The following is a 228,263-nucleotide window of genomic DNA, read 5'->3' as shown; positions in this document are numbered from 1 at the left end:
GGTATGAACGCTTCAAGGTTGTCCCGGCACCGTACCGTGCACGGAAGTACCGTGTCGAAGGAGACTACTCATCGGCATCGTACTTCTTTGCCATCGCTGCAGCATGTGGCGGCAGGGTAAGGGTGGACAACCTTATCCCGGAATCTGTGCAGGGGGACCGTGGTCTTCTGGAGGCCCTTATCGAGATGGGGTGCACGGTCTCTTCACGTGGCAGTACCATAACGCTCGAGAGTGGTGGCCGTCTCCAGGGAATCGAGCGTGATATGTCCGCATCGCCCGACATCGTCCAGACGCTCTGCATGGTTGCCGCGACAGCCGAATCCCCGTCCCGGTTTACCGGGATCTCCCACCTTGAGTTCAAGGAGAGCGATCGCATCCGCGCGATTCTTCACGTCATTAAGACACTTGGCGGCGAAGCCTACTGTGAACAGGGCGCGATCACCATCAGGCCGGTCCCTCTCCATGGCGGGGTTATTGCCGCCGGAAACGATCACCGGACTGCCATGAGTGCTGCGGTGCTCGGCCTTGCGGTCGGGGGAGTCACCATCACCGGTGCCGAATGCGTCAGCAAGTCTTTTCCGGATTTCTGGAAAATACTCCATGAGGTCAGACTGGCATGAGGATTGTGTTGTGCGGGTTCCGGGGGACGGGGAAGACCGAATGCGGCAGGTTGTTGTCCCAGTTAACCGGCCTGCCGTTTTTCGATACCGATGCGATGATCGAGGAGCGCGTGGGAAAGCCCATCTACGAAATCTTCGCAGAGGATGGGGAGGAGACCTTCCGGGAACACGAACGGCAGGTGATTGCCAGCCTCCCGGATTCAGGCTGCATTGTCGGGAGTGGCGGGGGAGCGGTGATCGACTCCCGGAATGTGGCTGCTCTCAGGAGGGGAAGCACGATGATCCTCCTCGAAGCAGAACCGGCCGTCATCGAACAGCGCATCCGGAACACCACACGGCCAGCACTCACCACGCTCCCCTTCCGCGACGAGATTCGTGTCCTGCTCAAAGAACGCAGGCCATTCTACACCAGTGCCGCTGATTTCTGTATCGACACCACCGCACGGAGCCCAAACGAAGTATGCCTTTCCATCATGCGAATTGTTACCGAGGGAACGGTCTTGCCGGGCGCAGGGGAACGGGCAGTCCGGTTCCTGGATCGATCGGGAATCCCGCACGACGAAGTCCGGGCGTTCGAGGAGGCTGTGAACGGAGATCCAAAGACGAGGCTGTATGCCATAGCCGGAAATCCTGCATTCCAGAGCCGGAGCCCTGCACTCTACGCGCAGCTCTTCTCGCATTATCACCTGAACTGCCACTATACCCGGCTCCAGGCGCCGGATATACTCCCCATACTCCGTATATGCCATGACCTTGATTTCCGGGGTCTGTCGGTGACCATACCGTTCAAGACCAGCATCATGGGGCACCTCTCGGAAATTTCGCCCGATGCCAGGGAGATCGGGGCGGTCAACACCGTGGTGTGGTGTGGTGGAAAGGGGTACGGGTCGAACACCGACTGGATTGGTATCAGGGATGCGATCGGCGATGCCGGATCGAAGGCGGTCGTTCTTGGTGCCGGGGGGGCGGCCGCCGCAGCGGTGTACGCGCTGAGGTCTCTCTCGCTTGACATTACGGTGCTCAACCGTACGGTCAGCGCTGCCCGGGACCTTGCCGGGCGGTTCGGGTGCGAGTCCGGCCCCCTGGAGATGTTTGACAGGGTTTCACCCGATATCGTCATCAATGCAACACCGGTCGGCATGGATCCGGATACGAGGAGCCTGCTCCAACAGGGCCAGCTGAAACCATCCATGACTATCTTTGACCTGGTCTATACGCCGCCTGATACACCGCTGATCAGGATGGCTCGAAGTGCAAGGTGCCGGGTCATTCCCGGCACAGAACTGTTTGTCCGGCAGGCTGCGGCGCAATTCCGGCATTTCACCGGAATTTCTGCGCCCTTGGAACTGGTGAGGAGCATGATCCAATGAATACCTTTGGACGATCGTTCCGGTGTACCACCTTTGGTGAGAGCCATGGTCCTGCACTGGGGGTCGTCATCGACGGATGCCCCCCCGGACTGCCGCTCTCCGAGGCGGATATCCAGCCGGCGCTCGACCGCCGCAGGCCGGGTCGCGGCCAGCTTATGTCCTCCCGGGCCGAAACCGACCAGGTCGAGATCCTCTCGGGAACCTTCGAGGGAAGGACCACCGGGACGCCACTGGCGATGATCATCTGGAACCGCGAGGCGCGCCCCTCCGATTACGACACGCTCCGGGACCTGTACCGCCCCGGGCACGCCGACTTCACCTACCTGGCAAAATACGGCACCCGGGACCACCGGGGAGGTGGCCGGTCTTCTGGGCGGGAAACGGTGGCCCGTGTTGCAGCAGGTGCGGTGGCCATGAGGGTCCTCGCGGAAACGGGTATCAACATCACTGCGTCCATCGATGAGATCAACGGGATGGCGGATCCCGGGGCGCAGGAAGAGGAGATACGCAGGGCAGTGGCCGAAGGCGATTCCGTTGGCGGGATCGTCACGGTCATCGCCCGGGGCTGCCCCCCTGGGCTCGGAGACCCGGTCTTCGGCAAGCTCGATGCCCTGATTGCCGGGGCAATGATGGGGATCGGGGCGGTCAAGGGAATCGAGATCGGGGATGGGTTTGCCGCGGCCCGTATGAGAGGAAGCGAGCACAACGACCAGATGGATAGCACAGGGTTCCTCTCTAACCACTCCGGAGGTATCCTCGGTGGTATCAGCACGGGGGCCGATATCGTTGTCCGGATTGGCATAAAGCCGACCCCCTCTATCCGGAAGCCCCAGAAGACGATTACCGTGAACGGGGAAGAAACGGTTATACGGATCGAAGGCCGGCACGATCCCTGCATCGTTCCCCGAGTGCTCCCTGTTGCAGAGGCAATGCTTTCCCTTGTGCTTGCAGATGCCCTGTTAGAACAGCGGAAGTACAGGGTATTCCAGCGGTGAGGAACAGGAATGATACCTCCTGATGAGCAGCACATGAAAACGGAACTTCTCATCCCAGTTACCCTCCTCTTCATCTCCCTGATCGTATTTCCGGGATGTGTTTCGGTACCGGACCTTGCAGGTGGCGGAATGGGAAAGGAGCCGTCCGATGTATCGGTCAACCTGGTCAGGTCATCGGCTGATTTCTCGCTGTCCCGGGGCTGTATCTGGACCGTAACCGTACAGGTCTACAATCATGGTGACTTCGATGCGCGGAACGTAAACGTCCAGCTAGAACTGGTTGACGCCGCGACCGGAGCGGTGCGGGATACCATGCGGGTGTATGCCGGCACGCTTGCACCCGGGGAATCGCACCAGATCCAGGTCGAACTCGATGGTGACTGCATCAACGACTATGTCCTGAATGCCTACCCGGTCCTGGCGTGACTGGGCCGAGAAAACTCACCCCAATCCAGACCTGTGCCACACGGTGGTGAACGAAGGACAGTCCCGGAACCTGATGGTCCCCAGGGGTCTGGCCCGTCCCTCGTTGCCAGGGCGGGTCAGCGGGTGAGTGTATCGAGGATCGCACGCGCCTCCCGGACAGTAAACTGTCCTTCGGCGGTGGGCCTGCCTGCAGCACAAAAGAGGTGCGACGACCCGAACAGCGGGAGAATGATCCTTGCAAACCGGAACCGCGAACCCATAGTGCTGGTAATAACCGGATGATCTGCGGCCAGGGTGAAGGTACACAGCGAGAGAACGTCTTCGGGTGAACGGGGCGTGACAACAATTTTCGGAATCCCATACCCACGGAGACGGACCTCGATGCCCCGGAGCTCATGTTCAGATGGCATCCGGTCGGTATGGAACGAAGCGATGATCTCCTTGCCGAGATTCTGGTAGTCCGATGCCGTGGCACTGAACCGCTGTTCGATATCGACCACGGCCGCAAGGGAAAGCCAGGGCTCGATCAGGGCCTGCCATTCCCCGGTGTTGCCGGAGAACGCACCCCCTTCTTCCCTGGTCCTGACGGTCAGGATGATCGGGAGCGTGCACCCACGGATGGTCCTTAAGGCAGATCCTGGAAGGTTCCTGGGAATGAGGTCGAGCCTGAGCTCGATCATGTCGGCGCCATCTGCAACAGCGCGAGCGATATCCGCCGGATCAGAAACCGACGCAACAAGTTGCATACGGTGAGAGTGGATCGCACTTCCATATATCACCCGCTGCCGCGCTGCAGGCTCACCTGGAATTGCGTTGTTTCTTTGGGACGCAGGATAAAGTTATACGCACGTATGATCGACCGGATCCCGGAACTTCTGGCGCCAGCAGGCTCGCCTGACGCTCTCAAAGCTGCGGTCAACGCCGGGGCGGATGCCGTCTACCTCGGAGGGAAACAATTTGGGGCACGTAAGTCTGCGCCCAACTTCACCGACAAAGAGCTGTCCGAAGGAATTGAATATGCCCACCTGCGAGGGGCACGGGTCTACGTTACGGTTAATACCCTTGTTCATGATCGCGAGCTGCCCGCACTGGCGCGGTATCTTGCCCTGCTATACGGGATGGGAGCCGATGGCATCCTCCTCCAGGATGCCGGGGCAGCACAGTTGGCACGGAGCGTGGTTCCCGATCTCCCCCGTCACGCATCCACTCAGTGCACGATAACCGATAGGGAAGGGGTGATCCAGGCCCGAAAATCGGGGTTTGCGAGAGTGGTTCTTGCCAGGGAACTCAGCATGGAGGAGATCGATTCGATCTTTGAAATTCCCGATGCGGAACGTCCCGGGATCGAAATATTTGCTCACGGAGCGCTCTGTTATGCCTACTCGGGACAGTGCCTCCTCTCTTCGGTCATTGGTGGACGAAGCGGAAACCGGGGCATGTGCGCACAGCCATGCCGGAAGCCGTACAGGCTGGTGGGGGGAGCAGCGGACCGCGTCGGTCGGATCAGATGCAAAGAGCACATACCTCTTCCCGATGCGTATCTCCTCTCCACCCGTGATCTCTGCATATACCCGCGACTTCAGGAAATACTGGGACGGCCGTTTGCAGCATTGAAAATCGAAGGCCGGATGCGGTCCCCGGAATACGTGGCCATCGTTGTATCCCGCTACAGGAAGGCGCTTGATTACCTCGCTTCGGGATTGGTTCCTGGTAATGAGGAGATCGAAGACCTGGAGATCGCCTTCTCCCGGGGTTTTACTCCCGGGTACCTGTTTGGCAGTCGTGGTTCTTCTCTGATGGGACGATGCCGGCCGGGCAACAGGGGGCTTTTTCTCGGGACCGTGGCCGCCAGCACACCCGGTGAACTGCGTATCCTCCCTGCAGCCCGGACCGTGCCCGGACCTGGAGATGGGCTTGTTGGGAGGAATCCTTGTACCGGTGAGGAGCAGGGGTTCATCCTCCATGGCGCTGTTGAACATACGGACCGGGAGGTCGTGATTCGGCAGCAGACCGGGATCAGCATGGGCATGGATCTATTCCTGACCAGGAGTGCGCGCCTTGAGTACGAAGCAGAGGGAATCCTGAAGGCCCCAGGGCCTGCGGGAAGGTTCCCGCTTCCCATCTATATTACACTCGTTGTGGAACCGGGCTTTCCCCTGCTCATTTCAGGATTGATCCATGTTCCAGGTGGAACTACCCTGGTTGTCCGTCACGAAGGCGACTTTGTTCCGGAACCGGCCCGGGGCCGGCCAACTTCAGGCGATGATATAGTGCGCCAGATCAAAAAGACAGGGAATAGTCCATTCAGGGTGGAAGAAATCTCCCTCGTCTATCCCGGGTCCCTTTTTATCCCGATCGGCAAATTGAACGCCTTCCGGCGGGAATTCATAGACCTCGCCCGCCAGGAGGTGCTCGCCTCCTTCCATCCCGCCTCCGCCATGGCAGATGAAGCGGAATCCCGGGCGAGGGATCTGGCAGAACATCTCACACATTCATGTTCCAGTCCGATCTTCACCCTCCCCCAGGTCGCTGTCATCTGCGACGACCATGAGAGTTGCATGGCCGCGCTCTCTTCCGGCAGTGACCGGGTTTTCTTTGAACCCGCCGGTGAATGCACATCACCGGGAACCTCAGTCCTTCCGGTTCTTCAGGAGGCGGAGGATCCCGGGATAATCGTCTGGAAATGGCCGCAGGTCCCGCCGGGCGACTACATCAAGGCCGCATGTTGTATCCTCCCCTCCCTCTCCGCGAACGGACTGGGCAGGGTGATGGTGGAGAGTCCAGGAGCAGCGGCCGCGATACGCCGGGCCATCCCGGGCATGACGGTCACGGGCGGGCCGGGCCTGAATATCTTCAACCACCTCTCAATTCGGGCATATTCCGACCTTGTATCGGGAATTACACTCTCTCCTGAGCTCTCTTCCCGCGATATTGCAGAACTCATGCAACGCAAGAAGCATTCCTGTCCGGGGGTGGAGACCGCAATCCTCGTCCAGGGAAACCTCGAAGTCATGGTGACTGCCGACAATCTCCTCAACCACGCTTCGAGCGGGGGGCAGATCGCACACTGCCGGTTCGCCATCGAAGATGAAACAGGACGTGCCTTTCCAGTTCATGTGGATACCTGCGGGAGGACGCATATTGCAAATGCGAGCGAACTCTGCCTTATCGACTACCTCCCGGACCTTGCCTCCCTTGGGATTGACACAGTCATCATCGATGCCCGGGCCCGCGGACCGGTTTACTCCGGTGGGATGACAGCCGTGTACCGGGAAGCCGTGGAGAATATCGATTGGCTCTCCGGGCGTTCCGGTGCTTCCACCCCCATCCCTGGCCTCAAGAAGCGTATCAGGGAGATGGCGAGGGGCGGGATAACCGCAGGACATTTCATCCGCGGCCTTTCTGATGGTGAGGGGAAAGGTATCAATTCCCGGCATCCATACTCTCTTTTGTGACGAATATGGACAAGCCATTCATTCTCATCAACCTGAAGACCTATCCTGAAGGAGCAGGGCAGCGGGCACAGGCCATCGGGGATGCCGCAGCGCAGGTCGCCTTCGAGAGCGGGACTACGATAGCGGTGGCCCCATCCTATATGAACATCCGCCCTCTCGCTGTTCATACCGGAGTCCCGGTCTATGCACAGCACGTGGACGGTGCCCAACCGGGGGCCCACACCGGGTTTGTCACCGCTGAGGCCCTGAAGATGGCCGGGGCAACGGGTTCGCTGGTCAACCACTCCGAACGGCGCCTTACCCTGGCCGACATCGATGCGGCAGTAACCGCGCTGAAGGCAGCAGGGCTCGTATCGGTCGTCTGCTCGAACAATGATCCTACCAGTGCTGCAGCGGCGGCGCTTGCACCTGATTACGTGGCAATCGAACCACCCGAACTGATCGGGAGTGGGATATCGGTCTCGAAGGCGAACCCTGACATCATCAGCCGCTCCGTTGAGGCAGTACAGAAAGTGAATCCAGGGGTGAAGGTGCTGACCGGGGCGGGGATACAGTCAGGAGAATGCGTAAAAATCGCCCGCGATCTCGGAACCGACGGGGTATTGCTAGCATCGAGCGTCGTCAAGGCAAAAGCCCCGATCGCTGTGCTCCGGGACCTGGTCTCGCTTGTCTAGCGCTCGATAATCAGGGAGATGAGGTCGTGCTTGGTGATGACACCCTGCACCTTCCCTTCCTCCATCACCAGGACGGCATGGTGTTTCTGGAGGATCTTCACCACGGTCTCGATATCCATGCCGGGAGGGACGGTGGGAAAACCCGGCTCGAGCACCTGGCTCACCGAGAGGTCATGACCCTTTGAAGTACCCCGGTCCTCGATTGCGCCCACGATTGCGGACTCCGAGATGCAACCGACCGGCACCCCGTTCTCGATGACGGGGAGCTGCGAAAAGTTCCGGGCATCCATGATCTCCACAGCCCGGGTAAGCGGATCACGGGGTTCAACTGAGAAGACGGGGGCATTCATCACCTGAGCCGCGGTCATCCGTGGTTTCCTGGCTTCATTGAGGACTCTGACTATCTTTTCGAGGGTACTCACCCGAGGGTCCACGCTTCCTGCCTCGATTCGCGCCACCATAGACTGGCTGATTCCTGCCATCTCTGCAAGTTCTGACTGCCGTATACCCAACATTTCACGGCGGGCTTTCAGTTCCTCTGGTGTTGGGATATGCATTGATTATTACTTCGGTGCATACTGGTAATTTATATTTTTCCCGGTAATCATAATTCGAGGAAGGTGGAGCAGGACAACTGTGACGGACCGAATCTGCCGAATGAACGATCCGGTGAAAATTAATGGATGTCGTCCGGCTCTCTCCATGTTTTTGGCATCATCATCGCCTGCCCGGAGATGGCCCCCTGGCGCGAGAAGCCGTTCATATCGCAGGGCACGGATTTGCGGTTCTGTGTGCGGGATAACAGATCCTGAAATGGAAAAAAGGAATGCCAGAAGAAGGAACCGTGATGGAATTGAGTGGGAGGAGTAAGCCCCCTTCTGTTCGGTGCGGCATTCAGCTTGGCGCCATACCCGGGTATTTGTGCCTGAGCAGCCACGATACCCTGTTCTGGCTTGCACCCGCAGGGATTCGCCGTTTCATCGTATCCTGCCCCTGCGCTCAGCGAGTTATCTTATGCCTTTCGGCATGTCTCGCCCTTGAAGGCTCTGTCGCTTCATGGCTGTGAGCAGGCCGTGTCGTTTCTGTGCCAGTGCCGTGGCTCTCGCCACCCATACTTGCATATGGCTGCGTGCCCAGGTGGTGGGGGGACTTTCCTCAGCGGCCGGGTTGCCCCGGCCACCGTCAGCCGCACTCTCCCTCTCCTATATATATATGCGTCCGATATATTTAGCGTGATGCATGTCCTCACCGATGAGGAAGGAGCGCTGGCAATCCGGGTCGCCCGGGCGGTGCTCGAGAAGCATATCGGCCGGACGAACAGGGACCTTCCGACCTTCCCCCCGGTATTTTCGGAGAAGCGCGGCGTCTTTGTGACCCTCACCAGGGACGGCGAGCTCCGTGGGTGTATCGGGTTTCCTTACCCGACACATTCCCTGAAGGAGGCGCTCTGCGATGCTGCCATCTCCGCCGCTATCCGGGACCCGCGCTTCCCCCCGGTCCGTGCACCGGAGCTCCCGCTGCTGCGAATCGAGGTTACCGTCCTGTCCATTCCCGAACCGATCTCTCCGGATCCGGAAGCCCGCCCTGCGGCAGTCAAGGTCGGGAAGCATGGCCTGATCGTCCAGGGGCACGGGAGGAGCGGACTGCTCCTTCCCCAGGTGCCGGTAGAATGGGGGTGGGACAGCCGCGAGTTCCTGGATCATACCTGCCTGAAGGCCGGACTCCCTGCCGGCTGCTGGCGGAACGAGAAGATCGAGGTCTTTACCTTCGAAGGGCAGGTCTTTTGTGAAAAGAAAGAAGGGTGATCCTCAAACAGGTAATTATTATTATAGCCCGCTATCAGGACTATCATTCAGCCAAGGCCTGTAATTGCTTCTTTGAGTGAATTCTGCATAAATTTAAAAAAAATCTTCCCGGTAAAAAAGTACATCAATACAAACGAATTTGACGACAAAGCTCCGTGAATATCTGTGCAATCTCTGAAGAGGGAGCGCATCTTTGACCAATTTTAATGAAATCTTCGATCAAAGAGCGAAATACCGGGATGGTCAGTCCAATGATTCAGTTCACATTTTAGCCTGGCAAGAAGAGTCTCATATTCCCGTTTAATCATTTTCCCATCATGTCGGGAATACACATAAAGCGGATAACACATTTTACTGAATGCTTTCTCAATTTTGAAGTTACTTCGTGGGAATATGAGCGGGACAAATATATAGTTCAACACAACAGATGATGACCATGAATAACTCCAGAAAATGTCTGAACGTCGCTGGCGCTTTGTTCCTCTGCCTGCTTGTCGTGGGAACAGTCAGTGCCTATGATGCTGATATCGCCTGTCTCAGCATGAGAGAAGTTATGGCGGGAAGCCATGGTGTGACGGAAATCGAACTGACAGCAACGGCCCCGCTATCGGTCAGCGCGCTCAGTATTAGGCCGGACGGGATAATCAATTCTGAGTATGTGCTCTGCACATATCTGAAGAGCATAATCCGCGAGGCAGCTTTGAGCGGAAGGCCGCTTTCCAAGGTAATCCTGACCCTATCATATATGAAACCTTCCGGAGTCGAACGTATTTCGTATGAGCTTTCGCCCAGTACCAATATGTTCATCAGGCTCGGGGGGTCCTTTGATCCAACCAAACCATCTTCTGGAACGAGCCAGGAGGATCCATATAATTCCTTCCTGAACAGGTTTCTCCTGAAAAAGGACATCACAAAGTCATCAGTCCTTGCAAATCTTCAGAGGATACAAAAAGGAGGGTTGAGCCCGGTGGTGGTCGTCCAATCGGGTACGGGTTCGAACACTGGAATGTTGCAGAAGGTCAATAGTGCTCACATGCAGAAAGTTGCGGGTTACAGCACAGGCCAGGGCAATCTAGCATCGATGAAATCCGAGCTAATCAGGAAATACACATTGGGTTGATTAGATTCGTAAAAAAGGGTAGCACCATTTTTCCTTACTGCGATGATTAGACAATCATCGCAGAATTCCCTGTCTGGCTGTTCTCCTAAAGACAGGGTTGAACAAAGTGAGCGTCATGAACGTCGGTAAAACCGTTCACCGCCTGGATTTCGCTTCGTGAAACCTGCGGTAAGGAAAAATTATCCCATTTTTCCCAAAGCAGGAATTCAGGACAACATCCTCGCTTTACCTTCGCTCAATACGGGGTCTTTGTAAGCCATACCTTCTTGCTGATCGCGAGCCCAGATACTGCAGACCTGTTACATGCCTCTCAGCTTCGAGGTTCTCGACAAGGATATTGCCGGGAGGATCGGCCGTCTCCGTGCAGGGAACCGGACGGTCCGGACTCCGTTGCTCCTGCCGGTGGTCAACCCCCATCTCCAGCCGGTTTCACCCGCAGAGATGAAAGCGATGGGTGCCGAAGGCATCATCACCAATGCCTACATCTTCTCCCGTAGCAACGAGTACCGCGACCAGGCGCTTTGCGAAGGCCTTCACCACCTGCTCGGGTTCGATGGTCTGATCATGACCGATTCCGGCTCGTTCCAGCTCTCGGTCTACGGCGCAGTGGAGATCGGAAACCTCGAGACCCTGGAATTTCAGCAGGCGATCGGGAGCGATATCTGGGTGCCGCTCGATATCCCCACCTCCCCCGAATCCGGTAGAAAACAAGCGGAAGACGACCTCTCCTGTACCCTGGAACGGCTCCGCGAGGCGCGGGAGAAGCTCGGACCGGATGCACCCATCGCCGGCCCGGTCCAGGGGGGGATGTTCGAGGATCTGCGGGAAGCTGCCGGGCGAATGGTCGGGGGGATGGGCTTTTCATTCTGTCCTATCGGCGCTGTGGTCCCGCTGATGGAATCGTACCGCTACGCGGAGCTGGTCCGGGTGGTGATGGCCGCTCAGCGCGGTATCCCCCGCTCCTCGTGCATCCATCTTTTCGGGGCAGGCCATCCCTCGATGTTCGCACTTGCCGTGGCAATGGGATGCGATGTCTTCGATTCCGCCGCCTATGCGCTGTATGCCAGGGACAGGCGGTACCTGACTCCTTCGGGAAGTTACCGGATCGACGAGCTTGTGGAACTTCCCTGCCCCTGCCCGGTGTGCCGGGGTTATACCGCCGCAGAACTGCGGGCGTCGCCCGACCTGGGCCGGCTCCTCTCCCTCCACAACCTTGCAGTCAGCCTCGCCGAGATCTCCCGTATCCGCCAGGCGATAACTGACGGGGTGCTATGGGAACTCGTGGACGAGCGGTGCCGGGCCCATCCCCAGCTCCTGCGGGCGTACCGCGAGCTACTCGGCAGGGGTCCGGAGCTTGAGCCGTTTGACCGGAGCAGCAAGCGGAGATTTTTCTACCGGGGAAGCGAGAGCTGTCTCAGGACCGAGGTGGCGGCCTTCCAGCAGCAGATCCGGCGGATTGCAACCGGCAGTAATGTGCTCGTCGCTGTGGACGGGAAAAAGCGCTCCGGGTACGACACGACCCTCTTCTTCAAGCCTCCGTTCGGCCCGTTTCCACCCGAACTCCGGGAAACATTTCCAATCGGCCAGAGCGAGATTCCGGAGTGGGACGAGGAGATGGTGGTGCAGGGTTGCGCCGGGGTGCTGGCCCTGGTGACCGCCAACCCGGGATCGAGGTTCTGTATTTTTACCCCTGGACGATGGTTGGACACTTTCCGGCGGGAGCTTCCTGGGTGCGAGGTGCGGTGTGACCCGGTATGAAGTGATCCGGCGAGACGGCTTGGCCCGGATATCGGTCCTCGCAACCCCGGACGGGCCGCTCCACCTCCCGGCTGCCGTGGATACGCGGCGCCTCTTCCCTGACCTTGCCTGCAGGGAGCTCTCCAACGTTCCTCTGGCAGCCCCTGAGGAATTCGCACGGCGCTACCATGTGCGCGGCAAAGAGCAGCCGGTTGCCATTCACCCGGCACTGGAACCGGAGGCATCATCAGGAGACTGCGTTCTCGTTCCCGGCTGGCATACCGTTCTTGAGAACCCCCGGAATTACGTTGAATGGCTCGCCCGGTTAAAAAAAGCGGTCCCTCCTGATACAGCATGGTATGCACCGGGGGCCGCGCTGCCCTCAAATGCCCATATCCTCTGCTACACAGGCTTTGACCTCTTCGATTATACTGCTGTCGACCTGAAAACCGCTCAAGGACTCTTCTGTCTCCCTGAAGGCAACTTTCCCCAGGAGATCATGAACGAAGGGGCATGTTCCTGCCCGGGCTGCCGAAAGTCCGATCTCCTGCAGCACAACCGGTTCGCCCTTGACCGGGAACTCGCCCTGATCAGGCAGTTCATTTTCCTGCACCAGACCAGGGAATTTGTTGACAGCCGGGCACAGATGGTGGCAGCGCATGTCGCAATTATCCGGCACCTTGATTCAAGGACACTGTTCATGGAGGAGCGCATACCAGTAGTCCGCAACGTCAGGCTCGGGGCCATGGGCGGGGATGCCCTCTCCCGGCCTGAAGTCCGGAGGTTTGCGACCCGCGTGCTCGACCGGTATCTCCCTCCCCAGAGCGATGTGGCTGTCCTTCTCCCCTGCTCTGCACGAAAGCCCTACTCCCTCTCCCAGAGCCACCGCAGGTTTACGGCGGCCGTTGCCGGCAGGGCTGTGGAACTGATCGTCACCTCGCCGCTCGGGCTGGTCCCCCGCGAGATCGAACGGATTTACCCTGCCGCCCACTATGACATCCCTGTCACCGGCTACTGGGACCGGGAGGAGCTTGCCGCAACAGCAGGTATACTGGCCGGCTTTCTCTCCCGCCACCCGTACCGGAGGGTTATCGCACACCTCGAAGGAGGGGCCCTGCAGGCTGCAGAGATGGCCGCCGCGATCTGCGAAAGGGAAATTGAATGTACCGGGGGCGATCGGCCGGCATCAGACAGGGCGCTTGCCCGTCTCAGCGAAACCCTGGAAGGCGAGCGGGCCATCCGCCATGATATCGTCCGTGGGACCCTCTCCTTCCAGTTCGGGGTGGAGGTGGATACCCGCGCTATGAGCATCCGCTGGAAGCACCCGGATCTCCTGGTCAGGAAAGGCAAAGACCCGCTTTTCTCTCTCGATCCCGGAACCGGTCTCCTTCGGCCAACATTCGAGGGGTGGAAGTTCATCCCGGAGGGGTACCGGGTGACTATCGATAATTTCCCGGTGAGGGGTGATATACTCGCTCCGGGAGTCGCCTCGGCAGATCCGCGAATTAGGGAGGGGGACGAGGTTCTGGTGGAAGGTCCGCAGGCCCTGGCTACCGGCAGGGCGGCAATGCCGGCGTTCGAGATGGAAGGATCATCACGTGGTGTTGCCGTCAGGGTGCGTAAAGTATTGAAACAGTGACACTCCATTAGTATACCACAACTGTTTCGTTGGAGAATTGGAAACCATGTGCAGGGAGAACGAGGCATGCCATTTGTGATTGCCGTTCCAAAGGAACTGGCTCCTGGCGAAAAGCGCGTGGCAACCGTACCGGAGGTCGTGCAGAAGCTCATTAAATCGGGTCATAGTGTCAGGATCGAGCACGGCGCAGGTACGGGCGCCTACTACCCTGACGCTCTCTATACGGAGGCAGGCGCAACGATCGCGCACAGCCGGGCTGAACTGTTTAGCGGTGCACAGATTGTGCTGAAAGTCCAGCCCCCCACTGTGGCCGAAGTTGAGCAGATGGCCGAAGGTACGATAGTGGTCGGGTTCATGAATGCAGCGCGAAATCCTGAAGTTGTCATCCGGATGCGGGACCGGAAGATTACAGCGTTTGCCCTTGAACTCGTTCCACGAATCACCCGTGCCCAGAGCATGGATGCGCTCAGTTCCCAGGCTACTGCCGGAGGGTACGTGGCAACCTTACTGGGAGCCGCGCACTGCCCGAAGTTCCTCCCCATGCTGACGACCGCTGCAGGGACGATCCGGCCGGCTACCGTGCTCATTCTCGGCGCCGGAGTCGCCGGTCTCATGGCAATTGCCACGGCAAAACGGCTCGGTGCCGTTGTCGAGGCCTACGATGTCAGGCGCGCCGCCGGAGAGCAGGTCCGCAGCCTTGGTGCAAGGTTCATCGAGCTGGAGATTAACGCCGAAGGCCAGGGTGGGTATGCACGCGAGCTTACGCCCGAAGAAAAAGTTAAGGAACAGGAGATGGTATCTGCAGCAGTTGCACGGGCAGATATCGTCATCACGACCGCCAGTATCCCTGGCCGGAAAGCTCCTCTCCTCATCATCAGGGAGACTGTTGCCACGATGAGACCGGGAGCCGTTATCGTTGATATGGCTGCCGAATCTGGCGGGAACTGCGAGCTGACCGTTCCGGGGAGGACCATCCGTGAAGGGGGGGTCACCATCCTGGGCTCGTTGAATCTCCCGGCAGAAGTCCCGTTCCACGCGAGCCAGATGTTTGCAAAAAACCTCCACTCGTTCCTTTCTCTCCTCGTGGATAAGGATGGGGGGATGGTGACGGAATTTACAGATGAAATCCTGGCCGCAAGCCTCCTGGTTCATGCCGGCGAGATACGCCACGGACCGACCCGCGATCTTCTCGGGGGTGGAACCCCGTAATGGATATCACCATGTTCTGGATCTCGGTCTATATCGCCGTTCTTGCCGCATTCACCGGATACGTCGTCATCAGCCGTGTTCCGGTGATTCTCCACACGCCATTGATGAGCGGCTCAAACTTCATTCACGGGATCGTACTCGTCGGTGCGATGGTTGCACTCGGCCTTGCGACCACGAGCCTGGAAAAGATCATCGGCTTTATCGCGGTCGTCCTTGGAGCAGCGAACGTGACCGGGGGCTATGTCATCACCGAGCGGATCCTCCAGATGTTCGACCGCAGCAAGAAGAAGCCGGAAAAGGAGGTCTAGGATGGTGGAGCTCTCTGCTCTTATCGACCCGGTCTACATAGCAACAGTCATCATATTCATTATTGGCCTGCAGCGTATGAGTCACCCGTCCACCGCCCGGAGCGGGATCATCTGGGCGGGGGCAGCGATGCTGATCGCAACAATCGTCACCTTCCTCTCCCCAGGCCTCTCCAACTTCGGCCTGATGGCAATCGGGATTGTCATCGGGGGGGGTTTCGGATACATCGCTGCAAAGCGAGTTGCCATGACCGACATGCCCCAGATGGTCGCAATCTACAACGGCATGGGTGGCGGCGCGGCAGCTGGAATTGCTGCGGTCCACCTCCTCGGGACCACCACTGCAGTCACCAGCGCACTTGCCGTTGTCGGAGGACTTATCGGGGCGGTTTCGTTCTCTGGAAGCATCATCGCGTTCCTGAAGCTCCAGGGCTGGATGCGGCCACGGCCCGTAACCTTCCCAGGCCAGCAGGCCTTCAACATGGCAGTCCTTGCCCTGGCCGTGGCATCCGGCATACTGGTAATCTGGCAGCCGACCTGGATGCCGGCAGCATTCTCACTCATTCTCTCGATGTTCTTCCTCCTCTCGCTTGGATTCGGCATCCTTATGGCACTCCCGATAGGCGGGGCCGATATGCCGGTCGTGATTTCGTTGTTCAATGCATTGACCGGGCTTGCGGTCGGGCTCGACGGCTTCTCATTCACACCCCCTAACTATGCAATGGTCATCGCGGGAATCATCGTTGGCGCCGCAGGATCATTGCTCACGCTCCTGATGGCGCGTGCGATGAACCGCTCGGTCTCGAATATCCTCTTTGGCGCGTTCGGCGCAACCGAGGAGACCGGCACGGAAATCCGGGGTAGCATGAAGCCGATCGAGGCTGACGATGCGGCGGTGATGCTCGCATATTCAAACACCGTCATCATCGTTCCCGGCTACGGGATGGCTGTCGCACAAGCCCAGCAGAAGGTCAAGGAACTGACCGACCTTCTCGAGAGCAGGGATATCGGCGTGAAGTTCGCTATCCACCCCGTTGCCGGACGGATGCCAGGGCATATGAACGTCCTCCTCGCCGAGGCCGGGATCTCCTACGATCACCTGTTTGACCGGGATGAGATCAACCAGGAGTTCCCGGATACCGATGTGGTTCTGGTGATCGGTGCAAACGATGTCGTCAACCCGGCAGCGCACCGGGAGGGCAGTCCGCTCTTCGGCATGCCAATCCTCGATGTCGAACGGGCAAAGAACGTAATCGTGCTCAAGCGGGGTGCTGGGAAGGGATTTGCCGGAATCGAGAACGACCTGTTCTACCGGGACAACACGCGAATGCTCTACGGCGATGCGAAGGCGACGATCGGTATCCTTATACAGGCTCTCAAGAAGCTCTGAGGTTCGACGGCAGGGCATTCACATGGGCTGATATAAAGAATCTCCGTCGCTTTTTGTGTGCATGGGTCCAATCAGGGAGGCGTGTCTACGGTATCCCATACTGAGGCTACATGGATAAAGGGGAGAATGCCAATCCCGGTCGAAAGCGGCCCAGCTCGTGATCCGTCCGCCATGAGCGTGCTCTGCGATCCCGTTGATGCACCCTTTACCCGGGGAAAATACAAATTCAGGCGCTTTGCCACTCGTCCGGGGGAGCACTGGGGTTTTTTATTGACTCTCCCAGGTTACGGTCAGCATGCCCGAACAAGTGATGGCCGGATTACCCGTCTTCCTGCAACCACGGCATACGCCGCGGTACTTACCAGGATTATGGTTGCTCCTGACGGGACATCCAGGATGTACGAGAGCAGGATACCGGCCGTTGTGAAACATCCTCCAAGGACGATGGCAAAAATCATCATGCGCAAGAGCGTGGACGAGAACTCCCTGCTGATAGCCGCCGGGAGCGTGAGGAGTGCGATAACGAGAATGATCCCGACCACCTGTATGAGCATGACCACGGTCAGGGCTATCAGCACGAGCAGGAGCAGCACGAGCCAGCCCACCGGGAGGTTCATGACCCGGGCGTATTCCTCGTCAAAGGTAACTGCGACGAGGTCGTGGTAGAAAAATGCGACGACCAGGACGATGGCGGCGTCAAGCATGAACATTAGCACGATCTGTCCGGGCGGGACCAGCAGGATGTTTCCGAAAAGGTACCCGAAGAGATCGGGGGCGAACCCTGGCGTGAGGTAGACGAAGAGAATTCCAACCGCCATACCTGCTGCCCATACGGCCCCGATAATGGTGTCTATGTTCTGCGACGCCCATTGACGAAGCCCCCCGACAATCCCAGCGACACCCAGGGTAAACACCGTGGCGCCGAGCAGCGGATCGAGGCCGAGGAAGTACCCGATCCCGATGCCACCGAATGCAGCATGGGAAATTCCACCGCTCACCGTGACCATCTTCTTGACGACCACAAAGGATCCGATCACTCCGCACACGATGCTGGCAAGGATACCTGCCACGAGAGCGTTCTGGAAAAACTGGTAGCCGAATATCTCGAACATCCGTTATTCCTCCCCGTGATGCCTGAAGACCCGGTGGGGCAACCCGTGAGCGATGATGTCAACGGGGCATCCATAGGTACTGTCAATCATGTCCTGGGTAATCTCCCGTGAATCGTGGGTAAAAAGGCGCCGGTTGAGACAGGCAATTTTGGTTACATGGGAGACAACCACTCCGATGTCATGGGTTATGAGAACGATAGTCATCCGCCTGGCCAGGTCATCGAGGATTTGGTAGAAGCCAGCCTGGGTCGGGGCGTCAACAGAGAGAGTTGGCTCATCAAGGAGGAGAATATCGGGATTGCCTACCAGAGCCCGCGCGATGATAACCCGCTGCTGCTCTCCACCGGAGAGGTTCTGGATCTCGCGGTCTGCGAGATGGGTTATCCCCATGGTTTCGAGTGCCTGGTCGGTGGCAGCCCTGTCACCGGTTCCGAATCGCCTCGGTATCCGGCGAATTTGGGAAAGCCGTCCAGAGAGCACCATGTCCCTGACACGGATCGGATAATGAAAATCGAACGTCCGCATCTGGGGGACATACCCAAGCCTTGAACGGTTTTTTTCAGGAGTGCCCCCGAAGATCCGGACGGTCCCCCTGTCAGGGGAAAGGAGGCCGAGGAAGATTTTCAGGAGCGTGGTCTTTCCCCCTCCGTTCGGACCGATTATGGCATAAAAATCCCCCGATCGGATGGTGAGGTTTACTCCCTCGAGGATATACTGATCATTTCGTGAGTACCAGACATCTTCGGCAACGATAACTTCCTCATCCATTGTTCCAGCTCCCTGCGAATGCTACCGAGACTTTGTATAAATTCTCTACGTAGTCTTCTTCAAGGGGGCTTATCAGCACAACGCGCCCTCTTATCTCATGTGCGATAACTTCCGCACTTTTCGTGCTGAATTCAGGAGATGCGAATACAACGGTGATAGTATCTTGCCGCGCCCTGCGGACCAGATCTTCAAGTTCCCCGGGTGTTGGTTCTTTTCCGCCTTCTTCGATTGTGATGAGGTCGAGGTCGTAATCCCTCGCGAAATACGCCCATCCCGCATGGCTTACCATGACCTCCCGGTGTGACGCCCCTGCAAGGGTCTGGCTGATGTACCGGTCGAGCCCGGTGAGTTCTGCCAGGTATTCATCGCGGTTATTCCGGTAAAAAGCTTCATGGTTGGGATCGATGTTGACCAGGCCCTCACAGGAATTGTTTACCATGATCATCGCATTGCGTGGTGAGAGCCAGGTATGGGGATCCCCGTTTATCATCTCGATCCCGCGGGAACTATCAACTACTGGCATCAGGGGGTTCACACCACGGATCTTATCCATCCACACCCGTTCGAACTCGATTCCCGAGCCGACAGCGGTATAAAGGTCCGCCTTGCCGATCTCCGCGAGCTGGCCAGGTGTCGGTTCATGGGTATGAGGATTTGCCCCCGGTGCAACGAGGACGACTACCCGGACCCTGTCACCGCCGATACGTTCGATGAATTGTTTCTGGGGAGGAATGGTAACGGCAACAGTCAGCGGAGCCGATCCGGGAGGGATCCGGTCTGTTTTCGTACACCCTGCTGAAAGCAGGGTAAATGCGATGAAACAGAGTAGGAACAGAAGGGCTATCCCGCAGCGTGACCGGGAAACGACACGTTTGTCCTGTAACACAATGCGCTCACTTTAATTTTGAATACTCTTTCAACCTTCATGCCCTTGAGGGGATCCCACATCGCATTCCGGAGGGCAGCAGCATGCATCGTGCTCGATAGGCCCGCAGATGCTCATGATGGGATGACCGAGCGAAGCGCATATCCGGTCGATCACGCATCTCGGGACATGGCCCTCGAACGCGGTGGCCTGTTGGCATGCCTCTTCGGGGGCGAGCCCGAACCGGCTGAGCATGAGGGCAAGGATCCGGTGCCTCCGGAGAAGAAAGCGGGCGCATTCCTCGCCCTGCACAGTGAGCTGAACTCCCTGGTAGGGAACGTGGACGATGAGCCCGGTGCTGGCGATACCTTCGAGAGTTTTCGTGATTGTAGAGGGTGCTACCCCAAAATGGGTGGCGAGCCTGGTGGTTTTGACAAGCCCTCCCTGCAGGTACAGATACTTCATGTATTCCGCCTTCCGGGGCGAGAGGGTACAAACCTCTTTCATGACGATAAAATATTTTTTTGTATACTATCTAAATTTTTCCAGTAACTGGATTTCTCCCACCAATTGGACGAGCACTTCCTGCAAATCTTTTTTTTGTCCGGAGAGGTGAACCAGGGTGGAATGAGTAAGAAAACGGGTTGGACAAGGTACCCCTGCAGTAACCCTATATTCTTCCCGGGGCGTCTCTGTACCTCCCCATCATTCCCAGGTATACCTTCACGGCATTCTCAAGCGACTCAATGGTCGTATACTCGTTGACGGCATGGAGGGTGTGTATTACACCCGGGCCATACTCGACCACGGAAAAACCCTCCTTCCGGAGATATCGGGCATCGCTTGCCGCCCACTGCACGATTGGGTGCGCAGGTTGCCCGTGGACGTTCAAGATCTCCTCCAGGATCCAGGTGACGAGTGGCGAGTCCGGGGAGGAGATACTCGGCCCGGAGACATTTCCCACTTCGATTGAAGCCCGCGGGGCATTGGCCCTGATCTCTTCGAGGAGAGACTCAGGCGACACCCCCCAGGGGAGGCGGAGATCGATTTCAAGCACGCACCGCTGGGCGATGATATTTGCCTTCTCTCCCCCCATGATCTTGCCGGGATTGAACATGATATGGGTGAGAATGGTGCCCGCATCCTCCATGGAGAGAACCTCCCGCAGGATCCCTGCAGATTCCCGTATGATCTTTGCAATCCTGGGATCATCGGGCTCATAGTGGCGCCGGTGCAATTTTCCAAGGAACTCCAGGAAGGAGAAGGCCTCCATCACTGCACTTACCCCTTGGACAGGGTACAGTGACCCGTGTCCCGCTTCCCCGGAGAAGGTAAGACGAAGACGCATCATCCCTTTCTGGCCGATATTTGGGTTGAGAGGCGGCGTAGGTTCGGCAATGATACAGTCGCAAGGGGAAAGGAGCTTCTTTGCCAGCAGGGACCGGATTCCCTGTCTGCCGCTTGTCTCCTCATCGCAGACGAAAGCGAGATCGGCCGGTATCGCTTCCCCGGTTGCAAGGAACTCCCCGCAGGCGGCAAGGATAGCAGCACATCCTCCTTTCATATCGGTCGCACCCCGACCGAAAACCTTCCCATCCCGGATGGCACCAGAGTTCGGATCCTCGTCCCACCCATCAGCGAGTGCCGGCACCACGTCAACATGACCGCAGAAGAGGAGCCGGCCGCGGACTGGTGAAGATACCAGGTTATGTTTCCGGCCACGGTTTTTGATCAGGCGTGTCCGCAGGCCAAGGGCGTCGGTCCGTTCCTTTATGTACCCGATGACGTCCCGGGTGTCACCAGGCGGGTTCTCGCTCCGGATCTTCACCAGGTCAGAGCAGATACGGGATACGTCCATTTCGGTTACGCGGAACTCTTGAATTCCTCGAACAGGATTGCGAGCGAAGCATCGGTGTAGAGGGTTTTGAGGAACTCTGAGTTGAAGAACTCCTCGATCAGGGCACGGTAGACATGGGGGCGAATCGGCTCTCTGCTGTCCCGGTCAAACACGATCCGGAAGCTCACATAGCATGCCTCATCATCGCTGTCATACATCCTTCGCCAGAGCGTGGGGAGTGCTTCGAACCGTTTCGGATGATTCTTTTTCAGCCAGTTGATAAATGCCGGGAATTTCGGACGGTCACCACTCTTCTCCTGGTCAACCCTGCACCGGAGATACTCACCGGTCATCATGACCCTCGGGGATTTGTAGTGGTATGCCATCAGGCCGACCGTATAATCGATGTGGGCAAGTGCATCCATAAAATAGAACGCGAGCACCGGGTGCCACAGGGTTTCGTCGTGCAAGATCAGGGTCTTTTCGTACAGATGTTCCAGAATATTGATGTATTCGCGGTCGGAAGCCATGCTGTATCATTCACCCCTGTGAGAGATATAAATTCGCACCCTGCCACCACCCGCAGGGTAGAGCTGCCGATCCCGCCTCTCTCACTATTTGTAGTACGGTTCGCGCCGCCTTACCGCCTCAATGAAGAGGTCGCGAAGCTCGTGCCCGCAAGCCCCCCTGATGTCAACGTGGTTGTCTGTCCTGAGCAGGCACGGCTTGAGCATCCCGTCCGAGGTTACCCGAAGGCGATTGCAGTAAGCACAAAACTCAGTGTTGTGGAGAGGCCTGACCACTTCGACTTCGGATCCGTTGTAACAGTATTTCTTCCGGTGATGCATTCTCCGGGTAAGGATCTGGGTTGAACCTGCAGCAAGGCGTTGCTCGAGCCCGTTGAGATCACTATGGAATGGACACTCCTTCATCTCCATCAGCTCGATCAGCTGGAGGATGAGGTTCCTGTTCCCGCTGACAAACCGGATAAATGAATCGACTTCATGGTCGTTAATCCCGTTCAGAACCACCATGTTCAGCTTCACGGGGGTCAATCCGGCAGCAACGGCCGCATCGATTCCGTCGAGGACATTGGAGAGCCAGTCCCTGCCGGTTATCCTCCGGTATGTCTCGGGATCGAGGCTGTCGAGGCTGACATTGACCCGGGAAAGCCCGGCATCCTTGAGATCCTGCGCAATGCCGGCAAGCAGGGTTCCATTGGTGGTCATCGAGCTTTCCATCCCTTCAGGCACGGCCCGGACGATCTCGATAAGATCGCGCCGTAATGTCGGTTCCCCCCCGGTGAACTTCACGCTCCTGAACTCGAACTCCCGTGCCACCTGCATGATCTCCCTAATCTGGCTGGCGGAGAGAAGACCTTGCGGGGAAACCTCTCCTTCAGCGTGGCAGTACATGCAGCGCAGGTTGCATGCCGGTGTCAGGCTAATCCGGAGATTGCTCACCGGCCGGTTATAGGGGTCTTTCAGCCTCATGGGTGCCCACAAAATTTTTCGCTATGATATAGATCTCCGAGCTTCCCTTCCGGGTGGCCCTGCTTCGGAACGTCCTGGCCGAGAGGAAGTGGTACCTGATATCCCCAAGAAGGTGGCTGAAGTCCTCGCCCTGGAAGGCCTTGACCAGGAAATTTCCTCCCGGCTTCAGCACGCTACGGGTAAAGGCAAGGGCGTCTTCTCCGAGGGCCATTGCGCGTGCCTGGTCATAGCTCTTGTGCCCAGAAAGTCTGGGCGCTGCATCCGATACCACCACGTTCACGGTTCCGACCAAAGACCTGACCTGCCCTGGGAGGGCAGGGTCCGTGAAATCGGCGACCATGGTCTTGACACCATCGAGGGGGGCTATTGGGGAAAGATCGATGCCAAGAACGGTTCCGCGGGTAACAGCCCTGATAACCTGGAGCCAGCTTCCCGGTGCAGCACCAAGGTCGACGACATTATCATGTTCCCGGATGAGGTGATACCGGTTCTGAATCTCAATCAATTTGTATGCTGCTCTCGACCGGTACCCTTCCTGCATTGCCCGGACATAGGCGCTGTCCCTGCCCCACTGTGAACCCATCGCTGCGATCTCCCCACCACGCTCCCTGCCGCGGAAAAAAGGGAGATATTATTAAAAATGTGGTGGCATAGTGTATAGTGAGTATATAAGGGGTGAATGATGTTAAAAGCAACGATTGATGCAGATATTCTTAAAGAGTCTATCGATGCCATTTCGGCACTGGTGACAGAATGCCGCCTCCATACTGATGAGAACGGGATCGTCACCCGGGCGGTCGATACCGCAAATGTGGCCATGGTCTCCCTCACCCTGAAAAAAGAGGCGTTTGAATCGTATTCTTCATCGAAAAACGAGCTCGGGCTCGATATTGCCAAGATGAAGAACATCTTTTCAATGATGGGTAAGAACGATATCATCACCCTCGACCTTCCGGAGAACAGCCACAAGTTGAAGATCAGTTTTGAGGGATACCGCTACTCGCTCACCCTGCTCGACCCGAATACGATCCGGAAAGATCCAAACCCCCCGAACATCGATCTCCCCGGAAAAGTAGTCCTCCCGGGAGCGGAGCTGAACAACGCCATCAAGGCGGCAACGGTTATATCCGACAAGATAGCGCTTGGCATCGATCCCCAGACCCAGATCTTCTACATGACCGCCGAAGGAGATACCGACCACATCAGGAGGGAGTTTGGAAAAGATGAGGTCAGCTTCCTCAACAGCATCGAAGCCAGGTCGCTCTTCTCGCTCGACTACCTCAAAGACATGGGACGGGTAATGAGCCGGGCGGCAGAGGTTGAAGTGTCGCTCGGCATCGATCACCCGGCGAAGTTCTCGTTTTATATCGCTGCCGGGAACGGTCATGTCGAATACCTGCTTGCCCCCCGGATTGAGGCAGACTGAATGCGGGTCGCGCTTGAACTGAGAGACTTCGCAAAATACCCTTTTTTGAAAGAATCGCAACAGTTCATGGGGAGAAATGCCGATACTATCGAAGATTTCCTTCGTTCCAATCCCGGGAAGATAGCACTTCGCCATGCCATGGACCGTGTCAGGGAAGCGCTCAGGGCACCCGGCCAGCAGGATGGGACGAGAGAAATCCCATCCGACAGCCTTGGCGTGAAAATATCGGTATCAGGGTATGTCCTCGCCCGGATCATCGTTTCCTGCACCCGCGATCGTTCGCTGGTGGATCGTCTGGCCCGTTACGAGGCTCAGCGTGCGTACCGGTTCCTGATCGATGAGGAAGAAGAAAAAAGGGGGTTCATTGCAGGAAGCATCGGAATGAACAGTGCCGGCAAAGACCTTCCGGTCATCAGGTACGTCGAGATTGTCGCAGGTCTCCACGAAGAACGATGGAGACTCGTCAACCGTGACGTTTGGAATGGGAAGGTCCGGGTCGGCCAGGCTGAGATGAACGAGCTGCTCAGAGAACAGGTGCGAGTGCTCCTTCTTCGCCAGCTCCCCCTCCGTGTCCCGGAGACGGTCTGTAAACTTCTCCTCCCCCAGACCGAGGAGATACAGGGGCTCTTCCAGCAAACGATGCTCGAACAGTTCGGAGCCGTCGAGGAAGATGCATTCCCTCCCTGCATGCAGTCCCTGATGGCCGCACTTACCGGTGGTACCAGTATCCCGCATGCAGGCCGGTTTGCCCTGACCGCGTTCCTTCATAATATCGGGATGGCTGCATCGGACATCATTGCCCTCTATTGCCGGGCACCGGATTTCGACATCTCAAAGACGCAGTACCAGGTCGAACATATTTCGGGCCGGAGCGGGACGGAATACACGGCGCCTTCCTGCGCGGCAATGAGGACGTATGGAATATGTATCCATAGCGACGCCCAGTGTGAAAAGATCAACCACCCCCTTAACTACTACCGCATCAGGAAAAAGAAGGGAAAAAAGCCGGAATCAGACGAGTCTACCGGAACTTCTCAATCGTGAAGTAGCCTGCCGTGCTCATGACGACAATGAATCCGATGATTGCTAACAGATAGGCAATCCCTGGATTCAGGACAGCGGGAAGCGCCAGGAGAAGGGCGATGAATACCAAAAAAGAGACCGCAGCTGCGGCGACATCCTTGATCCGGGGGTCAATGCCCTGGGTTCTGGTCTGCATGGCTTAGAACTGTACCCTGTCGCCTTTAATGTTTTCGAGTGTCTCATGGTAAGCATCCTCCGCGTGGATAGGCAGAAGGGGATTTATGCAAGGATGGTGAAGATAGGAGATGACCATGACCACGGAAGAACGGGATGATGTGCTGCTCGCTCTCCGTTCAGCAGTAGACCTGATTACCCGAACCATGCATCCCGCACTTATTCCTGAAGTGGGGACCAATATCGTGTATGCGATCCGGGGTGCACGTACCCCTGTTGATGTAGCGGCAGTCGAGGGAAGGATCGTGCGTGCAGGCGGGCGGCCAACACCGGTCGGGCAGGTAACATTCGGCGCAAGCGATCATGTTGCCCGGATCGTGCTCACCGCCATGAAATTCGATCCGGAGGTCAGGAGCGCTGCCAATATCAGGTACTCTTCAGAAATCATCGATCTCATGGAGGATCTCTTCCTCGAGGTGTGTTCATTTGACCGGGGACAGGAACCTCCCGGCACGAAAACCATGGACTGGGGCGTGGCATTCTGCTGCAGGGCGGGAGTCCCTGACATCATATACGACACTGGTGCGGTGGGAAAAGAGGCCATGGTGCGCATCCTCGGGGAGAACCCCCAGCAGGTTGCAACCGTGATCGGAACGATCAGCAGCAGGATCTCACATAATACCAGGTTCGAAGATCCGGAGGCAACGACATAAATTTATTATGCCTGGGAAGTGCACTATTTAAGAACAAACCGGAGAAAGTTGCATGGGTATCAAACCAACCTACATCAAGGCCCTGGGGTCGGATCTGCTCTCTGGATACGGGAACAGGTTCTCCAATAACTTTGACGAGAACAAGCAAATCGTCGGTGAGGTTACCACCATTGAGAGCAAGCGTGTCCGGAACCGGGTTGCCGGATACATCACAAGAAAGATAAATACAGGAAGACACTAGAATTACCCTCTTGTATGTTCGAGGGAGTTCTTCCGGCAATCGTCACTCCTTTTAAGAGAAATCTTGCCATGGACCTTGATCTTGAAGGTCTTGCGTCCAATATCGAGTTTCTTATCGAGAACGGAGTGCATGGGATCGTCCCATGCGGGTCTACCGGCGAATCAGCAACATTGAGTTTTGAAGAGCACGAGAAGGTCATCGCCGTTACCATCGATGCGGTGAACGGGCGCGTTCCGGTGATTGCCGGAACCGGCTCCAACAATACGGCCGAAGCAGTCCGGTTCACCAAGGCGGCCCGGGATCTCGGCGCCGATGGGGTACTCGTCATCAGCCCCTACTACAACAAGCCCAACCGCTCAGGGCTGGTCAAACACTACACGATTCTTGCGGACCTGGATATCCCGCTCATAATGTACAACGTCCCGGGGAGAACCGGCCAGAACCTCACCCCCGACCTTGTCATCGAGCTCGCCCGGCACCCTGGGATCGTGGGCGTCAAGGAAGCATCGGGAGATATCGGGCAGATATCACGAATCATTGAGGGAACTCTCGATGAGGATTTTGCGGTCATCTCCGGTGATGACAATCTCACCTTCCCCATCCTCGCACTCGGGGGAAATGGGGTCATATCAGTTACCGCAAATATCGAACCCGGGAGGATGGTAGCGATGTTTGATGCGTTCTGCGAGGAGGATTTCGAGACTGCGCTCGATCTCCACTACGAGCTCGCACCCCTCTTCCGCTCGATGTTCATCGACACCAATCCCATTCCCGTCAAGAAAGCGGTTGAATTGAGGGGTATGGCGGCAGGACCGGTCAGGTTGCCTCTTGATGAACTCGACGAGGTAAAGACCGGACAGCTCCGGGAGGTTCTCACCTGCTATGATTAGGGTAGTGGTCTGTGGAGCTTTAGGGCGGATGGGATCAACCGTAGGGAGGCTGGTGAATGAGTCACCCGATCTGGAGCTTGCGGGGGGAATCGATCTCAAGAAGGGTTCATTCTACGGCGTGGAGGTTGTGGACCCGACCCGGATGGGTGTCTTCCTCTCCGAGAAAAAGCCTGACGTCCTGATAGATTTTTCGGCCCCGGCGGCTACGGTCGCAACCGCCAGAGTCGCCGCGGCTGCAGGCACGGCACTGGTGATCGGCACCACTGGTTTTACTCCCGAACAGCGGGCCGAAATGGTGAAATCTATTGAAGGAGTCGTCCCGGCAGTCATTTCGAGTAATTTTTCCATCGGGGTGAACATCTTCTGGCGGCTCGTGCGGGAAGCTGCCCGGATGATTCCCGGGTACGACGTCGAGGTCATAGAGGCCCATCACCGCTACAAGAAAGATGCTCCCAGCGGGACGGCAAAGACTCTCCTCCAAATCCTTGATGAGGAGCTGGGAGTCCGGGAAAAGGTATACGGGCGTGAAGGTATGCGGGAGCGTGGCCGGGAAATCGGCGTCCATGTTATCCGCGGGGGAGATATCGTGGGAGATCATGCTGTACTGTTTTCGGGCAATTTCGAGACTATCCAGCTCTCCCACCGGGCCTATGACAGGGCAGTCTTTGCTCATGGAGCATTGAAGGCCGCAAGCTGGGTGGTTGGAAAGCAACCGGGTATCTACAGCATGGACGAAGTGCTCATGATCGAAGGACCTCCGGCGAAATGACCACATAGAAACATATTTCTTTTTCTCGTAAAAAACCGGTAAAGGATAACATGACAGCCATTGTTGATAAGGATAAATGCACGGGCTGCGGTACCTGTGTTGATGAGTGTCCGGCGATTGCGATAACCTTGGAAAACGAGAAGGCCATCGTGATTGTGGAGCTCTGTGTCGATTGCGGTTCCTGCGTGGATGTCTGCCCATCAGAGGCAATTACCCTGGAATAAAAACAAAAGCAAACTCTTTAATTACTCCGGCATAACAAAATCTCTTGTCTATGATCAATGTCGGAGTGCTTGGTGCAACAGGAGCTGTCGGCCAGAGGTTTGTACAGCTCCTGGCAGAGCATCCCTGGTTCAATCTCACGACGCTGACCGCATCGGAACGGAGTGCAGGCAAGCTGTACCGCGACGTGGTCAAGTGGCGCCTTGACGTACCGTTTCCTGAACAGGCCGGCAATATCAGGGTCAGTCCTACCGATGTTTCGAGCTTGAGGGAGGTGGATCTGGTATTCTCAGCGCTCCCAGCAGACATTGCAGGAGACATAGAGACCGGGTGTGCCCGGGCAGGCCTCGGTGTCTGCAGCAATGCCAGTTCTCACCGGATGGACCCCGATGTGCCCCTGGTAGTCGCCGAAGTGAACCCGGACCATCTCGGCCTGATCGACGTACAGCGGGACCGCGGGCAGGATGGGTTCATCGTGACCAATCCCAATTGCTCGACCATTGTCCTGGCACTCGCCCTCGCTCCTATCCGTAATTTCGGGTTCAGCGATATCCGGGTCGCCACCATGCAGGCCATTTCAGGAGCTGGATTTGAGGGAGTGCCGGCAATGGGGATCTTTGACAATGTCATTCCCTATATCGGGCAGGAGGAACAGAAGATGGAGACTGAAACGCTCAAAATCATGGGAACGCTCGATGGTGGGGGGATCAGGTCCGCACCATACACTGTGAGTGCGAGTTGCCACCGCGTGCCTGTTCTCGATGGGCATACCATGGCTATCTGGGCCGATATCCCCGATCCCGTCGAGAAAGTCGCGGAAGCCTTTCTGAACTTTGTCCCGCCGATCTCATCTCTCCCCACCCTCCCTGAGAAATCAGTCAGGTTCTTTACCGAACCGGACCGGCCCCAGCCCCGGCTCGATAGGATGCGGGGGAAAGGAATGACCGTATCGGTCGGGCGGATCCGGGAAGGAATCCGGTTCATTGCCATGGGGCATAACACCATTCGCGGCGCAGCAGGCGCCTCTGTACTGAACGCAGAGCTGATCTCCACCAAGAACTACCTCTGAAGAGGGGGTATTACCCATGCTGAAAGACAACACAGTATTCGTCGGAAACAAGCCGGTCATGAACTACGTTCTTGCGGTTGTTACCCAGTTCAACAACGGCGCATCGGAAGTAGCCATCAAAGCCCGGGGCAAAGCAATCTCCAGGGCCGTCGACACGGCAGAAATCGCATTGAACAGGTTCCTTGAAAACGTGGCAAAAAAGGAGATCTTCACCTCAACCGAGGTCATCGACACCGACAGTGGAAAGACCAATGTTTCAAGTATTGAAATAGTGCTCGTCAGCCAGAAGTGATTACATTTTTTGGGGATAGCACTCGTATCTCCACCAGGCTTACTATCAGGGCATGTCCAAACCAATTTTAAAACTGTAGTATACCACCTCATCGCAACGTGAAGCACGCAGTGGATGAAATGGCACAATACCCTTTTCCCAATGCTTTTTCACCCAGCTCATGAGTTCACCGTTTCATATCACCGGTTCATGGTGGGAACCACCAGAAAGGATATATCTGCCTCCTCAACACATTATAGGCAATGAATTGCTGGGCCATCGCGGTGTGCCTTTTTTTTATGGCTGCACTGGCGGTTCCTGCACCTGCAGCATCTGTGGATAAATATGGGTATATCACCATTCACGATGCCGACATATCCCTCTCGGGAGACCGGGCACATATCACCGTGAACTATACCCTTGACGAGCCGACAAGGGTCATCGTATTGCTGCTGGGCAAGCAGGATCTCAAGTCAAGGCTTCTGAGAGTTCTCAACTATCAGGATGCAGAAGTACGGGCTATTGAACTCAACCGTGCAGAACTGGTGGTAAATGACGTCTCCTACTCTTACGGGAGAGGGGTATACTGGTTCCCCGAGCATAGTTTTAACGGGATTATCCCGTTCCTCCGTATAACCACCCCGCAGGTCTCCCGTGAGTTTGTCTCCGCTGGAGGAGTTCCAAACGGGATAGGGTATTTCGATACCTGATCAGCGGTATTCGGTGCGGTTAGAAGCTGGACAGGCGGATGCATTGACCGTCCTATCCTGCAGACTGAACGAAGTACCTTCGTGGTACGGTTTTTTACGTGCGTTCGTCCTGTAGATCCTGTCAAATCCTCCCGCCCTGTTTGCCTGCTTTCCAGGAAGCTCCAGGTTCAGGTTTCCTTTCGCCTGTCCTGAAGCCTGCATGGTACGGGGGATGAGAAAGAGCGATTGTGGGGTCAGACAAGCTCGATGATTTCCGGCCCCTCTTGACCCCGCAGATACCGGTTGACCATGTGCTGGATTGCCATACCGGCGAGTGCACAGATGAGACCTCCAATGGTTCCATAGAAGATGTACTGGATGGCATTTGCCGTGCTGTATGGGAAGTCGGGGACATTGCTCACCGCAATTGCATAGATGCTTGCCCCATAGGCAATCAGCCCGATAGCCCCTATGAAGAACGGGAACACGATGACCTTGCCAAGACTTGTACGGTCATGGAAGAAGTTGTCTATCACGATACCTGCTGAGGCAACAATACCAGCCAGGGTGAGCCAGAGCACCCCGCCATATACAAAGATCAGCAGGTAGATCAGGAACCCAACTTCAGCATAGTAGAGGAGAATGCTCATCAACCCCATCACCACGCTGATGATGACCAGAAGGATGCCCGCGATATAGGTAATAAAGGAAAATCTTGCCCGTGAGAGCGAGGTGCGGAGCGCATCGCCGAATCCATGGAAGATCTCATCTACACCAAGTCCCCTGTAGAGGAGATAAATCCCGATCGCACCGATAACAATGACAAGGGCAAGCCCTGTCTGGCCAAGGAAATACGCGATCGGATACAACAGCATAAGAAGACCGAGCGGAACGAGGACAAGGCGCGCCACCTTGGGGTCGTTGAGGAACTTCTTTAACAGATAATACGTCCCTTCCAGGTTTGGCAGCTGGCTGACAGTTACCCGGCGAACCCCCGAGACCGGGACACGGGACTGGACGAGAGGCAGTACAAACTCGTCCTCTGCACCATCAGTGACCACGATACAGTTAGATGCCCCTGTCTCTCTCACCAGGCGGTCAATTGATGCGGCAATCCTCCGGTCCCCTTCCAGCATGTGCAAATGGTTGCCTGAAACGACCGCTATCTCGACCCGCTCACCCTTCGCTGCAAGTTCATCGTAGACCTGGACTGCCTGGAAAATAGCATTGACATCAGAATCTTCGGGATCGGCCAGGGCCAGGGTGTTTGCAGCTTTGAGACATGCTGAACGACCGGTTACCGGACTCTCAATTCTTGCCTTGAACCCGATATCATCATCCCGGTCGACACAAAGGACCAGTGTCAGCCCCTGCTGCATCACTATAGAAATTGTGATTTATCTATTAAATGATTCCGTCGGTTTCGCGGCTGAAAAAGGGGTTATATGAGTTTTGAGCGCTGCAGGAGGAGGATATCATCGGTAGTGAGCTTTTCTCCGGCACGGAACATCTTGAAGAGATGTTCGGCCTCTTTCCTGACTGCTTTCTGCTCCTTGGTGACTTTGGCCTTCTTTGTCTTCTTGCGAAGTCCGGAGATCACCTTGTCATAGTCGCGGAGCTCTTTCTGGCAGGCAATGAAGTACTTATGCTCGGCATCGGCCGTTTCCTGGGCTTCCACAAAGTTCCTGTGTGCTATATCGGCTTCTTCCCTTGATTTATCGGCCTTTCGGTAGGACTCCACCATCAGGTCATGGTGTTTCTGGGCCAGTTCTGCCATCTCGGTTACCTTGGCATGCAGTTCAGAAGCCTCTTTGCGGAGGTCGCGTGCACTGTTGATCCTGGCCTTAATCTCCTTATTCTGCTCAAGCTCGGCCTCCTGTTCCCGCACCGACTCCTTCATCTGCTTTATTTTTTCGATAAGTTCCCGCTCCTTATCGGTGGAGAAGACTTCTGTCTGCTGGCGGAATTCAAGGTGTTCGATCTGTTTCTGGAGCTCCTTGAGTCCCCGGTTCTTGATGCCGCCATGTTCTTTCTTGAAGGCCTCGATCTCTTCGAACATGGCATTTGCCTGTTCGTTGATCTCATTCCGCCGGTCTTTTAAAGCCTGGACTTCGTTGTTGTACTTGTCCCGGAGATCCTTGTTCTTCTGGGCATCTTCAACGAACTCACGCGTCTGGTTGTTTAATGCATTCCGCTCCCGGGCATGTTTGCTCGCCAGCGCATTGAGATCATTTCTTCGGTTTTTATGCTGTTCAGACTCGGCAAGAATCTTTTTTCGTTTATCAATCAGTTCGTTCAGCATGCTTTACCAGCCTCGACATCAGTCGGGAGGAATATCACCTTTGAACCAGTGTGCCGGATGAATTGGATGCTACAGTCAACAGCAGGCGTCCGGTGTGCACAGGCTTTCCTGCAGGAATCGATAAAAGAAGATCCTTTCTGCAACGGGGAAATCCGGGCATCGGAACGCACAGCATTCACGTATTTGCGCGAGCCCTTGTTCAACTGTCGGTCCATTATATTCAACTCCCGATACCAGAAGGGTCCAGAAAACCGGACTTCCGGATGCACAACCCTTCACGCAGCACCCATGGTTCTGTGAGGGATAATCCAATGGATTTTCTATTATGTAAAGGACATCCTGTAATTTAATGATTTCGTGCGTCGGAAAAAGAGAACGATCAGGGTATTATTTTTACCCGATTCCGAAGGTGATGGTGGCATTCCGGTATCGGTGGCAGATGTACCGGGGCAGTTGTTAATCAAGGTGGTAATATTTGTCTTGTAGTCCTGTATTCATCCAACCCATTCCAGCAGATTACCTCCACTTGCAAATTCCCGCGCCTTCCGGTTCTTGGGGAGCTGCGGAACCTTTGGGTTCCCAACCTTACGGACCTCTTTCTCAAGAACCTGCTTGTAGGAGACACGGTTTCCGAGTATCTTTCCAGTCTGTACCCCGGTCATGATGGCAAGGACGCGGATCTTGCCCTCCATCTCGTTCCTGACACGCGCACCCCAGATGACATCTGCGTGCGGGTCAAGCTCGTAGGTGAGCGAAGTTGCGACATCCTCTGCATCGGTCAGGGTCAGGTCACTTCCACCGGTGATGTGGATGAGACCTCCAGTTGCTCCGCGATAGTCGATATCGAGCATCGGGTTGCTCAGGCATTCCCGGACAACACTCTCAGCCTTGTTCTGCTGTTTGCTCTCTCCGACCAGCATCACCGCAACGCCCCCCTTGCTCATGATGGCCCGAACATCGGCATAATCGATATTGATGAGCGAGGGCTCGGTAATGGTCTCGCTGATCCCCTTAACGGTTTCACCGATAAGCTGGTCCATGACCGAGAAAGCCTGACCGAGGGGCAGGTTGGGCACAAAGTTCTTGAGCCGGTTGTTGTCGAGGACGATGACTGAATCTGCAGCGGCGGCGAGCGCCTCCAGTCCATCCTCGGCACGAAGCAACCGGGCTTTTTCTACCTGGAACGGGTAGCTGACCATTCCCACGACAATTGCTCCCTGATCTTTTGCGATCTGGGCGACAACCGGAGCTGATCCGGTACCGGTCCCCCCGCCCATTCCTGCGGTGATGAACACGAGATCGGCTGATTCCAGGAGCGCTTCAAGGGTTGGACGTGCCATCTCTGCAGCGCGCTTTCCAACGTCGGGATACCCCCCTGCGCCCAGTCCCTTGGTGAGCGATTTACCGATCAATACTCTCTTGTCAGCCTGGATCATATCCAGGTGCTGTTTGTCGGTATTGATGGCGATGGTCTCTGCACCGGCAACTCCCATGTGGTGGAGCCGGTTGATGGTGTTGTTCCCGGCGCCCCCGCAACCAATGATCAGGATCCGCGGCTGGCCGATGAAATCGTCATCGATTGAATTCGCGGAATTTTTCATTTCCTTTTCAATTTCCGAGTTTTTTAACGCTTCATTGATGATGCTCTGCATTTCTGACCTCCTAAACCTTGAATGAAACCTGGTCACTCTCTTTTATGACACGGCTGGCTCGTTTCTCGATGAGTTGACGGACCGCATCCCGGACCGCTTCAGAGACGGTTGGAAACTCCCCCGCTTCCACCATCTGCTGGAGCATGTCGATTTGCTGGTCGGGAAGTCTGAGTGTGATACGTCGCATAATGTGTCCTGACGCATGTCGGACACATGTCCGACAATTGTCTGTCATTGAGCTACCATTCGTCTGACTTTGCAGATGAATCCTACTTACACATTATAGTATATATATTTATCGATGTTCGGGGTAAGCATCATGAACATACATTAATGTCGGGCTGACACCAAAAAATCAGGGAAAGGCAGGGAATTGTGCGTGACCGGTTCATTTCCTGATAAAGTTGTGCACGGGGGGAAAATAAAGCAGATCCGCGAAGATACGGGACGGAACGTTATTGATTTTTCCGCAAATATGAACCCGTTCGTTCCCCAGATATCCGTTGAATATTCACCGGATCTCCTTGCAGTATATCCTGATGACCGGTACATGGCTTTAAAAGAAGTCATCGCGGGGTGCTTCAGACGCCCGGTTGAAGACATCGCCGTGGGAAATGGTTCAATCGAGTTGATACGGGTGTTCTGTCTTGCAACCCTCTCTCCTGGCACGCATTTCCGGACCATGCATCCCACCTTCGGGGAATACGAACTGTCCGCCCGCCTTGCCGGAGCGCTCCCGGTTTCTGGGCACGAGCATGCGCTGGTTCGGTTCATCTGCAACCCGAACAACCCCACTGGGGTTCTCCTCTCCAGGGATGAAGTCCTTGCCATGAGAGAGACAACCCGGGAGGGGTATCTCTTCGTCGATGAAGCATTCATTGAACTCTCCGACCCGGAACAGAGTGTCGCCGATGTGCGTGATCCTGCTGTTTTTGTGGTAAGGTCGCTCACCAAGTGTTTCTCGGCCCCCGGAATCAGGTTCGGCTATGCATTCGGCGATCCTGATCTTGTTAGTAAAGTCGAAACCATCCGGCCTCCCTGGAGTGTCAATGCTTTTGCAGAGCAATATGCCCTCGCCGCATTCCGCAGTTACGACCTGCTCGAGACCTCCCGTAAAAGAATTACTGCTGAGCGGGAATGGCTGGTCAGGGAACTCTCCCGGTTCGATCTGGGTATCCATCCGTCGGCGGTCAATTTCCTTTTACTCACCTTTCCTACCGATGTCGGCCCACTCTGTTCCCGGTTGCTTGAGGGGGGTATCCTGGTCAGAGACTGTCACTCCTTTGGTCTTCCTGATTCGATCAGGATCGCGGTCAGGACCCGGGATGAGAACCGTTTGCTCATAGAGGTGCTTGAACGGTGCTTGCACTGATTCTTGCAGGAGGAGGGGGTACCAGGCTCGATCTTGGGGAAAAACCATTGGTTACCATCCGCGGAAAGCCTATGATCGAATATGTCATCGATGCTTTCACGGCCGGAGGATACGATGTGGTGGTGGTTCTCTCAAAAAAGACACCCTTTACGCAGAACTGGTGCAGGGCAAGGGAAATCCTCTGCATTATTGCATCCGGTGCGGGCTACATTGAAGACCTTGCCGAGGCGGTGGATATCCTTGGGATCATCGGTCCATTCTTTACCTGTGTCGCCGATCTCCCCTGCCTCCGTCCTGGAACCATACGGGTGATTGAGGAACGCTACAGGGAGTCAGGATGCGAGGCCTGCTCGGTATGGGTTCCCCGGGACATTTCAGGGACTTCGGGATGCCGTTCGTCATATTCCGTTACCATAAATGGGATTTCAGCCTGTCCGGCCGGAATAAACATCCTCCGGGGCGATCTCATCGACCGTCCCCAGGAGGAGCTGTCCCTTCTCATCCCTGACAAGAGCCTGTCATTTAATATCAATACCAGGGAAGAACTTGCCCTGATCCGGACCCTGGTTCGGGAACCTGGAAACCAATGAACCGGCCTGTGATAGCCCGGAAAAACCCAATTTCTCTCCCTTTGGAGAATTATTTAAAGGATTACCGCTTAGTTTATTTATATGCAGGTCTTTCGCGAAATTGAACTCGAAGGGCACATCATCGATTCTGGCATCATGACCCGGGTCTTTGACCGGATCATGGACAAGGGAGGCAACTTCGAGATCCTCGTCTTCGATGTCGGTAAGCGGAAGACTGATCCAAGCTATGCCCGGCTCAAGGTGAATGCCGATAACCCCGAGCAACTCTCGGCCATACTCTCTGAGATCCACCCCTATGGAGCCCGGCTGCTCGAAGAGAAGGAGGCTACTGTCATTCCTGCAGAAGGAGACCGCATTGTCCCCAAGGGGTTCTACTCGACCACCCACCACCCGACCTCGGTGCGGTACAGCGGCAGGCTCCTACCGGTGCAGCATATCGAGATGGATTGCCTGATCGTGATAGACCCGCTGGAGATGGTCGCGCGGTGTATCCCGCTCTCGAAACTTAAAAAAGGCGACCTGGTCGTGGTTGGAGAAGAAGGCGTCCAGGTAATCCCGCCCGAACGGCCCCGGCAGGTTTCGAACTTCGAGTTCATGCAGGGGACTGTCTCTCCGGAACGCCCGAGCGAGACTATTATCGCCAAGGTTGCTGCTGAGATGATCGATCTCAAGCGAAAAGGCGGCAAGATCGCCCTCGTTGGCGGTCCGGCGATCATCCATACCGGTGCTGCCCGCTCCCTCGCCACTATCATCAGGAACGGCTACATAGATGTTCTATTCGCCGGTAACGCATTGGCGACCCACGATATCGAATTTAACCTTTATGGCACGTCCCTTGGTATGGATATCTGTACCGGCAAACCGGTCACCGGTGGTCATAAAAACCATCTCTATGCCATTTCGGAGGTCATGCGGGCCGGATCGATCAGGAAAGCAGTTGAGAACGGGGTGATCAATGGGGGAATATTGTACGAGTGTGTCAGGAGGGGTATCCCGTATGTGCTGGCCGGTTCCATCCGTGATGACGGGCCGCTCCCTGATGTCGTCACCGATGCCATTGTCGCACAGGATCAGATACGGGATCACGTTGCAGACTGCAGCATGGTTCTCATGATCGCCACACTCCTCCATTCTGTGGCGGTTGGCAACTGCCTGCCCTCATACGTCAAGACCATCTGCGTTGATATCAACCCATCATCCCTGACAAAGCTGATGGATCGGGGAACCATGCACGCGATCGGGGTGGTGAGCGATGCCGGCACCTTCCTTCCCCTGCTGGAAAAACAGCTCGACCTGCAGGCGGCCCGGCATTGAAGGGCTGTTCTGCACCATGCGCCAAACACCGGAGACGGATGCATTCCCAATGGGCCGCCCTCTTCTCGCGGATATAAATCCCGGGTCGTATCGTTTGGTTCAGCCTGAAAGGGGCATGCAATACGGATGTTCACCGGACAGGATATACTCCCATTCGGCCCGGCAATGACATCCTTTTTCAAAAACGTCGATTAGAAGCTCTCTGTCATTGGAGAGTGAAAAATCGCGGATGGCACGGACGATTTCGCGATCGCATATCCCGCAGTTGTGTGGTCCGCGGGACCGGCCTCCACCCACCGGGTCGCAGGTCACGAACACCGGTGCGGAGATCAGGAGGGAGAGCACGCTCCAGAGATACGGCGGGCGATACGCTCCCTTCTTCCAGTAGGATTCAAGCTCGGTATGCCGCTGGACGGTGCAGGGGTTCAGGGAGATCGTATCGGCAAAACCGGAAACGGTCCTGATTGATTTTTCCATGTCGACGAGTGCTTCATGCTCGGTGAGGAAGAGGGGTTTATGGAGCAGGTATGCCTTAACCCCTGCACCCGAAGCATGAGCCACTCCGGCCGCGGAAAGGAAATCCTGCCAGGAAAATCCCTTGTCTATGCATTTCTCTCTGATAAAATCACTGGTCGTCTCGAGACCCATGGCTACCATGAGCGGGGTCTCCCACTCCCCCGTGTCGACTCTGGCCAGGAATTCTTCGAGCCTCCCGGCATTGATGAACTCCGGCCGAGTCTCGGCAATCACCAGCTTCCCCCTGAAGAGCCGTGCAACGGCATCTACAACTCCTGGAGGGACTTCGTCAGGATCGAAAAAGCTTCCTGACGTATATATTTTCACCATTCGGACTTTTTCCAGGTTATGGTGGTCTTTAACCCAGTCCAGTTGAGAGATGAGGAGCGAAGCCAGGTTACCCGGGGCATGCCCTGTGTAACGTTCGAAACGATAACTGCACATGCGACAGCGGTTGTGCCGGCATCCACCGGTCCTGAGGATGATGGTGAGCGAAGGGAGTGCCTCGCCCTGGTAGTAATCTCTGCCTTCCCAGCATGCAAGCGGTTTTTCCATGACTCCCCGGACTCTTCTCTTCATAGGTATTCCAGCTATATAGCCTCATTCATAGGGTCAGGGAACACCATTTCCGTTAAATGGCGCAATCCGGCAAGGTATTAAAGTTCGAAGCCGAATCCTTATTCAGCTTTTAGGTGAGCATCAGGCGCAGGATACCGAAATATGCGTGCGGTTGTTTGTGAAATGAGCGGCAGTTCAGAAAAATCACCTCGTATCCGGGGACTCATGGTGGCGCTCATCTGCCTGGTTTTCGCCATCGGAATGGCACAGGCGTACGAACTCACCATCGATGCCCCTACAACGCTGCAGCGTGGAATGCCGCTCATCGTAAATGGAACAAGTAATATCCCACCCGGTACCAGTGTGGAGGTGATCCTCTCGAAATCCGGGTATACCCTTGAAGAGATTGCCCGGGAGATGGTTACCCTCCAGGCCAACCAGGAATTTTCTGTGGTTTTTGACACCATCGACCTTTCGCGGGGAATCTATAAAGTTGAAGTTCCCCCCATTTCAGGGTACCGTTATCTCGGCAACTCGGTCACCCTGCGGGTTATCGAAATGATCGACCGGAGCGATGAACTCCGCTTTTCCGCCCCCCTGGTTCAGGAAATGGATGGAACGCTGGATGTCAGAGGATCGATATTCGGCCTGAAGAGTTCAGGTGTCCGGATCGAGGCCACCGGGCCAGGGCAGGATATCGTCTTTGGGCCGGACTATGTCAGCACGAAGAGCGATGGATCCTTCCAGGTAGAGATCCCGATAACTGATACCGGGCAGTATAACGTGAGTTTCACCGATTCCAAAGGCTACATTGGGAGAGTATCGGTCACGGTCTTCGAGGTCCCCGAACCAATGACTGTAACAGCGACTGCGCAGCCAACTCTCCCGGTGATGAGTGCTACAGGGTATGCCTCACGCGATGAACCCGCGGTTTTCTCCGTCCAGACCGGGAGTGAAGAGGTCCGCGTCTTTACATCGTCCGGGATCGACTGGGTAATGGAATACACCGATAGCTCCGGGGCGGTCCAGAAGGTCAATGTCAAGGGCGAGAATGAGGGAGAAGAAATACTCATCGATGGCAACGGAGAGGTCCTCACGGTAACGGTGTATCCTTACAAGTACTCGACGAGCGGTGATGTCACCCTGTTCGCCCAGGGAGCTTCCAGCGTTTCTGCTGCAGCTGAACAGCCTCCCGGAACAACCGGGGTTGGAAGCGCCATCACCAAATCCGCGCCGCTGCCCCTTTTTGCCGTTATCATCGCGGTTTTCGTTGTTTCTTTTTTGCTGTTACGCAGGCGATGGTGACATTTTTTTATGGCAAGACAACCAACAAGTTAATCCAGGGCCGGGGTAGTCTAGACCGGTAAGGCGGTGGCCTTGAAAGCCACTGGTGCCCTGCACCTCAAGAGTTCAAATCTCTTCCCCGGCGTATTCACGCCCTGACATTCAGGACCGTTTCTTCAGTCCACAGGGAACCTGCCTCCACTTCAACCGCATGTTCAGCGAGTCTTTTGGATATTCCAACGGGGAAATTCCCGAAATCGAGGCATTCTTTTCAACCTGCAGAGATGCCGGTCCGGATCGGATCCCCTCCAAACCTCTCTCAATCGAGCATGATATGGAGGCGGGGGACATCGTGGTCCGGCAGGCACTGATCAGGTGCAAAGATAAGGGCATGAAAGCGACAACCCTCAGTACCCTGGTTCTTACAGATTTCAGCAGGTTTATCCTCTGTACACCGGCCCCGGTCTCCCCTTTCCCGTGACCATCACCCTTTGCGGGATTCTGTCCGGCACTCGGACAGCGATATCTTGAAAAACTTCTGCTGACCATCGTTGCCGTGCACTGGTGGCGGTTCCTGCCATGCAATCCGGCCCGGCCCTCCCGGTTCACATAGTGTCTTTTCATAGCCTCTCATCAGGTTCAATGATGCCGGGGGTATCTCTTGGGAGCCCTACCAACGATAAGGGCGATGCCTCCCGGTTCCAGGACTGTTGGAATGACGAGACGAAGTTGACGGAGTGGAGGTGAAACGACCGTGAATGAACCCGTAAGAATACCAGTAACAGGGTTGCTCGAGCTCCATGTTATTGGGATGCGGCTTTTGCTCCTCGCGACCCTGCTGGCTGTCCTCGGGACCTCGTGTAACACGGACTCACGGGAAGGGCAAATTCAGGGTAGGAGGTTACCTGATAATGTCCGTGATCTCCTCGCCAGAGTGATGCTGGTTACGCGGCTGGAAGTGACGCGTGCAGTTCCACCACCTGCTTCCAGGAAGCTTCATTTTCCCACGATCTCGGGCAGCACGGCAGGAGACACAAACCTAAATATCATTCCCGGACACCTACTAATTTAAGGGCGCCTGCCAAATTCAGTGGTATTAATGGGACTGGATTTCAAGATACCAAAACTCCCACCTATCGCGAGTAAACGGTTACTTTCACTCGTTATTCTTATTGGTTTCTTCAATACAACACTTGGCTTTGCCTATATCGGGGCGAAAAGCTCTGAGATCACCGTCCTCCATGTTGAAGGAGCGCCGGATAACTTGGTATTTATTGCCGACCCCCATCTCAGGGAAGGAAATATCGAAGCCACACGGCGCATCATAGACGAAATTAATGCCCTTGATCCAGCCCTGGTGTTTATCCTCGGTGACTTCGTCTATGGCAATGGGGAGGATCTGTACCTCCAGGATGTATGGAGCAGGATTGACGCCCCAGTCTATGCAATCCTTGGCAACCATGACTATATGTCTGGAACTGATGCGATGAGCTGGCTGCGGAAGAATGATGCTGTATCATCAGTGTGTCTCGATGTAAATGGCTATAATCTCAGCGTTCTCCGTGACGAGACCACCGATCTTGCCTTTGCCGAACAGCTGGTCGCCGTGCTGGGTAAGAACGGCGTGACGGTTATGAGGAACGAGTATCTCGAGCTCGAGCTGGAGGGAAGAGACCTTATGCTGGTAGGGGTGGATGACGGATGGGCGGGGATGGCCGATCCTCCTGCGGTCCCTCAAACAGATGCATATGTCCTCTACATGATCCACGAACCTGACTGTCGTGCAGATTGGGATGCAGATCTCACCATTGCCGGGCACACTCATGGCGGCCAGTTCCTTCCTAAAGGAATCAGCATCCCTGGAAAGGAGATTTCAGGTCTCTACGAGAGGAACGGTAAATTCTGTTATGTCACCAGGGGAATTGGAACCTCCAGCTTCAGTGTGGAGCTCCGCATGTTTGCCACCCCGGAAATCGTGGTTATCAATCCCAGTACACCACCCGAGGAAATCCTTCCCGGAAAAAAGATCGTGCATATTACGATCGAATAGTTACATGAACGCTCATCCTGCCGCTCAAAGGTCCTAATTCGTATTTTACCTTTCCGGATCTTTCACCAGGGAATACCCCGGGCTGGTAGGCTGACGATAGAAAGAAAGAAATAAAAACTTCGCTATGCCTTAGCATAGCAAGGTGTAGATTGTGGATGCAAGAGTTCTGATTATTGGGATCGTTCTTGCCGGCCTCCTCATTGCTGGATGCTCCCAGCCGGAATCTGGTGATGAATTGAGGATTGGTGTCGTTGTTTCGATGACCGGTCCGGCCAGCACCACGGGAAAAGACATCTGGCAGTCGGCAGTAATTGCTGCAGAAGAGATCAATGCCCAGGGAGGGGTTTATGTCAAAGAACTGGGAAAGAATATTCCGATCACCCTGATCCTTGGAGATGATGAATCGACCAGGGAGGGGGGCCAGAAAGCGGTAACCCGCCTTATTATCGAGGATAAGGTAGATGGCCTGGTGGGAGGGTTCTCCAGTGCGGTTGTTGCAGCCCATGAATCTTTGGTCTCAGAACACAGGGTTCCCTATGTCGTAACCGGGGCTTCCAGCCCGGTCATTACCCACAGGACAGACGTTGATACCAGCACAGTCTTTCACCATTGCACGACAACCGATGATTATGGGCGCCAGACCACTTTGTTTGCAAGCGAGATTATTCGGCCGGCAATTAATGAACGCTTTGGTTTTTCCGACGATCGCCCGCTCAGGCTTGCGTTACTCGTCCAGGACAGCCCGTATGGAAAGGGTGTAGAAAGTGCGGTTTTAGCAACCGTGACAGGCGAGAACCTCCCGGTGGTCATCGTTGCCAATGAGACCTTCAGGATGGGGGAGACTGATTACCATACCACCCTTACATCGATAAAAGCAGCAAGGCCAGATGTGATATATGCTGCAGCATTTCTGAATGAGCAGGTTCCCATGGTAATCCAGGCCCGGCGTGATGTGGGGCTGAATGTCATCTTCTTTGCAGTGGAATGCAACGATGACCCGGACTATTACAGCGGTGTCGGGCAGTATGGTGAATATTCAATCATGGAATCCCGTTTCAGTCCCTATGCCATTCCCCCCGGGCCGCTTACCGATGATATAGCTGCATTCAAGGAGAAATACAGGCAGCGGTGGGGCGGATTCCCTGGCATGATGGGGGCTTCGACTTATGAGAGTGTCTACATCTTCACAAAAGCCGTTGAGAACGCGGGGACCAAGGATAAGGAGGCGGTCACTAAGTCTCTCGGAACTCTGGAGATGCCGCAGATTATCGAATATATGAGTGGGGGAATGATAACCTTCACCCCGGATTTCCGTGAATCTAAATTCGACCTTTACATGGAACAGCTCATATGGGACCAGACCGAACGGGGAGTTCGCCCGGTCATTGTATGGCCAGCGTATGTTCAGCAGCAGCCGTTTGTTCTCCCCGACTGGTTTGAACCAGGACGTGCCTGACGATATCGGGCTTATCTCTCTTTTTTTCTCTCTCCAAGCCGAACAAAAAAGTCCACGCTTTCGGGACACCTGCTGCCCAATCAGCCCCGGCCAACCTTTATCAGCCATTTTATTTCATAGGAGAGCGATAGTACCTGGAGGAGGATTTCCTATGTGCATTGCAGTACCTGCTGAAGTAATTGAGAAGAAGGAGGGCAATATCGCAGTTGTCGATTACGGTGATCTCCAGCAGGAAGTCCGGGTTGACCTTGTCGATGTTGATGTCGGGGAATTCGTTCTTGTTCATGTCGGATTCGCTATCCAGAAGCTTTCCCGCGAAGAAGGTCTCGAAACGCGGGAGATATTCCGCCAGGTCTATGCGGCCATGGAGGAATAATCCAGCTGATAGCCAGAAGAATTCCCTGCTCCCCGGTTTACTGATGACGTATCAAAATGTCCCGTCGTTTCCTCCAGATGCTGCGGTGTTATACAATTCCAAACCGGGCTTTTCTTGTAGCAGCATTCTCCCGTGTTTGGGCTCCTGGTTTGATTCCTTGTTTTTCCATGGTGTTGAAGACTTGGACCCGGTCGTACCCTCCGTCACCCGGGATCTGGCAGATAGGATGTACTTTCCCGCAGTTCTCCGTTGCCTGATCAAGGAGAACATAGGATCATCCTGCACCGATTCATCCCTGACCTCAAGGTCAAGGATCTGATCAGTCCTGATATCAATCATGGCGTGAATTTTAATCCACCCTCTCAGGACCCTCCACTTCTCGCGCATCCACTCTTCCCCTGCTTGTGACTTTGATACCAGTGCTAGCAACAGCAATGACTGTACCATGAGAGTGGATTCGTTGATCGACGTTCAAAGAGAGGTCAAGTCCCTTGATCTGACGCAAAAGAGGGGTGTGGTTGGCGGATAGAAGCGTGATCTTCAGCTTTTTGTAATATTTACCCCAGATTCGTTCAACACAGCACTCCATGCAATATCCTTAATAAACCCAAAGGAGGATATGTTGGGATAATGGAGGAAACGTAATGGATAAAACAGGCCTTGCAAGTCTGGTTGGGGGGATTCTGCTCCTGTGCCTTGGTGGCTACGGGATATGGGCCTTCCTCCCAGAAGTTATCATGGTAGTGAAGGGATCAATTGGAATCATTGCCGTCATCATTGGCATCTTCCTCATCATTTTTGGAGCCATTTTAATCAAGGATTAACCGATCCCTTTCTTTCCGGGAGAAAACGGGAACGATGCTGGGGTCAGATTCCTGAAAGGTCATATTTTAAGCATAAGGAACATATAACTACGTGTATATCACTACCCTTTTCCTTTTTGGAGGGTGCGTATGAATAGGGAACCTGTGCTTGCATTCGTCCTGGTGCTGTCGCTCTGTGCCAATGCCTATTTCATATTTGTTGTTCATACATCCTCTGTGCCCGATGCAGGGGGACTCGTCCCAGCGTTGATACCCGATTCATACGACCCAGGCAATTCCACCGAGATATCTGGAGTCAGCAATTCAACAGATGACCTTCATTTCAGTGGCCATGAAAGCGAGTTCGAGGGGGAATCGGGAGAGAATAACGAATATCCAGACCAGGGCACAACCGAGCCGGTCACCACCGCATCGCGGGAGACGATCTTAGTGACGCCTACTCCCGATGGATGGGTAGCCTATACGAGCAAGAAACATGCGTTTTCCATCAGGTATCCGGTAACCTGGGAGCTGGATGATGCATCAACCGGTTCTCCCGGAAGGGTGGTCGTCCTGACTGCTCCTCCCGAAACGGAGTGCGATTCGTACAGTGCCCAATGCTTCAAGTATATCGCAACCATGACCATCGAGATAGATCAGGATCCTCATACGTTATCCCTTGAGGAATACTTCAACAGCGCGGTTTCCTCTCTCCAGAAGAGCCACGCTATTACTTCAACCTCAAAAAGCGCACCCTGCATGCTGTCAGGCAATCGGGCATACCAGATAGAGTTTTATACCAGGAATGAGCGAGGAAATCCGGACAGGAGCTACATGCAATACTATACCCTAATCGACAAGAAGGGCTACATCATCAGTTATACCGGACCGTATTCTTCCTGGGAGAATGTATTCTCTCACAACAAGGGGGATGCCCAGCGGATCATTGATTCATTCGATGTCGAGCGGACGTACGAGGTCGTCTGAAAAGGATTTCTCGCGGCTGCTGGCTGGAATCCTATGGAAACAGGAATCCGGTTCGTTTTAAAGCTCTTTTTATGTGGTCGGGAAGGCAGATTAAGTCACCAGAAAAATTAGAGTCAACGGTCCTGGTGCCTGAATGATCGCCTTCGTGGTTACTGGAACAGGTCTTCAGATGGGGGGAAGAACGGTCTCAAGGTTTATAATATTTCGTAGATTATATATATTAATAATTTTTCATGATTTTCCCTCGTGAGTGATAGGAAAGCGTCCGACCCTGAAAGAAGAGCTGGAGTTTGCCCTCCGGAAGATAACAGGGACCTCTTTCCAGTTCAACGAGGACGTTATATCGTATGTATCCCAGCAAATTTCATTGGAAACAGGAGAAGATCCAGCTGTTGTCAGCCTTCGCCTCATCGAGCAGATCAAGAAGGTCGTGGCTGAAGATATCGAGCGGCAGATGCGAAGGTGCCGTCCCTGTGCCAGGCAGCTGAAAAGAGTCTGATATTCGGAGTTGGGGTTGAACGGTGGCTTTTTAAATTTAGACAAATGCAGGATTTTACACCCGTTTTACGCATTTTGTCCTTGCCGGAAATTTCTTGAGAATACAAACAGCCTCTCCTTTTTTTTTTAAAAAAAAGACGTGATCGTCTTCCCGCCAGATTCATTCAGGATGATACCGTCGCCCGAGAGCTCATTGATATGAAGTGTCACCACCTCATGCCCCCCCCGAACTCGCAGCTCATCAAAACAGCCAACACGTGCGGCGCCTGCACCTGCCACCTGGTGATCACTGATATACTCACCGGCAATAAGTCCTTTACCAGGGAAATTAATTGGCCTACCAACTCCGGGAGAGCGGGATGCGGGATCCTTTACATTCTGTAAGTCAATTCCTACCAGGATAACATTTCAAACGATCTTCGCACATCAAAAAAAGAAGCGTTGAAGAAAAGGCCAAATCAGGCAGCGTATCCCTCGACAAGGTCTCGTGCGGTGATAATGCCGGCAAGACCGGTCTTTTTCGATAGCGGGAGCCTCCTTACATGGCGCCCGGTCATGACCCGGGCTGCTTCATGGATACTTATCCCCGATGGGGCGGTGATTAGCGGGGAAGAGCAGTCTTCCCCTACTGGCGAGTCCAGTGACCGACCCTGTGCAAAGAACTTTGAAAGCAAATCCCGCTCTGTGAAGATCCCAAACGGCGTCCCTTTCCGGGTGATGATTACGCTGCCAATCCTTCTTTGTCCCATCATCACCGCAATGTCAGCCACGGTCTCCTGCTCATCTGCGGTAACGATTCGCTTCGTCATATAATCATCAACAACCAGTGATGATTCTGGTGCGTCAGGCATTTCGCGGATGAGATCTGCAGCAGTTATGATTCCAGCCATGTCTCCGCATTCGAAAACAACCAGACGTCCCTTCTTATGGATCATGGTCCGTGCTGCTTCCCGTATTTCTGTGTCCGGGCAGATGGTGATGAGAGGATAGGACATGACCTGCTCGATCGTTGTTTCTTCGGGGGACAGCCCCTTTCCAATGACGGTCGATAGCAGATCCCGCTCGGTTACGATGGCCACCGGCCTTCCGTACTTCTCAACCACGAGGCTCCCGATCCGCCGCTCACCCATAATACGTGCCGCTTCTAACATGGTGACCTCCGGCACCGTGGTGACCACATCGCGACTCATGATATCGGTGACTTTCAGGCGGCGCTTGTACTCCCGATACGCCCGATCGACAACGCTTGGAAAAGATATCCCGGGTTTCTGCGGTTTTACCATAGGACTTCCCTCGTATTCCAGAGCAGCTGTAGATGATTTATAGCTTTCTGCAGCGCAGCACTACACTTATGGAAAACGGGAATGCCTGGAAGGAAATTGGCAGCACCGGGATACCAGGACATCCACCCAGGGAAGGTCTTCCGACGGTCTATGGTTCATCTACCAGGCTGTCTCTGATCCCTCTCTTTTAACACCCAGGAGATCAGAATGGTGAATGAAATGCCAGAACCGCTTCCAGCAGGGCCAGGTCTGCTTCGTCCACGAGGAACATTTCGCGATACACTCCTTTACTTATTTCTCTTCTTCTTTTTATCCCTTCTTGGGGGAGTTATTGCCACACTGTTCACAAGGGATCCGGTACTCCTGCTGACCCTGTCCTACCTCGTTCCCGGAGCGGGGGCTGCCGTGTTTCTCTCCTGGATCGGGTGGTGGGAACGGGCAGGGTTTACCCACCTCGGCTGCCGGAAGGATATCCTGCTGTACGTGTTACCGGTCATTGTTGCCCTGATCTCTCTCACCGGAGGCATCTCGGTGACCGGGCTGCCGGCTATTGCACGGTTTGCGGTCTTCTCGTTCATTGTGGCGTGGACTGAGGAGGCATTCTTCCGGGGACTAATCCTTCAGGCGCTGCTACCGGCAGGAATAAAGAGTGCCGTCATCATTTCCGCACTCCTGTTCGGAATCCCCCACCTGTTCAACGCGGTGGGTGGGTTATGGGATCCCCAGTTTGTGATCGCAAACACCATTGCCGCTCTTGGCATCGGCATCACCTTTGCAGCCCTCGTTGTGAGAACCAGGACGATCTGGCCGCCGATCCTGATCCATGCACTGGTTAATTTCACCGCCCTGCTCGCTCTTGGGACCCTCCTGGTCCCGGCTCAGACACCGCTGGAACTGGTGCTGACAATCTTTGCAGGGGTTGTCCTCGCAGGATATGGATGGTTCCTGGTACGGGAAGTTCCCCCTGCCGAAAAAGATTCGGGGGCAGTACCTTGAATCGAGCATTCCCAGGGCGGAAGCGGCTATGAGATGGAGACAGAGGAGGATTGAGGTGGAAATAACCAAATTGCGGAAAGAACGGAGTACAGGACACAAAAAGAAAATTATGCTGCTATGGGGATTCGAACCCCAGTCGCGGGCGTGAGAGGCCCGCATGATTGGCCGGACTACACTATAGCAGCAGGTGCTTTAATATATTCGTAATAGTTGCACATAAATCTGTTGTTTTCTGTCCTGTCGTCGAAAAATCTGCCATTGCTGCTGGCCGTTTCGGATGTTCAGATCGTACCCGCAAAATCACACTGGCGGATCGGTTCCGTCGGTAAAAGACCTGACCGGCAACGATAAGTTAGTATTTCTCCCTGCACTATAGGATAAGAGCAATGGCAGGCCTCGAGGACGAGATCCTGGATCTTGAGGAGGAGATCCAGCGGACACCTTACAACAAGGCTACGGCGAAGCACATCGGGCGGCTCAAGGCGAAGATCGCCCGGATGAAAGACGAGGCCATCGCCCGTGCCATCCGCTCCACCGGGGGGGGAGAGGGTTACTCGGTCAAGAAGTCGGGTGATGCCACGGTGGTTCTGGTCGGGTTCCCATCGACAGGGAAGAGTACTCTCCTCAACAAACTGGCCGGGACGAAGAGCGAGGTGGGAGCATATGCCTTCACCACCCTGACTGTCGTCCCGGGTGTCATGGAACATAAAGGTGCGAAGATTCAGATCCTCGATATGCCAGGGCTGATAGCTGGGGCTGCGATGGGAAAGGGCCGGGGGAAAGAGGTTATCGGCGTCGTGCGGGGGGCTGACATGATTGTCATACTGGTCGACGCCTTCAACTCCTCTCATGTCGATGTGCTGATGAAAGAACTCTACGATGCCGGGGTCAGGATCAACAAGGAGAAGCCGGATATCACCATCAAGAAAACTTCTCACGGAGGTATCCGGGTGAATTCTGTAGGGGCACTCGATCTTGATGTCGATGAGATACGGTCCATTTTTGCTGAGAATAAAGTGATGAACGCCGAGGTCCTGATCCGCGGGAATGCTACCCAGGACGAGATGATCGATGCGATGTTCGGCAACCGCGTCTACGTGCCGGCCATTATCGTTGTTAACAAGGTTGATCTCATCGAAGAGGACCAAAGAGAAGAGATCGTTGCCGATCTCAAGAGCCGTTTCTCCCTTGACCCGGTTATAATCTCTGCTCATACCGGATTCCATATCGAGGAGCTCAAGGACCGGATCTACGACACCCTGGGGTTCATGCGGGTATACCTGAAGCCCCAGAGCGAGGCTGCCGATCTCGAAGAGCCACTCATCGTCCGGAAGGGAAGCACCATCGAAGACATCTGCAGGAAACTCCACCGGGACTTTGTCGAGCGGTTCCGGTATGCCCGGATCTGGGGCCGCTCGGTAAAACACCCTGGGCAGCGGGTAGGTCTCCCGCATCACGTGAAAGAAGGTGACCTCGTCACCATTATCATCGAGCATTAGGGACCATTTCACAGAAGTCCCGGGAATGTTTCACTGTAAGATTGTGCTCCCTGAGGTGCCCATGGAGGGGGACGATGGCAGAAATGCTTTCTTGCCAGAAGAGGTTGAACTGAAGCTTGCGCATTTACATCCAGGTATCTCCTCCGGCTCAGCACGAACCACGGAGTATCTTCTAACCCATATGCAGGATTCCCTTCACATAGGCTATATCATATTTGGATTGGAGGCTCGTTTGCTGTCAGGGAAGGTTGTACCGGCCTTCATGGGCACTTCAGTATATCCACTATTACCTGCCAGGGAGCATCTGTCTTTATCCCTGTCCCGGAATAGTGAGTCCGGCCTGCCCGGTATCCCGCATCCATGATGCCTGCGATAACTTCGCCAATGGGTCGGGGAGAGACCTTTGCCCGTTTCGCAAGCATATGGTAATCGTAGAACGATGACACAGGCAGTTCGTCCCTGAGGATTGCGAGGAGCACGCCGAGTTTCCGGCCGGTATTGAGGGGCTGTTCCGGCAGCCGTTTGAGCATGGTATCAAGGACTCCCATATCCTGGATTGCACCAAGCCAGATCGGGCCGATGGGGACAGTCGCGCTCCCGCAGGAAGGGCAGGGCCCCGATACCGGTAGAATGCCGGACTGTTCGCGTCGGTCAGGGCACGATGTACACTGATGAATATAGCCGATCCCGGTAATCGATGCATCTGCCTTCCCAGCACCGTCTTCCAGGCAGAAATGAGCCCGTACATAGTGTTCCCGGGAAAAACAGAAGAGCGGCCGGACCCCACGATCGTACTTCACGGCCTCCCTGACTACGAATGCAAGCAGGATCCGGAGCCCGATCTCGGCATGGTACACGGTATTGACAGGGTTTGCGAAATACCGGCGGATACCTGCCTTTTTGTGGGCACCGCAGAGGGGAGCCGTATCGGTTGCAGTGATCATCAGGTACCGGAAGGTCCCGCGGATGGCGGAATCGCAGAACGGTGCAGGAGAACCGTAAGGATCGATATCGATGGCATCGAACCTCCGGAGCGAGAGGAGGGTATGGATATCCCGGCAGGTCACTTCTATATCAACGCCCGCATGGGAAGCATTTCTCTGGATGAGGCTGATTGCCCGTGGATTACGATCATTGATGGTGACCGGGATGCTGCATTCTGAGGCTATCCTTATACCCCTGGCTCCGCTGGCACCCATCGCATCGAGATAGTCCCGGGGCCGGGTGACGGAGACAAAGAGCACGGTGGCGTCCCGGTTGAGTTCCATCCGGGGGTTGTAGAAGACCGCTGCTGTGCCCGGGGGAAAGGCGTGAGTGTGATCCTGGAGAGGAATAAAAAAGCGTGTCCGACCCTCTTCAACCTCAGATAACTCCATAAATTCGTTCATTGGTGGATTTGCAGAAACCTTATACCTTCTCTTAATCAATTGATAATGGCGGGGCGTGTGGCCTAGTCAGGACAGGGCGGTAGCCTCCTAAGCTATAGGTCGGGGGTTCAAATCCCTCCACGCCCGTTCTCTTTTTCCAAACACTGCCTGAAAATTGTATTGAATGAAATCTCTCGAAGGAGGCTCCGGTTTATAGGTCAGGAGGAGAAACCATCAGTACAGGAGGCCGGTGCGATTGAGGATTCCCGGCATAGTGCGAATCACGAGGCCGGTGAACGCGGCTGTTGCCGGATGTGCGGCAATTATCGGATATTTCATTGCATCAGGAGCGCTGGCTCCCGGGGCCATGTTCATCTGGGGTGTGGTGATGCTCATCACGGCCGGGGGAAACACTATCAACGATTATTTTGATGCCGGAATCGATCGCATCAACCGACCGGACCGTCCTATACCTTCCGGTGAGGTCGGTGAACGGGAGGCCAGGAATTTTGCATTCATACTCTTCAGTGCCGGTATCCTCATGTCTGCTTTCACCACGTTGCTGTGCCTGGCAATCGCGCTCTTCAATACATTCCTCCTCGTATTCTATGCTATCCGTCTGAAACGATCCTGCTTCTTGGGGAATCTTGCAGTCTCGTTTCTTTCGGCATCGGTATTCCTGTTCGGAGGAGCCTTTCTCGGGTGGGGAGGAGTGGTACGGGTACTTCCGTTCGTCCTCATCACTTTCTGTGCGATGGTATCCCGCGAACTGTTGAAAGATGCCGAAGATATTGAAGGCGACCTGTCAGAGGGCGCGGATACGGTGCCGGTCCGCTACGGTGTGAAGGCGACAGTTCAGCTTTCCCTGGTCTTTGCACTCGGTGCTGTCACGGGTAGCATCTTCCCGGTATTCTGGTGGGGGTATCGGTATCTTGCAGCGATTCTTCCGGTCGATGCAATCATCATGGTTGCCGCAGGCCGTCCCCTCCGGTGCAAAGATTCGCTGTGCGTCAGGTCAAGCAAGGCTACCGGCCTTCTCAAAACAGGGATGTTTGCCTCCCTTGTCATTTTCTTCCTTGCTGCGTTCTTCGCTTGAACTTACGCAGAAGAAACGCTCTCTCCATGAGCAAGTTCGCGGGGGATATGGGAAGGATCGATCCCCAGAACGGCAATCTCAAAGACGTCATCCCAGTTCACCAGCGTCTCAACACAACCGTCTTTCAGGGTCACGACGCCCATTGAAATAAGTCCCAGTTTATCCGACATCTCGAGCCCTTCCTTGACTTCTGAAAGGCACCCGACACCGATGATAGCTTTGGGATGGTATTTTTTCACCATACGCTTGATGAAGGACGAGCCCGGAACAGAGAAGACACGGTATCCCATCTGTTCAAATACCGGCAGCCAGGAGCCGATCGTGCACAGGCCGCAACGCTTGCACTTCAGCCCTTCGGGGGTGAGGTGTGCCGGACACCGCGAAGAACGGAGGCACTGGGGAAGGAAGATGGCACGTTCTTCGACCGGGACCGTCTCGAAGGCTTTCTTGTTCATGGTGTTATGGAGATGGATGAAGAAGGAGTGGATCTGACAGTCTTCAAGCCCGAAGAGTCGGAAGATGGCCCGGGTAAAACCTTCCAGGAATACCATGCCGGCCTTCAGGAAGGATGGAAAATAAATTCTGCCCCTGCGGATCGAAAGGACAGCGAGGCTGACCATCACCAGGGACAGGAGGAGGACTCCAAAAACAAGTACAATCGTTATCTCCCCGATGATGAAAATGATCTGATTCAGGAGCGTGGCATCGATGTCCATTTCTCAAGGAACGTGGCCCCGGATTTTATATAACCTTGCGTGTTCGTGTAATGGCATCCCAGTCAAGAGGAGGCCGCAGGATGCCTGATTCGGTTACTATCGCGTTCACGAGGTCAATCGGAGTGGCATCGAATGCCGGATTCCGGACCGGAACACCTTTGGGTATCATTGCCTTGCCACCGCAGAAGGCGACCTCATCGCGGTCGCGTTCCTCAATGATGATCTCGCTCCCGCTGTGTGCCGGATCGAAGGTCGAGAGCGGTGCAGCGACATAGAAAGGTATGGCATGGGCGCGGGCGCAGACGGCATGCATGTACGTGCCGACTTTGTTGAAGACCACATCAGGGGTTATCCGGTCTGCTCCGACCACAACGCAATCAATCTCACCTGTTCGCATCAGATATGCAGCGGCCGAATCAGGAATTACCGTCACCGCGATGCCATCGCGTTTCAGCTCCCATGCGGTGAGCCTTGCTCCCTGGAGCAGGGGGCGGGTCTCGCAGGCGATTACCCGCGTTGCCTTCCCTGATTCGACAGCCGATCGGATGATGCCGAGAGCAGTTCCCCATTCCAGGCAGGCAAGGGCACCGGCATTGCAATGGGTGAGAACAGTTGTTCCATCGGCAATAAGAGCTGAACCATATTCCCCGATGGCATGGCATGACTGTGAATCCTCATGGGCGAGGCTGTGGGCTTCTTTCAGGGCTACTTGTCTGACTTCTGCTTTCGATTCGCACCGGTAGAGATTGGACAGGACACGATTCACACCCCATGAAAGATTCACAGCCGTGGGCCGGGCTTTTGCAATGGTATGTGCAGCGGTCTCGAGCTTCCCGAGAAACCGAGAAAACCTGCTCTCCCTGATAGTGGCGGCAGCAAGCGCCACTCCGTAAGCACCGGCAATTCCGAGGGCTGGCGCTCCCCTGACTTCGAGGCGGCGGATAGCAGTGACGAGACGATCGACCGTTCTACACCGGACCAAGCGATACGAGCGGGGAAGTCTTGTCTGATCGATGAGGACGATTGAGGAGGTGCTATCATCCCACCGGATCGTCTCGATCGGCTTCATGCCGGCCCGTCCTGAACAGCATCGAGAAATGCCCGCATGGCTGCGGCCCGGGCCTGGGCGACACAATCCGGAATATCCCGTGGTGATACTGCGGTCCCTGCTATGTAGATCCCGGGCTGGATCGTTGCAATGGTATTGACCTTTTCGTCGAATGATTTAAAAAATCCTGTTTCTTCGAGGGGGATTCCGCACTGTGCAGCAATGGCCGAAGCATTTTTTGCCGGCTCAAGTCCTACAGAGAGCACCACAAGCCCGGGATGAAGCTCTACCATCTCGCCTGTTTCCGTGTTCTCCACGCGGATCATCATGTCTCCTCCCTCGCCGATGACCTCTGCGGGCATGCCCCGGAGGAACTCTATTCCCATCGACTTTGCACGCTCGAAGTATTCCTCGTATCCTTTGCCATATGCCCGCATGTCCATGTACAGGATGGTCACCCGGGTTTCGGGATACTTTTCGCGGAGGAGGATTGCGTTCTTCATCGCATACATACAGCAGACCCCTGAGCAGTACGGCCTGGAGAGCGGGATATCCCGTGAACCCACGCACTGCACAAACACCACGTGATCGGGAGTATCCCCGTCAGACAATCTCCGTACGGATCCACCGGTCGGGCCGCTGGCGTTCATCATCCGCTCGAATTCGAGGCTGGTGACGATATTTGGATAGCGAAGGTATCCGAACTGCTCTTTTTTTGCTGCGTCAAAGACGTCAAACCCACTGGCAATAATGATGCTTGCCGCGCGGATTTCCTCCTCCCGGGGGGCATCTTCCTTCCGGATGGCCTCCCTGCCGCATATGTCATAGCACAGACCGCATTCGATACAGCGGTCGTTGTCTTTTATGACCAGGTCGGGGACAGCCAGGGGATGGGGCTTGTAGATAGCCTTTCGAACACCAATGCCGGCATCGAACCGGTTATATACCTCGACAGGGCAGATCTGGATGCAATCGCCGCATCCATTACAGCGCTCTTCATCGATAAACCTGGGATTTTTCCGGATTCGTACCCGGAAACCCTCCTCCTCTTTCTCAATCCCGATCACTTCGGTGCAGGTGGAGATCCTGATGTTGGGATGACGCGAAACGTCGAGCATCTTGGGGGAGAGGATACACATCGAGCAATCGTTTGTCGGAAAGGTCTTGTCAAGCTGAGCCATGTGGCCCCCAATCGATGGTTCCCGTTCTATGAGGTGAACCATGATGCCATGGTCTGCCAGATCTAGTGCCGCCTGGATGCCAGTCACTCCTCCACCGATGACAACCACGTCACCCATGCCGGTAGCTCCTTGCAAGGTTCCAGTAATTCCGTGCATTTTCAAGGATATGGTTTCGCTGATCCGGCGATACCTCCTTGACAACCCTCCCCGGGACACCGATGACCACTGAGCCGGGCGGGATCTTTGTACCTTCGGTTACGACTGTTCCTGCACCGAGCAGTGAATCCTCTCCGATAACGGCACCATTCAACACAATTGCGCCCATGCCGACCAGAACCCGGTCGGAAATAGTGCATCCGTGCAGTATTGCTCCATGACCCACCGAAACATCAGTACCCATAAGGACCGGATATCCTGCGCTGGTATGCAATACGGCGTTATCCTGAACATTTGACCTATCACCGATAACGATGCGGTCCTTATCCGCCCTGACCACCGCACCGAACCAGATACTCACCTCCTCTCCAAGGGTCACGTCACCGCGAACGGTTGCATTTTCTGCAATAAAAGCCCCGGTGTTCCGCCCGCTATCAACAGCCATAATAATATAGGAAATTAATTATGAAGCACGATGAAGGTTATGGTCGGGGGTACCTTCGATCCTTTCCACGACGGACACAAACGCCTGATCTCCCGCTCATTCGAGCTTGCTGGGAACAGCGGGAAGATAATCATAGGTCTGACAACCGATGCCTTTGCCCAACGGAAAATTCACCCCGTCCGGGAATACATGCAGCGAAAGAAGGGCCTCGATGAATTCATCCGGCACCAGGGATTTACGGCCGAGTATACCATCGAACCGCTCAATGACCGGTTCGGGAGCGCTGTTGATGAGGACTTTGACGCGCTGGTGGTCAGCGAAGAAACGCTTCCGATTGCCCACGAAATAAATATGCTCAGGAAAAACCGGGGAAAACGCAAAGTGGACATCCACCAGATCAGCTGCGTCCTGGCCGAGGACGGGAGGTGGATATCAAGTACCAGAATCTACCGGGGTGAAATTGATGTTCATGGTCGCCTTCTGCATAGCGAGAGCTGACACAATCCGCTCACCGGCGGTGCGACCTGGAAATGAATTTCGCGGAACGAATCCAGCGAGGAAGCGAGCGATGGGAAGAGAGCCGGTATCACAGATATTGTTGCCCGTGAAATCATGTTCCGCGAATTTGCCCTGGTTTCACAGGGTACACTCCCCTATGATATCATCACCCTCTTTCCCGGAAGGGACTGCCCCGATCCCGTTATAACCAGTCACAATGAACCATTCGGTTCATTCGTCCAACCGCGACCATCATGTAAATACTTATACCAGGAATCATAACCGCCCCAGTGATACTCACAGCATCCCTTTTTCCCCGCGATCACTTCCTCTTCCTGGTTCCTGTCAATTTTAGCAGAATCCCGGCAAGGATAGCTCCTGGAATCAACACCCATCCCTCCACCGCTGCCACTGTCGGGGTTGGGGAGAGAAAACGGGTTGCGATATCACGGTTCTGTGCAGCCTGGGAGGAAGTTGGATCACGGGAAAGTGCCTCCTCAGAGGCAGCGAGTGCCTCCTCATAGCTGCCAATTCCGATCAAAGAGCTGCCTTTGTTCACCCATCCCTCGGTCATGTCAGGGTCGAGGGATACAGCGGCATCAGCCGCGTTGAGGGCATCCTCATAGCGGCCAAGCTGGTTCAGTGCGAAGGCCTTGTTGTTCCATGCAGCCGCTTCACCCGGATCGATGGCAAGCGCCCTGTCGGCAACATCGATCGCTTCTCTATACTGCCCGAGCGCATTCAATATACCTGCTTTCGTTGCCAGTGCAAGGGTGAAATTGCTATTCTCTTCCAGTGCCCGGTTGATTGAGGCGAGAGCTTCAGGGTGGTTACCTTCATATGCAAGGTCGACTCCCCTGTTGTAGTACTCGATTGCAACCAGGTTGTCTGCACTGGCTGCGGTACAGAAAATAAGGCTGATAAGGACAAATGCGGTAATCAAGGAGCGTTTCATGGTTTTTACATCACTCCCTTCAGATGAGGTGGCTTGTAATATCCTTTGTTATGATCCAATCGCAATAGAGGCAATGGAGCCCTTTTGGGAGCACTTCGAACTTGGAATCGATAGGCTCGTTCGTGTTTGAGATGCATCCGGGATTCGGGCACCGGACCACTCCAGCGAGAACGCGGGGTATCTCTACCCCCTTCTTCTCATAGACTTTGTAGTTTCGGATAATGTTGATCGAAGCATTCGGGGCGATGAGTGCGATCCTGTTTACCTCTTCCTTGACAAGCTCCCGGTTCTCGATCTTCACGATATCCTTCCGCCCCATCTTTCCGGATTTTACATTTGTTGCCACAGAGATGGATTCCGTGGTTGTACCTGTAATCCCGATGATTTTGAGCACGTTCAGTGCCTCACCCCCTGTGATATGGTCGATCACTGTACCGTCACGAATGGGGTTGATGAGCAGACCATCCCGCGCATCCCGTTTCATCAGCCCATCACCTTCCTGAGCATTGCCATCCGGACAGGAATCCCATTGCGGGACTGTTCGAAATACCGTGCAAACGGAAGCTGGTCGACACCGGGATCTATCTCATCGAGCCGGGGGAGTGGATGGAGCACGATGAGGTTCTCCCGCACGCCATCCAGGAGTTCGGTGGTCACCCTGTAACTCGAAGCGACCTTGAAATACGATGCAGAATCAGGAAACCGCTCCCGTTGAATCCTGGTCACGTAGAGGACATCGAGTTCCTTGATGATTTCGGATATATCACGGTGTTCAACAATCCCGGCGCCATTTTCCCGGAGTTCATCGGTAATGGACCCAGGGAGTTCCAGTCCTTTGGGAGAGATAGTATGGAGTGTGGCACCATAGAGCGAGAGGGCATATGCAAGAGAATGGGCAGTGCGGCCATACCGGAGATCGCCGAGAAGTCCGACTGTTATCCCCTCAAGAGGCATTGATTGCCGTATGGTATACAGGTCGAGAAGAGTCTGGGACGGATGCTGCCCAGCTCCATCTCCGGCATTAATAACAGGAACGCTTGCGAATTCGCTTGCAAGTCTGGCAGCCCCTTCCTTCGGGTGCCGGAGCACGATGGTATCGGCATACCCGCTCACAACCCTGATCGTGTCGGCAAGCGTCTCTCCCTTTGCCATAGAACTGGCCTCTACGTTGTCAAGACCGATAGACGTTCCTCCCATGCGTGCCATCGCCGCTTCGAAGGACATCCGGGTGCGGGTACTTGGTTCAAAGAAGAGGAGTGCGAGAATCTTCCCTTTCAGACTCTGGTCAATGGATACGGACGACTGGATGCGGGAGGCCTCGTCGATCAGGCGATCGATTTCGGTCCGGCTCAGATCACGGATGGATATGATATGGTTCATGGGAATGCACCGGGCCCGGGATGGAAGGAGTCCGGCTGTCCCGTTCCGGCACATTCACCAGCCGGATCTCCCCCTTTATACAAAACTAGGAGGTGTAACATTTTGAGGCTATTGGATAGGCTCTCCGCACTCCCGCTCCACAGGGCGGATCCTGGTTCGCCGCGAGACGAGGAGATTATGGGCCTGGTGGTTCTCGTTAAACCGTACCAGTACCTGGCGGAGTTCGATAACCGATGAATAAGGAGCGGTGAGGAGATACCGGTTTTCAGAGGTGAGGTGATATCTGGGCAGGACAGCATATACCGGTATGCTCTGGGTTCCGTCGCAGAGGAGAAAAACATGGGTCTCCCCATCACCGATGTTGCCGGACATGACCGTACCAACCACGTTCACCCGTTTTCCGGTGTGCCGCGAGAGTGAAGAGAACGGAAGATAGGGGGCATCCTTCGGCAGGATAAAGGGATGCCTCTTCCGGTCATCCCGGACCATGACCGCATAGCTGTATTTGATATCAATGTTCTGAAACCGGTAGGTTTCCCGCTCACCGGAAAGCCGGAGCATCAGCCGTGTCGGCCGAAGTGGCGGCTGCCCAATGAAACTCCAGCACCTTTCGGGATAGCACCGCCGTTGTCGGAGAACTGTACAGGGGCTGTGGATGTGGAGACCCTCTGACAGTGCGGAAGCGACGGAGATCCGTAACCGTGTCGAGTTTTCCCGGTCGGCAGGTTCCACAATGAGCAGTGATCCGTCCGGGGCAAGGAGCCGCGAGAATGCGGTGATAACCGCCGCTTTCTCTGCACTTCTCCCGGGAATCTCGTTTAGGACATTCTGCAGGACAATGAGGTCGAGGGATGAGGGTAGGGGGAGGGAGGCAGCATCACGGATGTCCGCCTGGAGAGGGGGGTGGATGGTGAGGGAGGATATTCCCGATGCATAGCGAGGGACGATGAACCGGTAGGCCTCCATGAAAGAATCCGCGCGTTCGACAGCGAATATCTCAGCCGAGAATGCAGGAAACATTCTGGCAAACATGGTGGCTGCAAGCGGGAGTGCACCGGGGCCGGTCCCGGCATCAAGGATCCGTGCGCGGGAAGGAAGGAGCCCGTCACGGGCAAGCATCAGGAGGAGGTGAAGAGACTGGACAATGTATACCGGTGCATGGTATGAAAGGTAGGCGAGCACCGCGTAGCCCTTTCTGTAGCCGATTTTCCGGGCCCGCCCCTCTTTCCAGTATTGTCCTTTTTGCTGCATGATAGCCGATCTGATCCTTTCAAGAACCACCGGGTCATCCCAGGCTTTACCGGTAACCTGCCCGATAAACTGTTCGATAAGGCTTTGCAGTTCCTCGTCAAATTCCCCATGTGACAGATATGCCTCCATATTCTTGAGCGGTTCTTTTTGAAGGGTTAGGGGTTCCGGCCGGGGGATGGAGAATATACGGAAATCCTTAGCCGCTGTTTTCTCCCAGCCAAGGCGATGAAGGGAGAGAAGAGGGAGGAGCATGATAAGCAGTTCCGGAAGCTTGTAATCGGAATGAATCCGGGCAGCGTAATCGCTCAAGAGGAACTCCTCCCGTGAGGCACAAAAATCCATGAGGGTCTCCCGCCATCCTGCCGCGGTCATGAACTCTGTTTGGTTTACTGCAGGCATTAGACTTTTTAAGCACCTCCGGTGATGCATGCATTATTCCCTTTCGAATAATAAATGGGAATGATTATAGCGAGCTTCCGCGCACCGGTTTTGGGTAGGCTGGAATATGGCTAAGCGGGAATTGCTGACCGAAGATGAAGGGTACAGGATGCTGGCCAGGTTCGGCATCCCGGTCCCTGCCTTCGAGGTGGTGACTACTGCGGAGGAGGCAGCCCTTGCGGCAGGACGCATGGGATTCCCTGTCGTGATGAAGGTTGTCTCACCCCATATTGTTCATAAGAGTGATGTGGGAGGTGTAATCACCTCCATCACCGGTGAGCACGAGGCGAGGGAAGCCTTTGACCGGATCATGGAACAGGTTGTGACACACCTTCCTGAAGGCAGAGTGAAGGGTGTTATTGTTGAATCCGAGCTCCCTCGTGGTCTTGAGTTGTTCATTGGCGGAAAGACCGATCCCGCCTTCGGACGGGTCCTCTCTTTTGGTCTCGGAGGAACCGCGATAGAGATCTTCCGAGATTTTTCCCTGCGGGTGCTTCCGGCAGGAAGGAAGGAGCTGGTTTCCATGGTCAGGGAGACGAGAGGTTATCCACTCATCGCAGGGTACAGGAATTACCCGCCACTTGACGAAGAGGAATTGATACGCTGCCTTGCTGGGGCAGCCGCGCTCTTTGAACAGGGTGAAGGTGTTGTGGAATTCGACATCAATCCCCTCATACTCTACAATAAAGGCGCTTGCGCGGTAGATGCCCGGGTTTACCGGGAAGAGGTTTCTGCCGGGGCAACTAGGCAGCGACATGAATTTGAGCCCTCGCTGCTCTCTCCGGAATCTATCGCTGTTATCGGCGCATCTGCCGATCCCGGCAAGATCGGGTATGCAGTATTCAGGAACCTTCTCACCTTCCCCGGAAGGCTCTACCCGGTAAACCCCTCCCACGATATGATGCAGGGGAAGAAAGCCTATCCGTCGGTCCTGGCAATCCCCGAACAGGTGGATATGGCGGTTATCGCCGTCCCGGCCAGGTTTGTTCCGGGCATCATGGAAGATCTTGGAACGCGGGGGACAAAGATTGCCGTTATCATCTCTTCCGGGTTCCGCGAGACGGGGGAGAAAGGTCGGCTTCTTGAACAGGAAATACTGGCGCGCGCACGAAAATTCGGGATACGCATCATCGGTCCGAATTGCCTGGGGGTGATCCTCCCCCACCGGACACTTAACACGACCTTCGATCCTACGGATCCAAGGCAGGGGCATATTGCCTTCATCTCACAGAGCGGGGCAATTATTACAACGGTCACCGATTGGAGCGTCCCTGAAGAGATCGGGTTTTCAGCTATCGTGAGCCTTGGAAACCAGCTTGACCTTGACGTTGTAGATTTCATGAGGTTTGCGGAAAAAGATAGTGAGACAAGAGCCGTCATCCTCTACATTGAAGAGATACGGGACGGCGCCGGGTTTCTATCCGCTGTCCGCGATATCAGTCCAAAAAAACCGGTAATCGTACTCAAGTCAGGATCTTCTGCCATAGGCAGGAAGGCAGCTATGTCCCATACCGGGTCTCTTGCCGGAGATTTTGAAGTGTACCGGGCAGCATTTATCCAGGCCGGAGCAATTCCCGTGTACTCCCTTCGTGAAGCATTTGATGTCGCCGAACTGATGGTATCCCAGGGTTATCCTGAAGGCTCCCGGGCCATCGTGATAACGACAGCCGGAGGTTTTGCGGTGCTTGCATCAGACTATGCGGAGCGTTTCGGTGTGAACCTTCCCCCACTTCCGCCATCTCTCATCAAAGATCTCGATTCGTTTCTCCCGCCCTTCTGGAACCGGGCAAATCCCATGGATATCATCGATGACGGCGGTGTAGAACGGTTTGCCCGGGTTCTCGATACCCTTCTCCTGCACGAAGAAGCGTTTGACATTGCCATCGTTATCGCAGTACCCTCTGCCGTGCTCGATCCAACTCTCCTCGCCCGCGAGATCGCCCGTTTCTCGGAAAACACAAGAAAGATGACTATTGGCTGCCTGCTTGGGGGCGACACCATGAAGGGTGGTATGCGGGTGCTCCGGCATCACCGGATCCCTAACTATGGCGATATCGAGAATGCCCTCCGGGCTGCAGGTCGCAGTATAAGGATCTCCGGCCGGAAGAGGATCCGGGATGACGATCTGGCCGGATAAATCGTCTATCTAACCAACGGCAGGCTCACTTGTCACACTCCCTGTTCCCGGTTAAGAGCCACGGTTATTAAGGCTGGTATCAACCTCGCCCCTCCGGAAAAGGATTTTATGGAGTCTGCCGGCACGGTACTCTGATCAAACCCGGTCGGCACTCCCCGGCTATCATGCGGGAATGAAAGGGAGTTGGGCGTTCAACCCAGTGCAATACCGCAATGGGAATGGCAGGCAAACAACCGGCACGTTAGCGAACGGTGCCCCCGCGGTCCGCTGGTATGGCTCTTCATGTTCCTATCCCCATTCCGGGCATTTAATCTTCGAATACCTCGTATCGTCCCGGATCCATTCCCAGGGACACACACTGGTCAATGGCGGCAATAAGATCCTCTGCCCGCTGGAAGCGCTGATCTTTCTCCTTTTCAAGGCACCGCTTCACGATTGCATCTAGGTAACAGCTGGATGGAAGGTTTTCTGAAGGGAGTGGAACCTCACCGTTGATGATCTGCCTTGTTACCTGAGAGATATCATCACCGGTGAATGGGAGCCTGCCAGTCAGCAGTTCATAGAAGACGACCCCGAGCTGATAAATATCGGTCCGTTGATCGGTGTCGCCAAATTTATCCGGTGAAATCTGTTCGGGAGCCGCGTATGAAAGAGAGAATCCGGTAATGGTATGGGGAAGATAGGCCCCCATCACCTTACTCATCCCCCAGTCGGTAATTTTCGGAACGCCTGAATCCGTAATGAGAATATTCTGTGGCTTTATGTCCCGGTGAATAATTCCCTGCGAATGAGCATACGCAAGTCCTTTTGCAATTCCCCGCACAATCCGGGCTGCTTCTTCGGGAGAAAGCGGTTTTTCGAGGTCGGCGAGTGACCGCCCGATATATTCCATCTCGACATACGGGACCGGCAGGATGTTCACTTCGTGGATGTTCACAATATTTTCATGGTTGAGATCCTCCCAGGCTTTGATCTCCTTCATGAAGCATTTCCCGGCGGTCTCATTGAACTGAACGGGAATCTTCAGGGCAACAATTCCCCCTGACACGGCGCTCTCTGCGCGGAATACCCTGGCAATACCCCCCATCCCGATGAGTTCCGGGTTGAGATACTTATCGAGAAGCTCGGTTGGAAATGATGAGGAGGTTGTCGGGCTTGTCCTGGAGGGGACGAATGTTGCCTCAGGACCTGTATCACTCCCTCGATCTGCAGGAGGCGCTTTCCCCTCTTTATCATGAAATGTGGAGGAAACATACTCCCAGCGTGCACAAAAACCGCCGATGATTGCAGCCCCGAAGCTGAGGAGGACCGGAATCCTGAGATCAGGGGTTGAACCGATCAAGGTAAGGGCCGCGGTGAACGCGGCGATCAGGGATATCAGGATATGCCCACCAAGGGTCCACTTCAGCGGATGGGAGAGTAGTGCGCCGGCAAAGAGGGCAAGCCCCGATACAAGGAGATAACCGCATACAGGGATCAGGATGCTGATAAAGGGAGGGATCTCCTGGAGGGTGGTAAGTACCCGGGAAAACAGGACGAGTGCTCCAACCAGGGCTCCGATGACCGTCAGGTACGCCAGGAACAGGATCGCCCTCCGGGAACGATTGACAGGTTGCGGTGCCTGGCGCGAGGAGAGGTCGATCAAAACCAGGCCTGCACAGAGCCCCCCCATCAGCATCAGGACAGAGAAACCACTCGCCCCGCGAATCCATGGAAGGAGAGCCGGGCCGGTTACATTCATATCACCGGGAGGAGGGGTAGTTGCAGGTGTCTCCTCCATTTCTGGCGCCGTCATCGTAGTGGTGATAGTGGGGGATGTCGCTGTTTGCCAGGGAGTGATCGAACGTGTTGTTGTGGTTGGAGGTATCGAGGTTGTTGGCACAGGGGTCATTGGTGTAGTGCCCGCTGTGGTTACCGATACTGTTGTGCCTGTAGTAGTTGGCAGAGTGGTTGTGGTAGTGGCAGGCGTGGTAGTTACCGTCGTGGTGAGCGAATTTGTTGGGGAAGTGGTAGGTCTGGTGGTTGTGGTAGTGGTGGGGGAGGTAGTTGGAGAGGTTGTTGGGGAGGTGGTTTGAGTAGTGGTTACGGTAGTGGTAGGTCTGGTGGTTGTGGTAGTGGTGGGGGAGGTAGTTGGAGAGGTTGTTGGGGAGGTAGTTTGAGTAGTGGTTACGGTAGTGGTAGGTCTGGTGGTTGTGGTAGTGGTGGGGGAGGTAGTTGGAGAGGTTGTTGGGGAGGTAGTTTGAGTAGTGGTTACGGTAGTGGTAGGTCTGGTGGTTGTGGTAGTGGTGGGGGAGGTAGTTGGAGAGGTTGTTGGGGAGGTAGTTTGAGTAGTGGTTACGGTGGTGGTAGGTCTGGTGGTTGTGGTAGTGGTGGGGGAGGTTGTTGGGGTAGTGGTTGGGGTGGTGGTGGTGGGCGAGGTTGTTGGAAGGGCGGTAGAAGGCGTGGTCGGAATGGGGGATAGGCTGACAAGGGCAATGACGGTTGTCTGGCCATCGTTAACCTGTATCTCCTGGCCCCAGACCTCAAATCCTTCCAGCCGGAGTTCGACGGATTGCATCCCTGCGGGAACATTCTCGATGATAAGGGGCCCCTGCGCCCGGGTCTTTCCCGCATAAGTCCCATCGATATAAAAAGACGCCCCGGGAGGCCGGGACTCAACCGAAATCGATCCGGTAGCCCTGGTGAATGTAACGGAGATGGTATGGTCTGTAGCAACAGAATAAAATGTATACACCTGGAGTGGGCCAACAGGACTTCCATCGACATAAACCATCCCAATCTTATAGCCTTCATCAGGGGTGATCGCAAATATCTGTGTTCCTCCCTCCCTGACCCAAAATTCTCCGGAAGGAATGATGGACCCCCCTGGCCCTGCTGTTGCGGCGATGATGTAGTAACCCTGAGCCGCAGAAACGCAGGTAGCCATCCCTGCGAAGATGACAAATCCGATCAGGAGATAAATCAGGCGACTGTTCATGGGAGGGATTGGTGGTGATCAGGGAAGGATGACGAGGAGTCGTGCACCATGAGCCCCTTTTCCAAGTTCCAGCAGATCGCCGTCGTGGAGCACAGCAGGGTGCCTCTTCTGCAACTCGCTGCTGTTGAGGTAAGAACCCCCGCTGCTCCCCCGGTCCTCAAAATAAAAATTCTGGCCTTCCTTTCTGAAGATGCCATGAGGCTTCGAGACCCGGCTGACCGATGAATACTCCCTGGGGAGGATGATGTCAGCCGAAAGATCGGTTGATTCGGGCAGGGTTGGATCGAACCGTCCTACACGGGTGTCCTCCTTTTCGAGGACGAATAATTTTCCGTCATCGGCTCCCCCGAGGAGAATTACCATAGGCTTCTTCCCGGTGATCTCCCCTTCTACCGCTTCACGAACCTCATCGAGCCTCTTCTTCAGATCGGCATCGTCGATATTGATGCGCATGTTCGAAAAGATACCGAGATTCCGGATCACCGCTTCCATAGCTCCGGGAACGAGGGAATATTTCCAGACCGGATGGACCCCTTTGGAGGTCTGTTGCCCAAGGCCCACGTCTTTCCTGATCAGGCCCATTCCTATCAGTTTATCAAGGTGCTTCTTGGTATTCTCATAGCTGGTGTTGATCTCTGAAGCGATCGTCCTGACATCTCTTGGTCGTTTTTCGAGGATTTTCAGGATCTTGAGGCGCTGGCTGTTGGAAAGCACCTCAAGGTACTCTGAAAGTTCATTAAAATAATCAGGTACCTCATCGAGCACAATTGTTTGCCCTGCTTCCTGATGCTCCGGCATCCTTGTCCTGCCTCCTGTATAAAAATCGACCTGATGTAACAAAAACATTCTCTGGATGACAACGCTCGATGATCGAACCAAACGGTTCAACGAATGGTTTTAATCCAGGGGTAAACCTGCTGGCTGGAGGGCCTTCCGCAATCAGGTTCATTATTGCTCCTTGTATCAGATACCATGATCCATGTGTTGAAGGGAGGCGGAAAAGAACATCTCATTGCAGGGGCGCAGGCAATCCAGATCAGGATGCGGGACCGCTGCGGCTGCGGCCGGGGCGAGACGATGCCTGAAATCCGGTTTATCGGTGGTATGGATGCGTTCTACACTCCCGGTGAAATCGGTGTCGGGGTGGTTGCGGTGTTCACCTTTCCCGAATTGGAAGTGGTAGAGCATGCAGTCGCCTGCCGGCACGTCCTCTTTCCCTACGTTCCCGGGCTGTTCGCATTCCGTGAGCTACCGCTCTGCCTGGCCGCCTGCGAGAAGCTGTCCACACAACCAGACCTCCTCCTGGTGAACGGCCATGGTTATGCCCACCCGGAACGGTTTGGGATTGCCTGTCATGCAGGCGCGCTCCTCGCAATTCCCACCATTGGAGTTGCCTCCCGGCCGTTGTCAGGGAAAAGTGCATATCCCGATTATCACAGGGGCTCTTCCACTCCTCTTGTAGATGGAGGGGAACAGGTTGGCATGGTGGTTCGGACCAGGGAAGGCTCTCGGCCTGTATATGTCTCTGCCGGGTACTGCACAACCCTCCCGTTTGCGGTGAAAATCACTCTTGCTACTGCCAGGGAACAGAGACTACCGCGCCCAATCCATTCGGCAGATGTCCTGGCCAGAAAGCTCGGCCGGGACCTTGTATCCCAAGCCTGACCATTTCTGCATAATTTCGAAAATAAACAGGTTAATGGCCTGGTGTGAGGAACGGACCGATGTAGGACTTTTTTCTAGAGCACAGGATATTTATACCCTGACGGACAATTCAGCCATACCCTTTGGTGCGGGGTGAAGAATCATGCCTGAGGTCTCAAAAACGGAAATTGGGCGGCGTTTTTACAAGCTGCAGAAAGAAAAGAATGTAGAAAAGGCGATCGAGAAGATCAGACAGAGTATGGGCTCCGAGTGGTCGCTCTATACCCATGGGGATATCGAGGCTCTGAAATACATACTCAGGGAATGCTGGGTCTTCATGGATCGCGATACCTGGGACAAGATTTCATTTACCCGGCTCACAGGACTTGATCTTCGTGAACTAATTTCAATCGGCAAGAACGCGGCTGAAAATACCATCAATGAACAAAAAGCAGTTCAAATGAGTGAGGCTATTTTATTCTCAAAAAAATAAGGTTTAAATATCCTTTCTTATGCTCTGCAGAGATGATGAGCATATTTTTTTATAATCCCGTGCCGCCTTTTAATAGATGAACATTTTTGAACCATGTGTCAATAGCAATTCAGGGAGGTCTTGAATAATGCAGTCATACAAAAGAACGAGGCAACTTCTCGTAACTATGGGGGCGGGCAAGTCCCACAACGGCAGAGATTCCAGCCAGCTCATTTCAATATATGACCGGATTTGTAAGAAAAAGGATTAGAATCGATTATTTGGTGTCTATCGGAAAAAACGAGGATTCTTGACACAAGGGATATCGCGATATAATAAAACCGGATGGGTTTCGTGAGATGATGTCACAATTCCCTATAGATATGCCCCGCTAAAAAAAGGTTGGTGATTAGGTAACCTCGACCCATGACACCCTTCAATGTAGCATCAAATCAACCAAGACCCCAAATATACCTTTCCTCGATTATTGTATCGCAATTCCACTCCCTTGATATAGCAGGGGGATTTGTTTCACAATATGCCATGGTGCTTAATCAGCCGTTCCTTGGCAAAAGACGGAATCCTTAAATCCCATTGATATCTCAAAAGTTTTAAATCCTTCCGGCTACTGTAGTGAGATTGGCATGCCTGAAATAACAGAAGATGAACGGGGAAGGAGAGTTTTCCAGATCCACAAAGGAATGGCTGTTGAGACAGCACTAGAAAAAATCAGACAGAGTGTCGGGCAGGACTGGAAACTCTATTCTGATTCGGATATTGCTATTCTCAAATATATGCTGGGTGAGAGTTGGGTTTCCATGGATCGCCACAGTTGGAGGCAGTGTTCATTCTCAAGGCTTTCACGAAAAGATCTCGATCGCATCATTTCGATTGGAAAAGAGGCGAAGCACCGGAAGCGGCGGGAGGGGGATGCAACAGCGGAGACGATAGGGATACTGAAAGGGATTTCATGAACTTTATATATTTTATATTATTTCTGCTGCTTTTTTCTTCCGTTCAATGATCTTTTTAACTTTTTTCAACCGGTAGAGATCTTCGCGATCCCGCTCATCGATGGTGATCTCTATGTATTTTGCCTGTCGTTTCAGTTCAGGGATGAGCACCTGTTCAAGGGCATTCACCCGTCGCCTGGTCATCTGGATTTCGTTTCCCAGTCTCCGAAGGGACGTTTCGGTCTCTGCGAGGGATATGATAAGATCCAGTTCAGCTTCATACTTTTCTGCCGCCTCATCAATTCGCCCGCTCACTCCAAGGATACTATAGCCTCGTTCGAGGAGGCTTTTTACGAAACGCCTCTTTTCAATAATCGGGACAGGCACTCCCATGACATTCTTCCCTTTGATGTCCAGAGTAATACCCCTCCTGGTGGCAAATGAAGCCGATTTCAAGGTGACAGGATCATCGATTGCCTGGGCGATGAGCAGGGCGTGCTGCGCGGCGTCAGATATCTTTTCAAGTTCTACTCGTGATTGTGACACGGACTCCATGACATTGAAAAATTCCTGAATGAGGGCATCCATCTTTTCACGGAGGAGATCGCGCCCCTGCTCTGCAAGCTTGATCTGGGCATTCTTCTTGATGAGCTCCATCCGGGTGGGATTGATTTGTTCCATTACGATCCCTTTTGAAATGCAGGATGATATTTCTGGATGAATTCACGTTTAATTCGTTTCAATTCCTCTTCGGGAAGCAGGGTGAACAGCTCCCACCCAATTTCGAGTGTTCTTTCAATGCTCCGGTTCTCATCGCCCTGGGTAATGAAATGGCGCTCGAATTCGTCAGCGAATTTCAGGTATTTCTTGTCAAGTTCGGTAAGCGCTTCTTCTCCCACAATGGCTACGAGCCTTCTGAGGTCTCTTCCATAGGCATACGATGCATAGAGCTGGTCGGCGACATTTCGGTGGTCTTCCCTGGTTTTTCCTGGCCCGATCCCGAGGTTCATCAGACGTGAAAGGCACGGGAGCGTGTCGACCGGAGGATCCGCTCCGCGACGGAACAGGTCACGGGAGAGGACGATCTGCCCCTCGGTGATATACCCGGTTAGGTCGGGAACAGGGTGGGTGATATCATCGTCCGGCATGGTGAGGATTGGGATCTGGGTGATGGATCCCTTCTTCCCTTTCACCCTGCCTGCACGCTCGTAGAGGGACGCAAGGTCGGTGTACATATAACCAGGATATCCCCGCCTGCCGGGGACTTCTTCTCGTGCGGTGGATATCTCGCGTAGTGCTTCACAATAATTGATCATATCGGTCAATATGACCAATACGTGAAGATCATGCTCGTAGGCGAGAAATTCAGCGGCGGTGAGTGCACAACGGGGAGTTGCTATCCTCTCGATTGTCGGATCATCTGCAAGGTTCATGAAGAATACTACCCGTTCCAGTGCCCCGGTCCTCTCAAAGTCCCTCATGAAGTAAGAGGCTTCTTTGTAAGTAATTCCCATGGCGACAAAAATTACCGCAAATTTCTCTTCTTCACCGAGAACCTTGGCCTGTCTCGCGATCTGGGCGGCAAGCTTATTCGCAGGAAGACCTGCACCAGAGAAAATTGGTAGTTTTTGTCCCCGGACCAGAGTGTTTAAACCATCTATCGTTGACATGCCGGTCTGAATGAAATCGGCAGGTTTATCCCGGGCTGATGGGTTAATGGGCATGCCATTGATGTCAAGGTTTGCCTCTTCGATTATTTCGGGGCCCCCATCGCGGGGTTTTCCAACACCATTGAAAATCCGCCCCAGCATCTCGACTGAAACCTTGACTTTAGGTGGTTCTCCGGTGAATCGGACACGGGTTTCTTTGTTATCGATACCACTTGTCCCTTCGTAAACCTGGGTCACCGCTATGTCTTTTGAGACATCAAGTACCTGGCCGGTGCGTTCCTCCCCTGTAGGAAGGATGATTCGCACAATTTCACCATATGAGACCCCTTTCACATTCTGGATGAATATCAGAGGACCGGAAACATAGCTGATTGCTCTTGCCTCTTTGGTAAAGAGCGGGACTCTGTTCATCGTTCCGCCTCCAGTGCACTCAGACTTTCATCGATCTGGATGGTCAGTTCCTTTATTTTTCCGACATCAGTAAGTTCCTTCATTCGCCCAATCTCTGTTTTAATGGGTAGTTTCAGGATTTTCGCGAGTGAAACGCCCTTCGCCATGGCCTGGTTTACACGGTCGTAGAACGAGAGTATTACCCGGAGCATCCAGTACTGTTTTTCAAGCGAACAGAAGGAATCAACATCGTGATACGCACTCTGTTGGAGGAAATCTTCCCGGATCATACGAGTGATTTCAAGAATTGCTTTTTCACTTTCGGGTAATGCATCAGGACCAACGAGCTGCACGATCTCCTGGAGCTCAACTTCTTTCTGCAGAAGGTACATCGCATTCGCCCGGAGATCCTTCCATTCAGTAAAACCACTCGCCGCAAACCAGTCTTTGATCTGGTCCAGATAGAGGGAATAACTTTTAATCCAGTTCACCGAGGGAAAGTGGCGACGGTATGCAAGACTTGTATCGAGGGCCCAGAATGTGCCTGCGATGCGCAGGGTGTTCTGGGTTATCGGTTCTGAAAAATCTCCACCGGGAGGTGAAACGGCCCCGACCACGGTAACAGACCCTTTTCGGTCATCAGAACCAAGACAGACCACGCGCCCTGCCCGTTCATAGAATGCGGCGAGTCGTGTTGCAAGGTATGCCGGGTAACCTTCTTCCCCCGGCATCTCTTCAAGCCTGCCAGAAACCTCGCGCAGTGCTTCGCCCCACCGCGAAGTGGAGTCAGCCATGAGAGCGACATCGTAACCCATATCACGGTAATATTCAGCGAGGGTAATACCCGTATAGATGGACGCTTCCCGGGCAGCGACCGGCATGTTGGACGTATTGGCTATCAGAATGGTCCTCTGGATCAGGGGACGCTTCGTTCTGGGATCGAGCAGCTCGGGAAATTCGGTGAGTACATCGGTCATTTCGTTCCCCCGCTCTCCGCAACCGATGTAAACGACAATTTGTGTATCAGACCATTTGGCAAGGGTCTGCTCTGCCACGGTTTTCCCGGTTCCAAATCCCCCGGGAATCATAGCAGTTCCACCTTTTGTCACGGGAAAGAGTGTGTCAAAGACTCTCTGGCCGGTAACAAGTAACGTGTCGGGGTCCATTTTACGCTGGTAAGGCCTGCCTTTCCGTACCGGCCACGACTGCAGCATGGTTATTTGAGTGCCATTATCCAGAATACAGACCGGTTCATCGATGGTAAATTCACCGGCGTGGATATCCTGGATTATACCTGAAGTAAAAGGCGGTATCATGATGCGGTGTTCAAGATGGTATTCTGTAACGGTTCCGATTACATCGCCCCCGATCACGCGGTCGCCCTTTTTCGCACCTGGCTTGAAATCCCATTTCGCCTCGTGGGAGAGCCCGGGCAATGTTACTCCCCGTGAAATAAAACTACCACTCTTTTCTGCAAGGAGGGGGAGCGGCCGCTGGATACCATCATAGATGGAGGAAAGAAGGCCGGGCCCAAGCTCGACAGAAAGTGGCAGGCCGGTATTTACTACCTTTTCGCCGACCTGCAGGCCTGTTGTGTCTTCATAGACCTGGATGACAGCCTGATCGCCATCAAGTCGTATTATCTCACCGTTCAGTTGTTGCTCCCCAACCTTTACCACATCATACATCCGGGATCCCCGCATGCCTTCGGTAAGGACAACAGGACCCGAAATTCTTGAAATAGCACCGACGATCATACAGTTACTTCCTCAGCACGATGTTATACCCAATAGCTCTTCTCAGCAGCCCCTCGATGTAACTTGTCCGATCCAGCCTCTTTGCACGGGAAGGAATTGGGATGATGATAGGCCGGAAGGACTTCTCGATTTTCTCCATCATCTTCTCATCCAGCGACATCATGAAATCTTCATTAATTGCTATAATGCCGGTATCGTCTTTCAAGAGAAGAGAAGGAAGTAGTGCATTAATTTCCTCGGAATTATGGATCTCCATCACATCGACACCGGCCAGCCGAAATCCCGATGCGGTATCAGGATCCGTGACAACAATAAACTTATACACTGATGAGCGCCTCCCTGAGCTCTTTTTCTGGCACTTCAGTGACCTTGCAGCGGGCGATTACCCGGATATTCGTAACTTCGGTATGTTTTGCGAATATGTAGGCGATTGGTATCGCGATTGAAAGAGGATCTCCGATGAAAAGGCTTACCGCCTTTTTTATAAGATACCTTTCCAGTTCTTTTTCAAACGCTGAAATCTTCTCTGCTGATATATATTCCGGAGGGATCTTTGTGATGAACTGGTATGGGGTCTGCTCAAGTTGTTTCAGCGCTCCCTCAATGGTCCCTGTCTTCATCATTGAGAGGAGTCTGTCGGTGTTAAAATCAGGGCTTCCTTTCAGGAAATAATGTTTTGCCTCCTCAATATCTATCCGATCGCGAATCGCACGGAGCACCGTTTTTATGTTGTTAATATCGATTTCAGTAATAAGAATATTCTTAAGAACACAGGAATCATCTGATTCCGCGTTTTTTAATTTGGAAATGGCGTCTTGATAGTAGAATGTGTCAAGCGCATATTCCAGGACCAGCATGTCCCCTGTATCTGTGAATTCTTTGAAATTGTGAGTGAGAGGACGTGAATACCGTATTCCCCAGGTTGCAAGGAGATCGATCACTGCTTTTATATCGGGCTGTTTGACCAGCTCGGTGAGTGCTGCTTCATCCAGCTCTCCTGCGGGAATAAGACAGTCGAGGATTTCTGAAGGGTTTTCCTGGATTTTCTTTCCCCTGAGTATGGTCTTGATATTCTGGACATCCCATCGATTGAGGATGATGGTGATATACGTCTCTGTCTCCCCTCCTTTGATCAGGTTCAGGATCGCTCTGAACGTTTTGACCAGGTCTTTACGAATGGCGACTTCAATGCGGTTGATACCCGAATAAAGCACCCCTGCCTTATCCAATTCTTCCCTATACGTGGTTTTTTCGAGCTCCCCGATTAGGGAATCAATATCAGGCTTGTTGATAAGCAGTTCAAGGAGCGACTGGTCAAGCAGGCGGCTTTTCATAGCCTTTATCCGTGCATTGACGTACGCATACTCCATTTCACTCACCAAACAAAACTGAGAAAATTTCGGGTCTGTAGATCTCCTTTGCTTTTTTTATGCGGGATTCGAGGGTATTGAAAACAATAAAGCGTTCATCATGACTGTATACGTTCAGGCCGCCGGAACAGGTGAGATCAGTTACGACTTTTCCAGATACGTTCATTTCTTGCAGGATATCCTTGAAAAGAGCTTCATCCCGTTTATCGATATGAAGGATAACGTTATCACCCCCGAGGCCTCCGAGCGCTTCAGCAAGCAGCCTTTTCAGAGTTTCCCGGTAGTGCGGTTCTTCACGAACGGATACCAGCTTTCGAACGGCTTCATCGAAAACCGCCTCAAAAATCTCGTTTTTTGATTTTATTATTTCCATGCGGCTTTTTTCACGTGCCTCGGATAATACCTTGTTTCTTTGTATCGCAATCGATTGCGTTGCGTCCTCCATGAGTCGTTTTTTGATTGGCAGGTCCTTTGCCTGGGCCTCCCTGATAATTTCATCTGCCTCGGCTTTTGAGCGTTCCTGAATCCCGGTAATGCGTTCCTGACCGCTCACTTCTACAGCCTTGATCAGATCATCAATAGCCATGGTTCACCTGTCCTCTCCGCCGTGACCGTGATATTCCTCTGTTCTATTGTTCCCGGTTATTTCCGGTTCATACCAGCATGATCATGATCATGGATGCAACGACAAAACCAAGAATAACGAGAGTCTCGGGAATTGCCACCAGGATAATCATCAATCCAAACATTTCCGGTTTTTCTGCAATCGTTCCCGCTCCCGCTGCGCCAATTTTTGACTGTGCAATACCGGTAGCGAGCGCTCCAAGCCCGAATGCGATGCCTGCCCCAATGGGGATTCCGAAATCAACCATTCACATCAGTCTCCTTCCAAAGCGCCGCCCTTTGCACAGGCGGCACATCGTTTTTCACACCACACTTCTGACCATGTGCCTGAAGGCACAGGGTGATGAAATAATCTGCCTCTCAGCGTGTTCCATTCACATGAATAACTCCTCTCCTGCAAGCGTTCTACGTTTAAATGCCGTAGCATGGTCTTTTTCATGTATCAAACCGATTTTCCCCCGTTTTCTTTTTTGAAAGGTTTGTACATTTTTCCGCCTCCTTCGTAAAATTTTGAGTCAAATTCAACCAGGTGCAGACGCAGGGAGTGGAGGAATGGACTGAACATGGCAAGGACAAGGTTGAGGGTGTGAAGAAGCACGGCTATGATGACTCCCACGAGGGCAACCTCCATCATGCCCCCCAGTTTGTTGGCGACCATGGCGAGGATGACCGATGCGATACCGATTGCCATGATACGGGAGTACGAGAGAATGTTTGTTACCGTGCTCATAATCTCAAACGTGCCAAAAGCACCACCACCGATAAATATGAGAGGTATGGCAATTATGACAAGGATCGCTCCTGTCGTAATTAAAGCAGCAGGGAGAGCCATTATCAATCCGGCCATCACCAGGATGAGACCGATAATAACGATAATCATACCCGATTTTTCACAGATATGTTTCTTTGCCTTGTCGACATGTCTCATGCAACTCATCTCGGTATACGAGTTCACGATTCCCAGGACGAGTCCAAGGATAACATGGAAGGCGCCGATGGCAATGGACAGGATCAGGAAGGGTACGATCGCCTCCAACCGGTTCCAGGTAACACCGAAGAGCGTCTTGGGCTCGATCCATCCCATGTGCTCTCCCAGATTCCCAATGATTTCACCGTATAACCATCCGAAGAAAACCGCCCAGATAGCACCCAGAATAAGGACGTTCATCAGGTGCTGGAGCCAGTCGCGATCGGAAAATTTCCATTTCATGATGGAGGCAAACGCGATGATGATAAGCCCGTACCCCATGTCCCCCACCATGATCCCAAAGAATATCGGAAGAAAAATGGCCATAACCGGGCTGGGATCAAATTCCGTGGATTTCGCCGGGCTTACGACTCGCATAAGAAATTCGAACGGTTTGACAAAGCTTGGGTTATCATAAAATGTCGGGGCCTGTGCCATTTCATCAGGCGAAAGGACCAGTTCATTGACAATGACCCGCCCGCCGAATGTGTCTTTGAGGGCATCCCGGGTTTCTTTGAGTGATTTTTTCGGTATCCATCCTGCAAGCACAAACGTGTACTCGGTCTGGCCAATTTTTGCAAAGATGCTCAGTTCTTCCGTTCTCTCTCCAAGAATCCGGTGTAATGCACTGAGCTCTGTATACCATTTAGAAGAAATCTTTTCCAGCTCAGCATTCATCCTGGATATCTCTTTTGTCGATGCAGCTTTTCTCTCTTCGATCAGGGCGAAAATCTCATTGAAAGGTTTTCCAAGATACTCGGGAGGCAGGCGGACCTCATTTACGTTCTGGTTGAAGAAATAGGAATGTACCTGGTCCGAGTACCGCTTATTAAAAATGGTTACCGCCGCGATGGTATTTTCATCCAGTTCAGCAGAAAGTAATTCGAACTGCCGTTTTGTTATCTCTGTTAGAGCATTGCGGATTATTTCGATGACATCCTTGAACTCTTTCTGGATGAGAAGAACCGTGACTTCAAACCCTTCCAGCTTGGGCATACTGGTCTCAAGCGGTCGAATTTTGTCGATTATTTTTTCGTATCGTCCAAGGTTGATTAAAGCCAGCTCAAGTTCGCTCTTCTCTTTTGCGAGAGTTTTTGTAGCAACTTCCAGTTCATTGATGACCGTGTTCACACGGATGAGGAGGTTTTCGTGGTTCATCGCCCGCAGGCTGGAGTAAGTATGCGTCACTGCTTTTTCATCATATTTGATCTTTGGCAGCGTGAGGAGAATACCCCCGATTTTCGAATGTGCAACAGCGATGTCCCCAACCTGTTCTGCTGTCATTCTCTTGAGGCTGATCTCACCGGGTGTTGTCGGTACAGATGCATCCTCGATATGCACGGTGCCCTTGGCATAGAGTAAATCAAGTACGTTATGAAGGTCTTTTTTAGGACCCACTACCTGAATTTTTACCATCTTCTGAAGCATGGCTCTATCCTGGCAGGACTATGGCGATGATCTTTTCAACAGCCTTCGGCAGGTTCTTCTCCCCTTTTTTGCGAACCGTTTCAACCTCTTCTCTGGCCTGAACCCTGATTTGGTTTGCTTCTGCGTGAACTCGTTCCATTTCTCGTTTGAGAAATTCATCCGCTGCTTTCTTTCCCTCCACTTCCGATGAGGTAATTATGGCGAGGGATTCTTTCCTCGCTTTATCGATCATGCGATCAGCCTCAAACCGGGCATCATCGATCTTAACGCTTACCTCAAGTTCTTTCTCCCGGATTCTCGCCAGCAGTGATTTTTCAACAACCATACCGTGGACCTCTCCCAACCTTCAGAACGGGAACGACTTTGGGATCTTCATTCCGCTCCTGTTCGAACATTCACCCAATTACAGACCGTGTCTACTTTTCAGGAGCGCCGAGACTCCGAACTGCGGGGTTTCAGGAATATAACTCCTGCCCTGTGTCCGAGCAGCTTCTATGCGCTCTTCACAGCGCCGCAAAGCCGCCATTTTCAGTTTCTCAATCATTTCCGAATGGGAAAGTTGCATAAGAAATCCCGGCGATCCGAATTTGACTGGATCGGTGATTCCCTTAACTTACAATTATAAATAGATTTCGTCTGAACTTTCAATGAGCGATGAATACTTTACCTTTGAATAAAATCAATACCCCATCCAATGCCGCCCACTCAACAGGTACCTCCAATGGTTTTAAGAGCCTGACCGGATTCCATTTACATGCAGGAGAGGAACGGACGGAATGTTTCAAAGAGTATTATTCGCGACTGATTTTTCAGAATATGCAAAAAAGGCCCTTGATTGTGTTGCAGGTTTTCCTGGCGTAAAGGAGATAATACTGCTTCATATCCTCGAGGAGGCCAGATCTCCGCGAGGGGGAGGGGAGATACACGAAACGCTTACCCCTCATGAAATGTGTTCTCTCAGAGAGGAAAAAAATCACCTTGAAAAACTTGTAAAAGATCTCAAAGTGACGATAGAGGTGAGAGCATCATCCGACACAGCGGGGGCTATACTCGAGACTGCAGAGGAGAAAGGTGTCCCCCTTATCGTTGTGGGAGCCAGGGGAAGCAGTATTGTGGAAGGTATTCTCCTTGGAAGTGTATCAATGGCAATCATCCGTAGGAGCAAAATGAATGTGCTGGTCATGCGGCATAAAATTACTGAAGGTCTCACCGGGAAGACGTATGAAATGACTTGTCCGATGATACTCTCGAGAATTCTTTGCCCGATCGATTTCTCACCCTCTTCTGATACGGCGATAAACCTTCTCAAATCAACAAAAGGCATCGGCGAGATCATCCTCCTCAACGTGGTCTCACGTGGCGAAACAGAAGATGCTATTAAAAGTGCTGTCAAGGACGCGGAGCGCCAGCTTGAAGCAGCTGGAAAAACCCTTTCCGCACTGGGTATTACCGTCAGAACGGTGGTGAAGATTGGGGACCCTGGATCGGAAATCGTTAAGGTTGCCGATGATGAGGGTGTATCGGTCATCTGGATCAGCTCACGTGGAAAAGGGTGGTTCCGGGAACTGTTACTGGGGAGCACCGCGCACAGCGTCGCGGTGAATGCCAAACAGCCGGTCATCATTATCCGTACCTCCAAAACAGTGGAAACGAACCCGGGCATCCCGGTGTAAATAGATCCAGGTATCGTGCTGCCTGACTTGGCAAGGATGGGAAAAAAGGAAAATTCCGCTTTTGCTAATCAGATTATTTCACACTACTGCGAACCTGCCGAGGATACCCAGGACAAACGCCATCACGAGCAAGGCAACCGTCTCGGTCAGACCAAGGATAATCATGAAATTCCCAAATCCTTTTCCCGTCTCTCCCATTGCATCGCAGGCGCATGCACCACATTTCCCCTGGAAGTATGCAGAAAGACCAATGGCTGCCCCGCAAAAGGCGCCTATGCCCCACATATCGTTCCCCTGTATGGCAAGAACAACCATCGTGTTCATCACGATGAACCCATAAATCGTCTGGGTGAGCGGTGCAGCCGCAAAAGCCACAAGCATGAATGCCGCCGGCTTGTTCTGGATATAATTCTTTTTCCATGCACCAATCGCAGCCATTCCGGCAGTACCTGATCCGGCTGCGGATCCCAAGCCTGCCAAGCCAAGCACCAGGCCCAATCCCAGATCCATCGTCATGATATCTCTCTTTTCACTCCTTGAGCGGTTCGAACGGAATACCATTCCATGTCACATTTGCATGCCCCGAGAACTCGAGAACATTCAGCCTCACCCCGTGCACGAGGACCGACATCAATCCCAGGATGAGATTTAGGCTATGGCCGGATAAAAGAATTACGGCACCTGCAACCAGTGCGATGATACCACTCCCAAAACCGGATGCCAGATAGTTTGTCGTATTTGCTACAGCCACGGTAGCCATCCCCACTGCAAAGAGACGAATGTATGAGATAACGTCAGTGATATTGTTCATGAAGCTCAATGCTATCGTTCCCATGCCTTCCCCTATGCCCCGGAGAAAATTCGATCTCCTGGGATTGGTGAAAAGAATAACAAAAATTATTCCCGCAATAACCAGCCCTATACCAAGATCCGGGAAAGGATCCCCTAAAATCAGGGTGTTGGCCAGGAAAAATGCAGTCCAGAGAATGCAGATATACCCTACATCAGCGAGCGCTGTTACCGATGGAAATTTCAGGACTGCCTTCCATGCATGAGCAATTGATAAGTGCAAGGCTCCCAGGAAGAAACAGAATGATGTTACAAATGCCGGGTCGTTGAGCCTGGGAACGGGTGCGGGCAATCCCCACTGGCCAAAAAATGTGCCGGTCAGCGCACCCCACACTACCGCAGAGGAACCCAGGAGATAGAAGAGCAAGAAGGCGGTTCTCATCTCCCCCGTCAGCATCTCCTTCTTTTTCAACCAGAGGGATAGCACCAGGGTTATGGCGATATAGGCAAGTCCATAACCTGCATCACCGATGAGAATACCGAAAAAAATACTGAAAAAAATCAGGAATACGAGGCTGATGTCCAGTTCGCGGTAACCAGGCGTGAGCCCCAGGAGTCCAAAAACTGGTGTAATTATCTCGACCCACCTGGGATTGCGCAGGAGCGTGGGTACATTGTCGGTTTGTGTGGGTTCAGCGATAAGGATCCCCCAAACGTTCTTCCGGGCCTCGGCAATGAGGAAGTCCTCTCTGTCAAACGGGATGTATCCCGTTACATAGCTGAGTTCCCCGTCCCTGCCCATCCCGGCCAAAACCTGCTGGAATTCTATCTCTTTTTCCAGGTTCCTTTTTATATCCAGAAGGGCATCATAGTATCCGGCGCAACTGGCAATCTCGGATGTAATGGTCTCCGCATTCCTGGTATGTTCTGCAAGACGAGACCGGAGTGCATAAAGGCCCTGGTCCGGGGGAATGACCTCCTTAAAATCACATTCGAACTGCCGCCGGGATATCACTGCGACGTTTGACATATCGCCAGCGGAGAATACTGTCTTAACCACCACGTCGTTGGGAAAGTTACCGATTTCCTTGACCGGAACCTGGTATAATTTCAGGTAAATTCCGTGCTGTGCCAGTGAGCGGACCTGGGCCTGATCGATATCGCCCCACCGCTCCCATTCATTCATCTGACCGAGAATGTTCCTTCCGGATAGTTCCAGTTGTTCCTGCTTCCTTCCCATTTCAATGATACCGGCGGCTACCGCCATCCAGTCACCGCTGATCGGGCTTTGCTGCTGGATCGCTCTCTCGGAGAGTGGCACCCGGTTCAGGACGTCGATCGAGGAATCGATCAGGGTAACTTTTTCCAGGAGTGAGGATATATCCCTGCCTTCAGGCGGCTCCAGGTGTTCCACCTGCATAACACCCAGTTTACGCAGGGTGGTGACGGTCGCCCCCGCATCACGGGATTTGAAAATGATGGTGGCTTTTCTCATCGGGACAATCACGATGCCACCCCTTCAAAGCCTGATTGTTCGATCTTGCTTTTTGCAATTTTACTCCGGCCAACAGCGTTGGTCATCTGGTCACCGATGTATATTTTGATGAGGCGAATTGCCTCCTTTGCCTCGGGAATTTTTACCTTTTCGAAGAGGTTGACACGTTGGGTTGTGATCCGTAGTTCCTGGTTCAGAACAGATATTCCATGTTCAATAACCCGCATCTCTTCAAGCATTGAAACAAGATCCCTCAAGGCTTCCAGTCCAGCATCCAGCCAGAGAGGCATGAGGAAGGGGTCATACCCAGCAGGCTCGAACTGGACATGCACGAAGACCGGAATGCCAACCCCGGCAATATTCCTCGTATCGGTGACCACTCTTCCAGGTTTCAGCCATCTTCTTATTCCGGGGACTTCAGACAAGAGCCCTGACCACTCTTCTGATGATCTCCTCTTTTCAGACAGTAAACGCTCCTTTTCCCGGAGAGAGCTTTGCTGGTGCAGGATTTCAAGCTGGATCTGCTGCTTTTTGAGCTGCAGGGTGGGCAGGTATCTCTCGTACTGCCGTAATGCATCCCTCTGCCTTTTCAGTTCACCCTGGGAAAATTTAATTTTCATGCGTTTTGGGCCAGTATTGATCGATCATGTCTCTCTTTATCCCCGTCTCTTCAGGCAGGAAGCAATCATGCAGGATCTCCCAGCCGAGATCAAGCGCTTCCTCAAGGGGGATATTCACTTTCAGGGACATCATTTTATCCTCGAAGAGTTTTCCATATTTGAGGAGTTTCATATCCCAGGCGCTCATCTGGAATCCCATCGACTGTTTTTCCAGCGTCTCGCGATAATCGGCGAAGAGCTGGATCATGGAGTCCATAATCGTCCGGTGATCGTCCCTGGTTTTGCCATTAACGAGCTGTTTCAGGCGGCTCAAAGAACCAAATGGCTCGATAACACCATTCTTGAAGTAAAATTGGCCTTCCGTGATATACCCGGTATTATCCGGAATAGGATGGGTCACATCATCTCCGGGCATTGTGGTTACCGCAAGAATGGTTATCGAGCCTGCAGTCTCGAAGTCAACCGCCTTTTCATACCGGGCTGCAAGAAGACTGTAAAGATCCCCGGGATATCCGCGGTTTGAGGGGATCTGTTCCATCGTGATTGCGATCTCTTTTAATGCATCACAGAAATTGCTCATGTCTGTCAGCAATACAAGGACCCTTTTCCCGCTGAGAGCAAAATTTTCTGCAACAGCGAGGCTTAGGTCAGGAACCAGCAGGCATTCGACAACGGGATCGGCAGCGGTGTGCATGAAAACGATCGAGTGGGAGAGCGCACCGTGTTCCTCGAGGGTGTCCCGGAAGAAGAGATAATCATCGTATTTTAAACCCATCCCTCCCAGAATGATGATGTCGACTTCCGCCTGGGTCCCGATCCTGGCAAGGAGTTCGTTATAGGGCTCTCCGGCGATTGAAAATATAGGGAGTTTCTGCGATTCGACAAGTGAATTGAAGACATCGATCATGGGTATCCCGGTCCGAATCATCTTGTTTGGAATAATGCGCTTTACCGGGTTGACTGGAGACCCGCCAATGTCGACTAGGTTCTCGGAAAGGTCGGGACCGTTATCAAGAGGCCGGCCGCTTCCGTTAAATACCCGGCCAAGAAGCATGTCGCCGGTAGCAATGCGCATCGGGTGACCGAGGAACCTTACCCTGTCTCCGGTGGATATCCCCCGGGTGCCGGCAAAGACCTGCAGAAATATTTTGTTTCCATCAAGGCGGATAACCTGGGCAAGGGAGGTTCCCCGACGGGTTGTGATTTCGGCAAGCTCCGTATTGCCGATATTTTCTGCCTCTACCGTTATGACATCCCCGACAATCTGGGTGATGCTTGTATAGATCTTATACATGCCCACTCTCCTGCGTGCGCACGAGGAGAAACGCTCTGATATCTTTCTCAGTCTCGTGGAATTCGTTGCTCTGCCAGGCCATTGAGTTCCACCCCCTGAAGAGCTGTCTCAGTTGCTGGAAAAAATGAAGCGCTTCGCCTTTGTTACCAAAAACAAATTCTGTTTCAATAATACGGCAAATAAAATCAAAAATGTAGATCTGTCGTTCTTTTATCGTTGCCTCATCAACGGGGTCAAAGGCATTCTGCTGGAGGTAGACAAAATCGAGAAATTCCGCTTTGAGAAAGTCCAGGTAATCCTGAAGCGAAGTCCCTTCTTCACCGACAACTTTCATCATCTGGGAAATATCATTGCCTCTGCGCAGGGTTGAGAGCCCCATCTCCCTCTGACCCTCATCGATGAAACTTCTGTATTTGCTCCAGCTGAAGAGCGGGTCGATGGCTGGGTATCTTCGGGCATCGGAGCGACTGCGGGAAAGACCATGGAAAGCACCAACAACCTTTAATGTTGCCTGTGTCACCGGTTCTTCAAAGTTGCCACCTGCAGGGCTGACCGCCCCACCGATGGTAACAGACCCCTTCGAACCATCGTGTAAACGGACCACTCCTGCCCTCTCGTAGAATGATGCGATTCGCGACTCCAGGTATGCGGGAAAAGCCTCTTCTCCTGGAATTTCCTCCAGCCTCCCGGACATTTCGCGCATAGCCTGTGCCCAGCGGGAGGTTGAATCCGCAAGGAGAAGCACCTGGAGTCCCATCTGGCGGTAATATTCTGCTATGGTGACCGCCGTGTACACGCTCGATTCCCTCGCTGCTACGGGCATCGAGCTGGTATTGCAGATAATCACCGTGCGATCGCTCAAGGGCCGGTTGGTTCGCGGGTCAATGATAGAGGGGAACGTCCGTAATGTTTCGACAATCTCGCCTGCCCTTTCACCGCAGGCAGCAATAATCACTACATCGACTTCGGCATGTCGGCTGATCAACTGCTGCAAAACAGTTTTCCCTGCTCCGAAAGGGCCCGGGATACAGTATGTCCCTCCCAGGGCAACGGGAAAGAGTGAATCTATCAGGCGCATTTTGGTTACCAGGGGTTCCCCGGGCTTCAGCCGTTCAGTATATGCCTGAATCGGGATCTTTACGGGCCAGGTCTGGCTTAAATATACGGGATGCATTTTCCCGTTCTGGTCTTTTATCTGGGCAACGGCCTGGCGTATCGTGAACTTGCCAGCATTTTCGATCGATACAAGTTCATAATTACCAGCCAGGGAGAAGGGGACCATGCAATAGTGACGGAATATTTTCTCTTCAACAAACCCGATTTTATCTCCTGCCCGTAATCTGTCTCCGGGTTTTTTCAACGGGGTAAAATCCCAGGCCTTCGATTCAGAAAGTGCCTTAATATAGACACCTCTTTGCAGGAAAAAACCGCATTGTTCAGCAATCTCCGGCAGAGGGTTCTGGAGACCGTCATAGATCTGGCCAAGCATTCCCGGCCCTAGCTCGATCGAAAGGAGTTCTCCGGTAAACTCAACCTCTTCTCCGATCTTTAGGCCGGTTGTTGCTTCATATACCTGCATCTCGGCAAGATTGCCGCGTACACGGATAATTTCGGACTTGAGCCGCTCGTCCCCGTGCCTGATAAAGGCCACCTCGTTCTGCATGACGGGTGTATCAAAAGATACAGTGACCATGTTACCACTGATTTTCATGATTCTCCCGTATGGCTGCGCTGTCATTCACACCTCCTGGGGCTCGAGTGCTTCTTTGAGCAGGAGGGACGCATCCGCACTTCGTATACTCTCCCACCGATGGAGAATCAGCAGTTTATAGGCATAGCATATCAGGGCGTCCAGATCAAAATAATGGGCTTTTGCAAGTTCATCCAGCATCTTCCAGCGTGTGTCATCGAGTATCTTCTCACCTTCAAGCAAAGATGTGCTCATCGTTGCTGCAGCAACGACAGGGGCAAGAGATGGTCCGGTGTACGTAGTCGGCTGGATAGAGGTCTCAGCCTCGACTTGCCACCTGCCGGCCCGCACTTTAACAATCTCATTCCTCAGGCTGGTATCGAACTGGATCCATCGCTCAATGAAGTGATGCCACCTGCCTTTTTCCATGTAGTGTTCAGGTTGGGGCAGATTGCTCAAAGTCTGATAATCTTTATCCGGGATGAAACGGTGACATGCCTCAAGGAACCGCTCAAATGAAAACGGCGGTTTCATTCCGAAATGCAGCGTTGGCAGGCTTGCGATAAGGTAAGGGTAAAACTCTGCCATCCTCTTTCAGTCCTCAGCTGATCTCTCGAAAATCCTGTTTAATTTGGGTTTGAGGCACATGATGATGTACCTCGCTAGAGCTTTATCAGAAAAATCATAGCAGGATTTTCCACTGTCAAAACTGATGGTAAACCCTCCCTGGATCTCTTCACCGCACTGTAAGGTTATTCCCCTCTCTGTCTCCTGCCGAAGTTGCCGAAGATAGTGTTGTTCCAGGAGGTTCAGGTCTTTTTCATTGAGTGAAATGATGATGTCGCTTTGATCCGTTGTGGAATAATTACTGGCAATCTCCAGAATGAGCCTGTGGAGCGCCTCCGGTGTGAGGACTTCCCGGACATCAGAAACCACAATCTGCCCGAGCATGGCATTAATCTCCTGTCGGAGCGAAAGAAGAAGATCTCTTCCTGCCTGGGCGAGCAGAGCTCTCTCCCGTTCATCATCACGTTGGATTCTTTCATGAGCGGCGGAGATCAACTCCTCTGCTTCAGCTCGTGCCCGCGAGAGGATGGCATCCGCTTTGTGCCGCGCCTCATCCTCGATAATCTTTGCCTTCTCTTCGGCAGCCTGGATCCCCTCCTGTTGTATTTTCTCGATCAGATCCCTAATCTCTTCCGGCATAGAAACGGATCATTCTCCTTCTGCTTTCTGGTGAGGAACCATCAGTGTTCGTTGACAACCTCATCTGTTACTTGATGGTTACGTCCCCTTTCCCCATTTTATTATCGGTTTCCAATTCGTAACGACTCCCGCACAGGCCCAAAGATGCAATGGATATCTATCATGACCATCATGACATAAAACATCATATACATTCCCTTCTGACCAGTTCCAGTCAATCCTGGACTCTTCCTTCTCCGGTACCGAAAGATACCTTTATATTGATATTTGCTAACATATAGCATGGAAAAATTTGTCATGGGAGACGATTCATGCTCGAACTGGACGAAGTGACCAAAAAATTCGGCGGACTGGTCGCAGTTAATGCAGTTGATCTCCAGGTGAAAGAGGGGGAGATCCTGGGGCTTGTCGGCCCAAACGGTGCAGGGAAAACCACGCTCCTGAACCTTATATCCGGGATCTACCGTCCTGATGGGGGGAAAATCAGGTATTTCGGCGAAGAGATTTCACGCCTTTCCATGGACCGTATCTGTCGAAAGGGTATAGCAAAGACATTTCAGCTCACACACTCCTTCCCGGGACTGACCGCTCGCGAAAGTGTTATGATCGGGTCGCTCTTCGGCAACAGCCACCACCAGAGCATGGGTGAAGCCTCGGATGAGGCGGAAAAACTCCTGAAAAGGGTCGGGTTTCCCATGGAACGGATCGATATGCCCCTTGCAAACCTGAACGTTATCGAGCTCAGGAGAACCCAGCTTGCCCGGGCTCTTGCTTCCCGGCCAAAGATCCTTCTCCTTGACGAAATGATGACCGGTCTCAACCCAAGCGAGAGCGACGAGGCGGTCTCGCTCATTAAATCCCTCCGTGACGATGGTCTCACCATTGTCATGATCGAGCATGTTATGCGGGTCATCCTCGGAGTCTCTGACCGCATGGTGGTTCTGGACCGGGGGGAAAAGATCGCAGAAGGGATCCCTTCCCACGTCGTGCAGGACAAGCGTGTTATTGATTCGTACTTAGGCGAACGGTACGCATGACGGGAGAAAACACCCGCCTCCTTGAGGTCCGCAACCTCTCGGTATTTTATTCCGGTCTCCAGGTGCTCTGGGATATCTCCCTGGTGGTGAATAGCGGGGAGATTGTTACCATCCTTGGTGCGAACGGGGCAGGCAAGACGACACTGGTGCAGAGCATATTCGGGCTCGTCCGGGACCGGAAAGGGAGGGTCCTTTTTCAGGAAACGGATATTTCATCGCTCCCTGCCTATGACGTGGTGACGCGGGGCCTCTCCCTTGTCCCTGAGAGGCGCGAACTCTTTCCGAAGATGACGGTGATTGAAAACCTGGAGATTGGAAGCTTCCCCCACCGGGAGACGGCGGCCAGGTACGAAGAGATCTTTGCGCTATTTCCCGTGCTCGAAGAACGTCAAAGCCAGCTTGCCGGGACGCTTTCCGGAGGAGAACAGCAGATGCTCGCTATAGCCCGTGCACTCATGGCCCGCCCGTCTCTGCTGATCCTGGACGAGCCATCGCTTGGCCTTTCACCCCTCCTGGTATCAACCGTCCTTGATGCAGTGGCAACCCTCAATAAATCCGGCCTCTCGATCCTGCTTGTTGAACAGAATATACAGCACGCCCTGGAGATATCACAAAGGGGCTACATACTTGAGAATGGAAGGATCGTCAGGGAAGGGTCTTCCGAAGAACTCCTCCACGATGACCAGATCCGGGCAGCATACCTGGGTATGTGAGGCTGATGTGGCTCTCTGCCCGGCCCCCGCACGTTTTTTTTTTTATAAAACAAGAGTCCGATCTGAAAATATTCAATAGCCTTCTATCGGGATTACCATTCAGCCAAGGCCTGTAATTGCTTCTTTGAGCGAAATCCGCTTAAAATAATCATCCCGGCTAAAAGTACTAGGTATATCTTCCAGTGGTGAAAGTGTGCGGTCCAAACCCTTGTGCCCCGGCAAGGTGGTCAACAAAACACAGTAAATCGATCATCTCCCTGTTCACGCAGGACAGCGGCAGGAAAAGTGTAAAGGGGATCTTGTTGGGACTGCCCCTTGCAAAACCACGTCATGCACCGATAAATGTTGAAACGGGCATGTTCACACCACCTCTCCTTCTACCGTGATCGTGTACTCCTTTAGCGGGATTTTCTTTCCCGAACGCTCCATTGCCTGCTTCACGATGGAGGTCGTACCGCTGCAGCACGGGACTTCCATGCGAAGCAGGGTAATAGAGTTGATATGATGCCTGGAAAATATCTCGGACAGCTTGGTGATATAGCCTTCAATGTCCGCATCCAGTTTCGGGCAGAACACGATCACCAGTTTATCCTTCAGGAATTCACGGTGGAAATCGGCGAAGGCGAAAGGAACACAATCAGCGACAATGAGCAGATCGGCATGGTCAAAGTATCCGGCATAGGGGTTGAGGAGCCTGAGCTGCACCGGCCACTGCCTCAGCTCTGAACGGGTTGCTCCGGCCTGCTGCCGGGACCCGGCCCGCGGTTGCCGGGTGATGACCCGTGCTGCAGATCCAGGGCAGCCTGTAACCGAGGGATGGCACTGTGCCACAGGGCCGGGACGACTTCCCGGGGTACGGTGCCGGGGGACGGGAATGTGGTGCTCCTCCAGGTATTCGATTGCCTGCTGGTAGAGGGCGTGTTCCCCATGTCCGAGGAGGTGCTCAAGATGGGCGGTGATGACCGCCGGCCCCTGCAAAACGACGTTGGCCATGACGGCCTTCTCGTCATAGGCCCCGGCTTCGCGTTCGATGACCGTGATTGCCCCTTCGGGGCAAGTGCCGATACAGGCACCAAGCCCGTCACAGAAGAGGTCGCTCACGAGGCGTGCTTTTCCGTCGATCAGCTGCAATGCTCCCTCAGGACAGTCAGGGATGCACTGCCCGCATCCCGTGCACTTTTCTTCATCGATATGGATGATCTTTCTTTTCATGGTATTTTCTCACTCACGGTGATGTCCAGGCTTCCTTGCCGTCAGTTTCCGGTACGTCTCCTCTCCTACGCACTCTCTTGCATACTTGCACCACTGGACGCAGGAGAGGAGGTCATTGTAGACGGTGAAACCGCACCTGCTGCACTTCACGGAAACATCGTTTGAGAAGACCTCGATCTCCTCGCCGCACTGGGGGCATTTCTTGATGGCCAGGGTAGGTGTCCGGATGTTTGCCGCACCGGGACATCGATCAAGCATGTTCTCTCTCCCAGCAGCGGTATTCCTCTAACAGTGCGTCGGCATACACCGCTTCCTTCTTCGTCGGCACGTAGTTGAATTCCTTAACCCGTTTCATGATCTCCCGGGAAATGGCAGGGCCATCCGCCAGCTCCAGCTTTTTCACGTCTTTAAAAATGAAGTCGAGATGATCGATTCCGGTCTCCTTGCCATTGATCAGGACCCGTTTTGTCCTGATCTTGTCCGGGGGGATACCCCCGCAGATGGAACAGTAATACCCGTCTTTCTCATCGCCTGCCATGGCTAGCCTCTGACCATGATCAGCATCATCTTGAACCTGGTGATCGCTGAGAGTGCATGCGGGGCATTGGCTGGGAAGATAATCGTCTCCCCCTCCTTCATCTGGAACGTTTTTCCCGAGACCCAGACCTCGCATTCACCGTCAAGGATGGTGACCACGGCATCGTAGGGGGCGGTATGCTCGGAGAGCCCCTCGTTCTCGTCAAAAGAGAAGAGGGTGATGCTGCCTGCTTTCCGGTTGATGACCATCCGGCTCGCGACCGTCCCGTCCTGGTAGTCCACGAGGTCCTTGAGGACCAGTACCTTTCCCTTGAGTTCGTCCCGTTTCTTATCCGGTCTTTCGGTTATGTCCGGGGGTTCCAGTTTGAATTCCATGTCAGCTCACCCTTTCTCCAGAGTCTCGTCTTATGGCCCTAAAAAACCATGTGGATACCAGCCTCCGGCCCCATACCATGGGTATCGGGCTTCCGGGCCACAATCCCCGGCGGGCACGTCCGCCACCGCAGGTAACAGAGACAACGGATGGGCCCGGGGTAGAAAAAAATGTGCACCCGCACCGGACATGCCCTGCACAGGAACCCCTCCTCTCCGTTTCCTATCGCCGCAAGGTTCTTTCCGGAGCTCTCCTTTGCAGGGACATCCCGGGACATCCCGGCACGCCGCGGTCTCTTCACCAGTCCCGCAGGTACCTTTCACGGTGCACCCGTTTCCCTTGACTGTATCATGGTGGCAGAACATCGCCAGGCTCTTTTGGTTTGTTTTTGATATAGGATATCTATTCCATACTAAAGCATAAATAGCCAGAGGTTCCCATTTAGATACCATGCAGGAATCCTGCACGGTCAGTCAGACGGTCAGGTATCTTTCCAAGCGGTGGACACTGCTCATCATCCTGGAGCTCTACAAGGGCGAGGGATATAGCAGGAGGTTCTCTGAGCTCCGGGACGCCTTACCGGGAATCACCCCCAAGGTCCTTTCAGAGCGGTTGAAGGAGCTCGATATAGAGGAGATCATCACCCGCACCGTGGATGCGACCGCGTTTCCTGTCCGGACCGAGTATACCCTGACCGAGAGTGGCCTTGAGATCATCGAGATCATCCGTGACATCAAGAGATGGGCCCTGAAGTGGAAGATCGACAACATCACCTGTAAAAGCCAGGACTGCAAAGAGTGTGTGCTCTGAACCAGTGGCCTTATGGCCTGAATGACCCATGAATTGATTATCACGTGAAGAACCAGAGAAATGTAAGAGATGAATTCGCTATGAAGATCGTTGATGCAACCAGAACTGCCAGCTCGCCCAACCCCCACCACGTGGACGCAAGAAAGCTATGCGAGATTCCCCATGCCGTGGTGGTCATGATCACCCTCCAGCCCGGCGAATCGCTGAAACGGCACGCGACTCCGGTCGATGTAATCTTCTACGTGCTGGAAGGGACGGGCACAATAGAGATCGGCAATGAGAAGGAGACGGTGGGGAAGGACACCCTTATAGAGAGCCCGGCCAGGATCCCTCACCGGTGGATCAACGACAGCACATCGGTGTTCCGGGTGCTGGTCATCAAGGTGCCGAAACCGGCCGAAGAGACCAAGCTGCTGTGAGGAAGGACCATGGCTCATCATACCGGTGCCATCCTCCAGCGGGATGGAAAGACCTTTGGAATCGTGACCCGGGTTCCGGGAGGATTTGTCACCCCCGAAGCGCTTGAGAACCTTGCTGCCGTTGCCCGGAAATACCGGGTCCCGATGGTTAAACTCACCTCGGGCCAGAGGTTCATGCTGATAGGGATCCCGGAAAAAGACCTGCCGTCCGTATTCAAGGAACTCGGACCCCTTGCCGAGAAAGAGACGGCTCCCTGCATCAAGTACGTCCAGGGCTGCCTCGGCACGGATGTCTGCAAGTACGGGGTCCAGGACTCCACCGCGCTGGGGTTAGAACTCGAAGAAAAGTACCATGGCACCACATTCCCGGCAAAGCTCAAGTTCGGGGTGTCCGGCTGCCCCCGGTGCTGTGGCGAGAGCTTCATCCGGGATATCGGGCTTGTAGGGACCACGAAAGGGTGGACCGTGATCTTCGGCGGAAACAGCGGGAGGAGACCTTCCGTCGGGACGGTTATTGCAGAAGATCTCTCTACGGACGACGCCCTTGACCTCGTCCATCGCCTGCTGGAATATTACCAGAATAATGCCAGCCCGAAGGAGAGGACGGCACGGTTCCTGGAGCGGATCGGGTATGAACGGTTGAAGTCGGAACTTCTCACGCTCCTGCCGTATATCCCCCTCGAGGGCCTGCGGTAGCCGTGGAAAAGACCGCCCCTTCCTTTTGATTTTTTTGTCTTTCACCCTCTTCCATGCCCGTGCAATGCCCCTGGAACAGGGCCTGGAGACGGGTTTTCATGGTTTTTAAGCAAGAGTCTTTCCCAGGTGCTGCAGGAAGCGTCTATGGTGTCCTGACCATGCCCGTGCAATGCCCCTGGAACAGGGCCTGGAGATGGTTTTTCATGGTTTTTTGAGCGAGAGTCTTTCCCAGGTGCTGCAGGAAGCGTCTACGGTGCCCTGGCCATGCCCGGCCTGGAAAGCCCCTCATCGGCAGGCTCATCCCCGGTCACCATGCATCCCCGGTCACCATGCATCCCCGGTCACCATGCAGGAGAGTTGTTTGCCAGGCACATTACCGTGCCCCTTCCAGGTACTCCTTGAGTGCCACGGCATTGTTGTGCTCCTCATCGTGTGCTGCATAAATAAACGAGACTGTGGCGTGGTGTTTCAGAGTGTCCTCCAGGAGCTTCACCACTTCAGGGCGCTGGCGTATCTCCTCGAAGTATCGTCTCCTGAACTCCTCCCATTTCCCGGGGTCGTGGCCAAACCATGTCCGGAGTCCCGGGCTTGCCCCGGCATCCTTTATCCAGAGATCGATCTTCAGGCGTTCCTTGGACAGCCCCCGTGGCCAGAGGCGTTCCACGAGTACCCGGTACCCGTCACTCTCCTCGGGGGGCTCGTAGGCACGTTTCAGCTTTATAGGCATGAAATCCACCATCGGTCTCTCTCCCTGTCCTTCCTATTTAAGATTGTTGTCGTCCCGGCCGACAGAACCGTGAAAAGCCCGCCCACCCTGGTGACGGTCTCCTCTCGTTCCCGGAAATTGAGATACTGCGATTGTTCTTTCAAAAAGTATCTCTGTCTCTTTGGGGAAAATGCATCTCCCGGTGAATTCGATACCGGTTCATCCAGGACAGGACCATGGGAAATCGCCAACCCTTGAGCTCGGGGAGAACGCATCGTTTATCCGCAACCACCAGGAGCCTGCTCCTCAATTCACATAAAAAAGCCCGATGCTCTGCGAAACCGGTCGGGATCATCCCCCGGTGACCGGTTCAATCTCCCCGGTATCATGAAAGAGCGACCAGGTGCGGTTCCTGGCTTTCGTTGATCGCTTTCCGGGGGAGTCCTGCTTGCACAATGCATCGCGGGGATCCTGTCGCTTTTGAAATGAATATTAAACCGGCATTCTTTTTAACAAAGTCACCTTACCATTTCAGAATATCAACAAGGTTTAGAGGTAACCATGGCCAAAGCAAACATTCCTGGTAAAGGTGCAATTGTCCAGAGAGATATGGAGACTTACCTGATCCACCCCCACATCCCCGGAGGGTTCGTTGAGCCTGCATTGTTAAGAAAGATAGCCGATGTGGCGGAAAAGTACAATGCGAAATACCTGAAGCTCACCGGTGCCCAGCGAATCGCCATCATCGGACTCCAGGAAAAAGACCTGGATAACGTCTGGGCTGAATTCGAGGACCGCTCCAAGGCCATCGGCCTTACGATCCGGAGTATCCAGATGTGTCCCGGCACCCGGTCATGCAAGAAAGCAAAGCAGGACAGCCCGGGCCTGGGGTTCGCGCTCGACAAGGAATTCTATGGCAAGCCTGCCCCGGCCAAGTTCAAGATGGGAATATCGGGATGCTCAAACTGCTGCAGCGATTGCTGGTTAAAAGACCTCGGGTTTTTTGGCACTGACGAGGGCTTTACTGCCGTCGCTGGCGGGAAGGGTGGCGGAACGGCAAAGATAGGCCGCGAGATTGCGACTGGCCTGGACCAGGAACAGGCAATAGCCCTTGCAAGGAGGGTCATCGCCTTCTACCAGGAGAACGCAAAGGCTCCCGAACGCCTGGGTGGGACGATCGATCGCCTTGGCTTTGATACATTCCTCAAAGCGGTGCTCTGATCCGTACAGGTAGCCAGCGGGTATTGTGCCGCCAATGCAGACCCGGGCCGGGTTATTGCCATTAATCCCGCACTCAAGGGTATAACTATCATCTGGCAGGGCCCATGAACCTGCATGCACATGGCACAGAAACGAACACGGACCGGTGCTGTCGCCCTCGGGGGAGGCACGGTCCTCCTCATCTCCATGCTTCTTACGGCGGGTTGCACCGGCCAGGGACCGGAAGACCGGCTCACCGGCACGGATTGGACGCTTGTCCAGTACTCGCAGGACACAAAGACCGTGCAGGCCCTGCCCGGCAGTCCTGTCACCCTCACCTTCGGTGATGACGGGAGGCTTTTCGGATCGGCGGGATGCAACCGCTACTTTGCATCCTGGAAGGCATCGGGCAGCCTGCTTACCATCGGCCAGGCCGGGTCCACATTGATGTACTGCGGCGAACCCGGCGTAATGGAGCAGGAGAGCGCGTACCTGGGCCTCCTGCCGGAGGCAGGATCCTTTGCCATTGACGGCGACCATCTTGTTCTCTCCGACAGGTCTGGGAACGTGATCCTCACGTTTGTAAAAACTGTCCCTCCCGCTCCCCTTCCGCTCATCGGGACGAACTGGACCCTCTCGTCGGTTCACACCCCCGGTGCCGTGTCATCGGTTATTGCCGGAAGCGAGATTACTGCCGTCTTTGGACCTGATGGGAAGGTGGCAGGATCGGCGGGGTGCAACCGTTACTTCGCCGGCTATACTGCAACCGGGAACTCCATGTCCATCACCGGTTTCGGTTCGACCAGGAGATTGATGTGCCCTGACAAGGATGTCATGGATCAGGAATATGCCTACCTGGCAGCCCTTGAATCGGTCAGGGGTTACCAGGTCAACGGCGGAACGCTCGTCCTTGCCGGCAGTGACGGATCCCCTCTCCTGACATTCAGCGGCCGGCCATAATCTCTTTTTTCCTGGCTTCATCCCGGGACTGGTCTTCCGGATAACTTTCAGCGCCGTTCGGCGAATGAACAAATCGCGATATGAGTCCCGGACTTCGCCCCAATCTCGATTGCCTTGAGATCCAGGATGGAAAAAAACGGTTCCAGGAGGTCCCGGATCTCAGGCTCGGAGGAGAAATAGAGGATGGTCCCGATCCGGGTCTTCCTGAACCTGCCCGAACCGCCGAACTGGGGATCGTCTTTCGAAAAACAGACCGAGAAGTACTTCCCTCCCGGTCCGAGGAGGGCAGAGACGTTCCGGATGTAACGCTCCCGGTCCTGGGGGAAGATGTGGTGCAGGAGTTCCCAGTCGTATGCGAAATCGAAGGTCTCGCCCTGAAGCTCGTGCAGGTCTCCGAGAAGGTCGGCAACAACGAACCTGCACATGGCTCCCTTCTGTGCAGCCTTCTTTGTGGCAATCGCAATCGCGGTCGGTGAACTGTCGATCCCTGTAACCTCGAAGCCTTTTCCAGCGAGCCATATGGCGTAGTTCCCGGCACCACACCCCAGATCAACTGCTTTGCAGGGCAGGACCCGTCCCTGCTCCACCAGGCCAACAAGTGCAGCGGGCGGGATTTCAATGTTCCATGGAATGGAATCGAGGGGCAACGTCCGGTATATTTTGTCCATGTCCGGGTACTTCATGTCCTTGCCCTCTCCACCCTCGTGTATTACCCCCCGGGGGAAAGCGCTTCCGGACCCTGTTCTCCGATGGCCTCCTCCCGGGGGGTCTCCGGGTCAATTTTCTCAGATCAACGCTCTACTGCCGGGAGAGAGTTTGTGTTTTTGGGCATAAAATTTTGATCGTGTCCAAAGATCGGCCGAAATAATCCCTGGCGGGATGAACTCACTGGCAGGATAACCATAAGTTGGTGGATATCGTGCACGCAATTGGAGTAAAGGTATGCATTTGTGAAGACGGCCGGCCGGTACCGATCGAGCGGGTGAGCCTGGTGCCAGCAAGAAACCCGGACTTAACGGTGCTGAAGCCGGGCAACGGTCCCTGCCCGCGGGGTGATGGTCCCCACGGTGCTTTCACCGGCAGCGCTGACACCATCCTTGCAGGGATTACTGCTTCTTCTTTCCTCGTTTTTTTGCCGGGGGGCGTCCTGGTGATGCATTTATGGCTGTTTTATCAGGGGGAGTCTTCGAAAAGGGTTCAAAAAGAGATGCGTTCTCCTGTGCTAACTTTTTGGAGGGTTTTTGGGGAGGCTCGTTCAACGCGGAGAACAAATCTTCGTCAAAGAGCATGTCTGTGGTTTCAATGTAGTCCATCACTTCAAGCAAGCTATGGTACATGGTGATTTTTTCCTTCAGCGCCATGGCACACCTGCTTTCATTCAGCCCGATCCCACCATCATCACTGGGTATCGGCAGGTCAAACCCTTCCATCCACATCGGGCAGTCGTTCTTTACACAATCATGGGCCAGGTCACGCCAGCATTTCATGATAGTGGAGGTTTTTGGTAAAAGGATTTGAATATTTACATTTCAGAACGGTTGAAAAATTTGACGATGCGGGTCTCATCACCCTTACCCGGGGCGTGATCCAGAGGCAAAAACAGCGGGGAGCAGATCTCAGCCATGACCGGGACCGGTCCTGGCGCTGGTCACTTTCTTATATCACCCTTAAACTCGAGCATGGTGCTGCACTCACACCCTGAACCCGCGACTGTCTCCCCGGGAATAGCCCGGGAAGGCGGGTCGGCTCGTCCAGGGGTCAGCCGCCACACGCTTTCTTTATTTCACCGACAATTGTGTCGAGAATTCTTTCGAAATCACCATCGGAACAATCGACCCGGATATCGGCATACTTCTCGTATAACGGGCTTCGCTGGTCATACATGTCGGAGAGACCCTGGCCCCGGAAAAGGACGATGCCCCGCGAGGTGATGTCATTCAGCCTTCGGACCATCTCTTCAAAGGAGATGTCAAGGTAAAGGACAATGCCTTTCGATTTCAGGTAGTTCATTGCCCGATCGCTTAAAACAACGCTTCCGCCGGTGGCGATCACGGTGTTGTCTGCATCAAGCGAGAGGACCGTGTTCTCCTCGATCTTCAGGAACTCATCAGCACCTTTTTCATCGATGAGTTCCTGCAGGAGTTTTCCGGTGCGTTCCTGTATCGCGATATCGGTATCTATGAAATTCATCCCGAGCGTTTTTGCAAGGATGACACCAACGGTGCTCTTTCCGGCACCAGGCACACCGATGAGAATGACGGTATTCATGTGGGATCCAGGCAGCTCAGCGGTTCCTACCCGTCATCTCACCCCACTTACTCTCCTCTCGCAGAAAAACGACAGTTTCCTTGCATTCCGCAATTAAGAGACAGGGCCGTAAAAATATAAAAAGGGAAGGAATGGGGAAACGACACTCCCAGGGTATTTCAAAGGGGCAGAGATGTTGTCGCCGCGGTTGCCGGATCACCCTGGACATGGGACACCTGACATCTCTCCTGCTACCAGGTCGCCGTTCACACACTTCTTCCAGAGAGGGTTCGTGGAGCCCTTCGGCAGCCAGCAGTGAGATCTTCCCTGCTGGGCAACCCTTTCGTTGACGAAGGCTCCCCGAGGCGCCAGCGGAGACCGGCATAGCCGGGGGCCTTCATGGAAGAAAAACTCCATCCCAGGGCCGTCTCCCGTAGAACGGGGTCGCGACACGGGAGTGTCAGTCGGCAGGGGAGTGCCAGGCCCATCCCCGCGTACCGTGGCCCTCAGGCTCTCCGCAAGGCCGGTCACCGCAAACTTTGTGGTGTCGAGGGCGCCCGGCATCGGTATGCCAGGTAATTCCATGAGGGAGGACTTCCCTCAGTAGCATATCCGGCCCTGAGTCTTTCCCAGGTCAACCTGGCACTTTCCTGCCGTTGAAATACCCGTTTTTTCATCTTGCATGGGGCTATGTTCTAATTCGTTTATCCCAGCACCCGTGACATGGGGGTGTTCAGGAAGACCTCCCCCTCGGACAGTACGGACTGGAGCATCTTCTTCACCGGGAGAGATGCCAGGGCTTTGATGATATGGTGCTGCCGCGGGTTCTGCATCGGGGAGAGCTCGGTCCACTTGAGGGTTCCCTTTCCCGCGTATGCCTTTTCCACCTCCATCCATTGCGGGAAGAAGATGAACTGCGAGAGGTCTGCTCCCGGGGCCCCGACTTTGGGGATATACCGCCACCCGATCATGTCAAGGGACCGGAGAGAACTCTTGGCCAGTTCCAGGTCCTTGCCGGTGATCGGACCTTCCGCTTCAAAATTCATGGTAAGGAAGGTGTTTCCCTCGTAGCTTAGGGCCGTGGTATAGTAAGGTCGGTAAATGTGCAGATCCTCGATATTGGCAAATATCTTTGGGACCCCGGTCTGTTCCCGCCCGGTGAGGATGGGATCGGTCCGGTTTTCCCAGACGACCAGTGGATATGCTGCATCAATGTGGTCCTTTTTCCCGTTGAAACGGACCGGTGCAGCCACGGACACCAGGTTGTAATGGCCCCCGCCAAGCCAGTTGATCTCTCTCAACCTGGTATAGCCAACCTGTACTTCCGGGGCCCGGAGTTCCAGTTCTTCCGGGATATAGCGTTCCAATGCCGCCCGGTCGGTCTCAAAGGCAACCATCAGCGTCGTTGCTTTCTGTTCTGCCTTGTAGGCCGTAGAAAAAATATTCCCCCCGAAGTGAACGGGCATCAGGTAGGTGGAGTCTTTTTGCAGTTGAAACATGGTTGTATCACTTTTCCATTCCCGCCAAATCGTTAATACTTATTTGTTTTTGTTTCCGTGTTAACGGGTAAAAAAACTTCAAAAAATGTAAAATATGCCTTTAAACTGCCCCTCCGCTATTATTTTAGCCAGTATGCAATGAGTCTTGAGCCGGGGAATCGTTTGGTTATTAATGAAACCATGGCACATCTCTATGGGTCAACATACCTTTTTTTTGAGAAAATGAAGAAGAGGGGAACGATCATGAAGATGAAAATCGGTTATTTCACAATCACTGATACCTGGACACCGGCCCAGTGCCTGCAACTGTCGATAGCAGCTTAAAAGATCGGAATTTACGCAATCTGGGTCGAAGACCACCATATAGCGTTTGGCAATGCGGGCATTCTGGTCTAAAGAAGCAGCCGGGTGCCAATTCATGAGGCCCCAGCCTTTCCGTATGGAAGGATGTCCTCCCCCATGTCAGGTAACGCGACAAAAGCACTATGCATATGAAAGATGGGTGCCAATGAGGGAGGTTGAAAGAACATGAAGACAAAAATCGGTTATTTCACAATCACTGATGCCTGGACACCGAACCAGTGCCTGCAGCAGTCGATAGCAGCTGAAAAGGTCGGGTTTGACTCGCTCTGGGTTGAAGACCACCTGATAGCGATGCCAGGGGGAACCGAATGTAACTTTGCCTGGACGGTCATGAGTTCAGCGCTCCAGGCGACAAAACAGGTCCCCTTCTACACCGGTGTCACCGCACCCATCATGCGTTACCACCCGGCCATCGTTGCCCAGGCATTCGCCACCATGGGGGCGATGTACCCGGGACGCGTCGGACTGGGCGTAGGTACGGGAGAACCGCCAAACGAGATGGCGGTCTCCAGGGGCGAATGGCCGTCGAACCTTGCGCGGCTCGAGATGCTCGAGGAGGCACTCACGGTCATGAACCGGCTGTGGACAAGCGATGAACCCATCAGCCACGCAAGTAAGTATTACACCCTCAATGACGCGGTCCTGCTGACAAAGCCGGAGAAGAAGATCCCCGTATACGTCAGCGCCATCGGGCCACGAGCAGCGGACCTGGCGGGACGTCTCGGCGACCACTTGATAACGATTGCGAACAACCCCAGTTACGTCAGGGATGAACTCCTGCCGGCCTTCGAGGCTGGTGCCAGGGCGGCGGGAAAGGACCCGGAGACCATGGAACGCGTCGGCCATTTCTCCTTAATCCACGATCCCGACCAGGTAGTCAGGCCTGAAGACCTGCAACAGGACGCCGGTACCATCCAGGGAGGCGCCTTAGCCAGGGCCATGTCGAGCGGGCCCATTTTTATCTCCCATGATGCTGAAGATTTTATCAGGAAAATCGAGGAATACAAGCGGATGGGGTTTAATCATCTCGCGATTGCCGATGCGAGCTTGCTGCAAAAAAAACACAGCCGTTTGCCTTTTTACGGTGATGCCAGCCTTGCTATCTGGAAGGATGTCCTCCCCCACATCAGGTAGCCCAAAACCTGACACCTTTTTTTCCAAAGCCCACGACTGCCAGGAGGTTAATTTGGGATACTTCATTCTGCCATCTCACCGGGCTTTGGCGGTTTGTTAAAGGCCGGGCACTATGACGATGCAGGGGGATTCCTCACCCGGGACTTCCTCCCCTGGACCGATTACGCGAAGCAGGAGAGACCGGGAGGGACTCCCGTTATCCGGCACCTCTGCCGAAGCTGTAATATCGGCCTGCGGCTGCGGGCAAAAAAAGGCTGCGGTTTTTTTGGCCGGCACTTCCGATGTCTCGCTTGCCGGGCGGGTGACGGTGGGTTCACAGAAGTGGTTTTTTTTTAAAAAAAAGATGGCCGCCGCTGACGTGCAGAAGGGGATCGCAATGCATATATGAGCATCCATGCAATCTGAACGTTTTATACACTCTTTCGCATTGCAGCGTAAGGGAACCACCCGGCGACCCGTCATGGGAAAAACCGGAGAAGATGAAAGATGGATAACACGGATTATTACCAGAATAAGATCTGTAACGCCACTGGAGCAAACTCTGGTATCGGATACGCACTTTCTGAGGTATTCCTGGAACGGGGAGCAACGGTCTGCATGGCCAGGGGCGACCAGGAGAAAGTGGCCGCGGCTTTCGGACAGCTGACCGCGTTCGGGGACCGTGTCCGCACCCTTATTGTCGATGTAACCGAACGGCAGCAGGTGCCGGTGACAGTCGAGCGGGCTGCTGCCGGGGCCGGCCGGCTGGGCATTTTCCGAACGGAGGGCCGGTTCACCTGGTTCCTGCCAAATGGTGTGGAGGTTTCATGACCAGATCCAAAGAAGCTGGAACCGCAAAGAAACTGCCTCGCCGGTCCAGGCAAGGCACACATCTCTCTTGCGGGGGATACCCATGACCGTGCAGCAGGGGCAAGGGCAGGAGTTGCAACCTTATATCGCAAGGCAGGCGGAGATCGACCTCTCTATCGAGGTAGTCATCCTGATGGTCGGCGGCGTGTTCTTCCTCCTCTTCGGGGCGCTCCTCTTCCTGATCGTCAGAGGGATGCTCCCCTACAACGAGGGCAGCATGTACGGGCTCTTCGTGGTCCTTGTCTCGATACAGGTCATCACCATGGGAAAGACGCCGTTTGGCGACCTCCTCAGGTCCTGGTTCGTGGTGGTCGTCGGGCTCATAACTGCAATTATCGGGACCCTCGCCATCTTCTATCCCGAGCACCTGGGTGCAGGGATCCGCCTCTTTGCCGGCCTGATCGTACTCGTTGCCGGGATCCTGGGGCTGTTCCAGTTGTTCACCGCGAAGGACAAGGCCCGGACCTGGATGAAGATCCCCGGCATCCTGCAGCAGCTGACGGTTGCCTGTATTCTCGTCTTTGGGATCGAGGTCGTGCTGGGGATCGTTACGCTGCTCCCGGGTATCATCCCCGACCAGGTTACAGCTGTGCTGTGTCTCATCTTCGGGGCCGCCCTGTTCTTCCTTGCCTGGTGCATCCATGAAACGCATCGTAAGTACCCTGGAGGGGATGAGAAGACCGCCCCGCCAAAACGCCCTTCACGCACCGGGTCCTGCCTCTTCCGGGAGGCCTCCCTTACGGTTGGAAATACCTTCAGTACCTACCAGGGGTGCCTCATGATCCTCCTCGGGTTCCTCATCTTCTTCTCCATCGTGGGCATATTGCCCTCGTTCAATGCCGATGGCCAGCTCGGTCTGCTCATCGTGCTGACCTCGCTTCAGCTGCTCGCCCTGGGCCAGTTCGTGGGAAGCAAGGTGACCCGGTCGTGGCTGGTGGTGGCATTCGGGATCCTGTGTGCCAGTGCAGGGGTCTTCTCCTGCATCGTCCCGGGGATACTTATCGGAGTGATCCAGCCGCTCCTGGGGCTCCAGAACCTCGTGACCGGCGTGCTGCTCCTCGCGACGCAGATCATCGCCCCGACCCTGTACGGGATACGCCACCCCCCTGCAGAGCCGGTCGCCATCCCCCCCATCATCAAGCGGCTGTTCCTCGTCCTGGCGATGACCGGGGTGGTGACGATCGTGTTTGGCATCAACATGCTCATACCGGCCCTTATCCCCAGCCTTGTCGGGATGCTCGTCTTTATCATCCTCCTCCCCCTCCTGGTCGGCATCGTAGGGGTCCTGACGCTGCTCACGGTCTCGATCACCCAGAAACTCGAGCAGGGTGCAACACCTGCGTCATGAACGGCGACCGTTTCCCAGGAATATCTCCTTTTTTCCGGGATGGGGGGGCGGTGTATGTTTGCGAAATAATCGAGGTCGAGACCAAGGGCAGACCACTCACGATTTACCTCGAAGGGCAAACGAAGATGGAGGGGCCTGCGACCACCGTATTTTCTGGGACGATCATGTCCTGAACCTACACGGAAATTGATTCGCTCACGGGGGTATCCGTGTTTATTTACGATTATGCCGTAGCTAAACCCGTTGGAGTCGGATATGTATCGAAGACGTACTGGTACCTAACTTCGCCACTTTTCAGTACTTCCATCAAATTTAAACGACTTAACCCAATTCGCCAGAAGCAATTTACCAGTGATTTGGCGCCTCCAGGCTACCATATCTCTTGATAAAATCTCCAAGAATTGGGCGTATTTCTGGGGAGAAGTTGGAAATGATCTTGACAGGATACCCAAAAGAAGGGTATATGATCGTAAGTGTCAAATTCGTGAGATAATTTTTGAGGACTTTCAGATTTTTCACGACGGGATCTTTACAGAAAAGTTGTGTCAAACTCACCAGGACTTTGGTGAGGAAAACGATCAACACGTGCCCGATCACCGCGTGTTTGGACCAGTGCCGGATCGGCCGGGCTCGGCTCCTTCTTTGAGGTCCCGGATGAACTTCTCTGCACGGTCACGATTCTTGTAGGCATTCAGGATGTTTTCGGGATCACCATCGATGGTTGATTCAAGCACGAAGAAACCTTCAAGACCGGTTACATAGGGGTTGGGGATATCGCCAATGATCTTCTGGAGATGACCACGGGCGATGATCCAACCCTCAGGAGCGATATACTGGCCGAGATCTTTTCCGCGTTCAACCTTCTTTGTGAGAACCTTCCCCTTCTCCAGGTCTTTCTCAAGTTTCCTTGCTTTCTTCGTCAACTGGTCACAGGCCAGGTCGTCACAGAAAAATATGTACCGGACTTCTTCGCCATCCCGATATTTGACACATGAATAGACCCGGTTGCCAGAAACGAATGAAACCTGGCTTTCTTTCCTGGCATGGTAGATCGTTATCTCGTTCCGGTATGGTCCTTTCTTCTTTGCTTTCAGGGTCAAATAATGGAACTTCAGATCGCGGATCCTTCGTTTGTTATCCTGGGTATTCCCTCCACAGTCAAACACCAGAAGACTGCCTTCAGGAAGAACGCTCGAGCATAACCGGATCAGCATCTGCATATGCTTTTTATCCTGAACATTTCCTTTCTGGATGGTCAGCATCGTCGGTATGTTATTGAGGCCGACACTGATCCCAAATGCGATCTGGAGTTTCCCTGGCTGATTGTCCCGGGAATACCCTAACTCCCCAGCGGACATTTTGTCCCCTCAAAGTAACTCGAACTGAAGTCCACGAACTGGGTTGGATCCACGAGGCTCTGCTGGGAGATCCAGCGTTGAAACTGGTCAAGAACAATCGACTTTCTTTCTCCCAGTCGTTCCAGAGTCCGATACAAACTCCGGTCTGAAATTGTATCTTCAAACCCCAGTGTCTTGAGAAGTTCGTCGGGGGTAAAGTCCAGAATCTTATTGATCGATACCGATTGATTGAGTTTGTTGCTGATGAGAGCTTTACGGATGGTATGAATGACTTGCTTCGACCACCAACTCCGCCAAGAACTGATGCGAAAAAGTTGGTCTCCGAATCAATTTTATCGATTAATGCTATATTACCTAATGAGAAGGCTGTGTTTTTTTGCATGAAATTATATAAACACTACCTTCTCATCCTTCTTCTGGCGAAGTCAGGCTGGTAGACTACGTCACATTTTTGTTGATACACTTCCTTGTCGTATTTTTCAGGTAGATGGTTGAGAATGTCCTCGATACACAAGCGGACTGTCGCTCTTGTCTGCTGCCGTTTCCTCCAGTCGAGTACGAGTTTCTCTCGCTTCAAGATTTCGAGAAGGTTCTTCACCACCCCTTTGACCTGGTTCTCCTCTTTCTTGAGAAGAAGATCATGGAGTAGCTCTTGCCGCTCCCCTGGGTATGCCAGAAGACCCCGAGGCGTCCCTGGTTCTCCCGTATCCCTTTCAAGGCCTCGATTGCGTTGTTCACCCCAAGGAACTGGTGGTTCTTGGCGATGACTTTCGCTGTGCCACCCGGGGATCTCCGTGAACAGGGTGAAGTTCTCGAGCAGGTCGAGAAGCTTCTCTTTCTCACAGGTTCCCCGGACCATGGTCTCGATCGAGACGATTCCTTCCTCCCCCTCCGAGTTGATGCGTTTCCATTCGTTGAAGTGCTCCCATTCGGAGGTTATGGTGCCGATGACGCTCCGGCTTCCGTTCGAGAGGATAACGATGCCGTTGTACCAGAAGAGTTGCGGGATGCTCGTCTTGTAGTCGCGGAAATTATCCTTGTATGCTTTCTTCAGGTCTTTATGGGAGGCTTTCAGTTCGATGAAGACGAGTGGAATCCCGTTTACGAACCCTACCAGGCCGGCCCTTCTCTTGTAGAGGTCTCCCGAGACCCAGAACTGGGATGCGAGGAAATATTCGTTGTTCTCCGGATTGTTCCAATCGATGATTTTGACGTTCTCGGTGAGGGTTTCGCCCTGGGGATTCCTGTATCGTACTCGAACTCCTTCCTTTAGCATCTGGTAGATCTCGCGGTTTGCACTCACCGGACTCATGGTGCTCCGGTCCCGGACGATTTCCGCAATGGCAAGGTCGATGACCTCTGCGGTCAGGTCTGGATTCATTTTTTTCAGAGCGGGTTTGAGGCGTCGGACCAGGACCACTTCTTCGGGGCTTTCTCTCCCCAACGAGCCGCCACCAGGAAGGAAGGTCTCGTCAAAGCAGTTAGCGGTTTCCCAGTGCAGATCCTGGAATAGGCGGATGACCGGCTGCTCAACGAGCGCGTCTTCGGAGTAGTCACCTCCCGGTCTTTCGCTCATGTTCGGAACCTTTGTTTGATATAGTCCTGGATCTGGCTTGCACTCAGCTCGGTGGTCGATGGTCCGGTCCTTATATAGAATCGTTCGAGGGGGCCATCCTTGACGTATACTGGCGATTTTGTTTCCATGCACTCGATGACCATCACCCGGTTATCCTTGTAATCCTCGAACCGCATATGGATGAACGGCAGGAATATCGGCCCCATTCGATCCTTTACCAGGTTGACGAGGTGAAGGCTCATCTTGTCTTCATTCTCAAACCCGTCCACACCTATTCCCAGAGCCGTCCCATCATCAGCAATTCCGATCATCAAAGTACCACCGTGAGTGTTGAGGAATCCTGCAATGGTCCTCAATATGGCCAACTCAATTTTTGGATCTCTTGTCCCGGTATGTAAATTCATCCGTAGTGCGGATTTGAACTCGATGTAGCTTGATTCCCCACTCAAGACCATCTGATCGATACCCATTGGGCTGGCTGTTGCATCAGCCTTTTTATCGAATGTGAGTTTCTGGTAAGCTTCCTGTATCACCCGAGCAATGAGAATTCTTCGTGCCTCGAGGAATTCACGGTATTGCATCTGCTCCCAGGCATCAGGGAGTGCATGGCAGTGATACATCCTTGTGAGTTCGTCTTTTCCAAACCGTGATTCCAAAACGGGAATATATTCAGCGGGGGACTGGTCAGAGATCTTTATGTTATCGCTCCATTCGACAAGGCTTATGTTTGCAATCTGGTTGGTATCCCGAAGTTCCATAATCCCAAGCTTGTGGAGATAGCCTTTCGGGAAAAGGTGGTGACGATCAACGGCGGTTTTAATTCCCCGGGATGTTGGATCGAGAAGATACGATACTTTGTGATTCGAGAAGAGAACCTTTGCATCGAGAAGTACTTGTGAGGCATGAAAGGCATAGAGGGAAGGGCTCACGGGTGAGGACGTGGCGAGGTCGTTTGGCAGCGTAATTGCCCAGAAGTCCTCTGGCATGGCAAGTTCGCAGATGCGTTCGAGAGTACTCACAAACTGATCTGCATCCTTTACTTCCCTGAAACGGGCGAGGTCGAATTCCAGCGCTGATTCTGGGGAACTTGTGTATCTCTTGGTGAGGCTGGCCATGAAGAACCAGCGGGCGATGATCTGTCGGAGCTTGAATTCTTCGACCTTGTATTCGGTCCTTCCCATGAGGTAGAAGATATAGGAGAAGAGCAGGGTGTTTTTTGAGCTGATCATTTTATCGTTCCGGAACCCTGCCAGGTGAAGACAGTGCATGAAATCATGCCAGTTCTGGAGGTTGAGTACCTGTTCTTGAGATTTTTTCAGCATATCAAACTGGCTGATCCTTCGTTCATCACTGAACAGTCCCGTTTCAAGATCTTTTCCTCGTAAGAGAGAGTACACGTATTGGAGCCGGGCTCGTTTGAATCCTAACCCCACACAGACTCGTAACAGTTGGTCGGGCTCAGGTTTGATGAAGTAGTTGAACGGTGAAGGACCTTTAACCGGAGGCTGCTGTGCATCACTACAGAACCTTTCGAGTTGTGTTCTTCCCTCGTCCCAGAATACGGACATTAATGTGAGGATGAAATCGGACTGGTTGAGCGGTGTCCCCTTGCTATTGATACGGACAAAGACTTCGGCGACATCCTGTTCACCAATTTCCGGGGAAAGTTCCAGGGCAGTGAAGGGGAATGAGAGGAGGTTTTGCAGTTTTGATATGCTTCTCTTGATTTTCTTCTCTTCCTCTGTAGTGATATCCCGGGACTTTTTCAATTCAGAGAGATAATTATCCGCTACCTCGAACATGTCGGTGTCCGTACTCCAGATCAGGGATATGTCCGAGATATACGATTTATCTCTCTCGATAGCCGCGTCTGTGACCTCGAATTTTTCCTGCAATGGATTGAATGCGATTTTGATGAGTTCCTTCTGCTTGTTGGCCCGGACCACGGGAATCCGTTTCACCACTGCATAAAGTGAAGTCAATCGTTGTTGACCATCGACTATGAGGAGGGCGGGGGTTTTTTGTTTCTTATCGAGGCCGATGGTTCGGACACCCTCTGTCAGGGCATTTTGCCAGAAGAGCAGATAACCGACAGGATAACCACTGTACATGGAATCGAACAGGTCACGGACCTTTACATTTTTCCATATGAAGGGCCGTTGAATGTCGGGGAGGCCGATATTACCGATTTCAATACTATCAACGAGAGAACTCAACGTGTAATTTACCTGTTTGAAGACGGTCTCACTCATGTCATTTCCTCGGGGATTATGATGTCTAATTCGGAAACGTCCAACCTACATTTCGCAGGTCGACCTCACAAAATAATATTTTCCGAACGCTGGCCCCATGACATCAAGAATTTGAATCACTTCCTCGTCCAGATTCACGATAAACCGCTGTATCTGCGAATTTAGGGTGACTGTGACTTCCGCCGGTCTCATGAACAGAGTAAAGATCCATTTCATGGTCGGGTTCTGGATTGGCTTTTTCAGCTGGTTTTTCACCGTTTTCCCTGTCTTTTGAGTTGGGACCGGATATGCCACTCGGCTACTGCATAGACGAATAGGCAGAGCACCATAACCATGGAAAGCGCTTCAATCCTGGTCTCTTTCTTCAGGAAAACTTCGGCAACCCGGAAACTCTTATCCTTCAGAAACCGGAACCCCCGCTCAACCGATTGCTGCCCCTTATAATATTTCAGGATAGTGTCCGGATCCAGGTCAAGATCATTTGTTGCCAGGATGAACCGTCCGAGACGTGCTTTCTCCTGCTCGATCACATCCGGAACGATCTCAAGCGGTGAATCGACGAAGAAAACTGTCTCAACAGCCTCATCCTTGCCCGGGCGCCCTTTTCTTCCGTTCTTCTTTTTCGTCTTTGAGAATACTTGGACCCTATCAGCGGACAGGTAAGTGCGCATCAAACCACAACCGTGCAGCCATGCGTGCATCGGGCTCACAGGCAAATTCCTTGGCACAGAGCTTCTTCCATGATTTACGCGCTTTATCCAGCCGCTTGACCAGGTTCCTCACATAGTTATTCTCACCTGCCATCCGCCTCTTCTCGGAATTTGCCACGGTCCATTTCTGGTCAATTCCGGCGTAGGTAACGAGACGCTCATGAAACGAGTATCCTTCCTCCTTCCCCGGGACCATGGGAATATCGGCAAACAGCAGCGACTTGACTTCATCGATGGTAGCAGGGGGATGGCTGATCCAGAAGGTATGCTGGCCGAGTGTCTGCAGGTTGGGAGCGGTATAGAACGCACTGTCGGCGATATAGTAGGCCTTGTCTTCGAGATTCAGGTTCTGCTGTGCACTTACGAATGGTCTCAAGGAGGATCTTCTTGTCTGACTCATTGCCGGAGTACGGCTGAGTGAACAGCGGGATGCCGTGATGGTTGGTTACCATCGCAAGGACGAACTGCTTGAGGTCCCAGCGGTGATCTTTATTGTGACCGTAGGTGATCTTGATGGTCCGGAAGTCGTCATCGTCATCGGTGTCATAGTCACCGTGAACACTGAAACTGGTTGTGTCAGCATGGAGGAGGTGGGTGCCAAACGAGAGTTTTTCCATGACTGCCACTACGATATCATTGAACAGGTCGGTGCTTCCATACTCGTAGATACGGTCGAGTGTCCGGAGGAGAACATCGTCGTTCAGGTGGTCCGGGGGTAACACCAGGGCCGAATAACTGTTCTGTCGAGAGGTTGGTGAAAAATCGCGAGAAGAAATAGAGCCGGCGTTCATTGAAGCCTAGACCGTTCAGGAGCATGGCCTTGACAATCGCTGAATGGGGGAGGATATGGTTCCGTGTCTTGGGCAGGGCGTCATCGATTACTGCTGATATTCCGAGTTCATCGATCATGCCGGCCACCAGACCGAGATGGGCAATCTGCTTAGAACTGAAATTCTTCGCCGTGAATTGAGATACAGGCTCCACAGAATATGTATTGCTGCGCTAAGATATAACCCTAAGTATTTTATTTCCAGAAATCGTGGGGCCACGTGCGAAAGGTGGGGTCCAACTCACCGGAGATCAGCTTAGGTAGGAGGAGATCGCGGGTGCGACGGAGGTTGTCATTTTTTATTTTAAGTATTATCTCTTGTTCGAAAAGTGAATTAAATACTTGGTTTGTAATTTCCAGAGTAGTAGAATTGGGAACGAGTAAATTAATCGTTTTAGGATCCTCATCACTTAAATGAGCGACTGTTTGTCCCAGTAACTGTTGAAGATACAAACTCCGGTCTGAACTAGTATCTTAAAAACCCCCGAGGAATTCCAGTTAGGACCATTAGAATCGTACGTTGGGGTCATTCGGGGTGATAAGTACCGGAAGAGCTATTGGTCAGGCATTATAGGGGGAGCAGGGTGGTACCGGGAATCGAGTTCCCCAGCTTTTCTATAACAGGCTGCAGCTTCGTCAGGCTGCCCCCAGCTGTCCAAGATATTTCCCTTCAATGACCAAGCAGCAGGATTACTAGGGTCAATCGCAAGCGCCCGGTCGATGCAATCGACAGCTTCGGCATATGATCCAAGGTTATGGAGGGCGACGCTCTTCGCCATCCATGCTTTGGAAAAGGAAGGGTCAATCGCAAGTGCCTGATCGTAATACTCAATCGCGGGTTCGAATTCATTGTTCCGGGAAGCAATTCCCAGCCCCTTCAGCAATAGCTCCTTTGCTTCCAGGGAGGTGGTGGAGATCTCATCGATGCTGACAGCAATAGCAATGACCCGGTTCCCACTGCTCCATGCCAGGGAGTCCGGGGGAGGGAGGTGGGCATGGATTAGGGTGGTGCAAATAAAGATCGCTATGACCGAGATCAGGACGGGTATCCAAAGCCGTTTGTCCATTCGCTATCTGGTATGGACAGGATGATACCCTTATACTTTTTCCCATTTCAGGAAGATCTAAGCCGCCACTCACGTTATTCGTGTAGACTCCGGAGAAAAAGAATCACGGTCTTTATCCCGAAAGTTCGTACTCTGAACATCGCAAACAAATACCCTTTAAGTGAGGGTGAAAACCATCATTCATCACATCCTATGAAGATACGAATCTCCACGATTCTTATCCTGTTCGTTGCAGTTCTGCTGAGTACTGGGTGTACCGATTCATCCTCTCGTACCGCCCTTGCAAACCAGGTGACCTTTGCCCCATCACCGGATCTAACTGACCCGGGCAGCGATACCTGTACAATTGAACACCTGGTTGGGAACGCTGACCTCCGCTTTGCCAGGGAAGTTTCCTGTTATTTCAGGACCCACACACCAATCGATTTTCTCAATGACCTTCGCTTGCATCCTCACCACCCGGTCATGGTAATCGATGTGCCCGATGGCTGGATAACACCCCAGGATGCCGAACTGCTGGTGCAGGTAATTGATTCTGATGAACCCGCTGCCCCTGTTGTATCGCCAATAAGCTCATACCGGCCGTTTAACCAGACCTCAACAGTCGGGAACGAGGCACTCTTCCTCCTTGAAGGATACCGGACCGGGAAATACCCTCCGTCTCTTTGTTCTTTGCATTATTTCACACCGAACAGGACTGAGATGCGATCATGGTGGGAATCCTATGGGCAGCATGGTCTCATAGATGAAAAAGAAGCGATCGGACTGGTCCGGGAACGTTATCCCGACCTGCTGACATATCCTTCTGATGGATTGCCACCCCGGTCTATCAAGACGGAACAAACACCTGGAGGATGGTATATTGCGTTTATTCAGGAAGGCTCCGGGCTCCCGATCCTTTCAGCCCGATGCTATTTTGTGAGCAATAACAGGACCATAAGATTGACCGGAACCGTCAATCAGAGTATGCTGGTCCTGCCCCGGGATTTCTCTGCGCAGCGGTGTGGATTATAGGCAATCCCATCTATCGGGTGACCATTATGATGCTTGATCACTTTCAGGATCTCTGCACGGGGGAGTCTTCCGGCAATGGATCCTGGACAACTTCAGGATTTGCAGGGGGCCTCTGCATCAGCATCTACCAGCTGCTGGCTTAATGATTACAAAACCGGTTATAAAAAAATGGCATTATTTCCAGTATTCTCTAATCATTTCTTTCAGGAAAGGGTGGAGTGATGGCCTTTTATCCAGAATTTTAAGGGCTTTATAGGCATCCATGTCACCATTCCCTGCATTCGCGATCAGCGTTGCAATCGCTGTTCTCTGCTCATGGTTGATCATGGGTTCGCTGTTGCCGAGGGCGATGTAATAGAGGGTGGTTGCCTGTGGGCTGTCGAACGTTTTCATACCATATGTTTAGTAAATGATCCATATTAAAGAATTCACAAATGTTAATTTGATCTGAATCATGCATGGCTCGTGATCTACTGGCCATCTTTTTGCACCGCCCTGCTGCCCGGTGAACATGCAGGAAATCGGAAGGGGTGAACCATACCGGTCCCCTGAGAAATGGTAGAAAATGACCTGAGCCCCCCAGAGGCACAGGCATGCAGGAGGAAAATGCCAGGGGCGTTTCCCTATAACATGGCTACATCCGTTTTGCAGCGTACTTGGCAAGGGCGATGATGGTAATGATCGGGGGTGCTCCCGGGGTCTTCGGGAGGACCGAGGCGTCGCAGACGTAAAGACCGGCAATCCTGGTCCTGAGCGAAGTATCCACCGAGACCCCGATTCTTGCCGTGCCGCCGGGATGGGACCCCCGCAGGGGGAGGGAGACAAACGTCACGGGATCCACGCCGGCCCCGGTAAGGATTGCACCGGCAACCGATGATCCCTGTGCCAGCAGCCGGGCATCGTGTTCGGTCACCCCTTTCTTGATGGTCGCTCCCACCGAACCGCTGTCCTCGTCGGTAATCTTGACCATCATACCGAGCACATCCCCTTCGCCTACGGCATGCCCGGCCCCCTGCAGGGTGGCCACGAGCTGCCGCGAGTAGTGGGACAGGATGAGACTGCTTTCGTGGGCTACGTACGCTCCCATCGGCACATCCCGGTCAAACCCGATTCCCGGGCAGACGCCGCCGATACTCGCGAAGGTGTCGCAGAAGAGAGGTGCGGTGGGAATCCCGATATTTCCGATCAGGCGGGGGGTCTCCAGGGCCCCGGAGGCGATGACCACGAGGTCGTCATGCCAGACCCGCGACCCGCACCGGACCCCGGTCACCCGTCCGCCCCGGGTTAGTATCCCTGTCACCTCCCGCCCGGTCACCACCGTTGCCCCGTTCTCCCGCGCCGCTTCGATGAACCTGACCGCACTCCACCGTGCCTGCACCGGGCAGCCCAGGCTGCAGCGTCCGTCCCGGCAGCACTGCTCCGGGTCGATGAACTTCTGCATCTTCCTGACCGTGAGCCCGAGCCGGGAGGCGGCATCCATCAGGCGGCGGGTCCCTTCACCGATAAGGTCGTCGGGCAACTCCTGCACCCCCAGCTCCCGCTCAACCTCTACGAACTCTGCGGAGAGGTCGATCCCGAATCCCCAGCAGCTCTTCATCCAGGCACCGCATGGCGTTCCCGGCCGAGACCATGGTGGTTCCACCGAGGCAGCAGGTCCGCATCAGCTTCACCCCGGCATCCACGTTCGCGTAGTGCCGGTGAGCATCCTCCTCGGCAATCTCCGGCCCCTTCTCAATGAGCAGCACCCGGTGCCCTGCTCCGGAAAGCTCCTTTGCCACGGTCGCCCCGCCCGCCCCGGAACCGACCACGATCGCCATAGACAGGAGAGGGTGCGGGAGGATGATAAGGTGATGGGAGGGGAGTCTGCGGGGCCATACACTCCGGGCGTGGCAACCCGGATCACCACTGGGCCGCTCTTTAACCACCCTGATGTAAGGGGGAGCACCGGCGTCATTGATCAGGAGGCCCCTTCCTGGCCCTTTTCACTCGGGCTCCTCCTACAAAGTTCCCCGGGAAGGCGATCTGCATCTCATGGAACTATGGTCATGGTGTTTACGATCTGATGCACGGATCATCCATTTTTTCTGGCGATAGATCACCCGGGAAGAGGTACCGTCCCTAATAAGCTTATCATATTCAAGAATGAAGACTCCGGCATTTCGACCATGAACTGGTCTGGACCTGTTGGTTACCAGAATAATGCAGTCTTTTGCACTCTTGAAGGATATTATGTCGATGGCGACTCAGAAGTGCCGGGCGACATGACATTCTACGATATGCGGTTGAAAGATCTGAATTTACAGAATGTGGAATTTAATTGGGAAGAAGACATTGATGAAGTTGCAGAGGGGTATCTTTCCGGGTTAGATGTTCAGATCTATTCCGATTCGATGGTGACATTGCACACGGCAAACTGAACGGAGAGATACCTGGGATGAAAAAAGCCACGCTAATTTTTTTGGTCTTTGCGACTCTTATCCTGGTAATCGGCGTATTATCGCTCATTACCAGCCAAATTACAGACATCTCATCAATAGATAGGAGGAACGAAACATGGGAACCCCCAAATGTGACGCCAGGGAAACAACATTTGGGGATTCCGGTATGGTTTCATCCTAGCAGGATAGAGATACATGCGGGGGAGATAAAAGAGGAACTAATAATTCTTAATACGAGAGCGAAGGGTCAGGGGCTGGTCACACAGCGGATAGTCCCGGTAAAAGAGAAATCAGTAAATTCTGATGAGGAAATTCCCATGCCGCGATACCTGAATGTAAGCATGTCACCGTCCGAGTATGTCGTATCGCCCAACGGGACGTACGTCTCCACGCTTATCATATACACCGAACCGCAACTCCCGGAAGGGGAGTACTTATTCCGTGTCAACATGAACATGACTCCCGTCGTTACTCATCGGGGTTGGATTACGCTGAATGTAAGCGGAAAGGTGAATGAACTAGAACAGGATCTCACATCCGGTCTTTGAATCGGAGGTATGATCGATGGGAAAGGCTTGTTTTAAACATCGCTTCGACAGGATGGAAACGAGGCGGTCTACATCAGGACAAGTGTGGGGCTGATGAATAAAGATATGAATTTGACCGATAATTATCCGTCTCAAAAAAAATGGCCGCCTCCAGATAGATTATGGTTCGTGTATATCCTCGTCGTCAATTACAATTGATGATCTCAAATTGCAGTGCTTGAAAATCATTCATTATTCGAGTGAAAATATGTTTCAGGGGGATCTTCAGCCCTATGAAACTGCTGGAGATTTGAAATTGTATTCGTGTGAAGACTCGATTGAAGTGGTTGACCTGCCCATGGAAAATCCCGATAATATCGAGCATGATCTCCAAGTTACCCGCTTTTTAGTGGTCTCTTCCAGGGATATTTCATGGTTGTCGAACATCATTTTTCTCCTCTCCGGATGAACTCGTCCTGATGTATCTCATAAGTCAGGCTGACCTCAATACCTAACTTCGCCACTTTTCAGTACTTCCATCAAATTTAAACGACTTAACCCAATTCGCCAGAAGCAATTTACCAGTGATTTGGCGCCTCCAGGCTACCATATCTCTTGATAAAATCTCCAAGAATTGGGCGTATTTCTGGGGAGAAGTTGGAAATGATCTTGACAGGATACCCAAAAGAAGGGTATATGATCGTAAGTGTCAAATTCGTGAGATAATTTTTGAGGACTTTCAGATTTTTCACGACGGGATCTTTACAGAAAAGTTGTGTCAAACTCACCAGGACTTTGGTGAGGAAAACGATCAACACGCCCCGATCACCGCGTGTTTGGACCAGTGCCGGATCGGCCGGGCTCGGCTCCTTCTTTGAGGTCCCGGCTGAACTTCTCTGCACGGTCACGATTCTTGTAGGCATTCAGGATGTTTTCGGGATCATCATCGATGGTTGATTCAAGCACGAAGAAACCTTCAAGACCGGTTACATAGGGGTTGGGGATATCGCCAATGATCTTCTGGAGATGACCACGGGCGATGATCCAACCCTCAGGAGCGATATACTGGCCGAGATCTTTTCCGCGTTCAACCTTCTTTGTGAGAACCTTCCCCTTCTCCAGGTCTTTCTCAAGTTTCCTTGCTTTCTTCGTCAACTGGTCACAGGCCAGGTCGTCACAGAAAAATATGTACCGGACTTCTTCGCCATCCCGATATTTGACACATGAATAGACCCGGTTGCCAGAAACGAATGAAACCTGGCTTTCTTTCCTGGCATGGTAGATCGTTATCTCGTTCCGGTATGGTCCTTTCTTCTTTGCTTTCAGGGTCAAATAATGGAACTTCAGATCGCGGATCCTTCGTTTGTTATCCTGGGTATTCCCTCCACAGTCAAACACCAGAAGACTGCCTTCAGGAAGAACGCTCGAGCATAACCGGATCAGCATCTGCATATGCTTTTTATCCTGAACATTTCCTTTCTGGATGGTCAGCATCGTCGGTATGTTATTGAGGCCGACACTGATCCCAAATGCGATCTGGAGTTTCCTGGCTGATTGTCCCGGGAATACCCTAACTCCCCCCAGCGGACATTTTGTCCCCTCAAAGTAACTCGAACTGAAGTCCACGAACTGGGTTGGATCCACGAGGCTCTGCTGGGAGATCCAGCGTTGAAACTGGTCAAGAACAATCGACTTTCTTTCTCCCAGTCGTTCCAGAGTCCGATACAAACTCCGGTCTGAAATTGTATCTTCAAACCCCAGTGTCTTGAGAAGTTCGTCGGGGTAAAGTCCAGAATCTTATTGATCGATACCGATTGATTGAGCTTGTTGCTGATGAGAAGCTTAACGGAGGGCATGAATGACTTGCTTCGACCACCAACTCCGCCAAGAACCGATGCAAAAAGTTGGTCTCCGAATCAATTTTATCGATTAATGCTATATTACCTAATGAGAAGGCTGTGTTTTTTTGCATGAAATTATATAAACACTACCTTCTCATCCTTCTTCTGGCGAAGTCAGGTCAATACAGGCAGGAAGTCCTTAATGGGATTGGCCTGTGAAGGGTGTGTGTTAAAAAGAGGATGAGAAATGGCGGTCTAAAACACTGAAATGTCGAATCATTGGATCTTCAATTGAAAGTCAATGTCCGAAAAATGGAATCACAGAGAGCTCCATCACGTAGTTTTACCATCACTTCAATTTTTTATATTGAGTACGGGAATTATATCATAATAAAACACAATGGGCGTATCCGAGATTTCTAGGATTTTGGATTCAGATCTGATCGCGAATTCAATCTCATCCATCGTCTCATTTGATATCTCGCATCCTTCGAGAATATGCACCGTTATTTCACCATAGGCATTGAACCCTTGCCCGATTACCGGGCCGTTAGGATAATAATACCTTTCTGGAAGTAATTTTGTGAGGGTTTTACGATTCTCATACGACCGGTTTAAAAATGAATAGAATGCCTTCTCCGAATAAGGGACATATCCATTCACACTTCGTCTGATGAGATAATCCTGATAATAGGGTGTATCACAATGCAACAGTCCCTTTTGTATATCAGGTATCAGTCCTGGATCATCTTCAGGTTGCTCAATAATCTTAAATCCATTGACGGTAATGATATTCGCGAAACCAATTAAAGAAATCCAAAAACATATAAGGAATACACAGCCAACTGTTTTTTTTGTGAAAACATTCATAGCCATCTCGCTGAAGTATTATAGATAAAAAGATATAAACAACATGAAAATGTATAAAAAAAATTTTCACGAGCGGCATCAATCATGGATTACTTTATAAGTGGCGATACTGCCTGCAAGTGTCCCCCCTGTCACTAATACACAGCCGATAATGAACTGCTGCAGGAGTACTTCGTCTTGAAACGGTTTCAGAATTGACACACCATAAATCGGGTTAGAATAACAATTAATGACAAGAATCAGGCCGAGAGAGTATAAAATGAACGCAAATAATCCCAAAACAAGAGCGACGTGGTATCCTTTGATATCGAATAACCTCCTTCCCTCAGGTGTAGTTTCATAAAGGGGCTCTCCCCGGTTATTCTCTCTTGACCTGACAAGGCCTTGTTTTATCAATTGTTCCAATGCATGCTGAATTTCGGGGGTATCCTTTTCAAGTAGGGAGGCGATTTGGCTTTCTGTTTTCTCCTGATCGTTCAGCAGCAAAAGGATATCAACTAGGGAAGGCTGTAGTAATTCTCTGATGGTTTGGAGTTCCATTGGGATTTTCATTCCGTAACACCCCTTTGTGAAGATTGTATGTCAGAACTTGATCTTAGATTTCACAACATTTAAGCAATACTTCTGAATTGGCTTTTGCTAATTCTAGCATTTTAACTGATTTTCATTGAATTGAGCCCTATTAAAAGAAAAATTAGGAAAAATTTTTGGGTCAGCGCGTCAGTGCGACAACACCCAGATCATTCCAGACTTGAGAGATAGGTGAGGCAACGGAGTACCTGCCGTGACCCCAATGTAACCCCCCCAAGAAACAATTTCCCCATTTGAAATAATAGACCGGCGCCCCACTGTCGCCTCCTGCACTCGGATAGTCGATATAGATCTGATCATGGAGTGTTCGTCCAAAGTAGGAATTGTAAAGACTCCCATATTCAATTACGGGTCCTGATACAGCCCCGGAAGTAATACCAGACATAGTGCAGGTGACGAATCCCGGGTCAATGACATACTTGATATCCCGTTGAATCGCTTCCGACTCAAATATACTTGCTCGAACGGAAGAAAATCGCACAAATGCTGAATCAGAATGCACTCCTCCGACCTTTGTGACGGATCCGGCCTGATTCGGAGATCCGGGTTGAAAAACCGAAGATCCAACTGGCTCCGCAATATGTCCTGCGGTCACGTACCCTAAATTGCCGGAAGTGTCCCGGGCAGCATAACCCAACGTGCCCTGTCCCAGCCCAGTGGATATCATAATCCCTCCGATCACTGGCCGCCAGGTTTCAGTTCTAGTTTTATCAAGGATTGGTATGATATCGGACATGAAGACAACCGATACAACATCTAAACCTTGGTTTTTTCCGATTGTTCGAATGTTAGATTCAATCTCATACATTGTTTCTTTTGAAATCGGTGTTTTCTCTTCAACGTGAACGACAATATCACCAAGATAATTATAACCGAGTCCAATAATCGGGCCTTTTGGATAATAGTACAGGTCCATGAACGATTCATCCGATTTGTGAACAATCGTTCGTAAATTACTGAAAAATTCCTGTTTCAAAATATCATCCGCAGGGATTACTGCTTTTCCACTTTGATGGATAAGATACGGCGAATAGTAAGGTGTAGATTCTCCTGTTATTTCATTATCGCCCAAATTATTTGCCGAGCACAACCCAACAAGGAGTATCAGAATCAGGAATCCGGATATTCCTTTATACCTGACTTCGCCAGAAGAAGGATGAGAAGGTAGTGTTTATATAATTTCATGCAAAAAAACACAGCCTTCTCATTAGGTAATATAGCATTAATCGATAAAATTGATTCGGAGACCAACTTTTTCGCATCAGTTCTTGGCGGAGTTGGTGGTCGAAGCAAGTCATTCATACCATCCGTAAAACCACTCATCAGCAACAAACTCAATCAATCGGTATCGATCAATAAGATTCTGGACTTTACCCCCGACGAACTTCTCAAGACACTGGGGTTTGAAGATACAATTTCAGACCGGAGTTTGTATCGGACTCTGGAACGACTGGGAGAAAGAAAGTCGATTGTTCTTGACCAGTTTCAACGCTGGATCTCCCAGCAGAGCCTCGTGGATCCAACCCAGTTCGTGGACTTCAGTTCGAGTTACTTTGAGGGGACAAAATGTCCGCTGGGGGAGTTAGGGTATTCCCGGGACAATCAGCCAGGGAAACTCCAGATCGCATTTGGGATCAGTGTCGGCCTCAATAACATACCGACGATGCTGACCATCCAGAAAGGAAATGTTCAGGATAAAAAGCATATGCAGATGCTGATCCGGTTATGCTCGAGCGTTCTTCCTGAAGGCAGTCTTCTGGTGTTTGACTGTGGAGGGAATACCCAGGATAACAAACGAAGGATCCGCGATCTGAAGTTCCATTATTTGACCCTGAAAGCAAAGAAGAAAGGACCATACCGGAACGAGATAACGATCTACCATGCCAGGAAAGAAAGCCAGGTTTCATTCGTTTCTGGCAACCGGGTCTATTCATGTGTCAAATATCGGGATGGCGAAGAAGTCCAGGTATATTTTTCTGTGACGACCTGGCCTGTGACCAGTTGACGAAGAAAGCAAGGAAACTTGAGAAAGACCTGGAGAAGGGGAAGGTTCTCACAAAGAAGGTTGAACGCGGAAAAGATCTCGGCCAGTATATCGCTCCTTGAGGGTTGGATCATCGCCCGTGGTCATCTCCAGAAGATCATTGGCGATATCCCCAACCCCTATGTAACCGGTCTTGAAGGTTTCTTCGTGCTTGAATCAACCATCGATGATGATCCCGAAAACATCCTGAATGCCTACAAGAATCGTGACCGTGCAGAGAAGTTCATCCGGGACCTCAAAGAAGGAGCCGAGCCCGGCCGATCCGGCACTGGTCCAAACACGCGGTGATCGGGTGCGTGTTGATCGTTTTCCTCACCAAAGTCCTGGTGAGTTTGACACAACTTTTCTGTAAAGATCCCGTCGTGAAAAATCTGAAAGTCCTCAAAAATTATCTCACGAATTTGACACTTACGATCATATACCCTTCTTTTGGGTATCCTGTCAAGATCATTTCCAACTTCTCCCCAGAAATACGCCCAATTCTTGGAGATTTTATCAAGAGATATGGTAGCCTGGAGGCGCCAAATCACTGGTAAATTGCTTCTGGCGAATTGGGTTAAGTCGTTTAAATTTGATGGAAGTACTGAAAAGTGGCGAAGTTAGGTTTATAGAATTGATTGAGTTTCATATGATACACCTGGATGATCCAACCATCCGTGAAAAAATAGATCCTGGATCATTTTCAGATTTACCAATATGTATAAAATATTTTTAATGGAAAGAAAAATTATTAAACCTGGGACTAACTTTCTTCAATATTATTATTATCCCGATGATCACTAACACTACCCCAACGATCATTTGAATATATAAATATGGATTCAATAAAGGGAAGAAAGATGCGGCGGTGAGTCTGGGTAAGGAAATGATGTTCACTATCAAGATCACTCCCACCGAATAGGATATCAATCCCGTTGCTATCATTAAAACAATGTGATCATTCTCATCAGGCTGAATCAGATGCTTTCCCTGTTCTGTCAGTTTATAATAAATCCAGACATTCCTCGTTTCTACTGGTATTACCAGATCGCTATCGATTAGTTTTTGCAAATGATAATAAGTGTTGGCTCTCGATAGAGACGTCATCGTTGCCAATTCACCTAGAGTTCGTTGCTGTACGTTCAACAATTTGAGAATATCGATCCTTGGGGAGGAAGAAAGACTGAATAAAACATCACGGTTGATAATAATTTTCATTTTGAATGTTTTTAAGTGATTAGGTTATTTAATTGTAACTGTTCAGCTATAAGTGGAACGTAATCAAAATCTAAATAGATTCCATTCCAAAATCGAATCGGTACCGTCCCTAATAAGCTGTAATTTCAGATCCTGTATCCGCAGAGGATATCTCACCCGCATCGGATAAATACCGTCTACTTGTGATCCACTCTTCATTGATATCCATGAGGATAGATCCCGCAATTCTTAATAATGAAGAATCATTAGGAAATGCCCCAATGGACCGATATCTACGTTTTAATTCTTTATTAACACGTTCGAGAAGATTGGTAGTGCGGATTCTTTTCCAGTGATCAATAGGAAAACTACGATAATTCAACACATCATACTGGAATCGTTCTATAGTGTCCGCAGCGCGGGAAAATCCTCGAGATTCGAGTTCAAGGATACATTCCTGGAGTCTTCGAGGATCATTCAACGCATCCTTCAGAATCGCGACTACGAACTTGTGATCTTTTCTCGGAACTTTCTTCAATACCGCCCTGATAAAATGCACCTGGCACATCTGCCAACTGCACCCATGGAACGAGCGTTGCGCGGCATTCTGGATACCTTTATGGCCATCTGATATGAGAAGATCAACTCTCCTCAGTCCACGATCCTTCAGGTCAGAGAACAGGTCTTCCCAGGTAAGTTCATCCTCACAGTCTGCAATCCTGGCACCCAGGATCTCCCGGACCCCGTCATTCCTGATGCCAGCAATCACGAGCAAGGCCTTATTCACATACCTTATTCCGTCTCTGACCTTGAAATACGAAGCATCCACGAAAAGGTAGGGGATATGTGATTCAACGGGACGTGAAAGAAATCCTATGACCTTTTCATCAAGTTCTTTCGCAATACTCGATACATATGAGGCTGAGATTTTTTCCACACCGAGAGTATAGATCACATTCTGGATCTTCCTTGTGGATACTCCCTGAAGATACGACTCAATTATCGCATTCTCCAATGCCTGCTCCACCCTTGAATATCGTTCAAATACCTGTGTCTTGAACGGGATATCCCGCAATAAGGGTTTATCGAGGGATAATGAGCCATATCGTGATTTGAGTGATCGAGACCTGGTCCCATTGCGATAGGTTCGCCTTGATCCTGTTCTCTCGTACCTACCGGCCCCGGCCAGCCACCCTACAAGGATATGCTTCAATTTGACCAGGGCTCCTCTCCATCTCGTTTCGCAACGCGTGAACGTTCTTGGGAGAAGATACCCGCCTGCATCCGCTGGATTTCGTGTCATAGACCATCGTTCCATTCGTCCCATCGGTTATAGGAGTGTAGGTGTTGTGCTGTTCGATGAAAACGCCAAAACCGAATCGATCTCTTTCCAGACTTCCTGATCGCATCGTATTGCGTGGCTGTTGCTGTCCATGGCATCGAACGGCCCATCAGCCGGATAGTGCCCTGAAGGTCGTGTCGACTCTCAACCGGTCCAGCAGACGCCTGTTCTGCCTCGGCGATTGCCGTGTGCCAGGTGCTACATCGTGCTGCATCGGTCGCGACGGCAAACACCTTCTCGACCAGGCACCTGATATCTATACTCTCCACAATTCCTGCCACCTGGTTCCCCATCAGGTGGTGGCTGCCGGTCAGAAAAAGAAAGGGGACCACATCAGTACCTGCCATGGCAAACGGAGCAATACCCTCACTTGATCCACCGTGCAGGTGATCCTGTTTCAACGTTTCAGCCAAGACCGCTGACCCGATGGATATGTTTTTCAGATAGTCCACTCCAACCCGGTTCCATGGACTGCGTGCTGTGTAAAGTAGCAAAAGGAGAGCTTCCCTCGTGGAAGATCTATGAAGACGAGTACTGCATCGGTGTCCTTGATGTGGCGCCCTGTGCGCCCGGCCACTGTCTTGTAGTGCCGAAAAAACATGTTGAGAAGTTTTACGACCTCCCGGACGATGACCTGGCCACCCTCTTCATTGCCGCAAAGACGATCGCCCGCAAGATCAAGGCGGCGTATTCACCAGACCATGTCTGCATGTTCATACGGGGCGGCAGGCTGCCCCATCTCCACGTGGCGCTGTTCCCCTCCACCGAAGGTGACGGGGTCAGCGGCTTTCCCCAGAGCAATTACCCAAAACATGTCGTAGACCTGGAGGCTTCGGCAGACCTGCTGCGCAGGGTTTGAGGCTTCCCGCAGCTGAACGGGCAGCAGGATAAAACCCGGATTCCAGGAGGACACAAAAAGCATCCTCACTGCAAGGGTTCTATAACCGGTGTGAACCCTGTTCCTTCCTGGCAACGAAAAAGGAATGGCCGTATTACCGTGAATGGGTGCGAAACATCTCGATCTCCTCCTCGAACGAGGAGAGGAGGGCCTGTTTCTCCTGGTCGGCGGGATATTGCGCTTTCAGGATTTTCAGCCGATCGGACAGGGGGATGTAGAAGTGATCCCACCATGCGGCGTCGGGAAGCCGGAAAGTGGAAAGGATCGCATACCCGGCATCCCGTAACACCCGCCGGGCTTCCTCGTAATGCACCATGGGAGGATACTGGTGTGCGAAGTACTCCCTGCACTCCTGCGTTGGCATGTGGGTAAACCAGACCAGCTCGGAGAGGGCCAGGTACCTTCCCGGTTCCAGGAGCCGCTTCCAGGACGAGAGCGCCTCCCGAAAGCCCATGACGAACGCCGAACCCTCCGCCCAGGTGAGGTCGAAGGACTCATGCCCGGAAGGGGAGGTCGTCTATCGATGCCCGGAGGGTGGCGATCCGGTTTTTCACTCCTGCTTTCTTTGCCCGCTCTTCGACATCATCGAGGAATGGTTGGTGGATGTCGTTGGCGGTGACGAATGAACCGGGAGAGAGACGGGCCAGTGCGATGGTCTGCATCCCGGAACCGCATCCAATATCGAGGATCCGGGGACGTTTCGGGAGGTCCGGGATGGTGCGGAAACCCCGGGCCGTGCATTCATCCAGGCCGGGTCCCTGCCGGGGTAATCCTTCGAATACGCTTTAAAAAAAAGTTTCAGGCATTTCGGGCATGAGAATACAGATACAGACTGATCGGATTTGTTTTTTTCAGTCATGGCCGATTCAGGGAGCGTCCGGTTGTGATCAACCAGGCTTTCACGGACGCCACCTGTCCCAGGGGTGATTTGATGAGGATGAAACTACCAGGATTAGGAGAGGTGGAAGTGCCGGGCACGTCCTCATGAGACGGTTCTGCCCGCTGCTCCAGCACACTGGGGTGAACGATGATGTCCACACGCACTGGAGGACGCAACTGCGAACGGGTTACAGAGGACCGGAACCGCGAAGAGCTGATCTTTGCCGTCCTGTCGCTGCCGGTCGAGTGCGACCACAGGGTGAAAATCCTGGTCGATGCCATCAATGATCTCCCCGATGTCTATACGTGCAGTTCGTGCGGGGGCCACCCGGACGAGGAAGACCGGGAGAACCCTGCGCCGGAAGGCTGCTTCTATATCCAGTTCATCGTCGAGCCGACAGAACCTGGTTTTCTCTCGCTCGGCATCATCGACCTGGCGGCACGGACCGTGGATCCGGAGTTGCTCGCCGTAAAGACCCTCAACACGACGAACTCCCCCCGGCTCGTCATATTCCATATCATCGGCCGGGGCGGGGTGGATCCGGACGCGGTTGCCCGGGAGATACGGGCCCTCTGCAGGGAGTGGAAGGTCTCGCTCCGGGGAGTCCACGAATACAAGCGGAACGAACGAAGACAGAAGGCGCTGGAGAGGATCCGGGGATCCGCCGGGGAAGGTGCTGTTCTCCGGTGAAGGGCAAGACGGCTCCCACCGGATGTTATTTTACCTCCTGTTTTTTTATCGTGAATGTTCTCCCTTGCTCCTCATCCGGTGCGTCCCTTCGGTCACTGCACCGGCACCAGGATCTCGGTCAGGATATCTTCTGGTTTCACTTCCCCGGGGTCGTTCTGGTAGACCTCGCGGAGAGGGCCAGCTATCTGGAGGTTGTGGCTCTCAATCCAGGAAAAGAGGGCGAGGTAGGTGGGTTCGCAGGTCTCATAGGGCCCCCTGTGCACGGCCCGCACCATCTTTCCTCCCGGGATGGTGTAGACCTCGATATCTCCGCTGCCGTTAACCGTGCCCGAGACCGGCCAGACGACCTCAACGAGCGCAGTTCCTTTCTCGTTTGCCTCCTTCACGCGCTCCGGACTGGTTTCATGGCAGATGAAGGTCGGCATCCCGGCAAAGGCAATCCGGTTCCCGGTGATGTACCTGGCGAGTTGCATGAGGAGTTCGGGGATCAGCGTGTATCTCCCGGTCTTCCTGATCCCCACCACCTGCTGCGGCGGAACCGTAACAATGGCAATATCTTCCATGTCCGTTCACTCAGATGCCAGGGTATTTAAGGATAGGGACCAGGCGAAGCGATACCTGTCCGTGGGCGCTCTCTTTCCGGCTGCATAGCACGGACTCCACGCATTTCCGTTCTCCTCCCCGGTCGCTGGTGGTTGGCCACCTCTCTGCTGTGTATCCCTGGCAGGAGTGTCTCGCCATTCACAATCTGCCGGGCCGGAGAGAGATATCGCGTTCGAGATCGCCTTCCGCCCTCAGCTCTTCCAGGTACTTCTCGATGACCCTGACCAGGATCTCACGCTCCGGTTTGCTTTCCGGGTATTCGGTGTTCCAGCGCCGCCAGTACGGCCTCTTGTGGGCGATCTTGTACTTGACTCCCTGCATGACCGTCCCGTAGGTATCCTGGTCCAGCTTCCGGACCCGTTGGTGGGCGAGGATGAACCAGTGGTACTGGGTCCCGGGGAGAGCTCCTGACCCTTGCGGTGCCTTCCGTACCCTCTTCTTCTCGCAGCGGAAGGAGAAGACCCAGCGGTCCGGGGCCACCTTCTCCTCGTGCCACACGCCATTGGGGTACTCCCAGTCATGGGTGCCGCCGATGGGCATGCCCGAATAGACCTTTCCCTCGAAGGTCTTCATATCATCAAATGCCACAGGACATCCTCCGTTTTCCCTCATCAATTCCTTTCCGGGAATGGGGGGTGAAAGTGAAACCGAGAACCGGGGGATGGTTCACCATCACCCACCGATGGACTCTCTCCGGCCCGGCAGATCGTGAGCAGGGAGATAACACTCACCTGTGCCTGTACCCGGTGAGCCTCCCTGCAGTGCAGCATCACCTGAGAGCCTGTAGGATCTCTTCGGGTACGATGAGGTCGAACAGCCGGTGGATCTCGGCCCGGGCACCGTCAAACCATTCCACGATGCCGTCCCCGGAGATAAACCTGGCCGGTCCCTCCGTGTGCACGGTGAATGCCAGGGTCCATCCCGGTTTTCCAGGCCGGTCAGGGATCGAACAGACGGACCCTGCCGTGCCAGGGATCCGAGTGCCGATGAGTATAACCTCCTCCGGTGTCGTTGAGCAATTGTATATCCCGGAGAGGAGCTGTGCGATATCTTCTGTCCCTGGCAGGGTCTTGCCCTCACCGGCAGGTAACAGGTCGGTATACCTGAGCATGCACCCTGTAACCAGGGAGATGTCCCCGGCACCGGTAACCATCTCCCGGATCCTCTCCCTGATAACAGGCCACCCCGGATAGGGCGCCGGGACTGCCAGGGTAAATGATAGAGCACCGGGCCGGCAGGTGCAGCGGCAGAACACCTCTTCGACCGGAGAGCGGGAAAAGGAATGGGGCGGAGGATGGTCCATGCAAAGGAAGATACCAGGCGGGTTCTTCTTCTACCTTTCTGTTCGTGGTCCCCGGTGCCTGCCTGACAGCGATCCTGGCAAGGGAGAAAAAGGCCAGGAACCCGGGGTCAGACCTCCTCTGTCATGAACTCCTGGTCGTGACTAAAAGACCTGTGGTATCCTGTCGCATGACACGATGGTCGGAACCCGGCAGTGACCAGGAAGGCCATGTTGCACCTTTTCCTCTTCCCTGCAAGCGGTGCAGCTGCCGGAGTGTCGTTCCTGGCACAAAAAGGGTTACATCCGAAAAGCAATGTCCCTTGATGGCATTCCAAAGAAAGCAGGAGCAGAGGCAGGATAAAGGGGCAAGGTCGCAGCCGGTACAGGCAAATGCTCTGTTAGTCCTTCGTTGGCTTTCTAAGAAGGGAGGTGCAGAGGTGACCAAGCGCCTCAAGAGCGTCCTCATCCTGCATTTTAGAGATGTCAACACAGGCCAACGAAGATCACTCAATGCAAGAGAGGTTGTTACGCTTATGTGCACTTACTGTTCACCTGAATTTTTGATATGGTGTCATAATTTCTATCGATGGTGCCGATCATCACTTTGATCCTTCGGACAGGGTTTTGATATCGTAGTTAGTTGATACCTCTGGTCCTATAGCAGCCCTCATTCTGGGCACCATAACCCTTGACTTAGTTCTCCGCATTTTGCCACGCCGTTCGGAATTGATCATCGGGATTTCCAACTGCTGTGCACCCAACAGCAAGAATCGTCGCAATTAGAATGACAAGAAACAATACCTGGATTTGCTTCATGAACTCTAGAATCGGCCCCTCTTTTAAGAAGAATTAACTTTCCGCGCAGACAAGGCGTCCTGTAATGTGGATCCGAAAGATGGCCGGTGGGATTTTCACCGTTATTGTGGCATAACCCGTAATTTCGGAAACATTAGATAGAGACAGGACACAACCTCCCTCCATGGAGCGGCAGCAGAAGATCGTCCTCTCCGTCCTTGTACTTGGCACCATGATGGGGGCGCTGGACAGCACCATCGTCATCCTGGCCTTTCCCGTCATCGCGGAGAAGCTCAATGCAGATCTTCTCACCACCATGTGGATCATCCTTATTTACCTGCTGGTGGTGGCGGTCCTCACCGTGCAACTCGGGAGGCTCGGCGATATATTCGGCCGGCCCCGCATGTTCAACCTTGGTTTTGGCATCTTCACCGCAGGCTCGTTCCTCTGCGGGATATCCCCGACCATCAACATGCTGATCCTCTTTCGCGGGGTCCAGGCCCTGGGCGGGGCATTCATGGAGTCGAACTCCGGGGCGATCATCGCCGACATTTTCCCGCCCAATTCGCGCGGTGCCGCGTTTGGGTACAACTCCATGGGCTGGACAATCGGAGCGATGTTTGGCATCGTGCTTGGAGGAGTCATCACCACGTTCTTCGGGTGGGAATACATCTTCTTCATGAACATCCCCATCGGCATTGTCGCCCTTTACCTCGGCCTGCGTTACATCAAGGTCACTACCCGGATCCGGGCCTCACTCGATATTGCGGGGATGGTTCTCCTTGGGGCAGCCCTCACGCTCATCTCCTTTGGAGCGGTCGATTTTGCAGGGTACGGGCTTTCCCTGCGGGCGGTTGCACTCGCCGTGATGGGTATTATCCTTATCCCGGTCTTCATCCGCCATGAACTGCACACCGAGGCCCCGATGATCGATTTCGCGAGCCTGAGCAGGCATATCCTCAAATACAGCCTCCTGGCAGCATTTTTCCAGAGCCTTGGGTATATCGCGATGGTATTTCTCATCATCATGTATCTCCAGGGGATACGCGGGCTCTCCCCCCTCGATGCCGCCCTCCTGCTCACGCCAGGTTATATCGTGGGAAGCGTGCTTGGCCCTTACATGGGAAAACTCTCGGACCGCATCGGAGCACGGTTCATCGCCACCGGCGGGACAATGGTGATCTCTGCAGCCATCCTCATTTACATGACACTCCAGGTCGATACTTCCCTTTACGTTGTCCTCATTGCCTCGTTCGTGTCAGGGGTGGGCACCTCGATGTTCTACCCGGCGAACAACAGCGCCATAATGGCTAATGCACGGGAGGAAGATTACGGGAGCGTATCCGGGACGCTCCGGATGGTGCAGAACACCGGGATCCTCGGCAGTTACGTGGTTGCCATCTCGGTTGCCTCTGCCTCAATCCCCCGCGAACTCGCATTCGAGGTCTTCGTTGGCACGTCTGTACTCGTGGGGCACGTGACCGATGCTTTCATCAAGGGGATCGATGCAGCGCTCCTGGTCGCTCTCATCCTCCTCATCCTCGCGGGGGCGATGTCCTGGTCCCGCGGGTCGGAGCAGAGAGGTTCTGTTTAAGCGTGCCGGGCACTGGGTAGGGCCGGGGTCATAAACAGGAAGGACGAGTTCTTCTCTTTCATATACAGTGTTCGTGTTATCTGTCACCGTTGTGGCTACGAGTGGACGTGGCATGGGATGAAAGGTGGAAACCTAACTTCGCCACTTTTCAGTACTTCCATCAAATTTAAACGACTTAACCCAATTCGCCAGAAGCAATTTACCAGTGATTTGGCGCCTCCAGGCTACCATATCTCTTGATAAAATCTCCAAGAATTGGGCGTATTTCTGGGGAGAAGTTGGAAATGATCTTGACAGGATACCCAAAAGAAGGGTATATGATCGTAAGTGTCAAATTCGTGAGATAATTTTTGAGGACTTTCAGATTTTTCACGACGGGATCTTTACAGAAAAGTTGTGTCAAACTCACCAGGACTTTGGTGAGGAAAACGATCAACACGCACCCGATCACCGCGTGTTTGGACCAGTGCCGGATCGGCCGGGCTCGGCTCCTTCTTTGAGGTCCCGGATGAACTTCTCTGCACGGTCACGATTCTTGTAGGCATTCAGGATGTTTTCGGGATCATCATCGATGGTTGATTCAAGCACGAAGAAACCTTCAAGACCGGTTACATAGGGGTTGGGGATATCGCCAATGATCTTCTGGAGATGACCACGGGCGATGATCCAACCCTCAGGAGCGATATACTGGCCGAGATCTTTTCCGCGTTCAACCTTCTTTGTGAGAACCTTCCCCTTCTCCAGGTCTTTCTCAAGTTTCCTTGCTTTCTTCGTCAACTGGTCACAGGCCAGGTAGTCACAGAAAAATATGTACCGGACTTCTTCGCCATCCCGATATTTGACACATGAATAGACCCGGTTGCCAGAAACGAATGAAACCTGGCTTTCTTTCCTGGCATGGTAGATCGTTATCTCGTTCCGGTATGGTCCTTTCTTCTTTGCTTTCAGGGTCAAATAATGGAACTTCAGATCGCGGATCCTTCGTTTGTTATCCTGGGTATTCCCTCCACAGTCAAACACCAGAAGACTGCCTTCAGGAAGAACGCTCGAGCATAACCGGATCAGCATCTGCATATGCTTTTTATCCTGAACATTTCCTTTCTGGATGGTCAGCATCGTCGGTATGTTATTGAGGCCGACACTGATCCCAAATGCGATCTGGAGTTTCCCTGGCTGATTGTCCCGGGAATACCCTAACTCCCCCAGCGGACATTTTGTCCCCTCAAAGTAACTCGAACTGAAGTCCACGAACTGGGTTGGATCCACGAGGCTCTGCTGGGAGATCCAGCGTTGAAACTGGTCAAGAACAATCGACTTTCTTTCTCCCAGTCGTTCCAGAGTCCGATACAAACTCCGGTCTGAAATTGTATCTTCAAACCCCAGTGTCTTGAGAAGTTCGTCGGGGTAAAGTCCAGAATCTTATTGATCGATACCGATTGATTGAGTTTGTTGCTGATGAGAAGCTTTACGGATGGTATGAATGACTTGCTTCGACCACCAACTCCGCCAAGAACTGATGCGAAAAAGTTGGTCTCCGAATCAATTTTATCGATTAATGCTATATTACCTAATGAGAAGGCTGTGTTTTTTTGCATGAAATTATATAAACACTACCTTCTCATCCTTCTTCTGGCGAAGTCAGGTGGAAAGAGTACTGCCTGAAGCATGCTCACGAAATCCGGTCAGGACCTGGTGTCCCTGGTGCCGGGCAGCGATTCGCCTTGATAAACATCTGCCGCAGTAAAGGCAGATCTGCCCGGTGTTCTGCGATCAGGGACTTATCAATGGTGGGAAATCATGGTTCTGCCGGCGTGTTTTCCAATTTGGACGCTGATCACCTGTCCCGGGGAGACCCTACAGTCCCTGCATACTGAAAGACGGTGTCACTGGCGCTGTAAAAGTGCTCACTTTCGGCAGAATAAAAATGCCCAGCTGACGACCTTCACAATTTTCCCCCGCCATTGACACGATCGGTTCAGTGGAGGGGGGATGCAAAACGGATAAGAGTGTTGAAAGGCTACCCGGTGCTAGCATGCCCACTGCGGCCAAACCCCCGGACAACCGCCCGCACCATGTCTTCCCTGCCTCCCGGGCCAGGCACCTCGATACCCGCTCCCGGCGAATCCTGTACCAGCCCGGCCGGCTTGCAAGGCGCTACGTGCAACCCGGCGACCGCGTCCTCGACTTTGGATGCGGGCCGGGTTTCTTCACCCGCGAGTTTGCAAAAAGAGTCGGCGATACCGGAATGGTCATCGCCGTGGATCTCCAGGAAGATATGCTCCGCACCCTGAAGGAACGGATGGAGGAAGAGGGGCTCATGCACCGGGTCATGACCCACCGGTGTGCGCCGGAAACTATCGGCCTTCCCCAGGAGATGAACGGGACAATCGATGTTGCGTTTGCAATCTTCGTAGTACACGAAGCCCCGGACCCCCGGAACGTGTTCCGGGAGATCGCATTGCTGCTGGCCCCGAAAGGCCGGTTGTTCTACTCCGAACCCCCGGTAATCGTTACGGGAAAGGAATTCCAGGTAAACCTCACCGAAGCGGAGCGTGCGGGGTTTACCGTGCTGGAACGGCGGTTCTTTTTCGTAAACCGTGCCGCCCTCCTGCAGAAGATCGCTTCGGGTTCGCTATGAAGTTGATCAGGGTCGCACTCATCGCCTTTGGCGAAGTCGATCCTGCCCCTTGTTCGTGGCTGATGGAGGATATCCCTGAAATCCTTTTTACCAGAGTGGAGGAATGCTCCTCTATGCCGCTCTCCCCCCGGCATTTTTACCCGGAACGACACCAGTACCTGGCAGACGGGCTCCTTTCCGACCTCCCTTGGCCAGGGGATTCAGGGGCAGACCTATCCCTGGGCATTACAGGGGCAGACCTCTTCTCAGGCAGGATGAATTGCGTGTTCGGTATCGCCTGCACCGGGCGGGCGCTCATCTCGACCTTCCGGCTCCGCCCGGAATGGTATGGGGATTCCCCAAACCCGAAGGTGTACCGGTGGAGGGTCCTCACCGAGGCGGTTCATGAACTTGGCCATGCCCTGGGCCTTTCCCACTGCGAATATCCCGGATGTGTAATGTACTAGCCCCCTATCGGGATTACCATTCAGCCAAGGCCTGTAATTTCTTCTTTGAGCGAAATCCGCTTAAAATAATCATCCCGGCTAAAAGTACATCAATACAAACGAATTTGACAACAGAGCTCCGTGAATATCTGTGCAATCTCTGAAGAGAGAGCGCATCTTTGACCAATTTAAAGAAATCTTCGATCAAAGAGCGAATACCGAGATAGTCAGTCCACTGATTCAGTTCACATTTTAGCCTGGCAAGAAGAGTCTCATATTCTCGCTTGATCTTTTCCCCATCATGTCGGGGAATACACAGAAAGCGGATAACACATTTTACTGAACGCTTTCTCAATTTTGAAGTTACTTCGTGGGAATATGAGCGGGACGATCTTATAGTTCAACACACCAAGTTGATAATTTTTTGAAGAAAAATAGCCTTTATCGAAAATAATCATGTCACCATTCCGAATGATTCTCCTTCTCCTCAATTCGTTCATAATCTCTACAAAGAGAGCAGAATCATGTGGTGAACCTGGATGAAGGAGCACACAAAGCGGTAACAATGTTGGGTATTCGATCACGAGGGTCAATTTGTAACCGAGATAATATCCCCGCGTATTGGAAAAGCCCCACCGGTAATCTTTCTTTAACAGATCCTTTTTTCTGAACTTTCTCCTGAAAACATTGAGATCCAGAGTGATAGCAGATCCATCAACAATCATTTTCCTGTGGTTCCTCCTGGATGGGCGTGTGCACATGGAATTCAGGATATCAGAGATCAGCAAGACTAATTGATCGTCCTTCATTTTGCTGATAAATTGATAGATGACAGCGGCAGAGGGAACCTGTGCCACATGCGCAAAACTTCGTAATGCGCTTCGTTTTGTGAGTTCTTCCAGAAGATAGGTGATATCTACCGAGAAATACATCGAAATGAAAAGGATACGGAATATTGTTCCTGCTTTCTCGACTGGCACAACGCCATGCCGTGCCATGGCCTGCTTGACCACACGGGACCTTGTCATGTTCATGATCTGTTCGAGGAGTAACCATTTTGGGTCTTCGGGATCTACTATGATGGGAGTGTTCATTTGTGTTCAAATATGAATGCTCCCTTGAGTACGATCAATTTTACGGTTTAATCTTGCTCATTTCTGTATTTTAGTCGATTATTAACTGTACTTTTTGTCGGGGAGCGCATTTATCCTCTGATTCTGAATATTAATGCTAATTTAGCGCTGGATCCATCAGGATCTCAAAAGGGGGTTAATCATTTTCCTGTGGTTCCTCCTGGATGGGCGTGTGCACATGGAATTCAGGATATCAGAGATCAGCAAGACTAATTGATCGTCCTTCATTTTGCTGATAAATTGATAGATGACAGCGGCAGAGGGAACCTGTGCCACATGCGCAAAACTTCGTAATGCGCTTCGTTTTGTGAGTTCTTCCAGAAGATAGGTGATATCTACCGAGAAATACATCGAAATGAAAAGGATACGGAATATTGTTCCTGCTTTCTCGACTGGCACAACGCCATGCCGTGCCATGGCCTGCTTGACCACACGGGACCTTGTCATGTTCATGATCTGTTCGAGGAGTAACCATTTTGGGTCTTCGGGATCTACTATGATGGGAGTGTTCATTTGTGTTCAAATATGAATGCTCCCTTGAGTACGATCAATTTTACGGTTTAATCTTGCTCATTTCTGTATTTTAGTCGATTATTAACTGTACTTTTTGTCGGGGAGCGCATTTATCCTCTGATTCTGAATATTAATGCTAATTTAGCGCTGGATCCATCAGGATCTCAAAAGGGGGTTATGTAATGTACTTCTCAAACTGGATCGGGGACACCGACCGGAAAGGCCCGGAATTCTGTTACCGGTGCAGGAGACGGATGGAATGGGTGGTTGGTGAAAAAGGAGTGGGAGAGGAATGATCTTCCAGGGAAGGACACTACACCACTTCGATACCTGCATATCCGGTCTCCTATCCACACACTGAAGTAATGAAAACAGCATCACTCCTTTCACTGGGGCGTCCTCCCCATCGTCAGCCTCCACAACCGTTCAGATTTTAAAAGTGCCCGCAATACCCGTTTTTTGACGAAACGGGGTCACTCAACAATCGAATTTGAGTTTTATCCCATCAGAAACAGGCGGGTTATCTCCCACCACTCCTGCCTTGTGAAACGAAGAAGAAGGGTATGAAGAAAAAAGTCACACTCGCATCGGGCGTAATCATCTCCTGCCCTTACTCATTTTATATAACCTTTTCCCGGCATATTTTGGGCAGGTGGGTTTGGTCATATTTTCCCGTTTAAATCCTTATTGGATTTTGGGGATAAATGGCACCATATCCCGGAATGAAAACGGATTCTTAAAAAATACGAGATGATTTCATCCCTGCTGCTGGCTTTGTGCGATGATCGCCTCGGAATTATCGAGAAGCCCGGCAAGGTATTCTTCCACCCATTGAACACCGTGATATTCCTCAAACGGGCGGTATTTCCCAGTGATCATGTCCCCTTCCTTCTCAAATTTCAGGAGCCCGACAGGTGATCCGCCACGCTGAACCAGTTGGTTCAGTTCTTCCAGCGGTTGCCTGCCGGTGCTGAACACAAACTTTGTTTCCGTCTCGAATCCCACGACAATGGCCATCAGCCAGGCCGTCTTTGCCTCGGCAAGCATCTCGTTCACCAGATCAGTGGTATTTCTCATGGCTCGATCGCTACCTGATAGTTGTGCATCGCATAAATAGGCAGGGGATCCGGATGTCCTGGAACGGATACGCGCCCGATCCGGGTGCGATAACGGTGGATACCAGCACGACAATCCGATCTTTTGCTGAATGAAGCGGTCCTCGCCTCTGCCGCCCCGTAACGGTCAGCGTATCACTTTCACCATCCATGCAGCCCTGGTTTTTCCCTTCATGCGGAGATCGGAAGTACTGTCAGCCGTTCCGAACAGATCAGCGGGTGACAGGAAAGGACACTCTCCGGTATGAGGGCTGTACGGCGGCCCCCATTTCCGGGAGCAGGGAGGGTGGCGATGGATGAAACCAGCATACGGGTGACCTGTCCCCGATGCGGCAGCGAGCGGACCTACATGGGAACGAAGCTTGCCCTCATCGGGAGATCCAGGAGACCCGTTCGTATTAAGTGCCTGCAGTGTCGAGCAACTATCAGGATCGACAATAAAGCCCGGAGGAGTGCCGGACATGGGATTTATTGAGTGGGTAAGAGGAGTGTTCAACCCGAAAACAGCTCGCCGGTCTGGAAGGAACCGTCGGACGAAGGATGAAGCGGAAGAGGAGATCGAGGAATTGGTGGCACTGGACATCGTCTGACTGCGGCAGAAGCAGTTACGATGAGCTGGAGATCGACTCCCGATCAGGTAGCCAGAGTCCGCCCTACAACCACGAGACTTCCGCCAGGGCAGCAATGGCCTGGGCTCTGCCACCACGAGGAAACCGGAAAAAAAGGTCTTTGTCACTCACCCACCTCCGACCATGGTTCACGGATGGAACCTTGCAGGGGGCTGGCAACCAGGCGATGCTGAAACGCCGGCTCCCAACCGCACACCGGTTGGCAGGGTGCGTCATCTGTTCGTACGAAGAGGAAGTTGATAGAAGAAGATCAGGTCATTCACTGAGTCGTCGAGTGAGACAGCACCATATGATATAGAACGTTCCAAGAAGAGGCATCGGCAAAGAATCGGGAACCGCCCATCCGGTTCATCGGATGTTGCAAGGCATACTCCAGGACATGCCCATGCCTTTAACGGAGCGACATGCAAGGGAAGTAAATTGGGGAACGAACAGTGAAAGCGCGACCTGTCAAAGGCGAAATGTGCTATGAAGATCTGTTGTTATCGTGAAAAACGACAGAATACCTGTGCCGAGTGCCCGGAATACTGAGGACGTCGCCGCAGCAAGGGCATTTGCGCGGAATCTCCACGATGCGAACAGATCCAGACGTTTTACTCCAAAAAAGGATACACACCGAAAATACAGGGAATCGGTTGAATTTATTCGGAAGAGAGGCTATCCGGCAGCTCTCCGGTGGGATGACCCGGGGCTGATGCTTTTAAACCCCCCCCTACCGTTTTACGTGCGTTACTTCGATCATGGTGCCTGGTTCGATCCCTTCGCAGAGATCTTTGAGTTCGGCAACAGCCGCAATATACTTCGAAGACTGTCGCCATTCAGCAATGCTTTTGGGAGAATCCCATGGTGCAAAGGAGATGAATTCATTACTGCGTTCCTGGTCGCGGACCATATAGACCCATCGGATACCCTTGTAGTGATTGAGGGTCCATTGTGCAAATTTCTGCCATTTTTCCAAAAAAAAGTCTTCCAGACCCGGTTTTACAGTCCAATACCCGAAGTCAAACGTTACTCCTTCCTGAATCATGAACATCACCGAAAGGATGAGGGACTACCCCGGTATAAATCTTTTACCCACCCGGCAGGGAGAATGATGCACGGGGCAAGACACCGTTTGCGATGCGTGCCAGGACCCCGGCATCGCCCCAAAACCCTGATCTCTGGTTCCCGTGCAAATGCCCGTGCTGCGGCGATGCCCTCCACATTCGGTCGTCCCCTGTTTGTTCCCACCGAAGAGCTCCAGGGGGCTCCAGGTGCCCCACCCATTGCAGGAAAACTCGCCGCCGCATCATCTTCCCGGCACCCTGTTCACCCGGGGCATTAAAAACAGAGATCCACGGATGGGTTCTTCACCAGCTGGTGGTAGATACGCTTGGGCGTGCCCGTGTGGTAATAGGAACCCGGCCTGTCCGCAAACCACATTGCAAATGCCCTGGCACGCGGCTGGTCGCCATCGGCTGTCGCGATGAAAGTTACCCCGGGTTCTCGTTGGCAAACCGGATACATTCCTGGAGATCCATAGGTGTACAAAAACAGGTATCCCTCAATATCGTTGTGTAACACTGGGCCGGAATAGTTGCCCGGCCTGCTATCCCACGCTCGATTTTATCTTACTTTCCATGGCAAATATCATCCATGAACGGGCTCCTTGTCCGGGTCGGCATAGATTCCACATCGGGCGGCTGGAATGCCCCCATCGACCCCCGCTCGGGAAGGTTCGTCTACGTCCCCATCCCCGAAGAACCACTGCTCATCCGGGACGGCCTGTGCCGGGACTTCGATGAGCTTATCCCTGCTCTGCAGGACTTCGGGATCACCCTCCCACCCCATCTTCTGGGGAGACCCATGCACCTTGACCCTGACTTCAAGTACCTCACCTTTGGCGACCGCTACCCCCGCAACATCCCGCTGCAGGCATTGGTCCCCGGGGACTTCATCATCTTTTACGCGGGGATGCGATCGATCTGGCCGGAAGACCGGGAGCTGGTTTATGCACTGATCGGGTTCTACGAGGTCGATGAAGTGCTCTCCGCCGCATCCGTGCCTCCCGAACGGTGGAACGAGAATGCCCATACCCGGCGTAAGGGCAATCCCCGCGACATCATCGTGCGCGCCCGGCCAGGGCGGTCCGGGAGGCTGGCACGGTGTATCCCCATCGGCGAATACCGGGACAGGGCATACAGGGTCCGGCAGGATATCCTCGCTGCATGGGGCGGGCTGACGGTCCGGGACGGCTACCTCCAGCGGAGTGGAAGGTTGCCGGCAATGCAGGATCCCCTACGCTTTCTCAGATGGTTTGCATCGTTCGGCATCCCCCTCGTCCGGGAGAATTTCTGACGAGAGCCCGCCCGCCCGGGTTGAGATCCCGGGTTGGGATTTATTTATCGACAGGTTGCGGTACGGTCCAGGACCCTGTAACTTTGGGAACCTTACCCTGGACTGACCTGGCCCCCCACCGCCACTCCGGTATCGGTATTCACTCTGCCGTGCATTCATGATGAGCAGGATCCGGGACTGCCACTAAAAGGGTTGTTCCTCAACTGCCGGGCATGGGTGATGCGTAAACCTTTTTTTAAGCACCCGGATCTGTCTTGTTAACGACCAGGAAGAAGGTCCGGGAAGGACCTGCACGGGTAATGAGAACAGGCACCCACCAGGAACTGGTGGAGCAGGTGAAATGGATCCTCTTTCGGGATACATATTCCGGCCTTGACTGGATACAGATCTTCTATTATTAGGCACCAGGAGTGCAACAAGGACGGAATATCGGTGTTACCCTGACCGCCGGCCCGTTTAAGACGCCGCCCCACGTCCCGGAAACGGTGTGATTCCCCGCCGAGGAACCAGGCTGAACCGAAACAAGTGGTTTTTCCGGGGCGATAACCCATAATCCTCCTTTCCTGCCAGATAGACATTAATACCAGGAAAGAGATGCAGACCTATGATATCCTTGGTTTTCACCGCCCTGATGTTCATCGTCGGGCTGATCATTTCAACGATCATCATCTACCTCATCGCAAAGTTGTTCGGAGAAAAAGAAGGCATAGGAACGGCACTTCTCGCCGCCCTCACGGGCACGATCATATACACCATCGCCTACTCCCTGATGGGCAAAGGCTGGATCGCGGCCATTATTGCCGGCATCGTATGGCTGCTGGCACTGAAGTTCTTCTACAAGATCGGCTGGTTCAAGTCGCTGGTAATCGCCGTTGCGGTCTGGATCCTGACCACCATTGTCGGATTGTTCCTGCCCACCCTCACCGGTCCGCTCTGAAGATACTCCCTCTCATTTTTCCACCACCGGGCATGACCCGCTCCAGGGCCCTGGCCCCTATCCGCAACCTGTCGATGGATAAATCCCAAGATTCCCGCACCTAACGCCAGGTTTAACCTGACATCTGCCAAGTACAGATCAATGAGTTATACAACCATGTCCCTCCCTGTGCTGGCATCACTCCTCATAGCCATGTTCGTGCTTGCTGGTTGCACCAACCCCGATATTCAGGCTGGGCAGGAACCCCCGCCTCCTGTCCCACCTGCTGATGACCGGGCACCCATCGTTACGGCCAACAACCAGTTTGCCCTGGATCTCTACAAACACCTGTCAGAAGACCAGGCAATCGACGCGGAGAATCTCTTCTTCTCGCCGTTCAGCATCTCCTCGGCGCTGGCAATTACCTATGAAGGGGCCCGCGGGGATACGGCACACGAGATCCGGGAAGTCTTCCACTTCCCAAAAGACACCGCCACGATGAGAGAAGGGTATAAAGAGCTCATTGCAGGGATCAACAGTGGTTCTCCTGCTTATTCGCTCCATGCCGCAAATGCGCTCTGGGCTGAACAGACCTACCCGTTCCTACCGGATTATATTGACATGGCTGATCGGGCCTACGGTGCAAAGACGACCAACCTCGACTTCATAGGGAGCCCGGATGCATCACGGATTACCATCAACCGGTGGGTCGAGGAGAAGACCCGGGAAAAGATCACGGACCTGATCCCGGCCGGGTCCATCACTCCGCTGACCCGCCTGGTTATCACGAACGCGGTCTACTTCAAGGGAACCTGGGTGAAACAGTTCGACGAGGAGAAGACCACCGTGGAGGAGTTCCGGACCGGTAGGGGCACGACCGTGCAGATCCCCATGATGCAGCGGACTGATACAAAGGCCACCTATGGGTACATGGAGACCGCTGACCTCCAGGTGCTCATGATGCCGTACGAGTCCGGTAGCGGGAAACCCCTGTCAATGCTTGTCCTCCTCCCCAGGGATGAAACCCTGGCTGCTGTTGAAGGAACACTCACTGCCGACACGCTCGCCGAATTGCGGGAGAACCTCACCGTGAAACGGGTCATGGTGTATCTCCCCCGCTTCACGCTCGAGACAAAATACTTCCTGTCCGGTCCCCTCTCGGCAATGGGGATGCCAACTGCCTTTACAGGTGCGGCCGATCTTTCGGGAATGGACGGCACCCGTGACCTCCTGATCACGAACGTGATCCACCAGGCATTCGTCGATGTGAATGAAGAAGGAACCGAAGCGGCAGCTGCAACCGCCGTCATTGTCGGGCGGGCGTCTGCCCCGGTTGATCCGGTCCCGGTATTCCGGGCCGACCATCCGTTCCTCTTCTTCATCCAGGACGATGAGACCGGGCTGATCCTGTTCATGGGACGGGTGGAGAACCCGGCCCTCTCCTGATTTTTCCTGACCCCGCCTAGGGCGTTGCCCGGTAAATGACCGGGGCCGAAGATACCTTTTTTTTTCATCAGCGCCAAATGTGGAAGATTACGAATGTTCTTTTCCCTCATCCTCTTTGCCGCCGGGCTCTTTCTCCTTGTCGCCGGTGCTGATGGTGCCGTCCGGGGTGCCGAAACCCTCGCCTTCCGGATGGGGGTGTCTCCGGGGACCATCGGGCTCACCGTGATCGCTTTTGGGACATCGCTGCCTGAACTCACGGTCACCACCGAAGCAGTCCTGACCGGCAACCCGGAGATCGGTCTTGCCAACATCGTCGGGAGCAACATCGCCAACATCGGCCTCATCCTCGCCCTCTGCGTCATTATCAGCCCGTCCCTGGCGACCGCCCGGGAACTCCGTCCCCGGTTCCTGAAAGACTCGCTCCTGATGCTTGCCGCAACCCTGCTCTACGCGGTCCTATCGCTCCGGGGAGTGCTTGACTGGATGAGCGGGATTCTCTTCCTCCTCCTCTTCGCAGGGATCCTTCTCTTCATCAGGAAAAATTCCCGGGAGAACAACGCCTCCCGGCCCGCCGTCATACGTCACCCGGTTCTTTGGACCGGCATCGGCCTCCTGGCCGTACTCATCGGCTCCCATCTCCTCATCACCGCGGCGATCGACATGGCAGAAATCTTCCATATCCCGCCCTATGTCATCGGCATCTCCCTCATCGCCGTGGGGACGTCGCTTCCCGAACTGGCCACATCTGTTGTCGCCGCTGTCAGGAACAGCCCGGCCATCTCCATCGGAAACATCGTGGGAAGCAACATCTTCAACCTGCTGTTCATCCTGGGGATGAACTCCTGCTTTTCCACCGTTCCGCTCCAGGCATCCACCGACACGCTGGTGATGACCGGGTTTGCGGCAGGGATTTTCGGGTTCTATTACGGGGGCAGGGTGCAGACCCGGCTCTGGGCAATCGGTATGCTGGTTGCCTATGGTATCTTCATCGTGGTGAAGTTCGGGTCAGGATAGTTGTTTTGAAGGCAGGCTCCGTATAACCGGGGGCATGGACGCCCGCCGCGAACACCAGCACGGTGGGAAAAGCCCCTGTCCCTCCAGAGAGGCCCGATGCGACCGGTTCCCCGGGCCGTTGCATGACGGGGAACATGCCCAGCACTATGTTTATGAGCCTCTGTACCTACCCGCTCACTATGCCACTCTTCATTATCCTGGGAAAGCTGTCCGATACGGCCATTGCGAAGATGAAGGACGCAAAAAAGCGTGACCAGCAGGCAGAACAGATCATCAAAGCGGCCGGAGGAACGACCATCAGCCATTACTATACCTTCGGCCGGTACGACTTTGTCACCATTGTTGACGCACCGTCCCCGGAAATCCTCGCCCAGATAATAATCAAGATCGCCAAGTGTGGTGCGGTGAGCACCGAGACCATGACCGCGCTGCTCCCTGAACAGATGTATGAAATGGCCCTTGGAACATAGGGCGCTCTCGGGAATGTTCTTCTCGAAAAAACGAAAGCATGCGCAAACAGGGGCTCGAAGAGAAGAGAACGATCTGTTGAACAACGCAGGTCATCTCTTTCCTGGGAGAGCCCACTGTTTCACCGGTGCGAGAACGCGGAGGCGTACGGCAGTCGTGCCCGTTCCCGGGGCGAGAGAAGCAGCTATTCCCAGGGCGGTACTGGAAAGAATAGAAAATAATATTGTTCGATCGAATGTCCAGAGGAAGGGGCCCCAGGGGGTACTTGCTGGAACACAGGATCAGCCCCGCACTACCGCCTCTTTGCCATGCCCCGGTCTTCCGCTGTTTTGACCGGATTATTGGTGGTAGCACGGCATCATGTTCCTTGAGACCTCTGCCCGGCCCAGTCGTGAGGAATGTCTTTCCCACCAATCCATCATCACGCCGTTTGGATGGATTGATTCATTCCACCGCTGCATCGGGTCTTCTTGAACATTTGTTCGGCCCAGCGTATCTGACCTCTTTGGCGCAATGGAGATCGTCCAGCCGTTTTGATCTCCACGCTGGTCAGGCCACTGCACGTATCCCCGGTGTTCTTCCCTGAGGCAACCCCTATATAGCTTTACGATCGTAAATATCTTTCTATCTGTATAGTGGGAGAGGGCATAACCAGGGAACCGTTATCAGGGAATGAGGACAGCTCCTTCGGGCATTCGCTGTTACCGAGAATTCTCCCGGGCCAGCAGGCCCAGGTTCCCGATATGGACGCGGCCCAGGTGCTTCCGGGCCGCAGCACCACATTCTTCAACCTGCCGCCGTGGGGTGACCGGGAGGTCGGTGAGCAGGTAGTCAGGGTGGAACACCAGGAGCGAGTAGGGGATATCCTCGTCGTGCGATGCAATGAAGCCGGCAACCGCGTCCACTTCCCGGGCATCAAGGTAGTAAGGTACGAGCAGGGTGGTTGCGGTGAGCGTATCCGTCCCCCGGGTGCTCTCTGCGACGCGGCCAAAGTTTTCAAGCGTGCGCTCATTCCCTGTTCCGCAGAGCGCCCGGTGAAGAGCCGGATGAAACGCCTTGAGATCGAATTTTACAGTCCCCCCAGTATCCATTGAGAGACGGGTGGCCAGATCCACGAGCCTGGGGTTGCCGGCGCCATTCCACTCCCAGCAGATGTGTTTCGACGTGCCGTACGCACGGGAAATACGCCTCGCCACGCGGAGTGCAAACGGGAACTGGGGCTCCGGCGATCCGCCAAAAAAACAGATACACCGGACATCTTCGGCGCTCGCCAGTCTGAAAAGATCATCTTCGGTCAGTACCGGGGCTGCCGGGATAAGCTTGTGGGTCCAGTTCTGGCAGAACAGGCAGTTGAAGTTGCAGCCGTAAAAGAATATGGCAAGGTTGTACCCGGGTTCGCGGGACGCCGGGCAGAACCAGGCGGCACAGCAGTTTGTCGGCAGCGGGTCGAGGTAGGCATGGGCAAAGGCGCTTCCCATCGGTAAAATTGCCGTTATCCTGTTCCCGTGGTTGGTTCTCACTCCGCAGAACCCGCGTTCCCCCTCGACAAGGACGCATTCATTGGCACAGATCCGGCATGCCTGCCCACCCTGTGTCCGGGGCGGGGATGGAGGAAGACCGGACGATTCACGCACCTCTTCATGGAGCCTGGCAAAGAGGCCGGAAAGCCCCATCGACCGGATGCAGGAGCCACAGAGCCCGATATGTCGGGCAGCCGGGTTCTTTCCGCAGCATGTGCAAGGATGCATACACACCGGCACCTTCTTTTCACCGGTACCGTATTAACTTGATGGATGCAAAAAGGGAAGATTACCGGGGCGTCCAGGTGAAAAGACGGTATCATGGGTAGCGGGACAGAGGCTTCTACCCCAGGTGCTAAATGGGAAGAGGGAGAAGTCTACCCTGGGATGGTATTTTCGTCCCCGGGACAGAGGTTGGCATGAACGGCATATCAATCGGCCTGAAAGAAGCAGTGCGCCTGACCCTGGAGAACATACGGCCGCTCCCCATCGAGAAAGTTGGCCTTGTCGACAGCATCGACCGGGTTGCCGCGGCACCTCTCTTTTCCCTGGTGGATTCACCATCGGAGGACACCTCCAGGAAAGACGGCTATGCGGTAATGGCTCATGAGGTTGCCGATGCTACCCGGACCGACCCTGTCAGGCTGCGGCTCGTGGGCACTCTTTCGCCAGGAGGAAAAAAAGACGTTCAGGTCACTCCGGGAACAGCGGTCCGGGTATTGACCGGTGCCCGGATCCCCACCGGGGCTACCGCCGTAGTCTCCGATGAATTTGTCAAACCCGGAGACCATGACGTGCTGGTCGAGAACTGTGCCAAACCAAACAATATCCTGCACCAGGGCAGCGATATATCGTGTGGAAAATCCGTTCTGCGGGCCGGCCAGCAGATATCGCCGTTGATGGCAGGACTGCTGGCGGTGGCCGGTCATACGACGGTCCCGGTCTACCAGAACCCTGTTGTCGGGATTGTCGGCACGGGAGATGAAATCGTCGAGCCCGGGAAACCACTGGCCGAGGGGAAACTCTATGCAAGTAACATCATAACCCTGGCAGGATGGTGCCTCAGATACAAAATGAAACCCTCGCTGGCTCTTGTGAACGATGACCCTGATGCCATCGCCCGTATCATTCAGCGGTTGTCTGCAGAAACCGATGCCGTGATAACCAGCGGGGGAGCATGGACAGGAGACCACGACATGGTCGCTTCGGTTCTTGAAAGGCTGGGATGGACGGAAGTATTTCACCATGTCCGGATGGGGCCTGGAAAAGCAACAGGGTTTGGCACGCTCAATGGAAAACCAGTATTCGTGCTGCCCGGCGGACCTCCGTCAAACGTCGTGGGCTTTCTCCAGATTGCCCTGCCCGGGCTGCGGGCTTTATCCGGTCACCCCGACCCTGGGTTGCCCATGATAAAAGCCCGGCTCGCTTCCGACCTCGTGGGAGGCGAGGCGGAATGGACCGACTTCTTCTTCGGCACGCTTGCTTTTGACCAGGGCCTGCCAAGCTTTCATCCGATGGAAAAACGAAGCCGCATGGCATCGATAGTAAAAGCCACAGCGGTAGCCTCGATACCCGAAGGATCCGATCATCTTGAAGCGGGATGGGTGCTCCCCGTCCAACTGCTGATGCAGGATGCCTTCTGCAAAGTATGAGAGAAATTCATGAGTCCCTTGAGGGAAACAAACAACACGGGGGATTTTTTTTATATCTCCATCCGGCGATGAGGACCCTGGAAGAAATTATTCTCTCTTCGCAGGGTCCATGTAACCATCCGACGATGGATCTTCATGGTGGGCCGGTTTTGGTTCTCGTCCATCTTCCTGTATTGCCAGGTACATCCCCGGTGGACTTGATCACTTTTTATCAGATCGCCTCCAATCCCGCTGGTTTACGTCACATACACATGGTGCATGACCGCAAGGCCTGCAAGAAGTATGATGACCGATGCCACCTGGATGGTTGCAGCGGCATAGAGAGCTCTTCGGGCAAGGAGCACTTCCCGTGTCCGGCACGCCAGGGCGCCCACGAGCTCCCGTGTCATGATTGTCATTGTATGAACCTCCCGGGGTAAAATCCGTCCGGATTCCACCCCTGCTTATTTCCTCTGGAACGGGAGATAAATAATCAAAACATGTGGCCGGTTGGACCCATGAACCCCCAGGTTCGTCTGTTTTACATTCAGGGCCCAGGCCGGCCCGAAACAGGAGGGATGAAGAGATACCCTGGATGGGATCATCCCGTCCACGGCCTTTAAAGGTTAAGGGTGGCGGATCCCGGTTCATGGGCCGGGGACCGGAATTTTGATACCGCAGATACAGGCGGATACAGGAAAGCAGCCGTTTCTGGCCGGTATTTTCCACCCGGCGCCATTTCCATCGTCATTGATGAGAGCATCGCGTGCGGGCACCGGACCGAGTGATAAGAAGGGATCACCACCCTTTTAGCGCCTGGAGTTGATGGTGAAATACCATGGATCGCCCACAGAGATTCCTCTTATTCACTCTCGCAGCCATCACAATTCTTGCAGGTGCTATACTGTGCGGCATGTCGGGGGGAAATACCACGGCAGGCCGGGATATCCTCTACCAGGTCTCGACCATAGATGCCCTGCAGCGGGGAAAGCCTTACCGGGCAAGCCCGATGATCCGTTCTTTCTCAACCTTGAACTCCTCATCGGTTAGGAAGCCGGCTTCCTTCAGGTGAGCCAGCCGTTCCAGGAGTTCGAGCTGGTGCTCCGGCGAATCGGCGGACTGGTTGTCTCCCTCACCCTTCAGTTCCGAGATAAACCCTGCCGCCAGCACACCGGCAGGCAACGCGAACAGCCCGATTCCCAGGAAAGAGATAAGGGCCCCGAGGATCTTCCCGGCATAGGTGACCGGATAGACATCCCCATATCCAACGGTGGTGAGCGTTTCAACCGCCCACCACATTGTGACCGGTATGCTTGAGAATGCTTCCGGCTGGGCCTGGTTTTCTATGTAGTACATCAGGCTCGAGGAGATGATGATGAGGATGGTGATGACGAAGATGATCACCGCAAGGACATCCTTTTCCCGCTTCACTACCCTGCCAAGCAGGTGGAAGGCGCTCGAATACCGGGCGAGCTTGAGCAGCCGGAAGATCCGGGCAAGCCTGATGACCCTGATGAAGCGTAAATCAAATGGGAGGAGGAACGGTACGAAGAACGGGAGGATTGCCAGCAGATCGATTACGGCAAGCGGGGTCAGGGCGTAGCGGAGCCTTCCGGTGGCGGGTCGTTCGTAGGCTGGATTGCTGGTGCAGCTCCAGAGCCGCAGGATGTACTCGATGGTAAATATCCCGATGGAGATCAGTTCGAAAACGATGAAGAAATAAGCAAACCCGAGCGATACCGACCGGATCGACTCGAGCATGATGACGAAGATGCTGAGGACGATCACGGCGACGATAAAGCCATTGAATACGATGCTTGCGGTATCGCCTTCCCTGACAACGTCAACGATCTCGTATACCCTGTTCTTGATGCGCCGGTACAATTGCCCACCAGCTCGGTACAGAAGATTGCGTGGGTCGGGAATATATAGCTCGCTTTCCCGCATACCGGTCCGGCTTTACCGGGACGACTGTCATCACCGGGAGCCAGGAGTGTGGCCTCATCGTATTGGAGGTTGTTGATCCCGGTCAACCGTACCGTGCGGGATGAGGGAGGCGCCCAGGGCACTGGCTTTCCCATCCCAGCACCCGGTGGCGGGCAGGCGCTCCCGGACCGCGAAGAACTGTCATCCCGATCAGCTCTTGGGCCCCGCATGGCGGGCAGCAGGATTATTCGACATAATCCCCGACATTCCTGTCGGTGGAGGCATCCTGCATGGTTTCTTCGGTCAGGTTGCACCAGGAAGTCTAAACCCTGATTTTCTCCTGGGGAAGCGGACCATCCGATCCAAGGGTGCGGGGGGCCGGTCAGCCTGGAGATTACCGGACCCCGAAAAAAAGGCCTGGCTAATGCCTGAGGCCGGCCAGGCGTTTTCCGACAGTATCCCAGTTCACGATGTTCCAGAACGCCTCGACAAATGAACCGCGGTCGTTTCTATAGTCAAGGTAGTAAGCATGCTCCCAGACATCGAGGACCATGAGGATCGGGTACCCCGGAAACACGTTCAGGTTGTGCTTTTCGATCTGCATTATCAGAAGCCTTCCTGTCTGGGTGCAGTACGCCAGTGCGGCCCAGCCCGATCCTTCGACACTGTTTGCTGCCGTGGAAAACTCTTTTTTAAAGCGATCGAATCCTCCGAACCCGGCATCGATTGCCGAGGCCAGGCTCCCCGCCGGCATACCACCTCCGCCCGTGCCAGCCGGCGCAAGGTTCTGCCAGAATAGGCCGTGAAGCGCGTTTCCGCCGATATGAAACGATAATTCCTTTGCCGTTGCCTTGACGTCGAAATCCGTCTTTTCCTTCCTTGCTTTCGCACATCTCTCAAAGATGGCATTTGCCCCGTTGACATAGGCCTGGTGGTGCTTTGTGTGATGCAGGGTGAGCTGGTCTTCCGAGATGTACGGTGCAAGTGCATTGTAGGCATAAGGGAGCTTGGGGAGCGAATACAGGTTTTCCATCAGTAATTACCTCCTGTCTGTGACAATGGAGGTTGTCATCCTATTTGTAGCATTGGATCAGTGAATAGAGCGCATGGCCACGGAACCCGGACCCGAAGGGTATCCTGGTCCATGGGAGACCCTTCTCCCGCCCAGGCAGGGATACCAGGAACCTGCAGAGAAGGCTCTGCCGGGTGAACATCCCGCTCCTGCCCAGGAATGGAGACCGTTGAACATTCACCCCTGCTCGAATGCACGGATATTATTTCTGGATCCTGTCTTCGGGCCGGGGATTCAAAGACCTTTTCCCGTAGCGATCCAATCTCATGGATACCCGATCCTGGAAAAAAAGTGGTCTCGCGGGACTCGATCCCGTATTACCGGGAGGCATCGATCCGCTCGGTCCACGTATGGCCGGCACCGTCACTGACGACCAGCTGCCACCTGGGGATCCAGGCGAGGAAGAACGATGTGACATCGATACCGGTCTTCTTCGGTTTCACGATTATTTCACCGGTTTCCTTCACGGTATTCTCCCAGCGGGCGGTTATGGCTGCGGTCTCACGTTCAAACTCTTCCTTCAGACCCCTGATCTCCTTTTCAAGTGCCCGTGCATTCTCCTCTGCTTCCCGTGCACTCATCCCGGCAGAGCTGCTCTGTCGGTACTTGCTGGCCGCCGCTGACCCGGACCGTATGCTCTTTCTCCCCATGAGAACCCCGATGACCGATTCACCGGCAGAGATCATCGCCTCCCGCTTCCGGGCGTCGGCATCGGCCCGTTTCCGTTCAACGGTCATCCCGGCTTTCCTGAGCCGGTCCTCGAGCGTATCTATCTTTACCTCGTACCGTTTCCGCAGCGCATCGACCTCGGCATCCCGCCGCTCCCGGGCGGCGAGGCGGACCCGGAGGAGGAACTCGTTCTCCGGTTCCCCGGGGCCTGATACGAGTTTCACGGCAGGATTGGTGGCAAGTTTCAGGGTCTGCGATCGCACAAGCGAGTCCACCAGGTTCTGTTGTATCGTGGAGACTTTTTTCAGGGCCCGGGTGATCTCTGCCGGTATGGAAAACCGGGCACCAGGGGAGGGAGTTGCAGACAGGTCACCGGGAATTCCGCCAACGGCACGCTCCCAGGCAACCGCGCCATCTGGGGTGAACGGTGCGAGGAGCGAGAATTCGTGCACCGCGTCCTGCTCCAGTTTCGGGCTGGTGTAGTGGACCCGCCCGGCAGCAGCTACCGCCGGCTCATAGATGATGGTGGCATGCTCGACTTTCCCGCTCCTTCCATGCAGGGCAGCTGCCGCAGCACTCTCCTGGCTGACACGGACCGGCAGGTAGCGCTGCAGGATATCCGGAGGTAGCGCAGGGGGGAGGCTTGCCGTATCACCGGCTGGTTCAGCCGGGGATACCGGAGGGGTTGCTGCCGGTTTCCGGACGGCGTCCGGTTTCTGGTCCTTCATCAGGACCCTGACCTGCTCGCGGGAAAGTGGCCCTCGGAGATAGCTCATCGCCCACCGGGTCTGGAAGATCAGCGGTGCGCTCTCATGCACGTTGTGCAGGAGGAATACCCGGTTGTCCAGCGATGAGAGGATCTCGGAGAGCGCCGCCCGTGAGAAGGCCCCTCCCTGGACTGCACCTTCAAGACCATCGAGGACCCTGTTGCGGTCCTGCACGGTCTGGAGCCGCCCGATGAACCAGGTGCCGGTGTTGGAGAGCCCCTTGTAGTCCAGGTCGACCGGGTTCTGGGTGGTCAGCACCACGCCGAGGCCGAAGGCCCGGGCCTGCTTGAGAAGGGTGAGCATAGGCTCTTTGCTCGGAGGGTTTGCTACGGGAGGGAAGAACCCGAAGATCTCGTCCATGTAGAGCAGTGCCCGCAGACTGGTCGTCCCGGTCTGGGACCGGACCCAGGATAGTAACTGGTAGAGGAGGAGGGTGACAAAAAACATCCGCTCGTCGTCATTCAGGTGGGCAAGGTAGAATATCGCGTGGCGGGGTTTCCCTTCCTTCGTGGAGAGGAATCCGGGGATTTCCAGGGGCTGGCCGTTCATCCAGGACTGGAAGGCGGGTGCGGCGACGATGTGGTTCAGCCGCATGGCCAGGGGGAGGCGCTCTTTTGCCGGGAAAAAGGTCTCGATGTCAAAGGCCCCGACCCGGGCGAACGGTGGGTCCCGGATGGCCTGGATCAACGTGATCAGGTCGAGATCCTTTCCCTGCCGCCAGAAGTGTTCGAAGAGGGAGGAGAGAAGGATGTGTTCACGCGAGCTGAGCGGGTCGGCGGCCACTTTGATCAGGCCGAGCAGTGCCGTCACCGTGCCGGATATCTTCTCCCTGAGGAGTTCGGCATCCGTGTCCCAGCTCAAGGCCGGTGCAGAGAAGGACTGGATGACCGATACCGGGATACCGGCATCGCTTCCTGGCGTGTAGACCGCCAGGTCAACGGCATCACATAGCATCCTGATCCGTGCCCCGTCCTGGCCCCAGGAAGCAAGCCCGTTCTTCCAGGACTCTGCCTGGTGTGCTGCATAGGCTTCAGGGGACATGCCCTTCCGCCGGGCATCATCGGGGTTGATCCACGGGAGGAAATCTTCCGGGGCAAGGTCCGGGAACATGAGCAGCCGGTTGGTGATATCACCTTTTGGATCGATGATGATGGCCGGCACACCGTCGATTGCCGCCTCTTCGAGCAGGTCAACGCACAGCCCGGTCTTTCCGCTCCCGGTCATCCCGATACAGACTGCATGGGTGGTGAGGTCGCGGGAATCGTACATCACGAGCCGATCGAGCAGCCGGCGGTCGTCAAGGCTGTACTCTTTTCCCAGGTAGAATGCGCCCAGTTTCTCGAAGTCCATGGGAATCGTGTACTAGGTTCATGCCGGAATTGATAAAAGGAACCCCGCAGTGCTGCCGGTTTTCCAGGCAGGACGGCTATCCGTTTCTCCGAAATGGACCGGATGTCTCCGAAAAAAGTCCCACGTTCAAGGCCGGACCCAAGAACCACCCCGTCATCGCTATCCCCGGACCACCTCCTGGAACGCATCAGCTCTTATCCTGGAAGAATAAAGAAGACCCCTCGTTCCTGAACATCGCCCAGAACCCCGATTCGTCCTCGATAAGGCGGAATGCCGTGATCCCTGCCTTGTCGAATTCTTCCCTGACCCGGACCGGGTTGTTCTTCCGCATACGCTCCCTGACCCCTTCTTCCCATTCGGGATACCTGCTTTTCATCGCTGTTGCAACCTGCTCCTTCAGATGCACTGTGCCAAACCCGCCTCCGATGTATGCGTAACCCCGGGGCGAAAGCACCCTCTGCACCTCTTGAAACGCACCGGCAAGGTCGTTCCAGAAGAACCATGACCCCCGGCTGACGACAAGATCCACGGTCCCATCTTCAAACGGGAGTTCATGCACATCGCCAAGGACAGGGACGACCTGCCGGACCAGGCCGGAACTGCGGATATGCCCGGATGCTACCCTGAGCATGGGCGGTGACGAGTCAAGGGCATAGACCCTCAGCCGGGACTGCAGGGCAATAGCGATGGCCAGGAGTGCCGGGCCGCACCCTGCGTCAACCGCGATTCCCTCCCGGATCCCGGTCCGCTCCAGCACCTGCCCGGCGAGCACAGGATAAATCGGAGCAAACACGGTGGTCGCGATCTCGTCGAATTCCCTGGCACGTTCCTCATCAACCAGGGCACTCCCGCAGCTCTCTTTCTCCGGCATTTTCCGTGGCACTCCCTCTGGCAGGTGTATTCCCGGACCGGGTTCATATACCTATCTCCTCTATCCCGGGCACCCTTTTTTCCAGGGAGGGCAGTCCACCTCCCCCAAACCTTTAACTTCCCTCCAACGAAGCATCATCCCACAGGAGAACGATTCCATGCCATCAAAACTCATGGAGTATTTCAACAAGTCACCGAGGATCGGGACGCTCAGCACCGCTGATAAAGCCGGGAACGTGGACTCCGCGGTCTTCGGCTCCCCCCACATGACTGATGAGAAGACCGTTGTCATGGGCCTTGGAGAGAACCGCACGCTGTCAAACCTCCAGGAGAACCCGCATGCGGTATTCATGATTGTGGAGCCGGGAAAGGAGTTCATGGACTGGAAGGGGATCCGCGTCTACCTGAAGGTAAAAAACGTCGCTACGTCCGGGCCGGCACTCGAGACCTTCAAGGCCCAGATGGCGAAGGTAGCCGGTGAGGAGGCGGCAGCGATGGTGTATGCTGTCGTGGGATTCGAGATCACCGCGATCCGGCCGCTCATCGACTTCGGCCAGGGGTGGGAGAAGTCGATTTAGGTGAAGTGCTTCCCCTGATCCAATATGGCCGCACTGATACCTCACCATCCTTCTTTTTCAGGCGGGTCTCCCACATGAAGCGGCTTTTCATTGCTCCAGGCTGACCGGCTGCGGCGCAACCGGCCGTCCTATGAATGTTGAGGGAGAGAAAGGGATAGTTACTAGGGAGACCGTTTTGGAGATTCCGGTCGGCGTGCTGACTTATGGGTCCACCAGGTGACCCCATGCCACTGGTCGTGGGGAGGTTGCCATGCTGGCGTTCGCAAAACAATCCCTGGCGGCTTGGGACCCGCCCGGGAATTGAAAAAACATCTCTGGTCCGGCCAGGGAACACTGCCCAGCCGGTTTCCATGGCCACAACACCTCCCCCCTCGCGTTCCTTGAGAATCATCCACTTTCCACTTCTTTCCTACCCCGGTCTCACAGCCGGGCGTACCCGGGAGACCTCCCAGTGCCTCGCCCTGGAGAACCCTGTCATCGGTGATTGCAGAGAGGATGAAAGGCACAACCGCATCGGCCCCCCGTAACCCATGGTACCGGAGAGCGGATTTCCAGGGTCCACCGCGGTATGTTCCCAGGAACCGGCTGTTTGCCCGGGAAGAAATGACGGGGGCGTTTTCGCATGACCTTTGTAAGGGAAGGGCTCCGGAGGACCCTCTGGAACTCACTCCTTCCGCATTACCTCCACTTTCAGCCTTCCCTCTCCACGACAAACGAGATCTTCACGATGGAGCGATATTCAACGATTTTGTTGTCTTTCACCTTGGCGGTACATTCCTTCAGGTATACCCCTTTGATATTCCTGACCGTCAGGGACGCCTCCTTCACCGCATTCCGCGCCGCGTCCTCCCAACCTTTCGGCGAACTGCCGATCAACTCGATGACCTTTGCCACAGAAGGCTCATTTTTTCCTGGCATTTCCTTTTCACCAGACATCCATTACATCACACCATCCCCATGAAGGTTTCTACGGCATATCGCTGATAGGGTCGGTTACCATCACGAAAGCCATGGCAGAACCGGTATTCCATCACGCTTCCCTGGTTGATGGATATCATACTCACTATTCCCCCTGCCCCGTAGGCACCCGGGACTATTCGCTGACCTGGCGGCTGGCGCTGCTTGGCCCGGCCGGGTGACAGATGCACCCCTGCCCGGCTCTCTTCAGAATTATGGATACGAAAGATTTCGCAGTTTAGCAATTGTTTATCACCTCCGATGGAGATGGTGTGATATGAACCGGCGCATCGTTATCATCTGCAGTCTCATCGTCATGGCACTGCTCGGTGCCGGGTGCCTTACCACCCAGTGGGATGGTGGCGAAACCACGTTCGTGGAAAAGTCCGATACGCGGTACACCAACCTTCCGCCAATGGCAGGAGGGTACCCGGGAGGTCCGGGAGCCTTTGTCCCGAATGCAGAGCTCGATAACACCGGGGATCTTGCCGCAGACCAGATGATCATCAGGACCTCCCAGATCCGCCTCGAGGTGCAGAATGTCACCGTGACGCTTGACCCGATCAGGGCCATCGCCGCTGCCCACGGCGGGTATGTCGGCTCTCTCTCGTCCAGCACCGTGTACGGGAACCGCCTGTATGCCACTGTCACGATGAGGGTCCCTGCCCGGGAGTTCGAGGCCGCGATGGCCGAGATCAAGGCCCTGGGTTCGCTCAAATCGGAATCGCTTTCCGCCGATGACGTGACCGAGGAGTACGTGGACCTTCAGGCGAGAAGAACGGCATTTGCCAATCAGCTTGCCCAGTACACCCGGATCATGGAAAAAGCCGGGAACGTCTCCGAGATCCTCGAAGTCCAGGTCCAGATCGAGCGGGTGCAGGTCGAGCTGGACCGGATCGACGGGCGCCTCAGGTACCTCAACAGCCGGGTGGACTACGCCACCATCACCGTGACCCTCGAAGAGCCCGAACCGGTCGGCGGCCGGGAAGGCTTCTCCCTAGTATCGGCGATAAACAAAGGTATTGCCGGGTTCCTGGCTGTCACCGCGGGGCTGGTCATCATCCTCATTTCGATCATCCCCCTGATCATCATCGGTGTCGTGGTGTATGGCATATACCGATGGTGGAAGGGAAAGAAGAAGAGACCAAAAAGCCTGTCCCCGGAACATAAACCCGAGGAGAATCCGCCAGAACAATGAGAGTCCATGCCCGGTCCCGCCATCGTCCGGGTGGGGAGGGCCGTCCCTTTTTTATTCCGGGAATGTTTCCGGTCTGCTCTCGTGCATGCCTGTCTCCCTCGAAGGAAGAATGAAGAGGTACCCGGGGATCATCGCCTAACAAGCACCCAGGGCGACGCCTTACCCATCTATCAGCTTACCACGCGGGATGAGATCCCGAATTTTGTCGGGACAGGCGACAAACCATGCGACCGTGCCCTGCTCATGCTCGTGAGGCAGGACCCGTACCAGTGGATGATATAAAGAGCTGGATTTTGGAGACTGGTCACACGAAATATCATGGAAAAGATGCAGTGACCCGGATCAGGCCTTGTTTGATAAGATAAAATAAAGAGTTACGAGATGGAAGTGCCTCATCCCGGACCGGCTTCCTTCACCGAGGCGGGGTTCCCGTTTATCTCTCCAATTCCCTTGCCTGGATACCGCGAAAAGCGGAACAGTCCTCGATGTGTGCTGCGATGCATCGGACGGATTCGCCCCCAAGTTTTTACCCAATCACTATAAATTAAATACTCCTGATTTGTATTCATCACATGCGATGAATGAACCGGGTTGCCGCCGGCTCTGCCTGGAACTGAGTATTCACTACCCGTACTTCGTCGAGACCAGGGCCCAAAGAGAAGACGTTTTCCGGGAAGAAGATATTATCTTCTCCCGATCGCAGAAGGCTGACTTCGGGAAGTACCTGTCCAGGGCAGTACTCCCGGCCATGGACTGTATATTCAGCTGGCTCGACTCCGGCGAATCAGTATCTCTTGGCGTATCAGGGACCGTGATCGAGCAACTCATAACCGAGGAGACCGACCGGGCAGCTGTCCTGCTTGACACCCTGCAGCACCCATCTGTCGAGAGCATCGGACAGACGTACTACCGGAGCGTTGCCGGGCTGTTTCCCGACCCCGGCGAGTTCATTTTCCAGGTCAGCCGTCACGCAGATCTGATCGAAGATCTGTCCGGCAGGAGACCTGGGGTTTTCGAGGCAAACGAGTTCGTGTTCAATTCAGCCCTCATAGATCCGATCCGAGACCTCGGGTTCCTGGCCTTCTATACAGAGGGGTCCGATCACCTCCTCTCAACAATGAACCCTAATTATGTCTATTCCTGCCATAACTTTCCCGTCCTCTTAAGGAACTGCCGCCTCTCCGAGGATATCGCCCAGCGGTTCCATGATCACACCTGGGACCGCTTTCCGCTTACCGCGGAAACGTACGCCCGCTGGGTTGCAGAGACCCCTGGTGACTGCATCCACATCCGCCTTGATGCCGGTGTCTTTTCGACGACCGGTGATACGGCCCGGTCCTTTGAGGAATTCATCTGCCGGCTGCCGCAAGCCCTGCACTCCCATGGAGTCGCTACCGTCCTCCCGTCATCGGTCATCGGGGACCCCCCCCGGAAGGTTCTGCACCTCGAGGAGCTCGGCATGTGCGCTCCCGGCACTGTCACTGCACTGACCGGGATCCATAATATGCACCAGCAATCGGCATTCTGGTGCCTCGAAGATGCCCGTGATCTGATCATCGACAGGGAGTCCTGGCGGCGGCTCCAGAGTATCGATCACTTCGCCCGCATGGCATTTGCCTCGGGGTCCTGCGGGAGGGGCGCGATGTGGTCCACCAGCCAGGAGGCATACGATTATTTCTCTGCGTACCTCCGGGCGCTTGCCAGCTGTGAAGAAGCCTGCCGGGATGAGACCCGGTCCCCGCCCGCGGCGCGGGCCCTCCAGTGCCAGCCGCCCGAAACAGCCTTCCATTTTCATTCCGGGTTCCGTTTTACCGGGTATTCGGCACACAGCCTTCAGGAATTCTCACGGTTCCTGGAGTTCATACCCGATGAAGTGTTCCAATACCACCAGGAGCGAATGGATTTCTCACGCTGGATCTCCGGGGTACTGGGAGACGACACGCTTGCCGGAAAAATTGCCCGGTGCACGCAGAGCAGCGAGGCGGCACACTTGGTCCAGGAGCGGATCCAGGAGCTATGGGACCTCTTAAGATAGCCCAGTTCTGCTGGGAATCCCTGCATGCCGTCCGCGAAGGGGGGCTCTCCCCTGCCGCCACCCACCTCGCCGAGGTACTTGGAACAGAACACGAGGTGCACTTCTTCACCAGGGGAGAGGGACCGGACCGGATCATCAGGAACGTGGCATACCATTTCTGCCAGCCCGAAGGCGACACCATCATCGATTACTGCCAGGACCTGAGCAGGAAGCTTCTCCAGAAATTCCACGATGCAGACACTCCCCCATTCGATATCATCCACTTTCACGACTGGCACTGCAGCGACGCCCTCGAGAGGCTCCAGGACCGGAGGACAGTGATGAGCTACCACTCCACCGAATATGGGAGGAACGGTGGCAATTTCGGGGATTGGCCCGAGTTTCAGGCTATTTCTGCCAGAGAATGGAGGTGCGGCCACCTGGCCCGGCACGTGGTCACGGTCTCGAGGCATACCGAGACCGAGATCATGTGGCTCTACGGCATTCCCGAGCGCAGGATTACCGTGATCCCAAACGGGATCTATCCTGAACACTACTACCTTCCGCTCGACCCCGGTTCGGTAAAGAAACGGTACGGCATCCATCCGCTCGCACCTCTGGTGCTATTTATCGGGCGGCTGGTATACCAGAAAGGCCCCGACCTCCTGGTAGATGCCATCCCCCAGGTCCTGCAACGCCGCTGGGACGTCCAGTTTATCATTGCCGGTAAAGGGGATATGAAGCGTGATCTTGAGGAGCGATGCCGGGCGCTCCCTGTCCAGTTCACAGGCTATATTCCCGATGAGGAATACCTCCAGCTCCTGAATGCCTGCGACCTGGTCGTCATCCCCAGCCGGAATGAGCCCTTCGGGCTGGTGCTCACCGAGGCATGGAGCGCCGAGAAATGTGCCGTGGCAACCGATGTCGGGGGCCTTGCCGAGAACATCGAGGACTTTGTAGATGGCATCAAAGTCCCGGTCAGGGCAGATTCGCTTGCCTGGGGTATCAGCTACATCATCGAGGACCCGGTCAGGATACGGGCCATGGGTGTTGCAGGGAAACGGAAAGTCCTTTCCCGGTTCAACTGGGCCAGGATCGGCAGGATGATGGACAAGGTCTACACACGGGTGATCAGTGGCACGGATGACGGCCCCCGGGGGAGCGGAAGATGAGCAGGGAGATGGCGATACCCGTGCAGGGTGAGGACTCCCCTTTCCTTTCAGACTTTGACATTTATCTCTTCAGGCAGGGGAAGCATTATCGTCTCTACCGGAAGATGGGCAGCCACCCGCTCACGGTTGAAAAGGAGCGCGGGACAAGGTTCTCCGTATGGAGCCCGAACGCCCGCCAGGTCAGCGTTATCGGTGATTTCAATGGGTGGGATCCCTCGTGCGACCACCTGCAGGCACGGTGGGACGAATCCGGCATCTGGGAAGGATTTGTCGGCGGGGCATACGAGGGGATGCGGTACAAGTACCACATCGTATCCCACTACAACGGGCATGCGGCAGACCGGGGCGACCCGTTTGCCTTTTCCTGGGAAGTGCCGCCGGCGACCGCGTCCATCATCGCCCAGCCGCGCTTCGAGTGGCAAGACGAGGCCTGGATGGCACAGCGAAAAGCCGCGGGAGACCTCGCCGCCCCCATCTCGATTTACGAAATGCACCTCGGGTCGTGGCGGCTGGTCCCAACCGACGGCGGGAGAATGCCCACTTACCGTGAACTGGCCCCCATGCTGGCCGGGTATCTCTCCGAGATGGGGTTCTCCCACGTGGAGTTCCTCCCGGTCATGGAGCACCCGTTCTACGGATCATGGGGCTACCAGACCACCGGATACTTTGCCCCAACCAGCAGGTATGGCAGTCCCGGTGATTTCATGTACCTCATCGATTACCTCCACCGCCACGGGATTGGAGTCATTCTCGACTGGGTCCCCTCCCACTTCCCTGCCGACCAGCACGGCCTCGGGTTTTTCGATGGGACACACCTCTATGAGCATGCCTCGGCCGAGCGGGGTTTCCATCCTGAATGGAAGAGCCTCATCTTCAATTACGGGCGGTATGAGGTACAATCGTTCCTGATCAGCAGTGCCCTCTTCTGGCTGGACATGTACCATGTCGACGGCCTGCGGGTGGACGGGGTTGCCTCCATGCTCTACCTCGATTATGCCCGGAAAGACGGGGAGTGGACTCCCAACAGGTATGGGGGAAAAGAGAACCTCGAAGCTCTCTCGTTTCTCCAGAACCTCAATGAAGCGGTGTACGGCCACTACCCGGACGTTCAAACCATCGCTGAGGAATCGACCGCCTGGCCGATGGTCACAAGACCCGTCTACTCAGGGGGAATCGGGTTTGGGCTGAAATGGAACATGGGGTGGATGCACGATACCCTCCAGTTCTTCTCCCGCGATGCCGTGCACAGGTCGTACCATATCCCTGAGCTAACCTTTTCACTCTGCTATGCCTATTCCGAGAACTTCGTGCTCTGCCTCTCCCATGACGAGGTGGTCCATGGAAAAGGCTCGCTCTATGCCAGGATGCCGGGGGACGACTGGCAGAAGATGGCCAACCTGAGACTGCTCTTCGGCTACATGTTTGCCCATCCCGGGAAGAAACTGGTCTTCATGGGAGGCGAACTCGGGCAGCAGTCGGAATGGGACCATGAGTCTGCCCTCCCGTGGCACCTCCTCGATATACCGGCCCACCGGGGGATCCGTTACTGGATCAGGGACTTAAACAGGGTGTATCGGGAAGAAGCCGCGCTCCACGTATCCGATTTTTTCCCGGGGGGTTTCGAATGGATCGATTACGGGGACTCTCACAACGTTGCACTAAGCTTTATCAGGCGCGATCCGGGGTCCGGTACCACATTGCTTGCGATCTGCAACTTCACACCGGTCCCCAGGAACGACTATCGGATTGGCCTGCCAACAGAGGGGGTGTGGACAGAGATCCTCAACAGCGACTCAGAATATTACTGCGGATCGGGGATGGGCAACTTTGGATCGGTCTCAACGGTCCCGGTCCCGTTCCACGGCCGGCCCTTCTCTGCGGAATTTACCCTCCCTCCGCTCGCCTTCCTTCTCCTGAAACACAGGGGGGACGAATGATATGGGAAAAAAGATCTGTATCCATGGACACTTCTACCAGCCACCCCGCGAAAATCCCTGGACAGGGGTTATAGGGCGGGAGCGTTCCGCAGCACCCTGGCATGACTGGAACGAACGAATCACCGATGAATGCTACCTTCCCAATACCGCAGCCCGGATCCTCGACGGAGAAGGCCTCATCCGGGTGGTATCCAACAACTACTCCCGGATAAGTTACGATTTTGGCCCGACCCTGCTCCGCTGGCTCGAACATGCACGACCGGCGGTATACGAAGATATCCTCCGCGCCGATGCCCGGTCACGGGGCCGGTTTTCTGGCCATGGCAGTGCCCTTGCCCATCCCTTTCACCATGTCATCCTGCCCCTGCTCTCCTGTGCTGACAAGGAGACCGAGATCCGGTGGGGGATCCGGGACTTCGAAGACCGGTTCGGGAGGTTCCCGGAAGGCATGTGGCTCCCCGAGATGGCGGTAGACATAGAGACGCTCTCAGTAATCGCAGACCATGGCATCCTGTTCACAGTCCTCTCCCCCCACCAGGGGCGTAGGGTCGGGGGGCAGTCTCCAGGCGATACCGGCATCGACCCTGCCACTCCTTACCTCTGCCACCTGCCGGATCAGGCCAAGATAACGGTATTCTTCCACAATGCTACCCTGAGCTCCCAGGTGGCATTCGGTGACCTGCTCGAGAACGGTGACAGGTTCTACGAGTCACTCCTCTCCGCGTCCCCGGGAGGAGGGCTTGTCCATATCGCAACCGATGGAGAGACCTACGGCCATCACCGCCCCTACGGCGATATGGCTCTCGCGTGGTGTCTTGATCGTATCGAGTCCGCTTCCCCCAGCACCCTGACCGTCTATGGCGAGTACCTGGCGGGACACCCCCCCGACCAGGAGGTCGAAATTGTCGAGCGCACGTCATGGAGCTGCCCCCATGGGATTGACCGGTGGTGGAGGGGGTGCCCCTGCGCGTCAGGGAGGGATGCCGGGTGGGACCATGGATGGAGGGGGCCGCTTTTCGATGCCATCAACGAACTCTCTCTCCGCCTCGCAGAAATTTTCTCCCGGGAGGCAGGGGTATTCTTCCGTGACCCCGGGGAGGCGAGAAACGAGTGCATCGATCTGTTAAGAAACCCTTCGGCCGAGTCCGTCCGCAGATTTTTCAACAGCCACCTAAAGGAGTCTCTTTCGCCTGAAGAACAGGATAAAGCGCTCGCGCTGCTTGAAATGGCCAGGCAGAACCTGTCCATGAAGACCAGCTGTGCCTGGTTCTTTGACGACATCGCTGATCGTGAAGCGATCCAGGTCCTATGCTCTGCTGCACGTGCTATCCAGATCGCCCGTGAACAGACCGGAGTCGATCTTGAAGGTGCTTTCAGGGAGCGTCTCTCCGCGATAGCCGGGAACCGCCCGCAATTTCCGGATGGGGGGGCAGTCTACCGCGATTGTGTCCTTCCCCGGGTACTCTTCCCTGAAGGCCAGGCGGCCTGTATTGCGCTGATGGAAGCTACGGGGAAGACTGCACACGTGATCCATGCAGACGGTTATTCCGGAGAATATCTCTCCTGCGGGGAGCTCTTACCCACGCACGACCTCTCGCTCCTGGGAAGGCCGATCAGGTACTGTTTCATGAGCTCGGGCACTGACAGTGCCCTGCTCGGCCTTGATCCTGCAGGAACCCCTCCCGGAGACCACTCCGGGGAACTCCTCGGGGTCCTCCTGAAGAAAGGATATTCTGCTGCGGCAGAACGGCTGATGACTCTTTTCTCCCGGGGTATCTCCATCGAAGAATTCCCCCCTGCCGGCCGGCGGCTCGTTGCCCGCTCCCACCTCTCCAGGGCCGGCAAGGCCTTTGAGAAAGCAGCGGGAGTTCTCCTTGAGAAGCACCTTTCCCTGGAAGACCCGGAACCAGACCCGCGGTTTTACCCTCCCTGGATAGTGCGCCTGGAACGGTACGTGCTTGCCTGCCGGCTGGAAGAGACTCTCTCACTGCCAGGAGCGAGCATGGATGACCTGCGATGCCTTGCTGAAGCATTCTCAGACCAGGGGATCACCGCTACTCAGGGGATGCAACCATCCACGAACTCCCTCATCACCCGGCTCATGGAAGACTGGGTTTGCCACCCCGGAGACCGGCAACGGATGGAGCAGGTGGCCGAAGCCCTTGCACTGATCCGGACCATTGGCGCACCGTATCCTGCATGGCATCTCCAGGACCTCTTTATTTCAGTCCGCGATGGTCCTGCTCTTAAATGGGAGACCGGCGCCCGTGCAGGGGCAGAGGAAGCAGTTGCATGGTGGGGATCATTCCAGGCACTCGGCAGGGCACTTGGCGTCTGCGTTCCGGGAGGGGCCGGCCATCCACAGCCCTGAGCCCTGCTGCAGGTATTCGCAGAGAGCATCGGGGCTCCTCCTGCACATCACATCGCTTCGCTCCCGCTTCGGCACAGGGGACCTTGGTCCAGCGGCAAACCGGTTTGTCACTTCACTTTCCCAGGCAGGCCAGACCTTCTGGCAGGTGCTGCCACTCCACCCCACCGACAGTGGGCACCGGCATTCGCCCTACCACGCAACATCCCTCTTTGCATTAAACCCTCTCCTGATTAGCCCGGAGCTCCTGGTAAAGGACGGGATCACCGGTGGAGATCATCCCGGCAGCTTCCCGCCCGCTGGTGTGGAAGGGGCGGGCCTCTTCCGGGAAGCTCCCCTGAAGGTGGAGTTACTCCGGGCTGCAGCACGGGAGAACCGTTGCGGCCGGGACGATTCCGGGTTCGGACGCTTCAGGGCAGAAAACCAGGAATGGCTCGATGACTACGCCCTCTTTTCAGCAATTGCGCGCAACAACGGTGTGGATTGGTCGGCATGGCCCCGGGGCATCCGGGACCGTGAACCGGCCGTGCTGGAGAGGGTCCAAAGAGAACTGGAGGAGGCTGTCCGGGAAGAGGAGTACATCCAGTACCTCGCCTTCACCCAGTGGGACAGCCTCCACGAACATGCCAGCATCCACGGCATCCGGATTATCGGGGACCTCCCCCTCTACCCGGCATACGAGAGCGCTGATGTCTGGTCTCACCGTGACCTCTTCTGGCTTGATAGCGAGGGGCGGCCCACTGCTGTTGCCGGAGTCCCGCCTGACTATTTCAGCAGTACCGGGCAGTGGTGGGGCAACCCGATCTACCGGTGGGAGGAGATCGAAAAACAGGGATTTTCGTGGTGGAAGGACCGCGTGGAGCACATGCTCCGGCTCTTTGACTGCCTCAGGGTCGATCATTTCCGGGGACTCCAGGCCTTCTGGAAAATTCCCGCCGGCGCAGCGACAGCCAGTGAAGGGTCCTGGGTCCGGGCACCCGGGCAGGCCCTCCTCTCCCACCTGGCTGCCCGGTTACCTTCCCTCCCGTTGATAGCCGAAGACCTTGGAACGATCACACCGGATGTCAGGGAACTTATGGCTATGTTCGGAATCCCGGGGATGCGGGTACTGCAGTTTGGGTTTGATGGAGATCCCGACAACCCGCATGCCCTCGGGGCCATCGGTGAAGATTCCGTGCTCTACACCGGGACCCATGACAACAACACGATGAGGGGGTGGTTCGAGGAAGAGGTGAGACCTGATCAACTGGAGCGAATCGCTGCGGCGCTGGGGAAAGTTCCCTCTTCCGCGGAGATTGCCCGGGAGATGATAACACTGGCCCTGGAATCCCCGGCATGGCTGGTGGTAATCCCGGTCCAGGATCTCCTCTGTCTTGGCAGCAAAGCACGGATGAACGTTCCTGGGACGACTGAAGGGAACTGGCAGTGGAGGCTGCGCCCCGGGGAACCCCGGGCAGATTACTGGGCATGGCTGCGGGAGAAAACCATACGTTCCGGGCGGTGACTACCGGTTATTTTCCGGTCACCCGGCGATAGTTGCACCAGGGACATACATTTTACCGGAGTGCCCGTGGAAGGGCGCACCGGTGCGCGAACACCTCTTGCCTGGTGAGTGGGGGGAAATGCACGGGTCCCACTTCCCGGAACGGAAAACATATACCTCTTTTAAGGCCGATACCGTAGTGAACAGATGTGCAGAATGTGCTGATACACCGGCAAGGGGGAGAGCCGATACCCGAGCGGGTATCCGGGCTCGCAGACCTTGCCTATAACCTCTGGTGGAGCTGGCATCCCGAGGCCCGCATCCTCTTCAAACAGATAAACAACCATGCATGGAGGGAGAGCATCCACAACCCGGTGAAGATGCTCCGCGACATCCCGGACTCCTTCCTGAACAAGGTCGCTTCAAACCCGGAATACCTGCGCCGCTACGACATCTCCATGGACCGTTTTAACCGTTACATGACGGCCCGCAATGGCTGGTTCTCCGAGAAATACCCGTCCTCCCGGTCACTCACCATCGCCTACTTCTCCGCGGAGTACGGACTGCACCACTCCCTCCCCCTCTATGCAGGGGGTCTTGGTTTTCTTGCAGGAGACCATCTCAAGGAGTGCAGTGACCTCGGAATTCCCATGGTAGCCGTGGGATTTATGTACTCCCAGGGCTACCTTCACCAGCGCATCCTCCCTGACGGGTGGCAGGACAATTTCTGGGAGAACCTCGATCGCGATGCTGCCCCGGTGTCACGGGTGATGACACCTTCCGGCAAGCAGCTGGTAATCGAGGTCCCCCATATCGCACCCTCGATATACGTTGCGGTCTGGCGGGTCGATGTCGGCAAGGTCCCCCTCTACCTGCTGGATACCGATATCCCGGAAAACAACCACTCCAACCGGGCCATCGCCTCGCGCCTCTATACCGGTGACAAGGAACAGCGCCTGGTCCAGGAGATCGTCCTTGGTATCGGCGGGCGAAAGGTCCTCAGCGAGATGGGAATCGGTTTTTCGGCCGTGCACCTCAACGAAGGGCACTCCACATTTGCCCTGCTCGAACGGATCAGGGAGTATGTCGAAGAAGAAGGCCTTTCTTTTTCTGAGGCGCTGTCCAGGGTCCGGGGGACCTCGGTCTTCACGACCCATACCCCGCTCGCCGCGGGCAACGATATCTTCCCGCATTCCCTCATTGACAAGTACTTTTCGGAGTTCTATCCCGTGCTGGATATCGACCGGGAGACGTTTCTCGAACTTGGCAGGAACCCTGGCGATCCGGCTGGAGGGTTCAATATGGCTGCCTGTGCCCTCAAGCTCACCGCGTTCCACAATGCAGTATCCCGGAGGCACGGCAGCGTATCCCGGCAGATGTGGCATCACCTGTGGCCGGACCTCCCCCTTGAGAAGGTCCCGATAGACACCATCACCAACGGTGTGCACATCCCGACCTGGCTGAACCCCAGGATGGAGAGGCTCCTTTCTACCGCGATCAGCCCCGTATCTCCACACTGGCAGTATGAACATGACGACCCGTCAATCTGGGAACTGGTCGACGAGATCCCTGACCAGAAACTCTGGTCGCTCCACCTCTGGCTCAAAGCCAAGCTCTTCAGCCGGATCAGGGAACGGAAACGGCGGCGCTGGGCTTCCCTCCTCAAGGAGCCCATCAACCTGGTTGCCGATGGCCTGATGCTGAACACATCGGTCCTCACCATCGGTTTTGCCCGCAGGTTTTCCGCGTACAAGAGGGCAGACCTGATCTTCCATGATATCGATCGCCTGAAACGGATCGTGACCAACCGGTGGCTGCCGGTCCAGATCGTCTTTGCCGGGAAAGCCCATCCGAATGATACAGAAGGAAAAGAGATCCTGCAGCGGATATACCGGCATGCGCTTGCCCCGGAGTTCGAAGGGAGGATCGCCTTCGTGGAAGATTACGGCGAACAGACCGCCCAGTACATGGTTCACGGTGTTGATGTCTGGCTCAACAATCCCCTGCCTCCAATGGAGGCCTGTGGGACAAGCGGTATGAAAGCCGCCCTTAACGGGGTGCTGAACTGCAGCATCCGTGACGGCTGGTGGCTCGAGGGCTACAACGGGAAGAATGGCTGGGCTTTTGGAGGGGAGGGAGGATCTCCTGTACGGGACGCACAGGATGCCGCAGAACTGTATTATATACTTGAGAAAGAGATCATCCCGCTCTACTACTCCACCTCCCTTGACGGGATCCCCCATGGATGGGTGCGGATGATGAAGGAATCGATCAAGAGCATCGCACCCCGGTTTTCATCCCGGCGCATGGTCAAGGAATATGTCGATCGGTACTACCCTTCCTTGCTCACGTGTGCCGAGACCGGGTTCAGCACGTGCCCTGTCTGACCGGCCGCCTGGTTGCATCCAATTGAACATACCCCATTTCCGTTTCTTTTCCTGCTGCACCCTGGTTTTTCCGCGTGTAGCACGGCAAAAGGAGAGCGGAGGGGGCTTAACGCAAAATCAGGGAGAGAAACCCGGTACATCACGGATCCGAAAACCTCCATGACCCGGTGATCCCCTGCATCATGGAGATTGGCGAGATCCCTGGGGTGTAATACCCATACCGGTCTACCAGAATACATTTTAGCCGAGGGGGTGAGGGTACTAAGTATATCCCCCCTGCGTCCCATCACCAGGAGCTGCGAATGATCACCGGGTACCTCCTCAACATCGTCATCATTTTCACCTTCGCGATCCTGATCATCACCCTCGGAAACAAGGTCAGGATACCAGGGATTGTCGGCTTCATCCTGACCGGGATCCTCATCGGCCCGTACGGCCTGGGATTGATCGAGGATACCCAGATAATCGATGTCCTGGCAGAGATCGGCATCGTCTTTCTCCTCTTCACCATCGGTATGCAGTTCTCCTTCCGGACCCTCTACGAAATGCGGAGGATAGTACTCATTGGCGGCAGTATCCAGGTTCTGGCCACCATCGCCGTCACGATGGCTATTTCCCAGTTCTTTGGTGTCCCGACCGCACAGGCCGTATTCTACGGGTTTCTCGTCTGCCACAGCAGTACCACCATCACCCTGAAGCTCTTCCAGGACCGGGGAGAGATCGAAACCCCCCATGCCCGCATGACGCTCGGGATATCCCTCTTCCAGGACATCATGAGCGTGCCGATGCTCATTGCACTCCCTGTCCTCGGCGGGCAGACAACCGACATCTCCGGTGCACTGGCTACCCTTGCAATCACCCTGATCATCCTCTTTGCAACCGTGCTTATCATCTCGGTGTATGTCATCCCCCGGTTCATGAACCGGATCACCAGCATCAGGAACCAGGAAGTGTTCCTCCTGAGCATCATCCTGATCTGTTTCGTGATCACCTACCTGGCCTCATACCTCGGCCTCTCCCTTGCGCTGGGGGCATTCCTTGCCGGCCTCACACTCTCCGAATCGGATTATTTCCACCAGGCCTTTGCAAGCATCATTCCTTTCCGCGATATTTTCACAAGTTTTTTCTTCATCTCAATCGGAATGCTCCTCAACATCTCCTACCTTGTGCTGACCCCGCTGCTCATCCTCACCCTTGTCATCGGGGTTACCGTGGTCAAATCAGTCATTGCGTCCGGTGCTGCGTTCGCTGTCAGGAGGTCGTTTCGCACCTCCATCCTTTCCGGCCTTGCACTGAGCAACATCGGTGAATTTGCCTTCGTTCTTCTGGTCCCCGGGATGCAGCAAGGGCTTTTTTCAACAGCAGGGGAGCAGATATTCCTCGCTGTCACCCTGCTGACGATGTCGATTGCCCCGCTCACGATAGCAGGTGGCCCGAAGACCGCGGATTTCTTCTGCCGCCTGCCATTCGGGAACCGGCTGAAAGCAAGTTGCGAGGATGAAGGCGTCCGCCCCCTCCCCTCTCTCAAAGATCACCTGGTCATTGTGGGTTACGGGCTCAACGGAAGGAACCTCGCGAAAGCAGCGAAAATCGGTGGTATTCCCTTCGTTGTCATCGACCTTAATCCCGAGACGGTGATGCGGGAACATAAGACCGGGGAGAACATCTTCTTTGGGGACGCAACGAACTCTGTAGTCCTCTCCCATGCGAATATTGAGCATGCCCGGATTCTTGTCATCGTCATCAATGATCCCCTCTCCTCGCGGGCCATCACCATCCAGGCCAGGAGAATGAACCCCGGCCTGTTCATCATTGTCCGCACCCGGTTCCTGGCCGAGGTCAAACGCCTGCGGGAGCTCGGGGCGGACGAGGTGATCCCCGAGGAATTCGAGACGTCGGTAGAGATCTTTACCCGGGTGCTGAAGAAATACCTCATCCCTGACCAGACCATAGACAGGTATGTCCATGACGTGCGGAAAGATACCTACGAGATGCTCCGAAACCCATCGCCCTCCCAGGCAACGCTTGGTGACCTCGGCATGAACCTCCCTGACCTGGCGCTCAGCACACTGCTCGTCGAGGAAGGATCGTTGGTCTCCGGAAAGACTCTCGGTGAACTTGACGTCCGAAAGGAGTATGGGGTCTCGGTTCTCGCCATCCGGAGAGGGAACGAAATGATCGAGAACCCGGCCGGAGACATCGATCTCAAGGCAGGTGACGAAGTAATCACCATCGGCGCCCCGGAAAAGATCGGACTTCTCTCGTCAATCTTTCTGTCCGGGGATGACCAGTAGGGTCCGAAGCGACAACCGAACACCTGACCGCCCGGATTGCTACCGCCAGACAGGGGACATGAGCGTAAACCTAACTTCGCCACTTTTCAGTACTTCCATCAAATTTAAACGACTTAACCCAATTCGCCAGAAGCAATTTACCAGTGATTTGGCGCCTCCAGGCTACCATATCTCTTGATAAAATCTCCAAGAATTGGGCGTATTTCTGGGGAGAAGTTGGAAATGATCTTGACAGGATACCCAAAAGAAGGGTATATGATCGTAAGTGTCAAATTCGTGAGATAATTTTTGAGGACTTTCAGATTTTTCACGACGGGATCTTTACAGAAAAGTTGTGTCAAACTCACCAGGACTTTGGTGAGGAAAACGATCAACACGCACCCGATCACCGCGTGTTTGGACCAGTGCCGGATCGGCCGGGCTCGGCTCCTTCTTTGAGGTCCCGGATGAACTTCTCTGCACGGTCACGATTCTTGTAGGCATTCAGGATGTTTTCGGGATCATCATCGATGGTTGATTCAAGCACGAAGAAACCTTCAAGACCGGTTACATAGGGGTTGGGGATATCGCCAATGATCTTCTGGAGATGACCACGGGCGATGATCCAACCCTCCAGGAGCGATATACTGGCCGAGATCTTTTCCGCGTTCAACCTTCTTTGTGAGAACCTTCCCCTTCTCCAGGTCTTTCTCAAGTTTCCTTGCTTTCTTCGTCAACTGGTCACAGGCCAGGTCGTCACAGAAAAATATGTACCGGACTTCTTCGCCATCCCGATATTTGACACATGAATAGACCCGGTTGCCAGAAACGAATGAAACCTGGCTTTCTTTCCTGGCATGGTAGATCGTTATCTCGTTCCGGTATGGTCCTTTCTTCTTTGCTTTCAGGGTCAAATAATGGAACTTCAGATCGCGGATCCTTCGTTTGTTATCCTGGGTATTCCCTCCACAGTCAAACACCAGAAGACTGCCTTCAGGAAGAACGCTCGAGCATAACCGGATCAGCATCTGCATATGCTTTTATCCTGAACATTTCCTTTCTGGATGGTCAGCATCGTCGGTATGTTATTGAGGCCGACACTGATCCCAAATGCGATCTGGAGTTTCCCTGGCTGATTGTCCCGGGAATACCCTAACTCCCCCAGCGGACATTTTGTCCCCTCAAAGTAACTCGAACTGAAGTCCACGAACTGGGTTGGATCCACGAGGCTCTGCTGGGAGATCCAGCGTTGAAACTGGTCAAGAACAATCGACTTTCTTTCTCCCAGTCGTTCCAGAGTCCGATACAAACTCCGGTCTGAAATTGTATCTTCAAACCCCAGTGTCTTGAGAAGTTCGTCGGGGGTAAAGTCCAGAATCTTATTGATCGATACCGATTGATTGAGTTTGTTGCTGATGAGAAGCTTTTACGGATGGTATGAATGACTTGCTTCGACCACCAACTCCGCCAAGAACTGATGCGAAAAAGTTGGTCTCCGAATCAATTTTATCGATTAATGCTATATTACCTAATGAGAAGGCTGTGTTTTTTTGCATGAAATTATATAAACACTACCTTCTCATCCTTCTTCTGGCGAAGTCAGGCGTAAATGCAGCGCCCGGTATTTTCGTGCACCAGGCCGTTGCGCCTGTGTTTTCAACCGTCATAATTCTGCAGGGAGGACCGCAATAAGAATCATCGGTCCCCCCCCTTGTTCGACCGGGTTAAAAGTATCCCTCACCGGGACGGGTGTTGGGGGGGTCCTCTACATCGCTTCCTTCGAACCACAGGGATTGTGGTGATCATGGAACGTGAAAACCATGTCCGGGGTTCATGCCTATGTGGATTGCCAGCGGAGAATGCCCATTTTATCTCAAGGGGAAACACCCTTCGGCGAAGGGTAGCGCTCTATCTCCTCGGGCCTGACCCGCAGTTCCAGTGTGACCGGGTAGCCTAAATTTTCCTCCATCCGCCCTGCCAGCCGTTCAATATCCGGTATATCTCCGCTTCCTGCGACTGCGACAGTGACTGCCGCCGGCCCCAATGCAAGCATATCCTCCGGGAGATATTGGAGGGATACTTCCCTGATATGATACGGTGTCCCCTGGAGCCATTCTTCAACGGAACTGCGTGCCAGGTAGAGATCCCGTTCATGTTCGAGGGTCCGGTACCCGTTGAACCCGAGCAGGAGTCCGACGATGATGACCGCCACCACGGCAATCTCGACCGCATGTTTCCGGCGCACGTTCTCCTCGCTGCTCACCCATCCCATGTTTATCCCCGAGAGATAGAGTACGGCTCCTCCCGCAAGGATGATGGCAAGGAAATTCGTGGTAAAGAGGAGGAGGGCCCCCCCGGCATCCAGCCACCGGGCTTTGGAGAGGGCGATGCCTGTAACGGAGAGCGGTGGAATGAGTGAGATGGCGATGGCCACCCCGGGCAGGGTGTCACCGATATCCTCTCTCGAAATGGCAAAAGCCCCGGCCGCACCTGATGCCAGCGCCACCAGGAGAGCAAGGAGATCCGGGGAGATGCGGGTGGTTATCTCGGTATTCGTCCCAAAGCCGATGATAACCGGTGAGATGAAGAGCGAGAGCAGCACGGCAAGTACGATGACATAGATGGTACTCGCGATCACGACCAGCACCGACTGGGTCATCCGGGTACTGCTTCCCATGACGATGGCCAGGGTGGTGGCCATGATGGGGGTCATCAGCGGGGCGATAATCATCGCTCCAATCACGGTTGCCGTGGAACCGGAGATGACCCCGTAGGTGGCGATAACCGTGGCCAGTGTTAAAAGGACGATATAGTTGGTCATCGAGCGAAGCCTCAACTCCCCTTCAAAGAACAGCTTCTTTTCCATCACCGGGAGGTATCCCGGATCGAACCGGTTCTTCTCTACCCATTCTGACAGCATACGGGCCAAGCTCCGGACATTCCATCTGTCCGGAGGTTCTCATAAAATTTGGTGATGGGTGAATCACCAGGCAGGGCAAGGCAGGAAAATACTCCTCCCGCAGAAATGGTTGGTGGATGATGAACCGGGAAGTTCAATCCTGGAACGTGACACCCGGACCAGGAGCCATTTATTTTCATGTAAGAACCGCATCTGCAGGACCGCGACCATGATTAATCGAACAGGGAGTATCTGATATATTCTTAAGGATGGAACATTGATCATAGCTATGTGAAAAAGATGGCTCCAACCTACCGCTCAATCGTATTCCTCTGCCTTGTATGTCTTATTTTTGGCATAGCATCTGCAGGATCACTTTGTAGCAGGGTAGAGAGCGGCAGTAGTATGACGCTCTCTGTAGGGTCCATCAGCACCCAGATGGGAGAGAGGTCCATTTTTGGTTCGGCCGATGCCGGAACGGAACTGTATAACAATGTCCTGGTGACCGAGTATGCACCGGGAATACCATCCCGGGGATCGGTCTCTGCTTTTATCAGGGGAAGGGTAGTGGAGGACGGAAAGATCCTGGAGTTTGACGATACGACCACCATTATCGGTAGTATTACCAGCTTCTCGAAGTCCATGATCTACAATTCGAAAACTACTTCCACGTTATTCTGAGTTTTTTTTATTTTTTAGGTTGAAAGCCTCAATCGTCCTACCGCATTGTGGTGGGACATCGAATGCAGGGTATGATATAATTCCCCATAACACTGGAGGTTTGAGAAATCCTCCATGAACTCCATGAATTTAGTTGGCACGTGTGACCCGTTTTCCCTGACGAGGCTTTTCCACTTCCCCCAAGTTCTCTCTGATTGTAGTGAAGGTATTTTCCAGGCGATTTGCAGACCACCGGCCAGGGTGCCTGAAGCGTTATCATCCCTGCAATTCAATTGTGGGAAAAAAAGAAGCGAGAGTCCCCAGATACGGTTCAGGTTTGCTGAAAGAGGATGATTACATCCGAAAAATCGATATATCCGTTGTTGTTGTAATCAAACAAGTTAACAGGCTGATTTTCGCTTATCCAGTCCATATATATAAAATACATGATCACATCGACGAAATCGATCTCCCCATTCCCATTCAGGTCTTCGTACAACCCATCGCCATCTGGATCGGTTGGAAGAGGATATAATTCAGAGCCCTCCAGTGGATCAGTCTCCATTAAATCTGGTAAATTCGATGCCTGGGGGAATGCGACAGGGGCTGTAGCATCGACCAGTTCATTGTTCATGTTCTGACCGGTGTTCCCGGTGAGTTCTGTCACTTCTCCTGAACATGATGCACCTGTCGAACCGGTATCCCCAAACGGGCATACTGCACCTGTCGAACCGGTATCCCCAAACGGGCATACTGCACCGACCGAACCAGTATCCTCAAACGGGCATACTGCACCGACCGAACCGGTATCCTCAAACGGGCATACTGCACCGACCGAACCGGTATCCTCAAACGGGCATACTGCACCGACCGAACCGGTATCCTCAAACGGGCATACTGCACCTATCGAACCGGTATCCTCAAACGGGCATACTGCACCTATCGAACCGGTATCCTCAAACGGGCATACTGCTCCTACCGAACCGGTATCCCCAAACGGGCATACTGCACCTGTCGAACCGGTATCCCCAAACGGGCATACTGCTCCTACCGAACCGGTATCCTCAAACGGGCATACTGCTCCTACCGAACCGGTATCCTCAAACGGGCATACTGCACCTATCGAACCGGTATCCTCAAACGGGCATACTGCACCTATCGAACCGGTATCCTCAAACGGGCATACTGCACCTGTCGAACCGGTATCCTCAAACGGGCATATTGCTATGATAGATCCTGAAAATGAATTAAAAGAGCAGGCATTCCCTGCAGAACCACAACCCACGAACCCTATAATGAGAACGAAACCCGTAAGTAATGCAAAGATAGTTGTATCCATACCACGCCACCTTGATGATACCCCGGGAACAGACCCCCACAGCACCAGAGGATCTGTACCAGAAATGTACCTTCAACTAGGTTTTCCCCAATGACACTATAAATACTCTCCGGATCGCCCTGGTTATCATGTCAGCCTTCCCGTTCGGATATTGCAGTCATACCTTTTCCTTTTTTCGACTATCCTGTCTATCCCGGACCGCTGCGGTCTTCAATTCCGCACGGAGACGGGCGATCTCCTCCCGGTCAGAATCGATGACATAGAGCGAGGTACCATAACAGGGTTTCCGGAAGGGCATCAGGATCCTTCCTGATCCTTCATCAATCCCGACCAGCATCGGTCTGGCGAGGAGAATTGGAACTTCCCGGAAGACCTTTCCAGGCGGGATCAGGTAATGCTCCCTGCAGGACTTCTTCACCCGGTTATCGCACCGCCGTGGCGTCACGTTGGTGAGGATGACTTCTGACCAGATCTGATTAAAGCAGGGACCATCAGGCATTACTGAAAAAGAGAGGTTATACAGGAATAAGAGAGTTATGGTCGAGAGGACAGGCTCTCCTGATGTCAGCCCGGATACCCAATTTCATACCGGTCTTTTTCCCCAAATTACAATACCCCTGCAATCGCCAGATCATCACAATAGCAGGGAATTATCAAAATTACCTCGGTCATGCCAAAGCCGGAAACCTGGTAATCTTGATGATAATTTCCAACGACCTCCACTCCGTCAATTTGATATCGGCGGTCACCTGTTGACTGTTCCCCAAAAAGCCGGGTTATCAGGAAAAACGTCCTGGGTTAAGGACCGCAGGACGGGTCCTGCCCTAACCTGTTTTCTTTCCCTACCCGGACACCGGACTACACCTTCTCTGGTATCAGTTTTTCCCGGAAGATGCTTTCCGTGGGTAATCGGTTACAGGGATTTACGCCCGCCGCCTGATCCGGACTGATTCGGCGTGGGCGTGGAGGCCTTCGGCATCGGCAATGGTCTCGACAGTGTCCCCGATCTTCTCCAGTCCTTCACGGGAGACCATCTCCACCGATGCGGTCTTGCAGAAGTGGTTGACATCGAGGCCTGAATAGGTCTTCGCATACCCTGCCGTGGGGAGCACATGGTTGGTCCCGATCGCGTAGTCACCGCAGGCTACCACAGAGTACCGGCCGACAAAGATTGCCCCTGCGTTCCGGACCTTCATGACCACCGGGAGGGGGTCTGCCACCTGGATTGAAAGGTGTTCGGGGGCCACCGCATCCGAGGCAGCGATGGCCTCATCAAGGGACCGAACCACAACGTACCCCGAATTCTTCAGCGCCTGTTCGATGATCTCCTTTCTTGGGGCTTTGGCAGCCATCTCCGCAACTTCTCGTCCGACCTTCTCAGCGAGTGTTTTATCGGTGGATATCAGGATACAGGCAGCGTTCGGGTCATGCTCGGCCTGCGCCAGTACATCGGCAGCGACAAACCGGGGATCGGCGGTGGAGTCAGCGATGATCCCGATTTCGCTTGGACCTGCAGGAAAATCGATCTCAGCATATTCCCGTAGCATCATCTTGGCCAGGGTAACGTAGATGTTGCCCGGGCCGACGATCTTCTGCACCGGTTTTACCGATTCGGTCCCCAGCGCCAGGGCAGCAATGGCCTGGGCTCCGCCGGACCGGTATATCTCGGTCACCCCGGCAAGGTCGAGGGCGACCAGGGTCATGGGGCTGATTGGCGGTGGGGAAATGGCACAGATCTCCGGTACGCCGGCCACTTTTGCAGGAATGGCGCACATCAGCGCCGAAGAAGGGTAAGCCGCCCGTCCCCCGGGGATGTAGAGGCCTGCCCGGGACAACGGCGTGGTCTTGATGCCGAGCACGATGCCTGGTTCGACCTCCTCCAGCCAGAGATCCCGCGGTTTCTGGAGCTCGTGGAAGCGCTCGATCCGGTTCTTCGCATTGGCCAGGCTATCGATTATCGCATCGTCCACCTCATCGTAGGCTGCCTCCCGTTCGTCGTCGCTCACGGCAATTTCTTCCAGCACGACGTGCCGGGACATCTGCCGGAGCGCCGCATCACCGTCCCTGCGGACACGCTCGATGATCTCTGTGACCGTGGCCCGGGCTTCCTCGAGGCTCGATTTCCTGCCCGCGACCCAGGCATCGACCTCCACTGCCTTCCACATAGTGCCAATAATTTCGGACAGGATCGATGTTAATGTTTCTGCCAGGGAGAGGATTGTTGGGTTTATGTTCAGAGCCCTGTTAACCGGGAATTCGGTGAAGGGTGCTGATAAACAGATCCATTCGGGAAAATCTTTACGAACTGCCCGGTCCTTCCGCAATCAGATAAGCCCGGCGTGGTATCGTGAAGCGTTCTTTGCTTGGGTTGCAGGTCTCGGGTCAGCCTTATCCTCAACTACCGGTTGATGGGGCTGACCTGGCAAATCCCCGGGAGAGGGAAGCGGAGCAATGTTCACAGGGCAAGACCCGGCTTCCAAGGGGAATGCCAGGAAAATAACAGTAACCGCATGAGAGATACAACCATGCATGATGGAAATGCCGGGGACATTTTCAAATTAAACAGGGAAGCGAATACAGTCTCTTTCTATTCTTCTCCTGGCTTTCCCGTTTCTGCTACCGTTCAGGTCTCTTCGGCGGTAGGGCTGGTCCAGACTTTCCAGACGAATGCACCGATGCAAAGCAGGATAAGGCCGGCCAGCAACACGGCGCTGAACGCATTCTCGGAAAAGCTGGTGGAGACTTCAAACCCGGTGGTTTCAGCGAACAGACCGAAGATGAGCGCGATGACGGAGAACAGGATGAAACGGATAAAGATGCCGGCAATGACCGAAGCGGTGATCCTGAGGGGGGAATGGTGAGCCAGGAATCAGATATCTGTGCGTATCTATAAAGAAATTGCCTGGAACAGGCCATGGAATGGGAAAGCATGGTTGGATCCTCTCCCGGTGCTTATACTCCCTCCATCTGTTTCGCCGGGCAAAAGTTGCAGATCGAGAACGGGATCGCTTCTTCCTTGTCGCGGATAGGGCAGAAGAACTCCTCACCTCGTTTCTCCACCACGAAACCACCGGGAAAGGGGGTTCCCACCGGGTGGCCGGGACCATCCATGACGAACATGGAAAACGCCGAAAGCAGGTAGTAGAACAGGGAGCGGACCGGTTCCCCGAACCGAAACTCGGTCCCGGAATCAGGCGGCTGACCCAGGCAACCCTCCGGGACCATGGCCAGGAACTTCCGGAAGGTCTCCGGTTCTGTAATAGGCTGTTTCATCCGCCTGAATGCACCGGAACGGAACATGCAGAGCAGCCGATGGTGGGTACCGAAGAACTGCTCGTGGAAACACGGCCGGATCTTCTCCCGGTACGGGGACGGGAGCCGGTCGACCTCGTTTTTTATGCTCCCGCCGATAACCTGGAGCTCGGCAAGCGTGAACTTCTCCACCTCGCGGGCGATGGCCTCCCCGAGTTCACCCTTGGTGCGGGCCGCCTCCATGCTGTGGACAGCTTCGCATATCCGCCGGAGAGAGATCTCGTCTGCAGCCGGATAGGCCGCACTGTTGCAGGGAACGGACATCAGCAGCAGGTATACGATCTGGATCTCCCGGTTCTTGTAGCTATATGCGCAAGCCCGGGCGCGGAAGTCCCAGAGTATGGTTTGCAGTTCGTAAGGTCTGGTAACCGGGAAGGAACCGACATTATCTCGCGATGCGGGTGAGCCGCTGTCCATCCAGGAAAAATGCATATCATCGGAAGGATCAAGAGTTACGTGATACTGAGAGCCGCAGGGAGCCCTGGGAACCATGGATCGGACCAACCAGCAGATCGCGGAAAAACTGAATCTCATGGCAGAATTGCTGGAGCTCAAAGGAGAGAACGTATTCAAGGTCCGTGCATTCTACCGCGCTTCCGATATTATCGACCGGTACGGCTCACCGCTTGCATCCCTCGATGAACAGAGCCTCGCCACGATTCCTGGGATCGGGAAAAACATTGCAAAAAAGATACGGGAGATCGTGGAGACCGGTACATTCCAGGAACTGGAGGAAATAAAATCCGATATCCCTGACTCCCTCATCGAGCTGCTAAGGCTCGAGGGAGTTGGCCCAAAAACAGTTGCCAAGCTCAGGAGCAGACTCTCGATCGAAAGCATCGAAGATCTGGAGCGGGAAGCACGCAATCACCGCATCAGGGCGGTTCGGGGATTTGGCGAGAAAAAGGAAGAGGGTTTTCTCAAGGCAATCGCCGCGTATCGGGAGCAGTCCGGTCGCATGAACAGGCTTGAAGCTGACGAGGTTTTTGCCAGGGTGCGGCCTGCATTCACTCCCGGGACCTATGAAGTCGCCGGTAGTTACCGTCGCGGGAAAAGCACCGTTGGCGATATCGACGTGGTGAGCACGGAACCGGCGCCCGCGGTCAATCCGCGGCTCCGATCTCTTGCGGATGAGGTGATTGATGAAGGTGGAAAGAGGACATCGGTACGGGTGCTTGGAAAACGTGTCGATGTCCGCTTCTGCCATCCCCGCCAGTTCGGCTCGATGCTCCTCTACCTCACCGGGTCGAAAGCTTTCAATATCAGGCTCCGGGAGATCGCGCTTTCACGGGGATACAAGCTGAATGAATATGGAATAGAAGACCGGGGCGGTGGAATGAGGAGAGAATTTGGGTCCGAACAGGAACTATTCTCGTTCCTCGCCATGGATCCGGTTGTCCCCGAGCTCCGTGAAGACTGGGGGGAGGTTGAAGAGGCCCTTAAGGGATCTCTGCCGGACCTGGTTCACAGGGATTCCATCCGTGGAGACCTCCATGTCCATAGCACATGGAGCGACGGACGGCTCACCATCGAGGAACTGGCGCGGAAAGGCGAGGAGATGGGATATGAATACCTTGTCTGTTCAGATCATTCTGCAACCCTGGGGATTGCACACGGGCTTGACGAGGATGCCCTTTCAAAGCAGTCCCACGAGATCGAACTGGCAAACCGGTCGTCATCCTGCAGGATTCTTCAGGGAATCGAGGTTGATATACTCTCCGATGGCACCCTGGGGCTCCCTTCCAGGGCCCTTGGAGACCTCGAGATCGTCATCGCATCGGTCCATTCAGGGTTCTCCCAGGAGCGTGACATCATGACCCGAAGGATCCTATCAGCACTCGATAATGAGCATGTCGATATTATCGGGCATCCCACCGGCAGGATCATCGGGCGACGCCATCCCTATGCAGTCGATATGGACAGGGTGATCGACCGTGCCCGGGATACTTCGACAGCCCTCGAATGCAATGCCTCACCGTACCGGCTTGACCTGGACGATATACACATCCGGCAGGCCATCGAGCACGGGGTCAGGATTGCAATCGGCTCTGATGCCCATGATGCATCCGAATTCGGGCATATCCAGTACGGTGTCACCACGTGCCGGAGGGGATGGGCGGAGGACCCGGATGTCCTCAATACCCTGCACCTAGGTGATCTCCTGGAGTGGGTATCGTGATTTACCAACTCTACGAATGGGCGCTACTCAAAAGGATTGTGCTCCTGCCTTCCCACATCTGTTTCATGATTACCGGAGAGGACCTCCGGAATGCACCGGATAAACTTGCCCTTGTTGCCCAGTGGTGCTATGATGTCAACCGCCAGGTCCTGAGCAAGGGGATACCAGCCCGTGGCCCGGAGCCCGGACTGGGCATCCAGGGAGTAACAGTCCATGTCAGTACTTCCGATCCCGAAGAGATAGTGCCGTTCCTTCCCGCGATACGGGAAGTCCGCAGGTATGCATCGCTCGTGATGTATCCCTATGGACATGAAGAAAGAGGGGCTGCGGGTATCGAGTTCGGGATTGCTGTCGGGACGAGCGGGCGTGATGAAATCGTTTCCTGCATCCGTTCCATGGCCGCGGAGGGACTTATGCCTGATGAGGTTGATGAGGAAGCCTTCGAACGGTGCCTGACCTTCCGGTATACGCCGGATCTGGTGATCAAGACCGGGGGATATCACCTCACCGATTTCCTCATCTGGCAGTCGGTCTATTCGGAACTATTCTTCTCCGACGTGAACTGGAAATTGTTCAGAAAGACTGATTTTCTTCGTGCGCTCCGGGACTATCAGGCACGGATCAGGCGGTTTGGGACGTAAGTCAGGGCCTGGAACCCAGTGATGCTTCCCGCCGCTGTGAGTAGATGCGCAAGGCCCTCAGGAAATCGATTCTCCGAAAGATCGGCCAGTAGGGGGCGCAAAAACAGACTGCTGACTCATGCCCGTTTGCAAGCCAGGGAAGAAAATTCGAGGTGCGGTACTCATTCCCCGTTCGTATGACAAGATCAACGGGGGGGAGGTTATGATCGGCACAAATATGTTGTTCAACCAGTTCGCGGTTGATATCCCCTGCAGTATAGATCCCGTCCCGGACCTTGCGGAGGATGGAACGGGCAGCCCGCACAATCTCGTTTCGCCCGCCATAAGCGATCGCGATATTCAGGAAATAATCGTTGTATCCGGCCGTCGCTTCCTCGGCGTCTTTGATGACCGTCCTTAAATCTTCAGGGAGCAGGGACCGATCGCCGATCATCCGAACGCAGATACGATTCCGGTGGATCCTCGGGTCATCAAGGACCCGGGAGAATCGATCTTTGAAGAGCTCGAAGAGCGCCTGTACTTCTCCTGAGTCACGGTTGAAATTTTCTGTGGAGAAGGAATATAGCGTGACATGTGAAATTCCAAGGTTCCGTGTCCATTCGAGCATTTCTTCTGTCCGGTCTGCTCCGAGCCGGTGTCCCTCGCTCTGCAGGAGTCCCTGGGAACTCGCATACCTCCTGTTCCCATCCTGGATGATGGCTATATGCGAGGGAATGAACCGGATCTGGCCTTCAAGCATCCATTCATAGACGGGTTCGAGGAGCTGGCGGATCATGGAACCGGGACTACCTCCACCACTATCCCCCTGTCAGGGTATCGCTCGATAACAGCTTTTTTACCTCCGATCCGGGCTCGTTCCTCCGCAACAATCCACCATGCGGTCTCAACCACCCCTTCCCGCACCTCATACATATCTTCTCCGTAATCCCTGATCGCCGGAGGGATTCCTTCAACGTTTTCGATGACCCCGTAGATAACCGTTCCCTCCCCGGTTACCTCATCGAAGGGACGGGCGGTGTTCCTGGCAACACGTATGAGCCTTTCCCGGAGCTGGACCGAGTCCTTGAACTGTGAGCTGCAGAAGCGGACCTTTGGATTCCTGCATATCTGGGCGGCCCACTCCCGGGAGCCTGCGACCGCGTTGTGTACCGAGTCTTCGGGAACATAACCCCTCCTCCTCATTTCATCAGCGTTGGTCTCCCCCCATTCGAGTTCGTTGATGGTGAGGAAATCCAATTCAGGCAGGGCATTTTCAAGGATGCCGACATTGGGGAGTGCCGGGACTTCAAACCCCACGCAAACCCCCATATCGCGGGCATGCCTGGCCGCCCGGACAAATTCCGTCTCGCGGATATGATCCCAGCATTCAGCAGGGGGGTGCATCCTGATCTCGTCCACCAGCCCGACCAGCTTCCGGAGCGTATCCTTTCCGGGCGCACGCGCAGTATAGAGATGAACATGGTGCTCCTCCCCAAAGGCATGCTTCAGGACGCAGGAATATTCGATTACCCGCCCGATCCGGTCCAGTGGTTCCCCACCGGTGATACCGGTACCAAGTGCACTCATCCGCTGTGCGACGCGGACGGCTTCCTCAGGCGAGGATATCTCCTTCTCATTTGCGTATATCCTGTCCTGGCCTTTCCGCTCCCTGGAGAGCGGACAATACCAGCAGCTACGCCGGCAAACACCAGTGATAAAGAGAACCATCTTTGCTCCCTGCTGACATAGCACGCAACCGCGGGTTGGCATCCGTTCCATGGATGAATAGTGGTTTGCCGCACCGGGCATTGAATCTTTCATTCAGGGCATGAAAACGCAGAACAGTGAACCGGAATGGTTTGATTGCAAAAATGAGAATAAATATACGTGCACGAAAGGGTGTTATTTGATCAATTCCCTCAGTAAAGCTTCTTTTTGAGACGAGCCAGGATATGCCCCAGCCGCCCCTTCGCGCCCCGGGGTATACTTTTGAGTCCCCATCTTTTTCAGAAAAACGACCCGGGTTTGCGAGCCACTGTTTCCTGCCCTGTCCCTTGCTGTGATCTTTATACTCATGGAAGGTGCGGAACTTGCAGGGATGGTCCAGGTGTATGAACCACTCTGGGGCTGGTTTTCAGCGATGGGATTCCAGGTAGCTCCTCCATTCGAAGAGTACTGGAGTGAAACGGACGCTACTCCTATATTATCCGATGCAGACCAGGTGATCGCGAGGTTCTGCCCGGGAGAGACCGTCATATATGGCCCTGGTGACGATACCGTGACCGAAGGAGGTGTATTATCTCCCATGGGTGGAGTCGGTGTCGGAGGAGGTGAGATCTCCGGTGTGGGACTCACGGTCGGCATGGCCGTTGTTTTTTTCAGAAGAACGACCCGGGTTTGCGAGCCACTGTTTCCTGCCCTGTCCCTTGCTGTGATCTTTATACTCATGGAAGGTGCGGAACTTGCAGGAATGGTCCAGGTATATGAACCACTCTGGGGCTGGTTTTCAGCGATGGGATTCCAGGTAGCTCCTCCATTCGAAGAGTACTGGAGTGAAACGGACGCTACTCCTATATTATCCGATGCAGACCAGGTGATCACGAGGTTCTGCCCGGGAGACACCGTTATATATGGCCCTGGTGACGATACCATGACCGAAGGAGGGGTATTATCTCCCATGGATGGAATCGGTGTCGGAGGAGGTGATATCTCCGGGGAAGGATTCTGTACTTGGGGTGTCTGGCCCGGAAGTGAACTGAACGCTTTGAGACAGACATTTGAGTTAGCATAGATGGTCGTAAATTCCGTCCAAATAATTCCGTCGCTGCTGACAAAACTTTCCCCGGTACTGGCGCTGGCACGGGATGAGAACCCCGGGTATTGATATTCAATCGCAACCGGATAGTTATTTCCTGGTGTGGTAAGTTTCACGACAACGGAAAAAGTGTCCCCCTGCTTGACCCTGACCGGCTGGGAGAGGGTTATCGTATGGTAACCGGGTATACCGATTGTTCCGGACTGGGTGGATAAGGCCATACCGGTAACCGGAGTGCTCCTCCCCACGCCTTTGTAGAGCGAGATTTTATACTGTGAATTCAGGGAAGGGGTATAGAAAGCCACCGCGGTGATGTCTTCTTCGGCCAGTGCGGTGAATACATTCGCGAAGTATGCGGTATTTCCTGTCTCACCATAAGAGGCCACCCATCCAAGAGGATCATACTGGTAGATGTGGTAATAATTTGTAGAAGGCTCACCGATGAAGACTGCATTATCCAGACCAATCTGCCTGTCATAGTACGATACATAAAAGAAACCGTTTTCACCCCAGGTCGTTCCCCAGCTGTTCTTCACGATAAATGCACCATTTCCAGGAGGACTTGTAACAAATCTATTTTTATCGTACGTATCGTCCCACCCTACAATAGTAATGGCATGATTTGCAGGTGAACTTCCGGAATAGAAGTATGCTGCTGTTGAAGGCCGGTAACTGGATTCTTCCCAGCAGATAGACGAATAGACGGCCCCATGTTCTTTCAGCATTTTTTTAATGTTCTGGTTATCGGTCGAGCTGCTCCTTCCCGGCACGAAAAGCACATCCTGAACATGGTATACAGCGGCAGGGTTCGGTATGACTGCAGATGTACTTGCCTGGGCTACTGAATAGGGATCGCTGGTATCGCTGATTGGCCCGCTCCATCGAGATAGATATGCGGTGGACATCAAGGCATTCCCACCCTGGCAGGGAGATAAATCGAAACCGTGGGAGTTTTTCATATTATTTTCGGAAAAATCCCACGTTTTCCCAGGAAAGATGGTGGATTCGAGAGATGCAAGGGTTGAAAATGCCCAGCAACACCCACATGTCCCCTGGTCCTTTGCTGGAGTTACCCGTCCCTCTGCTCTCAGATCGAAACCTGAGGATTGTGGTATTACCGCAGGCGAGGAGTATTGTGCTACGAGGGAATCAGGCAGGAATGAGCGTTCTTCCCGGAGGATGTAGCCATCAGCAGAACCATCGATCTGCTGGCCTCGCAGGCAGGAGAGATCAACAGAGGGGGGCACGTACCCCAGATGGCTGTTTATACCTGGGGAGATTATTATCGATCTGTCTTTCATCTTTTCAAGGCATGTAACAAAATCCTGGTTAAATGGGGACAGGGAATTTGGATTCTCATTCGCAAGGCGAGCAGGAGAGACCGAAACGGCAGGGTACACAAGGGAAGAGATGAGTAGGAATGCCAGAAATGCGCTTAGCCGTAAATCCATACCTTCTCCAGTCGCTCATGTGAGACAAATTGGCATTCACCTTTGTCCAGGGTGATTGTTCATCTGTCCACGAGTATATACCAAAGACCGCTGTCACCACAGACGTTCTTCATCTCTAGTGAACGATAGTGATACCTTTTAAAAATAGAGGATGATCCTGGTTCAATGGGATGGAGATCATTGTTGCCTGTCCCTATCTTCGGGATTCCATCTATCCCTGTAGTACGCTGCTGCTCCGATGATTACCAGCAATGCCCCAATAGCAGTGCAGGAAAGCAACCCCGCTGATTTTGTGGGAGGCGGAAGACCTTGCGACTCACCGGATTCCTGGCCGCCAGGAGCAGGCGTGCCAGGAGGCTGAACCTGCCCCTCCTGTCCGGGAACGGCCTGGGTTGTAACAGCCGGGGGTTGGCCCGGGAGGTAGGTTGTCACGATTGGTGGTGTCGGGAGGGCGGGGCCCGAATATCCTGCAATGGCTGGAACCTGACCGTACGGTATGCGGGTCTGGACCGGTGTTGGTTCACGAGTCACTCCTGCAGAGGGCTGGGATGCGATCCGCAGGTTCAGTTCTGTCACATCACCGGGAACGTACGGATACGCTTCGAGCCAGGGGCCGTTCGTGGAGACGGGATAAACTTCCGCTTTCGCTCCACCAACGTAAAATTCGAGAGGAGTTCCAATCTCGACATCCCCCTGGACAAGAAGTTTTTCTCCCATCGCTTCTGGCGTTCCGTATGCCCCGTTCCCTGTTACAATCGGGTTTCCTGAAATTCCGGATTTAACACCCGGGCCGGTTGCTTCAATGGTAAGACCGGGACTCACGGGGCTGTCTCCTGCCACAATGGACCCATGGAATGCGTGAGGTAACATAGGTGCGGTTGCCATGGAATCTGCAACAGAGGGAAACAATGCTAATACCGAGAGGAGAAGAACGATCCCCAGCAATTTACCTGCAAAATGTTGTTTCATTCGATCACCATGTAGAAACAGGTTTATTCTTCCTTGAGATATGCTTTCTCTGTTCATTCCTCCACAACGACTTACTCTGATTCCGCATCCTCAATCCCTGAAAAAAGCCCGACATCACTCTTTGTGTTTCATGGTCAAGGTTTCAACCTTCAGCCTGTAATTTGTCGAGAGAGTGAGTCGCCATCTATGGCTGCAACGTCTTGGTTGAAGCGGTTGACAAGCCGGTTGGTCGCAATCGCTGCCCGTTCATCCACCTCGGCCAGCGTAACATGTATACCGGTGCTGCCCATTTTTTACAGGCCCTGTCAAACATATTCTCGATTACGGGTACGGTCAGCACATGCCCCGCTGATGGGAAACAGGGTTTGCTCAATTAAATATAAACACGATTGGGTGGAAGCTTTTTTCCATATGAGCGCAGATGTCGCAGGTGAAATACTGGAGCGAATCGACGCAGATTCAGTGAAGATCCTGCGCCTCCAGTTCACCGATATCCAGGGTCAGCCGAAAAATGTCGCCATTCCGGTGAAGCAGGCAGAAAAAGCCCTGAACGAGGGGATATGGTTCGACGGATCCTCAATTGAGGGGTTTGCACGAATCGAAGAATCGGACATGTTACTGAAGCCCGATCCCGCAACATATGCCATCCTCCCCTGGCGGCCATCGGATGCACGGGTTGCCCGGTTTATCTGCGATGTATATACCTACGGGAATAAACATTTCGAGGGAGATCCCAGGTTCATACTGAAAAGGGCACTTGAAGAAGCAGAGAAGATGGAATACACCTTCAACACCGGCCCTGAGCTCGAATTCTTCCTGTTCAAAATGGTCGATGGAAAACCCACAACCCTCTTCCAGGACCTGGGTGGATATTTCGATCTGGCACCCACCGACCTTGCCGAGGATGTCCGGCGCGATATTATTTTTGCCCTGACACAGATGGGATTCGAGATAGAAGCTTCGCACCACGAGGTGGCGGAAAGCCAGCACGAAATTGACTTCAAGTACAGCTATGCACTTGATACCGCTGATAAGGTGATAACCTTCAAGTTTGCGACAAAAACCCTTGCACTCAGGAAAAACCTGCATGCGACGTTCATGGCAAAACCGATTTTCGGTATTAACGGAAGCGGAATGCACACGCACATGTCACTGGCAAAGGACGGTAAAAATGCATTCTATGGTCCGGATGAGCCCATGCAGCTCTCTAAAACAGCTCTCTATTTTATCGGAGGGCTCCTCAAACATGCAAAGGCCATCACACGGCTGGCAAATCCTACCATCAACTCGTACAAGAGGCTCGTACCGGGATACGAAGCGCCGTGTTATATCTCCTGGAGTGCGACCAACCGGTCGGCACTGGTCAGGGTCCCGGCCGCCCGCGGCAACAGCACCCGTGCCGAGTTCCGGAGCCCGGACCCGATGTGCAACCCCTATCTCACTTTTGCAGCGATGCTCGCTGCCGGACTGGACGGAATCAGGAACAAGATTGAACCTCCTGAAATTAAGAACACCAACATCTACCATCTCACGGCAGATAAACGGAAAGAGATGGGAATCGAGATGCTTCCCGGCAGCCTGATAGAAGCACAGCACGAGCTCGAGAAAGATCCGGTACTGACAAAAACCATGGGATACCATGTCATGGAAGGCCTGGCCAGTATTGCCAACCTGGAAACCGATTTGTTCAGGCATGCTGTCCACCCCTGGGAACTCGACCGGTACCTGGCCACCTATTAAAATTTTTGCGAGATTGTAACCAGCAGGCAATGATACTTGTACCCGGGCAAGCAGCCCATGTTTTCTTCGGGTATTCGCTCTTGGTTGAGAAAGATGGTTTCTTTGTGCCATTAACGGGGTGGGGAGACCTGGAAAGGAATCTTCCTAAAGCACCGTGACGATGCAATCAATGCGGATCTCATCCCCAAAGTCCTGGTCGAAGTCACGGGAAATGGACCCTGCACGGACCGGGCCACCGCTGCGATCTGTTAGGGTGAAAAAGCCGGGGAAAAACGGTGACGAACGGCTATTTGTCCTTCTCATGGAACGCTCGATCAGACCCTTTCCTGCAAACAGGAGACCTGGCAGGGCAGGCATGCACCCCAGCTTAGGCGTTTTGCTGATGGGGGATTGGCCCCCCAATCCATTCATCGCACCGATGAATATTCTTCTTTCTCGCCGGAAGATTTCAAAAAATATATCAGCGATTGGTATCTCACCTCTCAATATTGTCTCCCAAAACAACGAACACCGAAGCTGTCTCCCCTCAGATCGGTGTTATCCTCATGATTGCGATATGCGTTCTCCTGGCCGCACTAGTGATCCTGATGTTCAGGTTACCCGTCTTTGCCGTTCCAAACAACATCACCCCTTCGTATCTCGAGATATGCGGTATTTACCATACGGATGAACATGGTATCCTGAATTACGATTCACGGGTTATCCTCCTGCACAATGGAAGTGAACGACTCGAAAATGCCGGTCTTCGAGCTGAATTTTTTCGAAATGGAATAAAAATACCGGCAACCATCGAAACGTTGAACGGGAACAAGTTTATAGCATCCCACCACTTCGGGGTCCAGACCATGGGAGGTCTTGGGTGTTCCGGAAAATTCTGGAATCCAAAAGAAAAAATCGCCATAGATTTTTCCGACAAAACGTTTCATCCCGGAGACACCGTGCGGGTGGATATCTACATGAAGGGATCAGGTGAACTCATCTCACGCTCCAGCAGAACAGGATGAGATACCGCGACCTGGATGTTCGGACAAATCACCCATTCCCAGTTATCCGCTTCTCTCACCTTCGAAGGAATGTATTTTTTAGGGAGGAAAGATTTCCACATCAGCACATGGAAAGGCCTAAATTATGCATTATCCATTCCTCTTCCCGTACTGCAGGACTGCCCGTGCACAGAGGCGTGCAACCCGGAGAGGTTCCGGGATCTTTCCATCCAACGTGAATGAGGAGCAGAGTGCTGCCGCATCTTCACCACATATCCCACATGGACGAATATAGATGGTATGGCCGGTGGAGAGGATTACCGGAATGCGTGTGCCAAGATCCCGGTAACGGCAGAGCCGTTCATCGTCCCCCGGGAAATGTCGCTTGATATCTTCTTCTATCCCTTCTGATTCCTCGTAGGTTACGATGATGACAGGCCTTTCAACCGTTTTCCATACCAGAACAGGGTTGATGATGTTGAACCAGGATATCACACACCCGCTGATCATGATGGCATTGATATCCTGCCTCTTGAACCTCCTGTAAAGAGAGATTACCGCATCGGTTGCGTCCATACCTCCGACGGTTGTGGTCTCAAATGAGATACCGTCAATGCGGAGATCTTTTCGCATGACCAGGCCCGCAAGTATGGATTTATCACCTGAAGAGAAGCTTTCCGCGATTCCAAGGACACGCAGCCCCGTTTTCGCGACATGCATGCAAGCACTTATGACAGGGTATATAAAAATTATATTCCAATGAGCATTGGAAAGGACCAGGTCTGTATCCTCATTCCAACCCTGAATGAAGCCCCGACAATCGGAGGCCTGATAACGGATTTTATCTCCCTGGGCTTCAGGAACATCCTGGTCATTGACGGTCACAGCTCTGATGGAACCAGGAAGATCGCATCGCAGGCCGGAGCACGGGTCATCGAACAGGAAGGCCGGGGAAAGGGAACCGCCATCATCGAGGCTTTCAGACTGGTTGAAGAGCCTTATATCCTGATGATCGATGGGGACAGGACGTATTCGCCTCTGGATGCCGAACGGATGCTCGCCCCCCTTGCATCAGGATCAGCCCATGTAATCGGAGACCGCCTGATCGAAGAAAACCGCCGGGCGTTCTCGTGGTTCAATTACACCGGGAACCAGATCCTGAACCGGCTTTTCAAACTTGCGCATGGCCGCTTTCTCAACGACATCCTTTCAGGATACCGTGCATTCACCCGCGAATCTGTCAGGTTGATGCAGCTGAAGGAAAAAGGATTCGGAATAGAGACCGAAATATCGGCCGAAGCAGTGCGGGGCAACCTTGAAATCGCCATTGTTCCCATTACCTACCATCGGCGATCGGGAACGCCGACAAAACTCAATCCGTTCCATGACGGCCTGAAGATTACGGTGACAATTTACAGACTCGCAAAATTGAGCAATCCGCTTTTTTATTTCGGCCTTATCGGGATGATTGTCATGTTCTCCGGGTTAATTTCAGGTGCGTATATCTTTTCAGAATGGCTGAAAAACATCGAGCATATCCCGCTGACCATCCTCACTGTTTTGCTCATTGTTGTCGGCTTCCAGATATTCATGTTCGGCATCATCAGTGACATGCTCCTTGCATTCCACAGGGAGATTGTGCGCGAAATCCAGGATATTCGTAATAGTTCGAGGAAATGATACGGAAGTGGTTCTTGCCTCCATCCATCGTTCTGACAGAGAAATTTATCTTTGAAAGGTACCAATTGATTATGCACCGTATCGGGCGATAGTAGTCTAGCGGCAGGACAGAGGCTTCCCAAGCCTTTAGCCCGGGTTCGATCCCCGGCTATCGCATTCCCGGCATGAGCGACCCAGCACCCGAACTTTTTGCAATCCGGATTATCGTTGAGAACAAGAAAGGTGTCCTCCGGGACATCTCGACTGTACTCGCCCAGCACGATGCAAATGTGCTGATGATTCACCAGGAGTGTTTTGATACCGGACCCTTCCAGGGTATGGCTGAGCTGTACCTCGAGTTCGAGAACGGTACGGATCGGGAAGGAATGTTCCGGGAACTCTACCAACTCCCTGCCGTCCATGATGTGAAGCCCTACGAGCCGTTCAGTCACATTTACGGAACACGGGTGATCATCATCGGCGGAGGGGCCCAGGTTGCCCAGGTCGCCCTCGGTGCCGTGAATGAGGCAGACCGCCACAATATCCGGGGAGAACGAATTTCTGTCGACACTATCCCTCTTGTTGGAGAGAAAACTGTTGCAATGGCAGTCGATGCCGTTGCTCGCCTTCCAAGGGCATCCATCCTTGTCCTCGCAGGTTCGCTGATGGGAGGTGAGATATCATCTGCCGTCGACCGGGTGCGCGAAGCAGGAATACCGGTAATCGCCCTCAAAATGGCCGGGAGTGTCCCGGCACATGCCGACCTCGTCGTTACTGATCCCATCCAGGCCGGGGTCTTTGCTGTAATGCACGTCAGCAAAGCAGCCGTTTTCGATATAAACCGGGTAAAGGGACGTGAGTTCTGATATGTCCCTGATCGAGAAGGCCGTCTCGATCCTCCATCACGATGGGATCGTCATCTACCCCACGGACACGGTGTATGGGCTCGGGGGCGACGCATTCTCTGAAGAAGCAATCATCAAGGTTTTCGAGGCAAAGAAGCGCCCGCTCTCCAATCCTATTGCTATTGCGGTTTGTAATAAAGATATGATCCACTGGACAGCCCGTGTCGATGCCTATGCCTCGCTCTTTATCGATCGCTTCCTCCCGGGTCCGGTAACGGTTGTCCTTCCGGCCAGATCCTGTGTGCCTGATATGCTGACCGGGGGAACCGGATTGATCGGTATCCGGTTCCCCAACCATCCGCTCGCCCTCGAACTCATTTCACGCTTCGATTCTCCGATCACCGCGACCAGTGCAAACATCACCGGGGCAAAAGATCCGGCAACTCCTGGAGAGTGTCGTATCCCGCACGATCTCCTGATCGATGCCGGCAGGCTGCCCGGCACATCAAGTACTGTTGTCGATCTCGCCTCCCGGAAGATCATCAGGGCGGGCGCAATCGCCGACCTGGTCGCTGCTTTCCTCGCATCAGGCCTATGAGAGCCACCGTCAAAAAACCAGTCCGGCTCAGGGATTTTATCGAGGATGTCGATGGCAGGCTGTATGCTGTTTCCACCTACGACAACCGTGAACGGGTGGGATGCATCCTCAGATACATCCCCGATCCTTCCGGCACGCGGCAGAACCGGGAGGGTGTGCGGTTCCGGAAGCTCGAATTCGATGAGGCATTCACCTATATCGAACGTGAAAAACCGGAATATTCTGATATCATCCAGCGTGTCCCTTATACGGATATCCGGAGAGTATTGAAACCAGAAGACGAGATCGGGGCCGTCATCCGGAGAAATCCCCTCGTACAGCGGCTTTCTTCCCTGTTTGGCCTGCCCGCGAGAACGTATGGGTGTACGGGTTCCCTGCTCTGCGGGCTCGAGAGTGAAGAGTCGGATATCGATTTCGTTGTCTATGGGAGGGTCTTTTTCCATGCCAGGGAACTGCTGCGCTATGCAATCAACCGGGGCAGACTGCAGCCCATCAGCGATGACCTGTGGGACTATATCTATCGGAAGAGAAACCCTGAAATTTCGTTCGATGAATTCATCCTCCACGAGAAGCGGAAATGGAACCGTGGGCAGATCGATTCGGTGTATTTCGACATTCTCTATGCACGTTCTTATAAAGCGCTCAATCCACTTCCCTGCACCCGGGGGAGAACCTGCGGGTTACGGACCATCGAGGCAACTGTCACTGATGATTCCCTCTCGTTCGACAGTCCGGCCGTGTACCGGGTCGATCACGAAGATATCTCCAGGGTCCTTTCCTTTTCGCATACCTACTGCGGGCAGGCCCTCGCAGGAGAACGCATCCAGGCGAAGGGGGTTTGCGAGAGGCACGGAAGCGAGCAGTGGCTTATCATCGGCACGACACGCGATGCCCGCGGAGAGTATATCCGTTCGCTCAGCCTGCTTGAGGATCTTGAATCATCGCTCCCCTGACGGGATCGCACGACAAGGACCGCAATAATAGGGAAATGTCCGCCCGCCACTCAAAAGAGATCGGAGAGACGTTGTCCTCCGGCTGGATTGCACCGCTCTGCATGCCTGCAGGATTCGCAGGGCGGGTGCAGTGGTCTGCGGGGAAGTTCACCATTCGTAATCCGCCGGGCTTCCTGGAGAGCGCGGAGGAACTTTCTTTTGTCGAGCGGCTCGATGGTGCAGACCCTCCCGATTCCCGAATGGATGTATTCAACGATGCCTTCAGAAACGGCGGTTCCAAGCATCTCCTCGAGGCAGATTGCATACCCGGCAACCCTGAGCCGGTCAGCGGTATATATCCCGCGCGACGGAGCAGCGGTGGGACGGGTTACGGCAAAGAGAGGGCTGTCGAAAAATAACTTGTCAACGATCCCATGAAGATGGTAGCGGTCCGATCTCACCGCCACATCTGCATCCCGATATGTTCTCCAGGTAGGGTTCGATTTGCAGAGCCTGACTGATTCGGTGAGGATAGGAAATGCAGAGTTGTCTATGTCCTTCTGAATGAAGCAGATCTCGTCCCAGATTTCGGCTGCATCGAGCGTATCCCCGAGGCGATACGAGATCTGTTTTGCAGCGGTATAGCGCCACGATTCCAGGCGTTCTCTTCCCTTGTCCAGGTAGAAGCGGTAAGGGCACGTCGAAGTGGTCACGACCGCCGAGATACTGATATCGGGAATGGTGCGACTCACATCAAGGGGTATTCCATGAATCTATGTATAGCTGCTGTTTTCGCATCACAGACGGCCTGATAGATGGTGTTAAAAGAGTATCTTCCTGGGATATCTGATGGTTGCCGGATATTTTTTATGCCTGTACCGATTATTACAACCTGTTTCCAGCAGTATTTCAAAAAGGCCTTATTCTCGCACTCTTAATAGATACATGCCTATGTCACACGAAATCTCCGTCAATATTCCATCAACTCTCGATCCTGTCTATAGCAACATGATCCAGATAGCCTACAAGAACGATGAATTCACATTCGTCTTCCTCCACCAGATACCCGGTGTGAGCCAGGCGCGTGCAAAGGCTATCGTGAGCATCACCCCGCAGCATGCAAAAAATCTCCTCGCCGTTTTTACCAAAACGTTTGCCGATTATGAGGCAAAATTCGGGCAGATAGAAACCCCATCCGGAAAGCAGCAGGACAGCGTCACCACCATCAGGGGTTACTCCTGAGAAAGCGCAGCCGCAGTCTGGTGAATCTTAATATTCTTTCGCGCCGATAGTATGGGATACCGTGCCGCTGTGGCTTAGTGGTAGAGCGGCTGATTCGTAATCAGCAGGCCGGGGGTTCGAATCCCTCCAGCGGCTCTCTCAAAACAGTTCTGAATCCAACTAGAAACAGACGAGCAAGATAACGCGAGGTCTGTCCATACCGATGCACCGGTGGCCAGGTCAGAGTTCATCGAGGAATTCCACTGTGATCTGACGGGCGGTGCTGATGCAGTCTTCGATCATGCCGCCGACCATCGGAGCGATCATGAACACGATTGCGAGCACGGGGATACCCCCTCCGACCTCTCCGAAGACTGGCGCTTGTCCGTTTTCAACCTGACCTCCCGAGTTTTAGGCACATGATTCCATCAAATATCGGTCCAATTCTATAATGCGACCCTCAACCGCAAGATCTAAATAATATAATGTGCTTACATTATAAGCATATGAAACCCATTCGCCGAATCAAGAAGATCAATGGGATAGAATACTGGTATGAGGATGTTCCTACTACGATCCGGTGAAGAAACAAACCCGCCACACCTCACATTATTTAGGAAAATATCAATGGAGTTCCAGTAAAAGTAAGAACTGAAGGTATTCCAGGCCCAAGCATCTCTGCAATCCCAAAGGAAGCATTCACTCATGGAAATCTCCTCCCACTTCAGCAAATCATCCAGGACCTGCACATTGATGAATATCTCTCCACACTTGCCAGCAAGAGTGAGAAAGAGACCATTCTCGCCATAGCCATCAACCGGATCCTACATCCCGTCGCGATGCACCTTGTATCGACCTGGAAGAGAAACCGCTCTTCCTCACCAATCCGAACCTCCATCTGAGCAGCCAATCTATCAGCGAACTTCTTTCCACCATTGGCAACAGCGGTGTTCCCGAGGAATTCATGCATCTCCTCATTCGAAACCTCGGCACCGATGCAACACTCATCTATGACATCACCAGTCTCTCAAGTTATTCGGCTCTCATATCTCTCCTGGAATATGGGTATAATCGTGATGGCTTGGACCTTCCACAAGTCAATTTCTCCCTTATTCTCGACACGCATCAGGCCATTCCCGTTATGTATGACATCTACCAGGGGAGCATTGTCGATGTCGTAACCTTAAAAATACCATCAAGAAAATCGGAGCCATAGGGGTCAACAATTACACATTGGTGCTCGACCGTGGTTTTTTCAGCCAGGGGAACCTGGAAGAGCTGGTCCAGGAAGGATTCTCATTCGTAATACCTGCGTCCCTCACGCTCAAACAAGTCAAAGAGGTTCTCACCGAAGCTCAACGTGACCTTGAAAGCCCGCAATACCTGCAGAAATACCAGAAGAATCCGATCTTTGTCAAGCCTATCTCATTCGACGTGCACGGGAATGATATCAAAGCATTTTGCTATTATGACATGAAGCGGGAGCAGGATGAACGAAATCTCTTCTATGTTCGCCTCCATGACCTGAAACAGAAACTTGAGCGTCTCAAAATACCACGGTGGCGGAAGCCCGATGATATCTTTAAGGAGTGCGCAGGAAAGTTCTCGAATTATTTCTCCTGGCATGTGCAGGGTAACCAGTTTGTGGTCGAAATCCGGAATAATGCCGTGTCACAGAGGGTTAACAGAATGGGCAAACAGATCATTCTGTCCCATGGACCACTCGATTGGAAGGAGTGTCTCACCGTCTATCGGGAAACGCGATTATATCGAGAAAACATTCCGAACTTTGAAACAGGATCTCCAGGTTCTCCCTCTGAATGTGAAAAAGGAGTCTACAATGAAGGGGTTTCTTTTTGTCACATTTATCAGCCTCATTTTGAGGATGAAACTGCTGAAACAGATGAAGGACGCTGGACTCCTGGAAGATTATACCCTCGATGGTCTTCTCCTCGAACTTTCCAAGATCAAGAAGATTCGATTGGTGACGGGAGAGACGATTATAACTGAAATTTCAAAGAAACAGAGAACTATCCTGGATGCACTCGGACTATGTGCTTAAACTACCCGGAAGTCAGGTTTCAACGAACATCTTTTAATTGACTCTGACTTTTGTTCGCCTCCCGATGAGTGATATTCAGCTTTCCTTGAAAAGGGATTACACGCCAAAAAGACCTCCACGAACTTAACCTATCACTCCTCCAGGATTAAAAACCGGATTCCTAATCCGAGAAGGGTAATATGCCCTTTCAAACCATTGTTATTCAATCCTCAATATGGGTAATATCCAAAAATATTACCTGCCGGAGCATATTGGCAAACGTATACAGTTCCATACGTAGGATGTGGAGCACATCCACAACCACACTGGGTAGTTGTTTTCCAGACAATTTGCGTATAGTGCCCAACGTCATGCCAATTTCCAGTTTTGCTTGCCGCATTTCCAAAAGGAGCATAAATAAAATTTGATTCTTCCGATCCCCATCCATCAATTGCCGATGTCCATGAAGTATACCCTGCAGCAAGATTTTCACTATGCCCGCCACTGTGCTGGAATAAATTATTACCCCCAAGGTAGTATGCCCACTTTTCCGCACTGGTAGCAAGAGTAGTAGACCATACTAAATTGGGTATATTTGCGCCAGTAACTTTATTGCGGTAGTAATTGTGCTTATTCAAGATTTCGGTAATTGGGACTGTAACTCCTGTTGGTATTTGAGACGTCAAGGTTGTGGTAACAATTTGACTATTAGCCTGAGCGGGTGTTCGATCAATCTTGGCTTGAGTTGATGAGTAACTCGATGGTGTCGTAATTATTGCCGATTCTGAATTGGATTGAGTTTCTGGTGGATGTGTGGAGTCATCAACAATTATTGGTGATTTCCAGTTTTCTGGTAAAGACCAATCCTTATTAGCTATGTGTGTTGGATCAACATTACCTCCACCCCATTTAATTGGGAATTGTGACTCAACATATTCATAGTTTACCGATTGGGGGTTTTGGGGGCCGTTTGTATGCCATCCTTTCCCGGAATGATCTAAATATACCCTTAATACAGAGTATTGGCCAGCAAAATTATTACCAGTTATCACCATCCCTTCTAACCCATTGTCATCAGTTGCAACATTTCCTACAGCGTATTTTCCAGTTGTTTTTGGGGTTGGGGTAGGGGGGTTTTGGTATTTTCCGGAGAAAAAAGATTGCGATTGTATGATTAAAAATAACACACTAAAGAAAATTAAAGCAGTAAATAGACTTTTTATAAAATTTTTATTTTTATATGGCATTTTCTGATAGCTATATGTAATCCGGATTACGACTTGACTAATGGTATAAATTCCAAATCCCATCAGTACAAAATAAAAAAGTCCAGCCTCGATCTGGAAATAGAATAGGATCTGTTCGATGACACCAAAAGAAATAATTGAGATTAATGCCCAGAAAACAAAATTAAAATCGAGTCTAAATGGTTTTTTTCGGGTGAAAGAACGGACAGTTCTTGCAACTATAGTAATTCCAAAACCAGCAAGAACTAAAAATAAAAGATAGTTATTGACATCTTTTAATAAAAACGTCATCAGAATAACTGAAAGCGTATGGATACAAATCCAAAAGAAAGACCATTTAACATTTGGGAATTTTTGAGCCATGGTTGAGTAGTTGGTTACACCAAACTGAAGATTAACATATTGGTTTCACGATTAATCTTCTCCGCAATCTGCGTTTCCTACTTCGGCACCCCACGCTCATTTTTTCATGGCTATCAGTTTGAGACAGTACTTATCGATGGAGTCCATCAGGACACTCCGTGCATGCTTGGCGCGTTTCTCGTCCTCGGAAAATGCATCTTCGGTCAGGTACTCGATGAGGATCAGGTAGTGATTCGTTTTTGCCATCCTCGCCCGGATTATCTCCAGGCCAGCAACGGCTTCCTCTTTACTTCCTTTCACCAGGGAGAAAGAAAAGTCAAGGAGCATGAGAATCCGAATCGGCATACCGTTTGCAACCGCCATTTTCCTGAACCGGGCATATGCGGTTGGCTGCTGTGAGATGATTGAGAGCTGCAGGCCATAATAGACTGGTTCCAGGTCCTTTGCATGGTGCTGGATCATCTGTTTGATTACCGCTGCTGCGCCGGTTGCATCCCGCTCACCGATTTTATACGAATACAATTCCCTGAGAAACGACATTTCGTTGTAGTACCTTTCCGATGCAATGGTGAGCAACTCCCCCCGCATGACCTGATTTCCATCCAGTTTTGCTTTTTCGAGTCCGATAATCAAGAACTGGGGCTCTTCAGGGAACCACTCGATTCCAAGCTTCAGCATGAACCAGAATATTTTATTGACCTTGAGCTCCTTGATGACGCGGGGAAACTTCAGGCGGTTCACCGGGGGACGTACACGGGCGAGCTCGATCATCTGTTCGCGTGCATTGAGCGCCATATCGCTGGTCTTTCCGCGTTCCGGTCCTGTTTCACCGGTGTAGGTCTCCGTTGCCAGGATATGGTAGCAATAGGCTATCGTGGTATATATGATGGCATCGACCTTTCTGAATGGCTTGAGCTGTTCAATAGCGTCACGGTACTTTCCAATTTCAATCATCTTGAGGCCGAGGATGATGTCAAAGATCATCTTTCCGCCAGGGCGACGTTTCAGCCGGTATGCATGATTGAACAGGCGTTCGATGTATTCCACGTCGTTGGATTTGCTGCTCTCTTCAAGCACTTTCACTGTAATGTCATCGATCAGGCGGTCGTAGATTTTATCGTCGAGGTGCGGCAGGGAATTATCAATAATGGAGAGCACGTGGCCGAAAAAGATAGGGATATTGGAATCGATCTTTTGCGAATTCTTGACGATGTACGCCATCAGATCCTGCCTGACTCCATCCACCTTCGCCTCGACAATGAACTCGGGTTGCCATTCTTCAACCATGCCACGCACACCGGATCCAGTAAGATAGTCTTCCAGAAACAAGGGTAGGAATTATCCCGATCCATCATAAAACTCGCGGAAATGTAATATATACTTTCTCTCCGGATGCTTTGTTGAACCGGATTTCGGGCAAATATTACAAAGATCTGAAGATAACAAAATTCCCACCATTCTATCCTTGACAATTAAAGATCGATTGGGACGTCTGCAGGTAGATAATCGTTAAGTATTGATGAAGTTGAATTGCTATAATGTGATGGTCCCGATGGCTGTACAGGGACCAGTCCAAGTTTGTCCTGGCAAATTAAACCCGGATTGGGATGTGCAACATAACATTTTTCTGGAAAAGTTTTATTAACAATTACGCCATTCCCCCTTTAAGCAGCTGAGGCTGGAGGGATCCACCTGACTTCCGGGTAGTTTAAGCACATAGTCCGAGTGCATCCAGGATAGTTCTCTGTTTCTTTGAAATTTCAGTTATAATCGTCTCTCCCGTCACCAATCGAATCTTCTTGATCTTGGAAAGTTCGAGGAGAAGACCATCGAGGGTATAATCTTCCAGGAGTCCAGCGTCCTTCATCTGTTTCAGCAGTTTCATCCTCAAAATGAGGCTGATAAATGTGACAAAAAGAAACCCCTTCATTGTAGACTCCTTTTTCACATTCAGAGGGAGAACCTGGAGATCCTGTTTCAAAGTTCGGAATGTTTTCTCGATATAATCGCGTTCCCGATAGACGGTGAGACACTCCTTCCAATCGAGTGGTCCATGGGACAGAATGATCTGTTTGCCCATTCTGTTAACCCTCTGTGACACGGCATTATTCCGGATTTCGACCACAAACTGGTTACCCTGCACATGCCAGGAGAAATAATTCGAGAACTTTCCTGCGCACTCCTTAAAGATATCATCGGGCTTCCGCCACCGTGGTATTTTGAGACGCTCAAGTTTCTGTTTCAGGTCATGGAGGCGAACATAGAAGAGATTTCGTTCATCCTGCTCCCGCTTCATGTCATAATAGCAAAATGCTTTGATATCATTCCCGTGCACGTCGAATGAGATAGGCTTGACAAAGATCGGATTCTTCTGGTATTTCTGCAGGTATTGCGGGCTTTCAAGGTCACGTTGAAGCTCGGTGAGAACCTCTTTGACTTGTTTGAGCGTGAGGGACGCAGGTATTACGAATGAGAATCCTTCCTGGACCAGCTCTTCCAGGTTCCCCTGGCTGAAAAAACCACGGTCGAGCACCAATGTGTAATTGTTGACCCCTATGGCTCCGATTTTCTTGATGGTATTTTTTAAGGTTACGACATCGACAATGCTCCCTGGTAGATGTCATACATAACGGGAATGGCCTGATGCGTGTCGAGAATAAGGGAGAAATTGACTTGTGGAAGGTCCAAGCCATCACGATTATGCCCATATTCCAGGAGAGATATGAGCCTGCGAATAACTTGAGAGACTGGTGATGTCATAGATGAGTGTTGCATCGGTGCCGAGGTTTCGAATGAGGAGATGCATGAATTCCTCGGGAACACCGCTGTTGCCAATGGTGGAAAGAAGTTCGCTGATAGATTGGCTGCTCAGATGGAGGTTCGGATTGGTGAGGAAGAGCGAGCTCTCTTCGTGCCCAGGTCGATACAAGGTGCATCGCGACGGGATGTAGGATCCGGTTGATGGCTATGGCGAGAATGGTCTCTTTCTCACTCTTGCTGGCAAGTGTGGAGAGATATTCATCAATGTGCAGGTCCTGGATGATTTGCTGAAGTGGGAGGAGATTTCCATGAGTGAATGCTTCCTTTGGGATTGCAGAGATGCTTGGGCCTGGAATACCTTCAGTTCTTACTTTTACTGGAACTCCATTGATATTTTTCCCTAAATAATGTGAGGTGTGGCGGGTTTGTTTCTTCACCGGATCGTAGTAGGGAACATCCTCATACCAGTATTCTATCCCATTGATCTTCTTGATTCGGCGAATGGGTTTCATATGCTTATAATGTAAGCACATTATATTATTTAGATCTTGCGGTTGAGGGTCGCATTATAGAATTGGACCGATATTTGATGGAATCATGTGCCTAAAACTCGGGAGGTCAGGGATCCAGCGGCTGCGAGGTGTAGCATATGAGAAAGTTTGTTGATAATGAGGAAGCGTTCACCGGTCTCGAAGCGGCCATTGTGCTGATTGCCTTCGTGGTCGTTGCAGCGGTGTTCAGCTACGTTGTACTCGGTGCAGGGTTCTTCACCACCGAGAAGAGCCAGGAAGTCGTCCATGCGGGAGTTTCCTCCGCGGCAACTAACATTGTCGTGAAGGGCAACGTGTATGGGTTGGCCGACGATTCCACTAAGGGAGTTGATACTATCCAGTTTGACGTTGGGCTTGCTTCCGGCGGTTTACCCGTGGATATGAATAAGGTCGCTATGATATATAGCGATGCAAATTCTACTCCAACACATCTGAAGGGACCAGAATCCGCCATTGCAGTAGCAAGTTGGACAATTCTGGATACACCGCAAAAGGGAGGAGATAATGTTCTCGAATATGGTGAGACCTTTACCATACAATTACAGCCCCCGACAGGTTCTAAACCAATTAAACAAAGAACTCCTTTCAGCGTGGAGATAAAACCTGAAATTGGCGCATCCCTTGCCATCAGTCGGACTATTCCCCCCTCGCTCACGAATACAACGATACTCTACTGAAGCAACCAAAACCTAACCCCTTTTTCTGTTTTCCTTTCAGCAGAGTCCATTCATCTCAACCAGGAACCGGGGATCCGGATCTCCAGGTATTTTATCCTTTTCATGTACCCGACGTTCCGCAGATCTCACGAAGAAGCTAAACATTTTTAGCTAACTTCTGCATAACTACTAAAGCAGAATGAGATTTACGTCTGCCATCGTAGCCCACCACGGGATTGTTGCAGGAATCTATGATGATCTTGAGATAGGCCGGATCATAGACGAAGTAATCCCGAAACAAGGTCAGCATAAATTAGCGCATTCCGTTGTGCTCAAAGCCATGATTATGAATGCTCTCGGATTCAACGAGAGGAGGCTCTATATCTTCCCGAAATTCTTCAACAATCTAGCGACAGAACGATTGCTCGGACCCGGAGTTTCACCCCAAGACCTGAATGATGATGTTCTTGGGAGGACTCTGGATAAGATTTACGAGGCAAATTCAACCGACCTCTTCCTCAAAATAGTTCTTCAGGTCATGCAGAAAGTCCAGTTTGGCACCCAGCTTTCCCATACCGACACCACCAGTGTGAGCGTCCATGGCAACTATGAGCATATTGACGGGACACCAGCGATCCAGATCACCTACGGCCATACCAAAGATAACCGTCCAGACCTCAAGCAATTCGTACTCAGCACCATTACCAACCAGCACGGGATCCCGCTCTTTGCCAGGACCTATTCCGGAAACGCCTCGGACAAACGGAACCTGATCGAGTCAATACAACAGTTCAGGGCAGCTGTACAGGTTCCTCAAGACGCCTATTTCATCGCCGATAGCGCACTCTACACCTCGGAAAATATCCAGAACTTACGTCAGGATCTCCACTGGATCACCCATGTACCTTCCACGATTACCGAAGTAAAGACCCTGCTCCACGCCGATGTTCCGCTGAATCCGGGCAAGGATACCCGGTATTTGTTCTATGAAACCAGATCCGAATATGGCGGTATTTCTCAAAAATGGGCATCGTGCATTCAAAGGAGATGCAGATCCGGAAGGAGAAGCCATTTGAGAAGCGTCTCGAAAAACTGGATGTACAGACCACAAAATCGTTCAAGAAACTCCTGGGACTGGAATTTGCATGTGAGATGGATGCACAAGCAGCAGCAGTTCACTGGTCGAAGAACCATCCCTGGTGCCTGGTATACCAAGTTTGAGATTGTCCCAACCTCGCGAAAGATCGAGATGAAACGAGGTAGACCCAGGAATGACGAGGAACGACGTATCGCCTACACCGTCCAGGCAGAAATCGAACGGAACACCGAAGTAATTCTTGCTGAAATGGAGAAACTGGGGAGATTCATTCTGGCCTCAAATGACCTCTCTTTGGAGCCTGAAACAATGCTTGAATATTACAAAAACCAGGCAGCTGTCGAGAGAGGATTCCGGTTCCTCAAGGACAAGAGTTTCAGGGTCTCCGAGGTTTATTTGAAAAAACCCGAAAGGATTGAGGCTCTTTCGATGGTCATGGTCCTTACCCTCCTTATCTACTCTTTGGTGGAATGGCTGATTCGGAAACGTTTGAAGGAACAAAATGAGTTTGTGCCTAATCAGGTGAATAAGCCAACCCAAAGACCCACATTGAAATGGATATTTACTGATTTTCTTGGGGTCACTGAAGTGAAAGCGGATATTTCCGGGGAGATAGAAGTACAACTGACTAATCTAAACGAGAATGCAAGAAAAATAATTGCGATTCTTGGAGGAAGGTGTGAAAATTATTATGCATGAATCGAGATCTGCGGAAAGCAGGATGTACGACACCGGAAACCGCTGTACCGTGTCGAGGGAGGCCTCCAATTCTAAGCCTTTATCTCTCTCCTATTTGTAAAATACCTGTTTAAAACCATTATTTATCCGTGCCAGGATCCACAAACTATAAAGACTTTCCCGGGTAACTTCATTGCATGGCCGTAAATCAGGCGCATGTCGATCATACCATCTCCACCGAGTCGGCTGACGATCCTGAAGTGCGCCTGCTTAAGCTCCAGGACGAGGTTGACCTCCTCAAGACCTCCATAAAAAGGTTGCTCATCGATATCCGTGAACGGATGAACGATGTCGACAACCCGTTCAATATCCATTCCGTTGATTCTGACCAGGAGGCGCGGTCCAGGGTGGCAAGAGCACAGGAGAAAACAGCGGACGGTGGATCTGCGGGTGAGGTTGCCGGTAAAAAACCGGGCGGCTCCCATCCACTTCCTGCACAGGATACGGGAATGATGGAGGCCATGGGACAGAAGATCCCGGAAGAGAGCGGAACTGGTAGCGGTGTTCACCGGCAGGGAGGAATCGAGCCAGAACCCCCGGTCAATGATGCCGATTTCGTCAAGGCGCTCAAGATGCGGATTGGAATACCGGCATTCGACCCGGCTCAGGGTCCCATAAAGTTCGGCTCCAAGGAAGGCAAGGTACGGCTACAGAAGGTATTCCGACTTTTTGCATGGACCACCAAGAACGTGAAAAAGTACGGGCACGACCGGACCGACCTGATGCTGGAATCGTACCGCGCTATGGGTTATATCAGCAGCGAGTCCTGCACGCTCGTCAAGGACATCGCCCGTCTCATGCCGAATTCCATCGGCGAAGAACATGATATCAATGCGGCGGAGTACGTGAAGGAGCTCTACGAGCTGAACAATATCCTCAATCCCGGTGACGACTCCCTTGACCAGGACATGATCGAGGTATTCATGCACCAGCGTGCTTCCGGAGATATCGGGGGGGCTTCCGGAATGTTTGAGCGGACAAGGGAGGATATTCCGTCACGGGATATGGCGCACAAGAAGGACAGGGTCTGACTGCATGTCGAGTGAGACCATTGTCAATGCCCTCTTTTTAATCAGCGCCGTGATCGCAGCGGGGATCCTGATCAATGCCATCTTCCCGGCAATATACCGGACCTCGGAGACCTTTGGCAAAACAACACATGATGCAGACCTGAAGATGCGGACAGACTTCAAGTTCGTCAATATGTATGCCAAGAATCCGGAGGCCCGCATATGGCTAAAGAATACAGGGAGTGCACGGATTGCACGAGGCGAACTCGAGTCTTCGGATCTCTTTATCGGGGCGGTCGGTGATTTTGAACGAGTGTCCCTTGCAGGGAATTTTACCATCGAAGGACAGATCCCGGTAAACAATTTCTGGAACCCGGGAGAGACGCTGACCATCTCGCTGCAATCTGCGAAAATTCCTTCCCGGAAAGAGGAGGTCTATTGTTCGCTGGTTCTCCCGAATGGTGTCCAGCGTTCCGGGAACTTTCCCGCCTACTGATGGTGTCCGCTGATGGCCGCTGCATCCCTTGTCGCAACAGCAATCGGCATCCTGCTCCTGATTATCACCGGATACCTGCTGGCCGGAGGTTTGATATCCCTAACAGGAACGATGATATCGGCAGAGAAGGATATGACTGCCCTGAATTCCAGGATCGCCGGCACATCGATCCTGATAACCGGGACTTCGGGTAATACTACCCTGTCAATCACCCTCAGCAATATCGGAAATGAGCGGATTTCCGACTATGAATTTATGGATGTCTACGTTCAGGCCGGGGATTCAGTCCCGGAATTTTACCGGTATAACCCGTCCGGAGGCAGGGGGTGGCGTATTATCGAAATTGTTCCGGATACGGTATATCCAGGTGCATGGGATCCGGGGGAAGAGATGCATATCTGGGTCACGGCAGATACAGGCCCATATTCCTGGGTTCAGGTCACGACACCAAATGGCATATCAGCATCAGCATATCTATACTAATGTGGGTTCTCCCAGCCAGAATTTTAAATAGGAACATGCCAATTCATTGATGGTATAGGTGGCAGGATGTCTAAGAACGAGATAACCGGAATCCTGGGTGGCGAGGACAAGAACATACTGTCCACGGGTAACTCCGAGATAGACAAGAAGATAGCGGATGGCCTCCCCCTCGGATCGCTCACCCTCATCGAAGGTGAGAACGACACCGGGAAGAGCGTGTTGACTCAGCAGATAATCTGGGGTGCAATGAAACAGGGGTTGAATGTCGACATTTTCTCAACTGAAATGACAACAAAGAGTTTCCTCTCGCAGATGGAGTCTATGAGCCTTGACGTATCGGATTATTTTGCATGGGGGTATGTCAGGTTATTTCCCATCCATGCCGCTGACTTAAGTTGGTCGGAAGAACAGATGGAGGGGATCCTCGACCATGTCATCAACCACATCAGGAAAAGCCGGGCAGAAGTCCACATCATCGACTCCCTCACCATGTTCACGAAATACTCTTCGCAGGCCGCCATCCTCACCTTCCTCACCAATTGCAAAACCCTGGTCGATAAAGGCAAAACAATCCTGATCACTCTGCATAACTATGCTTTTGAAGAGGATACCCTGATCCGTATCCGGTCAATCTGCGATGCGCACCTGATGATGAAGAAATCCCTCATTGGGGATAAGTACGTAATGGTCATGGAAGTGGTGAAAGTTCGGGGAGCCCGTAAGACCACCGGGAACCTGGTCAGCTTTGAGGTACATCCAGGTTACGGGATGAAGATCATCCCCATCTCAATGGCGCGTGTCTAGTATGGAATCCCTCACGTTCACACCTGTCCTTCCTTTCGAGCCATCATCACGGTCCGATGAAGGAAATGACTGTCTGAACAATATCGAGGAATGCGCTCTCTACCGGATGCTTCCGGTCAATGCCAAGGAGTACGTGAGACAGGCTCCCCACCTCCTGGAGTATATGCACCTCTTTCCGGTTGATGTGTATGGGATCCCCCTTTTTTTCTCGGAACTGAAGCGCGATCTCAAGGGGATCAAGGAACCGAACCTGATCTATCCTGCCGATGAAACGACTTTTGTCCATATCTTTCACGATGTCAATGATGTGAGGAATTATTATATCCCGATTGAACCGTCTTTCCTGCACAGTGTCCAGGAACTCCTTCCCGCAGTCGAGATTCTTCTCGTCGACCTGCTGGATTCGCTCAGTAACGATCCAGTCACCGATGAAGAGCGTGCCGGGGTTCTGAAGGGGCTCTTCGCAAAAGTCGCATATGCACCAACTCCTGGCGAAAGGGTTCCCAGAGCCCTACCCCTGGCCACCCATGGAGGAAATCCGGGAGTCGGTTCCAGGATCAAGGACTTCCTCAAGAAAGACTTGACTGCCAGGAAAAATTTGAAATCGGATGCAATCCTCGCAAAGTTTTCGCGTATGCCTGATGGGCGACTGATCGTAAATGCCTCGGAATACAAAGCCCTCGAATATCTCCTTGTAAGGGACAAGATCGACATCGGCATGCTGAAGCCGTTCATCAATGATCGCTATATCGAAGATATCACGGTTGATGGGGTAGGCCCTATCTTCATTGAGCACAAGATCTTCAAGGGACTGAAGTCGGTGGTAGGCTGGAAGAATACCGAGGAGCTCGATAAATTCGTGATAAAACTGGCTGAACGGACCAAGCGGCCAATCACCTACCGGAATCCGATCGTCGATTCAACGCTCCCCGACGGCTCGCGTATTAATATCGTGTACAGTACCGACATCAGCAGGAAGGGGAGCAATTTCACCATTCGGAAGGTGATGGATGATCCAATCAGTATCCTGAAACTGGTTGAATTCAAGACCTGCGACTACATGATAGCCGGGTATCTCTGGATCTGCATCGAGAATGGCATGTCACTTTTTATGAGTGGGGAGACCGCGAGTGGCAAGACTACGAGCCTTAATGCCATGACCGCCTTCATTCCTCCCGAAAATAAGATTGTCACTATCGAGGATACTCCCGAACTACAGATCCCCCACCGGAACTGGACCCGGGAGGTCTCAAAAGGGAAAGGGAGGGGGGAAGGTGAAGGAGGAGAGGTAACAATGTTCGACCTGCTGCGGGCGGCGCTCAGGCAGCGTCCTAACCAGATCCTTGTGGGAGAGATCAGAGGCGTGGAAGGTTCGGTCGCTTTTGGTGCGATGCAGACAGGCCATCCGGTCCTCTCAACGTTCCACGCGGCATCGGTCGAAAAACTCATCCAGCGGCTCTGTGGTGACCCGATCAATATCCCAAAGACCTACGTTGACAATCTGAACCTGGTCGTCATCCAGAGTGCCGTCCGCAGACCTAGCGGCGAGATGGTCCGGAGAATCATCTCGGTGAATGAACTTGTTGGCTTCAATCCGGAAACTCAGGGATTCTCTTTCGTTGAGATGTTTCACTGGGACCCTGTGACCGATACCTTCGTGTTTACCGGTAAGGGCAGCAGCTACCTCCTCGAGAACAAGGTGGCCACCATGCTGGGCATCCCTGATCATAAGAAAGCACAGATTTACCAGGAGATCGAAAAGAGAGCCCGTATACTTGAACGTCTTCACAAAGCAGGCTATACAGGGTTCTACGACCTTTTTCACATGATTACCAAGGTCAAGAAACAGGGACTGCTCTCCATAGATGTCACCGAGTCTTGAAGCCCTGTCTGCAGGGCTGCGCCAGAAAAACAGGGGACATCTCCCTTTTGCGGGACTCCTGGCATCGATCCGGGACTTTTTTTCATCATTTAATGAGAACAAGAGGATGAGCGCCGACCTCCTCTTCATGGTCACCTACATGGCGTCGATTACCACGGCCCGCGCAACCCGGCCGGAAATCTTTGCCTACACCGCAGCCCGTAAGGAGTTTGTACCCTCGAAATACTTTGAAAAGATCGAGACGTTCGTCAAGAAATGGAACTACAGCTATGTGGATGCACTGACAATCATGGCCGAGCGGGTGAAGAACCTCATGCTCCAGAGCATGCTGAACCGGTACGCCAACTCCATTGAATCCGGCGTTCCAGATGAAGACTTCCTCTCCCGGGAACTGATCACGATCCGGAGCATTTACCGCAATACCTACGAACAGGGTCTCGAGATGCTGAAGAAGTGGGGGGATGCCTACATTGCGATGCTCTTCTCAGGAGCCCTCGTGGGAATCATCATCATGATCTCTGTTGCCATTTTCTCGCCGGAAAACATCCAGAAAACACTGGTAAGCTCCTATATCATCGTCATCTGCGTCTCCGTGTTCGGTCTGGTTACCATGTATCGGGCCGTTCCCGCCGATCAGAAAGTCCATGATCTCCCGCGGGGGTCAAAAGAGCAGGGGATGATCCACCGGATGAGCAGGAAGGTGCTTCCGGTTGCGGCCGCCATAGCTTTCATTTTTCTCATGCTCAATCTCATGGGCGTTATCTCCAATGCCTATGGCCTCGTTATGCTCATCACCGGCCTCCTCCTCTTCCCGATCGGGATAATCGGGTATCTCGATGATTCAAACATCATCAACCGGGACAGTGACTTCACGGTCTTCATCCGAAGCCTCGGGTCGGTGATGGGCGGCAAAGGGATGACCATCACCCATGCCCTGACAGAGATCGACAAAAAGTCCCTCACCACCCTTGAACCTCTCGTGAACGGATTATATTCAAAGCTGAACCTCGGTCTTGATGACCGCCTTACCTGGGAGCGGTTTATCGGGGAAAGCGGCAGTAACCTGATCTACAAGTATCTGAACATCTTCCGCGACTCTATCGAGCTGGGAGGATCGCCGGACCAGATAGGGGAGATTGTTGGATCTTCCATGCTCGAACAGGTGCTGCTCCGGAACAACCGACACACCATCTCGATGGGGTTCGTGGTCCTGCTCATCCCCATGCATGCCATGATGATCGCCATCTTTCTCTTCCTCTTCCATATCCTTCTGCACATGTCACAGGCCATCAGCAGTGTCGTCTCCTCCCTCGGCCCGATTAATAGCGGTGCTATGGCCGGTGCCGGGGCGGTCAGCGGAACCATGGGTGGTGCCGTGACCATGTTTGTCAATTTCCCGGAGGCAGAGATGACGGTCTACGTCATGATCATTATCACCATCATCACCATCTCCAACATACTGGCAGGGAGAATCGTCTTCGGAGGTGGACGATACATGTTCTACTTCTTCGGAAGCATTCTCTGCTCCGTAACCGGTATTATTTATATAGCGGCACCGTTTATAGTTGGTTTGTTCTTTAACATTCCATCATTCCAGGGGGTCTGACATGAATTCTGTGACCGTCCGTTTTGTTGCCGTCCTGGGAATCCTGGTTCTTGAGGCAGCCTTGATCCTGCTCAACATTCCCGAATTGAGTCTCGCAGCCGGGATAGTACTTTTCGGAGCACTTCTGTTCGTCCTCGGGCGTCTGGGAGTGTCCCGGGAGAGTGTCCCCCGGAAACACCGCGAGAAACCGGACGTCAATGATCCAGCAGAACCATCGGCAACAGGTAGGACCGGCTTGATGAAAACCGGGAAACAGGAATCAGGTCTTTCGATAACAACCCCTGTGTCCGGAGGCAGATTCATGGCGATGAGGAGGAGGATACGACAGGTCTTCCCATTCCGTTCCCCTCCAGGCTCTGTGAAAAAGCCTTTTATCAACGAGGGCGAACCAGGAGCAACCGCCCCAGTGAAGCAGGCATTTGCCGGCTCGCCGGTGTCACGGTTCGAGAGCTTCAGAACCCTCCGGCAGGGATTGGGTCTCCTCTTTGCATCACGCCGCCGCTCCGCGAGAGCCGGCACCGGGACTGCAAAGACGTCCGCGAAAAAACCGGACTTAAATGACAGAAGTACGCAGATCTCAATGGACTCGGTAAATTCTGAAGTGGTCTCTCCGGTCCGTCAGAAACAGGAACCAAGCCCGTTCTCTCCTCTTGCAAAGGACATAGCCCTTGACGAGAATCTCATCTTCTCGCGGATAGAGCAGGGCGATGAACCCGGTACAGGTATCCTCGATACCGATTTGAATTCGATGGAAATCTTTGCCGATGAAAATGAGATCGCACGTATGGATATATCCCCTGACGATGAACCGGCCATCACTATTGATTTAGAGGACGAGGATGAAGTTGCCCAGATCCACGAAGCGCACCGTGATGGAATCGCAGCCCCGGTTGCGAATTCCGGGGAGTACTCCCTGGAAAAAGGACTGGACGAGCTTGAAGGATTTGACCTGGACGATGTCGATCTGGAGGAAGAACCAGGTACCGCTTCATTCCCATCGGGCACGCCCTCTTCACCCGGCGTAGTGCTCCAGGCGGATTCCCCGAAACAGACAGGAACGCCTGCGATGAAGGGATCGAGCAGCTCCAGTGTGGATGAGAGCATGCTCTCCTTCATATCCACACCATCCGACGATGATGATCTGTTGTCCTCTCTCCGGAGTGACTTGACCGCGAAAAGGAACCGGATTGACCTGAGCCTGGTCAGGGATCTCAAGGATGTCCGGGTGCATATCGGCGAAATTGAAAAAGACATCACAGACCTTTTAGCCTGCATTTCGCGGGTCGACCTCACAAGATAATATTTCCTGAACGCTGGTCCCATAACATCAAGAATCTGAACCACCTCCTCGCCAGGATTCAAAATAAACGGCTGTATCTGTGAGTTCAGGGGCAACTGGGACTTCAGGTGACCCCATGAACAGGGTAAAGATCCATTTCATGGTCGGGTTCCGGACTGGTTTTTTCAGCTGGTTTTTCACCGTTTTCCCTGCCTTTTAATTGGGACCGGATATACCACTCGGCTACACTGCATAGACGAATGAGCAGAGCACCATTACCACGGATAACGCCTCAATCCTGGCCTCTTTCTTCATGAAAACTTCGATAACCCGGAAACTCTTATCCTTCAGCAACCGGAACCCCCCCCCAACCGATTGCTGCCCCATATAGTATTTCAGGATAATGTCCGGATCCAGGTCAAGATGCATCCGACGTTCCGCAGATCTCACGAAGAAGCTAAACATTTTTAGCTAACTTCTGCATAACTACTAAAGCAGAATGAGATTTACGTCTGCCATCGTAGCCCACCACGGGATTGTTGCAGGAATCTATGATGATCTTGAGATAGGCCGGATCATAGACGAAGTAATCCCGAAACAAGGTCAGCATAAATTAGCGCATTCCGTTGTGCTCAAAGCCATGATTATGAATGCTCTCGGATTCAACGAGAGGAGGCTCTATATCTTCCCGAAATTCTTCAACAATCTAGCGACAGAACGATTGCTCGGACCCGGAGTTTCACCCCAAGACCTGAATGATGATGTTCTTGGGAGGACTCTGGATAAGATTTACGAGGCAAATTCAACCGACCTCTTCCTCAAAATAGTTCTTCAGGTCATGCAGAAAGTCCAGTTTGGCACCCAGCTCTCCATACCGACACCACCAGTGTGAGCGTCCATGGCAACTATGAGCATATTGACGGGACACCAGCGATCCAGATCACCTACGGCCATACCAAAGATAACCGTCCAGACCTCAAGCAATTCGTACTCAGCACCATTACCAACCAGCACGGGATCCCGCTCTTTGCCAGGACCTATTCCGGAAACGCCTCGGACAAACGGAACCTGATCGAGTCAATACAACAGTTCAGGGCAGCTACAGGTTCCTCAAGACGCCTATTTCATCGCCGATAGCGCACTCTACACCTCGGAAAATATCCAGAACTTACGTCAGGATCTCCACTGGATCACCCATGTACCTTCCACGATTACCGAAGTAAAGACCCTGCTCCACGCCGATGTTCCGCTGAATCCGGGCAAGGATACCCGGTATTTGTTCTATGAAACCAGATCCGAATATGGCGGTATTTCTCAAAAATGGGTACTCGTGCATTCAAAGGAGATGCAGATCCGGAAGGAGAAGCCATTTGAGAAGCGTCTCGAAAAACTGGATGTACAGACCACAAAATCGTTCAAGAAACTCCTGGGACTGGAATTTGCATGTGAGATGGATGCACAAGCAGCAGCAGTTCACTGGTCGAAGAACCATCCCTGGTACCGGTATACCAAGTTTGAGATTGTCCCAACCTCGCGAAAGATCGAGATGAAACGAGGTAGACCCAGGAATGACGAGGAACGACGTATCGCCTACACCGTCCAGGCAGAAATCGAACGGAACACCGAAGTAATTCTTGCTGAAATGGAGAAACTGGGGAGATTCATTCTGGCCTCAAATGACCTCTCTTTGGAGCCTGAAACAATGCTTGAATATTACAAAAACCAGGCAGCTGTCGAGAGAGGATTCCGGTTCCTCAAGGACAAGAGTTTCAGGGTCTCCGAGGTTTATTTGAAAAAACCCGAAAGGATTGAGGCTCTTTCGATGGTCATGGTCCTTACCCTCCTTATCTACTCTTTGGTGGAATGGCTGATTCGGAAACGTTTGAAGGAACAAAATGAGTTTGTGCCTAATCAGGTGAATAAGCCAACCCAAAGACCCACATTGAAATGGATATTTACTGATTTTCTTGGGGTCACTGAAGTGAAAGCGGATATTTCCGGGGAGATAGAAGTACAACTGACTAATCTAAACGAGAATGCAAGAAAAATAATTGCGATTCTTGGAGGAAGGTGTGAAAATTATTATGCATGAATCGAGATCTGCGGAAAGCAGGATGCATTCACCCAAGTTTTATTCAAAGTAGCACCGGAAAACATTAAAATCCGTGGATAAAGAGAATTTCCGAAAGATCCTGGCCGGGTACCAGGAGATCAATCCTTTCCGGCCTGCTCACCGTGCTGTTCGAGGACCGCCCGTGCCGCGGGACTACCGATCTCCTCGAGAGCCTGTATGGCCCGGAGCCGCACGCCGCTGTCCCGGTCTCCCAGGGCACCTATGAGCGGGGCGATTGCATCATCGCGACCGGTCCTGCCCAAAGCTCCGGCAGCCCGGAGCCGCACGCCGGTATCCTCATCGGTGAGAGCGTCGGCGAGCGGTTGGAGGACTTCATTACCACCAATCCTGCCCAGCCCTTTTATCGCTTCGCGGCGTACGAAGCGGTTCTCGTCTCCTGCCGCCCTGATAATCCCCGGCATGACGGTCCGGTCGCCGATAATTCTGAGCGCTACCACAGCACCCATCCGGACATGCCAGTCCGGATCATCGAGGGCCCGGGCGAGGGAGTTTATGGCCATGGTGCCCATCATTGCCAGGCCCTCAGCCGCACCCTCGCGTGCGGACCGATCCTCGTCCCGGAGAGCCTTTATCAGAGGGGGAATACACCGTTCCTCGCCGATTGCGCCAAGCGCCTTTGCTGCCTCTCTACGCACATACCTGCTCTGGTCGCCAAGTGCTGCGGTGAGCGGTTCGACCGCTTCCGGGTCCCGGAGCTCTCCAAGTGCCCGGGCCGCTTCCTCCCGGTCATCCTCATCGCCAGTCCGGAGTGCCTGTACTATCTCAGAAACATCCAGGGAGAACAGGCCTTCCCATTTTTCTGCCTGCCCCAGCCTGTCACCTTTCGTCCTTCCCCGGCTGCCCCGGTACTGCCCCATGATATCTTTCAGGATTCCCTCGATGAGGTCACGGTCCTTGGCATACAGGGCAAGGGCGAAAACAATCATCAGGTCAACGCCTGAATTGAGGAGCATGAAGAGCGGGTCCTGGATCATCCCCCTGTAATAGAAAACGAAGGTGAGAACGACGAGCGTCACGATGATGATGATGGTGATCTGGAGGCCGCGTTTCGGGTACCAGAACGCGAAGAGGATAATCGGGATGAGGTACAGGTGGGGGAGGAGGATGATATTCGCAATTCCGAAGAAGGTTTCATCGGAAAAAAAGGCAAAGAGAGTGACTGCCAGCGCAATTACTGAAAATATCCCGATAACGGTGAGTTTCAGTACCTGCCCCCCGAATCCGGCAGCCAGATAGCCCCCTTGTCCAGTACGCTCCATGGCGATCATCACAGAGGTGCAGGCTTTTCCTATTAATGGTTATGGATTTTATCCGGCCCAAAACAACTCTGCCATTTGCAGGACAGCTGCCCGTAGCCATGGTATCTCGATTCGGTATTCAAGGGACAAAGCCGTTGAGAAACAATAGAAGATCCCAATCATCTCCGTTCATTACTCCCCGAATATCCAGGCAGATGCCTGGCGCTCGATCTCTTTTCCCGGCCCTGTTCAGCGGCTAGGAGATGCGCTGGAGAATCGCAGAAATACCCCCCCCTGACAGCTGCATGATCTGAATAAAGCAGTCGGTGATTATCCCCCCATACCGGTACACTTCTACCAATTGACAGCCCCAATGGTCAGCCCGGCGGTGGAGGATGTTGCAGCACAGCATTTTTCATTTTTCTCTGCACAGCCCCTGCAGCAGAAACAGGTACTTATTTATTTCTCCTTCATGCAGAAGTGAATGTATGGATATCCTGAATGCCAGATTATGGATTGTTTTTTACCTGATCTGCTTCGTTGCTGTTCTCTGGGCGACATTTCTCTTGATTCAGGGGTTCATGCTCGTGGTAAGCGTCGCCATGGTGGGTATCGTCCTCGTGTTCAACTGCATCCTCCTTGTTGGTGAGATCAGAGCTCAGGCCCGGAAGAAGAAAGAGATGGAGCGTTTTCTGAAAGGATATATTGCCGGATCGGATGAACAGAAATCGGAAACAGAGGGAGAAAATGCCCGATGATCTGAGCCTGCCTGCAGCCACCTACGAGAGGGAGTTCTGGAAGCAGTACCACGCTCTAAGACGAATGCTCGAACACCTGAAATCAGAAGATGCTTTAATGCACCGGCTGAAGGTTGAGACACTGATTCCGGAACAGGCCCGGGACATGGCGATAAAAGCCATTCTTGGAGAACTTAATGATAAACACAGGATATTTCTGGAGTTTTTCTATGAATTTATCGAGTTCTGTTCACATGGGCTACACCGGGCCGACATATCTGTTGAATTCAGGGTATTTCCCGCTGGTATGTCCGAGATTGACACCTGTTCCCTGATCGTGGATAAACGACGGGATGACCTCCCGGTCGAAATTGGCCGCAGATTCATCGAGACCATTCCATACCAGGAGGGGTGGGAGGCAATTCTTTCGTACTACCGGAGGAAGGAGACGTGGTATGACCGTCTTTTCGGAGGGAATCTGGACCGTTGTTCACTGAAGATAACCGAAGAGCTCTTTCCGTTGTCCTGCTACCATATTACTATTCGGCTGCCAGCCCAGACCCTTCTTGAGCGTCACCAGGCCTGAAACCAATTCTCCCTTTTCGTTAGATCGAGGGTATATTTTTATGCTGGTGACGATACGGCCTGAAGAACTATTCTCCTTCTTTACCCAGATGCCCGGACAGTCCCATGATGTAATGGCCGCCGGTTAGGAGACCAACATGAAATTCACAGAGAAGATTGGATCTTGATGCCCATCGAAATAGATCATCACGTTCCCGCAGGAGGCGATATCCAGATACCGTGATACCGAATCACCCTTCATCAGGTCATGGTAGAGAAACTTGCTATTACTTCGGAGTTGAAATTTGACGTTATATTAATTGCCTCGAGTATGCGTTCGAGTTGGCAGGGATTCGATCCCGGGTTTCTTCACCGATGCTAAAATACTCTCGATCGGTATCGGCTGGCCGTCTTCACAAATGCATACCTTAGCTTCAATTGTGTGCACGATATCCAACCGGGGTGATCTCCTTTTTGTTTTCCTACCAGTGAGATCATCCCAACAAGGGATTATCTCTGCCGATCCCTGGACCCGATTAAAACATTACGCGTTACTAAAATTCATGAATGCTTTTACCGTCGGAAATCGAGCCTCGTGTCCGGACTCTCTCACCCGCATATCGATGGGCGGCTAAGTCCAGCATCCGTTGTTGTCAGGCCAAATCACGCGCGAACTGGAAACGAGGGGCTATATAACTCTCCGCTCTGACTCTGTCAAGCGTCTTTCTTTTCACATTGTTCATTATCATCGTTCCCCTTCCCACGGGTGGTATGCATGGCAGTCCATCATCATCGTTTTTTATACACGCCCGAATGAAGGTGGTATGCGTGAAAATCCTGAATTTCTGAAGCGAAACGGAAACAAGCTCAACCTGGACAGGATCCATACTTTCATTGCAAACAACGAGTACAATGGGCGTATGGATGATCCGGAACAATTTCTCGCAAGAGATGCCTTCGCCCGGCAAGCGGGAATCACGCTCCTCGAGTCTTCTTCGGGAAGGGCACGGGTAAAAATGGAGGTTTGCGACATGCACCTGAACAGCCATGGAACTGTGCACGGCGGGGCCATCTTCACTCTTGCCGATACCGCCTTTGCTGTTGCGTCAAATTCCCATGGCATACCTGCTGCTGCCATAAATGCCCATATCTCCTATATGAGATCGGTTTCCTCCGGTACACTCTATGCCGATGCAGAGGAGTTCGACCTCAACCCGAAGCTTGCCACCTACACGGTAAGGATAAGCGATGAAAAAGGGGTTCCAATCGCCATATTCCAGGGAATGGTCTACCGGAAGACCCCACGGAAATAAACACCCGCAATAAAAAAGGTTCAGAGCCGGGCCTTGGGCCTGTTCATGCAGGTGTGACAGGGGGAATAAGTGAATCTATAGGATTTGGAAGAAAATTAACAAAAAGGGCAACAGATGAGTAGCTTGGAAAAGGGTAAAAAACTTCAAGAAGAGTACAGCATAAGGTTTGGAGGCTTAGAGGATTACAGAAAGAACGTATGGAAAATATTGTGTAAAAATATATTTCAAAAACACATTCCAGATGATGCAGCTGTTTTGGATATTGGCTCTGGATATGGCGAGTTTATTACAAATATCGATGCCAAAACAAAATATGCGATCGATCTAAATCCAGATGGCAGGAAATACCTAGCAGATGACATAAATTTTTTAAATCAAGAATGTTCAGAAAAGTGGGTATCAGTTGAGGATAGCTCTATCGATGTTGTTTTCTCTAGTAATTTTTTGGAGCATTTATTCAAAAAAGAGCAAGTAGAAAAAACTCTAAATGAAGCCTTTAGATGCTTAAAACCAGGTGGAATAATAATCTTAATGGGTCCAAACATTAGATATCTGGCTAAAGAGTACTGGGATTTTTGGGATCACTACATTCCTATCTCCGATAACTCAATGGCTGAAGTCTTAAAGCTCTCTGGTTTTGAAATTTTGGATGTAGTGCCAAAATTTTTACCATATACAATGTCGAGGGGAGGGGGACAGCCTCCTTTAATACTTCTAAAAGTTTTTCTTAAATGCAGGCTCTTATGGAAAATCTTTGGAAAACAATTTTTAATAATTGCAAGAAAATCCTGAAAACAGATAATCAGTTTTTTTAAATTTTTAGTAGTTGAAGGGACCCAGCCCTCCTGAATATACTAAGCAGAGTATTATTTGGGATTTTTACAGAATACACAATATCAATAATTTTGGCTTTTTTTGCAGGTGGGTTCCATGCACCTACATAGATGGAAGGCACATAATACTTACCAGAAGTGGCAGGAGTGAACGGGGATACCCTCTCATTCCCGGCAACGGGAATGCCCTGTAACTTCAAAGAATTTCGCAGCTAATAGAAGATTTATGTAAATCGGGATAAAAAGACGGTTATCACACAACGTGAGATGATACCTGATGCAGAAAGAAATCATTCCCCTCGCGGTCCTTGCAACCCTTTTCATTGCAGCCGCCGTGCTCTCCGGGTGCTTGGGAGATGAGGACAAAGTGCCGCCAACTCCTGTGCCGACTCCCTGTTCAGGTAAGGTGTACTTTTGGCATGACCAACGATGGTGAAACCTACGACGTCCCCCCTGATGCCAGGATACGCCCGGCTACCTGGAAACCCAACTACCGGGTTTACCTGGCGGCTGTCGGTGACGCCCGGCCTTGTCATTGAAAACGAAGCTACCAGCCTGATGATCCGGGCAGCAGACTGGTCGGGGCAGGGGGAACCTACCTGTGGGTCCTGAGAGCAGTCCAACCTGGGATGCAGACAATTTCCGGTATTTATTCAAGGCAATGGGAATCCACAACCGGAAACCAGACCAGCTTCACCCTGAATCTACGGGTGGGCGGGAGCCCTCCACCAACCGGGATTCCGCTCAATTATACCATTTACACAGAAGGGGATAACGAAAAACCGTTTCCCCAGGGACTGGGAGGAGAATTCGGTATCCGGCTGGCCGAGAACCCGACCACCGGGTATTCCTGGATTCTAACGGTTCCAAACGGCCTTTCCCTTATCGGTGATGAGTATATCCCGTCCCAACCCCCTGGCATGATGGCAGGCTCCGGAGGGATCCATGCATTCTCATTAAAAGCAACAGGGAGAGGCGAACATGCCGTTCACGGTGAATACCGGCGTCCATGGGTCGCGGAAGGTACCATTGCCTTCATCGACCTTGAAGGTGGGTTCTTTGGAATTACCGGTGATGACGGAGAACACTACCTGCCGCTCAATCTTGTCCCGGAGTATGAGGTTGACAGACTCCGCATCGCGTTTGAATTCGAGCCGGGAAAGACGCAGCCACCATCCAGATGTGGGGCACTCCCGTGAATCTCACTTTCATCGAGAAGACCGAACTGCATGATCTTACAGTCCGGGTGCTATAATCAGAACCTCTCCTTTTTGTCTCTCGGTCTTTCCGGGGTCATCATCCCGGCACATGGTTCAAAGGATACATGCATTGTTGGTGAAGAACCCGGGATGCACGAGGCGATCGATGACCATGATCGAAAAAGATGTCCCGCTCCAGGTACCGGTCAGAGTTACTCCAGGATCCGGACCATGAGGGAATTCCCACGTTTTCATTTAATGGAGGCTGATATCGAGGAAAAAGGAAGGCGAGGGGTTTGATCTTGAAGTGCATTATGAAGATTGCAGGCAGGGCCGGATAATCGCTTTATACCATTGCTGCACCGTCCTCATTCCAGAAACAGGCCTTCCTCATACGAGCGGATTGGCGGGCAAAGGTATTTATGTTCATGGATATACTTCAAACACGAATTTTTCAGGACCAATAGTGGAGCAGCAGATTACTGCCATTTTTCTTCCAAATAAAAGGAGGGGTTTTCATGAATGCGAAACTGGAAGAGCCGGCAGATATGTCCGGCACAGATCGTTGGAGATCGATATCCGAATTACGGAAACTTGGCCCCACGCAGTCGAGTACTGGTTATCAATCTCTGGGATAGCGACAAGAAAGTCCGACTGGCCGCCATTGATGCCCTCGGGGGAATCGGAGACCCACGGGCATATGAACACCTGGTCAGGATGCTCGGTGATCAGGATCATGATGTGCGGTTTGCCTGTGTGGTGGCATTGGGACAAATGGGCGACAAACGCGCAATCGGACCACTTTCAGAGGCCTGTCACGATAAGAACGGCTATGTGAGGACCATCGCGCAGGAAATGGTTGAGAGACTGAAAGGCATTCAGTAAGCCTGGCCCGGATATGGGACATGGCACGCAGCATCCGGCGCTCCAGACTGAATCCGGCCAGTGAAATGCCATCTTTATTCAGATAGTACCTTTTTTGCCTGGAAACTCCAGATATCCTTTGACCTGGAATGCATGAAGCACTGAAAGAGTCGATCAGGTCACGGTGCCGGGGACTGAGATCCCCTGGTCGGAGTTGCCGACGTACACCGCTGGGAAGATCCGCCGTTCCAGCCATGGATGCCGAAGGAATTCTATCCCTGGTCCATATTTCCCGAGGCGGAATCGGCGATTGTTATCGGGCTTCCTGTGTCCCTCCCGGCACTGGAAACCTCGCCTTCGATCCACTACCGGGAACTCTACATCACCGTGAACGCGCTCCTCGATCAGCATACTTACCGGCTGGCGGAGTATCTGACAGCCCGGGGTATCCCTCTGTTTTTATCCCCGGACGGATACGGATCGATCGAGGTGCTCCTGGAAAATCCGGTTGCCTTCTTCTCTCACCGCCATGCTGCCTATCTTGCAGGACTTGGGAACTTTGGCGTGAACAACATGATCCTCACCCCTCAAAGCGGCCCACGGGTCCGGTTCGGGACCGTCCTTTCTGCAGCACGCCTCCCACCCGATCCACTCCTTGAAGAGGACCTCTGCACCCGTTGTATGCGATGTGTCGAGATGTGCCCTTCTTCAGCCCTGGGACCAGGGGGGTATCCCTCTTCCCTTACCGATAAACATGCGTGTGCTTCGTGGACTGCGGAACTGCACCGCCACTTCGTATCACCCTGCGGAATCTGCATCAAGGTTTGCCCGGTAGGTGAAGATCGGGACCGGTACGGGCGACGGGATGTCTCCTTATACGGGAACCCGGAAAAAGATCCCGCCCTTCATCGGGCATGGGAACATGTGCGAAGATGGTAGGGAGGAAATGATTCCAGGCTCCTGGCCCGTGAACCGATAGTCTGGAATCCTGACATCCGGCGATTTGCCGTTTTAGTTACCCTTATGCCCCTTATTGTTCAAATGAACAGGAATCAGGGAGCCAGCGGGGACATGTATCTTACTACCCTGATCGAGAATACACCGGGAAAACAGCCCGGGCTTACCACAGCACGGGCTCTGCTCTCATCGAAGCCCGGGGCAGGCTCCTCCTTTTGATATGGGACAGGACGGGACGTTCATCCGGAATGCCGAGTCACTTGGCCAGGATCTTGCTCGCATAAAGACAGGAATTCTCTCCCACGGCCACTATGATCACGGCGGGGGTCTTGGCCCATTTCTGGAATATAATGCCAGGGCTCCAGTCTACCTGAAAGAAAGGTGCAATGAAGCCTACTACGCCCGGGATCCTGGCCGGTACCGGTATATCGGGCTTGATGCCGGAATTCTCTCAACGCATGCAGATCGGTTCATCCGGGTCGGAACCGATACCTGGATCGCTCCCGGCCTGATGCTCATCGCCAATATACAGAGAACGGAACCACTGCCTCCTGGGAACAGTTCACTGCTGGCATAGATACACGGACGTTTCGAGCCGGACCAGTTCCTCCACGGTTTTCTTGGTTGTTGAAGAACGAGACGGGATCACCATAATAACCGGGTGCGGCTATTCCGGAATTCTGAATATCGTGCATACCGCAAAAGAACGATATCCCGGCCGGCAGATCAGGCCGTGGTCGGCGGATTTCATCTCATCGACCGGGCGACACCACCGGAACTGGTCCGCTCCACCGGCGAGGGGCCTGCGGCAGCCGGGTGCGGCCGCGTCATCACCGGTCACTGCACGGGAAACGATGCCAAAACTGCCCTCAAAAAGGTGCTCGGCCACCGTTTTACGGCACTTTACACCGGGTATTCAACCGAGATCTGACCAGGAGACAATTCAGGGAAAAAAACCTGGTACCAGGAATGGTCATGGCGAGACGGGTATCGGAACCAAGCGCGGTTCGGGGTTCGACGGGTCCGGGGCTGCACCCACTTCATCCGGTACACCGGAGGTCGCTTGACCGGCTGAACGGCTCGCATTGCAGCCGTCTCATCCTTTTGTTTCTGGCATCAGGTCGAAATCCGCGTGGCTGCGATTGTGCATAATTAATGAAAACCTGACAGGACTGATATGATCCGCAAGCGAACCGGTAAGTTTCTCCGGGCGCTGGGGATTGAATCCCCATGGGCCATCATCTCCATCCGGCATGCATTTCTTCATAAAGAACGTACATAATATACGGGATGTCCAAGGAAGAGATAGTGCCGGACCAGGAGGCGCCTCCCTGCTATTCGCTTTCTGAGCTGATGGTCCTTATGGCCGGAAAGATGGAAGAGACCGCGCGTACCCTCGATGTGGACCAGGCAGCGAGGTTCCTCGATGAGATGCTTGCCGCCCGGAGAGTGTATGTCGCAGGGGCGGGGCGTTCCGGTCTCGTCTCACGGGCGTTTGCCATGCGCCTGATGCATATCGGGTTTGAATCGTATGTCATCGGCGAAACGATAACTCCGGCATTTTCTGCAGGCGATACACTGGTCGCTTTCTCTGGCTCCGGTGAGACCAACTCGATCTTTGATATCTGCGAGACGGCAAAGGAACTGGGGGGAAGCTGCTTAATCACAGCGTCCCTGATTCACGAATCGCCAGGATCGCTGACTGTATGGTCATGCTCGGAAGGCAGGAGCCACGCGGCGAGGAGACAAGCAAGTACGAGGTTCGCCAGATTATGGGACAGTACAGATCGGTATCCCCCTCCTTTGCACCACTCGGAACACTTTTTGAAACCGCAGCTCTCATTTTTGCTGATTCGGTCATCTCCGCGCTCATCTGGACACGTCACTGCAACCTCGATGAGGTCCGGGGACGGCTCTCCAATGTCCAGTAAGGGCATGGGATTGACATCCTTTCCCAGGGGTTTGCTCTGTTACCCGAACCCTTCATAACCATTCATGTGAAAGCACCCCTCATGGATGATGCGGCTTTTCTCAGGTCTGATGATGAAGCGAGATCCTCCTGAAACAGCATTCCAGAGCATGGATGTCGAAATTGTTAAGGAGATGGAAAAGGAAGGGAACTGGGATTCTGGATCCGGTTCGGCAAATACCCGATCCTATCGATCATCGGAAGGAACCCATTTCTGCATTGTTGCTTTCAGATTACCCTCAAGGATGACGCGCAATCAATCACCTGAACGAGCTTTATGAAAAGAACGATGCCCATTTCATCTATGGAACTGACCCGTGCATTCTCTTCGCTGCTTACCGGGTTTTCACGTATCGTTGAACACGGAAGAGTAATCGGGTTTACCGTTTCGAAATACATTTACCCCCACCACGCCGAGTTCAACATGCGAACCCTTGATCTCGCCCTCCAAAGCGTTGTCAGTACAGGTGCCGTCGGGGCAGCGTTCCTGAAATGGATGGCCCGGGTCATCGATGTCGAGTGCGAGCGTGGTTCTGTTCCATGGGATACCGATCCGACCCGACTTACCATCTAGAGACCCTGAGCCGGGAAACGCCACCATGGAACTGCCTGGTAGACCGAATTGCCTGGTCCGGGTTCCGGCAGGGATATCCGGTCCCGGCTCTATGATAACAGGTGAGCCTGCCCCGCAATTCTCCTCTCTGCCGGTGCCTGGAAAAGCCTTTCCTGCCATGGGAAAATCTTATAATCCCTGGTAGAGCGTCCCTAGGCATATATGGATGCTGACTCCTTTCCCATCGATATGGTCTCCTGGGACAGTGCAATATCGCTATCAAGGAGCCTGGCAGATATTATCAGGGCCTCCGGACTCGCTCCCGATCTCGTTATCGCCATCGGACGGGGGGGTTACGTCCCTGCGCGGGTTGTCTGTGATCGCCTTCTCATATCAGACCTGACCAGCATAAAGATCGAGCACTGGGGGGTTGCAGCCCGGGAATTCGACCGGGCGGTGGTGCGGTTCCACCTTTCTGTAGATGTGGAGGGGAAAACGATCCTTGTCATCGATGATGTCACCGATACAGGAGAGACCCTGATTACGGCCACGGAGTACCTTGCACGGCACAGGCCGGGAGAACTTCGCACCGGTGTCCTCCAGCACAAGACCTGTTCGGCCTTCCAGCCTGATTACTATGCTGAACGAATTGCCGAATGGAAATGGATCATCTACCCCTGGGCACTCCACGAGGATATGATTGGATTTCTGGAAAAAGTACTGGGCGATCAGCCTGTTTCTCCGGAAGGCCTGGCCCGGTTCCTCGGGGAGCGTTTCAAGATGTACCCGGATATGGGTGAAGTGATCCTTGCCCTGGACGACATGGTCTCCCTGGGTAGCCAGCCGGAGGGACGGTCAGTATTTCGCGGCCGGAAACAGGCAGTGGCGGGTATGACGTTTTTCTGCCCGAGCCTGGATCGAACGGGACACGTGGGTTATGAAAGTACCAGGACAAAGAATGGTTAATGCAGGACCGGGCTGTACCTTAAATGAACACTTCCATGGAAATCGATGGTGATCGGATTCGGCTGCTGCGTGATTTTCTCTCAAGCCCACCAATACGACGAAGGAGGGTTGATGACAGGGCTCTTGGAAGGTATCATGAGGCGCTGGTTCATCGCTCGTTTATCCGGGAGTGCGGCAAACCAGGTTCCAGTGACAACGAGCGTCTGGAATTTCTCGGGGACAGGGTTCTAAACCTGGTCGTTGGGAGTTCCTGTTGACCTACCCGGAACCTGAAGGTGAACTGACCGCACTGGATGGAATGGACCGAGAACCGCAACCTTGCACGTGCTGTCAGCGCTCTTGCTATCGGATTTGAAGACCTTGTCCTGGTGGGAAGTAACCAGGAAAAGACCCCCCGCATCATTGCCGGTGCGTTCGAGGCCTTCGTAGCCGCACTCTACCTTGACCTTGGAATGGCCCGGACGAAAGCCATCATCGTGGAGCTGATGTCTGGTAGTATACGGGAATATCGGACCGACCGCAACTATAAAAAGATGCTCCAGGAACATTTCCAGAAGCAGAAACCGCTCCCGCCCACCTACCTCCTCGAGGATCGATCAGGAACCCCCACCATCCCAGCCACGTATGTTGTCACCGTGGACGCGGAGATTATCGGAAAGGAGTGGGCGCTCGCAGGCCGAAGCAACCCAGAACGCTGCACGGCAGGCCCTCAACAGGCTGAACGGGACCCACGAGGATTAGGGATATCATTATGTGGTCCCCATGGTACCATCAGGTGATGTCCTGTGTTCCGGAAAATTCTCGTCGCTGTTGATGGGTCACCCATAACCAGAAACGTACTTACTGCGGCGGCCGACCTGGCAAGGCATTACCATGCGGAACTCCACTGTATTTACATCATCGAAACCGGGTGGTCCGAAGAGGAGATCGCCCGTGAACTGGTCATCCGCGAAGTTGAAGAAGAGTCAGGGATCGTGCTCGCAGGTTTGAGAGAGAACTTGCCAGGATGGGTGTATGCAGGCGGTCATGCACCTGAAACGCGGGCACCCTGGCGAATCCATCCTCGCGGCAGCAGATGACACTCGGCGCCGACCTGATCGTGATCGGCCCGGTAGGCAAAGGCCACATCTCACGCATGCTCTCCGGGAGCGTCAGCACGCACGTGTTCAGCCAGCCCGGTGGCAACCCTCGTTGTCCGGCCCTGATAGGTAGCGGGCCATCACGATTCTTCCCATTCGTGTCCATGGTATAACACCACTCTACATCATTTCCTGGTCATCTTCAGAATCGTCCTGTTGCCTGAGGGCCCTGGCAGGTTATTTGCTCGATAGCGAGCAAAGCCCGTTGATCAGCGCTCTGGTATACCAATTTGCCTTCTCCCGGGGAGATAAAATCGCATCGAAGGGTTCAATCGTGACCTGGGTCTTATCGCGGAATGTCCTTATATCCCTCTTCGCGATCACCGGGTGCTACCTGGGGGATGTCCTCCGGATCAGGTAGTACGAGGCCGACAGGGCGATGATTACCACCCCCAGGGCGATCATGACATTGGCATTGAGCTCTTCTAATCCCTCAATGAACGGATCGAGGAGGATGATCTTTCTGGCCACTGCAATGATAGCTACGAGGACAATTATCTCGACCTGGATCTCATTCTTGAGGAGATATGCCTTATCGTCTCGGGGTTCGATCCTGATGAGGATGAGAAGGAAATACCCGAAGATCTGGAGAATCTCGTGGTTCCCGAGACGATACGAGAGATCGGAGAAAAGTGCAAAAAAAGATAATGAGGAGTTCAAGGACGCCAAAGAAGATGACCCGGCAAGAAGGACCATCAGGACGTAATAGACACCCCGTTCAAATTTATTGATGTATTCGAGCACCTCTCATCACGCTCTGTTTTCCATGGAGACCGTGCGACACCGTTTCGCCTGTCTCTATCCCAGGTTGTGTGGGAGAAGTATAAATAAATGGGCGAATTCGTTCTTAACAGTTGAAGCCGGAGGCATACCCTGCTCCTCAGGCTGCAGGGTTGCAACGATTGTTCATCGTTAATTTCCATCGGATCAGCCAAGCCGCTCCATGTCACGGCAGATCTTTAAATCCGCACCCAAACCGGATGTGGCTCTTCTCATTCTGGAAGCGATCTTCGTTGCTCTCCGGTGTTCAAAAGATTCCCTGAACCAGAGGGAATTTTTTTTGTTATGTCCATTGAGGAAGATATCCATTCCACCTGATGCAAACACGGATGCAAAAAAGCTCTTCAGGATCAGGGGATGGGGGAGGGGTGTAGGTCTCTGGAGGAACACTTTTCGTATCCTCTCTTCAGTCTCCCGCCGGGCGGGCATCGACCAGAAGGCGTTGTTCCCGTTCCAGGCACATTATGGGTATGCGTGCGATGCATGGCACCCTGGACACAGGACGAGGATGTGTGAAGTTGCATCCCGATCCCGAAGATGATCAGCCATGCCGGGGATACAGTGCAGTTCGAGGACATGGGCTCCGACCATGCGGCCACAACATTCGCACCGCTGACCGGTCGCTGCTTTGAGCATCCTGACCCGCTGTGCCGATCCTCGATCGTTCGAACCGTATGCAGATATCCATCTCACAAACGGATGGGACACTGATATAAAAACGTTTCCAAAGGGACATCCTCTCCCAAAATAACAGTTCTGTTCACTGAGTCATGGAGATTACAATCTCATCCACCGGGAACGACGGACTGTATGATGCGGTCTTTTTCCGTGCCGAAATTACCGGTCACCAACGTGGTCTTTCGTAAACCCCATCGTGCGGCGGAGTGCACGCCCAGGTTTGTTACCGGGGCGACGGTCAGCAGAACCCACTTTGCAGGGGTGCGGTTGAAGGCTTGAAACGAAGGCGGGAGATGAAGGCTGTCCCGGCTGGCCGGCGCTGGCACTCCTCCGATACCTTCAAGCGGATGATCCATCCCTCTTCCGGTGCAGCCTGGGATTCCCGCCCCTGCGGAATAACCTATAACGTGATCCCGCATGCCGCGACATAGAACATCGGACCAGAGAAGACCGCCTCATGCCTGACAAAGACCGGTGCGCGACAGGCAGACCGTGCCTGCGGTGGTATAACCTGGCAATGATGTATCCGGGTATTGTTTCAGGAATGTTCGCCGGGAACCCACCGGGAGCCATCTGCGGTATATTCCTTCTTCCAGATTGGTACCGTTTCCTTGATCCGGTCGATAATGTACTCACATGCCCGGAAGGCGTCTTTCCTATGAGGTGACCCAACGACAATCAGCACTATGTGATCCCCTACCGCGAGAGTACCTATCCGGTGGATGATGTCCACCGACCTGATATCATACCGTGACAGGGCTTCATCCCTGATAGTGCCCAATTCCTGGAGGGGCTGCTTCGCGGTATGCCTCAAGATCGATTGCCGTTATGCCGTCGTCCCGCACAATTCCGGTAAAGGTCACGATGCCACCGACCTGGCGGTCCTGGCCTTATCGATCAAAACTCCGGAATTAAACTCCTCTTCGGTTATCGTAATCATGCTCCTCTCCCTTTCAGCCCCCGCAACAGGAGGGTAGATTGCCACTTCATCCTCTTCGGATAGAACGGTGAGTGCAAATGCGGTCCGGGCCAACCGTCTCCCGTTGAGCATGACGATGATGTTATCCTGAATCATCTCTCCTCATCAAACAGGAGATCCCTGCTCTCGCCCGATCGTGCTGCGAGCCTATAAGGAGATCCTGGATTCCGATCCTTCCGGGATATCGAGTGTATTCACATCACCGATGACTTTCGCGGAAGCGTGCGAATGCTCGTACCACGACTTTTACTGCGTCTCACCAGTCCTTCGCATAATAAGAATTATTCCCGCATAAGCATGCATTCCGGTCCCGGTCAAGGTGCATGATAGTGACCGAGGAGTCCCTCCCATCCCAGATCAGCAGGCGGTTTTCGAGCACCGTGCCCATCCCGGTAATTAATTTTATCGCCTTATGCGCCTGCAGGAGCCCGATTGTTCCGGCTGTCGCCGATGACCGAATATCGGATCCGCCGGGCGGATCAGGGAAGATGCATTGCAAGGGCATGCCGTGCCGCCCGGTATTGTGCGGTGGTGACGCCCGTCAAAGCCACACGGCCCTGGGCATGGACGGCAGGAATGCCGCTTTGAAGGGCTGCCTGGTTCAGGGATAGCGTGCGGGAAAGTTATCGAGCGCATTGATGATGAGCGAGGCCTGCCCTGTCAGTTCTGGCGCATTCTGCATGGTGACAGTCTCGCAGAGATCCTCGATAGTCACCCCCGATTCATCGCCTCAAGTTTCACGCACCGAGATTACTTGTGCCGTCCGATATCCTTTTCCCAGTGGAGGATCTGCCGGTTCAGGTTCGTCAGCCCACCCGGTCGGGATCAATAATGGTCAGGCGGGCCGACACCTGCGGCGCAGAGGTATTATGGCGGCAGGGCAGCCAAGACCGCCTGCCCCGGCAAGGACAACGTGCGCCGATTTCAGCCTTTCCTGCCCTTCTTCGCCAATGGATGCTATCTGTCGGAATACCGCTTTGCCTCCTTCTCGTTCCAGCATGGTTCCCCGGTTGAGAGACCTCCGCCGGATACCGCACACTATTAAGTGAGACACTTAACCATAATGTATTTCCTGAACTTCCACGAACTGCCCGGCGAAGCCCGGATGGTCAATGCGATGTCATCGATATCAGAAAAAGAGGGCGTTGCGGGACTACCCTCAAAACAGAAACGGGTCATCGCTCCCATACCATATGTGCGACAGTGTGCTGCTTGCAGTGATAGCAAGCGATGAACTTGGTGGAGTGAGCCAACGTCATCTTTCTGGATTCACCCCCCTTTCCAGGCGGCAGTTCAGGAAGCACGAGCGGGCATCAGCCCTCGGCATCCCCTGCACATCATTCCCTTCCCTATCCTCGACGACCCGGGGTTCAGGCAGAACCTGAAAGACCGTTGTTACTGTGGTGCGAAGAAACGATCCAGCCGATTCTGCGAGAAGCGCTGGGTGCAGATACTGCTGCGGTGGTCGACGTAAATACCAGCGATCCCCAGGAATTCCGTCCAGGCCTCCGGGCCTGTGAAGAAGAAGGGACACTCCACCCGTATGTTGAATGCGGTATTTCCAAGAACGATATCCGTGAAATCGCCCGGTCACTGGCTTTCTTCTGGAATCACCTCTTCATCGGCGTGCCTCGCATCAAGGGTAATATATGGTGAAGAGCCGACCGACAGCACGCTGCTCGCCATCGAGACGGAGAGGAACCTCCACTCCTTCGGGTTCTCCCAGGTCCGGCTCCGGTCCCATGGAGACCTGGCCTGGATAGAAGTCCTCCCCTGGAATTTCCAATCGTGTCATGGTTCCGGAAAGAAATCGCAGAAGGACTGGAGGAGAGCTGGGTACCGGTACAGCACCCTTGGACATCGAAGGCTTCCCGGAGCGGCAGCATGGATGAAGGCAGGAAAAGAATATGAAAAAGAGCCAACAAAACCCATACAGGTTGCCTGATACCTCGATGGAACTTGTAGCCCCCAGCGATGCAAATTCGAGATCCGCTTGTTTTTTGCAATCGCAGGATCATTGCTCATCGCCTATGGAGGTCTGCAATACGCCGTTTATGATATCCTTTTACGGAGCTTCGTGGAGACGCTCTTCGATAGATTACAAACCAGATTTGTGCGCAGGTCTGCTGCCAAGATAGTTCCCAGACCTGAGTTTCATAGCCGCCGATCTTTCTTACCACGCTTATTGCGCCTTACACAGGAAGAACTCGTCCTGTTTGGGGTAGTGGTGATAATCAGGGACACGATCCCGGCCATTTCCTGCAAAGAGACCAAGGAGGTTCCCCTCGAACCCTGAAAGCAGGGCAAGAAACGAAAATGATTCCAGAGGTATACGGTCCTTTCCGGAATCCGAAGTATACCGGTCCTGGTGTGCCCCATCTTTTCCTGTCCGGGCACTGCTGCTTTTTTATCGCCTTCCGTCGAATTGTGGATAGGATACCAGCATGGAACCAGACAGAAAGTTCCACGACCAGGATCGGTCGTCCGGGCAGGGGGAGATATCCTGGGAAACCGGGCTTGCCTGTATCGGGAGGTTCCATGAAGCCTTGTTGCCTTCGATGGATGAACTGAAAAGTGGAATTCATCCTGATCTCCTGGTTCCGGAAGCTCACCCTGGACAGGATTGGTTTTTCGGTTGTGCGCTGGAGTGCTGTGAACGTGCTATCAGCCTGGAGCCGGCGAATAGTAATGCCTGGGTTTGTCCGCGGCCTCACCCTCACGTACATGGCCAGGTACACCGATGCACTCCCATGCCTTGACCATGCAGTAGCTCCTGGACCCTCAAGGCATGGCGAGGCCTGGTTTATCAGGGGAATTAGCTTACCAGCAGGGTGACCTTTGAAAAAGCCCCTCGCCCTACGATATGGCCCTTTCTCTATCTTCCTATCATCCAAAAGCCTGGTACAACCGGGGAGTTTGTCTTGCTGATATGGAACGCTTCCAGGATGTACTGGTATCGTATGACACCCACCCCAGGATTATTCTGGTTTCAGCGTGGTTTATTCAAACTGGGGAGTTGCCCTTGCCGCTTTACAGGCAGGTATGAGGATGCGCTCTCTTCTTTTCGTTCGGCACCTTCGATCTCGATCCCGGGGATTTTACTGCGCTTAACAATATGGGTATCTCCTTTCCCGGATGTAAGGGATGAAGAGGCCATGGGCTATCTGGACCGGGCACGGGAGTGCGTACGGCTCCGTGATATTCCTAGGAAGATATGGTAGATGGAGGTGGGTTGATTTGCATTCCTGAAAATATTCTCGAGGATATATCGAAGAATGGATAAAGGAAGGTCATGATCCTGTTTCTATCG

At 53.4% G+C, this 228,263-nt stretch carries 228 protein-coding genes, 5 tRNA genes, 1 other RNA gene and 12 pseudogenes (1 of these 246 running past the window's edge); 126 read left to right on the top strand and 120 right to left on the bottom strand.

Features of this window, described 5'->3' with window-relative positions; all coding sequences use genetic code 11:
• The 4 genes in view from aroA to IPI71_01215 are tightly spaced (at most 9 nt apart) and all read left to right on the top strand, a layout consistent with a single transcriptional unit that may run on beyond the window.
• Window positions 1-620: the 3' end of a 3-phosphoshikimate 1-carboxyvinyltransferase gene (gene aroA / locus IPI71_01230; GenBank protein ID QQR71182.1), read on the top strand. The gene continues 646 nt to the left of window position 1, outside the view; 620 of the gene's 1,266 nt are visible here — the last part of the coding sequence; its start codon lies beyond the left edge, outside the window; its stop codon occupies window positions 618-620.
• Window positions 617-1,990 carry a bifunctional shikimate kinase/shikimate dehydrogenase gene (locus tag IPI71_01225; protein ID QQR71181.1) on the top strand — a complete coding sequence of 458 codons (1,374 nt, stop codon included), beginning with the start codon at window positions 617-619 and terminating at the stop codon, window positions 1,988-1,990. Before aroA ends, IPI71_01225 begins: the two co-directional genes overlap by 4 nt.
• Entirely contained in the window at window positions 1,987-2,985 is a 999-nt protein-coding gene (gene aroC, locus IPI71_01220; GenBank protein ID QQR71180.1) for a chorismate synthase, read from the top strand. The genes IPI71_01225 and aroC overlap by 4 nt, the downstream gene beginning before the upstream one ends.
• 9 nt (window positions 2,986-2,994) lie before the next feature.
• On the top strand, window positions 2,995-3,411 hold the full coding sequence (locus IPI71_01215) for a hypothetical protein (GenBank protein ID QQR71179.1): 417 nt from the start codon (window positions 2,995-2,997) through the stop codon (window positions 3,409-3,411).
• Between the two features lie 116 nt (window positions 3,412-3,527).
• Here IPI71_01215 and IPI71_01210 read toward each other — a convergent pair whose 3' ends face one another.
• Window positions 3,528-4,157: a type I 3-dehydroquinate dehydratase gene (locus IPI71_01210; GenBank protein QQR71178.1), complete on the bottom strand. Its 630-nt coding sequence runs from the start codon at window positions 4,155-4,157 to the stop codon at window positions 3,528-3,530.
• Between the two features lie 105 nt (window positions 4,158-4,262).
• On the opposite strand from IPI71_01210, the gene IPI71_01205 reads away from it, so the two are divergent.
• Together IPI71_01205 and tpiA are read left to right on the top strand one after the other, a co-directional pair.
• Entirely contained in the window at window positions 4,263-6,866 is a 2,604-nt protein-coding gene (locus tag IPI71_01205) for a U32 family peptidase (protein ID QQR71177.1), read from the top strand.
• A gap of 5 nt (window positions 6,867-6,871) precedes the next feature.
• Window positions 6,872-7,540: a triose-phosphate isomerase gene (gene tpiA, locus IPI71_01200; protein ID QQR71892.1), complete on the top strand. Its 669-nt coding sequence runs from the start codon at window positions 6,872-6,874 to the stop codon at window positions 7,538-7,540.
• On the opposite strand, the gene IPI71_01195 is transcribed toward tpiA, so the two are convergent.
• Both IPI71_01195 and rnpB read right to left on the bottom strand, forming a co-directional pair.
• Window positions 7,537-8,097, bottom strand: a complete 561-nt coding sequence (locus tag IPI71_01195; GenBank protein ID QQR71176.1) for a CBS domain-containing protein — start codon at window positions 8,095-8,097, stop codon at window positions 7,537-7,539. The genes tpiA and IPI71_01195 overlap by 4 nt on opposite strands.
• Before the next feature lie 298 nt (window positions 8,098-8,395).
• An RNA gene (gene rnpB, locus IPI71_01190) (RNase P RNA component) lies at window positions 8,396-8,742 on the bottom strand.
• 33 nt (window positions 8,743-8,775) lie between these two features.
• Here rnpB and IPI71_01185 point away from each other — a divergent pair.
• From IPI71_01185 to IPI71_01155, 7 genes are all read left to right on the top strand, one after another.
• On the top strand, window positions 8,776-9,345 hold the full coding sequence (locus IPI71_01185) for a TIGR00296 family protein (protein QQR71175.1): 570 nt from the start codon (window positions 8,776-8,778) through the stop codon (window positions 9,343-9,345).
• Between the two features lie 427 nt (window positions 9,346-9,772).
• On the top strand, window positions 9,773-10,465 hold the full coding sequence (locus IPI71_01180; protein QQR71174.1) for a hypothetical protein: 693 nt from the start codon (window positions 9,773-9,775) through the stop codon (window positions 10,463-10,465).
• Between the two features lie 303 nt (window positions 10,466-10,768).
• Complete coding sequence (gene tgtA, locus IPI71_01175; protein QQR71173.1) at window positions 10,769-12,223, top strand: tRNA guanosine(15) transglycosylase TgtA; 1,455 nt, start codon at window positions 10,769-10,771, stop codon at window positions 12,221-12,223.
• Window positions 12,210-13,841 carry a DUF5591 domain-containing protein gene (locus tag IPI71_01170; protein ID QQR71172.1) on the top strand — a complete coding sequence of 544 codons (1,632 nt, stop codon included), beginning with the start codon at window positions 12,210-12,212 and terminating at the stop codon, window positions 13,839-13,841. Before tgtA ends, IPI71_01170 begins: the two co-directional genes overlap by 14 nt.
• 66 nt (window positions 13,842-13,907) lie before the next feature.
• The gene (locus tag IPI71_01165) at window positions 13,908-15,050 is read left to right on the top strand and encodes a Re/Si-specific NAD(P)(+) transhydrogenase subunit alpha (protein QQR71171.1); all 1,143 of its coding nucleotides are present in this window, start codon (window positions 13,908-13,910) and stop codon (window positions 15,048-15,050) included.
• On the top strand, window positions 15,050-15,358 hold the full coding sequence (locus IPI71_01160; protein QQR71170.1) for an NAD(P) transhydrogenase subunit alpha: 309 nt from the start codon (window positions 15,050-15,052) through the stop codon (window positions 15,356-15,358). The genes IPI71_01165 and IPI71_01160 overlap by 1 nt, the downstream gene beginning before the upstream one ends.
• A 1-nt stretch (window position 15,359) precedes the next feature.
• On the top strand, window positions 15,360-16,745 hold the full coding sequence (locus IPI71_01155; protein QQR71169.1) for an NAD(P)(+) transhydrogenase (Re/Si-specific) subunit beta: 1,386 nt from the start codon (window positions 15,360-15,362) through the stop codon (window positions 16,743-16,745).
• Window positions 16,746-17,035: 290 nt separating this feature from the next.
• Here the strand turns inward: IPI71_01155 and IPI71_01150 are convergent, their stop codons facing one another.
• The 8 genes from IPI71_01150 to IPI71_01115 all read right to left on the bottom strand — a co-directional run bounded on the left by IPI71_01150 (window position 17,036) and on the right by IPI71_01115 (window position 23,403).
• Window positions 17,036-17,857, bottom strand: coding sequence for a metal ABC transporter permease (locus tag IPI71_01150; protein QQR71168.1), 822 nt, complete (start codon window positions 17,855-17,857; stop codon window positions 17,036-17,038).
• A 3-nt stretch (window positions 17,858-17,860) separates the two neighbouring features.
• Entirely contained in the window at window positions 17,861-18,625 is a 765-nt protein-coding gene (locus IPI71_01145) for an ABC transporter ATP-binding protein (GenBank protein QQR71167.1), read from the bottom strand.
• The gene (locus tag IPI71_01140) at window positions 18,618-19,511 is read right to left on the bottom strand and encodes a zinc ABC transporter substrate-binding protein (protein ID QQR71166.1); all 894 of its coding nucleotides are present in this window, start codon (window positions 19,509-19,511) and stop codon (window positions 18,618-18,620) included. The genes IPI71_01145 and IPI71_01140 overlap by 8 nt, the downstream gene beginning before the upstream one ends.
• A 30-nt stretch (window positions 19,512-19,541) precedes the next feature.
• Entirely contained in the window at window positions 19,542-19,997 is a 456-nt protein-coding gene (locus IPI71_01135; GenBank protein ID QQR71165.1) for a metal-dependent transcriptional regulator, read from the bottom strand.
• Window positions 19,998-20,160: 163 nt separating this feature from the next.
• Window positions 20,161-21,348 carry an ArgE/DapE family deacylase gene (locus tag IPI71_01130; GenBank protein QQR71164.1) on the bottom strand — a complete coding sequence of 396 codons (1,188 nt, stop codon included), beginning with the start codon at window positions 21,346-21,348 and terminating at the stop codon, window positions 20,161-20,163.
• Between the two features lie 5 nt (window positions 21,349-21,353).
• Complete coding sequence (locus IPI71_01125) at window positions 21,354-21,857, bottom strand: hypothetical protein (GenBank protein QQR71163.1); 504 nt, start codon at window positions 21,855-21,857, stop codon at window positions 21,354-21,356.
• 84 nt (window positions 21,858-21,941) lie between these two features.
• A complete protein-coding gene (moaA, locus tag IPI71_01120; GenBank protein QQR71162.1) occupies window positions 21,942-22,820 on the bottom strand; it encodes a GTP 3',8-cyclase MoaA in 879 nt (292 codons plus the stop codon).
• A complete protein-coding gene (locus tag IPI71_01115; GenBank protein QQR71161.1) occupies window positions 22,798-23,403 on the bottom strand; it encodes an RlmE family RNA methyltransferase in 606 nt (201 codons plus the stop codon). Before IPI71_01115 ends, moaA begins: the two co-directional genes overlap by 23 nt.
• Window positions 23,404-23,502: 99 nt before the next feature.
• Between IPI71_01115 and pcn the strand changes: the two genes are divergently transcribed.
• Both pcn and priL read left to right on the top strand, forming a co-directional pair.
• Complete coding sequence (gene pcn / locus IPI71_01110; protein QQR71891.1) at window positions 23,503-24,246, top strand: proliferating cell nuclear antigen (pcna); 744 nt, start codon at window positions 23,503-23,505, stop codon at window positions 24,244-24,246.
• Window positions 24,247-25,290 carry a DNA primase regulatory subunit PriL gene (gene priL, locus IPI71_01105; protein QQR71160.1) on the top strand — a complete coding sequence of 348 codons (1,044 nt, stop codon included), beginning with the start codon at window positions 24,247-24,249 and terminating at the stop codon, window positions 25,288-25,290.
• On the opposite strand, the gene IPI71_01100 is transcribed toward priL, so the two are convergent.
• Window positions 25,268-25,465, bottom strand: a complete 198-nt coding sequence (locus IPI71_01100; protein ID QQR71159.1) for a hypothetical protein — start codon at window positions 25,463-25,465, stop codon at window positions 25,268-25,270. The genes priL and IPI71_01100 overlap by 23 nt on opposite strands.
• 115 nt (window positions 25,466-25,580) lie before the next feature.
• Between IPI71_01100 and IPI71_01095 the strand changes: the two genes are divergently transcribed.
• The 8 genes from IPI71_01095 (at window position 25,581) to IPI71_01060 (ending at window position 30,328) form a co-directional block, all read left to right on the top strand.
• Window positions 25,581-26,156, top strand: a complete 576-nt coding sequence (locus tag IPI71_01095; GenBank protein QQR71890.1) for a phosphomethylpyrimidine kinase — start codon at window positions 25,581-25,583, stop codon at window positions 26,154-26,156.
• 52 nt (window positions 26,157-26,208) lie between these two features.
• Complete coding sequence (locus tag IPI71_01090) at window positions 26,209-26,397, top strand: 30S ribosomal protein S17e (GenBank protein ID QQR71158.1); 189 nt, start codon at window positions 26,209-26,211, stop codon at window positions 26,395-26,397.
• Between the two features lie 14 nt (window positions 26,398-26,411).
• Entirely contained in the window at window positions 26,412-27,287 is an 876-nt protein-coding gene (locus IPI71_01085) for a 4-hydroxy-tetrahydrodipicolinate synthase (protein ID QQR71157.1), read from the top strand.
• Complete coding sequence (locus IPI71_01080; protein QQR71156.1) at window positions 27,280-28,056, top strand: 4-hydroxy-tetrahydrodipicolinate reductase; 777 nt, start codon at window positions 27,280-27,282, stop codon at window positions 28,054-28,056. The genes IPI71_01085 and IPI71_01080 overlap by 8 nt, the downstream gene beginning before the upstream one ends.
• Window positions 28,057-28,106: 50 nt before the next feature.
• A complete protein-coding gene (locus tag IPI71_01075) occupies window positions 28,107-28,280 on the top strand; it encodes a 4Fe-4S binding protein (GenBank protein ID QQR71155.1) in 174 nt (57 codons plus the stop codon).
• A gap of 50 nt (window positions 28,281-28,330) precedes the next feature.
• Window positions 28,331-29,347, top strand: coding sequence for an aspartate-semialdehyde dehydrogenase (gene asd, locus IPI71_01070; GenBank protein ID QQR71154.1), 1,017 nt, complete (start codon window positions 28,331-28,333; stop codon window positions 29,345-29,347).
• Between the two features lie 16 nt (window positions 29,348-29,363).
• Window positions 29,364-29,639 carry a DNA-binding protein Alba gene (gene albA, locus IPI71_01065; protein QQR71153.1) on the top strand — a complete coding sequence of 92 codons (276 nt, stop codon included), beginning with the start codon at window positions 29,364-29,366 and terminating at the stop codon, window positions 29,637-29,639.
• A 242-nt stretch (window positions 29,640-29,881) separates the two neighbouring features.
• A complete protein-coding gene (locus tag IPI71_01060) occupies window positions 29,882-30,328 on the top strand; it encodes a hypothetical protein (protein ID QQR71152.1) in 447 nt (148 codons plus the stop codon).
• A gap of 233 nt (window positions 30,329-30,561) precedes the next feature.
• Here IPI71_01060 and IPI71_01055 read toward each other — a convergent pair whose 3' ends face one another.
• The 4 genes from IPI71_01055 to IPI71_01040 all read right to left on the bottom strand — a co-directional run bounded on the left by IPI71_01055 (window position 30,562) and on the right by IPI71_01040 (window position 34,448).
• Window positions 30,562-31,686, bottom strand: a complete 1,125-nt coding sequence (locus IPI71_01055) for a DUF373 family protein (protein ID QQR71151.1) — start codon at window positions 31,684-31,686, stop codon at window positions 30,562-30,564.
• 62 nt (window positions 31,687-31,748) lie between these two features.
• A complete protein-coding gene (locus tag IPI71_01050; protein ID QQR71150.1) occupies window positions 31,749-32,609 on the bottom strand; it encodes a phosphoserine phosphatase in 861 nt (286 codons plus the stop codon).
• A 494-nt stretch (window positions 32,610-33,103) separates the two neighbouring features.
• Window positions 33,104-34,261 (bottom strand): cell division protein FtsZ, encoded by a 1,158-nt coding sequence (gene ftsZ / locus IPI71_01045; GenBank protein QQR71149.1) that lies wholly within the window; start codon window positions 34,259-34,261, stop codon window positions 33,104-33,106.
• Window positions 34,262-34,271: 10 nt separating this feature from the next.
• Window positions 34,272-34,448, bottom strand: coding sequence for a ribbon-helix-helix protein, CopG family (locus IPI71_01040; GenBank protein QQR71148.1), 177 nt, complete (start codon window positions 34,446-34,448; stop codon window positions 34,272-34,274).
• A gap of 192 nt (window positions 34,449-34,640) precedes the next feature.
• On the opposite strand from IPI71_01040, the gene IPI71_01035 reads away from it, so the two are divergent.
• The 3 genes from IPI71_01035 to IPI71_01025 all read left to right on the top strand — a co-directional run bounded on the left by IPI71_01035 (window position 34,641) and on the right by IPI71_01025 (window position 37,537).
• Window positions 34,641-35,633: a histidinol-phosphate aminotransferase family protein gene (locus IPI71_01035; GenBank protein ID QQR71147.1), complete on the top strand. Its 993-nt coding sequence runs from the start codon at window positions 34,641-34,643 to the stop codon at window positions 35,631-35,633.
• Window positions 35,621-36,223, top strand: coding sequence for an NTP transferase domain-containing protein (locus IPI71_01030; GenBank protein QQR71146.1), 603 nt, complete (start codon window positions 35,621-35,623; stop codon window positions 36,221-36,223). Before IPI71_01035 ends, IPI71_01030 begins: the two co-directional genes overlap by 13 nt.
• 81 nt (window positions 36,224-36,304) lie before the next feature.
• Complete coding sequence (locus IPI71_01025) at window positions 36,305-37,537, top strand: TIGR00300 family protein (GenBank protein QQR71145.1); 1,233 nt, start codon at window positions 36,305-36,307, stop codon at window positions 37,535-37,537.
• A 99-nt stretch (window positions 37,538-37,636) separates the two neighbouring features.
• On the opposite strand, the gene IPI71_01020 is transcribed toward IPI71_01025, so the two are convergent.
• Entirely contained in the window at window positions 37,637-38,632 is a 996-nt protein-coding gene (locus IPI71_01020; protein QQR71144.1) for an archaeosine biosynthesis radical SAM protein RaSEA, read from the bottom strand.
• A 141-nt stretch (window positions 38,633-38,773) separates the two neighbouring features.
• Between IPI71_01020 and IPI71_01015 the strand changes: the two genes are divergently transcribed.
• The 5 genes from IPI71_01015 to IPI71_00995 all read left to right on the top strand — a co-directional run bounded on the left by IPI71_01015 (window position 38,774) and on the right by IPI71_00995 (window position 43,777).
• The gene (locus tag IPI71_01015; GenBank protein QQR71143.1) at window positions 38,774-39,916 is read left to right on the top strand and encodes a hypothetical protein; all 1,143 of its coding nucleotides are present in this window, start codon (window positions 38,774-38,776) and stop codon (window positions 39,914-39,916) included.
• A gap of 39 nt (window positions 39,917-39,955) precedes the next feature.
• Window positions 39,956-40,040, top strand: a tRNA-Ser gene (locus tag IPI71_01010).
• A gap of 954 nt (window positions 40,041-40,994) precedes the next feature.
• On the top strand, window positions 40,995-41,945 hold the full coding sequence (locus tag IPI71_01005; protein ID QQR71142.1) for a metallophosphoesterase: 951 nt from the start codon (window positions 40,995-40,997) through the stop codon (window positions 41,943-41,945).
• A 151-nt stretch (window positions 41,946-42,096) separates the two neighbouring features.
• The gene (locus tag IPI71_01000; protein QQR71141.1) at window positions 42,097-43,401 is read left to right on the top strand and encodes an ABC transporter substrate-binding protein; all 1,305 of its coding nucleotides are present in this window, start codon (window positions 42,097-42,099) and stop codon (window positions 43,399-43,401) included.
• Window positions 43,402-43,552: 151 nt separating this feature from the next.
• A complete protein-coding gene (locus IPI71_00995; GenBank protein ID QQR71140.1) occupies window positions 43,553-43,777 on the top strand; it encodes a HypC/HybG/HupF family hydrogenase formation chaperone in 225 nt (74 codons plus the stop codon).
• 51 nt (window positions 43,778-43,828) lie between these two features.
• Here the strand turns inward: IPI71_00995 and IPI71_00990 are convergent, their stop codons facing one another.
• A complete protein-coding gene (locus IPI71_00990; GenBank protein QQR71139.1) occupies window positions 43,829-44,164 on the bottom strand; it encodes a hypothetical protein in 336 nt (111 codons plus the stop codon).
• Window positions 44,165-44,421: 257 nt separating this feature from the next.
• Between IPI71_00990 and IPI71_00985 the strand changes: the two genes are divergently transcribed.
• The 3 genes from IPI71_00985 (at window position 44,422) to IPI71_00975 (ending at window position 46,066) form a co-directional block, all read left to right on the top strand.
• Window positions 44,422-44,601: a hypothetical protein gene (locus IPI71_00985; GenBank protein ID QQR71138.1), complete on the top strand. Its 180-nt coding sequence runs from the start codon at window positions 44,422-44,424 to the stop codon at window positions 44,599-44,601.
• Between the two features lie 129 nt (window positions 44,602-44,730).
• A complete protein-coding gene (locus tag IPI71_00980) occupies window positions 44,731-45,567 on the top strand; it encodes a hypothetical protein (protein QQR71137.1) in 837 nt (278 codons plus the stop codon).
• 250 nt (window positions 45,568-45,817) lie between these two features.
• The gene (locus IPI71_00975) at window positions 45,818-46,066 is read left to right on the top strand and encodes a hypothetical protein (protein QQR71136.1); all 249 of its coding nucleotides are present in this window, start codon (window positions 45,818-45,820) and stop codon (window positions 46,064-46,066) included.
• Window positions 46,067-46,523: 457 nt separating this feature from the next.
• Here IPI71_00975 and IPI71_00970 read toward each other — a convergent pair whose 3' ends face one another.
• Window positions 46,524-47,348: a CBS domain-containing protein gene (locus IPI71_00970; GenBank protein QQR71135.1), complete on the bottom strand. Its 825-nt coding sequence runs from the start codon at window positions 47,346-47,348 to the stop codon at window positions 46,524-46,526.
• Between the two features lie 219 nt (window positions 47,349-47,567).
• Between IPI71_00970 and IPI71_00965 the strand changes: the two genes are divergently transcribed.
• Complete coding sequence (locus IPI71_00965; protein ID QQR71134.1) at window positions 47,568-48,344, top strand: CPBP family intramembrane metalloprotease; 777 nt, start codon at window positions 47,568-47,570, stop codon at window positions 48,342-48,344.
• 110 nt (window positions 48,345-48,454) lie between these two features.
• On the opposite strand, the gene IPI71_00960 is transcribed toward IPI71_00965, so the two are convergent.
• Window positions 48,455-48,529: transfer RNA gene (locus tag IPI71_00960), tRNA-Glu, on the bottom strand.
• Window positions 48,530-48,730: 201 nt separating this feature from the next.
• Between IPI71_00960 and IPI71_00955 the strand changes: the two genes are divergently transcribed.
• On the top strand, window positions 48,731-49,843 hold the full coding sequence (locus IPI71_00955; GenBank protein ID QQR71133.1) for a GTP-binding protein: 1,113 nt from the start codon (window positions 48,731-48,733) through the stop codon (window positions 49,841-49,843).
• Between the two features lie 260 nt (window positions 49,844-50,103).
• Here IPI71_00955 and IPI71_00950 read toward each other — a convergent pair whose 3' ends face one another.
• On the bottom strand, window positions 50,104-51,219 hold the full coding sequence (locus IPI71_00950) for a tRNA (guanine(10)-N(2))-dimethyltransferase (GenBank protein ID QQR71132.1): 1,116 nt from the start codon (window positions 51,217-51,219) through the stop codon (window positions 50,104-50,106).
• A gap of 63 nt (window positions 51,220-51,282) precedes the next feature.
• On the opposite strand from IPI71_00950, the gene IPI71_00945 reads away from it, so the two are divergent.
• Both IPI71_00945 and IPI71_00940 read left to right on the top strand, forming a co-directional pair.
• Window positions 51,283-51,357: transfer RNA gene (locus IPI71_00945), tRNA-Arg, on the top strand.
• Between the two features lie 115 nt (window positions 51,358-51,472).
• On the top strand, window positions 51,473-52,306 hold the full coding sequence (locus IPI71_00940; protein QQR71889.1) for a geranylgeranylglycerol-phosphate geranylgeranyltransferase: 834 nt from the start codon (window positions 51,473-51,475) through the stop codon (window positions 52,304-52,306).
• Between the two features lie 2 nt (window positions 52,307-52,308).
• Here the strand turns inward: IPI71_00940 and IPI71_00935 are convergent, their stop codons facing one another.
• The 4 genes from IPI71_00935 to IPI71_00920 are packed head-to-tail and all read right to left on the bottom strand — an operon-like array spanning window position 52,309 to window position 55,852.
• Complete coding sequence (locus IPI71_00935) at window positions 52,309-53,022, bottom strand: DUF116 domain-containing protein (protein QQR71131.1); 714 nt, start codon at window positions 53,020-53,022, stop codon at window positions 52,309-52,311.
• A 25-nt stretch (window positions 53,023-53,047) separates the two neighbouring features.
• Complete coding sequence (gene mtnA, locus IPI71_00930) at window positions 53,048-54,091, bottom strand: S-methyl-5-thioribose-1-phosphate isomerase (protein ID QQR71130.1); 1,044 nt, start codon at window positions 54,089-54,091, stop codon at window positions 53,048-53,050.
• The gene (locus tag IPI71_00925; protein ID QQR71129.1) at window positions 54,088-55,368 is read right to left on the bottom strand and encodes a CoB--CoM heterodisulfide reductase iron-sulfur subunit A family protein; all 1,281 of its coding nucleotides are present in this window, start codon (window positions 55,366-55,368) and stop codon (window positions 54,088-54,090) included. Before IPI71_00925 ends, mtnA begins: the two co-directional genes overlap by 4 nt.
• Entirely contained in the window at window positions 55,361-55,852 is a 492-nt protein-coding gene (locus IPI71_00920) for a gamma carbonic anhydrase family protein (protein ID QQR71128.1), read from the bottom strand. Before IPI71_00920 ends, IPI71_00925 begins: the two co-directional genes overlap by 8 nt.
• A 30-nt stretch (window positions 55,853-55,882) precedes the next feature.
• Between IPI71_00920 and IPI71_00915 the strand changes: the two genes are divergently transcribed.
• Window positions 55,883-56,350: a phosphopantetheine adenylyltransferase gene (locus tag IPI71_00915; GenBank protein QQR71127.1), complete on the top strand. Its 468-nt coding sequence runs from the start codon at window positions 55,883-55,885 to the stop codon at window positions 56,348-56,350.
• Window positions 56,351-56,672: 322 nt separating this feature from the next.
• On the opposite strand, the gene IPI71_00910 is transcribed toward IPI71_00915, so the two are convergent.
• From IPI71_00910 to IPI71_00895, 4 genes are all read right to left on the bottom strand, one after another.
• Window positions 56,673-57,305, bottom strand: coding sequence for a tetratricopeptide repeat protein (locus IPI71_00910; protein ID QQR71126.1), 633 nt, complete (start codon window positions 57,303-57,305; stop codon window positions 56,673-56,675).
• 19 nt (window positions 57,306-57,324) lie between these two features.
• Window positions 57,325-57,789, bottom strand: a complete 465-nt coding sequence (locus IPI71_00905) for an aspartate carbamoyltransferase regulatory subunit (GenBank protein ID QQR71125.1) — start codon at window positions 57,787-57,789, stop codon at window positions 57,325-57,327.
• Complete coding sequence (gene pyrB / locus IPI71_00900) at window positions 57,789-58,685, bottom strand: aspartate carbamoyltransferase (protein ID QQR71124.1); 897 nt, start codon at window positions 58,683-58,685, stop codon at window positions 57,789-57,791. Before pyrB ends, IPI71_00905 begins: the two co-directional genes overlap by 1 nt.
• Before the next feature lie 108 nt (window positions 58,686-58,793).
• Entirely contained in the window at window positions 58,794-60,308 is a 1,515-nt protein-coding gene (locus IPI71_00895) for a class I SAM-dependent methyltransferase (protein QQR71123.1), read from the bottom strand.
• A 133-nt stretch (window positions 60,309-60,441) separates the two neighbouring features.
• Between IPI71_00895 and IPI71_00890 the strand changes: the two genes are divergently transcribed.
• Window positions 60,442-62,511, top strand: coding sequence for an acetate--CoA ligase family protein (locus tag IPI71_00890; GenBank protein ID QQR71122.1), 2,070 nt, complete (start codon window positions 60,442-60,444; stop codon window positions 62,509-62,511).
• A gap of 307 nt (window positions 62,512-62,818) precedes the next feature.
• Here IPI71_00890 and IPI71_00885 read toward each other — a convergent pair whose 3' ends face one another.
• Window positions 62,819-65,488: a protein kinase gene (locus IPI71_00885; protein ID QQR71121.1), complete on the bottom strand. Its 2,670-nt coding sequence runs from the start codon at window positions 65,486-65,488 to the stop codon at window positions 62,819-62,821.
• 18 nt (window positions 65,489-65,506) lie between these two features.
• A complete protein-coding gene (locus IPI71_00880; GenBank protein ID QQR71120.1) occupies window positions 65,507-66,286 on the bottom strand; it encodes an FHA domain-containing protein in 780 nt (259 codons plus the stop codon).
• Window positions 66,287-66,529: 243 nt separating this feature from the next.
• Here IPI71_00880 and IPI71_00875 point away from each other — a divergent pair, with 243 nt between their 5' ends.
• From IPI71_00875 to IPI71_00865, 3 genes are all read left to right on the top strand, one after another.
• Entirely contained in the window at window positions 66,530-67,153 is a 624-nt protein-coding gene (locus IPI71_00875) for an endonuclease V (protein ID QQR71888.1), read from the top strand.
• A gap of 142 nt (window positions 67,154-67,295) precedes the next feature.
• Window positions 67,296-67,625, top strand: coding sequence for a hypothetical protein (locus tag IPI71_00870; protein ID QQR71119.1), 330 nt, complete (start codon window positions 67,296-67,298; stop codon window positions 67,623-67,625).
• Between the two features lie 623 nt (window positions 67,626-68,248).
• On the top strand, window positions 68,249-68,578 hold the full coding sequence (locus IPI71_00865; GenBank protein ID QQR71118.1) for a hypothetical protein: 330 nt from the start codon (window positions 68,249-68,251) through the stop codon (window positions 68,576-68,578).
• 12 nt (window positions 68,579-68,590) lie between these two features.
• Here IPI71_00865 and IPI71_00860 read toward each other — a convergent pair whose 3' ends face one another.
• The 9 genes from IPI71_00860 to IPI71_00820 form a co-directional block, all read right to left on the bottom strand.
• On the bottom strand, window positions 68,591-69,238 hold the full coding sequence (locus IPI71_00860) for a V-type ATP synthase subunit D (protein ID QQR71117.1): 648 nt from the start codon (window positions 69,236-69,238) through the stop codon (window positions 68,591-68,593).
• Window positions 69,238-70,638 (bottom strand): V-type ATP synthase subunit B, encoded by a 1,401-nt coding sequence (locus tag IPI71_00855; GenBank protein ID QQR71116.1) that lies wholly within the window; start codon window positions 70,636-70,638, stop codon window positions 69,238-69,240. Before IPI71_00855 ends, IPI71_00860 begins: the two co-directional genes overlap by 1 nt.
• On the bottom strand, window positions 70,635-72,374 hold the full coding sequence (locus IPI71_00850; protein QQR71115.1) for a V-type ATP synthase subunit A: 1,740 nt from the start codon (window positions 72,372-72,374) through the stop codon (window positions 70,635-70,637). The genes IPI71_00855 and IPI71_00850 overlap by 4 nt, the downstream gene beginning before the upstream one ends.
• Before the next feature lie 4 nt (window positions 72,375-72,378).
• Window positions 72,379-72,699: a V-type ATP synthase subunit F gene (locus tag IPI71_00845; protein ID QQR71114.1), complete on the bottom strand. Its 321-nt coding sequence runs from the start codon at window positions 72,697-72,699 to the stop codon at window positions 72,379-72,381.
• On the bottom strand, window positions 72,692-73,744 hold the full coding sequence (ahaC, locus tag IPI71_00840; GenBank protein ID QQR71113.1) for an ATP synthase A1 subunit C: 1,053 nt from the start codon (window positions 73,742-73,744) through the stop codon (window positions 72,692-72,694). The genes IPI71_00845 and ahaC overlap by 8 nt, the downstream gene beginning before the upstream one ends.
• 1 nt (window position 73,745) lies before the next feature.
• Window positions 73,746-74,330 (bottom strand): V-type ATP synthase subunit E, encoded by a 585-nt coding sequence (locus IPI71_00835; GenBank protein ID QQR71112.1) that lies wholly within the window; start codon window positions 74,328-74,330, stop codon window positions 73,746-73,748.
• Between the two features lie 67 nt (window positions 74,331-74,397).
• A complete protein-coding gene (locus tag IPI71_00830) occupies window positions 74,398-74,616 on the bottom strand; it encodes an ATPase (protein ID QQR71111.1) in 219 nt (72 codons plus the stop codon).
• A 194-nt stretch (window positions 74,617-74,810) separates the two neighbouring features.
• Window positions 74,811-76,763: a V-type ATP synthase subunit I gene (locus IPI71_00825; protein QQR71110.1), complete on the bottom strand. Its 1,953-nt coding sequence runs from the start codon at window positions 76,761-76,763 to the stop codon at window positions 74,811-74,813.
• 4 nt (window positions 76,764-76,767) lie between these two features.
• Complete coding sequence (locus tag IPI71_00820) at window positions 76,768-77,106, bottom strand: hypothetical protein (protein ID QQR71109.1); 339 nt, start codon at window positions 77,104-77,106, stop codon at window positions 76,768-76,770.
• Window positions 77,107-77,539: 433 nt separating this feature from the next.
• On the opposite strand from IPI71_00820, the gene IPI71_00815 reads away from it, so the two are divergent.
• The gene (locus tag IPI71_00815) at window positions 77,540-78,436 is read left to right on the top strand and encodes a universal stress protein (protein ID QQR71108.1); all 897 of its coding nucleotides are present in this window, start codon (window positions 77,540-77,542) and stop codon (window positions 78,434-78,436) included.
• A 78-nt stretch (window positions 78,437-78,514) separates the two neighbouring features.
• On the opposite strand, the gene IPI71_00810 is transcribed toward IPI71_00815, so the two are convergent.
• Genes IPI71_00810 through IPI71_00780 form a run of 7 tightly spaced genes read right to left on the bottom strand, consistent with a single transcriptional unit; the run spans window position 78,515 to window position 85,530 of the window.
• Window positions 78,515-78,946, bottom strand: a complete 432-nt coding sequence (locus tag IPI71_00810) for a V-type ATP synthase subunit K (protein QQR71887.1) — start codon at window positions 78,944-78,946, stop codon at window positions 78,515-78,517.
• 19 nt (window positions 78,947-78,965) lie between these two features.
• Window positions 78,966-80,732, bottom strand: a complete 1,767-nt coding sequence (locus tag IPI71_00805; protein ID QQR71107.1) for a hypothetical protein — start codon at window positions 80,730-80,732, stop codon at window positions 78,966-78,968.
• Window positions 80,729-81,340, bottom strand: coding sequence for a V-type ATP synthase subunit D (locus IPI71_00800; GenBank protein ID QQR71106.1), 612 nt, complete (start codon window positions 81,338-81,340; stop codon window positions 80,729-80,731). Before IPI71_00800 ends, IPI71_00805 begins: the two co-directional genes overlap by 4 nt.
• Window positions 81,330-82,634 (bottom strand): V-type ATP synthase subunit B, encoded by a 1,305-nt coding sequence (locus IPI71_00795; GenBank protein ID QQR71105.1) that lies wholly within the window; start codon window positions 82,632-82,634, stop codon window positions 81,330-81,332. The genes IPI71_00800 and IPI71_00795 overlap by 11 nt, the downstream gene beginning before the upstream one ends.
• Window positions 82,627-84,372 (bottom strand): V-type ATP synthase subunit A, encoded by a 1,746-nt coding sequence (locus IPI71_00790; GenBank protein QQR71104.1) that lies wholly within the window; start codon window positions 84,370-84,372, stop codon window positions 82,627-82,629. The genes IPI71_00795 and IPI71_00790 overlap by 8 nt, the downstream gene beginning before the upstream one ends.
• Window positions 84,373-84,912 (bottom strand): DUF2764 family protein, encoded by a 540-nt coding sequence (locus IPI71_00785; protein QQR71103.1) that lies wholly within the window; start codon window positions 84,910-84,912, stop codon window positions 84,373-84,375.
• Window positions 84,913-84,918: 6 nt separating this feature from the next.
• Window positions 84,919-85,530 (bottom strand): hypothetical protein, encoded by a 612-nt coding sequence (locus tag IPI71_00780; GenBank protein QQR71102.1) that lies wholly within the window; start codon window positions 85,528-85,530, stop codon window positions 84,919-84,921.
• Window positions 85,531-85,841: 311 nt separating this feature from the next.
• On the opposite strand from IPI71_00780, the gene IPI71_00775 reads away from it, so the two are divergent.
• Window positions 85,842-86,567, top strand: a complete 726-nt coding sequence (locus IPI71_00775; GenBank protein ID QQR71101.1) for an ABC transporter ATP-binding protein — start codon at window positions 85,842-85,844, stop codon at window positions 86,565-86,567.
• Window positions 86,564-87,280, top strand: a complete 717-nt coding sequence (locus tag IPI71_00770; protein ID QQR71100.1) for an ABC transporter ATP-binding protein — start codon at window positions 86,564-86,566, stop codon at window positions 87,278-87,280. Before IPI71_00775 ends, IPI71_00770 begins: the two co-directional genes overlap by 4 nt.
• Window positions 87,281-87,640: 360 nt before the next feature.
• Here the strand turns inward: IPI71_00770 and IPI71_00765 are convergent, their stop codons facing one another.
• From IPI71_00765 to IPI71_00745, 5 genes are read right to left on the bottom strand one after another with little or no spacing between them, the layout of a single operon-like run.
• Window positions 87,641-88,492 carry a 4Fe-4S binding protein gene (locus IPI71_00765; protein ID QQR71099.1) on the bottom strand — a complete coding sequence of 284 codons (852 nt, stop codon included), beginning with the start codon at window positions 88,490-88,492 and terminating at the stop codon, window positions 87,641-87,643.
• A gap of 9 nt (window positions 88,493-88,501) precedes the next feature.
• Window positions 88,502-88,750, bottom strand: a complete 249-nt coding sequence (locus IPI71_00760) for a hypothetical protein (GenBank protein QQR71098.1) — start codon at window positions 88,748-88,750, stop codon at window positions 88,502-88,504.
• Window positions 88,743-89,030 (bottom strand): NAC family transcription factor, encoded by a 288-nt coding sequence (locus tag IPI71_00755; GenBank protein ID QQR71097.1) that lies wholly within the window; start codon window positions 89,028-89,030, stop codon window positions 88,743-88,745. Before IPI71_00755 ends, IPI71_00760 begins: the two co-directional genes overlap by 8 nt.
• Before the next feature lie 2 nt (window positions 89,031-89,032).
• On the bottom strand, window positions 89,033-89,404 hold the full coding sequence (locus IPI71_00750) for a cupin domain-containing protein (protein QQR71096.1): 372 nt from the start codon (window positions 89,402-89,404) through the stop codon (window positions 89,033-89,035).
• Window positions 89,405-89,442: 38 nt separating this feature from the next.
• The gene (locus IPI71_00745; protein QQR71095.1) at window positions 89,443-89,703 is read right to left on the bottom strand and encodes a hypothetical protein; all 261 of its coding nucleotides are present in this window, start codon (window positions 89,701-89,703) and stop codon (window positions 89,443-89,445) included.
• 149 nt (window positions 89,704-89,852) lie between these two features.
• On the opposite strand from IPI71_00745, the gene IPI71_00740 reads away from it, so the two are divergent.
• The 3 genes from IPI71_00740 (at window position 89,853) to IPI71_00730 (ending at window position 91,327) form a co-directional block, all read left to right on the top strand.
• Window positions 89,853-90,212, top strand: a complete 360-nt coding sequence (locus IPI71_00740; protein ID QQR71094.1) for a helix-turn-helix transcriptional regulator — start codon at window positions 89,853-89,855, stop codon at window positions 90,210-90,212.
• Window positions 90,213-90,292: 80 nt separating this feature from the next.
• Window positions 90,293-90,631: a cupin domain-containing protein gene (locus IPI71_00735; GenBank protein QQR71093.1), complete on the top strand. Its 339-nt coding sequence runs from the start codon at window positions 90,293-90,295 to the stop codon at window positions 90,629-90,631.
• Between the two features lie 9 nt (window positions 90,632-90,640).
• Window positions 90,641-91,327, top strand: coding sequence for an NAD(P)/FAD-dependent oxidoreductase (locus IPI71_00730; GenBank protein ID QQR71092.1), 687 nt, complete (start codon window positions 90,641-90,643; stop codon window positions 91,325-91,327).
• Between the two features lie 142 nt (window positions 91,328-91,469).
• On the opposite strand, the gene IPI71_00725 is transcribed toward IPI71_00730, so the two are convergent.
• Both IPI71_00725 and IPI71_00720 read right to left on the bottom strand, forming a co-directional pair.
• Window positions 91,470-91,616 carry a hypothetical protein gene (locus IPI71_00725; GenBank protein ID QQR71091.1) on the bottom strand — a complete coding sequence of 49 codons (147 nt, stop codon included), beginning with the start codon at window positions 91,614-91,616 and terminating at the stop codon, window positions 91,470-91,472.
• An 84-nt stretch (window positions 91,617-91,700) separates the two neighbouring features.
• Window positions 91,701-92,054, bottom strand: coding sequence for a DUF488 family protein (locus IPI71_00720; GenBank protein ID QQR71090.1), 354 nt, complete (start codon window positions 92,052-92,054; stop codon window positions 91,701-91,703).
• A gap of 540 nt (window positions 92,055-92,594) precedes the next feature.
• On the opposite strand from IPI71_00720, the gene IPI71_00715 reads away from it, so the two are divergent.
• Together IPI71_00715 and IPI71_00710 are read left to right on the top strand one after the other, a co-directional pair.
• A complete protein-coding gene (locus IPI71_00715; GenBank protein QQR71089.1) occupies window positions 92,595-93,254 on the top strand; it encodes an NAD(P)/FAD-dependent oxidoreductase in 660 nt (219 codons plus the stop codon).
• A 120-nt stretch (window positions 93,255-93,374) separates the two neighbouring features.
• The gene (locus tag IPI71_00710; protein ID QQR71088.1) at window positions 93,375-94,193 is read left to right on the top strand and encodes an META domain-containing protein; all 819 of its coding nucleotides are present in this window, start codon (window positions 93,375-93,377) and stop codon (window positions 94,191-94,193) included.
• A gap of 47 nt (window positions 94,194-94,240) precedes the next feature.
• On the opposite strand, the gene IPI71_00705 is transcribed toward IPI71_00710, so the two are convergent.
• The 5 genes from IPI71_00705 to IPI71_00685 form a co-directional block, all read right to left on the bottom strand.
• Window positions 94,241-94,876: a class I SAM-dependent methyltransferase gene (locus IPI71_00705; GenBank protein QQR71087.1), complete on the bottom strand. Its 636-nt coding sequence runs from the start codon at window positions 94,874-94,876 to the stop codon at window positions 94,241-94,243.
• A 423-nt stretch (window positions 94,877-95,299) separates the two neighbouring features.
• Window positions 95,300-95,623, bottom strand: a complete 324-nt coding sequence (locus IPI71_00700) for a hypothetical protein (protein ID QQR71086.1) — start codon at window positions 95,621-95,623, stop codon at window positions 95,300-95,302.
• Window positions 95,624-95,951: 328 nt separating this feature from the next.
• Window positions 95,952-96,461 (bottom strand): shikimate kinase, encoded by a 510-nt coding sequence (locus IPI71_00695; protein ID QQR71085.1) that lies wholly within the window; start codon window positions 96,459-96,461, stop codon window positions 95,952-95,954.
• Window positions 96,462-96,656: 195 nt separating this feature from the next.
• Window positions 96,657-97,025 carry a hypothetical protein gene (locus tag IPI71_00690; protein ID QQR71084.1) on the bottom strand — a complete coding sequence of 123 codons (369 nt, stop codon included), beginning with the start codon at window positions 97,023-97,025 and terminating at the stop codon, window positions 96,657-96,659.
• 119 nt (window positions 97,026-97,144) lie between these two features.
• On the bottom strand, window positions 97,145-97,939 hold the full coding sequence (locus IPI71_00685; protein ID QQR71083.1) for an acetoacetate decarboxylase family protein: 795 nt from the start codon (window positions 97,937-97,939) through the stop codon (window positions 97,145-97,147).
• 528 nt (window positions 97,940-98,467) lie between these two features.
• Between IPI71_00685 and IPI71_00680 the strand changes: the two genes are divergently transcribed.
• Window positions 98,468-99,436 carry an LLM class flavin-dependent oxidoreductase gene (locus IPI71_00680; protein QQR71082.1) on the top strand — a complete coding sequence of 323 codons (969 nt, stop codon included), beginning with the start codon at window positions 98,468-98,470 and terminating at the stop codon, window positions 99,434-99,436.
• Window positions 99,437-99,532: 96 nt separating this feature from the next.
• On the opposite strand, the gene IPI71_00675 is transcribed toward IPI71_00680, so the two are convergent.
• A complete protein-coding gene (locus tag IPI71_00675) occupies window positions 99,533-99,832 on the bottom strand; it encodes a hypothetical protein (protein ID QQR71081.1) in 300 nt (99 codons plus the stop codon).
• A gap of 90 nt (window positions 99,833-99,922) precedes the next feature.
• Here IPI71_00675 and IPI71_00670 point away from each other — a divergent pair, with 90 nt between their 5' ends.
• Both IPI71_00670 and IPI71_00665 read left to right on the top strand, forming a co-directional pair.
• Window positions 99,923-100,246, top strand: coding sequence for an SDR family NAD(P)-dependent oxidoreductase (locus IPI71_00670; GenBank protein QQR71080.1), 324 nt, complete (start codon window positions 99,923-99,925; stop codon window positions 100,244-100,246).
• Between the two features lie 82 nt (window positions 100,247-100,328).
• Entirely contained in the window at window positions 100,329-101,633 is a 1,305-nt protein-coding gene (locus IPI71_00665; protein ID QQR71079.1) for a hypothetical protein, read from the top strand.
• Between the two features lie 593 nt (window positions 101,634-102,226).
• Here the strand turns inward: IPI71_00665 and IPI71_00660 are convergent.
• From IPI71_00660 to IPI71_00635, 6 genes and pseudogenes are all read right to left on the bottom strand, one after another.
• The gene (locus tag IPI71_00660; protein QQR71078.1) at window positions 102,227-102,991 is read right to left on the bottom strand and encodes a hypothetical protein; all 765 of its coding nucleotides are present in this window, start codon (window positions 102,989-102,991) and stop codon (window positions 102,227-102,229) included.
• Complete coding sequence (locus IPI71_00655) at window positions 102,973-103,128, bottom strand: hypothetical protein (GenBank protein ID QQR71077.1); 156 nt, start codon at window positions 103,126-103,128, stop codon at window positions 102,973-102,975. Before IPI71_00655 ends, IPI71_00660 begins: the two co-directional genes overlap by 19 nt.
• A 457-nt stretch (window positions 103,129-103,585) precedes the next feature.
• Window positions 103,586-104,567: pseudogene (locus IPI71_00650) on the bottom strand (type I restriction endonuclease subunit R).
• Complete coding sequence (locus IPI71_00645; protein QQR71076.1) at window positions 104,564-106,819, bottom strand: DUF262 domain-containing protein; 2,256 nt, start codon at window positions 106,817-106,819, stop codon at window positions 104,564-104,566. Before IPI71_00645 ends, IPI71_00650 begins: the two are co-directional and overlap by 4 nt.
• A 45-nt stretch (window positions 106,820-106,864) precedes the next feature.
• Window positions 106,865-108,438: pseudogene (locus tag IPI71_00640) on the bottom strand (IS1634 family transposase).
• A gap of 474 nt (window positions 108,439-108,912) precedes the next feature.
• The gene (locus IPI71_00635) at window positions 108,913-109,425 is read right to left on the bottom strand and encodes a tetratricopeptide repeat protein (GenBank protein ID QQR71075.1); all 513 of its coding nucleotides are present in this window, start codon (window positions 109,423-109,425) and stop codon (window positions 108,913-108,915) included.
• A gap of 192 nt (window positions 109,426-109,617) precedes the next feature.
• Between IPI71_00635 and IPI71_00630 the strand changes: the two genes are divergently transcribed.
• Window positions 109,618-110,439 carry a hypothetical protein gene (locus IPI71_00630; protein ID QQR71074.1) on the top strand — a complete coding sequence of 274 codons (822 nt, stop codon included), beginning with the start codon at window positions 109,618-109,620 and terminating at the stop codon, window positions 110,437-110,439.
• 174 nt (window positions 110,440-110,613) lie between these two features.
• Here IPI71_00630 and IPI71_00625 read toward each other — a convergent pair whose 3' ends face one another.
• From IPI71_00625 to IPI71_00615, 3 genes are all read right to left on the bottom strand, one after another.
• Window positions 110,614-110,832, bottom strand: a complete 219-nt coding sequence (locus IPI71_00625) for a hypothetical protein (GenBank protein ID QQR71073.1) — start codon at window positions 110,830-110,832, stop codon at window positions 110,614-110,616.
• A gap of 241 nt (window positions 110,833-111,073) precedes the next feature.
• Entirely contained in the window at window positions 111,074-112,036 is a 963-nt protein-coding gene (locus tag IPI71_00620) for a GMC family oxidoreductase (GenBank protein QQR71072.1), read from the bottom strand.
• A complete protein-coding gene (locus tag IPI71_00615) occupies window positions 111,981-112,256 on the bottom strand; it encodes an NAD(P)-binding protein (protein ID QQR71071.1) in 276 nt (91 codons plus the stop codon). The genes IPI71_00620 and IPI71_00615 overlap by 56 nt, the downstream gene beginning before the upstream one ends.
• A 312-nt stretch (window positions 112,257-112,568) precedes the next feature.
• Between IPI71_00615 and IPI71_00610 the strand changes: the two are divergent.
• Window positions 112,569-112,856, top strand: a pseudogene (locus tag IPI71_00610) (hypothetical protein).
• Between the two features lie 17 nt (window positions 112,857-112,873).
• The gene (locus tag IPI71_00605) at window positions 112,874-113,425 is read left to right on the top strand and encodes a hypothetical protein (GenBank protein ID QQR71070.1); all 552 of its coding nucleotides are present in this window, start codon (window positions 112,874-112,876) and stop codon (window positions 113,423-113,425) included.
• A gap of 804 nt (window positions 113,426-114,229) precedes the next feature.
• Here IPI71_00605 and IPI71_00600 read toward each other — a convergent pair.
• From IPI71_00600 to IPI71_00585, 4 genes are all read right to left on the bottom strand, one after another.
• Complete coding sequence (locus IPI71_00600; GenBank protein QQR71069.1) at window positions 114,230-115,132, bottom strand: hypothetical protein; 903 nt, start codon at window positions 115,130-115,132, stop codon at window positions 114,230-114,232.
• Between the two features lie 467 nt (window positions 115,133-115,599).
• Window positions 115,600-116,121 carry a hypothetical protein gene (locus tag IPI71_00595; protein QQR71068.1) on the bottom strand — a complete coding sequence of 174 codons (522 nt, stop codon included), beginning with the start codon at window positions 116,119-116,121 and terminating at the stop codon, window positions 115,600-115,602.
• A gap of 72 nt (window positions 116,122-116,193) precedes the next feature.
• Window positions 116,194-116,667, bottom strand: a complete 474-nt coding sequence (locus IPI71_00590) for a winged helix-turn-helix transcriptional regulator (GenBank protein QQR71067.1) — start codon at window positions 116,665-116,667, stop codon at window positions 116,194-116,196.
• Window positions 116,668-116,827: 160 nt separating this feature from the next.
• Window positions 116,828-117,778 carry a hypothetical protein gene (locus IPI71_00585; GenBank protein ID QQR71066.1) on the bottom strand — a complete coding sequence of 317 codons (951 nt, stop codon included), beginning with the start codon at window positions 117,776-117,778 and terminating at the stop codon, window positions 116,828-116,830.
• A 111-nt stretch (window positions 117,779-117,889) separates the two neighbouring features.
• Here IPI71_00585 and IPI71_00580 point away from each other — a divergent pair, with 111 nt between their 5' ends.
• Both IPI71_00580 and IPI71_00575 read left to right on the top strand, forming a co-directional pair.
• A complete protein-coding gene (locus IPI71_00580; protein QQR71065.1) occupies window positions 117,890-118,711 on the top strand; it encodes a hypothetical protein in 822 nt (273 codons plus the stop codon).
• A 60-nt stretch (window positions 118,712-118,771) separates the two neighbouring features.
• Entirely contained in the window at window positions 118,772-119,038 is a 267-nt protein-coding gene (locus IPI71_00575; GenBank protein QQR71064.1) for a hypothetical protein, read from the top strand.
• Window positions 119,039-119,461: 423 nt separating this feature from the next.
• Here the strand turns inward: IPI71_00575 and IPI71_00570 are convergent, their stop codons facing one another.
• The 3 genes from IPI71_00570 to IPI71_00560 all read right to left on the bottom strand — a co-directional run bounded on the left by IPI71_00570 (window position 119,462) and on the right by IPI71_00560 (window position 121,720).
• Window positions 119,462-119,947: a winged helix-turn-helix transcriptional regulator gene (locus IPI71_00570; GenBank protein QQR71063.1), complete on the bottom strand. Its 486-nt coding sequence runs from the start codon at window positions 119,945-119,947 to the stop codon at window positions 119,462-119,464.
• A 109-nt stretch (window positions 119,948-120,056) separates the two neighbouring features.
• The gene (locus IPI71_00565; protein QQR71886.1) at window positions 120,057-121,148 is read right to left on the bottom strand and encodes an IS256 family transposase; all 1,092 of its coding nucleotides are present in this window, start codon (window positions 121,146-121,148) and stop codon (window positions 120,057-120,059) included.
• 77 nt (window positions 121,149-121,225) lie between these two features.
• Window positions 121,226-121,720 (bottom strand): hypothetical protein, encoded by a 495-nt coding sequence (locus tag IPI71_00560; protein ID QQR71062.1) that lies wholly within the window; start codon window positions 121,718-121,720, stop codon window positions 121,226-121,228.
• A gap of 14 nt (window positions 121,721-121,734) precedes the next feature.
• On the opposite strand from IPI71_00560, the gene IPI71_00555 reads away from it, so the two are divergent.
• A complete protein-coding gene (locus IPI71_00555) occupies window positions 121,735-122,127 on the top strand; it encodes an HIT family protein (protein QQR71061.1) in 393 nt (130 codons plus the stop codon).
• A gap of 133 nt (window positions 122,128-122,260) precedes the next feature.
• Here IPI71_00555 and IPI71_00550 read toward each other — a convergent pair.
• A pseudogene (locus IPI71_00550) lies at window positions 122,261-122,972 on the bottom strand (class I SAM-dependent methyltransferase).
• 224 nt (window positions 122,973-123,196) lie between these two features.
• Here IPI71_00550 and IPI71_00545 point away from each other — a divergent pair.
• Window positions 123,197-123,736: a hypothetical protein gene (locus IPI71_00545; GenBank protein QQR71060.1), complete on the top strand. Its 540-nt coding sequence runs from the start codon at window positions 123,197-123,199 to the stop codon at window positions 123,734-123,736.
• A 92-nt stretch (window positions 123,737-123,828) separates the two neighbouring features.
• Here IPI71_00545 and IPI71_00540 read toward each other — a convergent pair whose 3' ends face one another.
• The 4 genes from IPI71_00540 to IPI71_00525 all read right to left on the bottom strand — a co-directional run bounded on the left by IPI71_00540 (window position 123,829) and on the right by IPI71_00525 (window position 125,642).
• Window positions 123,829-124,299 (bottom strand): GyrI-like domain-containing protein, encoded by a 471-nt coding sequence (locus IPI71_00540; GenBank protein ID QQR71059.1) that lies wholly within the window; start codon window positions 124,297-124,299, stop codon window positions 123,829-123,831.
• Window positions 124,300-124,309: 10 nt separating this feature from the next.
• Window positions 124,310-124,477 (bottom strand): hypothetical protein, encoded by a 168-nt coding sequence (locus IPI71_00535; GenBank protein ID QQR71058.1) that lies wholly within the window; start codon window positions 124,475-124,477, stop codon window positions 124,310-124,312.
• A complete protein-coding gene (locus IPI71_00530; GenBank protein QQR71057.1) occupies window positions 124,478-124,927 on the bottom strand; it encodes a hypothetical protein in 450 nt (149 codons plus the stop codon). It lies immediately after the preceding gene.
• Between the two features lie 181 nt (window positions 124,928-125,108).
• On the bottom strand, window positions 125,109-125,642 hold the full coding sequence (locus IPI71_00525; protein ID QQR71056.1) for a hypothetical protein: 534 nt from the start codon (window positions 125,640-125,642) through the stop codon (window positions 125,109-125,111).
• A gap of 958 nt (window positions 125,643-126,600) precedes the next feature.
• Between IPI71_00525 and IPI71_00520 the strand changes: the two genes are divergently transcribed.
• The gene (locus IPI71_00520; protein QQR71055.1) at window positions 126,601-128,010 is read left to right on the top strand and encodes an MFS transporter; all 1,410 of its coding nucleotides are present in this window, start codon (window positions 126,601-126,603) and stop codon (window positions 128,008-128,010) included.
• A 447-nt stretch (window positions 128,011-128,457) separates the two neighbouring features.
• On the opposite strand, the gene IPI71_00515 is transcribed toward IPI71_00520, so the two are convergent.
• Window positions 128,458-129,360, bottom strand: a complete 903-nt coding sequence (locus IPI71_00515; protein QQR71054.1) for a hypothetical protein — start codon at window positions 129,358-129,360, stop codon at window positions 128,458-128,460.
• 682 nt (window positions 129,361-130,042) lie between these two features.
• Here IPI71_00515 and IPI71_00510 point away from each other — a divergent pair.
• Window positions 130,043-130,648, top strand: coding sequence for a class I SAM-dependent methyltransferase (locus IPI71_00510; protein ID QQR71053.1), 606 nt, complete (start codon window positions 130,043-130,045; stop codon window positions 130,646-130,648).
• Complete coding sequence (locus IPI71_00505) at window positions 130,645-131,094, top strand: matrixin family metalloprotease (protein QQR71052.1); 450 nt, start codon at window positions 130,645-130,647, stop codon at window positions 131,092-131,094. The genes IPI71_00510 and IPI71_00505 overlap by 4 nt, the downstream gene beginning before the upstream one ends.
• Window positions 131,095-131,372: 278 nt before the next feature.
• Here the strand turns inward: IPI71_00505 and IPI71_00500 are convergent, their stop codons facing one another.
• From IPI71_00500 to IPI71_00480, 5 genes are all read right to left on the bottom strand, one after another.
• Window positions 131,373-132,167 (bottom strand): transposase, encoded by a 795-nt coding sequence (locus IPI71_00500; GenBank protein QQR71051.1) that lies wholly within the window; start codon window positions 132,165-132,167, stop codon window positions 131,373-131,375.
• Window positions 132,168-132,323: 156 nt separating this feature from the next.
• Complete coding sequence (locus IPI71_00495; GenBank protein QQR71050.1) at window positions 132,324-132,719, bottom strand: hypothetical protein; 396 nt, start codon at window positions 132,717-132,719, stop codon at window positions 132,324-132,326.
• A gap of 756 nt (window positions 132,720-133,475) precedes the next feature.
• The gene (locus IPI71_00490; GenBank protein ID QQR71049.1) at window positions 133,476-133,796 is read right to left on the bottom strand and encodes a hypothetical protein; all 321 of its coding nucleotides are present in this window, start codon (window positions 133,794-133,796) and stop codon (window positions 133,476-133,478) included.
• 165 nt (window positions 133,797-133,961) lie between these two features.
• Window positions 133,962-134,297, bottom strand: coding sequence for a hypothetical protein (locus IPI71_00485; protein ID QQR71048.1), 336 nt, complete (start codon window positions 134,295-134,297; stop codon window positions 133,962-133,964).
• 878 nt (window positions 134,298-135,175) lie between these two features.
• Window positions 135,176-135,496 (bottom strand): antibiotic biosynthesis monooxygenase, encoded by a 321-nt coding sequence (locus IPI71_00480; protein ID QQR71047.1) that lies wholly within the window; start codon window positions 135,494-135,496, stop codon window positions 135,176-135,178.
• 602 nt (window positions 135,497-136,098) lie between these two features.
• Between IPI71_00480 and IPI71_00475 the strand changes: the two genes are divergently transcribed.
• The 5 genes from IPI71_00475 to IPI71_00455 all read left to right on the top strand — a co-directional run bounded on the left by IPI71_00475 (window position 136,099) and on the right by IPI71_00455 (window position 140,646).
• Entirely contained in the window at window positions 136,099-136,800 is a 702-nt protein-coding gene (locus tag IPI71_00475; GenBank protein ID QQR71046.1) for a hypothetical protein, read from the top strand.
• A gap of 604 nt (window positions 136,801-137,404) precedes the next feature.
• Window positions 137,405-137,737: a hypothetical protein gene (locus tag IPI71_00470; GenBank protein ID QQR71045.1), complete on the top strand. Its 333-nt coding sequence runs from the start codon at window positions 137,405-137,407 to the stop codon at window positions 137,735-137,737.
• Window positions 137,738-137,878: 141 nt separating this feature from the next.
• Window positions 137,879-139,162 carry a serpin family protein gene (locus tag IPI71_00465; GenBank protein QQR71044.1) on the top strand — a complete coding sequence of 428 codons (1,284 nt, stop codon included), beginning with the start codon at window positions 137,879-137,881 and terminating at the stop codon, window positions 139,160-139,162.
• A 93-nt stretch (window positions 139,163-139,255) separates the two neighbouring features.
• Window positions 139,256-140,176: a calcium/sodium antiporter gene (locus tag IPI71_00460; protein ID QQR71043.1), complete on the top strand. Its 921-nt coding sequence runs from the start codon at window positions 139,256-139,258 to the stop codon at window positions 140,174-140,176.
• Window positions 140,177-140,355: 179 nt separating this feature from the next.
• On the top strand, window positions 140,356-140,646 hold the full coding sequence (locus IPI71_00455; protein ID QQR71042.1) for a GYD domain-containing protein: 291 nt from the start codon (window positions 140,356-140,358) through the stop codon (window positions 140,644-140,646).
• 699 nt (window positions 140,647-141,345) lie between these two features.
• Here IPI71_00455 and IPI71_00450 read toward each other — a convergent pair.
• Window positions 141,346-142,392, bottom strand: a complete 1,047-nt coding sequence (locus tag IPI71_00450; protein ID QQR71041.1) for a radical SAM protein — start codon at window positions 142,390-142,392, stop codon at window positions 141,346-141,348.
• Window positions 142,393-142,583: 191 nt separating this feature from the next.
• On the opposite strand from IPI71_00450, the gene IPI71_00445 reads away from it, so the two are divergent.
• Window positions 142,584-143,816, top strand: a complete 1,233-nt coding sequence (locus IPI71_00445) for a molybdopterin molybdotransferase MoeA (protein ID QQR71040.1) — start codon at window positions 142,584-142,586, stop codon at window positions 143,814-143,816.
• A 236-nt stretch (window positions 143,817-144,052) separates the two neighbouring features.
• Here IPI71_00445 and IPI71_00440 read toward each other — a convergent pair whose 3' ends face one another.
• The gene (locus IPI71_00440; protein ID QQR71039.1) at window positions 144,053-144,214 is read right to left on the bottom strand and encodes a hypothetical protein; all 162 of its coding nucleotides are present in this window, start codon (window positions 144,212-144,214) and stop codon (window positions 144,053-144,055) included.
• Between the two features lie 213 nt (window positions 144,215-144,427).
• Here IPI71_00440 and IPI71_00435 point away from each other — a divergent pair, with 213 nt between their 5' ends.
• A complete protein-coding gene (locus IPI71_00435) occupies window positions 144,428-144,583 on the top strand; it encodes a hypothetical protein (protein ID QQR71038.1) in 156 nt (51 codons plus the stop codon).
• A 205-nt stretch (window positions 144,584-144,788) separates the two neighbouring features.
• Here IPI71_00435 and IPI71_00430 read toward each other — a convergent pair whose 3' ends face one another.
• Complete coding sequence (locus tag IPI71_00430; GenBank protein ID QQR71037.1) at window positions 144,789-145,742, bottom strand: ion transporter; 954 nt, start codon at window positions 145,740-145,742, stop codon at window positions 144,789-144,791.
• On the opposite strand from IPI71_00430, the gene IPI71_00425 reads away from it, so the two are divergent.
• Entirely contained in the window at window positions 145,709-145,846 is a 138-nt protein-coding gene (locus IPI71_00425; protein ID QQR72027.1) for a hypothetical protein, read from the top strand. The genes IPI71_00430 and IPI71_00425 overlap by 34 nt on opposite strands.
• A gap of 296 nt (window positions 145,847-146,142) precedes the next feature.
• Here the strand turns inward: IPI71_00425 and IPI71_00420 are convergent, their stop codons facing one another.
• The 3 genes from IPI71_00420 to IPI71_00410 form a co-directional block, all read right to left on the bottom strand.
• Window positions 146,143-146,754 carry a superoxide dismutase gene (locus IPI71_00420; GenBank protein QQR71036.1) on the bottom strand — a complete coding sequence of 204 codons (612 nt, stop codon included), beginning with the start codon at window positions 146,752-146,754 and terminating at the stop codon, window positions 146,143-146,145.
• A gap of 356 nt (window positions 146,755-147,110) precedes the next feature.
• A complete protein-coding gene (locus IPI71_00415; protein ID QQR71035.1) occupies window positions 147,111-149,579 on the bottom strand; it encodes a type IV secretion system DNA-binding domain-containing protein in 2,469 nt (822 codons plus the stop codon).
• 187 nt (window positions 149,580-149,766) lie between these two features.
• Window positions 149,767-150,450 (bottom strand): class I SAM-dependent methyltransferase, encoded by a 684-nt coding sequence (locus tag IPI71_00410; GenBank protein QQR71034.1) that lies wholly within the window; start codon window positions 150,448-150,450, stop codon window positions 149,767-149,769.
• 157 nt (window positions 150,451-150,607) lie between these two features.
• Here IPI71_00410 and IPI71_00405 point away from each other — a divergent pair, with 157 nt between their 5' ends.
• Window positions 150,608-151,027, top strand: coding sequence for a pyridoxamine 5'-phosphate oxidase family protein (locus tag IPI71_00405; GenBank protein ID QQR71033.1), 420 nt, complete (start codon window positions 150,608-150,610; stop codon window positions 151,025-151,027).
• A 224-nt stretch (window positions 151,028-151,251) separates the two neighbouring features.
• A complete protein-coding gene (locus IPI71_00400) occupies window positions 151,252-151,554 on the top strand; it encodes a hypothetical protein (protein ID QQR71032.1) in 303 nt (100 codons plus the stop codon).
• A 163-nt stretch (window positions 151,555-151,717) separates the two neighbouring features.
• On the opposite strand, the gene IPI71_00395 is transcribed toward IPI71_00400, so the two are convergent.
• Entirely contained in the window at window positions 151,718-151,945 is a 228-nt protein-coding gene (locus IPI71_00395) for a dodecin domain-containing protein (protein QQR71031.1), read from the bottom strand.
• A 316-nt stretch (window positions 151,946-152,261) separates the two neighbouring features.
• Here IPI71_00395 and IPI71_00390 point away from each other — a divergent pair, with 316 nt between their 5' ends.
• The 9 genes from IPI71_00390 (at window position 152,262) to IPI71_00350 (ending at window position 166,837) form a co-directional block, all read left to right on the top strand.
• Entirely contained in the window at window positions 152,262-153,182 is a 921-nt protein-coding gene (locus IPI71_00390; GenBank protein ID QQR71030.1) for a DUF4349 domain-containing protein, read from the top strand.
• Window positions 153,183-153,188: 6 nt separating this feature from the next.
• Entirely contained in the window at window positions 153,189-153,464 is a 276-nt protein-coding gene (locus tag IPI71_00385; protein QQR71029.1) for a hypothetical protein, read from the top strand.
• A 295-nt stretch (window positions 153,465-153,759) separates the two neighbouring features.
• The gene (locus IPI71_00380; protein ID QQR71028.1) at window positions 153,760-155,217 is read left to right on the top strand and encodes a hypothetical protein; all 1,458 of its coding nucleotides are present in this window, start codon (window positions 153,760-153,762) and stop codon (window positions 155,215-155,217) included.
• Complete coding sequence (locus IPI71_00375) at window positions 155,199-156,368, top strand: glycosyltransferase family 4 protein (protein ID QQR71027.1); 1,170 nt, start codon at window positions 155,199-155,201, stop codon at window positions 156,366-156,368. Before IPI71_00380 ends, IPI71_00375 begins: the two co-directional genes overlap by 19 nt.
• Window positions 156,365-158,305, top strand: coding sequence for a 1,4-alpha-glucan branching protein GlgB (gene glgB / locus IPI71_00370; GenBank protein ID QQR71026.1), 1,941 nt, complete (start codon window positions 156,365-156,367; stop codon window positions 158,303-158,305). The genes IPI71_00375 and glgB overlap by 4 nt, the downstream gene beginning before the upstream one ends.
• A 1-nt stretch (window position 158,306) precedes the next feature.
• Window positions 158,307-160,676 carry a DUF3536 domain-containing protein gene (locus IPI71_00365; GenBank protein ID QQR71025.1) on the top strand — a complete coding sequence of 790 codons (2,370 nt, stop codon included), beginning with the start codon at window positions 158,307-158,309 and terminating at the stop codon, window positions 160,674-160,676.
• Window positions 160,633-162,177 (top strand): 4-alpha-glucanotransferase, encoded by a 1,545-nt coding sequence (malQ, locus tag IPI71_00360; protein ID QQR72026.1) that lies wholly within the window; start codon window positions 160,633-160,635, stop codon window positions 162,175-162,177. The genes IPI71_00365 and malQ overlap by 44 nt, the downstream gene beginning before the upstream one ends.
• 197 nt (window positions 162,178-162,374) lie before the next feature.
• Window positions 162,375-164,543 carry an alpha-glucan family phosphorylase gene (gene glgP, locus IPI71_00355; GenBank protein QQR71885.1) on the top strand — a complete coding sequence of 723 codons (2,169 nt, stop codon included), beginning with the start codon at window positions 162,375-162,377 and terminating at the stop codon, window positions 164,541-164,543.
• 302 nt (window positions 164,544-164,845) lie between these two features.
• Window positions 164,846-166,837, top strand: coding sequence for a cation:proton antiporter (locus IPI71_00350; GenBank protein ID QQR71024.1), 1,992 nt, complete (start codon window positions 164,846-164,848; stop codon window positions 166,835-166,837).
• A gap of 385 nt (window positions 166,838-167,222) precedes the next feature.
• Here IPI71_00350 and IPI71_00345 read toward each other — a convergent pair whose 3' ends face one another.
• The 4 genes from IPI71_00345 to IPI71_00330 all read right to left on the bottom strand — a co-directional run bounded on the left by IPI71_00345 (window position 167,223) and on the right by IPI71_00330 (window position 169,736).
• Window positions 167,223-167,363 (bottom strand): hypothetical protein, encoded by a 141-nt coding sequence (locus tag IPI71_00345; GenBank protein QQR71023.1) that lies wholly within the window; start codon window positions 167,361-167,363, stop codon window positions 167,223-167,225.
• A gap of 10 nt (window positions 167,364-167,373) precedes the next feature.
• Window positions 167,374-167,850, bottom strand: coding sequence for a hypothetical protein (locus tag IPI71_00340; GenBank protein QQR71022.1), 477 nt, complete (start codon window positions 167,848-167,850; stop codon window positions 167,374-167,376).
• A complete protein-coding gene (locus IPI71_00335; protein ID QQR71021.1) occupies window positions 167,838-168,125 on the bottom strand; it encodes a hypothetical protein in 288 nt (95 codons plus the stop codon). Before IPI71_00335 ends, IPI71_00340 begins: the two co-directional genes overlap by 13 nt.
• 564 nt (window positions 168,126-168,689) lie before the next feature.
• The gene (locus IPI71_00330; protein ID QQR71020.1) at window positions 168,690-169,736 is read right to left on the bottom strand and encodes a TIGR00341 family protein; all 1,047 of its coding nucleotides are present in this window, start codon (window positions 169,734-169,736) and stop codon (window positions 168,690-168,692) included.
• Between the two features lie 279 nt (window positions 169,737-170,015).
• On the opposite strand from IPI71_00330, the gene IPI71_00325 reads away from it, so the two are divergent.
• Window positions 170,016-170,396, top strand: a complete 381-nt coding sequence (locus IPI71_00325) for a hypothetical protein (protein ID QQR71019.1) — start codon at window positions 170,016-170,018, stop codon at window positions 170,394-170,396.
• A gap of 310 nt (window positions 170,397-170,706) precedes the next feature.
• Here IPI71_00325 and IPI71_00320 read toward each other — a convergent pair whose 3' ends face one another.
• The 3 genes from IPI71_00320 to hisD all read right to left on the bottom strand — a co-directional run bounded on the left by IPI71_00320 (window position 170,707) and on the right by hisD (window position 173,879).
• Complete coding sequence (locus IPI71_00320) at window positions 170,707-171,714, bottom strand: hypothetical protein (GenBank protein ID QQR71018.1); 1,008 nt, start codon at window positions 171,712-171,714, stop codon at window positions 170,707-170,709.
• 157 nt (window positions 171,715-171,871) lie between these two features.
• Window positions 171,872-172,213, bottom strand: coding sequence for a DUF1894 domain-containing protein (locus IPI71_00315; protein QQR71017.1), 342 nt, complete (start codon window positions 172,211-172,213; stop codon window positions 171,872-171,874).
• 424 nt (window positions 172,214-172,637) lie between these two features.
• Entirely contained in the window at window positions 172,638-173,879 is a 1,242-nt protein-coding gene (gene hisD / locus IPI71_00310) for a histidinol dehydrogenase (GenBank protein QQR71016.1), read from the bottom strand.
• Between the two features lie 360 nt (window positions 173,880-174,239).
• On the opposite strand from hisD, the gene IPI71_00305 reads away from it, so the two are divergent.
• Window positions 174,240-174,575, top strand: coding sequence for a hypothetical protein (locus IPI71_00305; GenBank protein QQR71015.1), 336 nt, complete (start codon window positions 174,240-174,242; stop codon window positions 174,573-174,575).
• A 91-nt stretch (window positions 174,576-174,666) separates the two neighbouring features.
• Here IPI71_00305 and IPI71_00300 read toward each other — a convergent pair whose 3' ends face one another.
• Window positions 174,667-175,290 (bottom strand): DUF2115 domain-containing protein, encoded by a 624-nt coding sequence (locus IPI71_00300; protein ID QQR71884.1) that lies wholly within the window; start codon window positions 175,288-175,290, stop codon window positions 174,667-174,669.
• Between the two features lie 226 nt (window positions 175,291-175,516).
• Here IPI71_00300 and polX point away from each other — a divergent pair, with 226 nt between their 5' ends.
• A complete protein-coding gene (polX, locus tag IPI71_00295) occupies window positions 175,517-177,205 on the top strand; it encodes a DNA polymerase/3'-5' exonuclease PolX (protein ID QQR71014.1) in 1,689 nt (562 codons plus the stop codon).
• Window positions 177,202-177,846 (top strand): undecaprenyl diphosphate synthase family protein, encoded by a 645-nt coding sequence (locus IPI71_00290; protein QQR71013.1) that lies wholly within the window; start codon window positions 177,202-177,204, stop codon window positions 177,844-177,846. The genes polX and IPI71_00290 overlap by 4 nt, the downstream gene beginning before the upstream one ends.
• 1 nt (window position 177,847) lies before the next feature.
• Here IPI71_00290 and uppS read toward each other — a convergent pair whose 3' ends face one another.
• From uppS to IPI71_00270, 4 genes are all read right to left on the bottom strand, one after another.
• The gene (gene uppS, locus IPI71_00285; GenBank protein QQR71012.1) at window positions 177,848-178,621 is read right to left on the bottom strand and encodes a di-trans,poly-cis-decaprenylcistransferase; all 774 of its coding nucleotides are present in this window, start codon (window positions 178,619-178,621) and stop codon (window positions 177,848-177,850) included.
• Complete coding sequence (locus IPI71_00280; GenBank protein QQR71883.1) at window positions 178,618-179,595, bottom strand: radical SAM protein; 978 nt, start codon at window positions 179,593-179,595, stop codon at window positions 178,618-178,620. Before IPI71_00280 ends, uppS begins: the two co-directional genes overlap by 4 nt.
• Before the next feature lie 132 nt (window positions 179,596-179,727).
• Entirely contained in the window at window positions 179,728-181,887 is a 2,160-nt protein-coding gene (locus tag IPI71_00275) for a hypothetical protein (protein ID QQR71011.1), read from the bottom strand.
• A 381-nt stretch (window positions 181,888-182,268) separates the two neighbouring features.
• Complete coding sequence (locus tag IPI71_00270) at window positions 182,269-182,913, bottom strand: hypothetical protein (GenBank protein ID QQR71010.1); 645 nt, start codon at window positions 182,911-182,913, stop codon at window positions 182,269-182,271.
• Window positions 182,914-183,471: 558 nt separating this feature from the next.
• Between IPI71_00270 and IPI71_00265 the strand changes: the two genes are divergently transcribed.
• The gene (locus IPI71_00265; protein QQR71009.1) at window positions 183,472-184,800 is read left to right on the top strand and encodes a glutamine synthetase beta-grasp domain-containing protein; all 1,329 of its coding nucleotides are present in this window, start codon (window positions 183,472-183,474) and stop codon (window positions 184,798-184,800) included.
• 144 nt (window positions 184,801-184,944) lie between these two features.
• Here IPI71_00265 and IPI71_00260 read toward each other — a convergent pair whose 3' ends face one another.
• Entirely contained in the window at window positions 184,945-185,157 is a 213-nt protein-coding gene (locus tag IPI71_00260; GenBank protein ID QQR71008.1) for a hypothetical protein, read from the bottom strand.
• A gap of 131 nt (window positions 185,158-185,288) precedes the next feature.
• On the opposite strand from IPI71_00260, the gene IPI71_00255 reads away from it, so the two are divergent.
• Complete coding sequence (locus IPI71_00255; GenBank protein QQR71007.1) at window positions 185,289-185,804, top strand: type IV pilin N-terminal domain-containing protein; 516 nt, start codon at window positions 185,289-185,291, stop codon at window positions 185,802-185,804.
• 129 nt (window positions 185,805-185,933) lie between these two features.
• On the opposite strand, the gene IPI71_00250 is transcribed toward IPI71_00255, so the two are convergent.
• A complete protein-coding gene (locus IPI71_00250; GenBank protein ID QQR71006.1) occupies window positions 185,934-186,503 on the bottom strand; it encodes a DUF99 family protein in 570 nt (189 codons plus the stop codon).
• A 39-nt stretch (window positions 186,504-186,542) separates the two neighbouring features.
• Here IPI71_00250 and aglJ point away from each other — a divergent pair, with 39 nt between their 5' ends.
• The 5 genes from aglJ (at window position 186,543) to IPI71_00225 (ending at window position 189,838) form a co-directional block, all read left to right on the top strand.
• Window positions 186,543-187,463 (top strand): S-layer glycoprotein N-glycosyltransferase AglJ, encoded by a 921-nt coding sequence (aglJ, locus tag IPI71_00245; protein QQR71005.1) that lies wholly within the window; start codon window positions 186,543-186,545, stop codon window positions 187,461-187,463.
• An 85-nt stretch (window positions 187,464-187,548) separates the two neighbouring features.
• Window positions 187,549-187,619 (top strand) — tRNA-Gly (locus tag IPI71_00240).
• A gap of 8 nt (window positions 187,620-187,627) precedes the next feature.
• The gene (locus IPI71_00235) at window positions 187,628-188,308 is read left to right on the top strand and encodes a DUF5612 domain-containing protein (protein QQR71004.1); all 681 of its coding nucleotides are present in this window, start codon (window positions 187,628-187,630) and stop codon (window positions 188,306-188,308) included.
• 1 nt (window position 188,309) lies between these two features.
• Window positions 188,310-188,885, top strand: a complete 576-nt coding sequence (locus IPI71_00230; GenBank protein QQR71003.1) for a threonylcarbamoyl-AMP synthase — start codon at window positions 188,310-188,312, stop codon at window positions 188,883-188,885.
• Entirely contained in the window at window positions 188,882-189,838 is a 957-nt protein-coding gene (locus tag IPI71_00225) for a nucleotidyltransferase domain-containing protein (protein ID QQR71002.1), read from the top strand. The genes IPI71_00230 and IPI71_00225 overlap by 4 nt, the downstream gene beginning before the upstream one ends.
• Window positions 189,839-189,888: 50 nt before the next feature.
• Here IPI71_00225 and IPI71_00220 read toward each other — a convergent pair whose 3' ends face one another.
• The gene (locus tag IPI71_00220; protein QQR71001.1) at window positions 189,889-190,569 is read right to left on the bottom strand and encodes a Dna2/Cas4 domain-containing protein; all 681 of its coding nucleotides are present in this window, start codon (window positions 190,567-190,569) and stop codon (window positions 189,889-189,891) included.
• A 193-nt stretch (window positions 190,570-190,762) separates the two neighbouring features.
• On the opposite strand from IPI71_00220, the gene IPI71_00215 reads away from it, so the two are divergent.
• From IPI71_00215 to IPI71_00205, 3 genes and pseudogenes are all read left to right on the top strand, one after another.
• Window positions 190,763-191,059 (top strand): DUF3467 domain-containing protein, encoded by a 297-nt coding sequence (locus IPI71_00215; protein QQR71000.1) that lies wholly within the window; start codon window positions 190,763-190,765, stop codon window positions 191,057-191,059.
• 63 nt (window positions 191,060-191,122) lie between these two features.
• A tRNA-Thr gene (locus IPI71_00210) sits at window positions 191,123-191,194 on the top strand.
• 350 nt (window positions 191,195-191,544) lie between these two features.
• Window positions 191,545-193,100 (top strand): annotated as a pseudogene (locus IPI71_00205) (IS1634 family transposase).
• A gap of 209 nt (window positions 193,101-193,309) precedes the next feature.
• On the opposite strand, the gene IPI71_00200 reads toward IPI71_00205, so the two are convergent.
• From IPI71_00200 to IPI71_00190, 3 genes and pseudogenes are all read right to left on the bottom strand, one after another.
• On the bottom strand, window positions 193,310-194,689 hold the full coding sequence (locus IPI71_00200; protein QQR70999.1) for a hypothetical protein: 1,380 nt from the start codon (window positions 194,687-194,689) through the stop codon (window positions 193,310-193,312).
• Between the two features lie 96 nt (window positions 194,690-194,785).
• The gene (locus tag IPI71_00195; GenBank protein QQR70998.1) at window positions 194,786-195,976 is read right to left on the bottom strand and encodes a hypothetical protein; all 1,191 of its coding nucleotides are present in this window, start codon (window positions 195,974-195,976) and stop codon (window positions 194,786-194,788) included.
• Window positions 195,977-196,397: 421 nt separating this feature from the next.
• Window positions 196,398-197,961: pseudogene (locus tag IPI71_00190) on the bottom strand (IS1634 family transposase).
• Window positions 197,962-198,098: 137 nt separating this feature from the next.
• Here IPI71_00190 and IPI71_00185 point away from each other — a divergent pair.
• The 9 genes and pseudogenes from IPI71_00185 to IPI71_00145 all read left to right on the top strand — a co-directional run bounded on the left by IPI71_00185 (window position 198,099) and on the right by IPI71_00145 (window position 208,071).
• A complete protein-coding gene (locus IPI71_00185) occupies window positions 198,099-198,677 on the top strand; it encodes a flagellin (GenBank protein QQR70997.1) in 579 nt (192 codons plus the stop codon).
• A gap of 178 nt (window positions 198,678-198,855) precedes the next feature.
• Window positions 198,856-200,451, top strand: a pseudogene (locus IPI71_00180) (IS1634 family transposase).
• 176 nt (window positions 200,452-200,627) lie between these two features.
• On the top strand, window positions 200,628-201,521 hold the full coding sequence (locus tag IPI71_00175; protein ID QQR70996.1) for a hypothetical protein: 894 nt from the start codon (window positions 200,628-200,630) through the stop codon (window positions 201,519-201,521).
• Window positions 201,522-201,525: 4 nt separating this feature from the next.
• A complete protein-coding gene (locus IPI71_00170; protein ID QQR70995.1) occupies window positions 201,526-201,996 on the top strand; it encodes a flagellin in 471 nt (156 codons plus the stop codon).
• A 12-nt stretch (window positions 201,997-202,008) separates the two neighbouring features.
• A complete protein-coding gene (locus IPI71_00165; protein QQR70994.1) occupies window positions 202,009-202,479 on the top strand; it encodes a hypothetical protein in 471 nt (156 codons plus the stop codon).
• A gap of 66 nt (window positions 202,480-202,545) precedes the next feature.
• Window positions 202,546-203,283, top strand: a complete 738-nt coding sequence (locus IPI71_00160) for a flagellar accessory protein FlaH (protein ID QQR70993.1) — start codon at window positions 202,546-202,548, stop codon at window positions 203,281-203,283.
• A 1-nt stretch (window position 203,284) separates the two neighbouring features.
• A complete protein-coding gene (locus IPI71_00155) occupies window positions 203,285-205,165 on the top strand; it encodes a type II/IV secretion system ATPase subunit (protein QQR70992.1) in 1,881 nt (626 codons plus the stop codon).
• Window positions 205,149-206,771 (top strand): archaellar assembly protein FlaJ, encoded by a 1,623-nt coding sequence (gene flaJ / locus IPI71_00150; GenBank protein ID QQR70991.1) that lies wholly within the window; start codon window positions 205,149-205,151, stop codon window positions 206,769-206,771. The genes IPI71_00155 and flaJ overlap by 17 nt, the downstream gene beginning before the upstream one ends.
• Window position 206,772: 1 nt before the next feature.
• Window positions 206,773-208,071 (top strand): hypothetical protein, encoded by a 1,299-nt coding sequence (locus tag IPI71_00145; GenBank protein QQR70990.1) that lies wholly within the window; start codon window positions 206,773-206,775, stop codon window positions 208,069-208,071.
• A 222-nt stretch (window positions 208,072-208,293) separates the two neighbouring features.
• Here the strand turns inward: IPI71_00145 and IPI71_00140 are convergent, their stop codons facing one another.
• Complete coding sequence (locus IPI71_00140) at window positions 208,294-208,479, bottom strand: hypothetical protein (protein ID QQR70989.1); 186 nt, start codon at window positions 208,477-208,479, stop codon at window positions 208,294-208,296.
• A 70-nt stretch (window positions 208,480-208,549) separates the two neighbouring features.
• On the opposite strand from IPI71_00140, the pseudogene IPI71_00135 reads away from it, so the two are divergent.
• Window positions 208,550-210,142, top strand: a pseudogene (locus tag IPI71_00135) (IS1634 family transposase).
• Window positions 210,143-210,261: 119 nt separating this feature from the next.
• Here IPI71_00135 and IPI71_00130 read toward each other — a convergent pair.
• Window positions 210,262-211,452, bottom strand: coding sequence for a HEAT repeat domain-containing protein (locus IPI71_00130; protein ID QQR70988.1), 1,191 nt, complete (start codon window positions 211,450-211,452; stop codon window positions 210,262-210,264).
• Window positions 211,453-211,910: 458 nt separating this feature from the next.
• On the opposite strand from IPI71_00130, the gene IPI71_00125 reads away from it, so the two are divergent.
• Window positions 211,911-212,180 (top strand): hypothetical protein, encoded by a 270-nt coding sequence (locus IPI71_00125; protein ID QQR70987.1) that lies wholly within the window; start codon window positions 211,911-211,913, stop codon window positions 212,178-212,180.
• Window positions 212,170-212,745 (top strand): hypothetical protein, encoded by a 576-nt coding sequence (locus tag IPI71_00120; protein ID QQR70986.1) that lies wholly within the window; start codon window positions 212,170-212,172, stop codon window positions 212,743-212,745. The genes IPI71_00125 and IPI71_00120 overlap by 11 nt, the downstream gene beginning before the upstream one ends.
• A gap of 123 nt (window positions 212,746-212,868) precedes the next feature.
• On the opposite strand, the pseudogene IPI71_00115 reads toward IPI71_00120, so the two are convergent.
• Window positions 212,869-213,033: pseudogene (locus tag IPI71_00115) on the bottom strand (hypothetical protein).
• A gap of 610 nt (window positions 213,034-213,643) precedes the next feature.
• Here IPI71_00115 and IPI71_00110 point away from each other — a divergent pair.
• From IPI71_00110 to IPI71_00045, 14 genes and pseudogenes are all read left to right on the top strand, one after another.
• Window positions 213,644-214,036, top strand: a complete 393-nt coding sequence (locus tag IPI71_00110) for a hotdog fold thioesterase (protein ID QQR71882.1) — start codon at window positions 213,644-213,646, stop codon at window positions 214,034-214,036.
• Window positions 214,037-214,150: 114 nt separating this feature from the next.
• Window positions 214,151-214,828 carry a class I SAM-dependent methyltransferase gene (locus IPI71_00105; protein ID QQR70985.1) on the top strand — a complete coding sequence of 226 codons (678 nt, stop codon included), beginning with the start codon at window positions 214,151-214,153 and terminating at the stop codon, window positions 214,826-214,828.
• A 670-nt stretch (window positions 214,829-215,498) separates the two neighbouring features.
• A complete protein-coding gene (locus IPI71_00100) occupies window positions 215,499-216,068 on the top strand; it encodes a protease inhibitor I42 family protein (GenBank protein ID QQR70984.1) in 570 nt (189 codons plus the stop codon).
• A 594-nt stretch (window positions 216,069-216,662) separates the two neighbouring features.
• Complete coding sequence (locus IPI71_00095; protein ID QQR70983.1) at window positions 216,663-216,953, top strand: HEAT repeat domain-containing protein; 291 nt, start codon at window positions 216,663-216,665, stop codon at window positions 216,951-216,953.
• Between the two features lie 237 nt (window positions 216,954-217,190).
• Window positions 217,191-217,871, top strand: a complete 681-nt coding sequence (locus tag IPI71_00090; GenBank protein ID QQR70982.1) for an epoxyqueuosine reductase — start codon at window positions 217,191-217,193, stop codon at window positions 217,869-217,871.
• A 238-nt stretch (window positions 217,872-218,109) separates the two neighbouring features.
• A complete protein-coding gene (locus tag IPI71_00085; protein QQR70981.1) occupies window positions 218,110-218,466 on the top strand; it encodes an MBL fold metallo-hydrolase in 357 nt (118 codons plus the stop codon).
• Between the two features lie 156 nt (window positions 218,467-218,622).
• Window positions 218,623-218,820, top strand: a complete 198-nt coding sequence (locus IPI71_00080) for a hypothetical protein (GenBank protein QQR70980.1) — start codon at window positions 218,623-218,625, stop codon at window positions 218,818-218,820.
• A 359-nt stretch (window positions 218,821-219,179) separates the two neighbouring features.
• Window positions 219,180-219,820, top strand: a pseudogene (locus tag IPI71_00075) (SIS domain-containing protein).
• 342 nt (window positions 219,821-220,162) lie between these two features.
• On the top strand, window positions 220,163-220,432 hold the full coding sequence (locus tag IPI71_00070; GenBank protein QQR70979.1) for a hypothetical protein: 270 nt from the start codon (window positions 220,163-220,165) through the stop codon (window positions 220,430-220,432).
• A 201-nt stretch (window positions 220,433-220,633) separates the two neighbouring features.
• On the top strand, window positions 220,634-221,377 hold the full coding sequence (locus IPI71_00065; protein QQR70978.1) for a phosphoribosyltransferase: 744 nt from the start codon (window positions 220,634-220,636) through the stop codon (window positions 221,375-221,377).
• Window positions 221,378-221,400: 23 nt separating this feature from the next.
• Window positions 221,401-221,634, top strand: coding sequence for a hypothetical protein (locus IPI71_00060; protein QQR70977.1), 234 nt, complete (start codon window positions 221,401-221,403; stop codon window positions 221,632-221,634).
• Window positions 221,635-221,670: 36 nt separating this feature from the next.
• Window positions 221,671-222,156: a hypothetical protein gene (locus tag IPI71_00055; GenBank protein ID QQR70976.1), complete on the top strand. Its 486-nt coding sequence runs from the start codon at window positions 221,671-221,673 to the stop codon at window positions 222,154-222,156.
• Window positions 222,157-222,162: 6 nt separating this feature from the next.
• Window positions 222,163-222,456: a universal stress protein gene (locus IPI71_00050; protein ID QQR70975.1), complete on the top strand. Its 294-nt coding sequence runs from the start codon at window positions 222,163-222,165 to the stop codon at window positions 222,454-222,456.
• On the top strand, window positions 222,453-222,629 hold the full coding sequence (locus IPI71_00045; GenBank protein QQR70974.1) for a universal stress protein: 177 nt from the start codon (window positions 222,453-222,455) through the stop codon (window positions 222,627-222,629). The genes IPI71_00050 and IPI71_00045 overlap by 4 nt, the downstream gene beginning before the upstream one ends.
• A gap of 217 nt (window positions 222,630-222,846) precedes the next feature.
• On the opposite strand, the gene IPI71_00040 is transcribed toward IPI71_00045, so the two are convergent.
• The 5 genes and pseudogenes from IPI71_00040 to IPI71_00020 all read right to left on the bottom strand — a co-directional run bounded on the left by IPI71_00040 (window position 222,847) and on the right by IPI71_00020 (window position 225,953).
• Entirely contained in the window at window positions 222,847-223,260 is a 414-nt protein-coding gene (locus IPI71_00040) for a phosphate-starvation-inducible PsiE family protein (GenBank protein ID QQR70973.1), read from the bottom strand.
• A 498-nt stretch (window positions 223,261-223,758) separates the two neighbouring features.
• Complete coding sequence (locus tag IPI71_00035; GenBank protein QQR70972.1) at window positions 223,759-223,989, bottom strand: hypothetical protein; 231 nt, start codon at window positions 223,987-223,989, stop codon at window positions 223,759-223,761.
• A gap of 92 nt (window positions 223,990-224,081) precedes the next feature.
• Complete coding sequence (locus tag IPI71_00030) at window positions 224,082-224,330, bottom strand: hypothetical protein (GenBank protein ID QQR70971.1); 249 nt, start codon at window positions 224,328-224,330, stop codon at window positions 224,082-224,084.
• 182 nt (window positions 224,331-224,512) lie between these two features.
• Window positions 224,513-224,914 (bottom strand): annotated as a pseudogene (locus IPI71_00025) (molybdenum cofactor biosynthesis protein MoaE).
• Window positions 224,915-225,209: 295 nt separating this feature from the next.
• A pseudogene (locus tag IPI71_00020) lies at window positions 225,210-225,953 on the bottom strand (HesA/MoeB/ThiF family protein).
• A gap of 193 nt (window positions 225,954-226,146) precedes the next feature.
• On the opposite strand from IPI71_00020, the gene IPI71_00015 reads away from it, so the two are divergent.
• From IPI71_00015 to IPI71_00005, 3 genes are all read left to right on the top strand, one after another.
• Entirely contained in the window at window positions 226,147-226,338 is a 192-nt protein-coding gene (locus IPI71_00015; protein QQR70970.1) for a hypothetical protein, read from the top strand.
• Window positions 226,339-226,529: 191 nt separating this feature from the next.
• Window positions 226,530-226,898 carry a hypothetical protein gene (locus tag IPI71_00010; GenBank protein ID QQR70969.1) on the top strand — a complete coding sequence of 123 codons (369 nt, stop codon included), beginning with the start codon at window positions 226,530-226,532 and terminating at the stop codon, window positions 226,896-226,898.
• Between the two features lie 629 nt (window positions 226,899-227,527).
• A complete protein-coding gene (locus tag IPI71_00005; GenBank protein ID QQR70968.1) occupies window positions 227,528-227,788 on the top strand; it encodes a hypothetical protein in 261 nt (86 codons plus the stop codon).
• Window positions 227,789-228,263 lie beyond the last annotated feature (475 nt).

The sequence above is a fragment of the Methanolinea sp. genome (assembly GCA_016699325.1).
Classification (GTDB): Archaea; Halobacteriota; Methanomicrobia; order Methanomicrobiales; family Methanospirillaceae; genus UBA9949.
This window is presented reverse-complemented; position numbering and strand designations above follow the sequence as displayed.

Excerpts from the sequence above, each read along its gene's own strand:
- IPI71_01225 (QQR71181.1), top strand. The coding sequence starts at position 617 with ATGAGGATTGTGTTGTGCGGGTTCCGGGGGACGGGGAAGACCGAATGC.
- aroC (QQR71180.1), top strand. The coding sequence starts at position 1,987 with ATGAATACCTTTGGACGATCGTTCCGGTGTACCACCTTTGGTGAGAGC.
- IPI71_01215 (QQR71179.1), top strand. The coding sequence starts at position 2,995 with ATGATACCTCCTGATGAGCAGCACATGAAAACGGAACTTCTCATCCCA.
- IPI71_01210 (QQR71178.1), bottom strand. The coding sequence starts at position 4,157 with ATGCAACTTGTTGCGTCGGTTTCTGATCCGGCGGATATCGCTCGCGCT.
- IPI71_01205 (QQR71177.1), top strand. The coding sequence starts at position 4,263 with ATGATCGACCGGATCCCGGAACTTCTGGCGCCAGCAGGCTCGCCTGAC.
- tpiA (QQR71892.1), top strand. The coding sequence starts at position 6,872 with ATGGACAAGCCATTCATTCTCATCAACCTGAAGACCTATCCTGAAGGA.
- IPI71_01195 (QQR71176.1), bottom strand. The coding sequence starts at position 8,097 with ATGCATATCCCAACACCAGAGGAACTGAAAGCCCGCCGTGAAATGTTG.
- IPI71_01185 (QQR71175.1), top strand. The coding sequence starts at position 8,776 with ATGCATGTCCTCACCGATGAGGAAGGAGCGCTGGCAATCCGGGTCGCC.
- IPI71_01180 (QQR71174.1), top strand. The coding sequence starts at position 9,773 with ATGATGACCATGAATAACTCCAGAAAATGTCTGAACGTCGCTGGCGCT.
- tgtA (QQR71173.1), top strand. The coding sequence starts at position 10,769 with ATGCCTCTCAGCTTCGAGGTTCTCGACAAGGATATTGCCGGGAGGATC.
- IPI71_01165 (QQR71171.1), top strand. The coding sequence starts at position 13,908 with ATGCCATTTGTGATTGCCGTTCCAAAGGAACTGGCTCCTGGCGAAAAG.
- IPI71_01160 (QQR71170.1), top strand. The coding sequence starts at position 15,050 with ATGGATATCACCATGTTCTGGATCTCGGTCTATATCGCCGTTCTTGCC.
- IPI71_01155 (QQR71169.1), top strand. The coding sequence starts at position 15,360 with ATGGTGGAGCTCTCTGCTCTTATCGACCCGGTCTACATAGCAACAGTC.
- IPI71_01150 (QQR71168.1), bottom strand. The coding sequence starts at position 17,857 with ATGTTCGAGATATTCGGCTACCAGTTTTTCCAGAACGCTCTCGTGGCA.
- IPI71_01145 (QQR71167.1), bottom strand. The coding sequence starts at position 18,625 with ATGGATGAGGAAGTTATCGTTGCCGAAGATGTCTGGTACTCACGAAAT.
- IPI71_01135 (QQR71165.1), bottom strand. The coding sequence starts at position 19,997 with ATGAAAGAGGTTTGTACCCTCTCGCCCCGGAAGGCGGAATACATGAAG.
- IPI71_01130 (QQR71164.1), bottom strand. The coding sequence starts at position 21,348 with ATGGACGTATCCCGTATCTGCTCTGACCTGGTGAAGATCCGGAGCGAG.
- IPI71_01125 (QQR71163.1), bottom strand. The coding sequence starts at position 21,857 with ATGGCTTCCGACCGCGAATACATCAATATTCTGGAACATCTGTACGAA.
- moaA (QQR71162.1), bottom strand. The coding sequence starts at position 22,820 with ATGAGGCTGAAAGACCCCTATAACCGGCCGGTGAGCAATCTCCGGATT.
- IPI71_01115 (QQR71161.1), bottom strand. The coding sequence starts at position 23,403 with ATGGGTTCACAGTGGGGCAGGGACAGCGCCTATGTCCGGGCAATGCAG.
- pcn (QQR71891.1), top strand. The coding sequence starts at position 23,503 with ATGTTAAAAGCAACGATTGATGCAGATATTCTTAAAGAGTCTATCGAT.
- priL (QQR71160.1), top strand. The coding sequence starts at position 24,247 with ATGCGGGTCGCGCTTGAACTGAGAGACTTCGCAAAATACCCTTTTTTG.
- IPI71_01100 (QQR71159.1), bottom strand. The coding sequence starts at position 25,465 with ATGCAGACCAGAACCCAGGGCATTGACCCCCGGATCAAGGATGTCGCC.
- IPI71_01095 (QQR71890.1), top strand. The coding sequence starts at position 25,581 with ATGACCACGGAAGAACGGGATGATGTGCTGCTCGCTCTCCGTTCAGCA.
- IPI71_01090 (QQR71158.1), top strand. The coding sequence starts at position 26,209 with ATGGGTATCAAACCAACCTACATCAAGGCCCTGGGGTCGGATCTGCTC.
- IPI71_01085 (QQR71157.1), top strand. The coding sequence starts at position 26,412 with ATGTTCGAGGGAGTTCTTCCGGCAATCGTCACTCCTTTTAAGAGAAAT.
- IPI71_01080 (QQR71156.1), top strand. The coding sequence starts at position 27,280 with ATGATTAGGGTAGTGGTCTGTGGAGCTTTAGGGCGGATGGGATCAACC.
- IPI71_01075 (QQR71155.1), top strand. The coding sequence starts at position 28,107 with ATGACAGCCATTGTTGATAAGGATAAATGCACGGGCTGCGGTACCTGT.
- asd (QQR71154.1), top strand. The coding sequence starts at position 28,331 with ATGATCAATGTCGGAGTGCTTGGTGCAACAGGAGCTGTCGGCCAGAGG.
- albA (QQR71153.1), top strand. The coding sequence starts at position 29,364 with ATGCTGAAAGACAACACAGTATTCGTCGGAAACAAGCCGGTCATGAAC.
- IPI71_01060 (QQR71152.1), top strand. The coding sequence starts at position 29,882 with ATGAATTGCTGGGCCATCGCGGTGTGCCTTTTTTTTATGGCTGCACTG.
- IPI71_01055 (QQR71151.1), bottom strand. The coding sequence starts at position 31,686 with ATGCAGCAGGGGCTGACACTGGTCCTTTGTGTCGACCGGGATGATGAT.
- IPI71_01050 (QQR71150.1), bottom strand. The coding sequence starts at position 32,609 with ATGCTGAACGAACTGATTGATAAACGAAAAAAGATTCTTGCCGAGTCT.
- ftsZ (QQR71149.1), bottom strand. The coding sequence starts at position 34,261 with ATGCAGAGCATCATCAATGAAGCGTTAAAAAACTCGGAAATTGAAAAG.
- IPI71_01040 (QQR71148.1), bottom strand. The coding sequence starts at position 34,448 with ATGCGACGTATCACACTCAGACTTCCCGACCAGCAAATCGACATGCTC.
- IPI71_01025 (QQR71145.1), top strand. The coding sequence starts at position 36,305 with ATGCAGGTCTTTCGCGAAATTGAACTCGAAGGGCACATCATCGATTCT.
- IPI71_01020 (QQR71144.1), bottom strand. The coding sequence starts at position 38,632 with ATGAAGAGAAGAGTCCGGGGAGTCATGGAAAAACCGCTTGCATGCTGG.
- IPI71_01015 (QQR71143.1), top strand. The coding sequence starts at position 38,774 with ATGCGTGCGGTTGTTTGTGAAATGAGCGGCAGTTCAGAAAAATCACCT.
- IPI71_01005 (QQR71142.1), top strand. The coding sequence starts at position 40,995 with ATGGGACTGGATTTCAAGATACCAAAACTCCCACCTATCGCGAGTAAA.
- IPI71_00995 (QQR71140.1), top strand. The coding sequence starts at position 43,553 with ATGTGCATTGCAGTACCTGCTGAAGTAATTGAGAAGAAGGAGGGCAAT.
- IPI71_00990 (QQR71139.1), bottom strand. The coding sequence starts at position 44,164 with ATGCGCGAGAAGTGGAGGGTCCTGAGAGGGTGGATTAAAATTCACGCC.
- IPI71_00985 (QQR71138.1), top strand. The coding sequence starts at position 44,422 with ATGGATAAAACAGGCCTTGCAAGTCTGGTTGGGGGGATTCTGCTCCTG.
- IPI71_00980 (QQR71137.1), top strand. The coding sequence starts at position 44,731 with ATGAATAGGGAACCTGTGCTTGCATTCGTCCTGGTGCTGTCGCTCTGT.
- IPI71_00970 (QQR71135.1), bottom strand. The coding sequence starts at position 47,348 with ATGGTAAAACCGCAGAAACCCGGGATATCTTTTCCAAGCGTTGTCGAT.
- IPI71_00965 (QQR71134.1), top strand. The coding sequence starts at position 47,568 with ATGCCAGAACCGCTTCCAGCAGGGCCAGGTCTGCTTCGTCCACGAGGA.
- IPI71_00955 (QQR71133.1), top strand. The coding sequence starts at position 48,731 with ATGGCAGGCCTCGAGGACGAGATCCTGGATCTTGAGGAGGAGATCCAG.
- IPI71_00950 (QQR71132.1), bottom strand. The coding sequence starts at position 51,219 with ATGGAGTTATCTGAGGTTGAAGAGGGTCGGACACGCTTTTTTATTCCT.
- IPI71_00935 (QQR71131.1), bottom strand. The coding sequence starts at position 53,022 with ATGGACATCGATGCCACGCTCCTGAATCAGATCATTTTCATCATCGGG.
- mtnA (QQR71130.1), bottom strand. The coding sequence starts at position 54,091 with ATGAAGCCGATCGAGACGATCCGGTGGGATGATAGCACCTCCTCAATC.
- IPI71_00925 (QQR71129.1), bottom strand. The coding sequence starts at position 55,368 with ATGGGTGACGTGGTTGTCATCGGTGGAGGAGTGACTGGCATCCAGGCG.
- IPI71_00920 (QQR71128.1), bottom strand. The coding sequence starts at position 55,852 with ATGGCTGTTGATAGCGGGCGGAACACCGGGGCTTTTATTGCAGAAAAT.
- IPI71_00915 (QQR71127.1), top strand. The coding sequence starts at position 55,883 with ATGAAGGTTATGGTCGGGGGTACCTTCGATCCTTTCCACGACGGACAC.
- IPI71_00910 (QQR71126.1), bottom strand. The coding sequence starts at position 57,305 with ATGAAACGCTCCTTGATTACCGCATTTGTCCTTATCAGCCTTATTTTC.
- IPI71_00905 (QQR71125.1), bottom strand. The coding sequence starts at position 57,789 with ATGAAACGGGATGCGCGGGATGGTCTGCTCATCAACCCCATTCGTGAC.
- pyrB (QQR71124.1), bottom strand. The coding sequence starts at position 58,685 with ATGAACCATATCATATCCATCCGTGATCTGAGCCGGACCGAAATCGAT.
- IPI71_00895 (QQR71123.1), bottom strand. The coding sequence starts at position 60,308 with ATGACCGCGGCAGGATGGCGGGAGACCCTCATGGATTTTTGTGCCTCA.
- IPI71_00890 (QQR71122.1), top strand. The coding sequence starts at position 60,442 with ATGGCTAAGCGGGAATTGCTGACCGAAGATGAAGGGTACAGGATGCTG.
- IPI71_00885 (QQR71121.1), bottom strand. The coding sequence starts at position 65,488 with ATGAACAGTCGCCTGATTTATCTCCTGATCGGATTTGTCATCTTCGCA.
- IPI71_00880 (QQR71120.1), bottom strand. The coding sequence starts at position 66,286 with ATGCCGGAGCATCAGGAAGCAGGGCAAACAATTGTGCTCGATGAGGTA.
- IPI71_00875 (QQR71888.1), top strand. The coding sequence starts at position 66,530 with ATGCGGGACCGCTGCGGCTGCGGCCGGGGCGAGACGATGCCTGAAATC.
- IPI71_00870 (QQR71119.1), top strand. The coding sequence starts at position 67,296 with ATGCCTGAGGTCTCAAAAACGGAAATTGGGCGGCGTTTTTACAAGCTG.
- IPI71_00865 (QQR71118.1), top strand. The coding sequence starts at position 68,249 with ATGCCTGAAATAACAGAAGATGAACGGGGAAGGAGAGTTTTCCAGATC.
- IPI71_00860 (QQR71117.1), bottom strand. The coding sequence starts at position 69,238 with ATGGAACAAATCAATCCCACCCGGATGGAGCTCATCAAGAAGAATGCC.
- IPI71_00855 (QQR71116.1), bottom strand. The coding sequence starts at position 70,638 with ATGAACAGAGTCCCGCTCTTTACCAAAGAGGCAAGAGCAATCAGCTAT.
- IPI71_00850 (QQR71115.1), bottom strand. The coding sequence starts at position 72,374 with ATGATCGTCGGTGCTATTTCAAGAATTTCGGGTCCTGTTGTCCTTACC.
- ahaC (QQR71113.1), bottom strand. The coding sequence starts at position 73,744 with ATGGAGTATGCGTACGTCAATGCACGGATAAAGGCTATGAAAAGCCGC.
- IPI71_00835 (QQR71112.1), bottom strand. The coding sequence starts at position 74,330 with ATGGCTATTGATGATCTGATCAAGGCTGTAGAAGTGAGCGGTCAGGAA.
- IPI71_00830 (QQR71111.1), bottom strand. The coding sequence starts at position 74,616 with ATGGTTGATTTCGGAATCCCCATTGGGGCAGGCATCGCATTCGGGCTT.
- IPI71_00825 (QQR71110.1), bottom strand. The coding sequence starts at position 76,763 with ATGCTTCAGAAGATGGTAAAAATTCAGGTAGTGGGTCCTAAAAAAGAC.
- IPI71_00815 (QQR71108.1), top strand. The coding sequence starts at position 77,540 with ATGTTTCAAAGAGTATTATTCGCGACTGATTTTTCAGAATATGCAAAA.
- IPI71_00810 (QQR71887.1), bottom strand. The coding sequence starts at position 78,946 with ATGGATCTGGGATTGGGCCTGGTGCTTGGCTTGGCAGGCTTGGGATCC.
- IPI71_00800 (QQR71106.1), bottom strand. The coding sequence starts at position 81,340 with ATGAAAATTAAATTTTCCCAGGGTGAACTGAAAAGGCAGAGGGATGCA.
- IPI71_00795 (QQR71105.1), bottom strand. The coding sequence starts at position 82,634 with ATGTATAAGATCTATACAAGCATCACCCAGATTGTCGGGGATGTCATA.
- IPI71_00790 (QQR71104.1), bottom strand. The coding sequence starts at position 84,372 with ATGACAGCGCAGCCATACGGGAGAATCATGAAAATCAGTGGTAACATG.
- IPI71_00785 (QQR71103.1), bottom strand. The coding sequence starts at position 84,912 with ATGGCAGAGTTTTACCCTTACCTTATCGCAAGCCTGCCAACGCTGCAT.
- IPI71_00780 (QQR71102.1), bottom strand. The coding sequence starts at position 85,530 with ATGCCGGAAGAGATTAGGGATCTGATCGAGAAAATACAACAGGAGGGG.
- IPI71_00775 (QQR71101.1), top strand. The coding sequence starts at position 85,842 with ATGCTCGAACTGGACGAAGTGACCAAAAAATTCGGCGGACTGGTCGCA.
- IPI71_00770 (QQR71100.1), top strand. The coding sequence starts at position 86,564 with ATGACGGGAGAAAACACCCGCCTCCTTGAGGTCCGCAACCTCTCGGTA.
- IPI71_00765 (QQR71099.1), bottom strand. The coding sequence starts at position 88,492 with ATGAAAAGAAAGATCATCCATATCGATGAAGAAAAGTGCACGGGATGC.
- IPI71_00760 (QQR71098.1), bottom strand. The coding sequence starts at position 88,750 with ATGCTTGATCGATGTCCCGGTGCGGCAAACATCCGGACACCTACCCTG.
- IPI71_00755 (QQR71097.1), bottom strand. The coding sequence starts at position 89,030 with ATGGCAGGCGATGAGAAAGACGGGTATTACTGTTCCATCTGCGGGGGT.
- IPI71_00750 (QQR71096.1), bottom strand. The coding sequence starts at position 89,404 with ATGGAATTCAAACTGGAACCCCCGGACATAACCGAAAGACCGGATAAG.
- IPI71_00740 (QQR71094.1), top strand. The coding sequence starts at position 89,853 with ATGCAGGAATCCTGCACGGTCAGTCAGACGGTCAGGTATCTTTCCAAG.
- IPI71_00735 (QQR71093.1), top strand. The coding sequence starts at position 90,293 with ATGAAGATCGTTGATGCAACCAGAACTGCCAGCTCGCCCAACCCCCAC.
- IPI71_00730 (QQR71092.1), top strand. The coding sequence starts at position 90,641 with ATGGCTCATCATACCGGTGCCATCCTCCAGCGGGATGGAAAGACCTTT.
- IPI71_00725 (QQR71091.1), bottom strand. The coding sequence starts at position 91,616 with ATGAGGGGCTTTCCAGGCCGGGCATGGCCAGGGCACCGTAGACGCTTC.
- IPI71_00720 (QQR71090.1), bottom strand. The coding sequence starts at position 92,054 with ATGCCTATAAAGCTGAAACGTGCCTACGAGCCCCCCGAGGAGAGTGAC.
- IPI71_00715 (QQR71089.1), top strand. The coding sequence starts at position 92,595 with ATGGCCAAAGCAAACATTCCTGGTAAAGGTGCAATTGTCCAGAGAGAT.
- IPI71_00710 (QQR71088.1), top strand. The coding sequence starts at position 93,375 with ATGGCACAGAAACGAACACGGACCGGTGCTGTCGCCCTCGGGGGAGGC.
- IPI71_00705 (QQR71087.1), bottom strand. The coding sequence starts at position 94,876 with ATGAAGTACCCGGACATGGACAAAATATACCGGACGTTGCCCCTCGAT.
- IPI71_00700 (QQR71086.1), bottom strand. The coding sequence starts at position 95,623 with ATGGAAGGGTTTGACCTGCCGATACCCAGTGATGATGGTGGGATCGGG.
- IPI71_00695 (QQR71085.1), bottom strand. The coding sequence starts at position 96,461 with ATGAATACCGTCATTCTCATCGGTGTGCCTGGTGCCGGAAAGAGCACC.
- IPI71_00690 (QQR71084.1), bottom strand. The coding sequence starts at position 97,025 with ATGGAATTACCTGGCATACCGATGCCGGGCGCCCTCGACACCACAAAG.
- IPI71_00685 (QQR71083.1), bottom strand. The coding sequence starts at position 97,939 with ATGTTTCAACTGCAAAAAGACTCCACCTACCTGATGCCCGTTCACTTC.
- IPI71_00680 (QQR71082.1), top strand. The coding sequence starts at position 98,468 with ATGAAGACAAAAATCGGTTATTTCACAATCACTGATGCCTGGACACCG.
- IPI71_00675 (QQR71081.1), bottom strand. The coding sequence starts at position 99,832 with ATGGATGCTCATATATGCATTGCGATCCCCTTCTGCACGTCAGCGGCG.
- IPI71_00670 (QQR71080.1), top strand. The coding sequence starts at position 99,923 with ATGGATAACACGGATTATTACCAGAATAAGATCTGTAACGCCACTGGA.
- IPI71_00665 (QQR71079.1), top strand. The coding sequence starts at position 100,329 with ATGACCGTGCAGCAGGGGCAAGGGCAGGAGTTGCAACCTTATATCGCA.
- IPI71_00660 (QQR71078.1), bottom strand. The coding sequence starts at position 102,991 with ATGTCCGCTGGGGAGTTAGGGTATTCCCGGGACAATCAGCCAGGGAAA.
- IPI71_00645 (QQR71076.1), bottom strand. The coding sequence starts at position 106,819 with ATGAGTGAGACCGTCTTCAAACAGGTAAATTACACGTTGAGTTCTCTC.
- IPI71_00635 (QQR71075.1), bottom strand. The coding sequence starts at position 109,425 with ATGGACAAACGGCTTTGGATACCCGTCCTGATCTCGGTCATAGCGATC.
- IPI71_00630 (QQR71074.1), top strand. The coding sequence starts at position 109,618 with ATGAAGATACGAATCTCCACGATTCTTATCCTGTTCGTTGCAGTTCTG.
- IPI71_00625 (QQR71073.1), bottom strand. The coding sequence starts at position 110,832 with ATGAAAACGTTCGACAGCCCACAGGCAACCACCCTCTATTACATCGCC.
- IPI71_00620 (QQR71072.1), bottom strand. The coding sequence starts at position 112,036 with ATGAAGAGCTGCTGGGGATTCGGGATCGACCTCTCCGCAGAGTTCGTA.
- IPI71_00615 (QQR71071.1), bottom strand. The coding sequence starts at position 112,256 with ATGGCGATCGTGGTCGGTTCCGGGGCGGGCGGGGCGACCGTGGCAAAG.
- IPI71_00605 (QQR71070.1), top strand. The coding sequence starts at position 112,874 with ATGAAAAAAGCCACGCTAATTTTTTTGGTCTTTGCGACTCTTATCCTG.
- IPI71_00595 (QQR71068.1), bottom strand. The coding sequence starts at position 116,121 with ATGGCTATGAATGTTTTCACAAAAAAAACAGTTGGCTGTGTATTCCTT.
- IPI71_00590 (QQR71067.1), bottom strand. The coding sequence starts at position 116,667 with ATGAAAATCCCAATGGAACTCCAAACCATCAGAGAATTACTACAGCCT.
- IPI71_00580 (QQR71065.1), top strand. The coding sequence starts at position 117,890 with ATGCAAAAAAACACAGCCTTCTCATTAGGTAATATAGCATTAATCGAT.
- IPI71_00570 (QQR71063.1), bottom strand. The coding sequence starts at position 119,947 with ATGAAAATTATTATCAACCGTGATGTTTTATTCAGTCTTTCTTCCTCC.
- IPI71_00555 (QQR71061.1), top strand. The coding sequence starts at position 121,735 with ATGGACTGCGTGCTGTGTAAAGTAGCAAAAGGAGAGCTTCCCTCGTGG.
- IPI71_00545 (QQR71060.1), top strand. The coding sequence starts at position 123,197 with ATGTCCACACGCACTGGAGGACGCAACTGCGAACGGGTTACAGAGGAC.
- IPI71_00540 (QQR71059.1), bottom strand. The coding sequence starts at position 124,299 with ATGGAAGATATTGCCATTGTTACGGTTCCGCCGCAGCAGGTGGTGGGG.
- IPI71_00535 (QQR71058.1), bottom strand. The coding sequence starts at position 124,477 with ATGGCGAGACACTCCTGCCAGGGATACACAGCAGAGAGGTGGCCAACC.
- IPI71_00525 (QQR71056.1), bottom strand. The coding sequence starts at position 125,642 with ATGGACCATCCTCCGCCCCATTCCTTTTCCCGCTCTCCGGTCGAAGAG.
- IPI71_00520 (QQR71055.1), top strand. The coding sequence starts at position 126,601 with ATGGAGCGGCAGCAGAAGATCGTCCTCTCCGTCCTTGTACTTGGCACC.
- IPI71_00510 (QQR71053.1), top strand. The coding sequence starts at position 130,043 with ATGCCCACTGCGGCCAAACCCCCGGACAACCGCCCGCACCATGTCTTC.
- IPI71_00505 (QQR71052.1), top strand. The coding sequence starts at position 130,645 with ATGAAGTTGATCAGGGTCGCACTCATCGCCTTTGGCGAAGTCGATCCT.
- IPI71_00500 (QQR71051.1), bottom strand. The coding sequence starts at position 132,167 with ATGAACACTCCCATCATAGTAGATCCCGAAGACCCAAAATGGTTACTC.
- IPI71_00495 (QQR71050.1), bottom strand. The coding sequence starts at position 132,719 with ATGAACACTCCCATCATAGTAGATCCCGAAGACCCAAAATGGTTACTC.
- IPI71_00490 (QQR71049.1), bottom strand. The coding sequence starts at position 133,796 with ATGAGAAATACCACTGATCTGGTGAACGAGATGCTTGCCGAGGCAAAG.
- IPI71_00485 (QQR71048.1), bottom strand. The coding sequence starts at position 134,297 with ATGTCCGGCACTCCTCCGGGCTTTATTGTCGATCCTGATAGTTGCTCG.
- IPI71_00480 (QQR71047.1), bottom strand. The coding sequence starts at position 135,496 with ATGTTCATGATTCAGGAAGGAGTAACGTTTGACTTCGGGTATTGGACT.
- IPI71_00475 (QQR71046.1), top strand. The coding sequence starts at position 136,099 with ATGAACGGGCTCCTTGTCCGGGTCGGCATAGATTCCACATCGGGCGGC.
- IPI71_00470 (QQR71045.1), top strand. The coding sequence starts at position 137,405 with ATGATATCCTTGGTTTTCACCGCCCTGATGTTCATCGTCGGGCTGATC.
- IPI71_00465 (QQR71044.1), top strand. The coding sequence starts at position 137,879 with ATGAGTTATACAACCATGTCCCTCCCTGTGCTGGCATCACTCCTCATA.
- IPI71_00460 (QQR71043.1), top strand. The coding sequence starts at position 139,256 with ATGTTCTTTTCCCTCATCCTCTTTGCCGCCGGGCTCTTTCTCCTTGTC.
- IPI71_00455 (QQR71042.1), top strand. The coding sequence starts at position 140,356 with ATGCCACTCTTCATTATCCTGGGAAAGCTGTCCGATACGGCCATTGCG.
- IPI71_00450 (QQR71041.1), bottom strand. The coding sequence starts at position 142,392 with ATGCATCCTTGCACATGCTGCGGAAAGAACCCGGCTGCCCGACATATC.
- IPI71_00445 (QQR71040.1), top strand. The coding sequence starts at position 142,584 with ATGAACGGCATATCAATCGGCCTGAAAGAAGCAGTGCGCCTGACCCTG.
- IPI71_00440 (QQR71039.1), bottom strand. The coding sequence starts at position 144,214 with ATGACAATCATGACACGGGAGCTCGTGGGCGCCCTGGCGTGCCGGACA.
- IPI71_00430 (QQR71037.1), bottom strand. The coding sequence starts at position 145,742 with ATGCGGGAAAGCGAGCTATATATTCCCGACCCACGCAATCTTCTGTAC.
- IPI71_00420 (QQR71036.1), bottom strand. The coding sequence starts at position 146,754 with ATGGAAAACCTGTATTCGCTCCCCAAGCTCCCTTATGCCTACAATGCA.
- IPI71_00415 (QQR71035.1), bottom strand. The coding sequence starts at position 149,579 with ATGGACTTCGAGAAACTGGGCGCATTCTACCTGGGAAAAGAGTACAGC.
- IPI71_00410 (QQR71034.1), bottom strand. The coding sequence starts at position 150,450 with ATGCCGGAGAAAGAGAGCTGCGGGAGTGCCCTGGTTGATGAGGAACGT.
- IPI71_00405 (QQR71033.1), top strand. The coding sequence starts at position 150,608 with ATGCCATCAAAACTCATGGAGTATTTCAACAAGTCACCGAGGATCGGG.
- IPI71_00400 (QQR71032.1), top strand. The coding sequence starts at position 151,252 with ATGCCACTGGTCGTGGGGAGGTTGCCATGCTGGCGTTCGCAAAACAAT.
- IPI71_00395 (QQR71031.1), bottom strand. The coding sequence starts at position 151,945 with ATGCCAGGAAAAAATGAGCCTTCTGTGGCAAAGGTCATCGAGTTGATC.
- IPI71_00390 (QQR71030.1), top strand. The coding sequence starts at position 152,262 with ATGAACCGGCGCATCGTTATCATCTGCAGTCTCATCGTCATGGCACTG.
- IPI71_00385 (QQR71029.1), top strand. The coding sequence starts at position 153,189 with ATGCCCGGTCCCGCCATCGTCCGGGTGGGGAGGGCCGTCCCTTTTTTA.
- IPI71_00380 (QQR71028.1), top strand. The coding sequence starts at position 153,760 with ATGAATGAACCGGGTTGCCGCCGGCTCTGCCTGGAACTGAGTATTCAC.
- IPI71_00375 (QQR71027.1), top strand. The coding sequence starts at position 155,199 with ATGGGACCTCTTAAGATAGCCCAGTTCTGCTGGGAATCCCTGCATGCC.
- glgB (QQR71026.1), top strand. The coding sequence starts at position 156,365 with ATGAGCAGGGAGATGGCGATACCCGTGCAGGGTGAGGACTCCCCTTTC.
- IPI71_00365 (QQR71025.1), top strand. The coding sequence starts at position 158,307 with ATGGGAAAAAAGATCTGTATCCATGGACACTTCTACCAGCCACCCCGC.
- IPI71_00350 (QQR71024.1), top strand. The coding sequence starts at position 164,846 with ATGATCACCGGGTACCTCCTCAACATCGTCATCATTTTCACCTTCGCG.
- IPI71_00340 (QQR71022.1), bottom strand. The coding sequence starts at position 167,850 with ATGCAGATGCTGATCCGGTTATGCTCGAGCGTTCTTCCTGAAGGCAGT.
- IPI71_00330 (QQR71020.1), bottom strand. The coding sequence starts at position 169,736 with ATGCTGTCAGAATGGGTAGAGAAGAACCGGTTCGATCCGGGATACCTC.
- IPI71_00325 (QQR71019.1), top strand. The coding sequence starts at position 170,016 with ATGGCTCCAACCTACCGCTCAATCGTATTCCTCTGCCTTGTATGTCTT.
- IPI71_00320 (QQR71018.1), bottom strand. The coding sequence starts at position 171,714 with ATGGATACAACTATCTTTGCATTACTTACGGGTTTCGTTCTCATTATA.
- IPI71_00315 (QQR71017.1), bottom strand. The coding sequence starts at position 172,213 with ATGCCTGATGGTCCCTGCTTTAATCAGATCTGGTCAGAAGTCATCCTC.
- hisD (QQR71016.1), bottom strand. The coding sequence starts at position 173,879 with ATGTGGAAGGCAGTGGAGGTCGATGCCTGGGTCGCGGGCAGGAAATCG.
- IPI71_00305 (QQR71015.1), top strand. The coding sequence starts at position 174,240 with ATGCATGATGGAAATGCCGGGGACATTTTCAAATTAAACAGGGAAGCG.
- IPI71_00300 (QQR71884.1), bottom strand. The coding sequence starts at position 175,290 with ATGTCCGTTCCCTGCAACAGTGCGGCCTATCCGGCTGCAGACGAGATC.
- polX (QQR71014.1), top strand. The coding sequence starts at position 175,517 with ATGGATCGGACCAACCAGCAGATCGCGGAAAAACTGAATCTCATGGCA.
- uppS (QQR71012.1), bottom strand. The coding sequence starts at position 178,621 with ATGATCCGCCAGCTCCTCGAACCCGTCTATGAATGGATGCTTGAAGGC.
- IPI71_00280 (QQR71883.1), bottom strand. The coding sequence starts at position 179,595 with ATGCCAACCCGCGGTTGCGTGCTATGTCAGCAGGGAGCAAAGATGGTT.
- IPI71_00265 (QQR71009.1), top strand. The coding sequence starts at position 183,472 with ATGAGCGCAGATGTCGCAGGTGAAATACTGGAGCGAATCGACGCAGAT.
- IPI71_00260 (QQR71008.1), bottom strand. The coding sequence starts at position 185,157 with ATGCCTGCCCTGCCAGGTCTCCTGTTTGCAGGAAAGGGTCTGATCGAG.
- IPI71_00250 (QQR71006.1), bottom strand. The coding sequence starts at position 186,503 with ATGCATGTCGCGAAAACGGGGCTGCGTGTCCTTGGAATCGCGGAAAGC.
- aglJ (QQR71005.1), top strand. The coding sequence starts at position 186,543 with ATGAGCATTGGAAAGGACCAGGTCTGTATCCTCATTCCAACCCTGAAT.
- IPI71_00235 (QQR71004.1), top strand. The coding sequence starts at position 187,628 with ATGAGCGACCCAGCACCCGAACTTTTTGCAATCCGGATTATCGTTGAG.
- IPI71_00230 (QQR71003.1), top strand. The coding sequence starts at position 188,310 with ATGTCCCTGATCGAGAAGGCCGTCTCGATCCTCCATCACGATGGGATC.
- IPI71_00225 (QQR71002.1), top strand. The coding sequence starts at position 188,882 with ATGAGAGCCACCGTCAAAAAACCAGTCCGGCTCAGGGATTTTATCGAG.
- IPI71_00215 (QQR71000.1), top strand. The coding sequence starts at position 190,763 with ATGCCTATGTCACACGAAATCTCCGTCAATATTCCATCAACTCTCGAT.
- IPI71_00200 (QQR70999.1), bottom strand. The coding sequence starts at position 194,689 with ATGGCTCAAAAATTCCCAAATGTTAAATGGTCTTTCTTTTGGATTTGT.
- IPI71_00195 (QQR70998.1), bottom strand. The coding sequence starts at position 195,976 with ATGGTTGAAGAATGGCAACCCGAGTTCATTGTCGAGGCGAAGGTGGAT.
- IPI71_00185 (QQR70997.1), top strand. The coding sequence starts at position 198,099 with ATGAGAAAGTTTGTTGATAATGAGGAAGCGTTCACCGGTCTCGAAGCG.
- IPI71_00175 (QQR70996.1), top strand. The coding sequence starts at position 200,628 with ATGGCCGTAAATCAGGCGCATGTCGATCATACCATCTCCACCGAGTCG.
- IPI71_00170 (QQR70995.1), top strand. The coding sequence starts at position 201,526 with ATGTCGAGTGAGACCATTGTCAATGCCCTCTTTTTAATCAGCGCCGTG.
- IPI71_00165 (QQR70994.1), top strand. The coding sequence starts at position 202,009 with ATGGCCGCTGCATCCCTTGTCGCAACAGCAATCGGCATCCTGCTCCTG.
- IPI71_00160 (QQR70993.1), top strand. The coding sequence starts at position 202,546 with ATGTCTAAGAACGAGATAACCGGAATCCTGGGTGGCGAGGACAAGAAC.
- IPI71_00155 (QQR70992.1), top strand. The coding sequence starts at position 203,285 with ATGGAATCCCTCACGTTCACACCTGTCCTTCCTTTCGAGCCATCATCA.
- flaJ (QQR70991.1), top strand. The coding sequence starts at position 205,149 with ATGTCACCGAGTCTTGAAGCCCTGTCTGCAGGGCTGCGCCAGAAAAAC.
- IPI71_00145 (QQR70990.1), top strand. The coding sequence starts at position 206,773 with ATGAATTCTGTGACCGTCCGTTTTGTTGCCGTCCTGGGAATCCTGGTT.
- IPI71_00140 (QQR70989.1), bottom strand. The coding sequence starts at position 208,479 with ATGCATCTTGACCTGGATCCGGACATTATCCTGAAATACTATATGGGG.
- IPI71_00130 (QQR70988.1), bottom strand. The coding sequence starts at position 211,452 with ATGATCGCCATGGAGCGTACTGGACAAGGGGGCTATCTGGCTGCCGGA.
- IPI71_00125 (QQR70987.1), top strand. The coding sequence starts at position 211,911 with ATGGATATCCTGAATGCCAGATTATGGATTGTTTTTTACCTGATCTGC.
- IPI71_00120 (QQR70986.1), top strand. The coding sequence starts at position 212,170 with ATGCCCGATGATCTGAGCCTGCCTGCAGCCACCTACGAGAGGGAGTTC.
- IPI71_00110 (QQR71882.1), top strand. The coding sequence starts at position 213,644 with ATGGATGATCCGGAACAATTTCTCGCAAGAGATGCCTTCGCCCGGCAA.
- IPI71_00105 (QQR70985.1), top strand. The coding sequence starts at position 214,151 with ATGAGTAGCTTGGAAAAGGGTAAAAAACTTCAAGAAGAGTACAGCATA.
- IPI71_00100 (QQR70984.1), top strand. The coding sequence starts at position 215,499 with ATGCAGACAATTTCCGGTATTTATTCAAGGCAATGGGAATCCACAACC.
- IPI71_00090 (QQR70982.1), top strand. The coding sequence starts at position 217,191 with ATGCCGAAGGAATTCTATCCCTGGTCCATATTTCCCGAGGCGGAATCG.
- IPI71_00085 (QQR70981.1), top strand. The coding sequence starts at position 218,110 with ATGGGACAGGACGGGACGTTCATCCGGAATGCCGAGTCACTTGGCCAG.
- IPI71_00070 (QQR70979.1), top strand. The coding sequence starts at position 220,163 with ATGGAACTGACCCGTGCATTCTCTTCGCTGCTTACCGGGTTTTCACGT.
- IPI71_00065 (QQR70978.1), top strand. The coding sequence starts at position 220,634 with ATGGATGCTGACTCCTTTCCCATCGATATGGTCTCCTGGGACAGTGCA.
- IPI71_00060 (QQR70977.1), top strand. The coding sequence starts at position 221,401 with ATGAACACTTCCATGGAAATCGATGGTGATCGGATTCGGCTGCTGCGT.
- IPI71_00055 (QQR70976.1), top strand. The coding sequence starts at position 221,671 with ATGGAATGGACCGAGAACCGCAACCTTGCACGTGCTGTCAGCGCTCTT.
- IPI71_00045 (QQR70974.1), top strand. The coding sequence starts at position 222,453 with ATGACACTCGGCGCCGACCTGATCGTGATCGGCCCGGTAGGCAAAGGC.
- IPI71_00030 (QQR70971.1), bottom strand. The coding sequence starts at position 224,330 with ATGGATCATCCGCTTGAAGGTATCGGAGGAGTGCCAGCGCCGGCCAGC.
- IPI71_00015 (QQR70970.1), top strand. The coding sequence starts at position 226,147 with ATGTGCGACAGTGTGCTGCTTGCAGTGATAGCAAGCGATGAACTTGGT.